General features: G+C 62.2%; 205 protein-coding genes, 23 tRNA genes, 1 other RNA gene, 1 pseudogene and 1 CRISPR repeat array (1 of these 231 only partly in view). Of the genes and pseudogenes, 76 read left to right on the forward strand and 154 right to left on the reverse strand.

What is annotated here, in order from left to right; translation table 11 throughout:
• The 9 genes from THITHI_RS0116800 to THITHI_RS0116830 all read right to left on the reverse strand — a co-directional run.
• Positions 1 to 1,077: the 5' portion of a DUF4942 domain-containing protein gene (locus THITHI_RS0116800; RefSeq protein ID WP_018234248.1), read on the reverse strand. It extends 504 nt beyond the left edge of the window; the window shows 1,077 of its 1,581 coding nt (coding positions 1-1,077); it begins with the start codon at positions 1,075 to 1,077; its stop codon lies off the left edge, out of view.
• 121 nt (positions 1,078 to 1,198) lie between these two features.
• Complete coding sequence (locus THITHI_RS19380; RefSeq protein WP_018234249.1) at positions 1,199 to 2,281, reverse strand: AAA family ATPase; 1,083 nt, start codon at positions 2,279 to 2,281, stop codon at positions 1,199 to 1,201.
• A gap of 11 nt (positions 2,282 to 2,292) precedes the next feature.
• Positions 2,293 to 2,640 (reverse strand): hypothetical protein, encoded by a 348-nt coding sequence (locus THITHI_RS0116810; protein ID WP_018234250.1) that lies wholly within the window; start codon positions 2,638 to 2,640, stop codon positions 2,293 to 2,295.
• A 23-nt stretch (positions 2,641 to 2,663) separates the two neighbouring features.
• Positions 2,664 to 3,033: a transfer-messenger RNA gene (gene ssrA, locus THITHI_RS20375) on the reverse strand.
• 78 nt (positions 3,034 to 3,111) lie between these two features.
• Positions 3,112 to 3,792 (reverse strand): hypothetical protein, encoded by a 681-nt coding sequence (locus tag THITHI_RS19385; RefSeq protein ID WP_018234251.1) that lies wholly within the window; start codon positions 3,790 to 3,792, stop codon positions 3,112 to 3,114.
• 145 nt (positions 3,793 to 3,937) lie between these two features.
• Entirely contained in the window at positions 3,938 to 4,183 is a 246-nt protein-coding gene (locus tag THITHI_RS20685) for a hypothetical protein (protein WP_156820682.1), read from the reverse strand.
• 18 nt (positions 4,184 to 4,201) lie between these two features.
• Positions 4,202 to 4,277: transfer RNA gene (locus THITHI_RS0116820), tRNA-His, on the reverse strand.
• A 26-nt stretch (positions 4,278 to 4,303) separates the two neighbouring features.
• Positions 4,304 to 4,390, reverse strand: a tRNA-Leu gene (locus tag THITHI_RS0116825).
• Positions 4,391 to 4,395: 5 nt separating this feature from the next.
• Positions 4,396 to 4,469: transfer RNA gene (locus tag THITHI_RS0116830), tRNA-Gln, on the reverse strand.
• 162 nt (positions 4,470 to 4,631) lie between these two features.
• Here THITHI_RS0116830 and THITHI_RS19390 point away from each other — a divergent pair.
• On the forward strand, positions 4,632 to 5,975 hold the full coding sequence (locus THITHI_RS19390) for an RNA-guided endonuclease InsQ/TnpB family protein (protein ID WP_018234252.1): 1,344 nt from the start codon (positions 4,632 to 4,634) through the stop codon (positions 5,973 to 5,975).
• Between the two features lie 21 nt (positions 5,976 to 5,996).
• On the opposite strand, the gene THITHI_RS0116840 is transcribed toward THITHI_RS19390, so the two are convergent.
• From THITHI_RS0116840 to THITHI_RS0116975, 25 genes are all read right to left on the reverse strand, one after another.
• Positions 5,997 to 6,086 (reverse strand) — tRNA-Ser (locus THITHI_RS0116840).
• Positions 6,087 to 6,102: 16 nt separating this feature from the next.
• Positions 6,103 to 8,133 (reverse strand): hypothetical protein, encoded by a 2,031-nt coding sequence (locus tag THITHI_RS0116845; RefSeq protein ID WP_018234253.1) that lies wholly within the window; start codon positions 8,131 to 8,133, stop codon positions 6,103 to 6,105.
• A gap of 357 nt (positions 8,134 to 8,490) precedes the next feature.
• Positions 8,491 to 8,718: a hypothetical protein gene (locus THITHI_RS0116855; RefSeq protein WP_018234255.1), complete on the reverse strand. Its 228-nt coding sequence runs from the start codon at positions 8,716 to 8,718 to the stop codon at positions 8,491 to 8,493.
• 92 nt (positions 8,719 to 8,810) lie between these two features.
• A tRNA-Ser gene (locus tag THITHI_RS0116860) sits at positions 8,811 to 8,905 on the reverse strand.
• Between the two features lie 93 nt (positions 8,906 to 8,998).
• Positions 8,999 to 9,092: transfer RNA gene (locus THITHI_RS0116865), tRNA-Ser, on the reverse strand.
• Between the two features lie 124 nt (positions 9,093 to 9,216).
• Positions 9,217 to 9,301, reverse strand: a tRNA-Leu gene (locus THITHI_RS0116870).
• Between the two features lie 5 nt (positions 9,302 to 9,306).
• Positions 9,307 to 9,383: transfer RNA gene (locus THITHI_RS0116875), tRNA-Met, on the reverse strand.
• A 14-nt stretch (positions 9,384 to 9,397) separates the two neighbouring features.
• Positions 9,398 to 9,472, reverse strand: a tRNA-Glu gene (locus tag THITHI_RS0116880).
• A 45-nt stretch (positions 9,473 to 9,517) separates the two neighbouring features.
• Positions 9,518 to 9,593: transfer RNA gene (locus tag THITHI_RS0116885), tRNA-Asp, on the reverse strand.
• On the reverse strand, positions 9,584 to 9,835 hold the full coding sequence (locus tag THITHI_RS20380; protein ID WP_026186450.1) for a hypothetical protein: 252 nt from the start codon (positions 9,833 to 9,835) through the stop codon (positions 9,584 to 9,586). The genes THITHI_RS0116885 and THITHI_RS20380 overlap by 10 nt, the downstream gene beginning before the upstream one ends.
• 25 nt (positions 9,836 to 9,860) lie before the next feature.
• Positions 9,861 to 9,956: transfer RNA gene (locus tag THITHI_RS0116895), tRNA-Ile, on the reverse strand.
• Positions 9,957 to 9,960: 4 nt separating this feature from the next.
• Positions 9,961 to 10,035, reverse strand: a tRNA-Glu gene (locus THITHI_RS0116900).
• A 118-nt stretch (positions 10,036 to 10,153) separates the two neighbouring features.
• Positions 10,154 to 10,226: transfer RNA gene (locus THITHI_RS0116905), tRNA-Lys, on the reverse strand.
• A 168-nt stretch (positions 10,227 to 10,394) separates the two neighbouring features.
• A tRNA-Thr gene (locus THITHI_RS0116910) sits at positions 10,395 to 10,470 on the reverse strand.
• Position 10,471: 1 nt separating this feature from the next.
• Positions 10,472 to 10,545 (reverse strand) — tRNA-Gln (locus tag THITHI_RS0116915).
• Positions 10,546 to 10,651: 106 nt separating this feature from the next.
• Positions 10,652 to 10,728, reverse strand: a tRNA-Pro gene (locus THITHI_RS0116920).
• Between the two features lie 14 nt (positions 10,729 to 10,742).
• Positions 10,743 to 10,818, reverse strand: a tRNA-Lys gene (locus THITHI_RS0116925).
• 23 nt (positions 10,819 to 10,841) lie between these two features.
• A tRNA-Val gene (locus tag THITHI_RS0116930) sits at positions 10,842 to 10,916 on the reverse strand.
• Between the two features lie 7 nt (positions 10,917 to 10,923).
• A tRNA-Arg gene (locus THITHI_RS0116935) sits at positions 10,924 to 11,000 on the reverse strand.
• A gap of 74 nt (positions 11,001 to 11,074) precedes the next feature.
• Positions 11,075 to 11,151 (reverse strand) — tRNA-Arg (locus tag THITHI_RS0116940).
• Between the two features lie 3 nt (positions 11,152 to 11,154).
• A complete protein-coding gene (locus THITHI_RS0116945) occupies positions 11,155 to 11,598 on the reverse strand; it encodes a hypothetical protein (protein ID WP_018234256.1) in 444 nt (147 codons plus the stop codon).
• A 190-nt stretch (positions 11,599 to 11,788) separates the two neighbouring features.
• Positions 11,789 to 11,864 (reverse strand) — tRNA-Asn (locus THITHI_RS0116950).
• Between the two features lie 755 nt (positions 11,865 to 12,619).
• A tRNA-Tyr gene (locus THITHI_RS0116955) sits at positions 12,620 to 12,705 on the reverse strand.
• 355 nt (positions 12,706 to 13,060) lie between these two features.
• Positions 13,061 to 13,136 (reverse strand) — tRNA-Gly (locus tag THITHI_RS0116960).
• Positions 13,137 to 13,763: 627 nt separating this feature from the next.
• The gene (locus tag THITHI_RS0116975; protein ID WP_018234258.1) at positions 13,764 to 14,033 is read right to left on the reverse strand and encodes a hypothetical protein; all 270 of its coding nucleotides are present in this window, start codon (positions 14,031 to 14,033) and stop codon (positions 13,764 to 13,766) included.
• A 285-nt stretch (positions 14,034 to 14,318) separates the two neighbouring features.
• On the opposite strand from THITHI_RS0116975, the gene THITHI_RS0116980 reads away from it, so the two are divergent.
• On the forward strand, positions 14,319 to 15,551 hold the full coding sequence (locus tag THITHI_RS0116980) for a multifunctional CCA addition/repair protein (RefSeq protein ID WP_018234259.1): 1,233 nt from the start codon (positions 14,319 to 14,321) through the stop codon (positions 15,549 to 15,551).
• Positions 15,552 to 15,622: 71 nt separating this feature from the next.
• On the opposite strand, the gene THITHI_RS20690 is transcribed toward THITHI_RS0116980, so the two are convergent.
• From THITHI_RS20690 to THITHI_RS0117005, 4 genes are all read right to left on the reverse strand, one after another.
• The gene (locus THITHI_RS20690; RefSeq protein ID WP_156820683.1) at positions 15,623 to 15,790 is read right to left on the reverse strand and encodes a hypothetical protein; all 168 of its coding nucleotides are present in this window, start codon (positions 15,788 to 15,790) and stop codon (positions 15,623 to 15,625) included.
• 639 nt (positions 15,791 to 16,429) lie between these two features.
• Positions 16,430 to 16,636 carry a hypothetical protein gene (locus THITHI_RS0116995; protein WP_018234262.1) on the reverse strand — a complete coding sequence of 69 codons (207 nt, stop codon included), beginning with the start codon at positions 16,634 to 16,636 and terminating at the stop codon, positions 16,430 to 16,432.
• Between the two features lie 150 nt (positions 16,637 to 16,786).
• Positions 16,787 to 17,296 (reverse strand): hypothetical protein, encoded by a 510-nt coding sequence (locus THITHI_RS0117000; RefSeq protein WP_018234263.1) that lies wholly within the window; start codon positions 17,294 to 17,296, stop codon positions 16,787 to 16,789.
• A gap of 561 nt (positions 17,297 to 17,857) precedes the next feature.
• Positions 17,858 to 18,646, reverse strand: a complete 789-nt coding sequence (locus THITHI_RS0117005) for a hypothetical protein (protein ID WP_018234264.1) — start codon at positions 18,644 to 18,646, stop codon at positions 17,858 to 17,860.
• A gap of 791 nt (positions 18,647 to 19,437) precedes the next feature.
• Between THITHI_RS0117005 and THITHI_RS0117010 the strand changes: the two genes are divergently transcribed.
• The 5 genes from THITHI_RS0117010 to THITHI_RS0117030 are packed head-to-tail and all read left to right on the forward strand — an operon-like array spanning position 19,438 to position 21,994.
• On the forward strand, positions 19,438 to 19,617 hold the full coding sequence (locus THITHI_RS0117010; RefSeq protein ID WP_198005659.1) for a hypothetical protein: 180 nt from the start codon (positions 19,438 to 19,440) through the stop codon (positions 19,615 to 19,617).
• An 8-nt stretch (positions 19,618 to 19,625) separates the two neighbouring features.
• On the forward strand, positions 19,626 to 20,003 hold the full coding sequence (pilV, locus tag THITHI_RS19945) for a type IV pilus modification protein PilV (RefSeq protein WP_156820684.1): 378 nt from the start codon (positions 19,626 to 19,628) through the stop codon (positions 20,001 to 20,003).
• Entirely contained in the window at positions 20,003 to 20,578 is a 576-nt protein-coding gene (locus tag THITHI_RS0117020; RefSeq protein ID WP_018234267.1) for a PilW family protein, read from the forward strand. Before pilV (THITHI_RS19945) ends, THITHI_RS0117020 begins: the two co-directional genes overlap by 1 nt.
• Positions 20,575 to 21,687 carry a pilus assembly PilX family protein gene (locus THITHI_RS0117025; protein WP_018234268.1) on the forward strand — a complete coding sequence of 371 codons (1,113 nt, stop codon included), beginning with the start codon at positions 20,575 to 20,577 and terminating at the stop codon, positions 21,685 to 21,687. The genes THITHI_RS0117020 and THITHI_RS0117025 overlap by 4 nt, the downstream gene beginning before the upstream one ends.
• A gap of 22 nt (positions 21,688 to 21,709) precedes the next feature.
• The gene (locus tag THITHI_RS0117030) at positions 21,710 to 21,994 is read left to right on the forward strand and encodes a hypothetical protein (protein ID WP_018234269.1); all 285 of its coding nucleotides are present in this window, start codon (positions 21,710 to 21,712) and stop codon (positions 21,992 to 21,994) included.
• Positions 21,995 to 22,316: 322 nt separating this feature from the next.
• Here THITHI_RS0117030 and THITHI_RS19950 read toward each other — a convergent pair whose 3' ends face one another.
• Positions 22,317 to 22,874: an AAA family ATPase gene (locus THITHI_RS19950; RefSeq protein WP_018234271.1), complete on the reverse strand. Its 558-nt coding sequence runs from the start codon at positions 22,872 to 22,874 to the stop codon at positions 22,317 to 22,319.
• Positions 22,875 to 22,936: 62 nt separating this feature from the next.
• Positions 22,937 to 23,872 (reverse strand): S49 family peptidase, encoded by a 936-nt coding sequence (locus THITHI_RS19405; RefSeq protein ID WP_018234272.1) that lies wholly within the window; start codon positions 23,870 to 23,872, stop codon positions 22,937 to 22,939.
• A gap of 112 nt (positions 23,873 to 23,984) precedes the next feature.
• Here THITHI_RS19405 and THITHI_RS0117050 point away from each other — a divergent pair, with 112 nt between their 5' ends.
• On the forward strand, positions 23,985 to 24,488 hold the full coding sequence (locus tag THITHI_RS0117050) for a Panacea domain-containing protein (RefSeq protein ID WP_018234273.1): 504 nt from the start codon (positions 23,985 to 23,987) through the stop codon (positions 24,486 to 24,488).
• A gap of 57 nt (positions 24,489 to 24,545) precedes the next feature.
• On the opposite strand, the gene THITHI_RS0117055 is transcribed toward THITHI_RS0117050, so the two are convergent.
• The 8 genes from THITHI_RS0117055 to THITHI_RS0117090 form a co-directional block, all read right to left on the reverse strand.
• Positions 24,546 to 24,758 (reverse strand): hypothetical protein, encoded by a 213-nt coding sequence (locus THITHI_RS0117055; protein WP_018234274.1) that lies wholly within the window; start codon positions 24,756 to 24,758, stop codon positions 24,546 to 24,548.
• Positions 24,759 to 24,809: 51 nt separating this feature from the next.
• Positions 24,810 to 25,454, reverse strand: coding sequence for a uracil-DNA glycosylase (locus tag THITHI_RS0117060; protein WP_018234275.1), 645 nt, complete (start codon positions 25,452 to 25,454; stop codon positions 24,810 to 24,812).
• Positions 25,455 to 25,510: 56 nt separating this feature from the next.
• Complete coding sequence (locus THITHI_RS0117065) at positions 25,511 to 26,029, reverse strand: single-stranded DNA-binding protein (protein WP_018234276.1); 519 nt, start codon at positions 26,027 to 26,029, stop codon at positions 25,511 to 25,513.
• Positions 26,030 to 26,124: 95 nt separating this feature from the next.
• Positions 26,125 to 26,913 (reverse strand): hypothetical protein, encoded by a 789-nt coding sequence (locus tag THITHI_RS19955; RefSeq protein WP_018234277.1) that lies wholly within the window; start codon positions 26,911 to 26,913, stop codon positions 26,125 to 26,127.
• Positions 26,914 to 26,968: 55 nt separating this feature from the next.
• Positions 26,969 to 27,433 (reverse strand): metal-dependent hydrolase, encoded by a 465-nt coding sequence (locus THITHI_RS19415; protein WP_083908803.1) that lies wholly within the window; start codon positions 27,431 to 27,433, stop codon positions 26,969 to 26,971.
• Positions 27,430 to 27,681, reverse strand: a complete 252-nt coding sequence (locus THITHI_RS0117080) for a hypothetical protein (RefSeq protein ID WP_018234279.1) — start codon at positions 27,679 to 27,681, stop codon at positions 27,430 to 27,432. Before THITHI_RS0117080 ends, THITHI_RS19415 begins: the two co-directional genes overlap by 4 nt.
• Positions 27,678 to 29,375 carry a type IV secretory system conjugative DNA transfer family protein gene (locus tag THITHI_RS0117085; protein WP_018234280.1) on the reverse strand — a complete coding sequence of 566 codons (1,698 nt, stop codon included), beginning with the start codon at positions 29,373 to 29,375 and terminating at the stop codon, positions 27,678 to 27,680. The genes THITHI_RS0117080 and THITHI_RS0117085 overlap by 4 nt, the downstream gene beginning before the upstream one ends.
• A gap of 174 nt (positions 29,376 to 29,549) precedes the next feature.
• Positions 29,550 to 30,239: a hypothetical protein gene (locus THITHI_RS0117090; RefSeq protein ID WP_156820685.1), complete on the reverse strand. Its 690-nt coding sequence runs from the start codon at positions 30,237 to 30,239 to the stop codon at positions 29,550 to 29,552.
• Between the two features lie 21 nt (positions 30,240 to 30,260).
• Here THITHI_RS0117090 and THITHI_RS0117095 point away from each other — a divergent pair, with 21 nt between their 5' ends.
• Positions 30,261 to 30,812, forward strand: a complete 552-nt coding sequence (locus THITHI_RS0117095; protein ID WP_026186452.1) for a hypothetical protein — start codon at positions 30,261 to 30,263, stop codon at positions 30,810 to 30,812.
• On the opposite strand, the gene THITHI_RS0117100 is transcribed toward THITHI_RS0117095, so the two are convergent.
• From THITHI_RS0117100 to THITHI_RS0117115, 4 genes are all read right to left on the reverse strand, one after another.
• Positions 30,790 to 31,251 carry a hypothetical protein gene (locus THITHI_RS0117100; protein WP_018234283.1) on the reverse strand — a complete coding sequence of 154 codons (462 nt, stop codon included), beginning with the start codon at positions 31,249 to 31,251 and terminating at the stop codon, positions 30,790 to 30,792. The two genes, THITHI_RS0117095 and THITHI_RS0117100, sit on opposite strands and share 23 nt — an antisense overlap.
• Before the next feature lie 3 nt (positions 31,252 to 31,254).
• A complete protein-coding gene (locus THITHI_RS20885; protein ID WP_018234284.1) occupies positions 31,255 to 31,488 on the reverse strand; it encodes a DUF2274 domain-containing protein in 234 nt (77 codons plus the stop codon).
• Between the two features lie 320 nt (positions 31,489 to 31,808).
• Positions 31,809 to 32,360: a hypothetical protein gene (locus tag THITHI_RS0117110; RefSeq protein ID WP_018234285.1), complete on the reverse strand. Its 552-nt coding sequence runs from the start codon at positions 32,358 to 32,360 to the stop codon at positions 31,809 to 31,811.
• A gap of 1,241 nt (positions 32,361 to 33,601) precedes the next feature.
• A complete protein-coding gene (locus THITHI_RS0117115; RefSeq protein WP_156820686.1) occupies positions 33,602 to 34,732 on the reverse strand; it encodes a hypothetical protein in 1,131 nt (376 codons plus the stop codon).
• Positions 34,733 to 34,928: 196 nt separating this feature from the next.
• Here THITHI_RS0117115 and THITHI_RS0117120 point away from each other — a divergent pair, with 196 nt between their 5' ends.
• The 6 genes from THITHI_RS0117120 (at position 34,929) to THITHI_RS19430 (ending at position 39,569) form a co-directional block, all read left to right on the forward strand.
• Complete coding sequence (locus THITHI_RS0117120; RefSeq protein WP_018234287.1) at positions 34,929 to 36,107, forward strand: AAA family ATPase; 1,179 nt, start codon at positions 34,929 to 34,931, stop codon at positions 36,105 to 36,107.
• 11 nt (positions 36,108 to 36,118) lie between these two features.
• Positions 36,119 to 37,114 (forward strand): ParB/RepB/Spo0J family partition protein, encoded by a 996-nt coding sequence (locus tag THITHI_RS19420; protein WP_018234288.1) that lies wholly within the window; start codon positions 36,119 to 36,121, stop codon positions 37,112 to 37,114.
• Positions 37,115 to 37,279: 165 nt separating this feature from the next.
• The gene (locus THITHI_RS0117130) at positions 37,280 to 38,062 is read left to right on the forward strand and encodes a ParB/RepB/Spo0J family partition protein (protein ID WP_198005660.1); all 783 of its coding nucleotides are present in this window, start codon (positions 37,280 to 37,282) and stop codon (positions 38,060 to 38,062) included.
• A gap of 112 nt (positions 38,063 to 38,174) precedes the next feature.
• Positions 38,175 to 38,435 (forward strand): hypothetical protein, encoded by a 261-nt coding sequence (locus THITHI_RS0117135; protein WP_018234290.1) that lies wholly within the window; start codon positions 38,175 to 38,177, stop codon positions 38,433 to 38,435.
• Between the two features lie 33 nt (positions 38,436 to 38,468).
• Positions 38,469 to 39,023, forward strand: a complete 555-nt coding sequence (locus tag THITHI_RS19425; RefSeq protein ID WP_018234291.1) for a DUF7417 domain-containing protein — start codon at positions 38,469 to 38,471, stop codon at positions 39,021 to 39,023.
• Positions 39,024 to 39,140: 117 nt separating this feature from the next.
• The gene (locus tag THITHI_RS19430) at positions 39,141 to 39,569 is read left to right on the forward strand and encodes an antirestriction protein (RefSeq protein WP_018234292.1); all 429 of its coding nucleotides are present in this window, start codon (positions 39,141 to 39,143) and stop codon (positions 39,567 to 39,569) included.
• Positions 39,570 to 39,786: 217 nt separating this feature from the next.
• Here THITHI_RS19430 and THITHI_RS0117150 read toward each other — a convergent pair whose 3' ends face one another.
• Together THITHI_RS0117150 and THITHI_RS0117155 are read right to left on the reverse strand one after the other, a co-directional pair.
• The gene (locus tag THITHI_RS0117150) at positions 39,787 to 41,163 is read right to left on the reverse strand and encodes a DNA cytosine methyltransferase (RefSeq protein ID WP_018234293.1); all 1,377 of its coding nucleotides are present in this window, start codon (positions 41,161 to 41,163) and stop codon (positions 39,787 to 39,789) included.
• Positions 41,164 to 41,248: 85 nt separating this feature from the next.
• Positions 41,249 to 42,154, reverse strand: a complete 906-nt coding sequence (locus tag THITHI_RS0117155) for a hypothetical protein (RefSeq protein WP_018234294.1) — start codon at positions 42,152 to 42,154, stop codon at positions 41,249 to 41,251.
• 419 nt (positions 42,155 to 42,573) lie between these two features.
• Here THITHI_RS0117155 and THITHI_RS0117160 point away from each other — a divergent pair, with 419 nt between their 5' ends.
• Positions 42,574 to 43,461, forward strand: coding sequence for an HDOD domain-containing protein (locus THITHI_RS0117160; RefSeq protein WP_198005661.1), 888 nt, complete (start codon positions 42,574 to 42,576; stop codon positions 43,459 to 43,461).
• Here THITHI_RS0117160 and THITHI_RS0117165 read toward each other — a convergent pair.
• The 6 genes from THITHI_RS0117165 to THITHI_RS19440 all read right to left on the reverse strand — a co-directional run bounded on the left by THITHI_RS0117165 (position 43,458) and on the right by THITHI_RS19440 (position 49,036).
• On the reverse strand, positions 43,458 to 44,879 hold the full coding sequence (locus tag THITHI_RS0117165; protein ID WP_018234296.1) for a hypothetical protein: 1,422 nt from the start codon (positions 44,877 to 44,879) through the stop codon (positions 43,458 to 43,460). The genes THITHI_RS0117160 and THITHI_RS0117165 overlap by 4 nt on opposite strands.
• Complete coding sequence (locus THITHI_RS19435) at positions 44,876 to 46,654, reverse strand: sensor domain-containing protein (RefSeq protein ID WP_018234297.1); 1,779 nt, start codon at positions 46,652 to 46,654, stop codon at positions 44,876 to 44,878. Before THITHI_RS19435 ends, THITHI_RS0117165 begins: the two co-directional genes overlap by 4 nt.
• A 76-nt stretch (positions 46,655 to 46,730) precedes the next feature.
• On the reverse strand, positions 46,731 to 47,414 hold the full coding sequence (locus THITHI_RS0117175; RefSeq protein ID WP_018234298.1) for a hypothetical protein: 684 nt from the start codon (positions 47,412 to 47,414) through the stop codon (positions 46,731 to 46,733).
• Positions 47,392 to 47,706 carry a YbaB/EbfC family nucleoid-associated protein gene (locus tag THITHI_RS0117180; RefSeq protein ID WP_026186455.1) on the reverse strand — a complete coding sequence of 105 codons (315 nt, stop codon included), beginning with the start codon at positions 47,704 to 47,706 and terminating at the stop codon, positions 47,392 to 47,394. The genes THITHI_RS0117175 and THITHI_RS0117180 overlap by 23 nt, the downstream gene beginning before the upstream one ends.
• Before the next feature lie 49 nt (positions 47,707 to 47,755).
• Positions 47,756 to 48,538 (reverse strand): DNA topoisomerase, encoded by a 783-nt coding sequence (locus THITHI_RS0117185; protein ID WP_018234300.1) that lies wholly within the window; start codon positions 48,536 to 48,538, stop codon positions 47,756 to 47,758.
• Between the two features lie 12 nt (positions 48,539 to 48,550).
• Complete coding sequence (locus THITHI_RS19440) at positions 48,551 to 49,036, reverse strand: deoxycytidylate deaminase (RefSeq protein ID WP_018234301.1); 486 nt, start codon at positions 49,034 to 49,036, stop codon at positions 48,551 to 48,553.
• Between the two features lie 210 nt (positions 49,037 to 49,246).
• On the opposite strand from THITHI_RS19440, the gene THITHI_RS19960 reads away from it, so the two are divergent.
• Positions 49,247 to 49,930, forward strand: a complete 684-nt coding sequence (locus THITHI_RS19960) for a hypothetical protein (RefSeq protein WP_018234302.1) — start codon at positions 49,247 to 49,249, stop codon at positions 49,928 to 49,930.
• Between the two features lie 10 nt (positions 49,931 to 49,940).
• On the opposite strand, the gene THITHI_RS0117200 is transcribed toward THITHI_RS19960, so the two are convergent.
• The 17 genes from THITHI_RS0117200 to ssb all read right to left on the reverse strand — a co-directional run bounded on the left by THITHI_RS0117200 (position 49,941) and on the right by ssb (position 66,487).
• Entirely contained in the window at positions 49,941 to 50,834 is an 894-nt protein-coding gene (locus THITHI_RS0117200) for a M48 family metallopeptidase (RefSeq protein WP_018234303.1), read from the reverse strand.
• A gap of 1 nt (position 50,835) precedes the next feature.
• Entirely contained in the window at positions 50,836 to 51,423 is a 588-nt protein-coding gene (locus THITHI_RS0117205; RefSeq protein ID WP_018234304.1) for a S26 family signal peptidase, read from the reverse strand.
• Complete coding sequence (locus tag THITHI_RS19450) at positions 51,420 to 51,941, reverse strand: OmpH family outer membrane protein (protein ID WP_018234305.1); 522 nt, start codon at positions 51,939 to 51,941, stop codon at positions 51,420 to 51,422. Before THITHI_RS19450 ends, THITHI_RS0117205 begins: the two co-directional genes overlap by 4 nt.
• Before the next feature lie 81 nt (positions 51,942 to 52,022).
• A complete protein-coding gene (locus THITHI_RS0117215) occupies positions 52,023 to 54,674 on the reverse strand; it encodes a TraC family protein (protein ID WP_018234306.1) in 2,652 nt (883 codons plus the stop codon).
• Positions 54,675 to 54,727: 53 nt separating this feature from the next.
• A complete protein-coding gene (locus THITHI_RS0117220) occupies positions 54,728 to 55,300 on the reverse strand; it encodes a TraV family lipoprotein (protein WP_018234307.1) in 573 nt (190 codons plus the stop codon).
• A 96-nt stretch (positions 55,301 to 55,396) separates the two neighbouring features.
• Positions 55,397 to 56,743 carry a TraB/VirB10 family protein gene (locus THITHI_RS0117225; protein ID WP_018234308.1) on the reverse strand — a complete coding sequence of 449 codons (1,347 nt, stop codon included), beginning with the start codon at positions 56,741 to 56,743 and terminating at the stop codon, positions 55,397 to 55,399.
• A gap of 2 nt (positions 56,744 to 56,745) precedes the next feature.
• Positions 56,746 to 57,492 (reverse strand): TraK domain-containing protein, encoded by a 747-nt coding sequence (locus THITHI_RS0117230; protein WP_018234309.1) that lies wholly within the window; start codon positions 57,490 to 57,492, stop codon positions 56,746 to 56,748.
• Positions 57,482 to 58,057, reverse strand: a complete 576-nt coding sequence (locus THITHI_RS0117235; RefSeq protein ID WP_018234310.1) for a TraE/TraK family type IV conjugative transfer system protein — start codon at positions 58,055 to 58,057, stop codon at positions 57,482 to 57,484. Before THITHI_RS0117235 ends, THITHI_RS0117230 begins: the two co-directional genes overlap by 11 nt.
• Positions 58,058 to 58,102: 45 nt before the next feature.
• Positions 58,103 to 58,402 carry a type IV conjugative transfer system protein TraL gene (gene traL, locus THITHI_RS0117240; protein ID WP_018234311.1) on the reverse strand — a complete coding sequence of 100 codons (300 nt, stop codon included), beginning with the start codon at positions 58,400 to 58,402 and terminating at the stop codon, positions 58,103 to 58,105.
• Positions 58,403 to 58,414: 12 nt separating this feature from the next.
• Positions 58,415 to 58,723 (reverse strand): TraA family conjugative transfer protein, encoded by a 309-nt coding sequence (traA, locus tag THITHI_RS0117245; RefSeq protein ID WP_018234312.1) that lies wholly within the window; start codon positions 58,721 to 58,723, stop codon positions 58,415 to 58,417.
• A 116-nt stretch (positions 58,724 to 58,839) separates the two neighbouring features.
• Complete coding sequence (locus THITHI_RS19455) at positions 58,840 to 59,265, reverse strand: lytic transglycosylase domain-containing protein (RefSeq protein WP_051080012.1); 426 nt, start codon at positions 59,263 to 59,265, stop codon at positions 58,840 to 58,842.
• 42 nt (positions 59,266 to 59,307) lie between these two features.
• Positions 59,308 to 59,649, reverse strand: coding sequence for a hypothetical protein (locus tag THITHI_RS0117255; protein WP_018234314.1), 342 nt, complete (start codon positions 59,647 to 59,649; stop codon positions 59,308 to 59,310).
• Positions 59,650 to 59,863: 214 nt separating this feature from the next.
• Positions 59,864 to 62,551, reverse strand: a complete 2,688-nt coding sequence (locus THITHI_RS19965; RefSeq protein WP_018234315.1) for an OmpA family protein — start codon at positions 62,549 to 62,551, stop codon at positions 59,864 to 59,866.
• Positions 62,548 to 63,087, reverse strand: coding sequence for a thioredoxin domain-containing protein (locus tag THITHI_RS0117265; RefSeq protein WP_018234316.1), 540 nt, complete (start codon positions 63,085 to 63,087; stop codon positions 62,548 to 62,550). The genes THITHI_RS19965 and THITHI_RS0117265 overlap by 4 nt, the downstream gene beginning before the upstream one ends.
• A gap of 89 nt (positions 63,088 to 63,176) precedes the next feature.
• Positions 63,177 to 63,494, reverse strand: a complete 318-nt coding sequence (locus THITHI_RS19465; RefSeq protein ID WP_018234317.1) for a hypothetical protein — start codon at positions 63,492 to 63,494, stop codon at positions 63,177 to 63,179.
• Positions 63,495 to 63,785: 291 nt separating this feature from the next.
• Positions 63,786 to 65,891: an ATP-dependent DNA helicase gene (locus tag THITHI_RS0117275; protein ID WP_018234318.1), complete on the reverse strand. Its 2,106-nt coding sequence runs from the start codon at positions 65,889 to 65,891 to the stop codon at positions 63,786 to 63,788.
• A 155-nt stretch (positions 65,892 to 66,046) separates the two neighbouring features.
• Positions 66,047 to 66,487 carry a single-stranded DNA-binding protein gene (gene ssb, locus THITHI_RS0117280; protein ID WP_018234319.1) on the reverse strand — a complete coding sequence of 147 codons (441 nt, stop codon included), beginning with the start codon at positions 66,485 to 66,487 and terminating at the stop codon, positions 66,047 to 66,049.
• A 136-nt stretch (positions 66,488 to 66,623) separates the two neighbouring features.
• Between ssb and THITHI_RS0117285 the strand changes: the two genes are divergently transcribed.
• The 3 genes from THITHI_RS0117285 to THITHI_RS0117305 all read left to right on the forward strand — a co-directional run bounded on the left by THITHI_RS0117285 (position 66,624) and on the right by THITHI_RS0117305 (position 68,631).
• Positions 66,624 to 67,241 (forward strand): hypothetical protein, encoded by a 618-nt coding sequence (locus tag THITHI_RS0117285; protein ID WP_018234320.1) that lies wholly within the window; start codon positions 66,624 to 66,626, stop codon positions 67,239 to 67,241.
• A 102-nt stretch (positions 67,242 to 67,343) separates the two neighbouring features.
• A complete protein-coding gene (locus THITHI_RS19970) occupies positions 67,344 to 68,393 on the forward strand; it encodes an A1S_2505 family phage non-structural protein (RefSeq protein WP_051080013.1) in 1,050 nt (349 codons plus the stop codon).
• Positions 68,394 to 68,418: 25 nt separating this feature from the next.
• The gene (locus THITHI_RS0117305) at positions 68,419 to 68,631 is read left to right on the forward strand and encodes a hypothetical protein (RefSeq protein WP_018234321.1); all 213 of its coding nucleotides are present in this window, start codon (positions 68,419 to 68,421) and stop codon (positions 68,629 to 68,631) included.
• A gap of 132 nt (positions 68,632 to 68,763) precedes the next feature.
• On the opposite strand, the gene THITHI_RS20890 is transcribed toward THITHI_RS0117305, so the two are convergent.
• The 3 genes from THITHI_RS20890 to THITHI_RS20895 all read right to left on the reverse strand — a co-directional run bounded on the left by THITHI_RS20890 (position 68,764) and on the right by THITHI_RS20895 (position 70,702).
• A complete protein-coding gene (locus THITHI_RS20890) occupies positions 68,764 to 69,159 on the reverse strand; it encodes a hypothetical protein (protein ID WP_018234322.1) in 396 nt (131 codons plus the stop codon).
• A 120-nt stretch (positions 69,160 to 69,279) separates the two neighbouring features.
• On the reverse strand, positions 69,280 to 69,699 hold the full coding sequence (locus THITHI_RS0117315) for a rubrerythrin family protein (protein ID WP_018234323.1): 420 nt from the start codon (positions 69,697 to 69,699) through the stop codon (positions 69,280 to 69,282).
• Between the two features lie 289 nt (positions 69,700 to 69,988).
• Positions 69,989 to 70,702 (reverse strand): hypothetical protein, encoded by a 714-nt coding sequence (locus tag THITHI_RS20895; RefSeq protein ID WP_018234324.1) that lies wholly within the window; start codon positions 70,700 to 70,702, stop codon positions 69,989 to 69,991.
• Positions 70,703 to 70,963: 261 nt separating this feature from the next.
• Here THITHI_RS20895 and THITHI_RS0117325 point away from each other — a divergent pair, with 261 nt between their 5' ends.
• The 4 genes from THITHI_RS0117325 to THITHI_RS0117340 all read left to right on the forward strand — a co-directional run bounded on the left by THITHI_RS0117325 (position 70,964) and on the right by THITHI_RS0117340 (position 75,328).
• Positions 70,964 to 71,689, forward strand: a complete 726-nt coding sequence (locus THITHI_RS0117325) for a ribonuclease H family protein (protein WP_083908810.1) — start codon at positions 70,964 to 70,966, stop codon at positions 71,687 to 71,689.
• A gap of 164 nt (positions 71,690 to 71,853) precedes the next feature.
• Complete coding sequence (locus THITHI_RS0117330; RefSeq protein WP_018234326.1) at positions 71,854 to 74,175, forward strand: DNA polymerase; 2,322 nt, start codon at positions 71,854 to 71,856, stop codon at positions 74,173 to 74,175.
• A gap of 70 nt (positions 74,176 to 74,245) precedes the next feature.
• The gene (locus THITHI_RS0117335; RefSeq protein ID WP_156820687.1) at positions 74,246 to 74,713 is read left to right on the forward strand and encodes a hypothetical protein; all 468 of its coding nucleotides are present in this window, start codon (positions 74,246 to 74,248) and stop codon (positions 74,711 to 74,713) included.
• A gap of 78 nt (positions 74,714 to 74,791) precedes the next feature.
• Positions 74,792 to 75,328, forward strand: coding sequence for a hypothetical protein (locus tag THITHI_RS0117340; protein ID WP_156820688.1), 537 nt, complete (start codon positions 74,792 to 74,794; stop codon positions 75,326 to 75,328).
• Positions 75,329 to 75,341: 13 nt separating this feature from the next.
• On the opposite strand, the gene THITHI_RS0117345 is transcribed toward THITHI_RS0117340, so the two are convergent.
• The gene (locus tag THITHI_RS0117345; protein WP_018234329.1) at positions 75,342 to 76,361 is read right to left on the reverse strand and encodes an invasion associated locus B family protein; all 1,020 of its coding nucleotides are present in this window, start codon (positions 76,359 to 76,361) and stop codon (positions 75,342 to 75,344) included.
• Positions 76,362 to 76,569: 208 nt separating this feature from the next.
• On the opposite strand from THITHI_RS0117345, the gene THITHI_RS0117350 reads away from it, so the two are divergent.
• Entirely contained in the window at positions 76,570 to 76,767 is a 198-nt protein-coding gene (locus THITHI_RS0117350) for a hypothetical protein (RefSeq protein ID WP_018234330.1), read from the forward strand.
• Between the two features lie 150 nt (positions 76,768 to 76,917).
• On the opposite strand, the gene THITHI_RS0117355 is transcribed toward THITHI_RS0117350, so the two are convergent.
• Positions 76,918 to 77,382 carry a hypothetical protein gene (locus tag THITHI_RS0117355; protein ID WP_018234331.1) on the reverse strand — a complete coding sequence of 155 codons (465 nt, stop codon included), beginning with the start codon at positions 77,380 to 77,382 and terminating at the stop codon, positions 76,918 to 76,920.
• Positions 77,383 to 77,544: 162 nt separating this feature from the next.
• On the opposite strand from THITHI_RS0117355, the gene THITHI_RS0117360 reads away from it, so the two are divergent.
• The 3 genes from THITHI_RS0117360 (at position 77,545) to THITHI_RS20905 (ending at position 79,759) form a co-directional block, all read left to right on the forward strand.
• On the forward strand, positions 77,545 to 78,105 hold the full coding sequence (locus THITHI_RS0117360; RefSeq protein WP_018234332.1) for a hypothetical protein: 561 nt from the start codon (positions 77,545 to 77,547) through the stop codon (positions 78,103 to 78,105).
• Positions 78,106 to 78,233: 128 nt separating this feature from the next.
• Positions 78,234 to 78,782 (forward strand): hypothetical protein, encoded by a 549-nt coding sequence (locus tag THITHI_RS20900; RefSeq protein WP_018234333.1) that lies wholly within the window; start codon positions 78,234 to 78,236, stop codon positions 78,780 to 78,782.
• Between the two features lie 143 nt (positions 78,783 to 78,925).
• Complete coding sequence (locus THITHI_RS20905) at positions 78,926 to 79,759, forward strand: ArdC family protein (protein ID WP_018234334.1); 834 nt, start codon at positions 78,926 to 78,928, stop codon at positions 79,757 to 79,759.
• 22 nt (positions 79,760 to 79,781) lie between these two features.
• On the opposite strand, the gene THITHI_RS19485 is transcribed toward THITHI_RS20905, so the two are convergent.
• The gene (locus tag THITHI_RS19485) at positions 79,782 to 81,029 is read right to left on the reverse strand and encodes an RNA-guided endonuclease InsQ/TnpB family protein (RefSeq protein WP_198005662.1); all 1,248 of its coding nucleotides are present in this window, start codon (positions 81,027 to 81,029) and stop codon (positions 79,782 to 79,784) included.
• A 21-nt stretch (positions 81,030 to 81,050) separates the two neighbouring features.
• On the opposite strand from THITHI_RS19485, the gene tnpA (THITHI_RS0117380) reads away from it, so the two are divergent.
• The 6 genes from tnpA (THITHI_RS0117380) to THITHI_RS0117405 all read left to right on the forward strand — a co-directional run bounded on the left by tnpA (THITHI_RS0117380) (position 81,051) and on the right by THITHI_RS0117405 (position 83,963).
• Positions 81,051 to 81,464, forward strand: coding sequence for an IS200/IS605 family transposase (tnpA, locus tag THITHI_RS0117380; RefSeq protein ID WP_026186461.1), 414 nt, complete (start codon positions 81,051 to 81,053; stop codon positions 81,462 to 81,464).
• An 87-nt stretch (positions 81,465 to 81,551) separates the two neighbouring features.
• Entirely contained in the window at positions 81,552 to 81,767 is a 216-nt protein-coding gene (locus tag THITHI_RS0117385; protein WP_018234336.1) for a hypothetical protein, read from the forward strand.
• 16 nt (positions 81,768 to 81,783) lie between these two features.
• Positions 81,784 to 81,990: a hypothetical protein gene (locus THITHI_RS0117390; RefSeq protein ID WP_018234337.1), complete on the forward strand. Its 207-nt coding sequence runs from the start codon at positions 81,784 to 81,786 to the stop codon at positions 81,988 to 81,990.
• Positions 81,991 to 82,287: 297 nt separating this feature from the next.
• Positions 82,288 to 82,494 (forward strand): hypothetical protein, encoded by a 207-nt coding sequence (locus tag THITHI_RS0117395; protein ID WP_018234338.1) that lies wholly within the window; start codon positions 82,288 to 82,290, stop codon positions 82,492 to 82,494.
• A 152-nt stretch (positions 82,495 to 82,646) separates the two neighbouring features.
• On the forward strand, positions 82,647 to 83,204 hold the full coding sequence (locus THITHI_RS0117400) for an HAD family hydrolase (protein WP_018234339.1): 558 nt from the start codon (positions 82,647 to 82,649) through the stop codon (positions 83,202 to 83,204).
• A gap of 216 nt (positions 83,205 to 83,420) precedes the next feature.
• Entirely contained in the window at positions 83,421 to 83,963 is a 543-nt protein-coding gene (locus THITHI_RS0117405) for a hypothetical protein (protein WP_156820690.1), read from the forward strand.
• A gap of 28 nt (positions 83,964 to 83,991) precedes the next feature.
• Here the strand turns inward: THITHI_RS0117405 and THITHI_RS0117410 are convergent, their stop codons facing one another.
• Positions 83,992 to 84,297 carry a hypothetical protein gene (locus THITHI_RS0117410; RefSeq protein WP_018234341.1) on the reverse strand — a complete coding sequence of 102 codons (306 nt, stop codon included), beginning with the start codon at positions 84,295 to 84,297 and terminating at the stop codon, positions 83,992 to 83,994.
• 147 nt (positions 84,298 to 84,444) lie between these two features.
• Positions 84,445 to 86,868: a putative bifunctional diguanylate cyclase/phosphodiesterase gene (locus THITHI_RS0117415; RefSeq protein WP_018234342.1), complete on the reverse strand. Its 2,424-nt coding sequence runs from the start codon at positions 86,866 to 86,868 to the stop codon at positions 84,445 to 84,447.
• Positions 86,869 to 87,082: 214 nt separating this feature from the next.
• Between THITHI_RS0117415 and THITHI_RS0117420 the strand changes: the two genes are divergently transcribed.
• Positions 87,083 to 87,511, forward strand: coding sequence for a hypothetical protein (locus THITHI_RS0117420; RefSeq protein ID WP_018234343.1), 429 nt, complete (start codon positions 87,083 to 87,085; stop codon positions 87,509 to 87,511).
• A complete protein-coding gene (locus THITHI_RS0117425; protein ID WP_018234344.1) occupies positions 87,498 to 88,148 on the forward strand; it encodes a hypothetical protein in 651 nt (216 codons plus the stop codon). Before THITHI_RS0117420 ends, THITHI_RS0117425 begins: the two co-directional genes overlap by 14 nt.
• 19 nt (positions 88,149 to 88,167) lie before the next feature.
• Here THITHI_RS0117425 and THITHI_RS0117430 read toward each other — a convergent pair whose 3' ends face one another.
• Positions 88,168 to 88,443: a hypothetical protein gene (locus THITHI_RS0117430; protein WP_018234345.1), complete on the reverse strand. Its 276-nt coding sequence runs from the start codon at positions 88,441 to 88,443 to the stop codon at positions 88,168 to 88,170.
• A 122-nt stretch (positions 88,444 to 88,565) separates the two neighbouring features.
• Between THITHI_RS0117430 and THITHI_RS19975 the strand changes: the two genes are divergently transcribed.
• Complete coding sequence (locus THITHI_RS19975) at positions 88,566 to 89,333, forward strand: NADAR family protein (RefSeq protein WP_156820691.1); 768 nt, start codon at positions 88,566 to 88,568, stop codon at positions 89,331 to 89,333.
• Between the two features lie 62 nt (positions 89,334 to 89,395).
• On the opposite strand, the gene THITHI_RS0117440 is transcribed toward THITHI_RS19975, so the two are convergent.
• From THITHI_RS0117440 to THITHI_RS0117485, 9 genes are all read right to left on the reverse strand, one after another.
• Positions 89,396 to 89,752: a hypothetical protein gene (locus THITHI_RS0117440; protein ID WP_156820692.1), complete on the reverse strand. Its 357-nt coding sequence runs from the start codon at positions 89,750 to 89,752 to the stop codon at positions 89,396 to 89,398.
• Between the two features lie 88 nt (positions 89,753 to 89,840).
• Entirely contained in the window at positions 89,841 to 91,421 is a 1,581-nt protein-coding gene (locus tag THITHI_RS0117445; RefSeq protein ID WP_018234348.1) for an InlB B-repeat-containing protein, read from the reverse strand.
• 324 nt (positions 91,422 to 91,745) lie between these two features.
• On the reverse strand, positions 91,746 to 92,696 hold the full coding sequence (gene thyA / locus THITHI_RS0117455; protein ID WP_018234350.1) for a thymidylate synthase: 951 nt from the start codon (positions 92,694 to 92,696) through the stop codon (positions 91,746 to 91,748).
• A gap of 169 nt (positions 92,697 to 92,865) precedes the next feature.
• A complete protein-coding gene (locus THITHI_RS19495; protein ID WP_018234351.1) occupies positions 92,866 to 93,426 on the reverse strand; it encodes a hypothetical protein in 561 nt (186 codons plus the stop codon).
• Between the two features lie 47 nt (positions 93,427 to 93,473).
• The gene (locus THITHI_RS0117465) at positions 93,474 to 93,935 is read right to left on the reverse strand and encodes a hypothetical protein (RefSeq protein WP_156820693.1); all 462 of its coding nucleotides are present in this window, start codon (positions 93,933 to 93,935) and stop codon (positions 93,474 to 93,476) included.
• A gap of 177 nt (positions 93,936 to 94,112) precedes the next feature.
• Complete coding sequence (locus tag THITHI_RS20705; protein ID WP_156820694.1) at positions 94,113 to 94,310, reverse strand: hypothetical protein; 198 nt, start codon at positions 94,308 to 94,310, stop codon at positions 94,113 to 94,115.
• Positions 94,311 to 94,433: 123 nt separating this feature from the next.
• Positions 94,434 to 94,823, reverse strand: a complete 390-nt coding sequence (locus tag THITHI_RS19500; RefSeq protein WP_018234354.1) for a hypothetical protein — start codon at positions 94,821 to 94,823, stop codon at positions 94,434 to 94,436.
• Positions 94,820 to 95,053 carry a hypothetical protein gene (locus tag THITHI_RS0117480; protein WP_018234355.1) on the reverse strand — a complete coding sequence of 78 codons (234 nt, stop codon included), beginning with the start codon at positions 95,051 to 95,053 and terminating at the stop codon, positions 94,820 to 94,822. Before THITHI_RS0117480 ends, THITHI_RS19500 begins: the two co-directional genes overlap by 4 nt.
• Before the next feature lie 211 nt (positions 95,054 to 95,264).
• Positions 95,265 to 97,607 carry an InlB B-repeat-containing protein gene (locus THITHI_RS0117485; RefSeq protein WP_018234356.1) on the reverse strand — a complete coding sequence of 781 codons (2,343 nt, stop codon included), beginning with the start codon at positions 97,605 to 97,607 and terminating at the stop codon, positions 95,265 to 95,267.
• A gap of 159 nt (positions 97,608 to 97,766) precedes the next feature.
• Here THITHI_RS0117485 and THITHI_RS0117490 point away from each other — a divergent pair, with 159 nt between their 5' ends.
• Positions 97,767 to 98,423, forward strand: coding sequence for a GNAT family protein (locus THITHI_RS0117490; RefSeq protein WP_018234357.1), 657 nt, complete (start codon positions 97,767 to 97,769; stop codon positions 98,421 to 98,423).
• A gap of 9 nt (positions 98,424 to 98,432) precedes the next feature.
• Positions 98,433 to 98,711, forward strand: a complete 279-nt coding sequence (locus tag THITHI_RS0117495) for a DUF4031 domain-containing protein (protein ID WP_018234358.1) — start codon at positions 98,433 to 98,435, stop codon at positions 98,709 to 98,711.
• Positions 98,712 to 98,748: 37 nt separating this feature from the next.
• Here the strand turns inward: THITHI_RS0117495 and THITHI_RS19505 are convergent, their stop codons facing one another.
• The 5 genes from THITHI_RS19505 to THITHI_RS0117520 are packed head-to-tail and all read right to left on the reverse strand — an operon-like array spanning position 98,749 to position 104,429.
• A complete protein-coding gene (locus THITHI_RS19505; protein ID WP_018234359.1) occupies positions 98,749 to 102,030 on the reverse strand; it encodes a pilus assembly protein in 3,282 nt (1,093 codons plus the stop codon).
• A gap of 12 nt (positions 102,031 to 102,042) precedes the next feature.
• Entirely contained in the window at positions 102,043 to 102,534 is a 492-nt protein-coding gene (locus THITHI_RS19980) for a pilus assembly PilX family protein (RefSeq protein WP_018234360.1), read from the reverse strand.
• A gap of 2 nt (positions 102,535 to 102,536) precedes the next feature.
• Positions 102,537 to 103,493: a PilW family protein gene (locus THITHI_RS0117510; RefSeq protein WP_018234361.1), complete on the reverse strand. Its 957-nt coding sequence runs from the start codon at positions 103,491 to 103,493 to the stop codon at positions 102,537 to 102,539.
• Positions 103,490 to 103,945 carry a type IV pilus modification protein PilV gene (gene pilV, locus THITHI_RS19515; protein ID WP_018234362.1) on the reverse strand — a complete coding sequence of 152 codons (456 nt, stop codon included), beginning with the start codon at positions 103,943 to 103,945 and terminating at the stop codon, positions 103,490 to 103,492. The genes THITHI_RS0117510 and pilV (THITHI_RS19515) overlap by 4 nt, the downstream gene beginning before the upstream one ends.
• 1 nt (position 103,946) lies before the next feature.
• Complete coding sequence (locus THITHI_RS0117520; RefSeq protein ID WP_018234363.1) at positions 103,947 to 104,429, reverse strand: GspH/FimT family pseudopilin; 483 nt, start codon at positions 104,427 to 104,429, stop codon at positions 103,947 to 103,949.
• A gap of 185 nt (positions 104,430 to 104,614) precedes the next feature.
• On the opposite strand from THITHI_RS0117520, the gene THITHI_RS0117525 reads away from it, so the two are divergent.
• On the forward strand, positions 104,615 to 104,905 hold the full coding sequence (locus THITHI_RS0117525; RefSeq protein WP_018234364.1) for a hypothetical protein: 291 nt from the start codon (positions 104,615 to 104,617) through the stop codon (positions 104,903 to 104,905).
• A gap of 22 nt (positions 104,906 to 104,927) precedes the next feature.
• Here THITHI_RS0117525 and THITHI_RS0117530 read toward each other — a convergent pair whose 3' ends face one another.
• The 4 genes from THITHI_RS0117530 to THITHI_RS0117545 all read right to left on the reverse strand — a co-directional run bounded on the left by THITHI_RS0117530 (position 104,928) and on the right by THITHI_RS0117545 (position 109,071).
• Positions 104,928 to 105,158: a hypothetical protein gene (locus THITHI_RS0117530; RefSeq protein ID WP_156820695.1), complete on the reverse strand. Its 231-nt coding sequence runs from the start codon at positions 105,156 to 105,158 to the stop codon at positions 104,928 to 104,930.
• A gap of 281 nt (positions 105,159 to 105,439) precedes the next feature.
• Positions 105,440 to 105,655 carry a hypothetical protein gene (locus THITHI_RS0117535; protein WP_018234366.1) on the reverse strand — a complete coding sequence of 72 codons (216 nt, stop codon included), beginning with the start codon at positions 105,653 to 105,655 and terminating at the stop codon, positions 105,440 to 105,442.
• Positions 105,652 to 106,263, reverse strand: coding sequence for a hypothetical protein (locus THITHI_RS0117540; protein ID WP_018234367.1), 612 nt, complete (start codon positions 106,261 to 106,263; stop codon positions 105,652 to 105,654). The genes THITHI_RS0117535 and THITHI_RS0117540 overlap by 4 nt, the downstream gene beginning before the upstream one ends.
• Positions 106,264 to 106,518: 255 nt before the next feature.
• The gene (locus tag THITHI_RS0117545; RefSeq protein WP_083908812.1) at positions 106,519 to 109,071 is read right to left on the reverse strand and encodes an InlB B-repeat-containing protein; all 2,553 of its coding nucleotides are present in this window, start codon (positions 109,069 to 109,071) and stop codon (positions 106,519 to 106,521) included.
• A 204-nt stretch (positions 109,072 to 109,275) separates the two neighbouring features.
• On the opposite strand from THITHI_RS0117545, the gene THITHI_RS0117550 reads away from it, so the two are divergent.
• The 6 genes from THITHI_RS0117550 (at position 109,276) to THITHI_RS0117575 (ending at position 113,093) form a co-directional block, all read left to right on the forward strand.
• On the forward strand, positions 109,276 to 109,602 hold the full coding sequence (locus THITHI_RS0117550; RefSeq protein WP_026186463.1) for a hypothetical protein: 327 nt from the start codon (positions 109,276 to 109,278) through the stop codon (positions 109,600 to 109,602).
• A gap of 258 nt (positions 109,603 to 109,860) precedes the next feature.
• On the forward strand, positions 109,861 to 110,112 hold the full coding sequence (locus tag THITHI_RS0117555) for a hypothetical protein (protein ID WP_018234370.1): 252 nt from the start codon (positions 109,861 to 109,863) through the stop codon (positions 110,110 to 110,112).
• Positions 110,109 to 110,453, forward strand: coding sequence for a hypothetical protein (locus THITHI_RS0117560; RefSeq protein ID WP_018234371.1), 345 nt, complete (start codon positions 110,109 to 110,111; stop codon positions 110,451 to 110,453). Before THITHI_RS0117555 ends, THITHI_RS0117560 begins: the two co-directional genes overlap by 4 nt.
• The gene (locus tag THITHI_RS0117565) at positions 110,446 to 110,709 is read left to right on the forward strand and encodes a hypothetical protein (protein WP_018234372.1); all 264 of its coding nucleotides are present in this window, start codon (positions 110,446 to 110,448) and stop codon (positions 110,707 to 110,709) included. Before THITHI_RS0117560 ends, THITHI_RS0117565 begins: the two co-directional genes overlap by 8 nt.
• Positions 110,706 to 112,667: a hypothetical protein gene (locus THITHI_RS19525; protein ID WP_018234373.1), complete on the forward strand. Its 1,962-nt coding sequence runs from the start codon at positions 110,706 to 110,708 to the stop codon at positions 112,665 to 112,667. Before THITHI_RS0117565 ends, THITHI_RS19525 begins: the two co-directional genes overlap by 4 nt.
• Before the next feature lie 90 nt (positions 112,668 to 112,757).
• Positions 112,758 to 113,093 carry a hypothetical protein gene (locus THITHI_RS0117575; RefSeq protein ID WP_018234374.1) on the forward strand — a complete coding sequence of 112 codons (336 nt, stop codon included), beginning with the start codon at positions 112,758 to 112,760 and terminating at the stop codon, positions 113,091 to 113,093.
• A 75-nt stretch (positions 113,094 to 113,168) separates the two neighbouring features.
• Here the strand turns inward: THITHI_RS0117575 and THITHI_RS0117580 are convergent, their stop codons facing one another.
• The 14 genes from THITHI_RS0117580 to THITHI_RS0117635 form a co-directional block, all read right to left on the reverse strand.
• Entirely contained in the window at positions 113,169 to 113,351 is a 183-nt protein-coding gene (locus tag THITHI_RS0117580) for a hypothetical protein (protein ID WP_018234375.1), read from the reverse strand.
• Complete coding sequence (locus tag THITHI_RS0117585) at positions 113,348 to 113,641, reverse strand: hypothetical protein (protein ID WP_018234376.1); 294 nt, start codon at positions 113,639 to 113,641, stop codon at positions 113,348 to 113,350. Before THITHI_RS0117585 ends, THITHI_RS0117580 begins: the two co-directional genes overlap by 4 nt.
• Before the next feature lie 205 nt (positions 113,642 to 113,846).
• A complete protein-coding gene (locus THITHI_RS0117590) occupies positions 113,847 to 114,209 on the reverse strand; it encodes a hypothetical protein (RefSeq protein WP_156820696.1) in 363 nt (120 codons plus the stop codon).
• A complete protein-coding gene (locus THITHI_RS0117595) occupies positions 114,206 to 114,796 on the reverse strand; it encodes a hypothetical protein (RefSeq protein WP_018234378.1) in 591 nt (196 codons plus the stop codon). Before THITHI_RS0117595 ends, THITHI_RS0117590 begins: the two co-directional genes overlap by 4 nt.
• Positions 114,797 to 114,828: 32 nt before the next feature.
• Complete coding sequence (locus THITHI_RS0117600; protein WP_156820697.1) at positions 114,829 to 115,008, reverse strand: hypothetical protein; 180 nt, start codon at positions 115,006 to 115,008, stop codon at positions 114,829 to 114,831.
• A gap of 299 nt (positions 115,009 to 115,307) precedes the next feature.
• Positions 115,308 to 115,553 (reverse strand): hypothetical protein, encoded by a 246-nt coding sequence (locus tag THITHI_RS20910; protein ID WP_018234380.1) that lies wholly within the window; start codon positions 115,551 to 115,553, stop codon positions 115,308 to 115,310.
• Between the two features lie 142 nt (positions 115,554 to 115,695).
• A CRISPR array of direct repeats spans positions 115,696 to 117,249; the repeat unit is 28 nt; unit sequence GGTCGATCCCCGCTCACGCGGGGGAGAC.
• Positions 117,250 to 117,306: 57 nt separating this feature from the next.
• Positions 117,307 to 117,612, reverse strand: coding sequence for a type I-E CRISPR-associated endoribonuclease Cas2e (cas2e, locus tag THITHI_RS20410; protein ID WP_083908813.1), 306 nt, complete (start codon positions 117,610 to 117,612; stop codon positions 117,307 to 117,309).
• Positions 117,584 to 118,483 (reverse strand): type I-E CRISPR-associated endonuclease Cas1e, encoded by a 900-nt coding sequence (gene cas1e, locus THITHI_RS0117605; protein WP_083908814.1) that lies wholly within the window; start codon positions 118,481 to 118,483, stop codon positions 117,584 to 117,586. Before cas1e ends, cas2e begins: the two co-directional genes overlap by 29 nt.
• On the reverse strand, positions 118,480 to 119,178 hold the full coding sequence (locus tag THITHI_RS0117610) for a type I-E CRISPR-associated protein Cas6/Cse3/CasE (RefSeq protein WP_018234382.1): 699 nt from the start codon (positions 119,176 to 119,178) through the stop codon (positions 118,480 to 118,482). Before THITHI_RS0117610 ends, cas1e begins: the two co-directional genes overlap by 4 nt.
• Positions 119,175 to 119,888, reverse strand: a complete 714-nt coding sequence (cas5e, locus tag THITHI_RS0117615; protein WP_018234383.1) for a type I-E CRISPR-associated protein Cas5/CasD — start codon at positions 119,886 to 119,888, stop codon at positions 119,175 to 119,177. Before cas5e ends, THITHI_RS0117610 begins: the two co-directional genes overlap by 4 nt.
• Positions 119,889 to 119,906: 18 nt before the next feature.
• On the reverse strand, positions 119,907 to 121,091 hold the full coding sequence (gene cas7e / locus THITHI_RS0117620) for a type I-E CRISPR-associated protein Cas7/Cse4/CasC (RefSeq protein ID WP_018234384.1): 1,185 nt from the start codon (positions 121,089 to 121,091) through the stop codon (positions 119,907 to 119,909).
• A 31-nt stretch (positions 121,092 to 121,122) separates the two neighbouring features.
• Positions 121,123 to 121,659: a type I-E CRISPR-associated protein Cse2/CasB gene (gene casB, locus THITHI_RS0117625; protein ID WP_018234385.1), complete on the reverse strand. Its 537-nt coding sequence runs from the start codon at positions 121,657 to 121,659 to the stop codon at positions 121,123 to 121,125.
• Complete coding sequence (gene casA / locus THITHI_RS0117630) at positions 121,656 to 123,257, reverse strand: type I-E CRISPR-associated protein Cse1/CasA (RefSeq protein WP_018234386.1); 1,602 nt, start codon at positions 123,255 to 123,257, stop codon at positions 121,656 to 121,658. Before casA ends, casB begins: the two co-directional genes overlap by 4 nt.
• The gene (locus THITHI_RS0117635) at positions 123,238 to 125,838 is read right to left on the reverse strand and encodes a CRISPR-associated helicase/endonuclease Cas3 (protein ID WP_018234387.1); all 2,601 of its coding nucleotides are present in this window, start codon (positions 125,836 to 125,838) and stop codon (positions 123,238 to 123,240) included. Before THITHI_RS0117635 ends, casA begins: the two co-directional genes overlap by 20 nt.
• A gap of 316 nt (positions 125,839 to 126,154) precedes the next feature.
• Here THITHI_RS0117635 and THITHI_RS0117640 point away from each other — a divergent pair, with 316 nt between their 5' ends.
• Positions 126,155 to 127,060, forward strand: a complete 906-nt coding sequence (locus THITHI_RS0117640) for a nuclease-related domain-containing protein (RefSeq protein WP_018234388.1) — start codon at positions 126,155 to 126,157, stop codon at positions 127,058 to 127,060.
• 74 nt (positions 127,061 to 127,134) lie between these two features.
• Here the strand turns inward: THITHI_RS0117640 and THITHI_RS20710 are convergent, their stop codons facing one another.
• A complete protein-coding gene (locus THITHI_RS20710) occupies positions 127,135 to 127,308 on the reverse strand; it encodes a hypothetical protein (protein WP_018234389.1) in 174 nt (57 codons plus the stop codon).
• An 898-nt stretch (positions 127,309 to 128,206) separates the two neighbouring features.
• Positions 128,207 to 129,169 (reverse strand): hypothetical protein, encoded by a 963-nt coding sequence (locus tag THITHI_RS0117650; RefSeq protein ID WP_033337305.1) that lies wholly within the window; start codon positions 129,167 to 129,169, stop codon positions 128,207 to 128,209.
• A gap of 324 nt (positions 129,170 to 129,493) precedes the next feature.
• Here THITHI_RS0117650 and THITHI_RS0117655 point away from each other — a divergent pair, with 324 nt between their 5' ends.
• The gene (locus tag THITHI_RS0117655) at positions 129,494 to 130,057 is read left to right on the forward strand and encodes a hypothetical protein (protein WP_156820698.1); all 564 of its coding nucleotides are present in this window, start codon (positions 129,494 to 129,496) and stop codon (positions 130,055 to 130,057) included.
• A 101-nt stretch (positions 130,058 to 130,158) separates the two neighbouring features.
• Here the strand turns inward: THITHI_RS0117655 and THITHI_RS19530 are convergent, their stop codons facing one another.
• The 3 genes from THITHI_RS19530 to THITHI_RS0117670 form a co-directional block, all read right to left on the reverse strand.
• On the reverse strand, positions 130,159 to 130,866 hold the full coding sequence (locus THITHI_RS19530) for a nuclease-related domain-containing protein (RefSeq protein WP_018234392.1): 708 nt from the start codon (positions 130,864 to 130,866) through the stop codon (positions 130,159 to 130,161).
• A 239-nt stretch (positions 130,867 to 131,105) separates the two neighbouring features.
• Positions 131,106 to 131,837 carry a LytR/AlgR family response regulator transcription factor gene (locus THITHI_RS0117665; RefSeq protein WP_018234393.1) on the reverse strand — a complete coding sequence of 244 codons (732 nt, stop codon included), beginning with the start codon at positions 131,835 to 131,837 and terminating at the stop codon, positions 131,106 to 131,108.
• Between the two features lie 260 nt (positions 131,838 to 132,097).
• Positions 132,098 to 133,897 (reverse strand): zinc ribbon domain-containing protein, encoded by a 1,800-nt coding sequence (locus THITHI_RS0117670; RefSeq protein ID WP_018234394.1) that lies wholly within the window; start codon positions 133,895 to 133,897, stop codon positions 132,098 to 132,100.
• Positions 133,898 to 134,164: 267 nt separating this feature from the next.
• Here THITHI_RS0117670 and THITHI_RS0117675 point away from each other — a divergent pair, with 267 nt between their 5' ends.
• The 3 genes from THITHI_RS0117675 to THITHI_RS19540 all read left to right on the forward strand — a co-directional run bounded on the left by THITHI_RS0117675 (position 134,165) and on the right by THITHI_RS19540 (position 135,915).
• The gene (locus tag THITHI_RS0117675) at positions 134,165 to 134,719 is read left to right on the forward strand and encodes a hypothetical protein (RefSeq protein WP_026186465.1); all 555 of its coding nucleotides are present in this window, start codon (positions 134,165 to 134,167) and stop codon (positions 134,717 to 134,719) included.
• A gap of 140 nt (positions 134,720 to 134,859) precedes the next feature.
• Positions 134,860 to 135,237 carry a hypothetical protein gene (locus tag THITHI_RS19535; RefSeq protein ID WP_018234396.1) on the forward strand — a complete coding sequence of 126 codons (378 nt, stop codon included), beginning with the start codon at positions 134,860 to 134,862 and terminating at the stop codon, positions 135,235 to 135,237.
• 228 nt (positions 135,238 to 135,465) lie between these two features.
• The gene (locus tag THITHI_RS19540; RefSeq protein WP_083908815.1) at positions 135,466 to 135,915 is read left to right on the forward strand and encodes an Hsp20/alpha crystallin family protein; all 450 of its coding nucleotides are present in this window, start codon (positions 135,466 to 135,468) and stop codon (positions 135,913 to 135,915) included.
• 53 nt (positions 135,916 to 135,968) lie between these two features.
• On the opposite strand, the gene THITHI_RS0117690 is transcribed toward THITHI_RS19540, so the two are convergent.
• From THITHI_RS0117690 to THITHI_RS0117715, 6 genes are all read right to left on the reverse strand, one after another.
• Positions 135,969 to 136,373 (reverse strand): hypothetical protein, encoded by a 405-nt coding sequence (locus THITHI_RS0117690; protein ID WP_018234398.1) that lies wholly within the window; start codon positions 136,371 to 136,373, stop codon positions 135,969 to 135,971.
• Positions 136,374 to 136,386: 13 nt separating this feature from the next.
• Positions 136,387 to 138,111 carry a BspA family leucine-rich repeat surface protein gene (locus THITHI_RS0117695; RefSeq protein WP_018234399.1) on the reverse strand — a complete coding sequence of 575 codons (1,725 nt, stop codon included), beginning with the start codon at positions 138,109 to 138,111 and terminating at the stop codon, positions 136,387 to 136,389.
• A 217-nt stretch (positions 138,112 to 138,328) separates the two neighbouring features.
• Complete coding sequence (locus THITHI_RS0117700) at positions 138,329 to 138,547, reverse strand: hypothetical protein (protein ID WP_018234400.1); 219 nt, start codon at positions 138,545 to 138,547, stop codon at positions 138,329 to 138,331.
• A gap of 107 nt (positions 138,548 to 138,654) precedes the next feature.
• Complete coding sequence (locus tag THITHI_RS0117705) at positions 138,655 to 139,365, reverse strand: hypothetical protein (protein ID WP_018234401.1); 711 nt, start codon at positions 139,363 to 139,365, stop codon at positions 138,655 to 138,657.
• Positions 139,366 to 139,507: 142 nt separating this feature from the next.
• Complete coding sequence (locus tag THITHI_RS0117710) at positions 139,508 to 141,139, reverse strand: ATP-binding protein (RefSeq protein ID WP_018234402.1); 1,632 nt, start codon at positions 141,137 to 141,139, stop codon at positions 139,508 to 139,510.
• A 134-nt stretch (positions 141,140 to 141,273) separates the two neighbouring features.
• The gene (locus THITHI_RS0117715; RefSeq protein WP_156820699.1) at positions 141,274 to 141,891 is read right to left on the reverse strand and encodes an ImmA/IrrE family metallo-endopeptidase; all 618 of its coding nucleotides are present in this window, start codon (positions 141,889 to 141,891) and stop codon (positions 141,274 to 141,276) included.
• Between the two features lie 412 nt (positions 141,892 to 142,303).
• Here THITHI_RS0117715 and THITHI_RS0117720 point away from each other — a divergent pair, with 412 nt between their 5' ends.
• The gene (locus tag THITHI_RS0117720) at positions 142,304 to 143,095 is read left to right on the forward strand and encodes a hypothetical protein (protein ID WP_156820700.1); all 792 of its coding nucleotides are present in this window, start codon (positions 142,304 to 142,306) and stop codon (positions 143,093 to 143,095) included.
• Positions 143,096 to 143,311: 216 nt separating this feature from the next.
• Here the strand turns inward: THITHI_RS0117720 and THITHI_RS0117725 are convergent, their stop codons facing one another.
• Positions 143,312 to 143,800 carry a DUF411 domain-containing protein gene (locus THITHI_RS0117725; RefSeq protein ID WP_018234405.1) on the reverse strand — a complete coding sequence of 163 codons (489 nt, stop codon included), beginning with the start codon at positions 143,798 to 143,800 and terminating at the stop codon, positions 143,312 to 143,314.
• A gap of 289 nt (positions 143,801 to 144,089) precedes the next feature.
• On the opposite strand from THITHI_RS0117725, the gene THITHI_RS0117730 reads away from it, so the two are divergent.
• On the forward strand, positions 144,090 to 145,328 hold the full coding sequence (locus THITHI_RS0117730; RefSeq protein WP_018234406.1) for a hypothetical protein: 1,239 nt from the start codon (positions 144,090 to 144,092) through the stop codon (positions 145,326 to 145,328).
• A 416-nt stretch (positions 145,329 to 145,744) separates the two neighbouring features.
• On the opposite strand, the gene THITHI_RS0117735 is transcribed toward THITHI_RS0117730, so the two are convergent.
• Positions 145,745 to 146,101 (reverse strand): hypothetical protein, encoded by a 357-nt coding sequence (locus THITHI_RS0117735; protein ID WP_018234407.1) that lies wholly within the window; start codon positions 146,099 to 146,101, stop codon positions 145,745 to 145,747.
• Positions 146,102 to 146,837: 736 nt separating this feature from the next.
• A complete protein-coding gene (locus THITHI_RS0117740) occupies positions 146,838 to 147,263 on the reverse strand; it encodes a hypothetical protein (RefSeq protein WP_026186467.1) in 426 nt (141 codons plus the stop codon).
• Positions 147,264 to 147,449: 186 nt separating this feature from the next.
• Between THITHI_RS0117740 and THITHI_RS0117745 the strand changes: the two genes are divergently transcribed.
• Entirely contained in the window at positions 147,450 to 147,767 is a 318-nt protein-coding gene (locus tag THITHI_RS0117745; RefSeq protein WP_018234409.1) for a hypothetical protein, read from the forward strand.
• On the opposite strand, the gene THITHI_RS0117750 is transcribed toward THITHI_RS0117745, so the two are convergent.
• From THITHI_RS0117750 to THITHI_RS0117765, 3 genes are all read right to left on the reverse strand, one after another.
• Entirely contained in the window at positions 147,743 to 149,635 is a 1,893-nt protein-coding gene (locus THITHI_RS0117750) for a DEAD/DEAH box helicase (RefSeq protein WP_018234410.1), read from the reverse strand. The two genes, THITHI_RS0117745 and THITHI_RS0117750, sit on opposite strands and share 25 nt — an antisense overlap.
• A gap of 438 nt (positions 149,636 to 150,073) precedes the next feature.
• Entirely contained in the window at positions 150,074 to 150,697 is a 624-nt protein-coding gene (locus THITHI_RS0117760; protein WP_026186469.1) for a hypothetical protein, read from the reverse strand.
• A complete protein-coding gene (locus THITHI_RS0117765) occupies positions 150,669 to 152,006 on the reverse strand; it encodes an IS200/IS605 family accessory protein TnpB-related protein (RefSeq protein WP_018234413.1) in 1,338 nt (445 codons plus the stop codon). The genes THITHI_RS0117760 and THITHI_RS0117765 overlap by 29 nt, the downstream gene beginning before the upstream one ends.
• 23 nt (positions 152,007 to 152,029) lie before the next feature.
• Here THITHI_RS0117765 and tnpA (THITHI_RS0117770) point away from each other — a divergent pair, with 23 nt between their 5' ends.
• A complete protein-coding gene (gene tnpA / locus THITHI_RS0117770) occupies positions 152,030 to 152,467 on the forward strand; it encodes an IS200/IS605 family transposase (protein WP_026186470.1) in 438 nt (145 codons plus the stop codon).
• A gap of 228 nt (positions 152,468 to 152,695) precedes the next feature.
• On the opposite strand, the gene THITHI_RS0117775 is transcribed toward tnpA (THITHI_RS0117770), so the two are convergent.
• On the reverse strand, positions 152,696 to 156,214 hold the full coding sequence (locus THITHI_RS0117775; protein WP_018234415.1) for a class I SAM-dependent DNA methyltransferase: 3,519 nt from the start codon (positions 156,212 to 156,214) through the stop codon (positions 152,696 to 152,698).
• A 524-nt stretch (positions 156,215 to 156,738) separates the two neighbouring features.
• Between THITHI_RS0117775 and THITHI_RS0117780 the strand changes: the two genes are divergently transcribed.
• Positions 156,739 to 159,507, forward strand: coding sequence for a DNA methyltransferase (locus THITHI_RS0117780; protein WP_018234416.1), 2,769 nt, complete (start codon positions 156,739 to 156,741; stop codon positions 159,505 to 159,507).
• A gap of 48 nt (positions 159,508 to 159,555) precedes the next feature.
• Positions 159,556 to 159,828 carry a ribbon-helix-helix domain-containing protein gene (locus THITHI_RS0117785; protein WP_018234417.1) on the forward strand — a complete coding sequence of 91 codons (273 nt, stop codon included), beginning with the start codon at positions 159,556 to 159,558 and terminating at the stop codon, positions 159,826 to 159,828.
• Between the two features lie 27 nt (positions 159,829 to 159,855).
• Here the strand turns inward: THITHI_RS0117785 and THITHI_RS20415 are convergent.
• A pseudogene (locus THITHI_RS20415) lies at positions 159,856 to 159,960 on the reverse strand (transposase); the annotation flags it as partial.
• A gap of 8 nt (positions 159,961 to 159,968) precedes the next feature.
• Positions 159,969 to 160,706, reverse strand: a complete 738-nt coding sequence (locus THITHI_RS0117790; RefSeq protein ID WP_018234418.1) for a hypothetical protein — start codon at positions 160,704 to 160,706, stop codon at positions 159,969 to 159,971.
• Positions 160,707 to 160,970: 264 nt separating this feature from the next.
• Between THITHI_RS0117790 and THITHI_RS0117795 the strand changes: the two genes are divergently transcribed.
• From THITHI_RS0117795 to THITHI_RS0117845, 11 genes are all read left to right on the forward strand, one after another.
• Positions 160,971 to 161,441, forward strand: a complete 471-nt coding sequence (locus tag THITHI_RS0117795) for a hypothetical protein (protein ID WP_026186472.1) — start codon at positions 160,971 to 160,973, stop codon at positions 161,439 to 161,441.
• Between the two features lie 9 nt (positions 161,442 to 161,450).
• Positions 161,451 to 162,104, forward strand: coding sequence for a hypothetical protein (locus THITHI_RS0117800; protein ID WP_156820701.1), 654 nt, complete (start codon positions 161,451 to 161,453; stop codon positions 162,102 to 162,104).
• 152 nt (positions 162,105 to 162,256) lie between these two features.
• Complete coding sequence (locus tag THITHI_RS0117805) at positions 162,257 to 162,577, forward strand: hypothetical protein (protein ID WP_018234421.1); 321 nt, start codon at positions 162,257 to 162,259, stop codon at positions 162,575 to 162,577.
• An 83-nt stretch (positions 162,578 to 162,660) separates the two neighbouring features.
• On the forward strand, positions 162,661 to 163,125 hold the full coding sequence (locus THITHI_RS0117810) for a hypothetical protein (protein WP_018234422.1): 465 nt from the start codon (positions 162,661 to 162,663) through the stop codon (positions 163,123 to 163,125).
• A 12-nt stretch (positions 163,126 to 163,137) separates the two neighbouring features.
• Positions 163,138 to 163,641 carry a hypothetical protein gene (locus THITHI_RS0117815; protein WP_018234423.1) on the forward strand — a complete coding sequence of 168 codons (504 nt, stop codon included), beginning with the start codon at positions 163,138 to 163,140 and terminating at the stop codon, positions 163,639 to 163,641.
• A 596-nt stretch (positions 163,642 to 164,237) separates the two neighbouring features.
• Positions 164,238 to 164,813 (forward strand): hypothetical protein, encoded by a 576-nt coding sequence (locus THITHI_RS0117820; protein ID WP_018234424.1) that lies wholly within the window; start codon positions 164,238 to 164,240, stop codon positions 164,811 to 164,813.
• A 4-nt stretch (positions 164,814 to 164,817) separates the two neighbouring features.
• The gene (locus tag THITHI_RS19545; RefSeq protein WP_018234425.1) at positions 164,818 to 165,135 is read left to right on the forward strand and encodes a hypothetical protein; all 318 of its coding nucleotides are present in this window, start codon (positions 164,818 to 164,820) and stop codon (positions 165,133 to 165,135) included.
• A gap of 11 nt (positions 165,136 to 165,146) precedes the next feature.
• Positions 165,147 to 165,344, forward strand: a complete 198-nt coding sequence (locus THITHI_RS0117830; protein WP_018234426.1) for a hypothetical protein — start codon at positions 165,147 to 165,149, stop codon at positions 165,342 to 165,344.
• Positions 165,345 to 165,639: 295 nt separating this feature from the next.
• Positions 165,640 to 165,915: a hypothetical protein gene (locus THITHI_RS0117835; protein ID WP_018234427.1), complete on the forward strand. Its 276-nt coding sequence runs from the start codon at positions 165,640 to 165,642 to the stop codon at positions 165,913 to 165,915.
• Positions 165,912 to 166,199: a hypothetical protein gene (locus tag THITHI_RS19550; RefSeq protein WP_018234428.1), complete on the forward strand. Its 288-nt coding sequence runs from the start codon at positions 165,912 to 165,914 to the stop codon at positions 166,197 to 166,199. The genes THITHI_RS0117835 and THITHI_RS19550 overlap by 4 nt, the downstream gene beginning before the upstream one ends.
• Entirely contained in the window at positions 166,196 to 166,396 is a 201-nt protein-coding gene (locus tag THITHI_RS0117845; RefSeq protein ID WP_018234429.1) for a hypothetical protein, read from the forward strand. The genes THITHI_RS19550 and THITHI_RS0117845 overlap by 4 nt, the downstream gene beginning before the upstream one ends.
• Before the next feature lie 131 nt (positions 166,397 to 166,527).
• On the opposite strand, the gene THITHI_RS0117850 is transcribed toward THITHI_RS0117845, so the two are convergent.
• The 11 genes from THITHI_RS0117850 to THITHI_RS19565 form a co-directional block, all read right to left on the reverse strand.
• Positions 166,528 to 166,983, reverse strand: coding sequence for a hypothetical protein (locus THITHI_RS0117850; protein WP_018234430.1), 456 nt, complete (start codon positions 166,981 to 166,983; stop codon positions 166,528 to 166,530).
• A 121-nt stretch (positions 166,984 to 167,104) separates the two neighbouring features.
• Entirely contained in the window at positions 167,105 to 167,428 is a 324-nt protein-coding gene (locus tag THITHI_RS0117855) for a hypothetical protein (protein ID WP_156820702.1), read from the reverse strand.
• 111 nt (positions 167,429 to 167,539) lie between these two features.
• A complete protein-coding gene (locus THITHI_RS0117860; RefSeq protein WP_018234432.1) occupies positions 167,540 to 167,947 on the reverse strand; it encodes a hypothetical protein in 408 nt (135 codons plus the stop codon).
• A gap of 161 nt (positions 167,948 to 168,108) precedes the next feature.
• Positions 168,109 to 169,107, reverse strand: a complete 999-nt coding sequence (locus THITHI_RS19985; protein ID WP_018234433.1) for a hypothetical protein — start codon at positions 169,105 to 169,107, stop codon at positions 168,109 to 168,111.
• 103 nt (positions 169,108 to 169,210) lie between these two features.
• On the reverse strand, positions 169,211 to 171,688 hold the full coding sequence (locus THITHI_RS19990) for an ATP-binding protein (RefSeq protein ID WP_018234434.1): 2,478 nt from the start codon (positions 171,686 to 171,688) through the stop codon (positions 169,211 to 169,213).
• Positions 171,689 to 171,813: 125 nt separating this feature from the next.
• Positions 171,814 to 172,197: a hypothetical protein gene (locus tag THITHI_RS0117875; protein ID WP_018234435.1), complete on the reverse strand. Its 384-nt coding sequence runs from the start codon at positions 172,195 to 172,197 to the stop codon at positions 171,814 to 171,816.
• A 400-nt stretch (positions 172,198 to 172,597) separates the two neighbouring features.
• Complete coding sequence (locus tag THITHI_RS0117880; RefSeq protein ID WP_018234436.1) at positions 172,598 to 173,407, reverse strand: hypothetical protein; 810 nt, start codon at positions 173,405 to 173,407, stop codon at positions 172,598 to 172,600.
• Positions 173,408 to 174,019: 612 nt separating this feature from the next.
• Positions 174,020 to 175,435: a hypothetical protein gene (locus THITHI_RS0117890; RefSeq protein ID WP_026186474.1), complete on the reverse strand. Its 1,416-nt coding sequence runs from the start codon at positions 175,433 to 175,435 to the stop codon at positions 174,020 to 174,022.
• Positions 175,436 to 175,511: 76 nt separating this feature from the next.
• Positions 175,512 to 176,102, reverse strand: coding sequence for a DUF6088 family protein (locus THITHI_RS0117895; protein ID WP_018234439.1), 591 nt, complete (start codon positions 176,100 to 176,102; stop codon positions 175,512 to 175,514).
• A gap of 104 nt (positions 176,103 to 176,206) precedes the next feature.
• Complete coding sequence (locus THITHI_RS0117900; protein ID WP_018234440.1) at positions 176,207 to 177,115, reverse strand: hypothetical protein; 909 nt, start codon at positions 177,113 to 177,115, stop codon at positions 176,207 to 176,209.
• Positions 177,116 to 177,206: 91 nt separating this feature from the next.
• A complete protein-coding gene (locus THITHI_RS19565; protein ID WP_033337306.1) occupies positions 177,207 to 177,416 on the reverse strand; it encodes a hypothetical protein in 210 nt (69 codons plus the stop codon).
• Positions 177,417 to 177,628: 212 nt separating this feature from the next.
• On the opposite strand from THITHI_RS19565, the gene THITHI_RS0117910 reads away from it, so the two are divergent.
• A complete protein-coding gene (locus THITHI_RS0117910; protein WP_018234442.1) occupies positions 177,629 to 177,949 on the forward strand; it encodes a hypothetical protein in 321 nt (106 codons plus the stop codon).
• Between the two features lie 98 nt (positions 177,950 to 178,047).
• On the opposite strand, the gene THITHI_RS0117915 is transcribed toward THITHI_RS0117910, so the two are convergent.
• On the reverse strand, positions 178,048 to 178,635 hold the full coding sequence (locus tag THITHI_RS0117915; protein ID WP_018234443.1) for a class I SAM-dependent methyltransferase: 588 nt from the start codon (positions 178,633 to 178,635) through the stop codon (positions 178,048 to 178,050).
• A gap of 125 nt (positions 178,636 to 178,760) precedes the next feature.
• Here THITHI_RS0117915 and THITHI_RS0117920 point away from each other — a divergent pair, with 125 nt between their 5' ends.
• Positions 178,761 to 179,615, forward strand: a complete 855-nt coding sequence (locus tag THITHI_RS0117920) for a hypothetical protein (protein ID WP_018234444.1) — start codon at positions 178,761 to 178,763, stop codon at positions 179,613 to 179,615.
• 115 nt (positions 179,616 to 179,730) lie between these two features.
• Positions 179,731 to 180,687, forward strand: a complete 957-nt coding sequence (locus tag THITHI_RS0117925; RefSeq protein WP_018234445.1) for a DNA-binding protein — start codon at positions 179,731 to 179,733, stop codon at positions 180,685 to 180,687.
• Positions 180,688 to 180,736: 49 nt separating this feature from the next.
• Here THITHI_RS0117925 and THITHI_RS0117930 read toward each other — a convergent pair whose 3' ends face one another.
• Together THITHI_RS0117930 and THITHI_RS0117940 are read right to left on the reverse strand one after the other, a co-directional pair.
• Entirely contained in the window at positions 180,737 to 181,771 is a 1,035-nt protein-coding gene (locus THITHI_RS0117930; RefSeq protein ID WP_026186476.1) for an InlB B-repeat-containing protein, read from the reverse strand.
• 203 nt (positions 181,772 to 181,974) lie between these two features.
• A complete protein-coding gene (locus tag THITHI_RS0117940; protein ID WP_156820703.1) occupies positions 181,975 to 183,258 on the reverse strand; it encodes a hypothetical protein in 1,284 nt (427 codons plus the stop codon).
• 430 nt (positions 183,259 to 183,688) lie between these two features.
• On the opposite strand from THITHI_RS0117940, the gene THITHI_RS0117945 reads away from it, so the two are divergent.
• Entirely contained in the window at positions 183,689 to 184,093 is a 405-nt protein-coding gene (locus tag THITHI_RS0117945; RefSeq protein WP_018234447.1) for a hypothetical protein, read from the forward strand.
• Between the two features lie 176 nt (positions 184,094 to 184,269).
• Here THITHI_RS0117945 and THITHI_RS0117950 read toward each other — a convergent pair whose 3' ends face one another.
• On the reverse strand, positions 184,270 to 184,506 hold the full coding sequence (locus tag THITHI_RS0117950; protein ID WP_156820704.1) for a hypothetical protein: 237 nt from the start codon (positions 184,504 to 184,506) through the stop codon (positions 184,270 to 184,272).
• A gap of 151 nt (positions 184,507 to 184,657) precedes the next feature.
• Between THITHI_RS0117950 and THITHI_RS0117955 the strand changes: the two genes are divergently transcribed.
• The gene (locus THITHI_RS0117955) at positions 184,658 to 185,374 is read left to right on the forward strand and encodes a hypothetical protein (RefSeq protein WP_018234449.1); all 717 of its coding nucleotides are present in this window, start codon (positions 184,658 to 184,660) and stop codon (positions 185,372 to 185,374) included.
• A 203-nt stretch (positions 185,375 to 185,577) separates the two neighbouring features.
• Here the strand turns inward: THITHI_RS0117955 and THITHI_RS19995 are convergent, their stop codons facing one another.
• Positions 185,578 to 186,000 (reverse strand): hypothetical protein, encoded by a 423-nt coding sequence (locus THITHI_RS19995; protein ID WP_018234450.1) that lies wholly within the window; start codon positions 185,998 to 186,000, stop codon positions 185,578 to 185,580.
• Positions 186,001 to 188,197: 2,197 nt separating this feature from the next.
• On the opposite strand from THITHI_RS19995, the gene THITHI_RS0117965 reads away from it, so the two are divergent.
• The 3 genes from THITHI_RS0117965 to THITHI_RS0117975 all read left to right on the forward strand — a co-directional run.
• On the forward strand, positions 188,198 to 189,598 hold the full coding sequence (locus THITHI_RS0117965; protein ID WP_018234137.1) for a hypothetical protein: 1,401 nt from the start codon (positions 188,198 to 188,200) through the stop codon (positions 189,596 to 189,598).
• 116 nt (positions 189,599 to 189,714) lie between these two features.
• On the forward strand, positions 189,715 to 191,019 hold the full coding sequence (locus tag THITHI_RS19575; RefSeq protein ID WP_156820665.1) for a DNA topoisomerase: 1,305 nt from the start codon (positions 189,715 to 189,717) through the stop codon (positions 191,017 to 191,019).
• A 10-nt stretch (positions 191,020 to 191,029) separates the two neighbouring features.
• Positions 191,030 to 191,361 (forward strand): hypothetical protein (locus THITHI_RS0117975; RefSeq protein ID WP_026186477.1); only part of this gene is annotated, 332 nt, incomplete at its 3' end.

Here is a 191,361-nt window from a genome sequence, read left to right on the forward strand (position 1 = left end):
CTCGCCGATGACATCGTCAACCACATAAGCGAACCTCCAGCAATCGCCTCCCTCACGAGCGCCACCGAGTGCCTCCATAATGGTCGCCACCCTCCTCTTGATGTGCTTGTCAAGAGATTGGTGATCATACGGAGCCCTCCAGTGAAACCCGTCCACGCGACCATCCGCGATCACCTTCAATACGCTGAACGGGATCGGGTCTTCGATGAGCACAAAGGTCTTGTCTTTCGCGATCTTCTCGGGCTTCTTGCGAAACTGCGACGGGATCGCATTAGGGTAGCGGTGCGACAGGATCTGGTTCAGCCGATAGGCCAGGTGCGGGTGCACCTCCAGATGCGCCGTACCTTTCTTGTAGATCCGGATGCGAAATGCGCCGCCGTCCACCCAGTTCCACTGCCCCGGAACCTTGCGGACATGCTCGATCAGCTTCATCGACGAACCCTGGAAGGGGTGATCTCGCCCCATGAACTTTGCGATCACGAACCGGAGATCATGGATCAGGCCGGATTTGCGATGGGTAAACCCGTAGCTGTCAACGACATAGTCGATGATCATGCGCTTGGAGAACCCTTCCGGCTGATTGGTCACATGCTCGCCAGACAGCCCGTAGAAGATACCGTCGACCATCTCGGCCAGGAATTCCGCGCGCTGATTCAGGAGGGTATTGATCGTCGCCCTGACCGTCTCGGAGGTGAACTCCGGGGTCTTTCGCGCCTTGATCTGCTCATACCACTCCGTACGCCTTGCACTGGGCATGAAGTCCATGACATCGGTCAGATTCAAAGCCCGTTGCCAGTACGCGCTGTTCAGCGCACCGATCGCCGGCTCCTTCTGAAAGAGACTCGCGATATTCCGTATCGCATAGCCCTCGATGTCAGCTCCTTCCATGAAGTACGAGACCGCTGAGCGCATCTCGCCAGACGCCATGAATTCCTCGACTCTCTCCAGATTTGCCCTCTCCGCGTCATACTTCGCAACAAGAACATCAAGGGCATCCGTGTCGGCCGGGGCAAAGAACGGCTCATCGTGCTCCGCCAGATCCACTCCCCCGCCACTACCTGCTTCAATAATCCTCATAGCTACTCCTTGGTGTTGGCCTCAGGAGGTATAGCGAAACCGCCGGCGCCGCCTGGCGGCACACAGTCAAGAGAAGACCTGGCGCTATCGAGGAGACCGAACAGAAGGGCCCACGTCAGGCTCAGAGCAGCGCGAGCTCCTCGCGCTCGACCACCATGCTCTTGTGCTCATACTGGCCGTCGAATTCGACCTCGAAAGCAGGGCCTTGCTCTCGATCGCGCACAATCCCGATGATCGTGCCGCTCATCCCTTGCGGATCAGCGTCGTACCAGACCCGGGCACCGACCTTGATATCTGCCGAGCTCTGCCGCCGGGTTTTCTCGATAACCCACTGCCGACACCAGCGCGTGACCTGCTCCTCAAGTGCCGAGATCGAGCGTGGCGGCGATTGCGAAAGGAGTTCGTCCTGGTGCTCAAGCACCGGGATCCCTGGGACGGTCTCAGCAAACCCTCGAAGCCATCTCCTTGCGAGCTCCACGCTTGGCGCCGACAGCTCGACACGGGTATTGAACCGACGAACCACCGCGCGATCCAAGAGCTCCTCGTGATTCGTCGCCCCGATGAGGATCACGTTGTCCGGCAGGCGGTCGATCTCAAGAAGGAGCGTCGAGACCACCCTGCCCACTTCCCCGACATCCCGGCCGCCGCCATCGCGCTCGGTCAGCACTGTTTCGAGCTCATCAATGAAAAGCACCACCGAGTGAGAGGATGCGGCCCGAAAGAGCTTCGCGAGCTTCGCGCCGGTCTCACCCAGCATGCTCGAGATGATCGAGGAGAAATCGGCCACCCAGAACGGCAGGCCCAGTTCCTTGGCAATCGCCGCGGCAAGGGTTGTCTTGCCGTTTCCTGGAGGACCTGACAGCAGGAGCTTGTGGGGGACGGGCAAGCCTGCGGCCTTGATCTGCTCTGCGTATCGGCGCTCATCAAGGAAGCTCTCCACCGCGTCCTTTGCGCCCTCATCGAGCACCACGCCGGACAGATCGATCCGCGCGCTCTGCTCCAAGACGAGAGGCCTCACCTTGGGGTCGAGCTCGACCATCTCAGGGCGCCTGGTTATGCTGTTGAGCTTGTGGGCCAGGGCTCGCTTCAGTGTCGATCCCTGACGCTCGCGCGCGATGATCTGCTGACAGATGCTTGAAACCCTGTCGCGCTCCCCTTTGAGAGCCGCATCCGCAAGCGCCAGTACATGTTCTTTTGTTGCCATTGTATCTCTCCTTAAAGAATCTTTGCGCCCTGCTCCAGCGCCGCCTTGCGAATAACCTCCGCCTTGTCCGCAGGACATTCGATCACCAGGCAGACCTTTTTGATCTGGCGCCGCCACTTGTTGAAGTGCGATTTCAGCGTCTTGATTGGGATCTCCTGCCCTTCCTGATAAACAGCCCCGCCAGAAACCTTCATCGAGGCATCGTTCGGAATATCATCGAGCCGGGCGATCTCGGCCGCATCTGCGCGCTGCCCGTCGATCTCTATGAGGGCATTACGAAAGGTGACCGTGGGCGGCCAAAACTGGTGATCGGAGAGAAACCGCTTCCATTCGGCGCCTGTTGTCAGAATACTCTTCATGAGCGATCTCCGTGAGGGAAAATTGGTGGAGGTGACGGGAGTCGAACCCGTGTCCGAAACACATCTCACTGCGTGGTTCTACGTGCGTAGTCAGCGGTTGAATACATCAGGCACTACGCCCGCCGACGGCGCCTGCCTAACGAACCCCTCTTGTATCAGGCAAAGAACCGAAGGGCTGAAGTGCTTGCCTGTTGCGCGTTTAATCGATACCCGATCACGCCAACGCGCGAGCGTTAATCGGGCAGATCAGGCCGCGAGGGCGCGATCGAAGCTGTCGTCGTTGGCAGCTATAGCTTTTGTGTGTTGACCCTGCCTCTTAACGGCAGGCGGAAGGCACACTCTTCCGGCACGCACCACGGAGTTGATAAGCCTCGTCGAAGCCGAAACACCCCCGGGTATTGTCAAAGTATAGCACCTGTAGGCACCGTTTGTCGAGGACGCGGCGCACCCAAGCCCATCACGCACGCTCGCCTAAGCGGCGCCCGCAATCTGCTTTCTCACCTGGTTGAGCTCAAAGCGTGCATTCGAGAGGTCCGTCTTGAGCGCCCTGATCTTCTCGCCCCTCCTGTCAAGATCCCTGAGGATGCGTTGATTCGCCCCCTCGGCGGCCCGCAGTCTCTGGTTGAGCGCTTCCGGGTCTCCAACGCGAGAGAGCATCTCGGTCATCAGGAACAGCTCACCTTCGACAGACCGCTCGAACTGCATCGCCAGCAGCGCCTTCTCGTACTCACCATAGGCCGCTTTGGCGTTGTGGTAGCGAAGCTGCGCCGCCGGGCCGGCCGCGGCCTTGATCCCGCCTCTGGAGGTCACCAGGAGCAATCCCCAGCCATCCGGGAGGTCGTCAGGGGTAATCACGCCCTGCGGGCACAGGTAGTAGCGCCACCGCCCCAGTCCGACCCTGTCTCCGTTTCGGTGCGGCTTTCGCCGATCCGCCAGGAAATCGCCGCGAGTCACCTTGACTTCGACCACGGTGGATCCGTCCAGCGGGTGACCCCCCTGGTACCTGAAGCCGATGGCATCTGGGATCTCCCCCTCGTGCCCGCTCCTGGCTTCACTGAAGGCAATCCTGCACCCTGGCCCTCCTGCGCTTTGCGGGCGCTTCAACCACCTCGTGGCGAGCTCGCAGAGCTGCGTATGCGTGATGGGCTTCATTCTCGAAATCTCCAGTTCGCGCGCGCCGCGCGCATGTATATCTATCAGCGCCCTACCCCGCAAAGGAGCAAGGCGCCTGCGCCCAGGTGTAGCGAATCGCCCGCCCTGGCTGACATCCGCAGCGCGGCGCCGTGGTCGAGTCTCCTCAAGCGAGAACGCGGTACTCGAACAGCCCGAAGTTGACAGGGTTGGCGCGATGCGCCTCGATGCGCTGATTCAGCGCAAAGCGGCTCTCCTCTTGCGCGAGCACGTGCCAGCCGGCCTGCGCCGCGGATGTCGTCTTCTTACGACAAAGCGCGGCAAAAGGCCGGCGTGGATCCGGGCGAAATGTCTCCGGGGTGAGAGGGCGTCTGGCGCCCGACTGCGATTGATTTCTCGATGGGGATCTCATGACGCCTCCTGTGAAATTTGGGGTGTCCGATCGGAGTTGAACCGACATCTGCCTGGGTCACATCCAGGAGCTCTACCTGTTGAGCTACGAACACCATGGGTTGCACTGCAAGGTTGGGTCTGGTGCGCGCCGAGGGACTCGAACCCTCACGGCCTGCCGGCCACCTGGTTTTGAAGCAGGCGTGTCTACCTGTTCCACCACACGCGCGTGATTGGCTGTCGCCCAGGGACTCGAACCCCGGTTTTCTGGTCCAGAACCAGACGTCCTACCACTAGACGAGGCGACAAGGATAAAGTGGAGCCGAAGGCGAGATTCGAACTCGCGACCGCCCGGTTACCTTGGCGCGCCGTAAAGCCTCACCCTTCAGGGCGGGGATATAAGGCGCGGTGTGCGAGGCGCGCCTGAAGGCGCGTGCAGGCCGGCGGTTTCTGTCGCTATACTGCCCGGTATGAAGCGTCTACAGGCTTTCAAGTTCGAGCTACGCCCCGACGGTGAGCAGCGGCGCCAGATGCGCCGCTTCGCCGGCTCCTGCCGATTCGTATTCAACAAGGCCCTGGCGTTGCAAAAAGAACGCTACGAGCGCGGGGAGAAAAAGCTCGGCTACGCAGAGCTATGTAAGGAGCTGATATCCTGGAAGCGGAATACGGAAACCACCTGGCTTGGCGATACCCCCTCTCAGGCTCTCCAGCAAACGCTCAAGGACCTTGAGCGGGCTTATACCAACTTCTTCGCCAAGCGGGCCGCCTTCCCGCGCCGCAAGAAGAAAGGCCTTGCCGATAGCTTTCGCTATCCGCAAGGCTGCAAGCTCGATCAAGGCAACAGCCGGATCTTCCTGCCCAAGCTTGGCTGGCAGCGCTACCGCAACAGCCGAAAGGTGCCCGGTGTGGTGAAAAACGTCACCGTCAGCCTGGCAGGGGGTAAATGGTTTGTGTCGATCCAAACCGAGCGGGAGGTGGAACAGCCGATCCCGAAAGCTATTAGCGCCATCGGTATCGACATGGGGGTCACCCGCTTCGCCACCCTTTCGGACGGAACATCCTACGCGCCGCTGAGTAGCTTCAAGCGGCACCAGGACAGGTTGCGTAACGCGCAACAGTCCTTGAGCCGAAAAGCAAAGTTCAGCAACAACTGGAAGCGGGCAAGGGCCCGCGTCCAGAAGATTCACGCCCGCATCGGCAATGCCCGCCGGGACTACCTGCACAAGACCTCAACCGCGATCAGCAAAAACCACGCGATGGTGTGTATCGAGGACTTGCAGGTGCGGAATATGTCCCAATCCGCGGCAGGCACCATCGAGCAACCGGGCAGGTATGTTCAGGCCAAGGCCAGCCTGAACAAGGCCATCCTCGACCAGGGCTGGTTCGAATTCCGTCGTCAATTGGACTACAAGCTGGCGTGGCAAGGCGGGTGGTTGGTGGCCGTGCCACCACAAAATACCAGCCGCACATGCCCGGCCTGTGGCCATGTCTCGGCGGACAACCGCCAGACGCAGGCCAGGTTCGTGTGCGTCGGATGCGGTTTCGAGGAGAACGCCGACATGGTCGGCGCGATCAACATCCTCTCTCGCGGGATGCAAAAGCTGCGAGACGAAGGGCAGGACACGGCGGATGCTTCCGCTGGGTGTGAAAGCACAGCCCGGATCGCCTGTGAAGTGAGCGGTGCAGTAATGCCGCCAGCAGCAGGAACCTACCGAAGCGACTCAGGAGTGGCTCGAGGCCAGGATGAGCGCCGTAGGAATCCTCGTCCTTTAGGGCGAGGAGGATGTCAAGAATCGGGAGCTCTGGCCGGCTGAGCTACTTCGGCTTAGAAGAAATGGCGGCGAGGGTGGGATTTGAACCCACGGACCCTAAAGGGCCTCCCGCTTTCGAGGCGGACACGATAAACCAGGCTCCGTCACCTCGCCGCAGAACATTGCTTGCCTACTTCAAAGGCAGGTGTTTTCCAGCATGGCCGATCACGACCATACGATCCTCGGCATCCCAAAGAAAATGCACCCGCAGGGTCCGCTCGATGTTATCGGCCACCCCGATACCGAGGTGCGCGAACATCGCCCTGCTCTTGCCCTTGTAGAAAAAATGGCGCTTTTGAGCCAGCGCCTTGCTCTTGCGGATCGTCTCTGACTCCGTGGCGCGATAAGCCTCGCCAAGCCACTCGCGGGCTTCCGCGTCAGGCCGGCCGCTTCGCAGAGAATCCACGTAATCGGTCACCAGGGTCCTGAGAAGACCGAACATCCGTGCCCCATACTCAAAGCCGGGCACCTGCGCAGCGCTCTCGTAGGCGGAGTCCAGGATCCGGACGCGATCACCCCACAGCCATTCGACAGCCCGCAGCACCTGCTCGGGAGTCGGGCTGCCGGACAGGCATTCGCGCACATCCTGCCATCGCGGGTCGCGCTCCTGGCCCTCCAGGGATTGTTTCAGCCGCGCCTCGCCGGCCTCGACGCGCTGGCGCAGATCGAACGCCTCCGCTTTGGCTTGAGCGGCCTCCTTGAGCGCCTCAGCCTCCCGGTCACGCGCCTTCGCCAGCTCGACCTCCAGCTGACGCTTGCCCAACGAGACCTCTTCGAGCGCTTTCTCCAGTTCCCGCGCCTGATGCTCCTGGGGGTCAGCCTGCACCGACGGCTCCGCTGAGCCTCTGTCAAAAACCTCCCCTTTGCGCCATTCAGAGACCCCTGCGTAGCACGCGCAGACCTCCTCCAGCGCATCACTGATCGACAGCTTCGCCGCCTCCAGCTTCGCTGTTGCCTTGGAGAGATCGGCGGCATGAAGCACCGGATCCTTGCTGTAGCGCGTAACGTCTTGCGCCGCGTCGTGGATCGCCTGCTCTGCCTCCGGGAACTGGTGCAAGAGAACCGGGATCGTGCTGGTGATCCGCTCGAACACGTCTCGATGCAATGTGGCGTAATCCCAGAGCGTTTCGCAGGCGTGATACCAGCCGACATACTCCTTGCAAATCTGATCCGTACGGAATTTTCCGGTGGGGATTCCATACTTCTCGGCCGTCTCGTTGAGCCGATCGAGCGTCTTTTGCAGAGGGCCACCCAGGCTGATCTCCTCAAGCACAGCCTCTGGCAGTGCGGTTCGAAGAGCGGCGTGCGGGCCGATGATGTCGTCCATTCGCGCCGCCGCCTCAAGACTTGCGAATCGCGGCATCTGGCGAAAGACGGCGTTCTTTAGATCGTCCCACCAGCAGACAAGGTCGTTGACCTTCTCCATGGCTTCACTGAGCGCCCCGCCCTTAACCTCCATGCCAGAGGAGCCTTCGACGAGGTTGTCCCTCTCGTCTTTCATGATCTCGGCGAAGCCGAAACGGAACTCCTCGGAACTATCCAGGTAATGGCGGATGACCCCCTGCCAGCCGCATAATGTCGCCAGGGCCACCAGCGCCAGCAGGAATACTTCGAACTTCTCCAGCCGATGCAGCCCGGGGATGCGATCTTCACCAACGAGACGCTCAATCTCCACCGCCAGCATTAGCCAGCGCGCGCCTTCACGGGAAAGGGGCTCCTGTGCCGCTTCTCTTTCAAGCCACTGCGCCGCCCACGGGACTTCGCGAGCGAATACTTCCTCGTCGAACTGCTTTGGCGCCGAAAGACTGTACTGCTTGATGAACCGCTCTAAAGCCCCCCGCTCTACTGAAGGAACCGACCCGGTCTCGCTGAGATTGAATATCAATCTACGGTTGGTTGGTTCTGCCAGAAGCTCTCCGATCAATTCCTCGGATGACGGCTTCCCCTGGCCCTTCTGCGCGAAGCGCTTCTTGGTCTTGCTCAGAAGCTCGGCGATCTCGGGGGTCTTTTCATAGGTCTGCATGACTTTCTTGAGAGAGCCGCCCAGATGGCGCGGCAGCACCCCTTGCGAAGAGATTCTCGAGCGAGATGCTGCGTACAGATAGGCGATGCCTGGAAGGATGTCATCGGCCGCGTGGCTTTCTATGGGAGAAGTATTCATTGCAAGTCCTCTGCGATGGGTCACCGCTTTATAGTTTACGTCGAGAGCGCCGCGCGCTCTATCCAGGCGAGGGGCATCAAAACGGCAGGCATTGCTCGTGCTTCCCATACCGCTTACCGCAGTCCCGGCACTTCTCAGGCATCCACCTGCGCCAGAACCAGTACCCGACCCATTCCTTGAATCGATTGTGCCGCGTGTCTCCCGCCAGGTCTTGGTACGAGAGAAGCTGATCGCAGTGCGCGCAGTGCAGGTGCTCCGGGGGAGCCGGATCCTCCGGGTGGCCTTCGCAGCCGAACCACCAACATTTCAAGCCCATATCAACCTCCGCAGACAAGAATCAGACCAGTCCCTTCAGCATCACTCACCGGCGATCGCCACCTGAATCTGACGACGCAGATCGTTGAGCGCCGCGCGGTCATCGGGGTGCATTTCCGATAAAGGGCGATCGAGGATGTTGCTGATCTCGCACTCGGCACGCTTGAGCGTCCCAAGGCGATATCGCTCCGGGGTCATGCCCCTCTTGTTGCACTCCGCGACGAGCACGGCCTTGGTGGCGCTGGTTTCTCCTGGCGACGTGATGTGCATGCGATTCTCCGTTGTTGATGTAGTATCGGCCGCGGGGGACCGCCGGACTCTCTGCGTCAACCCTTTATACTCAGGCCGGCTCGTTTTATGTATGGCGAAGGGCGTGGGATTCGAACCCACGAAACCACAATATGTGTGGTTTTCCCGCTTAGCAGGCGGGTGCTTTAAGCCGCTCAGCCAGCCCTTCGAACAGGATAGAGGCAGGCTCGCGCCCCGGAACATTTCCGGGTTGTTCATAGTATAGCGCGAGTATTACCCATTACTCAAGATCAATAATATGCGGCGAGAGTGGGATTCGAACCCACGGGCGCTCTTTCTAAGATCGCCTCCCGCGTTCAAGGCGGGCACGATAAACCAGACTCCGTCATCTCGCCATAACTTGCCAGAGCATAGGGCTTTGAGCCCTCGACCTCGTGCTCACAAGGCCGTCGCACACGCTTGCGCCGCCATGCTTGGAGCTCTCTATCGGCCGGCCCTGCTCCTGGGTTCGGCCAATATTGGTGGCAGCGGAGAGACTCGAACTCTCACGGAATAATCCACTGGATCCTAAATCCAGCGCGTCTACCGGTTTCGCCACGCTGCCGTGTTTGGTGGTGACGGCGCGGATCGAACGCGCATGCTCGGCCTTATGAATGCCGCGGTATTGCCTCTTCACCCACGTCACCGAATACAGGGAAGTTGGTGCACCTGACGGGAATCGAACCCGTGTCGAGAGGTTGAGAACCTCCAATCCTGACCGCTAGACGACAGGTGCTGATGGTATATGTCGCTCAAGCCCTTGAGCTGAGCAGACGGAATATGGCGGGCCTGATGGGTTTCGATCCCACTACCTCCTGCGTGACAGGCAGGCGCTCTCCCGATTGAGCTACAGACCCGGGTTGAAGTCTTCCTTGACGATCGCCTCGTGCCGGCGTTCCTGGATGGTCTTTTTTCGCCACCTTCTGCGCGGATTGCCGCACATGAAGCACGAACAGGGGCATGGCGTGTCGACCACCATACTGAGGTGTTTGCGCTCGCCGCTGAGGTCCCTTCCCCAGAAGCGGCGCCTGGCGTTTTTGAGCCGTTCGACATGGTGCCTGCGTATCGATCGGCTTTGATCCTTCACCTGATCATTCATGCACTCCTCCGTAGTTGGTTGATGGTGGTACCCCCGGTGGGACTCGAACCCACACCATGCGCTAATCGGGCGCCATTGCCGGGACATAAATCCGGAGTTCTACCAATTAAACTACGGGGGTAAATTGGTGCACCTGGCGGGATTCGAACCCGCGTAACGAGCTTGAAAGGCTCGTCTCCTGACCGCTAGATGACAGGTGCGTGGGGGCGGAGGGCTCGAACCAGGGCACGCAACCCAAGGTAGTAGTGTATGCAACGAAGAGAAAGCGCGCCCTTCCAGGGGAGAAATATGGTAGCTCATTGTTTTGAAAGCAAAATGTGAGCCGTGTTGGATTCGAACCAACGACCAACGGATTAAAAGTCCGATGCTCTACCAACTGAGCTAACGGCCCATAGCAAACCTAATTTTACCGCGACTTCATGCGCGCACACGTACGACTACAGATAAGAACCTCGCCGCCCGGGTAAAAACCGGGTGCTCTTCCATCTGAGCTACACCCCCTTTGGGACATCTTCTCCCCGGCGCAAACGCGAGGACCGCTTGCGCAAGAGGAATGAATTGGAGCTGGCGACAGGAGTCGAACCTGCGACCCGCTGATTACAAATCAGCCGCTCTACCAACTGAGCTACACCAGCGTGGATCACCCGCCAGGACTCGAACCTGGATCTCAAGGGCCAAAGCCTTGGGTCCTACCATTAGACGACAGGTGAGCTGAAAAGAAGATCGAAGGAAACTTCCAGCCTCCGGACGAGAGACTGTCCCGCTTGTCCAAGGCGACGGATCTGAACAACCCGCTTCCCTTCGAAAACTGGAAATTGGTCCGGGTAGAGAGATTCGAACTCCCGACATCCTGCTCCCAAAGCAGGCGCGCTACCAGACTGCGCTATACCCGGGTACTGACTTTAACTGGTGGACCGTGTAGGGCTCGAACCTACGACCATCGGATTAAGAGTCCGGAGCTCTACCAACTGAGCTAACGACCCATGAAAACCTGCTGCGTGAAGATTGGTAGGGACGGAGAATTTCGAAATCTCGACATCCGCTTTGTGAGAGCGGCGCTCTGCCTCTGAGCTACGTCCCTCTTTGATTGGCACCCCCGGCAGGGCTCGAACCTGCAACCTTCGAGTTAGGAACACGACGCTCTATCCAGTTGCGCTACAGGGGTGTGGTCGATCGCAAGCGCGCCTCGATGCCGCAAGAGAAGCAGCGCTGCCCTGTGCGCCTCGAGGCCAGGCCAATTGGCGCCCCCGGAGGGACTCGAACCCCCAACTATCGATTTAGAAGACCGATGCTCTATCCGGTTGAACTACAGGGGCGGATCAGGGTTTCTCGGAAGGGGTCGATACAGCCGCCATGCGTTCGAGATAACGCTCTTCGAGCTCCGGCCGGTAGAAGCCATGACCGCTGACCTCTTCGTAGATCTGACGCATCAGGCTCAACGCGGCGTCCAGGCGCCTCTGGTGTTCGCCCTCGCCATAGAGCTGATCGTAGTACCCCGGGCAACCAAGGCCGTGGTCATAGCGAAGCGCCATGCTCATGAGAAGGCCCTTAAGGGGCTCTTCTGAGAGCGCCACGCACGGCTGCGTACCGCCACATTCAAACCATTGAGCCCAAGTCAGATCGGCAATGGTTTGCGCATCCTCCACGGGAGGGTGATCGAAGATCTCGTGGTTGCCTGTCATGCAGGCCTGATCAAAGTTCCGTGCCGCCCAGGCGGCCAGGAAAGAAGCGATAAATTGCGCTTTGAAGGTCTGCTCGTCCATCGATTGGCGCCTCGACAAAGGAAAGTGGGGTGGGCAGTTATCAACCGCACCCCCTTCCTCCCGTGGGTGCGACGGCTGCGGGGAGCGCCGGAATTAGGTGGGCGCGACATTACCGGTGGCTTTACCTTCCGTAACCCGCGGCGAGCGTTGTTGATGAGCGCTGACTGTGACACAACGCCCATCAGGAATTTGGCTGGCACGGTAGGGGTCGAACCTACGACCACTCGAGTAACAGTCGAGCGCTCTACCAACTGAGCTACGCGCCAAAAAACAAGGACAGGGACAGTATGTTTCGCCCTGTCTGGCTTGACCCGGTAAAGTTTGATAGCAGAACCGGTACATACACAGCGCGATTAAACGCCTTCAAGCCCTTCGCTTGGCACTCTCTCTTTGGGGTCAGAGGCGACAACCCTCCAAGACGCAGGCTTCTAGGCGGCTCACGGCGGGATTGGCCAATCCCCCATAACCACCTGTCGACGCCGGACATGGACTGTCATGCCAAACATCGACCCCTTTCGGGACGCGCCCAGCTTTCGCCGCAGCACGTTAAGCGCATTACCTGCACCAAGGACGCTTTATTCAGCCATCGGACATTGACTTTTCAGAGTCATGTCATAACCGTGAGTGTTGATTGCGCTTCCAGGAAAAGCATTAAAACCTGGTCGGGATTGACAGAAAAACGGTTGGCGCCGCCCTCTTGCCGATCCCCTGGTACTGCACCGCCTTGAGCCGCCAAGCACACTAGCGATGCGCTGCGTTCTGGGAAGTAACTCGGGAAAACACCCTAAAACCTTCCTCGCAGCCCCTCTATCCCTAACGGGCCGGTATCCGCGCACACAGACACCGGTTTCATTGGCGGAGGTCTCGCCAAATACTGTTCACTTACCCAATCCAAAACCCTCCGGGATAGCAACCACCGAGGGGCGCCATAGTATAGGAACCGCCTCGCCGGAAATTCCTCCCGGGGCCCGCACTCCAAGCCGTGCGACCCTGAGAACCAGTCAGAGCCTGGTTCGAAAAATGGTGGGCAGGGAGGGATTCGAACCCCCAAAGTCGGAGACGCCAGATTTACAGTCTGGTGCAGCTCGCCGTCGCTGCCGCCTACCCAGTGCGGCGCCAGGGAGCACGGCCTGGCACCACCCTCCTATCCTGGCCAGGAGAAGCCACCACTCGCCGTACCGAGGGATAGGGTGCGCGCTGATCCCCTCGACACCATTCGAGGTTGAGATGCGCGCCCTGGTATGCCGGGTCTCCATTTAAGATCAGCCCTTGCCCGAGGCGCTTGCCTCGGGCAGTTGCATTCAGCGGGCCCGATACTCCACCGAACTAAGCGGCCAGTGGCGGCGCTCGGAACCTGCACGCCGCGGAGTCACAATCCCTGAACACCTAGCGGACCGCCCGTCCGCTCATCCCGCGCCCGCGAGACTTAAGCGTAGCTACTTCAGTGCCAGGGTTGTTGTGATGGTGCGGGCAGTGAGGTTCGAACTCACGACCTCCTCGTTGGCAACGAGGCGCTCTACCAGCTGAGCCATGCCCGCGGACATGTGTATAGCTACCGGAAATTGGCGGTTTCCGGCCGATGCCGGACATGCCGGCCGGCATCTGAGACATTTCACCCAGTTGTTAAAGAGTTCCGGGGAATAACAAAGACTCCGCCGGGAAACCCTGCGGAGCCAAAAACAAGACATGGAGATGTTTCTTGTTGTTATCTGGATCCGGAGGGCTTCGTGACACCCTCCGGTTAAAAGGAGAGCGTCAGCTCGTGTTGATCGTTTCTCTGGACAAGGCTGGGATACAAGCCTGATTCCAGGCAGCCACGACCAACCACCAGGCCTTTCGGCTGGCTCGGCATGTTTGTCGATATGGTCGTGATGCTGTTCATTTTTACGATTCCGTGATCAGTTTTCAGGTCGATCTGATTCGATCGTGTGTCATAGTATAGCGCATGTTTATGGCAAATGTCACTGGTGCGGTAAATTTTTTTTCAGGGCCATTGCACGATGGCACTGACCCACACCCAGATACCGAGCGCGGCAGGCCAGCCGGCCAGAGCAATCAGCAGGCAGTTGAGCACGGCTCTAGTCCCTTGCTCTAACTTTCCGCTCAAGGATCTCGGGCTTTGATCGTGCGCTGAAAGGGCGCCGTCAGCGTTCATCCCTGCGCCCCTACAAGCCAAGCATATCGGCAATCATAAAGAGAAGAACCGGAGAGGTCACTAAGCCGAGGATCGTGAGCACCCACGCCAGCACGTTTACTCCAATCCCCGCGATATTCATGTTCTTAATGGCGATAATTGTGCCAAATATAGCGACAATCGCGGCGAGCGGAACAAATATAAAGCCGATAGTGACGATCCCAAGAACAGCTAATACACAGGCGATAATTCCTGCGACTAATCCGCTCCCCGATCTGGGCTCTAGTTGTGATTCAATCATGGTACCCCCTTGTTTATCGTTAGATGCCAGCGCTTATCCAGGGGTGCGTGACGGGCATGAGATGTAGCGTGCTGCGAACACCCCCGTGAGGCCTTGAAGCGCCTTGTCGCAGCAGCCGGATCCTGGTAACAGACCCCTCCCTTATGCGCTTACAACCCTTGAGACTTACGGCTGCTGAGAATGTGTAGGGAAAACACCTCCGAAACCGGCAATGTCTACGGACCCCTGAGGTTGAGTACAACCGCTCCCTACACAAGGAAGGCAATTACGAAAGAGGATTTAGTTATGGATATCTATCTGGTAGGAGGCGCGGTGAGGGACTCCCTGCTTGGAAAGGAGGTCCGGGATCGTGATTACGTGATCGTCGGAGCAACTGCGGAGGATGTCGCCCGCCTGGAGAGTGAGGGTTACGCGCCGGTGGGGAAAGACTTCCCGGTGTTTCTGCACCCGAAGACCAAGGAGGAGTACGCACTGGCACGGCGTGAGCGCAAGGTGGCGCCTGGTCATACGGGCTTTGCCGTGGAGGCTTCCCCGGAGATCACCCTGGAGGAGGATCTGTCCCGGAGGGATCTGACCATCAATGCGATGGCCCAGGCCTCGGATGGTTCGCTGATCGACCCCTTCAACGGGGCTAAGGACCTGAAGGCCGGCATTCTGAGACACGTCTCTGATGCCTTTCGCGAGGATCCGCTGCGAGTACTCCGAGTGGCCCGCTTTGCGGCCCGTTACGACTTTCAGGTGGCCTGGGATACCTTCGAGCTGATGCGCGACATGGTCTCCGAAGGTCTCCTTGAGAGCCTGAGCACGGAACGCGTGTGGGCGGAGACCCAAAAGGCCCTGGGAGAGCCAAGCCCTCAGCGCTACTTCGAGATCCTTAGGATCACGGGTGCGTTGAAGCGGCTGTTCCCGGAGGTGGCTTGCCTGTTCGGAGTACCTCAGCCTGTCGAGCACCATCCTGAGAAGGATAGTGGCGTGCATACGCTGATGGTGCTGAAGCAGGCCGCGGCCCTGTCGGATGACCCTGTGGTGCGCTTCTGCGCCCTGGTTCATGATCTGGGCAAAGGAGTGACGCCGGAGGCTGAGCTCCCCAAGCACCAGGGGCACGAGGAGGCCGGCGTAGCGCTCATCGAGCAGATGTCCGAACGCCTGCGTATCCCCACAGCCTACCGACAGCTGGGGCGCCTGGTGTCTCAGCATCACTTGAGGGCTCACAGGGCCTTCGAGCTTCGAGCGGGATCGGTGTTGAAGGTGCTGGAGGCCTTGGATGCTCTGAAGCGTCCTGAACGCCTCGAGACGTTCCTGCTGGCCTGTGAAGCAGATGCCCGAGGTCGTCTTGGGCGCGAAGATCACCCCTACCCTCAGGCAGAGGTGTTTCGGGTTGCGCTCTCGGCGGCCAAGTCCGTCGACGCAAAGCCACTCGCAGCGCAGGGCTACGGCGGCGCAAAGCTCGGTGAGCTCCTGAGGGCCGGGAGAATCAGGGCAATCAAGAAAGCAGTATCTGCAATTCGCCCCGCCTAGCAGCGGGGCTTTTTCGTGTGCCTGTCGTCAGCCACAAGAAAAGCCTCCCGAAGGGGAGGCTTGTTGAAGATTCAATCGTGATTCTCGGCATACTCGAAGACCGAGTCTTCGACGTATCGCACCTTGCGCCCCAGAACCTGGTTGGCAATGTGCTCGATGAAATCACCATCGGCCTGAGGCAAAACCTCCGCAATCTGGCCGATGACTTCCTCTGCTGTTAGCAGTTGCTTTGCAGACATGCTGTCCTCCTACTGGGTGCCACCATCGGGCATTCTTGCGGTTCACACAGTTCGCCGTCAGCGTCCGGGTGCATGCACTGGTTCACGCCGCTGTTTATGCGGACGCCCTCATAGCACGGACACTTCTCGCGCTCGACCTCGAATGCAATTGCATCACTCGGCATCTCCTGAGCAGCATCCGGGAGGAACGTCGCGACCATCTCGGTACCCGCCCATTGGCACTCGTCACATCCGCCTCCGCCGCAAGCTCTGTGGTCTCTCAACCTCATATCAACCTCCGCGCGACCCTCAATCATTCGTTTTCAGGAATCCCCCTCAAATTCAGGATGCGGTACATCCGGTCCTTGGTAGTACGGGTTCCGATGCCAGACGTCCCGGTCAGTGAGTATCCAGCACTTCTCAGGGTGTTTTGCACCCAGTTCGCTGGCCTCTGCGTTATCCCAGTCGGTGTCCGAGGAGTATTCGAAATGTTCTTCAGGAAAGCCCATAATCTTAGCCTCTTGGTTTACGCACTCTCTCGGCTATGTATAGAAACCGAACCGCCGGGGAGAGCGGCCTGACTTGTCTTGCTTTTTTGTTGCGCACAGAAAACCCCTCCACGAGAGGAGGGGTAGTGAATGAATCAAAGAGAAGACTGGGTCAGCAAACCCGGAGACTGAAGCCCCGGTCCGTGACTTCCTGCTCACCGTTGACGAGAGCCTCAAAGGCCTCGTCGCTGATGTAGTTCATCGCCTCATCAGCGCGCTCATCGATCGGGATGGCGAGCCACGATACGTCATTGGAGGTGACCTCGATCCTGCCGAGGTTTTCGCCACGCATCGCAATCTGTGCCCATACAGTTTTCATCTCATGCTCTCCTAAGTTAATTGACCTCAAGAGGTATAGGGAACGATGCGTATGGATTTGATGCAGCGCCGCGCCAGGGCCAAAAAGAAGGCCCCTGAACCGCCAAATGACGGCCAGGGGCGTTGAATAGCATACTGCGAGCGCGTGCCCTTAGCGGCTCGCCCGCGGCTTGACCTTGATATCTTCGGTGGCGTCGCAGTCCCATCCGCCTTCGTCATCGACGCCGTTTTCACGCAGAAATTGGACCAGATCACGCAAAAGCGTCTTCATGCCCATGCCGGTGTTCGCAACGATCTCCGCGTCGGGAAACCCCATGTATTGATCGCGAATAGCTGTGGTCGCAATGGCGAGCATATCCAGACAGTCGCACATCACTCGATGGTCATCGGCTTCGCCGGCGCGCCCTTCTGACTGCCCGGCCTCATCGAGAGGCTCCGCCTCTCCACTGAACTCCGCGACCGTGGCGACCTTTCCGCAGGCCATGCACTCACATCGAGCGCCGCCCTCCCATTCGATATCGCCATCGACCCCTTGAAAGATCCCGTCGTCATGGACAACCGCAATTCCTGCCTGGGTTGCCGCAATCTTGAAGGGACCGAGATCGCCGCACTTCGGGCATGCCATGCCCGCCAGGCAGTTCTCGTTTACCTTCTCACCCATAACATTCTCCTCTGAGAGTCCTAAGCACCCATGAGGGGTGCGCTCCAGGCACATCGCCCTTAAAGGGTGTAGAGAATCGAGTGCCGATCGACGTGGCGCGCGTGCGAGCGCTCCGCCGAGGTGGCGTCGAGGACGGCTTCTGCCCATTCGGGAGGGGTTTCATGAGACAGGGCTACTCAACGATCAATCGGGGTTCTACGCAATGCGAAAGGGCGCAATACCTCTCGCACGAGGGCAGCCCCACCAGGAACCTCTTTCTACCCCCCCTCCTACCCGCTACTGCCCGTAAACGCCGGCAAGCCCTCGCCACCGGCGCTCAAGGTCCCGCGTTCAGGCTGTGAACCGCCTCCCAGGCTGCCCGGCCGCACCTCTCCCTTCTTTGGCGCGCGCACCGACGGCGCGTCTTCCACTGACAGAAGTCATCGTCTTTTACGGAAGGCCCCCTCGGGCAATAGGGGCCCGGGAACACCTAAACTGGCATCGGCTAAAGGGATCGAAAGCAGGCGGGACGGGCTGGGATTTCGGGACTTTCTTAGCATCCGGCGACAGCCGGGCCCAACACTACCCGCCTTGCCGGGGCACACCCTCAGAGTCAGCAGCCTCGGCCATCGCCCGGCGAAAGTACCCCCTCAGAGAGCTTTTCAGGTGGCGTCTCGCGCGCCGTGCAGGGATTCCCTTGAGAGCGCAGAACAAGGCCAGGGCGTAGGTGGTCTCCTGCTGGCCCAGATGAGTGGCCCTCGCTACCTGAGGGAGCTTGCACTGGCCTCCACACCCAACCCTCGGTGCGATATACGCAGTGTTGGCTATCATCAGCCCAAAACCCATGAAAACCGCCAGCACCTCGGCCGCGTGTGCCGCGCTGCCCGCCCCGCCAGGAGGAGGCTCCCCAAGCGCCGCTATCAAGTGGGCCGCCAGGGTTTGCGCGAAATGGGCAATCAGCACCTCGGGATCCGAGATCATGCCCGGGTGGTAACTGATCTGGATACCAGGATCCGGAACGATCAACCCTCCTGACATATCCCGCGAAACACCGACTTGCCCAGCCAGCGCCGCGCTGTGTGACTCCTCCGACTCGAACACCTCTGGCGCGACAACGCGCACAGGCCAGTGGCTCAAGCCCGCATGCCGCTTGACCCGCTCAAATACCAGCTCCGCCATCTCGTGGGTAGAACGGGCTTTGCCCGGGAAGTCCGCCTCAGTAGGGGTGACCAGCGACGTCCTGCGATGAAAGGCCTGCCCCTCGAAACCACGCAGCGCCCAATCATAGACATCGAGCAGCCAGGCGCGGGTTTGATCGTCGATCGCCGGCGGTCGATGAAAGGAGGATAGCGCAAGCAGTTTCTGCAACATAGCGAGATTCCGGTGGTTGTGATGGACGTCTCCGCGCATCTCCGCGGCCGGCCCGTGCGAAGGCGCTTTGCCGATCTTCGGCGCCTGGCGCGCCTCACGCGCGGCAAGCCGCCGTTTGATTCAACAATTTCACCCTCCTTCAGATCTCCCTCATAGCTTACCTACTGCCTTGAAGCTCTTTGCAGAGGGCTGTGAGGGAGGGCTTCGAGCGGCAAGAATCGCCCTAACCCGCGGACCCGAAATGGGCCGGCAGGCGGCGACCTTGCCGCTCTAACGTCCGATAACCGCCTATGCGTCAGGAGGTCGGTCGGGTTGTCGCGGGCACCCCTTGCACGCTACGTGAGCGCGCCTGCTACCGGGATACAGCCTGGTTCGGGGCAGCAACCCCCTCACACCGGGTCCAGGCCTCAAGGCGCCTTGGAGCGCGTCCTTGAGAGTCTCTCCGTTGGTGGTTTGTGTGAGATCCCCATTCATTCCACCAAAACCCAGAAAAATCGGGCTTTTCATCACCTTACCGAATCGTGGCCGGTTTCCCGTGACGCATAAGCAAGGCTGCGCTGTTGCGCACACGGGCAGATTTCCCGCGCCATTGACGCCTCAGCGCATGGGTATAGTCAAAAATCCTTCGCTCTTTCGCAGACCCTTCCGGGGCCCGTTCTTGTGTTCGGACGTTACCGGTGCTATACTCTACACACGCCGTTAAAAAACGACGAGGTATCGTTATGAATGGACCTATCTTCGACAACTCACCCTCCTACCTTGCGCAGCGCAGCGCCTCTTCTCACGCAGACATGAGCGCGCTTCCGGTCAAGGCTCGCCTGATGATCCTTCAGGCCGAGGAGTCCGCCAAGTCAGCGCAGACGATCCAGGCGATGGGCCGGTTCCGTTCCTGGCTTATGGTTGCGGCAACCGTGATCATTGCCGGCACGTTCCTGCTCAGCAGCGACTTCTTCCTGCGCGTGTTCATGTAGGGTTGTGCGTGACTTGCCGGGCGCCGCAGAAAGGATTCACCCTGATCGAGGTACTGATCGCAATGGTCGTACTCTCGGTCGGGCTGCTTGGCTTCGCCCAGCTGCACCTCAAATCCATGCAGTACACCAGCAGCGCTTTCCAGCGCTCTCTCGCCCAGGCGCAAGCCCAGGATCTCGCAGAGAGGCTCTGGTTCAGCCTGGATGACCCTGAGCAGGCCGTAGGTCTGTGGCGCGAAGACCATGAAGACGCACTCCCGGGCTGGTCGGGCGAGATCGTGTCGGTGGCCGATGGCGAGTACCAGGTGCGCCTCGAGTGGGCAGAAGCCCGGTTCAATGAACCTTCGCCCTCCTTCGAGTACCTGATCAGACTTCCGCAGGGGCTCTAATGCGGTCCCAGTCTGGCTTCACCCTGATCGAGTTGATGGTGGCGATGGCTTTGTCGCTGCTTCTGATCCTTGCTGCGATCAGCCTCCTGCTCACCAACCAGCGAAGCGTTGAGACTCAGCGCGCAGTGATGGGCGTGCATGATGAGCTGCGCTTCTCCGTGGAAATGCTCATGCGCGCCGTTCGTACCAGCGATGCGGTTCTTTCGACCTCTGATGCCGGGCGCCTGGCGCTCTCCGGCGGCACGCTCTCGCCGAGCTGCGCCTCAGAGGGCCAGGATTTCTGGGTCGAGGTGACTGATCAGGGCCTCGCTTGTGGCCCCGTAGGCGAGCCTGAGGCCGCGGTCTTGTTCCCGCTTGCGCAGGAGCTGATCTTCTCCTACGGCCATGATGACAATGCCACAGGATCGGTCAACGGCTTCCACCCACAAGCCGCCGCGGATCCCGCCGATACGCTTGCTGTGCGTTTTGACTACACGGTCTCATCATCGTCAGCACGCTCACCCGTTACGCAAAACCTGCGCTTTCATGCCACGGTGCGCTCGCTGGTGCTTGCGCGAAGGGAGTTCGCGCAATGAACCGGGCCTCCTCGAAGGGCTTTGCCCTGCCCACTGTGCTGCTGCTGCTCTCTGTAGGGCTCCTTCTCGGGCTCCCAGCGCTGAGCGATGCCCTTTTGCAGGAACGCATCGCAGGCAATGCCCGCGCAAGCGTGATCGCGCTCCAGAGCGCCGAGGCAGGCGCGGCCGAGGCCGTGGACTCGCTCCGGGATGAATCCATCGCCTGGCCGGACCCCGGGGTCTATAGTGGCGCACAGCTGACACAACTCACCGGCCTCCCCTCCTCGCCTGATGATGCGGCGCAGCATGGCGCGGGCCTGTGGTGGATCTCCTCGGTGAGCTTTACCGACAGCACCGCGGTCATCACGGCCTCCGGCAGCCTCGCCAACACCGGTGCACGGCGATCCGTACGGGTGGAATACGCACGCCCCTATGATTCCGTGATCCCTCTGGTATTCACCGACGCCATCGTTGACTGCGAGGAGGATGGTGAGTGCGATCCCGTGGACGTGGTCACCCTGACCGAATCCTTGCGCCCCTCCACGCTCGAAGCCTTTCACTACAGCGGCCAGGGGACCGTCAACATCACGCCCGCCAACGCCACCAACGGTGTCGTAGGCGCATCAGAAGTCAGCCTGACCGGCGGCATCGATATGGTCGTTTCCGGGGATGTCGTGATGTATGTGGAGGGGGATTTCTCCCTACAGGGACAGTCCAGGCTGATCATCGAGGAGGACTCCTCGCTGGTGATCTATATCGCGGGCCAGGTCAACGCAGGTGGCGGCTCTTCCATCATCAACCACAACACCTCGCCCACGTTGACCCGGTATAACGCCGATGGCAGCACGCACCAGATTCCGTCGTTTGCCATCGTCAGTGCCTACGATGCCAGCGATGGCATCAATCTCTACGGCACCAGTGAGATCACCTCGATCATCTATGCGCCAAACACAGATGTCTCGGTTGTCGGTGATTCGCGATTGTATGGTTCAGTGTATGCGGGATCCACGAATGTCACCGGCGGATCTTCGGTGGAATACGATGAGACGCTCTATGACTTCCTGGTGCCCGGATACAACCCCGGCGCCGAGCCCGCGCGGCTTCTGTCGTGGCATGAATGGATTGAATAACCCTGAAAAGCAGTGGTATACTATGAACATGAATCCGTCGTTTCTCGATCTCCTGCTTGGCTACCTTTTCCCTTTGAAGCGCCAGGGCGGTCGCCTTCGTTTTTGTGCTGAGTGGCTCGAGACGGGCGCCTTTCGATACGCCCTTCGCCTGGTGGTAGTCGGCGCGACGGTCTATCTGGTCGGGCAGGTCGTCGCCCATCTGGGGCTTGCTGCGTTCGGTAACATGCTGTCGTCGACAGCCTACGGCTTCGCCGCTCTCTCAGGGCTGTTCTTCGGCGCCGCCATCGACGGCTGGCGCAGGCGATAGTGTCGCCCCGCCCTCCTGAACCTCATCAGTTTTGAAAACAAAAGCCCCACACGATGTGCGGGGCTTCGTTGAATGAGGTTTAGAGTGTGCTCTTTTGAAGAGCGTTAGATCAGGCCGGCCCGATCAAGGACCGGACGAACCAGTCCAAAGTACAGCACGCAACCGGCAACCACACAAGCGGCGAACATGACCATAGCCTTCTCCTTCCATTGTTTTATTGACCTGCTTCGTATAGGGAATCGCGCAACGATTTTGGTCGCCCCTCCAGAGACAAGAAAACCAGCCCGCGGGGGGCTGGTCGGAAATGGCAGTACAATGGGCGTTAGCCGCTCTGTTCCCGGATCGAGCGCACGTCCGGCACCCTGACCTGCATTCTCAGCACATGCTCCAGCACCGCCTGGGCGTGATTCACGCCGGCCGGGATGTCTGTGAATTCGATGCAATGGGCCACCAGAAACGCCCTGATGCGCTCCCCGAGCGCCACGGCATCCTCCTCCAGCTCCATCCGCCCCTCAGGCTGATAGGCCCAGGCTGGGTTCAGGTAATAGACCTCGTTGTTGAACGAGTCGAAGAAGTCGATCACCAGGCCCGTAAAGCTCCTGGGGTAATGCTCCGGCTTGTAGATGGCCGAAAGCAGCAAAGAGGAGTCGGTGACCACATAGTCGACCTTGTCTCTGAGCCTGTTGAGCCGGCGGTGTTGCTCGGCGAAGACATAGATCTGGTCTTCGAGCATCTTGAAATGCCCCTCCCAGACCACGTCCTTGGCGAACTCGGTAACCAGCTCGGCGCGAAGCCCCTGGCGCTTCATGTCATAGAAAACGCCGGCCGCGGTGGTGGACTTGCCAGCGCACGGCGGCCCGATCAGATTGATGACCTTCATGGATCCTCCTGTTGGTATCGTGTCTGCCGTGTATAGCGACCGACGCGGGGCGCGCTTGCCGATCACCTGAGCGCAGGCGTCTCGAGCTCGTTGACAGTGCGGATCAGGGTGATCGAGAGCACCTCCGAGAAGGCGGAGGAGAGAGTCCCGAAGATGCTTTGACGCGGCGTGTAGTCCTTGACCTGGCTGACGCCGAATCGCTCCTCAACAACACCCGCAAGATCACCCTGCCCGTCCACGAGCCCGAGCTGCCAGGCAGTCTTGCCTGTCCAGTAATCGCCCGAGAACAGATCCCGGTGGTCGCCGGTGAGGTGTTCGGCGCGCGAATCCATGACGATGTCGATGAAGTGCGCGTGAATGTCGTCGAGCAGTCGAGTGGTCTTTGAGACCTCCTCCTCGGACAGATCCATGAACGGATCGAGCATGTTCTTGGATTCGCCTGCGGTGAATACCCTGCGCTCAACCCCCAAGGTGTCCATCAGACCCGTAAAGCCGAATCCCTGCATGATCACGCCGATCGAGCCCACGACAGTGGATCGGTTCACGTAGATCTCATCTGAAGCCATGGCGATCAGGTATGCCCCTGAGGTCAGCATATCCTCAGCAACCACAACCACCGGCTTCTCGTACTCCTCACGCAGCTGTTTGATGCGGTCATGAATCAGCGCGGCTTGTACGGGGGTGCCTCCGGGGCTGTTGATGACCAGCACCACGCCCTTGGCGCGCTCATCGGAGAAGGCTCGGTTGAGTGCGGGGTTGAGTCGTGCGGCCGAGGTGGTTCTGGAGTCCGGTGAGATCATCCCCTCGATCCGAACGACCGCGGCGTAATCCTCATCAGGCTCCTTGTCCGCGGTGCTTCGGAGGTAGAAATTCAGGATGAAGCTCAGCATGACAATCGTGAACACGCCGGCGAAACGTACGTTTCTCCAGAATCGGTCACGCTTGCGCTCTTTGAGCAGTTCATCGACAAGTTCGGTATGCAGGGTTTCTTGGCTCATGAAGTGATATAGCGAATCCAAGCCGAGGATTTCAGAACGCTTTCGAGTTACCTACACTCCACAGGGCCGCCGGAGAAGGCCGGGCCCCCACACCACAAACACAAGAAGAGACATGCAAGCAGACCTCCCATCGTTTCGCTTCGACCCTGAAAAGGCGATCGAGGCTGTTCTCTACATCGCGACCCGGATACCGGTCGACAAGCGCGCCGTCCTGCGCGTCCTGTACCTGGCTGACAAGCAGCACCTTCGCACCTACGCGCGGTTTATCGCGGGCGATTTTTACCATGCGCTTGATTTTGGGCCTACGCCGATGCGCACATACGGCCTGATCGAGCTGCAAATCAGCTTTGAAGGGGTGAAAGGGGGCGCGAGCACGGTGTTGCGTGAACAGGGCTGCAACGGCTCCAGGCGCCTGGAGGCGCTTCGTGATCCGGATCTCGATGTGTTCAGCGACTCGGACCTGGAGTGCCTGGATGCGGCGATCGACAAGGTGCTCGCGCAGCCGGATTCTGACCCGCTGCGCGCTCTCAGGGAGGAGATTTATGATCGCGCCTGGCTGAACGCCAGAGCAGAACGACATGATGGGCGGATGAGTATCCAGCACATCCTGGATTAGCGGCCCCCAAACAGAAAACCCTCGCAACAAATCAGCTGCGAGGGCTTGAAAGGATGACTACAGGGGCTCCAGATCTCGAAACACCATCCCGGGAGCCACCTCCTGGATCATGATGTCTTCTTCAAATTCCTCCAGATAGCCCGGCGCGGCATCACCCGTCTGTGAGACGTGGCGCTGCCAGCCTTGCTTGAGGGCTTCTCGGGCCTCGGCTTCCGTGTTCCCGTAAGCCTCAAACCCCCAGTTCGGGGTGTCAATACTGGCCTTATACATGACTCTCTCCTTCGTTACTCACTCAGGGAGTGTAGCGATAGAGGCGCGGTTTCACGCGCTCGCCGCGGAGAGGTCACGAAGACCCTCCCTGAACCTCTGCGCGCCTCCCATCGAGGGGTGGCGCAGCGCGGCCTTCGGCGAGACGCCCAGCATGCGCAGCGTCTTCTCAGCGGAGCGCCCCAGTGCAAGCACCTGAACCCCCTGAAAGTGCGCCAGCAGGGCCTCCAGTGCGCCCACACCCATCCTGAGCTCCTTGATCGACGGGGTGCGATTCGTCAGGCTCGCCCCGGGCCCGTGCGGATGCCAGGGGAATGCGTTCCAGAGCAGCGTCTCGTGCGCGACCCCGAGTTCCTCGAGGATCCCCCAGATGATGGTCGCGGAAGGCTCGGAGAAGGGCCGCTCGCGCGAGGTGATCCGCGGTGTCGGCTCGATCCTCGGAATTACCCCCTCCACCAGCAATCGCTCGGAGGTGAACGCAACACCGGAATAGCGACAGCCCTGGTAGCCCGGCGCTTCGCCGAGCAGGATCCTGGTGGGGTGCTTACATTCCAGATGGCGCTTGAGACGATCCAGGCGCTGGCGTGGTGCGGCTTCGCACAGGTCGAAATCAAAGCACCGGTCCCGCCAGGGATTGAACACCCAGTCAGAGTTGTACGGGTTATCGCAGATCAGGCTGAAAAAGGCATCGAGCGCCATGGTCTTCCTCGTGAAAAGAAACCCCCTCCACGAACGGAAGGGGGCTGTGAAGAATGTTACGCAGCTTGCGTGTCGGCGGCAAGCTCACGGGCCTTCTCAAGCGCCAACTCGCGCGCCTGCTTGCTCAGGTTGAGCTTACCGATCGAGACCTCGGCGCCCTTGAGCGTGATCAGGCCGTCGCGCACCTGGATCAACACCGGGCGCACCGCCTCCTTCTCCTCTTCGGTAATCACCGCATCCCCGCCCTGCGAGCTCGACTCGGGGGCCGATTCGGCGCTCTCGCTCTGCTCCAGAACCTCCAGGCTCTGGACGTAGATCGTGAGGTTCACCGACGGCTCGCCGTCGTTCCTCTTGTAGGGCTCCACGCTGAGCCTGCCGGAGATCTTGACGCCCGCGCCCTTGGCGATCTCGCCATCCGCCGCCTTGGGCTCGAACACAACCGCGGTGTACCACACCGTCGAGTCGCCGTCCTTGACAGCCACCCGAAGCCGGCAGTAGGTCTTCTCCCGGCCCTGCTTGATCCCTTCGTTCGCGCCGACATGGCCGGCGATTTCGACTTTCTGGTATGTTTTCACTTCTTCCTCCTGTTTTTGCTCTTGCGCTTACGTATAGCGACCGGCGCAACGAGGTTGAAAAAAGACCCCGGGGCTCCGGGGTCTTGAGTTGTGGCTTACTGGGTTTCCTTTCGACGTTCGACCATGCGCTCCTCGATCCGGGCGATTGCGAAGGCGCGCGCATCGGGAGACAACCCCTTGTTTGCTCGAAGGTGCTGAATGGCCCGCTCAGGGCTTGCGCCTGATCGGAGCTTCGAGAATACGCCCAGCAGAATACCTTCCTCCTCGGGCGTCATCTGAGGGGGCGCATCGGGAAGACGCTCCTGCCGCGAGTCTTCATTCAGCCCCCAATCGATCTCCTTGCTCATGCTGCGTGTGCTCCTTGCCGGCTGCGCGGCTTGCTCCGGGGGATTCGATACCGTCTCCTGCTCACCAATCTCCTCCTGCCCTTCGTCGGTGCAGACGTCAAGAACGGATTCCTGAGGCAGAGAGGTTTCATCGATCAGTGTTTCCCCTTCGGATTCACAGACACACACCTCTACGGGATCCGCGCAGGCATAGCGAAAGATGCCATACTTGAGCGCGGCACGCTTGAAGGCTTCGGCCTCCGCGTGCTTGATGTTGCGGATATCCTCGAGAGGCGCGATCGCCGCTTTCTCTCTCCACTCGCTCTCGACCCGGATGCCCAGAAAGCACTGGATCGCGATCGGATGGCGATCCTGGCCGAGCAGAAGCTCGTAGCGGTCACGCCAACCACAAGGGCCGAGCACATCGTCCAATCGATCCATGATCTGTAGGGCATCCACGCATCGAACGGCATGGCCTTTGCCGTCACAATGATCCAGGAGCTTCCATTTGACCGCCGAGGCCGGGAATGGCGCCGCCAGCGTCTTCAGTTCATGCATAGGTCCTCCTCTGTGTGCTTGTTTAGTCCTTGGGAGGTATAGCGATCGCGCGCGCCTAGATAACCGTCAGCGTCAGCGCGGCGCCGAAAGCCCAGGTGAGTGGGACCAGCACCCACTCCCATTCGCCGCTTTTCCACCAGTTGAGCGAGGTGCGCCTGAAGGGGTGCACGACAGGAACACCCATGGGGTTTGGGATATCCATGGCAAGATGCGTCAATCCGCCCACCGCGAAGCCGAACAGAGCCGAGTAGAGAGCCTCGCCCTTCCCTGCGGCCAGCAGCGCTGTGCTTGCCAGCAGAAGCACCACCCAGGCCGGCAGCCAGTGCGTGATGGTTCGATGGGGGATCAGAGAGAGCCGCCGGCCTCTGAGCCAGTAGGGGATCTCCAGCCAGTCCGGCGCCGTGGCCCCGAGAAAGGCTCCGATGGCGGCCACCAGGGGTATTCCTCCAAGCCTTGCGCCCAGTCCGTAGGCGATCCCGCAAACCCCGATGCCTGTGAGCTGGTGCCCCAGCTTTGTCATGAGCGGTATCGACGAGTGGGGTCCAGCTTGTGCTCGGGGAGCACGAGATGACGAATGAGATCGACGTGTGAACGCCAAATGATCTTGACGATCCAGATCACCCACGCCCACTTGGCGCCAAGCACCGCAAGCACCCCTTTACCGATGCCGTCAACGATGGGTTTGACCATGGTCGAGACCCCGGGCACGAACAGAAGGAGGATCAGCGCGCTGACCAGCACGGCCGCGTAGAACAGGATCGTGTTCATTCGTCCGGGTCTCCCGTGTCCATGAGGAACTCGCGATAGCGGTGCTCGTACTCAAGACCTCGCTCCTCCTTTGGCATCTGCCTCGGGTGGCGAGTGACTTTATAGACCGGCACTTCCTCCGGGAACTCGAGCATGGGTGTCTTGATGTGAAACATGCGCGCCCCGCTCATCACGACGCTCTCGCCGATGCCGAGGGATTTGAGCTGATCGGGGCTGACGCGATAGCCCTCCTCTTCGCGCCAGCTCTCACCCAGCCCGCCTCCATGGCTCTCGGCAAGCTGAGGCACGGTACGAAGCAGGGGGCTGGACTCGGTATCGTTCTCCGACACGGACAGCGAGTACTGGAACGTGGAGCTCTTGCCGATGATATCGGCAGCCATCTCCGGACTGTCCTTGCTGCCGAACTTGAACAGCACCTTTGACCATGTGTTTTGAATGATCATATCTGCGAAATCCGGCGAAACCACCGACAGGTTCGCGAAGCTCTGGAAGGCGGGGATCATGCAGATATTGGCGCTTCGCGCCTGCTCGAAAAGGCGCGCGATACCGGGCATCACGTATGAGCCCATCTCGTCAGCGAAGATCAGGTAAGGCGGAGCCGGGCGGCGGTACTTCGGCGTCCCCTGGATGTTGTAGGTCGCGGTGCGCACGTCAGAGAGAACCATCTTCCCCAGGTTCAGCGCCGCCACATCCTTGCCCATGGTGGGCAGCATGATGTAGACGACCTTGTTGTTCAGGATGCAGTCCGTGAGATCGATCTCGGGCGTGTAGGTGTTGAGCACCTGCCCGAACTTGCCTTGCGCGAACATGGCGATGCGCCCGGCCATGCCGCCGAGCACCTCTTTGAGCTTGTTGATATCGACCTGGCTGCCGTCCTTGGTCTTTCTGCGGAACTGATCGAGAAAGACCTGAAGCGCCCTTTTCTCCTGCGACCCTTCAGGGATCATGCGCTCCAGCGACTCGATGGCGCGCGCCGACTGCATGATGATCGACAGGTCGCCGAAGTGGTACCGGCAGCCGGCCTTTTTCAGCGCCGCGGTGATTACCGTGAGCGCCTGGTTGGCCTGCTGCTTGTAGAAGTCCGCGCCGATGTTGTTCTCAGAGCTTGGCAACAGGTTGAGCAGCCGCGACGAGACCTCGTCGGCATCGCCCGAGAGGATCGGGTTGTAGGTGTTGCTGTTGTGCGGCTCATCGACGTTCAGGATGAACAGGTCTTCCTCGCGCCCGAGAAGCTTCATCATGTAGGCCAGCTTGTCGCGAGTCTCGACGTCGAGTTTGGCGTCGATGAAGATGAAGCCACCCCCGCGAGCGGCCTGTGACCAGAGCATATACTCTCCGAGCGTGGTCTTGCCCACCCCGGACTGACCGATGATCGCCAGGTGGCGGGTCAGGAATCCGTTGGCAATATCCACGGGGCGCGAGTGATCGCGCGTGTAGCCGACCCGAAGCCCGTCAAAGCCCAGGGTTTCAGGAAAGGTCTCATCGCTTGGGAGGATGAAGCCCTCGCGGCTGACGAGATCGGTTCGATCCAGCCACTTCCGGGATCTGCGGTACCCGAGCCATGCGGCGCCAAGCCCTCCACCAGCCATGGCGGCGGCAGTAAGCGGCATGCCGGCAAACTGCGGGAGCGAAGCCAGGGCGGCCGAGGACAGGCCGAGCAGGGCAGAAGCATCTTTGGGTCCAACCAGGGGCATAGGCGGTACGCGACTCGTTGTGGTATGGCTTCGCCTGGGCGAAGTTCGTCCGCCCTTTGGCTGTCAGATGCCTTTCGGGCGAGGCGCGCATGCACGCGCAATCAAGTGGGTATAGGGAATCGGACGATTCATTGCCCTCCGTCCTTGCGCCCCGGGCCCCCTCCCCTGCCCGGATCAACGAAGGGCTTCGATCGCGTCGCGGATGGCCTTGATGTTTCTCTGCAACGTGGTCGGCTGCACGCCAAGCATGTCCTCGACCTCGTCGAGCGACTTGCCGGACTTGAGCAGCACGAGGATGCGCAGCTGCCTGCGGCTGAGCTTCTTGCGCAACTCCACCTCGTCTTTCTCGCACTCGATCGCGATCTGCTTGGAGATGTTCTCGCGAAGCGTCATCGCGCCGTGCAGCTGCTGCTCGAGCTCGAGCATCTCCACGGGGGTGAGCCGCGAGAGATCGGAAGGCTCCTCGGCATCGACACCTCCGTCCTGATTGTCCAGCACATCGGCCAGATCCTCCCAGGAGATGGGCGCGGCGAGGTGGCCCGGCTGCACGTAGGTGGTGCCGTCTTTCTTCTTGCGAAAGGCGCTGCCGGGCAGGCGCACAGGGGAGCCCATGTCGCGCCGGTGACGAAGGGCGGCGTGAAATCCGATCGTGTGCGCGTAGGATGCGGTCTGCCCCTCCGAGAGATCCGGGTCGGGCATGGCGTTCAACCAGGCGATACGAATCTCCTGGGCGGCATCATCCTGCATGCTTGCGGGGATCCGCGCCTTGGCCAGCGTGATGTTGATCAATTTGCGCTCAAGCCCGAGTGCTGTTATCTTGTCATAGAGTGTGCTGGCGCTAAGCTTTTGATTTTTCGCAATCATGCAAAGAGGCTCCCCAGGTAGATGAACGTGATGGACAGAACGAGAAAAGGTCCGAGGATCGGCAAGCGATTCAAGGGCCCGAAACTGGATTTTTCGTTGGTGGCGCCAAAGCCTCCGGAGCGAGCCCCCACCGCGGACACCGTCCTGGCACAGGAAATAGCCAAGGCGCTCGATAAATTCGATCTCTCGCAGGCCGAGCTCGCGGACATTCTCACCGAGAGAACCGGGTATGTGGTCTCGGTGAACGGATTGTCCCGCTGGCGCAAGGCGGGCGTCGCGCCTCCGAGCGGCGAGGCGGAGATCCTTGGCGAGCTCAAGCGCATCAACAGATCGCGCACCCGGCCGATCGAGGAGACTCGCAAAGTCGCGCACGAGGAGCTTGTCGAGCTTCTCGACGCCTGGAATGCCCGCGGGTTCAAGGACAAGCAGATCGCCCTCGCCGCGGATCTCAGCCAATCGACGATTTCCTCGTGGAGGGCTGGACGCTCGTCAATGAGTCCCGAGCAGCTCAACGAGGTGATCTCAGCTGTAGAAAAATGGATCAAGCGCATCAACCCAAAAGCTCGTAGATGAATATGTGGCTGCGCCCCTGATTCCTGCGTGCCTCGAGCTGGCGCATGTAGGGGGGTTCAGGCATGTACTTCGGGCAATCGTCTACAATCAAACCAAGCCCATCAGGGTTCCTGCTGGTCTGGCGAACCAGGCAGTCCTGCACCACCTTCAGACCCCCAAGAGCGTTATCCCAGTCAAGCTCTCCGCTTGAGTAGCGATGCACTTCAAGCAGTGCCTGCGCAATAGGCCTGCTCGGCAAGCGCATGTTGAGCGCAACAAGAATCTCGCTGGCCCACGCCCTTCTGAGCTTTCGATATGCCATGTAGTGCATCCCGCGAAGCGTGTTGTTTGAAGGCGTGAGTATGGCCAGGTCCAGGCGATAGCACACGCGCGCGTTTCGCACGAGCGGCCAGAAAAGGTTCTCTTCGCCGGCCAGCGCTGTCGCAGCCTCGGTGATCAACGGTCAATCGCCGCTGCCGGCGCTACTCGGCTTGCTCTTCTCGAAGCGGGCGAACTCCCGGTCGGAATCCATGAACTGACGAACCATCTCCTCGACCAGCTGGTTGAGGGGGATTTCGTCGTTGTAGGCAGAGCTGTACATCGCCTGGTAGCTCTTGAGGCGATCAACGACGCTCTTGTGGATCCCGAGCGCCTGGCGCACGATTGGGTCGTGGTTTGTGATCCGATCGATCTTCACTGTGATCTCCGTTTTTGTTCCGTGATGTGGTGAAAGTGTAGCACCAGTAACGGGGCAAAGTGTAGCACCAGTAACGGGGGCGGTCAACAAAATGGGAAGGGGTACTGGGTGCCCTGCCCTGCCCAAGCGAATCCGGCAGCGGATCCGGGGAAACGCCGCAAGGCTGGTGGTGGTAGGTATAGGGAACGCGACCGCAGGTTTTGCGGGCAGCCGGGGTCCTGGGGCGCGCGGTTGCGCGCCAGCGGGGAGCCCCCGCGGGGCGGGCTACAGGGGGATCTTAGGAGCGGGTTCGGCCAGCGCGGCGCGCCGGGCGCGGAGGCCTAGTGCTTGGTCTCGGCGCTGTAGAGGCGGCGCAGGGCGTCGCGCGCCTCAGGGGAGAGGTCTTTCGAGGGGTCGACCAGCCATCCGGGAGTGATGAAAGGCGGGTTCTGGGAGACGAAGAATCTGCCCGCGCCGGGCGAGAACGGCGCGGAGGTGCTGACAGTCTCGAGAGGGTGTGTCCAGATCAGATTGCAATCGTCGGTGCCGCAGATGATGAGATACTCGTTGGCGTTCGGGCGGCCGTTTTCGGTACATGCGGCTCGCAGGACGACGCCAGGCGCGTCGGTGGATTCTCCGGGTTCGACCCGCCCGGTGAGGATGAGTCCGTAATGTATTGCCTGGTGATCGGCGAGAAAGAGACGTGCAAAGTCAGCGAAGTGAGAGAAGGCCTGCGCGTTGTCAATCTCTACGACAACATCGCCGAGGATCGTATTGCTTGCGCCGAAGGCGATAAGGCGGACATCGTTCTGTTGCGGGGGTTGTGCCTTGACGATTGGCAAAAGCATGGAGGTCAGGCAGGTGTAAAGACCTTTGAGTCGCGCATCGAGCATTGGGCGCTTCCGGGTCGAATGGGCGTAAAGTATAGCACAGGTGCGTGCGTCGAAGAAAAGGCTTTGCGCGGTGCTCTGTGAGCATGCAAGGGGGCATGCTACTGCAATGCGCGGTTGGCGCCTGGATCTGTCTTTGGGTTGAGGTTGAAAAAAAGAAGGCTTGTTCCCGCTGCCTAACTGCGGCGGAACTAAAGAGTATTCTGAGGGCACTGCAAAAGCACTAGATCACTGGCGTGAGCGAGTTTTTGTCGCGTATTCAACCCGTTACCGCCCTACCCTGTTTCGTTCGTCCACCCATGGTGCGAAGCTCGTGCGCCTGAGGTGCGATGGTTGCTCCGCCTGTAGTGCGAAGCTCCTCCGGCGCCGGTGCGAAGGTTCGTCCACCTGTAGTGCGATGGGTTGTGGATGACCGCGTCTGGCTGTGGAGAAAGCAACACACGCACCGCGCGCACTGTAGCCGAGCTTCTGCGCTTCCTCCCCTGGTCGATCACGCAGGGCCGCGCGCCTGCCCACGCGCCGCTCTGGTGAGTGCCCTGCGCCGCAGCTGGGCCTCGATCTCTGGTCCGGCCGCCGTCCGCCCTCCAGGCCGTTGACCTTCTGCGGGCAGCAAGAACAAGGAACCCTCTCCCGCATCGTGTGCAGCCCCGCCCGGTGCGCGGATCCCGCGTTCGTCCACCTCTGGTGCGATGGTTTCGGGCTTTCAGAGGCCCCTCAAGCCCGTTCGTCCACCTCTGGTGCGATGGTTTTTCAGGAGCAATTGCAGGGTAAGTCATTGAAAAAACGAGATAAGCACGAAAATATGGTCGTTTTCGGGCGCTGCCGTCGGCGCAGCCACCTGGATCCCGCGCCAGGCCTCGGAGGGCCTGAAAAGGCGTTTTTTGGCGGGATTTGGGTGTAGTTAATTCCAACAAAAACAGATGCTTACGGCGTTCGTCCACCTCTGGTGCGATGGATCCGGACTTGGCGGCCCGAGGCGCCCCTCGCGCGCCAGAATATACGGGCAAATCAGGTAGTTACGGCGTTCGTCCACCTCTGGTGCGACGCAGTCGCGCTCTCAGGACCAGGAGCTGTGTCGGCCGCAAAATACCTGGCCTGCGGATGATGGGATTGAGCGCAAAAACAGCGAGTTACGACGTTCGTCCGGCTCCGGTGCGATGCTCGTAACGGTCTCTGGCCTGGCGGCCTCGGCCCTGCTTAAACCCTGATCTCGCTGCGTTCGTCCACCTCTGGTGCGACGAACGCTACGCCGTATCCGCGGGGTTATCGCTGGCGCGGGTGGTGTGAAGCTTGAAGGGCGTCCGGCGTCCCGTGCCCGAAATATGGAAACGCTCAAGCCAGCCTACGTCGACGAGCTCTTGCGCTGCTTCAGAGAAGGTTTCGCGCCAGCGCTTCGACCCTCCGGGCCAACCGATCGTTTTGGCCAGCCACTCCAGTTCGCGACAATAGTGATAGGGTTGTGTTGAGAGGAACTTGAAAAGCGCTTTCGAGGTCGCGCGAACAAGTTTGCGCCGCACGTTCCAGTTCAGGTAGGTGAACTCTCGCTCGAGCCAGTGCGTGACCAGCGGGTTGAACTGGATCTGAAAGAGCCCCGGGGTTCCGTAAGCATCCCATATCACATGCAGCAGGTTGAAGGTTGTGCCTGGGGTGAAGTCCGGGAGGTAGCGCTGGTGGAGGTCTTCGGTGCGGTAGTTGATCTCGATGCTCACGCCCGCGAGATCCTGCACACAGGCCTTGATCGCGTTGAGGTTCTTGGAGCCAGTCGATGCCCAGCCCAGCTCCCGGGCGATCTCTGTGCTGGTGCACAGTGTGACGTAGACGCGCTCCGGTCGCCCTGCCCTCCCCTCGGCGCCGTCCAGCTCCTGGCGGGTAAAGGCAATGGGGATGGGCAGCTTGCGAGGCAGCCCGCGCACATGGTTGTTGCGCAGGCGCAGCAGCGCAATCAGGACATCCTCGTGCCGCGTCGTGACTTTCGGCCCGTGGCGCTTGCCGTACCCGAACGGACCCTGGAAGACGAGCGCGTTTGTGCGCGGCTCGAGCAGCTCCTGCTGCTTTTCCTCCGAGATCGGTGGAAAGATGGGAAAACGGCAGATCGGGATCGGAAATTCATTGCCCACGCCCACGGCGGGGAGCACATCGATATGTCCCTCGCGCTCCATCTTAAAGAGTTCAAGCTGCGCGGCGGCAACCAACTGGCGTGTCGAGCGCCCGCTGCCGCGAGGTCTTGGGGTGGCGCTCGGTTCGACTGGCGCATCGGGCGGCGCCTCAGAGCGCGCAAGCTCTTCCCCCAGGGTGAGCGCCTGAGCCTTGGCCTGCGCCTTTCTGGAGACCGCCTTCTCGATACGACGAAGCGATGAGTGCAGGCTGGCTTCCATCGTTGACTCCCGAGCGTTGTGTATTGAGGGTGGGGCAGACCCCATATCTTGCGATTCCCTCCTCTATGCCTTGCAAAAGCTAGGCGCTGCTGGCGGTTTTGTCAAGCTACCCCTTGATTTTCCGAAAATAACACTGGCATCGCTCGTTGTTGGAAAATACACTGGGTACACCATGAACGGGAGGGAGGAGTATTACATGGCTACAGGCCTTGAGACCATCCGCGACCTGATCGATCGCAGCACCCGCGCGCATCGCCAGATTCATTCTATTAACCTGGAGCCGGGCAGAACAAAGGAGTTGTTCAACCGCTTCTCGATCACCGAAGTCAGCGCCATGGTCGGACGCACGCCCCAGGCGATTCGCCGCGCCGAGAACCAGGGAGATCTCGAGAGCCCGCGGCGAGATGAGAAGGGCCGGCGCGAAGGTTACACGCTGACACAGGTCAACAAGATCCGCGACCATTTCGGCACCCGCAAGCGGCGCTCTCCCGAGGAAAAGCCGGCCATTGTGGCGGTGCAGAATTTTAAGGGCGGGGTAGCCAAATCCACTCTGGCGGTACATCTGGCCCAGTACCTGGCCTTGCAGGGGTATCGCGTGCTGATTGTGGATTGCGATCCGCAGGCCTCCACTACACGCACCTTTGGCTACCTGCCGGATGAGCAGCTTGCCGAGAGCGACACGCTCTTGCCTTATCTTCGCCAAGAAGGGGACCTGGTCACCGCGATCCGGCCTACCTACTGGGAAGGGCTGGACCTGATTCCCGCCAACCTGCGTCTCTACCAGGCAGAGTACGAGCTGGCGTCTGATATCTACCAGCAAGGGGGCTATGTTCTGCATCTGCTCAAGCGCGGTCTCGCTGAGGTCGAGGATAAGTACGACGTTATTGTGCTTGATCCTCCCCCGGCGCTGGGCTTTATCGCCCTCAACGTGATGTTCGCTTCGAATAGCCTGCTGATCCCGGCGCCGCCTACGATGTACGATTTCACCTCGACGATTTCGTTCCTGAACATGCTCAACGACAACCTGGCGTCTATCGAGCGCCACATGGGGGCCTCGGTGGATTATCAGTTCGTGCGCATCGTCATCAGCCGTTACCGGGGCCAGCTCACGGCGCAGAGTGCCATGGCCGAGTTGATGCAAAACGTATTCGGGCATTATCTGTTGCCAACCCGGTTCAAGGAATCCTCGGAAATCCAGAGCGCGAGCAACCAGGACAAGACGGTCTATGAGCTGACCGAGCCAACCACATCGGCAAAGCGCACCTACCTGCGAGCCACGGCGATGCTTGAAGCCGTGATGCGCGATATTGAGCTCCAGATCCGCATGACCTGGCCGAGCCACAGAAAACAACTTCAGGCCGAAGGGCGCCTGTAAGGAGACCTGTCATGGCAAACAAGAACCGTCAGATGGTCGATAAGCTCAAGGACATTATGGGCCCGCCGCCCAAACCAGGGCAGGGCGGTGAGAGCGCGACACCTCCGCCCACCGGGATCCTGGAGGATCGTCTTCGCCAGACAAAGGAGCTCGCGGCCGATAAGCGGTTTCGAAAGCTCTACCATCGGGTGGCGCCTGAGAAGATCAAGGTCCCGGACAATCACAACCGCCGGTATGACCTGCTGAATGATGAGAATTGCGCCGACCTGATCAACTCCTTCCGCGAGCTGGGCAAGCAGGAGATCCCTGCGATCGCGCGCCGGCTTGAAGATGATCCTGATTATACCCACGAGTTGATCCTGGGGGCCCGACGTCATTGGACCGCGACTTATCTTGGGTGGGATCTAGTGATCGAGGAACGCGATCTCAGTAACGAAGAGGCCTTTCGTCTGAGAGATGTGGAGAACCGCGCCCGCGCAGACATCTCGGATTATGAGCGCGCGCTCGATTACAAGAAGGCGCTGGAAAGCTACTACGAGTCACAACGCCAAATGGCAACTCGGATGGAGGTTTCGCATGCGTGGCTGAATTACTACATCTTGCTGGCTACTCTGCCCCAAGAGGTGGTGGATGCTTACCCGAGCATCACAGAAATCAAGGTTCGCCACGCACGCGAACTCACGCCACTGCTGAGCAACCCGGTCTCCCGGGAGAAGATTTTACAGGCCGCCTTAGAGATCAAGGCGCAGCGCGCAGCCGGGCAGGCCGCCCCCAAGGACGGCGCCGGAGTATTGCGTGCGCTCAAGGAGAGCGCGCGTCGAAGCGGAAAGCGCAAGGCGCAACCACGCATCTACACGGGCGGCACGGGAGGCGAGGTGGCGCGCATCATCTCGAAATACAAGAACCACCTCAAGCTCGACTTTGATCTCCAGCAAGACGATGAGGCGCTCGTTTCAGCCTTCAAGGAGGCCTTGACGGATGCCCGCACGACAGACAAGCAAGGCTAGTGTCAACCATGGTTGATTTGCTCGCAAGTGGTTGTATAATAAGAGAAAAGCGGTGTTTTAATTCAACCGTACACGACCTTCTTTGCCTCTGGCGTAAGAGGGATCGGCTCTCGGATTGTTCTACGTGAAACATCCGGAGACGGGGGTGCGCTGATGGAAAAACTCATGTCTATACCCGTGGACCTGATCTCCAGGAGCCCCTACCAGTGCCGCCGTAAATTTGAGCCCGCGCTCCTGCAAGAGCTGGCGGACTCGATCGAGCGCCAGGGCCTGCTCGAGCCGGTGATTGTCAGGCCGTCTGCCGGCGGCAGGTATGAGTTGGTCGCCGGCGAACGGCGTTGGCGCGCTGTGCAGCTCCTCGGCCTGCACGAAATCAATGCGGTGGTGCGCGAGCTCGGCGACGCCGCGTCCGCCGCCAGCGGTTTGATCGAGAATCTCCAGCGCGAAAACCTCAATCCGATCGAGGCGGCCGCTGGGATCGAGCGCATGATGCGCGAGTTCAAGTTCACTCATCAGGAGATCGCCGAGGTGATCGGACTAAGCAGGGAGCGGGTCACCAACACCCTGCGCCTGCTCACGCTCACCTCCGAGGTGCAGGACCTGGTGCTGGCGGACAAGCTCACCGCGGGGCACGGCAAGATGCTTGCCGGAGTGTCCGGCGAGCGCCAGGTGGTGCTTGCGCGCCAGGCGGTGCGCCAAGGCTGGTCGGTACGCGAGATCGAGCGACGCATCGCAGCCCTTAAGCGTCTCGACCGCGGCCCTGAATCTGGCGATCCAAACCTGCGCGCGCTGGAGAGCAGGGTAGGGGAGGCGCTTGGCTCAAAGGTCACGGTGGTGGCCTCGAAAGAGGGTGGGGGCGGGGAGCTGCGCATCGCCTATCACAATCTCGACGCACTCTCCGGGATCCTCGCGCGCATCGGCATCTACGAAGATGACGGCCCCGGATGAACCGCCTCACGCCCCGCGCCTTGCCGTCCGTTTATACCGTTACCGGCCGTTCTCGCCCGGCGGATCGCTACACCTAGCGAGACCCCGAACATTTCAAGAGAGGAGGCCACCAATGCCTACAACGCAGGACACCTATGAACCCAGAAGCGTTACGGGCTGCTTCGGCGCCCAGATGCTGTCCGCCTACCGGATCACGGCGCTGACCCGCCCCGAAGGCCATTCCCGGCGCGTGAGCGTGAGCTTCGTCGTCACCGCCACCAGTGAAGAACAGGCCCGCGAGCTTGCGCGGCGTTTCGATCTGGGGGTGCACTATCATGGCCTGGAGATCACTGTGGTTCAGTTTCTCGGCGGCGTTTCATACTATATGGATTGACGGCGGTGCGAACTGCCGCCAAAGGAGAGCAATATGAGTGAGTTCGACGTGGTGAGCTTCACCATGGGCGTGGAGGATGGCTCGATCGAGCCTGGCAGCCAGCAATACCTGGAAGGCTTCCAGCACCTGATCGACTCGGGCCTCGCCTGGCAGCTGCAAGGGACCTACGGGCGCACCGCCCAGACGTTGATCGACGCCGGCCAGTGTCGCGCGCCCAAGCCGCAGCCGCGCCACACGCTCGATGGCGCACTGCCCGATGTCGGGCCCTACGCGAAGGTCAGCGCAGACAAGCAGCTGAGCTTTGACAACGGGCGCACTTTTCGCATCGTGCTCTATGGCGCCTACAACGCCAGAGGCCTGATCGGATCCGAGAAGAACGGCATCGCCGTGCTCGATGAGGACAATCTCGAGGTGCTCGCCGATGAGATCGGGCGCGAGGACTCGGGTTATTTCGGCGCAACCCGCGCACAGGCACAGCTGTTCGAGCGCCTGAGCGCAGGCTCTTTCGAGACCCTGCGCCAGGTCGTCAACGACTCGCCCCGATGCCGCCATCCCCTGGATGCGGCCGGGAATCTGCAAGGGACCTAGTCCCTCTGGCATCATGCAATTCAAGCCCCTCCTGGTGAGGGGCTTTCTCTTTCGCCCGCCGCGCGCAGAGGCGCTCGTCCCTATACCTCTTGAGGACAACCACCCGGGAGAAAGACAATGCAGCACGCACAAAGCAATACCGAGACCCCCATGCAGTACAGCAAGATCGAACCATGGAGCGACCATCTCGCGCGCATCATCGGCGGTAGTGCCGTGGATGCGGTGCGCATGGAGACCTTCATCTACGCGATGATGCGCCGCATCTGCCCGCAGTACGACGGCGGCGCCTGGGACCTCTACGAGACCAGCAACGGCGCGTTCTTTCTGTGCTTGCGCGGCGAGGGGGATCTCCAGATCATCGTCCCGTCGAACTGGTTCGAGGGCTCGATGAGCCGGGAGGCGGCCAGCATCACGGCCACCTGTTTCGCCGCCGGGCTCTATGCCGAGAGCGCCGAGACCGATCAGGCGATCGAGCTCCTGTACCGGGTGCGCGAGGTGGCCTATGCGCATGCCGAAAGAGAGAAGATCCTGGCCGCGCTGGATTAGCGGCGCGTGACCGTGGCGCGTTTGCCGCGGGCTTGATTCACCCCCTCCACACCCTTGAACGGTGCTGGAGGGGTTTTTCATTGCACGCGCGGGACCCGGCACAGGGCGGGGCAGGGGGCCATAAAAAAACCCCATAGACCAATCGGTCTACGGGGTGGGAATGCGAAGGTGTCCGCGCGCTTGCCGGTCACCTCCCGATCTCAGGTCCTTGAGCGCATCAGGCCGCTGCCCTGTGTGGCTCGACCGGCGCGCAAAGCCTGTTGAGCGCCTCGCCCAGGTGCGCTCCGACTGCTTCGAACACGCAGTGGATCACTGACTGGCCGAGCATCTCGTGGGCCGTGGTCTCGGCAACCCCCTCGATGAGTTTCCCGGGGATCGTCTTGACCGCAGCATGCTCTGCCGGCGTGAACAGGCGTTCGAGCACCGGATCACTGGGATGGGAGAGCATCGGCTCGGTGGAGCGGTACTTCGCGTAGCCGCGCCCGATGGTGCCGCATCCGTCCTCATCGCCCTTGAGTACCTGGCGCTTGAACCCCTTTCCGGCCGCCTCGTCCTTGACCGCCTTGTCACGCAGGTACGACAGGTCGCGCCAACGCGGGGAGTCCTCGGCCACCGGCTCGAGGATCTCGGCCAGGCTGTGCTCACGCGCACGCACCGCCCTGAGCGTCTGGAGGTCGATCTCCAGCCCCTCGGTGGCGGCCACCACACACAGACGGTCGCGCCGTTCGAGCGACCCGAACTCGGGCCCCGAGAGCACGCGCTCCTCGAGCGCATAGCCCCTGGATTCGAGCACCTCTCGGATGACGTGCATCGAGACCGTGTTCTGGTAGGGTGGCACGTTCTCCAGGACCACCACCGCGGGTTGGGTCGCCTCGATGAAGGCGAGAAACGCGACAAACAGCGACCCGGCCGTCTCGTGCTGCTCGGCGAACGCCAGCTTGTTCTTCGCGCGCCCCGAGAGCGAGGCCCCGGTGCAGGGCAGCCCCGCGACCAGGATCTCCACCGGCGCAAGGCGCGAGACTTCCACGTCCTGCATCGGCGCACAGATGGCGGTCGAGTCCTTGTCCCAGACCGGGTTGTTCTCCAGACTGGCCTCCAGGTACTTCGCCTCGATCTCCACGCCAAAGGCCAGGCGCGATGCGATGCCCGCGCGCCGAAGCCCGCTGTGCAACGCATGATCGAGCACGCCGGCGCCATGCGCCAGTGAGCCCACGCGCAGCGCCTCGCCCCGGCGCAGCCGATCGCGCACCCGCTCGAGGCGTTCCTGACAGGCCGCCTGGTGCGGGTGGAGGGTGACCAGCAGCCCCTCGGGGCGCACCACAACGCGTACGCGATCGACCTGCCCAAAGAGCTCCGCGAGCTCCGAGGCGTTGATATCGAGCACCGGCGAGACCTTCTCGCCGCGCTTTCTCTTGCTGATGGTGCGCTCGCCGTCGTCGGCGAGCCTGAGCACCAGGCGCTTGTTATCGGTGTCCCAGTCGAGCCGGAACCTGTCACCGGGCTTGATGCCGTGGCGTGAGAGGATGTTGCCTTCAAGCCACAGGCGTCGATTGCCGCGGTGCTCGCCGAGTTTCGTGTACACGACCGATGCCATATATACCTCCTGGGTTGTTGACCTCAGGAGGTATAGCGAGCCCAGGTGGAGGGTCTGACGGCGTGTCTCGGGGAGAGCGCGGGCCTCAGAGGCCTGCTTCGCGCGTCTTGTAGCGATAGATCCGCAGCGCGGGGATGTAGGGCGTGGACTCGAGCTTCTGGTCAGCCACGCGCTCTCGTCGCTTGCGCGGTGCGGCCAGGGCGGGGGGTCGGGTGCGCGGCAGCGCCGATCCCGCGGCGCAGGGGTAGATCAGGGGCAGCGGCGCGGGCACCAGGCGGCGCAGGGTCTCGGTGTTGGTGCCGCTCTCAAAGCACACGTTCGCTTTGAGCACCGGGGGCAGAGGCTGGACCTGCGCCAGGCGCTCCTTTGGGTCGAGCGCGGCGAGTTTTGACAGCAACCAGGCCTCGGTGCCGTCGCCGCTGATCGAGGCGAGCAGCTCCCCGGCCGTGTAGGTCTTGATCGCGCGCACCTGCGCCCATGTCCAGCCCACATAGCTTGGCGGCTCGCACAGGAGCGGGATCTTGCGATAGCACTGCTTGAGCGCCGGGCGGGGCAGGCCGGCTTGCTGCAAGGCGCTGCGGATGTGTTTGTCGGCGCAGCCGCCGTCGCGCCCGGCACTGGTGTAGCGCCGGCGCAGCCCCGAGGTTGCCTTGATCAGCTCACCCTTGAGATGGTTGATCTTTTGCACCAGCGCGATCGTCTCGCTCGAGGCACCCACGATACCCGGCAGCGTGAGCGTCTCCTGGGGCTCCTGGCCGTCGAGGAACTCGAGCCGGCTGTAGAGCGCGCTGGTGATGGCGCGCGCATCGGGCTCAAGCAGCGAGCCCGAGGGGTAGAAGTACTCCTTGGCAAAATCATCACAATAGGCGCGCCCGCCGATCCAGATCGGGCGATCCCTTTCATGGATCAGCGCCTGGTGGAGCGCGCGCAGCTGTTCCCTGAGCTGTCGCGCCAGCTCATAGATCTCCTGGGTGCCGCTCACGGCAGACATACCCATCCCCCTCGTTTAAGTTCTTGTTTCGGAACTATTCTAATGCAATTCAAGCAATCATTGAACTGCTAATCATATAAATGATCCAGGTAATACACCTCAATAATCGAGCCCTGCGCGCCCTGACGCCTATTCCCTGGCCGCCTGCCGTTGATCCGGATTGTTGCGTCTTTCGTCGCGTGCGCCTTTTCACGTATTGACCCCCCGCGCCCCGTTGCTGCATCTTGACTCTCAGTTATACCGTTACCGGATGTTTCTCGCCTGACGGGGTTTATCTGGGCTCTCTGCACCTCTCTGCACCTCTCTTGAGCTCTCTGGGGCGGCAGCGGGCGCGGCAAGGGTGGGAGAGCGCAGGACCGGTAACGGTATAACTCGGGCGTCTGGTGATGGGCGAGCTGAAACCATTAAGGAGACCGATCATGCGGCTAGAGAATAAGGCGAGCGCGCGAAACGGGGTCGATCCAGTAGAGGAAGGCGTAGCCTACGTCTATGACGCCTTGCTTGGCGTGGATGAGCCGCGCCTGCCGGTGATGCCGCAGAGCGCGCGCCGGATCCAGGCCGCGCTGCTGCGCGGGGGCGCGCTCGATACCCGTAAGGTCTCCGGCCTGCTCAGCGCCGATCCGGGGCTCTCTGCGCGCCTGTTGCGCCTGGCCAACTCTCCGTTGTTCAGCGACATGGGCACCGCCCGCACGCCGCGCCAGGCGATCGCGCTGGTGGGCGAGGTGCTGATCCAGCGCATGCTCTGCTACGCGGCGACGGACAGCCTCTATCACGCCAGCTCACCGACCACCGCGCCCTGGTTCAATTGCGTGCTGGAGCACTCGCAGTGGGTGGCGCGCACCGCCTACGCCCTGGCCACGCTGGCGGGATGGGAGCGCACGCGCTGCGTGGAGGCCTTTGTCGCCGGCAGCCTGCATGACATCGGCGCGCTGGTGGCGCTCCAGATCCTCGAGCAACGCCCGGATCTGGCCTCGGACAAGAAGATCGTCGCCGAGATCGTGATGCAGACCCACTGCAAGGCCGGCGCGCTGCTCGCCGAGGCCTGGCATCTGCCGGAACCCTACCGGGAAGTAATCGAGCACCACGAGCAGCCCATCCGCCTGGCCGCCGATGCCAGCGAGGCGCTGAGCCTGCTCGAGGTGGTGCAATGCGCGGACCTGTTCCACGGGCGCTGCCCGGCGGTGCACTCGCACGCGGCGCTCAAGCGCACGCGCTGCAAGACGCGCCTGGGGCTCCCGCCTGACTGGGAGCTCGAGAAGGACCCTGCATTCCAGGGCGCGTTTGCCCAGGCGCACGCCCTGCTCTAGCGCGCCTCGAGCACTGCGGGCCCGGGGTTCGCCCCGGGGCTGGGCGCAAGGCTTCGGGTGGACTTGTGCGGGCTCAGCCCGGCGTAGTTGGCGCGAGCGCCCTCCAGGCGCTCGTTGCTGAGCTGGCGCACCGCGAAACCGAGCACCGGCAGGCCGGCGGCGCGAAAGCCCTGCGCGCCGCTCACCGACACGCCCTCGCGCCCGGCGCCGCTCAGGCGCAGCCGCGCCCAGCCGTTGGCCTGTGAGCCGGTGATGCGGGTGGTGATCTCATCGGAGACCTCGAGCGCGCCACGCTCGGCAAAGCGCAGCACATTGACCTGGTGACACAGGCGCACCGTGCGCACCCCGGGGCGTCCGCCCCCGCGGCCCCAGTCCTTGAGCGTCATCGCCTCACAGGCCTCGCCGAGCAGCCCGTCCCAGGGTTGCGAGAAGGGCGCGCGCGCAGGCGTCTCGTTGACGTAGTAGTGCTTGGTCGGGAAGGTGACCACCCAGTCGGTGGCCCCGCCGACCTCCTCGCTGCGGGTGAAGTTGTTCATCAGCTGCGCGCGCATCAGCGCGCCCGAGACGGCGTTGACCCCGTGCAGGCGTGCAGGCGTTTCAGGGTCCTCGGTGGAGCCAAAGCGCGCGCGGGCCTCGTGAAACACACTGACCCGCGCCTGCGCATCGGCCAGGGTGACGCTCTCGGGGCGCGCCGGCGGGCTGTGCAGGATCGTCTCCGGCGCCCAGAACCGATCGAGTGCGGTGGCGCTGTAGGCGACCGCGGTACCCTTGTCGGCATCGTGGATCACCGCGCTGCCAAAAAGCCCGCCGCCGGCAGGGCGAAGGCCCTGGCGCGCATCGCGTGCCCAGTGCGTCTCCCAGGCCTGCTCGAGCGCCCAGCATGCGCCGCGCTCGCGCGCCCAGCGCGCCGGCGTGAACGCCCCCTCATCGACGAGCTCGCCCATCTCGATGACCTCGATAAAGCCCTCGTTCGCCCAGCTCGGGGTGAGCGCGCTCTCGGGGGTGTCCTCGCGGGTGCGCAGCGCCTGCCCCGAGAAACTCGGGCGGGGCAGTACGCACGCCGCACTCTCGGTGTCGAGATAGGCCTGCCCGGTGGCGGCGTCGATGGTTGCGCGCCAGGCATCGCGCGGCGCCAGGTACAGGTTGAACGCCAGCGCCTCGCGCCCGTTGGCGCCCTCGCGCAGGCGCACCCGCACGGCCTTGGCCGCGTTGCTGCTGTTGTTGATGTGAAGGGTGGTCTGCTGCGCCCCGTGCGCGGCGTAGAACGGGTAGAGCAGCACCTGTCCGAAGCCGTCCTGCGCCACGCGCACCGCCTGGGCAGGCCCCGCCCAGAGCGCCGCCGCGCCAAGCGCAAGGCAGCCAAGCAGCACGAGCGCGCCGCGCGCGCCGCGCGCGCCCTGAGCGTCGCGCCGACTCATGAGAGCGCCGCCTGCGCGCACGCCTTCTTGCCGCTCGGACAGGGCAGGGCGGGATCCGAGGCGCTCGCTCGCACGCACCCCGGGCGCAGAAAGCGCTCGATCAGCTTCGCCTCGCTCATCGCCTTGCCGAATAGATGACCCTGGGCCTCGTCACAGCCCCAGGCGGAGATCAGCTCGTACTGGCTTTGACGCTCGACGCCCTCGGCGGTGACGCGCAGGCCGAGGTTCTTGACAAAGCAGATCAACGCCCTGGCCATGCGCGGCGGAGGCGCCTCGCTGTCGATGCCCTCGAGAAAGCTTCGATCGAGCTTGATCTTGTCGATGCTGTAGTCGCGCAGATGCGAGATGGCCGAGTAGCCGACCCCGAAATCATCGATCGCCACGCGCACCCCGCGCGATCTCAGGCGCCCGAGCTGCACGACCATGTCGGGGGTGGCGTGCAGCATGGAGCTCTCCGTGATCTCGATACCAAGCGCGCTGAGCGGCACATCCATATCGACAGCGGTCTGAAGGAAGCCCTCCACGAACGAGGGGTCGCGCAGCTGAAGCGGCGAGACGTTGAGAAACAGCGTCGGCACCTCAAGGCCCTGCGCCATCCACGACTTCAGGTGCCGACAGGCCGCGCGGATCACCCAATCGCCCAGCAGGTGGATGAGCCCGTTCTCCTCGGCCAGGGGGATGAACTCATCGGGCGCCAGGATGCCGGCCTGCGGGTGGTTCCAGCGGATCAGGGCCTCGACGCCGCAGACCCGCCCGGTGGCGAGATCGATCTGCGGCTGGAACCGGAAGAACATCTCGTCGTTCTCAACCCCTTGGCGAAGGCGGTGCTCAAGGTCCTTGCGAACCTTGATCTCCTCGAAAAAGGCGGTGTCGAAGTTCGTGTAGGTGTTCTTCCCGGCCGCCTTGGAGCGATACATGGCGATATCGGTAAAGCGCAGCAGATCCTCGGGGCTTGCGTCGTTGAAGGGGTGGTAGGCAATACCGATCGAGCACGAGACATAGAGATCGAGCCCGCGCACGCGCACCGGCGCGGTGATCGCACTGATCAGGCGCCGCGCGGTGGCTTCGGCCTCCTCGATGTTGAGTATGTCCGTGACAATCACGGCAAACTCATCGCCCCCGAGGCGCGCCACGAAATCCGTGGAGCGAATGCTCAGGCTCAGGCGATCGGCGATCTGGCAGAGCAGCTCATCACCCACGTCGTGGCCGAGCGTATCGTTGACGTCCTTGAAATCATCCAGATCGATGAACAACAGCGCGGTCAGGGCCTCGGCCGTCTCGCCCTGGCCCATCGCCTCGGCGAGGCGCTGCTTGAGATAAGCGCGGTTCGGCAGGCCGGTCAAGGCGTCGTGCAGCGCCTCGTGGTGTGCGTTGCGCAGCTCATCGATGCGCTCCGAGATATCGCGCAGCACGACGATAATAAACCGCGCATCACCCTCTCCGACGCTGCTCAGGGTGTACTCCACCGGGCGCGGCCCGGCGGCCGTGATCGCCGCACAAAGCACCGCGCGCCCGAAGCGCCACACACCACAGGCGCTTGGATCACAGGCCTGACAGAGATGGGTTTGCGACTCGAGCGGGATGTTCTCGCTTCGACCCAGAAGCGAGGAGAAGGCCCTGCCGATGAGCATCTGCCGGTGGAGCCCGAACAGGGCGCAGGCCGCTGCGTTGGCGCATACGATGCGCATCTCGCGATCGCAGGTGATCACCGCGTCGTTGAGCGCGGCGCACACGCCAGGCCAGGTGAGAGGGGTTTGTTGCGTATTGGCGTTCATGTAGCGCCTGCTTGAGAGTCTTGAAACAGATCGCTCCCGCACGCCTCGCGCGCGCCCGCGGGCGTCATCTTGTTGCTCAATGGACCCACCGGCGCTCAGCGCCCTCGTGGCCCAGGCCACGCGGCCAACTTGATGCCTTGGGGCTTTCGAGCGCCTCGAGCACCCGAAGGATCTCGAAGTAGGCCATCTCGCGCAGCGCCTGGCCGGTCTTTACGCCCGCGCAGCCATCGAGGTGGCGCAGGTGACGCGCCAGGCCTGTGAGCCCTGTCACCCTGGTCACGGCGCGCGCCTCGCCCCGCTCGCCCATCGAGACAAACAGCACCTCGGGGGCGACGCACCAGCGCCCGGCGTCTCTGAGCTGCCCGCCGAATACGCACATCAGGCAGTCATCGCCAAGTTCGGCGCGCGCCACCGCAGGGATCGCGGCCCCTCGCTGGCGCACGCTCAGCACGAAGCGCTTCGCATAGAAGCGATAGGCCTGCGGATAGCCCGGCTCAACACCCGGCGAGGGCGCATCGAACACCGCCACGGCCACCCCTTCGGGCAACGACAAATCACCCGACTTGAGCGGTGCGCGCGCATCGAGCTCGATGCCGATGAGTGCGGCGTGCGAGATCAGGCCGCGCACCAGGCGGATAAAAGCCTGATCGGTATCCTCGGGCTTACAGAGCGTATCCAGGAAGCGCCCGAAAGGCGCCAGCTCGCCGGCCAGATCCGAGACCGAACCGGTAAAGACCTCAGAGGGCCAGATCGGTTCCATCGAATGCGGTCCCCTTGGTGATCTCGGAGGAGCGGCGCGCGATCTCGGCATCCGCGTTCTCGATCGCCTGGTTGATCAGATCGGCCAGATCGCGCGTATCATCGCCGCTGAGCGCCGGGGCCTTGATCTCGACGAGCTTGTGGTCACCGCGCACCCGCACCTCAATGCCTTTCTCGGGGTCGGCGGCGCTGAACTCCTCAGCCGAGATCTCCTTCTTGAGCTGGCGCAGCGCGGCCTGCGTCTTGAAGGCGCTTTTGAGAACCTTTCCCGCCTTCATGGTGTTGCTGATCATCTTTCTCATCTGTAACTCACTCCTCGGTTGTTCGGTTATCGGTGGCGGATCAGTCTTTGTTCTGGTCGATCCATTGCGAGAGGGTCTTGCTTTCGCGCATCGCCTTGGCCGGGATCGACACGCCCTTGCGCTCGGCGATGCTCTTGGCGAATTCGAGCTGCTTCTCGCTCGGGGGGAATGGCTTGCTGGCGTGCTCGTCCAGGAACTTCCTGCATACGCCGGCGTCGGTCTCGCAGTTCTCAGGCAGGCTCAGGTTGAGCGCCGCGGCCAGCTTCTGCGCAAACGCGATCTGTTTCTCGGTGGGTGCTCCAGACATTGTGTCTCCTCGGTGCGTTGTTGATGAGGGCCTCGCGAGGCCCTTGAGTGTTTCGATATCGCAGGAAAGCTTTTTCACCAAAGCCGCCTCAAAGCGCTCGCGGGTCAGCTTGCCTTCCTGAATCCCCTGGAGCGCCGCTTCCCATCGGGCGGTCTCGGCCACGTCGTATAGCGACTCGGGCAGGAACTCGATCAGCTCGCGGCCCTTGTCGGTGGAGATGATGTGCTTGCCTTTGTTGATGAGCAGGCCGTGGCGCTTGAGCGTCTCAATGATCGAGGCGCGCGTGGCGCCCGTGCCCAGCCCGGTGACCTGTTTGAGGGTCTTGGCGAATTCGCGCTCCGCGACGAACTTCGATGCGGCCTCCATGTCATCGACCAGCGTGCCCTCGCTATAGCGCGCCGGCGGCTTGGTCTTCTTCGCCTTGATCGAGACCGACAGCACGCTGGCCATCTCGCCATCGCTCACTGGCGGCAGGATCTGCTCCTCGCCCGAGCTCTTTTCGGTGGAATCGGCCATCGCTTTGCGCCCCTACAGGTACGACCAGGAGCCGCGCGCGGCCGGTGATGCGTAGCGCTCCACGCGCGCCTGGCCGGCGCCCTTGATCTTGAGCTCATAGACACGCACGCCCCGCCGGCAGAGATAATCGAGGCCTTTCGTGTCGCGGTAGTGGTTTGCGAAGTAGAGCTCGGCGACGCCCGCGCCCGCGATGCGCTTGGCGCACCCAAGGCATGGGCTGTGGGTCGTGAACACCTTCGCGCCCGCGCCGGATTCCGTCGATCCGGCCAGCTTGTCGAAGGCGTTCTCTTCGGCGTGCAGGACATCGGGGAGGGTGTTGTTGTCGGCATCCTCGCAGCCGTTATCCCAACCGGGCGGGGTGCCGTTGTAGCCGATCGAGATGATGCGGTGCTGGGTGTTGACCACCACGCACCCCACCTTCAGGCGCGTACAGCTGGAGAGCTCGGCGAACACGTGCGCGGTCTGCATATAGGCACACAAGTGCTTGATTTTCATCATCTCCGTTTATCCTCAACGCGCCGTGAAAGTGAGCGCGCCCGTGATAGGCGCCCCTTGTATAGCGAACGCACAAAACTCTTTGCACGCAGACCCCGACAGGGTCGTGCGGATCACGGTCCGAGGCGACAGTTCTGTTTGAGTTGAAGTTGAAAGCCTATATACTTGATGTATACTATGAAGCCTCGTTTATCACCCCCGGGAGATCGCTTCATGGATCAACAGGCATTCAGGAAGCTCTGTGACTCCATCGCCGCCAGCAAGGAAGAGACGCGCCTGCTGCGCGAGGTGTTTTTCGCCAAGCGCCGCCCGACCGACATCGCGTCAAGCACCAGCGTCTCCTACCAGACGCTTCGAAACGCCATCGAGCGCATCGCGCGCGAGCGGGTTCGAACCCAGGGCCTGCCGCGTACCTGGCGTGCAGCACTGGTGGTGGTGCCCGCGGAGATGGCCAGCGAGATCTACCAGATGGAGCAGGAGGCACGCGCCCGCCAGACGAGTGATTCGGCCGCGCGCCTGACCACCCGGGCGATCTCCGCCCTGCCCAAGCGCGTGCGCGTGGTGCGCCGGCGTACCAGCGCGCGCAAGCGCCCCGCCGCACCCGTGGGCAAGGTGTTCGAGGTGGACGTGGATATGAGCGTGCTGGCCACCCCGAAGAAGAAAAAGAAGAAGAGCGCAAAGAAAGCCAGGACGGCGCCCAAGAAGAAGGCAGCCCGAAAGACGGTCAAGAAGACAGCCAAGAAGACAGCCAAGAAGACGGCCCGAAAGACACCAGTCCCCGCCGCCAAGACCGCGCGCAAAGCAACAACCAAGGCGGCGCGGGGCGCGACTTCCGGTAAGGCCTCCGCTGCGCCGCGCAAGAAAACCACCAAGAAAAAGGCGCGCACCGCGCGCTGAGCGAGGCGACTCAGGCGCCGCCCGCGCGCTCGATATTACGGATCCGTGCCCGGGTCGTCGGGTGCGTGGAGATCACCCCGCCAAAGGAGGGCTCGATGCCGCCCGAGAGGCGCATCAGCGTCTGCACCGCCGCCTCCTCGCCGGCGATCTGTGCCCCCTCGCGATCGGCCCTGTATTCCATCCTGCGGTTGATGAGCAAATCGAGCAGGCGCAGCACCCGCCAGATCGCGCGATCGAGCAGGACACAGATATAGAAGACGCCCCGTATGGGTAGCAGGATCAGGCCGATGAGGCTCTGCATCAACGGCAGTGCGGCCGTGATGCGCACGGGCAGCAGCACCGCCTCGAACTGAAGGCGCGCCAGACCGACGCGGCTTCTCGCGCTGGCCAGCCAGAACCCCAGACTGAGCGCATCCCGGCGCCTGATGTGGGAGAGCTCGTGGGCGATGACGAACTCGAGCTCGCGCGCGGGCAGGGCATTGACCAGCCCCTCGGTGAGCACGATCGCCGAGCGCAACGGGCCGGCCAGCGCAAAGGCGTTGCCGTTGGGGGAGTCGAGGAGGTAGAGCGCGGGCGGGCGCATCCCCCAGCGCCTGGCGATGCGCTCTGCGCAGCGCGAGAGCACATCTCCGTCCGGGAGACGGCGAAGCTTTAGATCCCCGGCAAGCCGGGAGAGGTCGACGCTCAGGGGTGTGACCAGAAAGACGGCCACCTGGAGGGTGAAGATCAACACCCCCAGGGCCAGGGTCAGCTCGAGCATGCTCGTGCCAAGGCGCACCAGCGCCGGGGGCTCCAGGAAGAAGTACGCCGGCAACACGACAAGGGCGGCGAACACCACCCCAAGGATCAGCAGGCTCGAGGCGAGCAGGGCCATCAGCGTCAGGCTGACCCGAATGAGCGCCATGCTACCAGAGCGGCCCGTAGATCAGGCCCACGACGCGCTCGCGCGGGATCAGACCCTGGTAGCGCGAATCAAAGCTCCTGGGGTGCTCGGCGGTCACGTAGAGAAACCCGGGCTTGATCTCGAGCGCCTCGAACGCCGGCAGATCAGGGATCTCCTGGCCCTGGATGTCGTGGCTCAGCATGCGACCCAGCGCCCGGCAGTGCCTGAGCGGATCGCGCGCATGGGCCCGGCTCTCGCAGGCAAAGTGCGTGTGCTCGTGCGTCTGGAGCCAGGCGCCCGGCAGCGCGCCGACACGCTTGGCAAACACCACGCTCTCGTTGACGATCCCGCGCCCGCGGGCCCACTCGGGGATCACCGGCCGGTAGGCGATGGAGTCGGAGGCGCTGAGCTCGTGATCGGGCGCGATCTGCTTCATGACGTACCATCCCGTCGGGATCGAGGGAGTGGTGACGTAGAGGATGCGATAGGGCTGCGCCAGAAAGAGCGCGATCAGCAGGGCGCATGCGCCCACCGGCAGGGCCACCCCGAGCACCAGGCGGCGCACGTCCAACCCGCGCCCGCCCGCGCCCTCGCGTGCGAGCGCGCTCATGGCAGAAGTTCGGTCGAGCGTTGCAGGCGATCGTCAGCGACGCCTTCGTTGTGCTCGCGAAGGCGCTGTTCTTCGTTCCTGGCGGTCGCTTCTCGCATGATGGTCAGACCGATATCCACGGGCGCGACGTCCTCGACGTAGCGCATGGGGTCCACCGTTGGGACATCGGTCGGCAGCCCGAGCGCCTCGAGCACCTCGTCGGTGATATCGTAGACATCGCCCGCCACGATGGCCTGCTTGACCAGTACGATGGTCTGGGGCCCGGCGATCTCCTGGATCACCGATTGGCTCTGGCGCCCGATGCGGTTCAGGGCAACCAGCACATCGGTGTCCTCGCTCGTGATCAGCCCCGCAGCAATGGCGCGCTGGGCGTTGGCGAGACGGGTCGGGTCGAGAGAGACGACCTGGCCGTGCGATGCGCCGGGGGGTTTGAACTGGGTGTAGACCAGGTACGCGCTCATGCCCGCCAGAAGGAGCAGTACGCCATACATGGCAAGATCGCTTATCGTCAGCTTCATGACTATTCCTCTAAAAAGAGGCCCCCGAAGGGGCCAATAGGGCAACACTCTTTATTTGACACTTCCGTGTTCCTTGTGTAGCTAATTCTGCGGCCACATTTTCCTGTAATCTTCGGCGGCGCACTGATCGATCGCCTGTTCGAGCGTCATCCCGCTGTTGACCAGCTGCTCGAGCTTGGCGAGATCGTCCGGATTGGTGGTGTAGGTCCAGTAGGAGTGCTTGTCGACGATGAAGCGGTAGAGCCCGACCCCGTTGTCGTGTTCGACGAACACCTCGGAGAACCCGTTGCCGGGCATGACGGTGGCGATGATATCCTGCAACCACTCGCTGTCCGGCAGCATCTCCTTGTCTTTGGCGAACTTCATGCTGCTGCCTTTCTGCTTGAGCGTGAACTTCCACGGCGCGTTGTCGTAGGCCGCCTGGGCGGCCGGCGAGAGGAAGTAGTCGGCGAAGCTCTGCGTGATCACCCCGGCCGAGCCGTTGTACTTACGCACCCGGCGAAAGGCCGTTTCGATGAATTTCCCGGTTTTCGCCTCACCGAGCAGCGACCACGCCTCATCGATAATGATCGTCTTTTTCAGCGCACGGGAAGACTGATACATCTCGCGCGTGATAAAGCTCACCAGAATGCTCAGGATCACCGAGCGAAGCTCTGAGTCGTTCTCGAGCTCCTCGAGCTCCAGGATGGTGAACTTGTTGGTGAACTTGATCTCCGGCTTGCCGTTGAACCATTGCGCGTAGCGCCCGACCGCGTAGGGCTCGAGCTGGAGGGCGATGTTGCGCGCGCGCTCATCATCAAACGCGGAGAGATAGTCGTAGACGTGGCGCGTATCCATGCGATCCTGCTTCTCCACCCAGGTCTCCCAGATCGCCTTCTCGATGATCTGCAAGTCATAGTCGGTCTGCTGACCCTGGGGGAACGCCATGGTCGCCACCATGGCCTTCAGGGAAGGCAGCATTTCAGTGATCTCGCCGCCATCCTCCTGGATCTTGCCTTCCTCCTCCAGGCCATCGGGGTGGTACTTCTTGTTGGTCAGGCCCCAGAAGGGGTTGAGCGAGCGCGGGTTCGAGGGGTGGAACTCCAGCACTTCGCCCCCGAGCCGGTTGGCCAGCTTCTGGTAGGAGCGGCCCACGTCGATCACGCGCGCGATGCCGCCGCGCGCCAGGATGTCGCAGATGAACTCGTTGATGAAAAACGACTTGCCGGCGCCCGAGGTCGCGGTCGTGATCCAGTTGTAGGAGGTATCCGAGGAGAACACGTCGATGCAGGCCAGCTGGCCGCGGCGCGAGGTCAGCAGCATGCCGCTGTTCTTCGGATGAGATCCGCTCCAGTCGCCCTGCACGAAGGACAGGCAGGCGGCATTGAGCGAATGCATGGTGGTGGCGCGCTGGAGTCCGCGCCCCGGCTGGTCCATGCTGGGGCTGAACGAGAGCGGCAGGCTCGCCATGAACACGGGCAGCGTGATGAATCGCTCGGGCGAGAGCTTGAAGTCAGCGTTCTCCCAGAGCGCGGCCACCTGCTGCGCGTCGCGCTGCGCGAACATGTCGGCCGAATAGACGTTGATGCCCGAGTAGGCGCGCACCAGGTTGTGCCCGGCGCGGGTCTGGGTGAGCAGGTTGTCCACGGCGTTTCTCTGCTCGTAGAGATGGCCCATCATCGACTTGTACCACTCGGAGTCGGACATGGCCTGCTTGTTGAGATTGCCGAACTTGAAGGTCAGGCGCTCGCGCCCCTTGTCCGGGTCCTGGATCAGGATATTCGTGTAGGCGTAGAAGACCCGGGGGATGCGCTCCTCTCGCGAGAGCGGATCGCCCAGCAGGCGCGCCATGTTGGGCAGCGTGTGCGGACTGCTCGGGAAGGAGTCGACCGTCATCGCCACCATGCGCACATCGAGATTGTGGTTGGTCTGTCCGAGCTGCTCGCCGGCCTGCTTGCTTCCGGTGGGCGTGCGGCTGAAAGAAAGCGTGCCGTCTTCGCACACCCGGATGCGGGTCTCCTTCTCGATCAGCTCCTCCTGCAACGGGCGATCAGAGGCGTTACTGACCAGCTCCGCCGGCGGAATGTGCGGGTTGCAGATCTCGCGCAGGAATTGCTTGACCGCCTGCTCATCGAGCTCCCAGGAGGGGATGCTGGTGCCCCAGAACGCCTCTTTGACGGTATCGCGAATGTCGTTGACGATGCCAAGCCACTGCTCGACTTCGCGTCGATTCGAGACATCGCCGTTAAACGGCACGCGCGCGCTGAACACGTAGCGGATCATGCGCGGATGAAGCTTCTGACCGGGCAGAGCCGAGAGCTGCGCCGAAGTGAGCATCATGAAATCATGACGCCGATGCGCCATCTCGCGAATCATCGGGTGCTGGCACCGCTTGAGCCGCGCCTCGAGCCAGGTCTCGACATAGGGCTTCACGTAGGAAGAGGACAGCACCCCGAACTGAAGGGAGGATCCCGCCGGAAACGCCTTGATGATCTGCTCGATCTGGCGCTCTGAGTTGGTGCCCGCGACCACCAGGGGCGCGTACTCGAGAAAGAATCCACAGGATGGTCCTTCGCCGTCATCGAGAAACAGCAGATTGCGTTCCTTGTCGAAATCGCGATAAGGCAGGAGCTCCGAGAAGCGCTCACGCTCAAGCAGGTTGTTGGCCTGCGCCACTGTCACAGGTGTCTGCGAGGTGCCCGCGGGGCGAACCCACTGCGCAAACTTTCGAGAGAGGCTGTCTACGATCTTCATTTAGCAATCCCTGTATCTAATGAACGGGCCGCCCAGGCAGCGCCGCTTGCGGGTTATCGAGGCACGTTCGGGACGAGGCGCTCGTGAGGCTGTACGATCCCGGCGCGCTCGCGCACCTCGGCATCGGCATCATCGGAACTCGTTTGCGCCTCCGGGCTCTTCGGGTTGAAGCCGAGATTCTCCGGGCGAAGCGGCGTGATCACGCCCGCCCCCTCACCAGGGGCCGTCAAGGTGCCGAAGTTCCAGTAACCCTCGGTGGTGAAGTAGAGGTATTCCCCGCCGTGCAGAACGCCCTCGGCGCTCTGATACGGGGCGATCCATAGCTGATGGACCGAGGGGGGCGTATAGACCGGCTTGCCGCGCTCATCGGGCATCGGGAACCCCGGGAACACCCTTTCGCCGACCACTCCCTGGCGCTCTGCCGACTGGCCACCATTGGCGCCGGAGCGCTCATGCACGTTCTCGCGCGACCCGAAGTCGCCCAGGGCGGCGGAGTGGGTGTCTTCCAGGCTCTTGCAGTAGCCCTCGGCGCTGTTGAGTGGGCACGAATAGCTCGGGCTCGATGCGCACCCGGCGGCGAACAGGGAAACTGCGCCAATCAGGATCAGTGTCTGGTAGGGCTTCACTTGTATGACTCCTTCAGTCGTTTAGCGGTGCGCCAGCGGCCGTTACATAGGGGGCGAGCATTCACTCAAACCCTCATGTGTAGCGACTATTGGCGATCAGTTGACCGGACTCGTGGTCTTTCTGTAGAGGCTTCCGTAATCGTTCCACTCCAGGGAGACCCCGTCAGTGATAACGACGGTGGCCTTTCTGCCATTGGGCACGGAGATCACCGGGAAGATGTTCTTCAGGTTGTCCACGTAGTGCTGTGCCAGGTTGTTCATGGCGGTCTCGGCGCCACCAAAGCCCGCGCGCTGCGCGATATCGCCGCCGGATACACTCTGGCCGGTGCCAATCAGCGAGCCGGTCAGGCTGTTGGAAGTGCTGCCGAACGCAGAACCAAGGCCGCTGAAGAATCCGGCAACGAGACTCCGCCCAAGCAGCGCCCCGTCCTTGTGATCGACCACGCCCCGGATACCCAGCGAGCCGTCGGAATCCACCACGTAGCCCTTGACCTCGGAGCTGAGCACCAGGTGGTTGTCCTTATCCACGCAACTGAGGCGCGACAGGCGCACATAGACGCGCTCCGAGGAGAGATCCCCGTAGGCCGAGCCCAGCACCATGCAGGACTTCACCGAATAGCGCGCCTCGCCGGGCAGCGTGGCGTTGGTCTGCACACGCATCAGCACGGGCTCAGGGTTGGTGCGGGTGTAATCAGAAGATCCCGCATCCAGTCCGTTGAGCAGCACGACCTGCGCATGCGATCCCGGCGGCAGGTAACCTGCGTAGGGGTTGCGGGTATAGGTGGTCTCGACCTCCACGGAATCATCTTCCGGCGCCTTCACGCGAATATGGATCGGGCGCGGCTTTGCGCCCGATCCCGGCTCCCCGGGACGCTCTGCGCCGCGCGGCGGCGGCGGGGGCGGGACCACGGCGCGCGCCTGGTCTTCCGGCTCGTCGCGAACCGGCGGCGGAGGCGGCAGTGGCGTCGGACGCGTGCCCTCGCGCTCGCGAAGCTCCTCGAGCTGGCGCGCAAGCTCCTCCTGAGAGATACCCTGGCCCTCGCGAAGCGATCCGAGCTCCTCACTCTGCTCCTCGAGCTTCTGATTCTGCGTCTCGATGCGCCGCTGTAGCTCCTGGTTCTCGCGCGAGATCGATTCGAGCATGCGCTTGATATCGGCCATCTCCGCCTGGCTGGTCGCCTGCCAGGAGCGCTGGTCGAGATTGCGGGGCGTGGTGTCCACCACCGTATCCCTTCGATCCTGGCGCGCGGTGCGCTCGTATTCCTTGGGGGCGAACAGCATGCTCGACATGATCGAGAGCATCAGCACACCCGCGCCCACGAGCATCCAGCGCTTTTTTACGCTCATCGCGATCTGGGAGGGCCCCTTGATATCGACGTCGAAATCAGAGCCCTTGTCCGGGGCTGCTTGCGTCTTCTGGTTGCCTTTCTTCTCATCAGCCATCGTTACCGACTCCCGAAGAACACGGATTCATCGACCAGGATGAACAGCTTCGGGCTGGCGCGTCGGCTCACGACATCCCCGCCCTCGAGCTGCACGGCCCGAACGCCGCTGCGATAGAATTGAGGCGAGGCCACCACGACGCGCGGGCCCTTGGAGACCAACTTGTAGATGAGCATGCGGTCCGTGCCGTTGCTCCAGGCCTCAAGGGGCTCGGCGTAGAAACTGTCGAACTCCACGGTGGGCAGCGTCTCGACGCGCGTGAAGTTATCCCGATTGCCGCGCACGAACCGCTTGAACGTCTCGAGCAGGTAGCGCTGCTCCTCGGACTGGCTGCGCATGGCGCTCTGGCTGGTATCCACGGCCGAGGTCTTGGGCCTGTCGGACGCGCCGGCCACGCGATGCTCGACCCCCGGGATGGCCGCAGGACGCATGCGCAGTGTGTGCACAGTGCCGTCCTCGAGCTGGACTACCATCTGTACAGTCTGGCGCACCCCCTGGTGCACCTCGAACAGGATCGAGCGATTGCCCCCAAGCGGCACCGGATCGCTCTTGAGCGGCGCGTTCGCAGGGAAGATGATGTCGGTGAACGGAACGGGGAATACCACCCGGTTGTACTCCCGATCAGAGATATCGATCACCCCCTCATCGAGCGCCTCGGCCTGCCCCTCGGCATACACCGGGGAGAGGGTGGCGGCGATCGTGAACAGCAGCAGCAGGATGCCCCGGAGAAAAGCAGTATTAACGCTCATCGGTATTTCCTTCCAGAGTGAGATTGTTGACATACGGCATGCCGTGGAGTGAGCGATACTCGATGCGATAGGAGACGCGCTCGCTGAAGATGAGTTTCTCGGCCTCCCAGCGCATCAACGTCCCAACGACCCGGACAACATTTTTGTTGATCACGCTCGTGCGCGTGGGGCGGAAGGACTGGCTGACATCGTTGCGTCGAAGCTCGCGGCTTTCCCTGAGCAGCTCGACATTGCGTGCCGCATACAGGTCAGGTGAGGCGCGGTTGAGGAATCGCCCGTATTGCTGCTCGACATTCTCCGGCGAGTAGTTCAGCAGCAGCCCGACGTCCGCCAGCGCAATGTAGGTCAGGTAAGACTCATCGGGCGTGCTTGCCCGGGAGATCTCCACGGGTCCTTGCGAGACGGCGAAATCATAAGGCACCAGGGTTGTCGTGGTGTTGAATGAGCTCCACATGAGAAAGAAGCTCTGAACAACCAGCACAGCGCCCAGCACAACAGCCGCGAAGACCCATGCGTTCTTTTCCCTGGACGTGTTTACCAGACTATCGATGAATCTTTTTTTCATAGGACATCCCGCCAATGGACCGACAGCCCGCAGAGAAAGAGCTCATCATTGGATGAATTCATTCTTCCAGGGAGCTGGGAATTTTTTCTTCAGGCAGCTATCGAGCTGCAACCCAAGGCGCCAGAGAAAATGCTGCACAGTGCCCGGCTTTGCGCCGCGCTTGAGCTTCTGGGCGCCCACCAAAACAGCGACGGCCCCGACCGCGCCAAACAGCAAGATCCCCATGACAATTCCGAACCCGAGCATGCAGATGGAAATGACAAACTCTACTGGTTCCCAGAAAAGGATCGGCGTGGGCCGATCAATACCTTTTCCGATGAGGTGTGCTTGTGGGTCGAAGGCCATCGCTTTATGCGCTTAGATCAGCGCACCGGAACCCATGATCGCCTTGATCACGCCGGGGCCCCAGTAGAGAATTGCAGCACCAGCGATACCGGACAGGGCGGGCAGCGGGCTGTTCTTGGCAACACCCATCGCGGCTCCCACTAACAGCATAGTTATGGCCAAGCCAATTCCGAGCGCACCCGAGGCCCATGCGTCCACGGTCTCCATGAACTCCAGGAAGGGGTCGTCGCCGGTGGCCGCCATCGCCACGCCGGACATGAGCATCAGAAACAGGGCAAGCAGAACCCTCTTGTAATGCACGTTATGAACATTGTTGAGCATCTTCTTTCTCCGTGTAGAGTTGATTAACCTCACGACAAGAGCAGGAGGCGCGGGTCGCGGGTTAAGGTGTATAGCGACCCAATTGACGGATTTGCATGAACCGCGGATTTTTCTGCTCAGCGCGCCCCGTAATGCAGGTTGTTCCACCTCTCAAGTACCGTTCGGGCGTACTCCCGGCCGTTCTCGATCGCGAAACCCGCGTTGTATGACATGATCGCCTTGGTCCAGTCCTGATCGTGGTGCTCGTAGTACTTGCGCAGGATCCAGACACCCACCCCGATGTTCACGCACGGCGACCACAGAAGGTCTTGTTCGAAGATCCCGTACTCCTTGAGTGGCTCGATCCAGATCGTGTTGATCTGCATCGGTCCGAGATCATAAGTGCCGTTTCTATTGGGGCCCACTCGTTGCCCGAGCTGCCCGCCTTCCTGCGTCAGAATCGACTGAATCAGCAAAGGAGGGACGTGGTAACGAGCGGAGGCCTGCGCAATGCAGACCTCCGCCGTCTCTTGCGGGAGCGGTTGTGGTGGAGGCATGTCCATCACTGTTCTCCGAAGCGAGCTGGTTGAAAATGAGAGGCGCTACTACGCTTCCCCCTCGCTCTCGGCCTGCGCGTCCGGATCCATGACCAGGTTGACCCGCTCGGCGACCAGCTCGGTCTGAACGAAACCGTCGCTGACGATCCCCTTCATCACGCCCTGGACCCGCCCGCTGATCTCCACGAACGCATCCTCCTCGACCGCGGCACGGCACTTCTCCAGGCGAAACGCAGGAATGCGGATGGGCACGGCGTTGATGAATTCGATGGCGCGGTTCTGCTGACGCTCCCGCTGAGGACCGTACTGCACGAGAATCAGCGCGGACGGATTCTCTTTCTCCGGGATGTGAACGGACCTGATGCGTCCGATGATGTGAAACAGGTTCATTTTGAATCTCCTTTGGATGCAAATATTGTTGACTACTTTGTTAGCGGCTCTTGGATCCGCGAGGATGTATAGCGAGCAGCGCGCGCCTCTTGCGCACGCGAAGCGATTTTTTTCAGAGCGCGGCGGGCACCAGGCAGCAAAAACCCCGCCTGTTGAGACGGGGTCTTTGAGTGTGCGAGCGCCGGAGCAGGCGAGCGGGGCGCAGGGAAGACGATCAGGGCACGAACTGCGGGCTTCCGATCAGCGCCTGGGGGCGGGGCCTGAGAATAAAGACATCGGCGCCTCCCTCGGACGCCGTTGCGCTTCTCTCCGACGATTGCTCATCCGCCTCCTCTTCGCGCGCGTATCGGTGGATCTCGACCCGTCGCTCAAACTCGAAGGTCTCCGGTGTGCTCCTTGCGTAACGATCACCCTGCCCGTGAGTCGCTACGACCTCCCTGCCCAGACGCTCGAGGTACTGCCCAACGGATTGCGCTCTCATCAGGGACAGGTGAAGATTCTCCTGACTGCCTCCCCTCGGATCAGAGAAGCCGTGTAGCGTGTAACGCTCCCCGCCGGGGATTGCCTCAAGAGCGAGCAGCGCGGTTGGCGTGAGTTGCGCGCTGTCCGCCGGGAAGTAGACGATACCGACAAGTGTTTCGCCGGCCACGTGGTACCTGCCGGCCTCCAGTTGCGCCGCGCCCGCAGGGGATGGCTGGTACTCCTGGCCCTGGTCTGCGCTTGATGCGTCCTCCTCCGTGTCTTCGTGCGCGGCCTCGACCCACGCCGCCACCGTTTCAGGCTCAACCTCGCGCTCCTCGGGCGCTTTCACTGCCTGCGCGCTACGCTCGCTTTTCGCCCTTACGATTCGAGCCTCGCCCGTCGCGTCAAACGAGTCCTGGCCCGTCGGGGGCGGATCGAACGGATCCACGATTTCAAGCATCTCCTGGTATCGTGGATGCGCGAAGATCGCGTCACGGTCACGACCCTCAAGGCTTACGGGCCGGCCCGCAGGCTTGTCCGTCTCGGCCTCGGCGAGCGCCTTCGCGGCCGGCGCCTCTTCCGGAGCGGGGTCGATTTCTGCCGTGATTTCAACCGGTTGCGCCACCGGCTTCGGATCAAACGGATCCACGGTGTCGAGCATCTCCTGGTACTGCGGGTGCTTGAAGATCGCATCACGGTCACGGCCGTCGAGGCTCACCGCACGGCGCGCGGGCTTGTCCGTCTCGGGCTCAACGCGCTCCTCCACCGCCGAGGCCTGCCCGACAATCTCGGGCTCGCTTGAAGCGAGAGGGTCTCGCGCAAGGGGCTTCGGATCGAACGGATCCACGATCTCGAGCATCTCCCGGTACCGCGGGTGGGCGAAGATCGCATCACGGTCACGGCCGTCGAGGCTCACAGGTCTGCCCGCAGGCTTGTCTGGCGCATCGCCTTGGCGCGACTCGACATCACTCTCAGTGACTTTTTTCTTCAAAGCGGCCCTGGCCGCAGGCTCCTCCCGGTCAAGGCCCGCGTGCTGACCGTCAACGGGTTTCTGCGCATGTGCGAGTTCGGCAGCCTCCTTCGCGTGCGCCAGTGCCTCACGGCGCGCGGCCCCCGGCACAGACGCTTTCACCTCGCCGGGCGCTTCCACGTGCACATCCACGCGTCGATCACGCCAAAGCTCGTCTGCGGGCACATCGTCTTGCACCACACCCAGCCCCTCGACTTCGCTGACCTGCGCACCCAGGCCGAGCAGGTACTGAGAGACCGCATAGGCGCGGCGTTGCGCCAGCCTTCGATTCATTTCTCGGTCGCCTCTATGGTCCGCGTAGCCACGCAGCGCGTAGCGTGCATCCGGGGACAGAGTCCTGAGGGTCTCGATCGCCGTTTCAGTCAATCGAGCGCTGGCCGTATCGAAATGGATGGAGGCAACCACGTCGCCTTCCAGGGCCTCGTCTTCATGAGAGGGCACTGTCTTGCGTTCATGAGGCTTCGGATCGAACGGATCCACGATCTCGAGCATCTCCCGGTACCGTGGGTGCGCGAAGATCGCATCACGGTCACGGCCGTCGAGGCTCACCGCCGGGCGGGCGGGCTTGTCCGTCTCGGGCCCGGCGGGTGCCTTCGCGTCCGGCGCCTCTTCCGTGGCGGGTTCGATTTCTGCCGTGATTTCAACCGGTTGCGCCTCCGGCTTCGGATCAAACGGATCCACGGTATCGAGCATCTCCTGGTACTGCGGGTGCTCGAAGATCGCATCACGGTCACGGCCGTCAAGGCTCACGGGTCTGCCCGTAGGCTTGTCCGTCTCGGGCTCGCCGCTCGCTGGCGTCATCGCGTCCTGATCGACAATCTCAGGCTCACTCGAAGCGACAGGGTCCCTCGCCTCAGATTTCGGATCGAATGGATCCACGATCTCCAACATCTCCCGGTACCGCGGATGCTCGAAGATCGCATCGCGATCACGACCCTCAAGGTTCACGGGCCGGGGCGCAGGCCGTGGCGTCTCGACTTGCGGTGCGCGCTCAAGCTCGGCGCCGCCCTCGGGCGTCTCGGCGCCGATGCCTGGCGCCTCTTCGGGCGCCACGGCCGCGTGCACATCCTCGCTGCCCTCGGGTTCCTTCACGGTGCCCGGCTCAAAAGACGCTTCTCTCGCATCGGGCGCGGCCACCGGCTCGATTGCCGCATCGAGATGGCTGTCGGGAAGCAGGTCATACTCACCCAGTTGGCGAAAGTCGTTCGCGCGCGCCCCGGGCATCCAGTTGGTCGAGGGCATGACGATCACGTTGTTGTGCTCTCGTCGCTCTGTAACGACCCCGTAGCCGGCTTCCATGGGCTGGTAGACAGGCTCGGGAAGGGCCCCGGAGGCATCCTCCGGCTGGGTGGCGAGCAGGCCGCAGCCGGTGACCGCCAGGGCGATTGCCAGTACCAGGAGTTGCTTCATTGGTTCTCTCCTAATTCCTTGAGCTTTGCTTCGATACGCCCGCGAAAGGCAGAGCCGACCGGTTGATCGTCGTGACGTTCAAGCGTGTAGACGGGCCGCCCGTCCTGGATGAATACATAGGAAGGCAGGAGGTTCACACGCGCCATGTGCGCCAGGCGCAGCGCCCGCTGATGTGCCTCGCGCGCCTCCTCGGAGCGGGCAGCGACCTGGAGCTGGGCGAGGTTGAAGGTACGGGTGGAGGGGGCTCGCCCAAGAAACTCCAGCACCTGAGCCTCGGTTTCCATCGGCAGCTGGTCATCCTGCGCGCCACGATAGAGCGCCTCTTTCACGCGCTCTGCGGCCTCGGCGCCCAACTGACGTGCGCCGTAGTAGATGAGCTCTCGCGTGTCGTTGTGCTCGGACAGGGAGATCGGCGCGAAGCGAAACGCCCCGCCGTACTGACGCACCGCTGTTTCGAGGTGGTCGTGCCACCGACTCATGGCCCGGCAGTAGGGGCACGAGAAGTTCGCGACCTCGACCAGGAAAATGCTATTCATCGCACCCCGGGGCTCGCGAGAAGCGCCCACAGCCCAGTTCGCCCAGGGCGCGAGCAGGAGTGCAGAGACAAATCGCCGGCGGTCCACGATCAGTCCTCGCTCTCCGCGGGAGGCACCTCGGACACGACGCCGTCCTCCTTCATGGCGTCGATGTAGTCGCGCTCATAGAAGGCGCGCCAGAGCGTGTACTGACAGCCGTAATCGAGCTTCTCGAACGATTCTCTGACCGTCACCTGTCCATCCGGCACGGTCAGCGCGGTCACCGACACCGCCAGGTTGCCGGTCCACTCGATGGGCGCACAGGCCCGCTCGATCCGGGTGCTGGAATCAGGCGCGAGGAACATCCACCCGATGTAAACGATCACGAGCAGGGAGAAGATCTGTCCGAAAATGGTCTTTCCTGGCATTTCGAAGAAGCCTCTTTATAGTGAAAAATCAACCCCTTAGGGGAAACACGTTTCAGGTCTGGCCCGGCGCCCTCAGGCCACAAGAAAGCCGGTGCTGCAAGCGCGCCGCCCGGCCAGCGCCCCGGGGCTTTGCGCCTCGACAGGTGTGGCGGACCCTCGCGCTGCCCGTGTATAGCGAATATTTCCCGCACCTGTACCGCCTCTGAAGCGGGCGGCGTAGCGGCCGGGGCGGGGCGCCGGCGGGGCTTGTTCTCGAGAGGGGGTTAGCGAGCGCCCGGGGGCGATGCTCGCTTATGCGCTGAGCGCTGCGGCGTCGGCAATCCGGTGGAAAGGGGGCAGGGAGTCGAGCATGCGACCCACCCGCTCGATCTCAAGCAGGCGGTCATCGAGCAGGGTCAGGCGGCCCACGTCGGTTTCCCGGCGAATGAGTCGCCCTGCGGCCTGGATGAGCTTTCGCGTGGCCTCGGGCATGATGTTCGCCTCGAAGTGCTCACTGCCGTAATGCTCGCGCACTGCCTCGCGGATGGGGTCGTTGGGATGCTCGAACGGAATACGGGTAATGATCACATGCCGACAGTACGCACCCGGAAGATCCACCCCTTCCGAGAGCGTGGCCACACCGAACAGTACGCTACCGTCTCCGGAATCGATCCGTGCGCGGTGCTCACGGACCTGGCTCTGATGGCCGCGGGGTTTTTGCGCGATCACCTGGGCGCGCAGCGGGTGCGCCATTCGCGCGCGCGTCATCTCCATGATCTGGCGGCTGGTGAACAGCACAAGCGTGGCCTCCCTGGGGTCGATGTTCGCCGAGAGCCATGCCGCCAGCAGCGCCGTGTATCGCGCATATCCCTGAGGATCCCTGGGCGGGCGCATGCCAAGCCTCGGGATGTGCAGCACGCTCTTCTCGTAGGGGAAGATGTGCGGAAGGGCCAGGTAACGGGTGGAGGAGGGCAGTCCTGCCCTGCGTGCAAAAAACGAGAAGTCCCCCTCCACGCGCAGGGTTGCCGAAACGAGCACGGTTCGGGAGATCACGGCGAACAGGTCGGGTTCAAGGACTTGCGCCCCCTCAAGGGGCCCTGTGCAGATCGTGTACTGCGTCTTTCTGTCGTGCGTCTCGACCCCGACCCATCGAACAGAGGTGTCTTGATCGGCAAACTGCTTGAGCCCGGAGAGGTAGTGCTCGAGCTTTGCGCTCAGGCTCAACGACTCGACCTCGAGTTTGCGCGCAAGCTCGGGCTCCGTGGCGGCAACATGCCCAAGCGCGTGAGCGACCTTCTTCAGGGTCAGCGAGATGAACCATCCGGGGCGGGTGACCTCGGAGATCAAAACAGCAAGATCCTCCGGGCATTCGGCGAATCTGTGATAAGGCCCGGCCCCGGCGTCCGGGAAGACGTTGCTCAGCCACCCGCCGAGATCCCTGATCACGCGCGTGAACTTGCGACTGGTAAGCACCTGATACCACCCGGTGACATCGACCAGCACCGAGAGGGGGGTGAGGGGCGCGCACTTCTCCGCAAGCTCTGCGATCTGGCGGGCAAGGTAGAGCCCGTCGCGCACCGCGATGCGCGTCTTTGCGTGCTCTACCGCCTTGCTGGGGAGGTGGTGGGCCTCATCGATCACCAGCATGTAGTCGGAGACAGGAAACACCGGCTCCGCCCCGTTTCGCCGCGCCTTGAGATCGACAAGAACCATGTCGTGATTGGCGATGATGATGCGCGCGCCGGCGAGCGAGCGACGCGCGCTGTAGAACGGGCACGCCTTCTCATAGGCCCAGCATTTCTCGCCGATGCATGTCTCGGGCGATGAGCGAACCGCCTCCCATATCGCGGGGGGCTCACCGTCCCAGGCGTCCACGTCCCCCTGCCATGCCCCGGCCCTCCATACCCCAAGCAGACGTTCCGCGCCGCGCTTCTCCGCGGGCATGCGCGGGTCGAGCTCTTCGCTGCCAAAACCGAAGAGATCCTCCTGGCGCTGGATGGGGCGAAGCGGGTGTCCGGCGATCCTCTGCGCTTCGTGCAAGCACATGTAGCGCCCCCGGCCCTTGGCGAGCACCATGTCATCGCTACCCAGAAATCCCATCCGGGTCAGCACGGGGATGTCCTTGTCAAAGAGCTGGGCCTGGAGCGCAACCGTATTGGTCGCCACCACGATCGGCATGACATCCTTGCCTTCGCGCTCACGAATCCCCTGAACGGCGATCGCCGCGATCAGATAGGCCAGGGACTTGCCGGTGCCGGTGGGCGCTTCGGCGCACAGCACGCGCCCCTTCAGGAGCGCCTCCATGATCTCCTGGGAGAGTCTTACCTGCTCATCGCGCCAGCCAAATCCCGCGCTCTCGCCGAGGCGTCGATACGCCTCCACGATATCCGGGTGAAACTGGCTGTGCTCAGGAGTCATGAAAGGGTGTCGTCCGCGCTGATGAGTTGAGAGACGCATAGTATAGCACCGGTAACCGGCGACTTACGAGGCTCGCTCCGGCCTCGCAAGGCGGGCGAAGAAAAGCCCCTCCCGAGGAGGGGCTTGTGAATAGCGTTGATGCGTAACCCCTTGATCTAAAAGGGGATTTCATCTCCAAATGGGTCGAATTCCTGGGAAGCAGGCGGGGCGCTCTGCTGAGCCTGCGGCTGAGCCTGCGGCTGAGCATGTGCACCGGAGCCCTGGCCGCCGCGCGCACCGAGCATCTGCATCTCGTTGGCGACGATCTCCGTGGAGTAGCGGTCCTGGCCACTCTGGTCCTGCCACTTGCGGGTCTGAAGACGGCCCTCGACGTAGACCATCGAGCCCTTCTTGAGATACTCGCCCGCGATCTCCGCCAGGCGCCCGAAGAACACCACGCGATGCCATTCGGTCTTCTCCTGGCGCTCGCCGCTGTTCTTGTCTCGCCACTTCTCCGTGGTGGCGAGGCTCACGTTGGTCACGGCGCCGCCGTTGGGCGTGTGCCGCACCTCGGGGTCGTTGCCGAGGTTCCCCACCAATATCACCTTGTTAACCATACGTCCTCCTGTTATTGCGGACCCTAATGCCCGTGTTGTGTATAGGTACCGCGAAAGCCGCTTAGGCCAACGCCCCGGGGTTTGCTCCCTGGCGGGTCGCTATACCTCCTGAGTTCAGCTGACAAAGGACATAGCGATGAAATTGAGGTACTTGATCGCGGGTTACCTGATCGGTAACGTGCCGCAACGCCTGGGGCGAAAGGCCTGGATCCTGACGCAATCAGGGCGAAGGTTCTATCCGATCGCGCCGCGCGCAGAAGACGTGGTGATCGAGGATATCGCCCATGCGCTTGCAAACATGTGCCGCTTCAACGGCCATTGTTCGGACTACTACTCGGTGGCCCAGCACTCGGTGCTGGTCAGCGAAGCGGTAGAGCGCGCTTTGCCTGGGGACCCGATGGCGGCGCTACAGGGCTTGCTCCACGACGCGACCGAGGCCTATCTTCCCGATGTGCCCTCGCCCGTGAAGCCCTTTCTCTTTGGCTTCAAGCGCATCGAGAACAGAGTCATGGCAGCCCTCTGCCAGGCCCTTCACATTCCGCAGGCGTTCCCTCCTGAAATAAAGGCCGCGGATCTGGCCATTCTCTGGGATGAGGCGCGCGCGCTGCTCAAGGAGCCTCCCAGTGACTGGCATGTCCCGGTAATCCCGCTGGGCGTGCAGATAAGTCCCTGGGAGCCGAAGAAAGCGAAGCGATTGTTCATGGATCGCTTCAGATCACTGCTTGCGCAGCTCAAATACGCGCAGGCCGCTTAACCATTCCCCCTCGCCGGCGCCTTTTGGTGCCGGCTTTCTTTGCGCCCCGCCGCGCTCGCTATATTTGGCGTAGAGGCAACAAAATCAGAGCGAGGCTGGATTATGAGAGACACACAACAGAAGGATTTTCTTGATCCTCACTCGAGCACTCGAGTGGTCAATGTCCGAGACGAGAAGGCAGACGTCTACATCGGGCGCGGCAGCGCTTACGGCAATCCCTTTCTTGTGCAGCGCTACGGCCGTGATGGATGTATCGCGCAGTTTCGCGCCTGGATCCGCGAGCAGCCTGAGCTGCTACGTCATGTGCGCGAGACCCTGCCCGGGAAGAGCCTGGGGTGTCATTGCGCACCGCAGGCCTGTCACGGCGACGTGCTCAAGGAGATCGCCGACGGGCTGTGGGATGCCCGTATCCCACCAGAGCCGGTGTTCGTATTCGGCTCCAATGAGGCGGGACGCCATGGCGCCGGCGCTGCCCGTTTTGCGCAAACCACCAGAGGTGCCGAGCCCGGCGTCGGAGTAGGCCCTACGGGGTCTGCTTATGCGCTGCCGACGAAGGATAAGCAGATCGAGACCCTTGAGCTTGATGCGGTGCGCCGCTATGTGCAGAGCTTCCTGGCGCACGCACGTGCCCACCCTGATCAGCTCTTTCAGGTGACGCGCATCGGCTGCGGCCTGGCCGGGTTTGATGATGCGCAGATCGCTCCGCTGTTCAAGGAGCGCTCTGCCAACGTCCTACTCCCCGGGATCTGGCTCGCGCTGGAGAACCCGCGGCTCGCGCGGGTTGTGGTTGCTGGCTCGAGGGGATTCGAGGATTATCGGTTGCTTGAAGAACGGCTCACGCGGATCCTCGACGGATTGGCGCAATCCGGCGCCTCGATCGAGATCGTCTCAGGAGGGGCCAAAGGGGCTGACACCCTGGGTGAGCGTTTCGCGCTGGAGCATGGTTACCCGATCCGGCGCATGCCGGCCCCGTGGCACCGCTACGGCAAGCGCGCCGGCATGATCAGAAACCAGCTAATGAGCTGGTACGCCACGCACCTGGTGGCCTTCTGGGACGGGGTCTCCCCGGGAACGAAAATGATGGTCGATACCGCTGGACAGGATAAGATCAAGACAAGGGTGGTTCGCGCAAACCCTCTCGAGCGGGGGTGAGAACGCCTGGCAATAGGAGGAAAGCATGCAGTATGTCGTGATGAACGAGAACACGTTGGGGATCATCAGGGAATCCAGCCCTCAGGCGCTGGAGGTGCTCGCGGGATCCGTACTCAAGGGAGGCCACGACCCAAAGAACGGCATGGTCGCGGTGTCAATGAGGCCCGGCGCCCTGCGCCCGGCGACCAAGGCTGATTTCGAAGCGTTTCGAGTCTCCGCGAAAGGGCATTTGGAGTAATTCACAAAGAGCCTCGCAACCTGCAAAGCGTTGCGGGGCTCTTTCTATGATATGGCTTTCGCCACCTCTGAATAAGGGCGCCTCTCGAACCAAGCGGTTGGAGGGGCGCTGAGTCGCGCATTAGCGCGTGAGTTACGCGTGGTAATCCACGCCGTTTCTGGCCCTGCTCAGAATAGTCTGAAACGCGAGATTACGCTCCGGCGCGTCGAGTACTTCGCGGAGCTTTTCATGCGCCGCATCCCGGCCTTTCTCGCACAGCACTCGCTCGAGTAAAGGCCAGTGCTGAAGCAGCGCACGCCAGCAACCGCTTTGCTCCTGAGCCATCTCATCCAGGCGCTTGCGCCACCCCGGAAACCCGTTCAGTAGGAGTACGCAGGTTGCGAAATCCCGCCCCGTGGCTGGGTGGTGGCGCCGCGTCATGGGCTTTGCGGACATACGGGAGAGCAGTGTTCTGGCCCCTGTATGCTCGAGCACTGCGGGATGTCGCATAACGAATCCCAAGATCTCGCTGTCGCTTGGATTTTTCATTTGTCCCCTTTCCTGTGATTTTTCTCACATAGCAAGGTGTAGCGAATTCCCGGGGCGTCTCTGACCATACAGAGGGGCGCCATTTCGGCGCCCCGGACAGACCTATCGTGTGTCTGCTGCTCAAGACTCCAACGCATCGAGCGCCTTCTTGAATCGGTTGGCATGCGATCGTTCAGCCTTCGCGAGCGTTTCGAACCAGTCGGCGATCTCGTCAAATCCCTCGTCACGGGCGACCTTCGCCATGCCCGGGTACATATCTGTGTACTCATGGGTCTCCCCGTGAATGGCGGATTCGAGATTCGCGCGGGTGGCGCCAAAAGGCATACCTGTGGCTGGGTCCCCGGCCGCCTCCAGGTATTCCATGTGCCCGTGGGCATGCCCTGTCTCACCTTCCGCGGTAGCGCGAAATAGAGTCGCCACCTCGCTCAGGCCTTCGACATCAGCCTTGTTTGCAAAATAGAGATAACGCCGGTTGGCTTGTGCTTCCCCGGCAAACGCCTCCTTCAGGGAAGTTTCGGTACGACTGCCTTTGAGTTCCATGCATCCTCCTTTTGATGTGCTTGTAGAACGGGTGTCTTCCGTATAGCGATAGAGCAAATAATCCAAGACCTAGAAACCTATGAATATTAACTATGATGAAGATAGGGAAAACCTAAACAGCGCGGCGCCAGTTGCGCTCGGCGCTGTCTTCTTTGCCCGGCGCTCAGCCGGGCTGGTCAACTTAGTCGTTTCATACCCCTCGCCAGGCTTGCGCCTTGCACACGAAGAAAAGCCCCGCAATCGCGTGGATTGGCGGGGCTTCGTTTCATGCAAGGAGCTGCTGCCGGGGTTACCAGTTCGTCGGCGGGCAGTTCGCGGTGCAGACCTGGACTTCGATCTGATGGAACATAAGGGTATCCAAGAGCCAGTCCTCTGAGCCGTCGGTCATCACCTCGAGACCGAAGATATCGTCGGTATAGCCACCCCAGTCAGGGTACGGCATCTCGGCGGTGAACGTCACATTGGTATACGGCGGGTTCGTGTATGGCTCCAGCCACTCCTTGCCCCAGGACATGATGACGCCCATATCCGCCCACGCCGACGGATCGCTCTCATCAAGGCTTGCGGTCAAGCGAACAGCATAAAGGGGCATATTGGCGATATTCGGGCTGTAGTCCCAGCTGAGCGGTTCTCCAGCCGAGTACATGACAATATAAGTCGACCAGTAGGGCGCGGTCATCGTCCACGTGCTGCCATCCCACTGGAACATGTTCTCGCTCCCGGGGTCTGCACTGTAGGGCTGCCAGTGCTGCGGATCCGTGATATCAACCCAGGACAACACAGGATCGCCACCTTCGCCGCCGCCTTCGCCGCCGCCTTCACCGCCACCTTCACCACCTTCGCCTCCGGATCCTCCGGAACCCAAGGCCTGGGAAATGCAGTCGCTGCCGCTGCCGGTCATTCCAGGCATGGCGACGGAAAAGCAGTACGAGGTCTCATCACTGTGAGACACCCCGGGTAGCATCAGGGCCGCAAGGGCAGCCAAAAGAAAAAGTCTTTTCATCGAAATCTCCGTTGTAGTTGAGTACGAGCCTCTGCCTGGCTCACCCTGGAGCGCATGCAGCCGCGGTTTGGTTTGTAAGAGGTATAGGTACCGATGCGCCCGAATCATCCGGGCACACCAACCTCCGGCGCCCTTGTGTAGCGAATCCTTCCCGCGCATTTGCACCAAAACTGAGACGCCCGTGCGGCCTTCGGCTTTCGCAGTCAATCCTCCCCGGCTGGTTGCTATACAGGGGCATGAAAGACTGCAACCGGGTTTGCCATGCCAAGGCTCAGTGACGCTCTCTCTCACCGTCTCGGCGCGGCCATCAACACTGCTTTTACACATCCCGCACCGAGCAATATCGCGGCCGTCGTCAATCTGTCAGCAGGGCTTGCTCCAGACGAAGCCTTGGCGCGCGTCGGCTACCGCTATACCCGCCAGCTGCGCAACGCCAACTCCCCCGAGCAACGCCTGCTACTCTCCAGCGTCTTTGATCAGATCAAGGAGGCGCTTACTCGAAACGCGCTCCATCGCCAGGACTGGTTCTACGGATACAGCGACGGGTCCAGCAAGCGATGCGGGACCCCTGTGCCAGACTCCGGAGTGGGCGGGGTCATCTACGACCCCGACAAGCACCCAATTCACGCGTTCAGTGAGTACCGAAAGGGACTTACGTCTTATGAGTCCGAACTCACCGCGCTCCTGCTGCTCCTTGAGGAAGCGCTGTCGTTGGGTGTGATGCGCTTGTACGCCCATGTCGACTGTCGCTCGCTTGCCGACATGATCGAGCACAAGCCCTATGACGAGCGCATCCTTCCGCTGACCGAGCGCCTGAGCGATTTCTGCGCAGTGCGCCTGATCGTGATCCCGCGCAAAAACAACCGGGTGGCGGATCGCCTGGCGCACAAGGCTTGCAGCTCCGGGGGCGTCGGGCTGAATCAGAAGCCCACCGGAGCCTGGCTCGCAAAGGCCGGCGCGGCGCAGGTCGCCGATGCCGCCGTGTAGTCCGGGCGGGCCCCGCCTCGGGGCGCGCCCCTTGATTCTCCTTTAGAAGCGGCGGTTACCTGTGCTATACTTGTGCATTCCTACGCGAACTTCCTCTTTAGAAAGACTTGAGACCCATGCAAACCCTTCTCCCTCTTGACGGCCCGGAAATAGATCTATGGGACATGCCGAACGAGGAGATGGTCGAGAGTCTGTCGCGCTCGCCTGTCAAGGTCCTTGATCTTGAGACCACCGGTCTCACCCTCTCCTCGGAGCCGGTCAGACTCAATGGCACCGAGCTTCGCGCCGGCGATGACCCCACCCTCAGGGTTCGAGTCATCACCGTGGCCTGGGCCGATGGAGACCGACTCAGGCGCGCAGCGTTCGATCTGGATCTCGTAAGCCAGCGCGCCGGCGAGTTCTGGGTGGGGCGCATCGCCGCGGCCTGCATGACGCACACCGTGTGCGGTCACAACGTCGGGTTCGATCTTGGCTGGCTGAGTCTCCTGACCGAAAATGTTCCCGAGCGCACGCTCGACACGATGCTGCTGGCGAGATGCCTGCGACCGGATGTGCCGCTGCGCCTGGCGCAGATCGTGGGCGAGCGCGAACCCGAGCGCCGCCACTTCTACTACGAAAACGCCCGCGCCGTCTTTCTCAAAGGCGGCGGCATGTGGACTCTCGAGACTCTGGTCGCGGTAATCCTTGACCGCCCCATGGAGAAGGGCTACCAACGCCCGAAGAACTGGACGCGCGCCGTACTTACCGAGGAGCACTACAAGTACGCCACCGCAGACGTCGATCTCACCGTGGAGCTTTTGATGGAGCTCCTGGGGGCGCGCTCTGTCGATGAGATCGTAAGCTGCTACGAAAGCTTCAAGCAGAGCACGCCGGCCATCGCGGTCGTGGAGCCCCAGGTTCTTGATGTGCTCTCGATCCGCGCCCGAGGGATCCCGGTCAACACTCAGAGCGCGCGCGACTACGCGAAGCGCCGGTTCGAAGACGCCCGGGTGCATGCCGGAGAGATGGCGCTGATCGAGCCCTCGCTCGCGCCTTTTCGCGAAGACCTGGCCAATCACGAGAAAGGGGTGTCTCGTGAGCTTCGCTCCGCGCTTGCCCAGGCATTCATCTCGCGCGGCCTGGAACTGGGGCAAACGGACAAGACAGCAGAGTACAAGGTAGGCGAGAAGGATCTTCGGCTCGTGGGGGCGGAGAGAAACCCGGAGGCCAAGGCCCTTTTCGATGCGTGGGTGAAGGTGGCCAAGGCGCAGAAGGCGGGAAACATGGCGCTTGAGCTCGCCGCCTTTGCCGCCAGAAGCCCCGACGGCAGGGTACATCCGCTACTCTCCCATGGCCCGGCGACGGGGCGCCTGTCCTCGGCCGAGCCCAACTCCCAGCAGTTTCCGGGCGACCCGGATTTTCGGGCGATTGTCGAGGCCGGCGAGGGCCTGAAGATCGCGGCCTCCGACTACTCAGCGCTCGATGTACGCGTGGGGTCCGCGCTCTGCATTCGCGCACAGCGCGAGATTCTCTCGGCCTACCACGAGGCCAGCCTGCCTCCCCAGGTACAGATCGCCATCCACGAGGCCATGTCCCGTCCTTACGAGGAGGTGGTGCTTCGCATGGAGCGGGTGATCGAGGACGCCAACCGAAAGCTCAAGGAGGCGATCGAGACCCGCAACTGGACGGAGAAAGACGAGCAGCACCAAAGGCTTCTGGTCGCGCGCCTGGCAACGCGCTTTGCTTTCGTGATGACCCAGGCAAGGCTCAAGGGCGAGCCCGAGTGGAGCGCCTTGAGAGAGGCCTTCCGGCTGGATCTGGATATCCACACCTTCACAGCGCTCAAGATGACCGGCCAGGACCCGGTGGCGATCTTCGCCGGGCTGTCTCGAGAGCAGATCGCCAAGGTGCAAAAGGAGCTCAAGGAGGAGCTTGGCGAGAAGCGCAAGTCGGGAAAAGTCGCAAACCTTGGGCTGCTCTATGCGATGCAGACCGCGGGGTTTCGGGATTTTGCCAACAAGACCTTCAATATGGGGTGGGGGTTCGAGTACTCCGACGAAATCAGGGTCTCGTGGCTCGATGCATACCCGGAGGTCGATATCTGGCACATCTGGACGGAACTCAACCCCGGCGGCCGGGTCTGGGTGCCGGAGGCCAATTCGCACGGCAACCGCCCCAAGAACTGGTACACGGTCACGACCCTGGGCGGGCGCGACATGGTGGCGATCGGCACCAATGCCGCGCTCGCCTATCCCGACCAGGGCACGGGCGCCGACATTATCGGCCTGGCGCTGGCGCTGCTGCGAGAAGAGCATCCGGACGCCTTCCGGGCCTGCATCAACCAGGTCCACGATGAGCTGGTCTTTGAGTTCCCGGCCGCGCACCAGGATCGTTACACGCGGGTTATCTCGGAGACGATGAGCCGCGCAGGCAACCACTACACCATGCCGTTCGGCGTGCCGATCGAGGCTGGCTGCATCGCAGGAGACGTTTGGCTCAAGGACTGAGGGGCCGGCGCGCGCTCTACGGCCAAACCCGAGGCCCTGTTCGCTATACGGGAGACGCCCACTCAGAGCCTTGCCAAACACCCCTATGCCCGCGCTTTCACCGAAACCGATTCTTCACGTCTACGCCTGGATAGGTGGCCTTGTTCTGGGACGCGCATCGCCCGCCGATCTTCCCGGCTACTCCCTCAAAGAGGCGTTCCTGCTGTTTGCCAGCGCGCTCGTGCTTACCTTCCTGTGGGCTTCTCATGTATCAGGACTCGGCGCCGGGCACGCGCTTCTCTGGGTCTTTGTGGATCCCTTGGCCGCCGGCCTTGCGCTGTGCGTGATCCTGCTCTACAAGGGGCTCTCCAACCGAATCGCCCAGATGATTGCAGGCCTGGCCTTTCTCAGCCTGGGGATCGTGCTGATCAAGGCCCTGCTGAGCTTCGCAGCCGGCTCGGTGATGGACGCGCAGATCCTTCTGCTCTCGTATCTGATCCTGGACATCGCCTACCTGGTGGGCCTCGTGCGCCTTGCTCAACGAAGCGGCTGCTTCTAAGCGAGGCGTGCACGGATGATCTCCAGGCTACAGAAGCGAGTGATCGTCAACCCCTCTGAGTGGACGCCGAAGAGATGGGTGCGAAACAAGAAGAACTCGCCGCAGTACCTCGATGCGCTTGCCGCCACCGCGCTCGATGAGCTTCGCTCGGATCTCGAGAAGGCGCTCGATACGCTCCAGCGCATCAATGCCAGGCTCGCAGAGATCGATGAGGCAATCCGATCGCTTCAGCCCAAGCGCCATGGTGCGATCGTCATGGAGCGCTACGGCTGCGAGGGGCACGGCGTGCTTGGCTGCGTCGGCTGCCCGCACGTTCGCTGGGTGCAATGGCTCGATCTGTCACGGCAGGAGGAGAACCACAAGCCCAAGGCGCGCCAGTATCGTGACGAGGCCCCTGAGCAGCGCCCGGGGCTGGCGAGAAAGACCTGGAATGCCTACCTGCGCGAGCACCCGCTGCGCTACCTGAGAAGGACAGGGCCCTTTGAAGCGATCCATCGCGACATCGAGACCCTGATCAAGGAGGCTCAGACGCTGTTACAGGAGAAGTCCAAGCTTCTCAACAGCATCGGGAACTTCCGCCGAAGTTTCCGTCAGATGAAGTTCTCTCAGCCCTGAGATGCAGCGCCGCTCAAGGGTTCTTCCCGGAGATTCCGTTGGGCTTAAGTTCCACGGGAGCGGCTTCGCCGGCCGCCACCGCGAGGCTGAACCACTCCTTGAGCATTGCCGCCTCGACGCTGAGATTCTCCCGGTCCTGCGCGCTGAGCACGTAGATCTGGTATGAGCTCACGCGCAGATCCGAGCGCACCAGCATCACAAACTGCCTCTCGCCTTGCGCACAGTCGATGTGCGCAACCCATACAGCGCCGCGCTGATGCGCGATACGCTCCTGCTCGATCTCAGGGTCCGGGCAGGTCAGGCTGCGCTCCATCACCGCCCTTGAGAACAGCTCGCGCGTGATCGCCCTGGGGTGCTCGCGCTCAATCACAAAACCCCGAACCCCATCATCCGAGCGCCACGCCAGGGTGGTCAGAGGATCGATAGGGTCGTTGACGCGAAAATCCGGGCGCCCGAGCTCCGCGGACTCGTACATCTGCGCAATGGAATCACGCATCCGGGTAGAGAGCGCAAGGCGCTCAGGGCGCAAGGTGATCGCCTCTGGGTCGATGAACTCTCCCGAGATCACCCGATCCGCGCCTCTCTCTTGGCCCGCCACGCAGCGATCCATGCGCTCGAGCGCAGCCATGGATCCACGCAGGCTCACGGTCCTTGAGACGCCCTCAGCCTCCAGCACGAGATCAAGGCCCTTGCGAAGCTTGTCTACGTCCAGGCCTTCCAGGGGGATCTCGATCCGGTGCGCGGTGGCTGCGCGCGCCATGGCGGTGCCCGGCGACAGGCGATCGCCGTCCACTTCAAGCGAGATGTTGATGTAAACGCCTGGCGTGAACGCCCATCGCTCATCGAAGAACCCAAGCTGGTGTTCAGAGCCCTCGGCTGAGGCACGCACGGACATGTAGCCGCCCGGGTAGGTGTTCGCATAGGCAGTGCATTCGCCTTGCGTGCCCGGCGCGGCGGAGCGCGCCACGCTCCAGTCCTGGGCGGCAGCGGTGACAGAGAACAAGGCAAGGCAAAGCAAGGTGGCAAGACGCATAGTGGGTATCCGTTGGAGAAATGGCGCGGCAGAGCTCGCCGCCGCCTCTGTATAGCTACTTTCGAGACCGCGCGGGAAAATCAAAACGCATCGCCCCGCACGCCCTGATTTTCTTTTCGAGAGCGGGCAAATGAGTTTGCATTATCGCTATACGCAGGGAAGGCGGTCGCGCGGTGTGGCCGTCATCCAACGAAAGAAGAGGTTTGCTATGACCCCAACGACGCCGAGGGCCTGGGAGGAAGAAATCGCCTACGCTCAGCGCACACTGCACACCAAGGATTACAGCCAGCATGGCTATGATCCTCGCAGTTTCCAGCAGTACATCTCAAACCTGGCCGCCGCCGCGGAACAAGCCGGCCACAAGGAGTACAAGCGCAAGCTGCGCCGCATCGCCAGTATCGCCTAGCGCGATCTGCCTGGCCGGTGTCGGTGGCCATGGATGCGCGCTTCACCGACATCGGCCTCTTTATTTTCAGTCAAGCCTTCCAGCCCTCCCCCGAAAGAAAAGAACCACCTCAACGAAAGTCGTTGAGGTGGTTTGAATGGTGCGGTTGATTTAGTACCTGAACATGAACTGCCAGGCAAGCGTCGGGACATCGAGGTCTCCACCCATATCAGGGATGAAGGTAACCCTCGTTCTCACCTTGTTGGTGCCGAAAGTCATCATCGGCAACACACCTGGCATGGTCTTGATGTAGTCGAAGTTATCGCGATACATCAAGAACGCCATGGCGCCCATACCCACCGCGCCGACCCGGTACTCCCAGGCCTTTCCGATGTAGCCGGAAGGCTCTCCGAGGCTGTCAATGAAGACATCGGCGGTGTTGTAGGTCACGGTGTTCCCGGAATGCTTGAAGTTCCAGGACGCCCCCACGCCGCGGTTATCCTCGTTGTAACCGTGCCCGGCCTCGGCAAAGTGGTAAGAGCTGCCGTTGACGTGCACCCAAGCGCTGCTGGCAATGGCCGGGGCCATGGTGATCGAGCCGACGATCAGGCACACGAGCATCATGAAAGTTCTCATCGCTAATCTCCTGGTTATGGTTTCCTCAAGGAGATCTAGCGAAAAGCGCCGCTCTTTCTGATCCCTGAAGACGAGCGCGTGTCGCAACACGAAAGGAGAGAGAGGCCGATACGGCGCTGGCGGTCGCTATACCGGGTGAGACCCAAAGACAGGAGAAACAAGATGGCGCGCACCCGATACAAGATCTCTATCGACCTCTACGCCGATGGAGATGAATGGGAGCTCAAGCAGTTCAAAGACGTGAGCGATGCCCTTCACACCCGCTCGCAGGAGCGAGACCGGCTGGTGAAGGTGGTTGCCTCGCACCTCGATTCGCTGGCCTGCGAGTACAGCATCAGCAGCTCATCTCACGATGTGAGCCTCAGCGACGAGGAGCAAACCCTCTTTCATCGCCTGAGCCAGGAAGAAAACAAGAAAGAGGAGGCCGAGCGCGAGGAGTACAAAAAGATCTCCGATCAACTGGGGATCAAGCGAGCCATCTGGTCGATGGAGCACAAACTTCTTCACCAGAAAGAGCCTGCCTTCAAGGGGCTCCTCGAAGTGATCTATGACGGGCATTGGGGCGAGGCCGGTGCCGTCTTCGAGGCGGTCGCCGACCCCACCTGGCGGGATCTCTTCCAGGTCGCGGACCGGCTGATCAGCAAAAGCGGTGACGATCACCACGTGTTCATTGAGGCCTTCCTTCGCAGAGGCGACAAGCTCAAGCTCTGCACCGGATCCTAACCCCCGGCGCTCGGCAATAACATCATTCACCCATCCTGGTCACAGGATGGGTTTTCTTTGTGCCATCAGCTCTCCGTGAGAAGGGCTTGTCTCTATACCTTCCGAGGACATTGATAAAGGAGAGTGTTATGGCACAGACAAGATACCAGGTCAGCATCGAGATCTTCGTCGACGGGGATACCTGGCCCCTTGATACCTGCGATGATTACGGCTCGGGACTGCACGGCCGAGACGCCGAGCGCGAGGCCGTAGCAAGGCGGGTCACCGAGCAGCTCGAATCGCTCGGTTACCGCCCGAGCGTGCAATGCGAGGGCCGCGATGTTCTGCTCACCGAGCAAGAGGAGGTTCTCCTCAGTCGCGCAAGCGAGGAGGAAGCCGCAGCGCGGGCGCACTACGAGCAGACGCGCCGGGAGCTGGGTATCGAGCGCGCCATCTGGTCGATGGATTACAGGCTCTTGCAAGACCTTGCCCCTGCCTTCGAAGGTCCTTTGACCGTGGTCTACCGGGATTTCGCCGACGAGCAGGCCGTTGTTTGCGAGGCGGTCACCGACCCCACCTGGCGGGATCTCTTCCAGGTCGCGGACCGGCTGATCGGAAGGAACGGAAGTCGTCGCCGCCTGTGCGTGGAAGACTTCAGGCTCAGCGGTGCCGAGCTTCACCTGCACACCGGCTTTTGAAGCCGGCTGTCACGCTTTTTTGCTTCGCCATTCACCCCACCCTGTCGCCAGGGTGGGTTTTTCTCTTCGCCCCGGGCCGGGGCGCAAGGAAATCGCCCGCTTTTCCTATACCTCTTGAGGTCAACAACCGATGGAGGGACGAAATGTCCAGGAAGAAAGCAGCGCGTGATCTGTACCGGGAAGTCACCGACAGCGTCATCCAGGCGCTTGAGGAGGGCGTCGCGCCCTGGGTCAAGCCCTGGGATAGCGCCACGTCGATCGGCAAACCGGTCAACGCCATCACCAACAAGCCCTATCACGGGATCAATGTACTGATCCTCTGGAGCCATGCGCGAGCGCAGGGTTATGCACATGACCGCTGGCTGACCTACAAGCAGGCCCAGAGCATCGGGGCAAACCCCCGAAAAGGCGAGCACGGCGTGCTTTGCATCTACTACAAGATGATCGAGAAGCGCCCCGCGGGCAATGACGAGGAGGCCCCGGAGACCTTCCCGATGGCGCGGGGGTTCACGCTGTTCAATATCGAGCAGTGCGAGAACCTGCCTGATGGGATGCTCGAGCCGCCCGCCTTGCCTGACTGGGGGCCTGTAGAGGAGGCCGAGCGCATTGCCGCAGCCTCTGGTGCCAGGATCACCGAGCAGGGTGTTCGGGCCTTCTACCGGCCTTCGGATGACGGCATTCGCATGCCGCCGAGGGGGGCGTTCAAGGATGCGGGCGCGTACTACAGCGTCTTGCTTCATGAGCTCGTGCACTGGACGGGGCACAAGTCACGTCTGGATCGGCTCCAAACCGGCAAGTTCGGCTCTCCGGACTACGCCTTCGAGGAGCTGATCGCCGAGATGGGTGCCGCGTTCCTGTCGGCCCATTGCGGGCTTGAAGGCACGCTCCAACACCCGGAATATATAAGGTCGTGGATCGAACGCCTCAAGAATGACAAGCGCGAGCTGTTTCGCGCCTTGACATCCTCCTCGCCCTAAAGGACGAGGATTCCTACGGCGCTCATCCTGGCCTCGAGCCGGAATGAGTCGCTTCGGCGGGTTCCTGCTTCGCCGGGGCTGCCGTATCGACACCGAGGTATTGGTACGGGCTTGCATCCCCTCCACAGGCCATGACGGCATGCCCTGCCGCCAGAATGTTGCTTGCGGCGTTCACGTCGGCATGCGCCACGTGGCCGCAGGCAACACACTCGAATCGGGATTGGCTTCGGCGATTACCTGCCGACACATGACCACAGGCCGGACAGGTCCGGCTGGTGTTGCGTGGATCGACCGCCACCACCATCCCGCCGCGCCACGCCTGCTTGTACTCAAGCTGGCGGCGGAACTCGAACCAGCCCTGGTCGAGGATGGCTCGGTTCAGCCCCGCCTTGGCGCGGACATTTCGCCCCGGTTGATCGACCGTCCCCGACGCGGATTGGGACATATTCCGCACCTGCAAATCCTCAATCACCACCGCCGCGTGGTTTTTGCTGAGGGTGGTGGTGAGTTTGTGCAGGGCATCGCGTCGGCTGTTGCTGATCCGGGCGTGAATCTTCTGAACCCGAGCCTTGGCCTGGGTCCAGTTGCGAGAAAACTTCTGTTTGCGGCTCATCGCCCGTTGGGCGCGCGCCAGTTGTCGCTGTTGTTTCTTGAAGGCATTGGCCGGGGCGATGATCTCGCCGGTCGATAGGGTGGCGAAATTCGCCACCCCCATATCCACCCCGACGAGGCTGGTTGCTGGATGCACAGGCTCCGCGACTTCGCGCTCAGACTGGATCGAGACAAACCATTTACCGTTGCTGGCCGATACAGTGATGTTCTTCGCTATACCCAGCACGTCCCGGCTGTTGCGGTAGCGCATCCATCCAAGCTTGGGCAGGAAGACCCGGCTGTTGGCCTGATCAAGCTTGATCTGTTTCGGATCGGGGTAGCGAAAGCTGTCCGACCGTCCCTTCTTCTTGAAGCGCGGAAAGGCGGCGCGTTTTGCGAAGAAGTTGCTGTAAGCCCGCTCCAAGTCTTTGAGCGTCTGTTGCAGCGGATGCACCGGCGCGTCAGCCAGCCATGCCGTTTCCGGGCTGTTGCGCCACTCGGTGAGTAGCTTGCATAGGCCCGCATATCCGAGTTTCTTTTCGCCACGCTCGTAGCGCTCCTTCTGCAACGCCAGCGCCTTATTGAACACGAACCGGCACGCACCCGCGAAGCGGCGCATCTGGCGCTCCTGCTCGCCGGCGGTGCGCAGCTTAAATTTGAAGGCTTGCCGTCGTTTCATGGTTTCATTATACTTTGGTCTATGACAGAAAACAATGACATTAGACACGGTAGACACTGCGTTTTCAAGATGCACGTCCACTTGGTCTTTGTGTCGAAATACCGCCGCAAAGTGTTCGACAGCGACGCTATCGATCGACTGCGCATCATCTTCGCCAAGACCTGCGCCGACTTCGAGGCGCAACTGATCGAGATGGATGGCGAGGATGATCATGTGCATCTACTGGTCGAGTACCCGCCCAAGGTCGCCGTCTCCAATCTCGTAAACAGCCTCAAGGGCGTGTCCAGTCGTCTGCTGCGCAAGGAGCGTCCGGACATCGAGAAACGCTACTGGAAGGGTATGCTGTGGTCGCCGTCCTACTTCGCATCGTCCTGCGGCGGTGCGCCAATCTCCATCGTGCGCCAGTACATCGAGCAGCAGCAGACACCGCACTGAAAACCAAGGGCGGCAACGCGGTCCGCGCTATCCTTCCCCGCCCTGAACGGCGGGGCTTGTCGCGCACCGGTCAGCAGCCGGTTCGATATGTCCGATTGCGGCGATGGCGAGGCGGGCAAGATCTTCTGGCTCGCCGATGACGGCACCTTCCACGAGGTGTCTGTTGCCAGCCAGGCCTCGCCGATCAGGGCCGGTGAGCTCGATGAGCTCTATGCCGAGAATCCGACAATCGTGTACTCCTGGGAGGTGGCTCTGATGGCCAATGGCCAGGTTGTAGGCTCAGCGAGATTCACCGATCACTGACAATCAGGAGGCTGTAATGCCCAAGACATCGAGAACCTCGAAGGAGGTCGTCAGCGGCAATATCGTGGCCCGCCCGGACAGGCTGGCTCACGATGGAGTCGAATATTTCATCGTCAACAGGATCGGCCAGGAGTGGGGAGTCCCCACGCAGAACATCTCCCCGAAGGATCTTCGGGCAATGGCAGATCACCTCGAGGCGATCAGAGCAGCAAACCAGAGCTGAGTCTCTGGGCTCAATCTCAACAAAGCGGCCACTCGGTGGCCGCTTTTTTCTTGCCCGCCCGGGAAGATCCTTCCCGGCACCTGTGCTTTTCGAGAAATACGCCCCCGAGCGGGAAAATCAGTCCTCCTCATTCCCTATATTTACGCGAGGGCGCAAATCCCTCCTCAAACCCCTGGCGACAGGGGCGGAACCTGACTGCCAGCCCAGAGCTGGAGCTCTCGGATCGCTACCGAGAGCGAGCGACAGTCGGACTTTTCATTCCGCCCCCATTCGCTCGGGGGCAAGAGGAGTAAGGTTATGAGCAATATGATCGATGCCGTTGAGTCCCGCCGTCGCACCGCCATTTTGAAGAAGATGGCGGCCGAGGATCCTCACACCTTCCTCGGTTTTCTGCGCAAGGTGGATGGAGACACCCGGGAAGCGCTCGGGTACCTCAAGAGGATCGCCGAGGTGGCGATCAAGGACTCCGCCCGTCGTCAGGCGGCCGGACTGTTCGAGGGCTGATCCCCTCAGAGCCGTGCTTTCCCAGGGCATGGTTCGATTCACACACCCTCTCCGATCTCGGAGAGGGTTTTTCTTTGCCGCGAGCGCTCGCCACCCCTGACCTCGTCATTCCCTATACGAACCACATGCATAGAGGAAATCAAGGAGGTTTTATGGGCACTTATGTGGTTTTTGATATGGACGATGTGGTGGCCAACATTGGTCCGCTGATTCTCGAGGCGCTCAATGAGCGCACCGGAAAATCCTTCTCCTTGGAGGACTGGCACACCTACGACCTGGCTCAGATCTACGATCTTTCCTACAGCCAGATGCTTCAGGCGCTTTATGACCACAAGGTCCTCGAGCGCGCCACTCCTGCAAAGGGGGCATTAGAGGTCATGGGTCTTGCGCGCGATGCCGGCTTCCATGTGGGGATCCTCACGGCCCGCGGCTGGCACCCCGAAGGCAGGTCGATCAGCGAGCGCTGGTTGGCCGATAACGGCCTGATGGTTGATCGGCTCCATGTCCTGAGTCCTGATGAGTGCAAGGCGGAGGTGATCTGTGAATTCGGCGATGTGGAGCTCTTCATCGACGACTATCACAAGCACGTACTCGCGGTGCACGAGTCCGGCAAGACCAGAAAGACGATTCTGCGGAATCAGCCCTGGAATAGGTCGATTGATTTCGATCACAGGGTGGGTTGCCTGAGCGAGCTCGCCAGCCACTTCTGATCCCGGTTCCACATGTTCAACGCCCCTTGCCAACAGGCTCAAGGGGCTTTTTCTTTGCATGCCTCCCCGTGGCGCGGCCAACTCCCTTGAAATCATCAAGTTACGGGTGCTATACTATCACGGACAAGCCTAAGTGTTATCGGGCGCGGAAGAACGCAAAAAAATACCCGCAATGCGACAATGACAGAGGGGATCACCCCTCATCGAGGATGGATCATGTTGATGTTCCCGAAAGACAAGGACCGGCAAGAGGCGAAGCCTTCCCGCCACGTCAGCCCTGGCGCTGAGGCTGCTCGAGAGATCCTCTCGCAGCACTGGTCCGGGGTAGTTCCCGTGCCACTGGTGGAGCTTTGCTCGGCTTGCGGCGTCACGCTCGTCGAGGCGGTCAACGCAGACTGGACCGATGATCTGAAGATGCTCGCGCTGACCAGCCACGGCAGCTGCTACATCATGATCGAGCCGAACGCCCGCGTGGGGGATGTGTTCCCGCCCGAAACCCGCGAGTTGATCGCCGCCGGCCTCGCCGCGCATGTTCTCGACCTGCTGGACGATGACGGGGTGTTCATGGTCACGGCCAAGGACACGCACCTGCCTGTCGAGATGGAGAGTTTCGTTGCCGCGCTGCTGATCCCGGAGGATGCGGCGGCCCATATCGCCAACACCCGCGGACAGGGCCTGTGCGCCCTTGCGCGCGTATTCGGCGTGCGGGAGTCCACCGTCAGCCAGAACTTTCAGGCGACCCCGGCAAATAGCGACTGATCAGGGCCATGCCGCGCCAGGCTGCGGCTCAGTCCTTCACGACCCGAAGCTCCGGTGCGCGGTTCGCGCTTTCTGCCGGGCGGTCGAGCTCTTGATCCACGGCTTCCTCAAGCGCGCTCAGCTCCTCTTCAGCCATGTCTTTTGTGGCCGCCTCGTAGAGGGCGTCCAGGAGCTCTGGCGCATGCTCTGCGGCGCCATCGATCAGCGCATCGAGCTCGCGCGTGATGTCCGCAGCGCTGCGGGCGTGCTCCAGATCCACGCCGAGCGCCTTGTACTCCTCGATCTCTGAACGAGAGATCCGGAAACGGTCCGGGTTGTCCGGGTCTTTGATCATCTGGTATCCCCCTTCGCATGGCTGTCATCCGGCGCCTTCGAGCGCTCATCGGCGTCTCCTGGCGAGCAGGCGTGCATTGCCTGACAGGTCAAGGCCTGCCGGCCCCGCCCGGCTGAGGGAAGTATAGCATTCACGCCCCTTCGAGCCCTATCCGCCCAGAGCGCCGCTGACCAGCGATTGGCGCGCAGCCGCGCCTTGGCCTTGCTCCGCGGCGCCGGCGCTCTCAGGGCCTTGCTGGTCATCATTCAGGATCCCGGGGCGCCCGATATAGTAGCCCTGGACGAAGTCGACCCCGAGCGCTTTGAGGATCTCGAAGGCGTTGCTGTCCTCAACGAACTCGGCCACCGTCTTGAGCCCTAGCGCATGGCCGACCTCGTTGATCGCTTTTACCATCACAAGGGAGGCCTGGTCGCTGAGGATCTCACGGATGAAGACCCCGTCGATCTTGAGAAAGTCCAGGGGGAGGTTCTTCAGGTACCCGAACGAGGAGAAGCCGCTACCGAAGTCATCGAGCGCAACCTTGACGCCGTTGCTGCGCAGGGCGGCCATGAACTCGCGCGCCACATCGATATTGCGAATGGCGGTCGTCTCCGTGAGCTCTACGCAAAGACGCCCTGGGGCGATCCCGCCACTCGAGGCCATGTTCAGGATGTAGCTCCTCAGATCGTCGTTTGACAGACTGTCCCCCGACAGATTCATGGCAATCACTCGATCCCTTCCGTTTCGAAGATCCTGGTCGATGAGGGCGACCACGGTATCAAAGACCCAGCGGTCTATATGGTGCATGAGCCCGTAGCGCTCCGCGGCCGGGATGAACGCCATCGGGGGCAGGGCCTTGCCGTCAAGATCGCGCATCCGTATCAGGGCTTCAAAGTGCTGACACCCTTCTGTCAGTTCCTGGGCCCCTCTGATTTCCTGGAACTCCAGGAAGAAGCTACCCTCCTCGAGCGCCTTCTTGATCCTGTGCACCCACCCCATCTCGAAGCGCCGGCGCTCGATCTCCTCGTCCCCGAGACTGACCAGGTGGACCTGGTTCCTTCCGCCCTCCTTGGCGGCGTAACAAGCCGTGTCCGCGGTGCTTATGATCTCTGTGATGTTGCGCACATGCTCTTCGATAATCGTTCCGCCGATGCTGATCGTGAGCGTGGTGTACTGCTCCTCCCAGGTGAACACGAATGCACGCACGTCCTCGAGAATATCCCGCGAGATGCGCCGCGCGCCATCCTCTCCGCAGTCCTTCAGGAGTACGGCGAACTCATCGCCACCAAGCCGCGCCACGAGATCCGTGCTGCGCGCTCGCTTCTTGATGATCTTGGCAACCTTTCTGAGCAGATCATCCCCGGCCATGTGGCCCCAGGTGTCGTTGATCACCTTGAACTGATCGATATCCATCACCAGCAGGGCATGCCGGGGGGCGCGTTTGCTGTCATCGAGCATCGCCCCGAGGGTCTGCTCGAAGGCGCGGCGATTGTACAGGCCCGTGAGCATGTCGTGAGTGGCCTGGTGCTCCAGGCGCGAGGTCATGGCCCGGTTCTCGGTGACATCCTCTACAGTGACAACCACGCCTGCGTTCAGGGTGCGCTTGCTGGGGATTGGCGAGGATTCGATGCAAATACGCCGAATCTCTCCGCTTTTCGTCAAGAACGCGAGATCCAGGCTTGATGCGTCGTCGCCCTGCGCCTGGTCTCCGCCGAGGATCTCATCGATCACGGGCCACCCGGAATCGGTCTGGCAGAGCGGCAGGACCTTCTCCAGGGGCTCCTCCCTGGCATCGTCGAACTTCCAGCCGGTCAGGCGCTCCGCGGCGCCGTTCATGTACTCGATGCGCCCCGATTCACCCACAAGAAACACGGCACTGGCCACGCAGGCGAGCGTCAGTTCGGCCTTGAGCTTTTCGTCTTCGAGCTGCGCCTCGGTGGCCACGATGCGCCGGTTGACCGACAGCATGATGATGCCAACGATCGAGAGCCCGGCCAGGCTGAGTATGAGCTGAAGAAGCGGCTGCATGCGCCCCTGATCTGTTACCGGCCGCGCCCTTGACTCATAACTCTCAAGCAAGAGCGACGTGTAGCCATTGAGGGCGGTGATGAGCCTGTGCTGCTCCGGGAAGATCTCGCCATAGAGAATACCGCGGGCAAGCTCGCGATCCTCGAAATGGGGCGATCTCGCCAGCTCGGCGACCGTTTGCGATCTTGCCCCGAGCTCCATGGCGATCATATCAACCGCTCCAAGGGTAGCCTGCTCCTGCGCGCTACTCATGAGCTCAAGCAGAAGCGACCGGCGCACCAGGTAATCAGAGCCAATCTCGGCAAGCTCGAGACTAAGGTCCTCCAGCTCGAAAGGGTCCGTGCTCGAGAGCATGTCCACAAGCACCGCAGGGCGCCGTCGCGCCAGATCGATCAACTCCGAGGTCAGCTTGACCTTGCCGGCCTTCGTGACAACTATTTGCGCGAAATCCGCATGGCGGGTCACCACCGTGTAGTGATAGAAAAGCAGGCTCATCACCAGGGCGAGCAGCACAATGGCTCCGGCATCCATGATCGAGCGAGTGGAGATCTTTACAACATGCATATCAATGGGCCTCTGGCAACGCCGGTTCTGGCTGCCTCTGGTGTAGCGAATAAATCAACCGCGCCTGCCCGGCACCGGCCTGGCGGGGCCTCTCTCTGGCACGCAGCCATCTGGCGCCGCGGGCCGGTGGATCAGGTGTTAACATTGGTGCTTACCCATGCTATACTATGGGCGGATGAAGATGAAAACGCCGCAAGGCAAAGGGATTTAATCCATGAACAAGAACACGGACAACAAGCTCACCGCCATCAGCGAAGAGCACCGAACTCTTCTCAAAGAGGGCGCCCCACTGAGCACCTTCTTCCCGGTCAAGTTCACGAACGGAGCGGTCGCCGACAACCTGCATTGCAGCTGCGGGAATTGCGGCAAACGCATCGACGATGAGCGTACCCGGTTCGAGGGCCACACCCCGAACCCGGACCTACTGGATCTTCGCGGCGTCGGCGTCTGCCGCCAGTGCAGCGTACTGACGCCCTTTCGTTACCGGGTGCGCGCCCGCGCCAAGCTCTTTCAGATCGAAGGCCCTTCCCCGAAAGGAGATGGCTCCTGGATGGTTTGGCGGCTGCGCCCGGCACGCCCAGCCTTCTGGAATATTATCGGCTGGGCCCGCTACTTGAGGCGCTATCTGCATGCCAAAGCGTAATCACACCCCCTTCTTCGATCAGCCTCGCTCGAGGAAGAAGCTCGACTACATCAGGATCAAGAACAGGGTCCAGGCGCACGCACCCGTTCTGGGCGGCGAGTTCTATTCCAATCACCTCATCCACGGCCACAATGGCTGGCTGGACTTCTACTTTCTGAGCACCTATGGGCGGTACTTCTACAACGCCACCGCGCGCACGGCTGGCTATGTCATCAAAGAGAGCGCTTATGAGCAGGCGTTTGATCGCTCAGAGCAGATCAAGCCCTACAAGGTGAGGTTTCGCCGCCACGACGGCCCCGGCTTTGTTATGGATTCAAGCGAAAGCGAGGCCCCTGAGCTGTTCGACGGCCTCACGCGCCACGAATGGGTCACCCGCGAGCGCCGCCGGATCCTGGAAGCGGAGCCCTTTGAGGTTCACGAAACCATTGATAAAGACTACGGATATCGCTTTGGGGTAGGGCTTGATGCGGTGCTCGACGTGCCTGGTCTGTCGATCGAGGAGATCAACCGCTTCATAGAGCGGTTCCGCGATCTGGGCGAGCCCGAGCACTATCGAAGACCGCACCCGGTCGCCTACGACCCGGCAAGTCTTTCAGAGGATGCGCACCTGGAATCGAACGAGCTGTTGATTGACTGACCTCTTCCCCTGAGGGATGTCAGCTCCCGGCCGGGAAGAGGTCTTGCAGGCACTTTCGAACCGAGGAGTAGGCCTCGATGGGGACCCGCGTCATGCGGGAAGTGTGCGTATCGGTGATGCTCACATAGTGCGCGGATTCGGTCTCGTCAACGAGAAAGCGTGACGGCACGTTTCGCATGCGTGCAACATCCAGCATGGCCTGCCGGAGCTCCTGCGCCCACGCGGAGGTCTCCGGCGCTACAGGGAACCCCCGGGGTTGAGGATCTGGTTGCTTGCTCTGGTTGATCTCGGACATATCGGCTCATCAGAAGGATTACAAAAGCGAGGGGCTGGCCCTCGCGCGTGATCTGTATAGCGAATCCCGTGGAGAGCCTGCGCACGATGAACTCGGCCTTGATGCCGGGGAGGATGTCAAAAATGCACCAGGAGCCCCGCGCCCTTCTGTCAAGCGCGCAACCAGATCCCGCCATGGACGGGATCTCCCATATCAACGTCTACAGCAAGGGTCGCACCCGGCTGGGGCAGCTGCTGTCGAACTTCGCCAGGACCCCTTTTGTCGTTGATGGCTTCGGCCGCTTTGCCAGCGTGGAGGCCTACTGGTACTGGCTTTCCTGTGAGCAGGATGAGCTGAGAGATCTTGCCGGGTTCGAGGCCAAGGCGCAGGGCCGGCGGCTGATCAAGGAGAGAGGGCGCAAGCCCCGGGCGGATTTCGAGAACCTGATCCGCGCAGCCGTTCAGGCAAAGATCGAACAACACCCTGAAATCCAGGATCTGCTGAGAAAGGCACCTGGCGGCATCCCGCTGCTGCATTATTACGTCTACGGCGACCAGCTGCGCGACGTTTCGCGATCGCACCCCTGGCTTATGGAGTGCCTCGAGCAGGTCAGGGTGCATGCCCGGCGCTCTCTGGCGCCGACCCGGGTGCAAGACCCCGGCGGTGTCGGTGTCAACGTGGGCCCGGGGAGCCGATTCTGCCCGGACCAGGTACGGGGCCTGACGGATCGCCAGTACCTCCAGTGGCTCTGTGAGCAGCTCAGTCGCGACAATGGCCTGCTCAGGGCGCTTGTAGCGCTCCAGGGCGAGACTTTGCTCTGTCCGCAGGCCCTGGCCCCGGCCAGGGTGTTGCCGGCTTGGCTGGACGGCGTAGGGGCGAGTGAGAGCGTTCAGGCGGAGCTTGAGATCTAGGCCGAGCGGGGTGCAAGAAAAACCCCTCGCGGCCAGGTGGCTGGCTACAAGGGGTTTGAAGATCAACGCCAGTTGGTCCTGATGAGCTCCCCGGGCTTGGTGTGGAAAAAGATCCAACCCCAATATCCGCCCTCGGAGAAGCACCTGGGCTTGAGCTGTGAGGGTACGGTGTTGAGCTTGGGGTCCAGGACCCCGCGCAACCGCCACCAGGCCTGACCGCGGTAATACGACAGGCGCGCCTCACACCACTGGACACGCTTGATGAACCTCTCACGACGCTCATCGCGATTACGCGCGCTGACGCCGATGTCGTTCATGTCATCACGAGCCCGCTCGAGCTCCACCGCTTCGCGGCGCACCCTGGGGCGGCGACGCAACCCCCAGACATAGGTCGGGGTTGAGCGATAAGTCCTCGCCATAACAGCCTCCTTCTGCATGTACCTCCTTGGTATAGCGACCTGCCGGACGAGAACACCGCGCGCCTCTATCGCACACTCCGATCTCGCGCTAGTGCACGACAAAGGTGCCGATGCTTATCGCATTCTCGTTCCACTCAGGGATGCGAATGACAAGCGGGTAGTTACCCGGCTGAAGCTCTTCCCAGAAAGAGACTCTCGCGCTCGTGACGCCGCCACCGCCAATTGTTGTATGCAGGGGCGTCCCGTCAAACACCACCCGAGCGCTATGCGGCGCGCAGCCGATGACCATCCAAAGCGCAGAATCTCCGGAAGGCTGAAGATTGAACGGTTCGCCGGCCTGGGTCGATTTCGGCCCCCAGTTCTCAACTTCGCACTGACCCCACTGCGCATAGACCGTAGTCCCCTGGGGTTCCGAATAGGTCGTAGAGGGGGTTGTGTTGCTGGTTTGGGACGCGCCGGTACTCCAACCAAAGAACGTGTACCCTTGGCGCACAGGAACAGGCAATGCGCCGATCTCCTCGCCGTAGGTCACGCTCTTGGTCGTCGGGCTGACCGATCCACCCTGGGGATCGAAGGACAGGGTGTAGGTGCTGGCCTCAAACGAAGCCGAGACCGAACATGCGCCGGTGATCGCACCGGTGGTGTAGGTGGATCCGGAGAGCGATCCGCCGCAACCGGTCACCGAAGCGATGCTGTATCCGGAGTCAGGTGTCACGGTAAAGGTGGTGCTCGAGCCATGCTCCACGTTCCGGGAGGCTGGCGTGATGGAGCCATTGGCGCCAGGTGATGTCGAGACCGTGTAGCTCTCGATATCCCACTGGGCATACAGCGTGGCGTCCGCCGCCGCGTAGACCGTGGTCTCGCTCCAGGTGGCGCCACCGCCGCCCGCCTGGGTATTCCAGCCGCCAAAGACGTGCCCGTCCCGGGTCGGGGTGGGCAGGGCGCCAACCTGGGCGTCGAACGTGACCGTCTTCCAGGAAGGCTGCACGGTGCCGCCCTGGGCATCGAAGGAGAGGGTGTACTCGTTGGCCTCAAACGAGGCCGAGACCGCGCAGTCCTCGCTGATCGCACCGGTGGTGTAGGTGGATCCGGCAAGCGATCCGGCGCAGCCGGTCACAGCGTCCACGCTGTAACCCACATCAGCACTGACGGTGAAGGCCGCGGTATCGCCGTACTCCACCAGCCGGCTTGCCGGGCTGATCGAGCCGCCGGCGCCCGCGGTCGCCGCGATCATAAAGCTCTCGATATCCCACTGGGCGTAGACGGTGGAATCCCCCGCGATCAGGTAGGGCTCGGAGGCCTGCCAGGGGCTGCCGCCGGTGGGCTGCCAGTCCCAGCCAAGGAAGTTGTGCCCGTCGCGCGAAGGCTCAGGCAGGGTGCCTGTCGGCTCGCCGTAGACCACCGCCTGGCTGGAGGGGGTCACCGATCCGCCCTGGGCATTGAGATTCAGGGTGTAGGTGTTGGCCTCGAAGGCGGCAAACACGTTGCAGTGCGCCGTGACCGGGGCGGTGACAAATACCGAGCCCGAGAGCGCGCCGTCGCAGCCCGAGACCGAGAAGATCGAGTGCCCGGTATCGGGGCTCACGCCCACATTGGCGCTCTCGCCCTCGAGCACCTCCTGCATGGCGGGGTTGACCGAGCCCCCGTCGCCGGCCGAGGCCGAGACCACGTAGCTCTCAGGATCGGGCTCCGGGGCGCTGGCGGGCCCGCCCGTTACCCCTTGAAGGGGTAAATGAACCGGTAGGTGCTGGCCGAGGCCACGGAGGTGCTGGCAATAAGAATCAGGGCCAGCAGATAAACTGTGAATTCGCGATACTTCATGACAGTATTTCTCTCTGCGGTTGCTTGTATTCAACGTATAGCGATAAACAGGGGAACCTCCGCGCAGAGAAACCCCCGGGCGCTGGCGCGCACCGGGGGGTGAATTACAATAAGCCTGTATGTCAATCCGCCTGCGGCTGAAGCTCGCGGGGAGGTCTTCCTTCGCGGCGTATCAGACTGCCACCGGCGCCTTGATCTTCGGGTGGTGCTGATAGCCGATCAGCTCGAAGTCCTCGAGGGTGAACTGATCGATATCGGCAACCTCGTGGTTGATCTTAAGCCTGGGCAGCGGCTTTGGCTCGCGCCTGAGCACCTCTTGCGCCATCTCGAAATGATTGCTATAGAGATGCACATCTCCTCCGGTCCAGACGAAATCACCGACCGCGTGACCTGTGACCTGCGCGATCATGTGGGTCAATAATGCGTAGCTTCCTACATTGAATGGTGCACCCACTCCGACATCTGCCGACCGTTGGTAGAGCTGGCAAGAGAGCTTGCGCTTGGGGATTCCGGCGCCTGCGGCAGCCGCCAGAGATGCCTCGGCACCAACGGCTTTCGACCAGGTCACTCGCTCCTCTCGACTCATTGGCGCAGAGTAGAACTGGAAGAAGGAGTGGCAAGGTGGCAGGGCCATATCGCCGCTCTCCACGTCCGCCACGTTCCAGGCGCTCACGATCAGGCGCCGGTTGTCCGGATCGGTCTTCAGGCGCTCGATGACGTTGGCGATCTGGTCGATCTCGGCACGCTCAAACCGCCCCAGCCGCATCGTCTCGTGGTTGTGTCCAGAACGCTGAGGCTCGTCGGTCCACTTGTAAGAGGGCCAGGAGCGCCACTGCTGGCCGTAGATCGGCCCGAAGGTACCGTCCTCCTTCACCCAATGATCCCAGATGTGGCAGTTGTGCTTGTGCAGGTAGGAGATGTCCGGGTTGCCCTTGAGAAACCACAACAGCTCCACAGCGATCAGACGAAACGGGGTGAACTTGGTTGTGACCAAAGGGAACCCCTCTGTCAGATCGAAGCGCATCTGGTGACCAAAGACAGAGCGGGTCCCTGTGCCGGTCCGATCCCCCTTGTCTACTCCGTGCTCGAGAATCCTTCTGATCAAACTTTGATACTGCTCCATAATTACCTCCAATGATTGATTGAGCCTCTTCAGACAGGTATAGAGACTGGCGCGCTCGGCGTTTGGTGGCGCTGCGTAAATCAAAGGGGGGGGGGGGGGGTGCTACAGCGAGGCGGCGCGGCCCTTGGGCCCCGGTGCTGGCGTCTTGCTCTGACGGCCCCGGGAGAGCTTACTTGCCCGGCGCCGCGCCCTGCTTGGAGATCGCGCCCAGCGCCTGGAGGTACTTGTCCGGAGAGCCGTACTCCAGAGCATAGAGCGCATCAAGAAAGGCGATGATATCGTCGTGCTCGATCAGCACGCGCTTGGGGATGTTGTAGGTCGTCTTTCCTTCAGGATTCCAGGTGATGCGCTCTCCTTTCACGTAGAAAGACAGCGCCTTGTACAGTACGGTTTCCGCCTTGTCGGCACAGAACATGTGCCCTTCGGCGCGGGTGAATATCTCTTTCAGGTGGCAAATGACGAAGCGGTAGCGTTTGAGCGCAAATGCGGCCGTGCCGCGGATCCCGGCGCTGGCGATCAATCCATCGAGCAGCTTCTCGAAAGGGAAGACCACCTCGGCCCAGAGTCTTGTGGCATCCAGGTTCTTCGCCGCGGCGTGCGCGCGCTGGAGTGCCGGCAAGCCGGAGACCGCCTGATAAGACGCCTCGCTCTGAGCCTGCGCTGCCGCCATCAGGCCCTCGAGCACCTGCGCAACAGGTTCGTTCTCGTCGCTGTGTTTCGTGCTTGTCATCGTAGACACCCCGGCCCTTGAGCCTTTGCGTTTTTCTGGAATGGGTTTTATTCGTAGAACGCCACGGTCGCCCATGCCGCACGCGCCTGCTCGCTGTCCGGCTCACCCTTGAGCCACCCGAGGTATGCGCTTTCCTTGAACATCTGGAGGTGAATTCTGATGCCGGCGCGGGCGCAGGCACGGCGAATACGATCCATGTAGAGGCCGTGCGTCGTGTTCGGCAGGCCCGAGAAATCCTCCCGGTAGCGGGACAAAGAGGCGTTGTCGGGGAAGCGCAACAGCACCGCTTCTCGATATCCGCCCTCAAGCAGCGAACTCACCGCGCTCTCAACGCCGGAGTCGAGAAGCGCATTGAGACGATCAAGGGAAGAAGAGAGATCCTCCGGGACAGGCTCGGCATCGCTCTCGAAGCGGATGATGCGCTCCTCGGATGTCGCGCAGAATCGCGCCAGATCGGCGACAGTCATACCCAGCCCTTCGCGAACAGTCTGAAGCGTAATTCCGTTCATTCAAGCCTCTCTTCAATGCGCCACCCGAAGAGGGGCGCCATGGTTGTGATTTTGTCGTTCTGTTGTTAAGAGTGTAGCATGGGATACGGCCGATTCTCAAGATCAGAAGGCGGCGCGATAAAAACCCGGGCACCGCAAGGCGCCGGGTTGGTAATGATTTCGCTGGTTGAGGCTCATCTAGGCGCCCAGCCCGATAAGCTCAACAAACCTGCGCCCTGGGTGTTCACGCACGCGATCCCCGATGCATCGGGTCGGCTTCCACTCACCGTAAACCTGCTCCAGCGTGTGTGGCTGGATGACCTCGTTCGGGCCCTGCTGGCGAACGGTGACCAGGCGGTTCCCGTTTTTCATCTTGATCTTGAATGGTCGATTCACTGCTCTGCCTCCTCGGTTGCCTATGACCTCTTGCAGTTTGTATAGCGATCACCGACCGACATTCTCATTGACAGGAAGGCCAGGGCGTTACAGCGTCATGCGCCGCCCGGCGCCGTGAGCCGCTTAGAACAGATCGGGCTGCTCCACCAGGCGATGAACCCATAGCCGAATCTGTTCAGGATCGGGCGTATGGGTGGAGCATAGCCCTCGCAGTTCCCCGAGAAGCGCCTCCGGGTGCAGGGCGATGCGGTGACCATTGAGGCGCAAGATGATATCGAGTACAGCGAAAGCCGTGCGCGCATTGGCGCCCGCGAAGGGCCGCTCGATGAGAATCTGCGCAAATATCCAGGCCGCCTCATCAAGAATACCGCCTCCGCAGCGATCCAGGGGCCGGCAGAGCGTGGATCTCAGAACCTCCGGTGCGCTCACGCCGCGCTCACCCCCGTAGCGCTCGGCCAGCTGGGCGTTCAGTGATAGCACCTGATCGAGATCTGGAAGGAGGGGCGTACTCAAGCGTCCAGCCCTCGGTAGATCTCATGGAATTCCCGCAAACTGGCATCGAAATGGCGCTGGATCGTGAGCCATCGACTTCCGTTCTGGTGGGTGCTCAGGTATTCGGAGCACGCCTTCTGGATAAGAGCCTCGAGAGTCTTTCCCTCGGATCGAGCAATGGAGCGAAGCGCTTCGATGTGCTCGTGGCTCACCAAGATGCGGGTTTCCTCGGCCGGGGTTGGTGGGGGCATACGTTGAAGCCTCAGTTGGAGGGTTGCACGTTTTCACCCGTGTATAGCAACACCCCGCGTGATCCCTGGCGGTAACAAAGAGAAAGGCCCTCGCCGCCGTTTATGGCTGCGAGGGCCTTCTCGTCAAGCAGGCCCAGGGAATCAGGCGACGTGGGTGCTCAAGCTTCCGACACCCCGCCCGCGCTGGCATGTAGCGCGGGCGTCTGCGGCCTTAGAACCATCCACCCCCGCCGCTTTCTTCGCATACGTCGTCCTGCTGCGCATAGCCGGTCGGCCAGTCCCAGCTATTGCCATAGAAGCCGCAAGCGTCCGCGCTGCTTGGGATTGCGACAAAGCCCGAACGGTTCTGGATGCCGAGGGGAATCTTGATCTGACCGTTCATAATCGAGAGAGTCTCAAGCCCGGTAAGGTCAACAAGATTCGGATTATTGCTCAGATCCAGATCCCCGCCGACATAGTTCAGCTTGCTGAGGCCGTCGAGGCTCGTGAAGGAGTTCGAATCGAGGCGCAAATCTCCGCTTACCTGCGCCAACTTACGCAGACCGTCGATCGTCGTCAGCCCGTTGTTCTGAAGAAGGAGCGCACCGGTCACGTTTTCAAGATTACGCAATCCTTCTACGTTGGGCAGAGAGTTCCCTGCAAGATCGATGGCGCCGCTGCTTACAACACTCGAAAGACCTTCTACGTTGCTGAGCGAACTGAACTTCACGGTGATCCCGCCACTGCTGATCGTTACAGTCGGGTAGGGCTTGTTGTACTGCCCGCAGCTTGCGCCGCCCATCGGGAGGCAATCAAGCGTCACGTGGGTCCAGTTGATCCCGCTCTCCCAGTTGCTCGGTACAGTAAGACCGTGGTCGAGCGCAAAGGACTCCCATGCGTTTGCAGCATCGGGTTCAAAGCTCGCAATCACCGTGCAGTCTTCGGTGATCGCGCCGGTGAAGTACTCGGTATTGTTCTGAAGCCATCCGCCACAACCGGTGGCGCCGACAACCACATAGCCGGCATCCGGGGTAATGGTGAATGACGTGCTGTCTCCGTACTCCACGGACCTTGAAGTCGGGCTGATCGAGCCGCCCTCTCCAGGCGATGTCGAGACCGTGTAGCTCTCGATATCCCACTGAGCATACAGCGTAGCGTCATTGGCCACTGCGTAGACCGTGGTGTCGCTCCAGGTGGCGCCACCGCCGCCCGCCTGGGTATTCCAGCCGGCAAAGCTGTGTCCGTCCCGGGTCGGGGTGGGCAGGGTGCCGACCTGCGAGTCAAACGTGACCGTCTTCCAGGAAGGCTGCACGGTGCCGCCCTGGGCATCGAAGGAGAGGGTGTACTCGTTGGCATCGAAAGAGGCCGAGACCGAGCAGTCCTCACTGATCGCACCGGTGGTGTAGGTGGATCCGTCGAGCGATCCGGCGCAGCCGGTCACCGCATCGAGGCTGTAACCCGCATTGATGCTGACCGTGAAGTCCGCGGTATCGCCGTACTCCACCAGCTGGCTGGCCGGGCTGATCGAACCCCCTGTGCCGGCCGAGGCCGAGACCGTGTAGGCCTCGATATCCCACTGGGCATACAGCGTGGCGTTGCTGGGCTGAGTGTAGACGGTGGCGCTCGCCCAGGTGACGCCGTCACCACCCGCCTGGGTGTTCCACTCACCGAAGCTGTGCCCGTCCCGGGTCGGGGTGGGCAGGGTGCCGATGGCCTCGTCAAAGACCACTGCCTTGGAGGTTGGGCTGACCGATCCGCCCTGGGGATCGAAGGACAGCATGTAGGTGTTGGCATCAAACGAGGCCGACACCGAGCACACGCCGGTGATCACACCGGTGGTGTAGACGGATCCGGCCAACGCGCCTTCACACCCGGTCACCGCCGCGATGTAGTACCCGGTGTCCGGCGTAACCGTGAAGTCGGCGGTATCACCATACTCCACCAGCTGGCTGGCGGGGCTGATCAAGCCGCCCGCCCCGGCGGTCGCCACGATCATAAAGCTCTCGATATCCCACTGGGCGTAGACGGCGGAGTCTCCCGCGATCAGGTAGGGCTCGGAGGCCTGCCAGGGGCTGCCGCCGGTGGGCTGCCAGTCCCAGCCAAGGAAGTTGTGCCCGTCGCGCGAAGGCTCAGGCAGGGTGCCTGTCGGCTCGCCGTAGACCACCGCCTGGCTGGAGGGGGTCACCGATCCGCCCTGGGCATTGAGATTCAGGGTGTAGGTGTTGGCCTCGAAGGCGGCAAACACGTTGCAGTGCGCCGTGACCGGGGCGGTGACAAACGTCGAGCCCGAGAGCGTGCCCCCACAGCCCGAGACCGAGAGAATCGAGTGCCCGGTATCGGGGCTCACGCCCACATTGGCGGTCTCGCCCTCGAGCACCTCCTGCATGGCGGGGTTGACCGAGCCCCCGTCGCCGGCCGAGGCCGAGACCACGTAGCTCTCAGGATCGGGCTCCGGCGCGCCGGAGGGCTCCTCCGAGGCGTTCTGGATGGAGATGCGCAGAACATATTCCGCGCCGCTGGCCGCAGGGCTTACCGCAAGCCCGCCGATCAGAAGTGCATAAAGTAGTGGTTTCATCGACAAAGTCCCCTCACAGGATAGGTTGGTATTTTTCCGTATAGGTAAAATCCCACCCGTTTCGAAGGGCGCCCGCACCCGCCGCAGATCATTGATGCCTGGTGTTTACTGGTGCTATACTTTGTCACACCTTAAACAGAACGATCGGATACCCTGACCATGCTGCACTTTGAACCTGCCTCTGACGGCGAATCCCCTCTGGGCTGGTGTACCTCCCAGAACACTTCCTCTGATTTCATTGAACGCCGGCGCGAGTCTCTGTCCTGGTACAGCGAGTCCGGCGCCCGCCTGGAGATCGGCGCCCTTTCATACACCGAGATCAGCGTCGAAGACGCCCAGGCGCTTCGCCACCCCCTTCATGATCTGTTTCGCGAGGCCGAGGACCTTCACGACATCTACCTCGCCTTGTTTGAAGACGATGACTACATCAAGCGCGGCGCGGAGCGCCTGGGGTACTACGGCACAGAGGATATCCTGGTCATCGACCAGATCTACCTCAACCCCAAGTACCGCGGGCACAAGATCGGGCTGGCCGCGATCGAGACGCTTATCGCGCGTCATTCGCATTGCGGCGCGGTCACGCTCAATGCCTACCCTTATGCGCTCAGCCCGTCAGGCACGCCGGATGAGCAGCTCAAGACGCTTCGAAAAGGAATCGAGAAGCTCCATCTCTACTACCGCCAGCTTGGTTTTGAGGCGGTTGATCACACTTGCGCCGGAAGCCCGGTGATGCTGCGTCTGCCCGTAGGGCGCTACCCCAGCGCGCAGGACGCGGGATTCGACCCCTGGGCGCTGGATTCCATGGCGGTTGCCTGATCGCGCGCCATGGCGGTGTATGTCGACAAGCCGAGAAACCCTTATGGGCGGATGTTGATGTGCCACATGGTGGCGGACACCCTCGAGGAGCTCCATGAGATGGCCGATCGTATCGGGGTGGCGCGGCGCTGGTTCCAGGCCAACGCCAGCCACCCCCACTACGACATCTGCAAGGCCAAGCGGGCGATCGCGCTCTCTCTTGGCGCCGTCGAGGTCGGCCGTCGCGAACTGGCCGCCATCCTTCGAAGAACCCGCCACCTGAGAGCCCAGGCGTCCCCTCTGCGTTGAGGCTCGCGCCCCCTTTGCCCCGTTCTGGCCGGATTGCCTAGTTGTCGAGCGCGCTAAGCGGGGAGAGGTCTATCCACGAGCGCCTCCCGGGCCGGAAGTTAGGGCCCAGCGCGGGCAGCAGGTCGGTCTCGAGATCCTCGATCGTCACCGGAGTGCCATCCTCTCCCACCAGGCCGCTCTCAGTGAGGCGCCGGTCGATCTCCAGGAGCATGTGATCCGGCACCACCCCGGGCGCATAGATCCGGTACCGGTGGTAATCGCCGAGCTCCTGGTTGCGATCAAACAGATCCGCGAGCTCCTGGAGAATCTGCTCCACCTCCGCATCATCTTCGTTGAGCGTCGCGCGGTTGAGCTGCTCGAGCAGATCGGCGTAGGCGGCGATCACCCCCTCGCCAGACGGATCGAAGGCGATCAGCGCCGAGTACTGGCCGTAGTTGATACCGCGCAGCTCGTGCGTCATCTGCGCCTTGTAGTTATTCGCCCCGTAGCAGGACATCGGCTGACCTTGCTGCTGGAGCTCGTGCATATCCCCCACGTTCCAGAAGAGGCTCAGCTCATAGAGCAGCCCGTTCCACTGCTCAGGCGCCGCGGGCACGATGCGCCCCTGGGAGACGGAGAATCCGTGCGCGTAGACCCCGCCAAAGCCAATCTCGTCGCGGTTGTTTCGCGCAACGGGCAGGTACTGCTCTGGCTGAAGGCTGTAGTGCGCCGAACCGTCCCCGGCCACGGCGAGCAGCTGCACGGTGAGCGCTCCGTTTCTCCAGCGATACCCTCGACCCTCGTCGTTGACGGTGACGTGAGGATCCACGCTGTAGAGGTCCTGGGTGGTCTTTGGTGTATTGCGGTAATCATGGGTGTTGTTCACGCACCCGGCCTTGGTGCCATGCAGCACGCCTTCCTGGCCGATCCGCCCGGTGATGCTGATGCGAATGGTGGGGTTCGCGCACGGGCCCTCAGCGAGGATCTCATCGAGAGACACCACCAGCGACTGGCCCTGCTCATCGACCAGGTCCTGCGGATCACGGCCCAGCCGCACCAGCTGCTCGGTGAGCATCTGCTGGTACTCGAAACTGTCCCAGACCCGGCAGCCGATCTGGATTTCGGTGCCCCGGGAGAGATCGGCGTTGGTGAGCGTGACGATAAATCGCTGCGACGCGCTCATCCCGACCACCTCATCGACCCGGTTGAGCTCGGGCTGCACCGTGTAGGGGGTTACCCCGACCTGTAGGCTCGGGCGAGCCCGCCGGGGCTCGATCTCCAGCAGATCGACGTAGTTGACGCCCTGCACCTTGTCGTAGGCGTGGTGGTGTGCATCCACGCGCCCGCCGGTCCCGTCCGCCTCGAGATAGGGGTTGATCTGCTCGGGATCCGGGTAGCCTTGCGCGGGGGTGCGCGCGGCGCCGGCGGGGCTGTCGGTCGTGACATCGAGATTGCCTCCGAACATGATCCCGCTCATGGGGGCATGCAGGTCCGGCAGCAGGGCGCCGTTGAGAAACACGGCATCCTTCCCGAAGCTCACCCGGGCGAAGGCCGGCTGGGAGATGTTGCCGGCGCCGAGGTTGAGCCCGAGCGGGTAGTGCTTCTCCTCATCGATGATCAGGGCATCCTGGTCATTGAGGGTGCCGTCGCGGTTGAAATCGAACAAGGCCCTGCTAAAGCGCCCTCCGGCATGGAGCTCGAGCTGCATGACCCAGTTCTCGCCGCTGTTGCTCACGGCGGGATTGTTGGTGGTGAACTGCACCCGGCCGCCCCTGACCTGCGGGCGGCCAAGCAGGCGCTCGCCGGCGCGCGGGAACTCCACCTCCCAGCCAAGATCCGGCGTCTCGCCGGACCAATCGGGGGTATTTGCGCTGGCCGCGATGCGCACCTCACGGGTATTGTCGCCGCCATCAGCCGCGTCCCAGGTGTAGATGTGCTCCTCGAGATCCTGGCTTATCAGGCGGCTCTGCGTCACGCACGGGCTGACGCGCGATTCGCAATCATGACGGTCCCAGATGCCATAGAATGCCTGGGTATCGACATTGACCTCGTCGATGTTGCTGAGCAGGCTGCCGGTACCGAAGTAGACGAAAAGTCCGCCGGCGGGGTGGCGGGCGACATCGGGCTCGGCGGTGATCGGGCGATCGGCGCCAGCCGAGAACAGCAGGGCAGGGGAGCGATCGGCAAGCGTGATCCGCCAGAGATTGCCGCCGATATCGCCCGCGTAGGCATAATCCACCCGCCCGTCGATATCCGAATCAACCAGCGTCGGCCCGCCCAGCCCTTCCGAGGGCAGCGGCATCGAGACCGTGCTCACGGACCCGCCATCGAGCGGGATCAGGATCAGCGCCGAACTCTGAGACTGGCTGCCATAGCCATTGCCGCTGACGACATACCACCGCCCGTTGGGCAGGCGCGAGATCGCCGGGCGCTTGTGGATATGCCCGATCGTGGCGCCGATCGAGGGGTGTCCCTCGCCGGCCTCGAACAGCACCTTCGGGGACTCGCGGTCGGAAACATCGAGAACGAACAGCCCCTTACCCCCGGCGCCGAACCCTCCAGCCACGATCTGGCGCCCGTCTGGAAGGCGCCGCGCGCCCAGCTCGCCGTCCGCCATGTAGGTATGCGTATACGGGGTGCGCATCAGCCTGCTCATCCTTTGAAACAGGGGGGATGGCGCGTATGCAAACACCTCTTCACCGTCCGCGGTGGAGAATCCGTGAACCAGCCCGTCATTGGCACCCACCACCACCAGATCATTGATGATCACGGGGCGCGAGTTGACGATATCGCCCAGCAGGCTGAAGCGGGTTCGATAGATACCGCCTTCCTCGGATCGCTCCAGGCTTCGATCCCCGCGCACGTAATTGAGGATGTCGCTTTCGTAGGGCCCGCTGGCCAGGGTTTCGTGGGCATAAGGATCGAGCGCCTCGCGCTGCTGTTCGCTGAGCCGGTCCCAGCGAAAGGCCACGGTGCCTGCCTCGTTGTAGGTGACGATGTTTCGTTCCTGCCAGAACAGCGCCGAGGCTTGCTCTGATTCCCACAAACGCGCCCTGGCGCTCCAGTTGCTGACGCCGTTCTCGGGCGGATTCGAGCCGATGGGCACGTCGGTGGATCGCTCGCCCTCGGCGCTGATACGGTACTGGATCAGGTCGCCCTGCCAGCCGCCGTTTTCAAACCAGACCCGGTAGGCATGGGTATCGCCAAGCTCCAGGTTGTCGCTCTCCAGCACGTAGGGGGCGATGGTGCGCACCGGCTGGCTCTCGGGGTCGTGTACCGCCGCCCCGAGAGCAGGGGCGCAGAAAAGGAGGAGGAGGGGTGCAAGGATGCTGTTTTTCATGAGAATCTCCTCTCAAGGGGCCTCAAACGTGCCGTAGATTGACTGCACGGTGCGAAGCGCCCCGCGCGGCCCTGCTGCCCGCGCGCTGACGCGGTGCAGGTGGATCTCACTGCCGGCGATGCTGTAGCCGTCAGCCATCGATTCCCCAGGAACCTTGCGCGGACCGATGTACTCGAGCAGGTAGCCGGCCTCCCGGTCGTGCGCGTAATCAAAGTCCCACTCGATGCGCAGAACATCGGGCGGGGTCAGCTCAGCGTTGCCGTGGAGGAAGTAGTAGTGATCGGGCTTGATCTCGCCGTTGAGCAGCGTGAGAAGCTCCTGTTCGGCATGCACCAGCGTGTTCTCCGCGCGCCCGAGCGCCTGGCTCTGGGATTGGTACCCCTCGCTCATCCGGGTCTGAAGCAGGGCGCTGTTCAGCGCGCTCGCCCCGAGAAGCGTCATGACCACCAGCAGGATCAAGCTGACAACCAGCGCGACCCCTTGTTGTTTGCGGGCTGTATTCATGCTCAGAGACCTCCATTTCGCAGCCGCACCGTCGCGGTAAAGAGTTGGCGGCGAAAATTATCGCTCGGGGTGTAGCTGACATCGCCCATCAGGTAGGTTTGCGTGTTCTCGATCCCCGGGTGCGGGCATTGCGCGCGCATCAGCACCCAGATCCGTGCCGCGATGACCTCTCCCCAATCAAGCACCCCGTCGGCATCCACGTAGCCTCCGGCGGTCAGATCCAGGAACTGGATCTGGAGGTGCTCGACCCCCGGCGCCAGGCTTCGGACCACCGGTCTTGCATCGGCGTCAAGCGAGATCACGTTCAACCCCGGTACGTTGTCGCCCTGCGCGCAGGCGGCACCGCTCGCCGGCATTTGCGCGACATAGTAGGCGCGCGCGTTCATCTCCCTGACCACAGGCTCATCGGCGCCAATCTGCTCGATCTGGTTGAGATTGATGTGGGCGTTGTTGCCGCGCATCAGGCGCCCGGCGAACATGGAGGCGCGCAGGTACAGGCGCTCAGTGGAGAGGTTCTCGGTGGGCTCCGGGGAGGCATAGCGCACTGTCACGATGTCGCCTCGAAGGTAATCAGAGGCGCAGTCATGGCCGCCGAGCCCGTTGTTGGTGGCGTCGATGGGTTGCTCGAGCATGCGCCCCCAGGCGTCAGAGCCCGGGGTACATCCCGGCTCGTAGGGCGCAACCCCCGGAACACCCAGGATCTGGGTGACATCCGCGTTTCCGCCCCAGAAGCCCGCCCGGCGAAGGTCCCGAGAAAGCGTCTCGACGACAAACCGGCCGTTCTCCTGGATCCGCGCGAGCGTATCCTGCGCCCGATGGGTCTCTTTGACGCCGAGATACATCTGGAGCGCCCCTGCGACCAGGATCAGGCTCAAGAGCAGGGAGACCATCAACTCGACCAGCGAGAATCCCGCCTGGCGAGCCATGGCGCCGCCCCCGACCCCGCGCGCGGCGATCACAGCACCACCTCCAGGCTGAGCTGCTCGCTGTGGGGCTCATCGGCTGCGCCTTGCGCCATGGAGGCGCGCCACAAGACGGTGATGCGATACCCCTCGCCGGTCTGTTGCACATGGCCGACCCCGGCCGGCAGGGCGCAGGCGACCGTGTTCAGCCAGTAGTCGCGATCCTCGCTGCCGAGGGCCACTGCGCCGTTCGGGGGCGCCTCGCAGTCACCCCCCGGCCCGTCGCCGTTGTAGAGATACTGCGTGAGCAGGCTCTCATCGGTGCGGTGCGCCACACGCAGCTGATCGCCCATGCCTTGGGCAAGCACCACCGCCTGCGAGGCCAGGTAGGCGTCATAACAACTCTTGAGCCCGACGATCTGAAGGGATGCGACCCCCAGAAGGCCGACAGCAAAGATCGCCAGGGCGATAAGCACCTCGATCAGGCTGAATCCGCTCTCGTGTCGCATCTCAGCACCCCTTTCGCTCAACACGAATCTGCCCGGTCACCGCGACCGTGATCTCGCGCGCTCTCTGGGTGTCGGCGGCACAGGCGGCGGGGTGCAGCATGATCGTCGCGGCCAGGGCCTCGGAGGGCAGCACCCGGGCGCCGCGCTCATCAAAACCGAGCACCGCGAAACCCGCGTGAGCCTCCAGACGGTCAAACCCGTAGCTCACCCGTATGGCGTTGTCCTCGTTACATTCTCCGGGCAGGTGAACGCACCAGCCTCTGGAGAACCCGCCCTCAGCGGCCGTCACAAGGACCGGCACGCCCCGCTTGACCGCCTCGGAGCGGGCCAGGTTGAGCGATGAGATGAGGGAATTGGTCTGCGCCGTGACCTGGTTGTTCTGGACCAGATTGAAGAAACCGGGTACGGCAACGGTCATGAGCACCGCGGCGACACTCATCGTCACGATCAGCTCAATCAGGGTGAATCCACGAATCTTTTTCATGATCTCGACATCCTATCGTCACGAGAACGGCCTTTACCACCGCTCTACTCTTACAATAGTTTAGCAAACGACGGGGTATATCGGCAAGCGCCGGGCGACGCCTTATCAGCTCTTGAGGCCCGGCTATACCCGTGCTACACTTTGAGTGTGCCAAATAGGCGGAAAAGTTCGACGGAGAGATCACCATGATCGCAAGCACAGCCACACCCGGGCATCTGCTCACAGCCAGGCCCCTGACGGAGCCCGCCACGCGCGGCGCTGTTCAGGTCATCCCCTACCTTCCAGGGGCGCCATTGCGCCTGGTGCGCTCGGAGGGGAAGCTCCAGGGGATCGTGAGAAAGCACCTCAGCGACCCGCTCACGCCGAGCGATCCGCAGGAGATCCGCGATTACCTGACGCGCAAGGGTGTTCTGGTATCGCGCAACGAAGCGCAGGTGCTGGCCTGCTACGCAAGGCTCTATCGCGCCCGGCAATAGGGCGGCCAGGGGCGCGCTTGCGCTACTTCTGGGCCACGGGGCGGGGCAGGTGGTGGTATTCGATGCCGCATACCGGGCAGTGATAGCCGGTCACGCGCCGATCCTTTTCGGTGGCGATGCTGCGAGATCCAGGCCCATAGAGTCCCGCCCCCTCGTAGGGGATGTACGGGATCACGCTGCGCTCGAGGATCTCGTGGCCACACACCACGCAGGCCTCGCCGCTTGATTTCTCGCGCGGCTCAATCGGTCGCATGCTCACCAACCGCTGGATCCAGCGCGGCGGCGCTGTGTGCCCGGCGCGTGAGAGCGCCTGGCGCAGCGCCCGGCATTCTTCGCGTTCTCACGGGTGCCGGCGCAAACAAGAGCTGACGCATGCCGTCATCGGCAAGCGCGTGCTTGAGGTTCGGATTCGGTTTTCTTTGACGCATATCGCATATTCTCTGTGTTTGGCTGTAGCCCTGGTAACCGCGCACGGCGCGACTGCCCGGGTGGATAATTAAGTCCCCGGTAACAAGTACCGGGGACGATGAATGACTAGATCACGAGAGTGACCCAATCCCCGCAGGAAACGGTCCTGCCGCTGACCGATGCCCTCGCCTTGGAGAAGTCATAGCTCCAGGTGTTCCAGTTGCGCCGAGAGTACTGCTCGTGGGCGCATACCACCGCTTTCTCGGGCGGCAGTGAGTAACTGAGCTCCTGCTCGGTGCTCATGTTGATCACCCGTGTGATCGGCTGCTCTGCCATATTCATGCCCCACCTCCCTGATTAACCCGGCTGTCGCTGCCGTGAAACTGCGCCGCGGCGCGCATCCACGCCGGCCAACCGGCTATTGCGTTCTTCGCCTGCCATATCTGGTCCGAATACCCGGAGGCGGTGAACTCGCGCGTACGCCAGACGCACACCCAGCTCCCGGCCGGGTTTCGCGTATAGAGGGCGACCTCGACTCCGCTGCCCACGACCGCGTACACGCTGGGCGTCATCAGGGAGCGCAGATCGATCCTCGATTGCACGCGCGCCAGATCACCGGCGGCGATGTCACGTTCAATGGCGCACAGCTCCGGCCAGTAGCCGACCAGCGCCAAGGCCTCGTCATTGGCGCCAAACCGCACGTAGGGCGGGCAGTGCCGGTTGACCAGGTCCTCGAGATCAGCCAGCAGGCTGATGCCTTGATCGGGGTATCGCACGCGCCGGGGATCGACATCACCCAGGCGCTCGATCAGCAGGTTCTTGCACTGGGCCGGGGCAAGGCGCATTGCCTCGCCGGCAACCCGGGGCAGCAGCTGCGCCAGATCCAGGCTCTTGCCAATGGCCGTACCAACCACCAGCGGCTTTCGTTGATTACTGTCATCAAGCTCCATAACCCCTCCTTTTGATGAATGTTGTCCTGTCGGTAGATATAGGGACTTCGCGCACCGCAATTACCGGCGCGCAGAGTCAACCGCCGCCCTGGTGGTTTCCGATGAAAACAGGAGAAGGAGAGATCTGCTCGCCCGACGCACTCGCTGAGAGATGTGCCGGGCGGGCAGGTGTGTAGGCGCTTCAGCCAGCCGCATGCAGGTGCTCACCCCAAGGCCTCAGCGCCAGCGGCGAGACCTTGGGGCGAGGGTGCTTGCTTACCACCCGCACCCGGTCCACACGTTCAACGTGCAGTCGCTGGTAACAGGGCCGACGGTGTACCCGCTGCCATTCCAGCTGCGCGTACAGGTGCCTGTGGCGCTTACATTGACCGCGCCTGTTACGCTGACAGTGGCTGTCGCATTCATATCGACCAAGAGAGTGCCGGTCGGGCTGACGGTCGAGCACCACGTGTCTCCGCTATGGGTGATGGTCACCGCGCGCCTGTTATCGGAGAAATTCGCGTGAAGCGTGCAGTCCCCGGTAACCGGTCCCGTGGTAACGGTCGTGCCGGAGTGGCTGTTGACGTAGCACCCGCCTGAAGCGCCCAGTGCGTCGAGCTTGAACCCATCTGGGGTTGTCAGGGTAAAGCTGGTGGCGCTGCCGTGCGTCACCAGGCGGCTACTCGGCGACCAACTTTGGGCCAGGTTGTTCGAGGTCGTGGAGACGGTGTAGTTCTTCAGCGCGTACGTCACCGAAATCGAGCAATTTGCCGTGATCGGCCCGGTGACGTATATCGGGTAGTACGTCCCCTGGACATCGACCACCTGCCCGCCGCAGCCTGTAGCCGAAACCAGTCGGTAGCCCTCATCCCAGGCAAGCCCGAAGGAGGTGGTATCGCCATGGTTCACTGTGCGGCTGCTTGGCGTGACAATGCCTCCGGGCCCCGCGCTTGCAGAGACGGTGTAGGAGTTGACGCTCCACTGGGCGTAGACCGTGGTATTGCCTGCCACGTTGTAGGTGGTGGAGGCGTAATACCAGGCACCCCCGGAGGTGCGCCAGCCGGTAAAGGTGTAGCCGGTGCGCGAGGGCGTCGGCAGTGACCCGACATTCTGCCCGTAGGTGACCGACTTGGATCCCGGGCTCACCGACCCGCCGTTGGCGTTAAAGAACAGCGTGTAGGTGTCTGCCGCCCACTGGGCATAGACGGTCGTATCGCCGGTTTCGGTGTAGACGGTGGCGTTGGTCCAGGTTGCACCACCCCCGCCGGCCTGGGTGTTCCAGCCGGTAAAGGTGTAGCCGGTGCGCGAGGGCGTCGGCAGTGACCCGACATTCTGCCCGTAGGTGACCGACTTGGATCCCGGGCTCACCGACCCGCCGTTGGCGTTAAAGAACAGCGTGTAGGTGTCTGCCGCCCACTGGGCATAGACGGTCGTATCGCCGGTTTCGGTGTAGACGGTGGCGTTGGTCCAGGTTGCACCACCCCCGCCGGCCTGGGTGTTCCAGCCGGTAAAGGTGTAGCCGGTGCGCGAAGGCGTTGGCATCGAGCCGATCGGCTCCCCGTGGGTCACCGTCATCGAGCCGGGGTTGACCGACCCGCCGTTGGCGTTGAAGGACAGCGTGTGCTCATTAGCCTCGAACGAGGCGCTCACCGAGCAATTTGCCGTGATCGGCCCGGTGGTGTAGGTCGAGCCCGAGAGCGAACCGGCGCAGCCGGTCACCGACTCGATGGCATATCCTGAATCGGCGCTCACGGTAAAGGTGGTGCTCGATCCATGATCCACGGCCCGAGACGCCGGGCTGATCGAGCCGCCAGCGCCGGCCGCGGCCGAGACCGTGTAGGTGTCGAGATCCCACTGGGCGTGCAGCGTGGCATCAGCCGCCTGGGCGTAGACCGTGGTCTCGCTCCAGGTGGCGCCACTGCCGCCCGCCTGGGTGTTCCAGCCGAGGAAGGTGTGCCCGGCCCGGGTCGGGGTGGGCAGGGCGCCTACCGGCTGATCGAAGATCACGTTCTTCCAGGAAGGCTGCACGGTGCCGCCCTGGGCGTTGAAGGACAGGGTGTAGGTGTTGGCATCGAAGGAGGCCGATACCGTGCAGTTCTCGATAATGGGCCCGGTGGTGTAGGTGGATCCGGCGAGCGAGCCGGCGCAGCCGGTGACCGCGTCTACGCTGTACCCGGTGGCCGCGGCCACGGTGAAGGTGGCACTCGAACCATGCTCCACGGTCCGGGACGCCGGGCTGATCGAGCCATTTGAGCCGCTGACGGCGCTCACCACGTAGGTGTTGAGATCCCACTGGGCGTAGATGGTGGAATCCGCGCTGGTGTTGTAGATCGTCGCGGAGGTGTACTGGGTGCCTCCGCCCTCTGCGAACTGATTCCAGCCACCGAACCCGTAACCGGTTCTCTCGGGCACAGGCAGCGCCCCCACCGAGGAGGCGTAGGTAACGACCTTCGAGCCGGGGCTGACCGATCCGCCCTGGGCATCAAAGAAGAGGGTGTAGTCATTGGGCGCAAAGGAGGCGTTTACAGTGCACGACTCCATCACCGCGCCTGTGGCGTAGGTATCGCCGCTAAGCGCGCCGTCGCAGCCCGAGGCGCCGAAGATGCTGTAGCCGGGGTAGGGCGAGAGGCTCAGATAGGCGGTCTCCCCAAAGGCAACCTCCTGGCTTGCCGGGGAGATCGCGCCCCCTGTCGTCGAGGCGCCGTACACGGTGATCTCTGGCGAGGGTGCAGTGTATCCCTCGCCCGTCAACGGCACGATCGTGATCAGATTGTTGGCAAAAGCGGCAGTGCAAAGCACCATCGCCAGCAAAGCTGAGACAAGTCTCATGATAGAGCCTCCCTTCCCTAGAAAACCAAAACCGGCTTCTATTCGTTAGCCTTGTATAGGGAATCTTTCGTGCGTCATCGGTCCGGGGCCTGATTTGCACCCCAGCCCGGCAAACGCGTCACGCCCCGGGGACTGGCGCCCGATCTTTGAATATGGGCGTTACCTATGCTATACTTGGCACGTCCTTGAAACACGACGAGAGCCATGAGCAAGACCCCGCCCGACCTGAAGCCGCTTCTTGCGAGATGTCGCCGGATGCTTGGATGCGACACGGTTCGCCTGTCCACCCCGGGCGGGACAATGTTTCTGGTCATGGGTTTTCGTCGAAACACGCGCGACGACGCGGGTCAGTGGCGCGATGAGCATGGGAGGCCGGCCGACTTCGACTATGTGGCAGAGCAGACCGTGGCCAGCGGGGAAACCCCTGAGCAGCTGCTCGCCTCGGTCGAGGAGTACCTCGAGCACCTTTCCATGAGCCCGCGAGAGCATCTGGAGAAGATCCTGCTCCTGGCACAAGGAGCCGGGCAGTGAGAGAGCATCGGTGAGGGCGTAGCTCAATAGGCAGAGCGCCCCCTTGACTCATGAGGAGAGGGGGAGGTTGGCAAAAGCGCGAGAACGGAAGCTGGGTAGCGCCCAATGACCAAGGCAGTCCGGACTGCTGGTCGCGCCGGTTCGAGTCCGCCCGCCCTCGCCAATGCTTTCTTGCGAAAACATGAATCCGATTCACCCTGCGCGCGCTAACCCCGGGGAAGCCCGACCAGGGGCGCGCAAGACGCTAAGGAGAACGGCGTGGAAATACTGATCCTGATGGCCCAGCGCAAATGCAGCTACCCCGGCGAGTACGCCCCTGAGACGCTTGGCTGCATGGCGGAAGCGGAACTGATCGATAATCCGGAGTACCTGGAGAACGAGCGCCGGAAGCACATCGATTCGGGTGAATTCGAGGCGGTCGAAATCCTTACGCTGAAGGTCGATGACGACGCCGTATCCAGCAGGCTTTTCCCGGCCCACGACCCCATCGATGCCGAGGTGCTCGAGTGAGCGCCGGCCCTGCCCTGGACGAGGCCCTCGCCAAGTGGCGCGCCGACGGCCGGCACCTGCCGGCTGAGTTTCGCGACTTTCACGATCAGAAGGCGCTGTTCAAGGCCATCCACGAGCTCGTGGCGGTGACAAATCACGAGTACGTCAAAGACATCTCCTGGGTGGAGGGTCATTGCTACGTGATCGACATCTTTCTCTGGTTCATGGCGCGCCACGGGTATGTCCTTCAAAAGAGCCGCGCCCGACTCCCCTTCGAGGATCTCGAGCAGCGCATCCAGGCGTGCGAGAAGCGCCGCCAGGCCTCTGTCCTGTCGCTTATGGGGGATGCCGCAGATGGCTGAGCCGTACCCCGGCGATACGGTCGAATGGGAGGGCAGCACGAAGGCCCCCTTGCGCGGCGTCCTGGTGGGGTACTCCAAGCACGGCAAGCCGCGGGTGCGCCGGTGGCTGAAATCGAAAGACGGCTTCGGCCCCTTGCAGACCGTGGACTGCGTCAGGGTCGTACCTGGCGATCCATGGGGAAACGCCCAGGCCGACAAAACAACCAGGAATGAGGAGTCTCAGGCGTCATGCGAGACCGAGCAGGAACAAGAGTGAGCGCGCAGCATCCGGCCCCGCTCACGCCCCGCGAAGGGCCTGAGCCGCGTGCGCATGTGCTGCCAAACACGGCCGTACTGAAGGTCGGCGCATGGTACTGGGTGGAGCGCGAGGACGCCCGCTGGCTTGGGTGCGTCATGCGCATCGGCTCGAATTTCGCCGATCTGGAGGGCCCCGGGAATGCTCGACGCACCCTGTCTACCAGAATTCACCTGGAGCAGGCCGGTGAGCTGCTCATGCCCGAGCCCGACGCGGCGCGGATCATCAAGGAGCGCATAGGCGATTACCAGCGCCAGATCAATGCACAGCTCGAGGAGGTGCGCCGTATCACCGCAGCCCTCGGCCTTGGTCCGCAGGATGCGCTCGAGCGCGCGCCAGATGACGCCCCGGGACAGGCCCTGGCCGTACTCAGCTCCCAGACCGACATCAGGCGCCATGCCCAGGCGCTGGAGAAAGCCAAGGAGGTGACGTTGCCCGCGCTTTTCGCCGAGATCGGCGCGCTCAACGAAACCATGGCGCTCTGGATGCAGGCCGAGGCGCTGCCGCTCAAGGCCCAGACACAGGGATTTCAAGCCCATATCGATCAGATCGAAGATCGCATCTTCAACGTCTCTCTCTACGCGGGCCTGACCGAGTCCGTCGTTCAGTGCTGCGCCGGCACGCCGGCAGGCATGCACGAGAAGCTCCATGTCATGCAAAGGCGCCTGTACATGGATGAGGAGTGCCTGCTCGGGTATCGCCTCGGCGGGATGTCGTTCGAGCATATCGCCGACTTCGACGCCTGGTTGTGCGAGCCCGAGAACCGGGACCGCATCCTGCCGTTCGCGCGCTGTATCACCGCCATGCGAGTGCGGCGCCACGAAAAGTACCGCGAGGGTGACGGCACGCTCAGGACGAGCCTGATTCAAATTGAGCTGGCCGAGCTCGACAAGTCCACCTTCCTCTATATCAGAAACGGCGAGCAGGTCTACCGCCTGACCTGCGATCTTGACTTCGATGAGCTCATCTTTCCGGATCACACGGTGTTCAGCGACGCTGAGCCGCTGATGTTCGAGGTGTTCGCCGGGCGGGTCAGCAAGTTCATGACCAGGCGCGAGTACGAGGATCGAGTGGCGACAAGGGACCGGCTCCTGGCCGAGCGAAAGGCCTGGGAGTCCGCCAACCCGAGAAGGCAATGGGAGGCGCGCAATCCCGGCAGGTCCTATCATTTTGCCGGCCCCCAGGTGGATCGATTCGATCGCCTCGATGCGTGGGAGCCCTTCGACCCCTCCAGCCTCTACTACGACGAGGCTGCCCGGGTGGTCGCCGCCCAGATCAAGCTCCACAACCGCATCGCGCTGATCATTCAGGGGCTGTTCGATCGCTCCGACGTCCTGCACCCCCACCCGCCGGTCAAGATCTGGACGCCCGAGGGTTTCGCTGCGGCCGTCGAGCTTGTCTATGACGGCACGCGCACGCTGGGCCATGGCGAGAAGCCGGATTTCGAGGCCTACCGCGCCCGCCTGAATGCCTCGATCGGCAAGAACTGCGTGCTCGCGGGGCAGGAGGATTACTGGGAGCGCAAGGAGGCGGAGAAAGAATCCCGGCGCATGGACGCGGACATGCGCATCAAGGGTGAATGGCGCCCCACGCGACATCGCCCCTACGGCAACCCGGGCCCCGGCACGCTCGCGCGAGCGCGCAGCTGGCAGCCAAAGAAACGCAGCGCGGTATTCTCCTGGTATCGGGAGCGCCAGACCTATGACTGGAACAATGAACCTGTTCGCGCAACGATCACGGTGCCGGCCGATGAGCTCCTGAACGTGTCGGCCTACACGCCTGGGGATTACAGGCAGTTCTTCGAGGATCCGCGCACTCGCCAGGAGTACCTGAAGTGGGCGCCCTTGCTGCTGCTCGCCGAGGAATACCATGCGGGCAATCTCGAGGCCCAGGATCCGGTCCCCTCCAAGGGGGGCTGACGCCTGCCCTGGCGAAGGGCGCCCGGGGTCTTTCTCTCCTGAAAAGTCCCTATACAAAGCGCACAAGAGCAAGGCCAAGAGGAGCCAGATATGTTTGAAGTTCTACACGATTCCGGGGAGATTCCGGCCCGCACATGGAATGCCTTTGTCGCCGACACCGGGTGCTGGCACAACAGGCTCTGCGAGGAAGTGGTGGTCGAGGAGGTTCGCGACGGGCTGCCTTCCGTGCTGCTGCGCGACAAGATGGTGCCGTCAGACGCCGATGCCGTGCGAATCCGCTGCGGCTGGGTACGGGCTCTCGATACGCAGAGCGACCTGCGGGTCCGCCTGAACACCTATTTCGCCAACTGGATCGAGCGCCACGCAGGTCTTCTGCATGTACGCCTGGATCCGATGATGAACCACGGCGCCCGCGCCGTCGCCTGAACTCCCTGCCTCATTCAGCCACCTCTCCCGAGGTGGCTTTTTCATGTCGCCACCCCGCCTGAGAAAGCAGGCGGCTCAGTCTACCAGCAGGCTTCGTGCCTGCGCCCAGGCTCGCCTTGTTTCCGCCCGGATGCGGCCTATCGATGGCCCCGCATGGGCGGCAAACGCCGCGTGAAAGGCGCGTGTCTGCTCCCTGGAGAGCGTGACGCACTCGCCGGAGGCCAGCGCCTGCTCAGCGAGCCGCCTCAGGCTTTTCACGCCCTGGCTCTCCGGCGCTCCCGGCGGTCAATCTCCGCCGCGATCAATGCGCCCGCCTTCTCAAGGTTTCGAATCGGGTCATGCGAGGGCTTCCACCAATGCGCATCCCAGGGCCACCGCGCCGGTACCCCGCGAGCATCGAGGGTATTGTCTTGTGTCGCCTGGAGCGCGTAGCAGGCTGCGGCCAGAGACAGATCCCCCTGACCACGTTCATCGTCGTGATCCGGCGTCCAGCCTTCCTGCTCGATCTGGCGCTGACGCTCGCTTGTGATTCGCTCGATTCCACTCACTGCACACCTCCGGTTGAATTGGTTCGTATAACAAGGCCAGCGCCCTGAGGTGTTAGTCCCCGGGCGCTGGGCTGTATAGCGAATATTGAAGGAAGGGCAGGGGGCGAGGCCGGATGCGCTCCGGCAACCTATGACTCCCGAGCGCTGCCGCTAAACGGGAGGTATGACTACCGATACTGCGGCCGAAACAAGCGGCCTCAGGCGGCTATGCGCCGCGCTTGATGTCGTCGGTGATGAGCTTCACCAGGTCGTCGATCGTGGCTATGGTGCGAAGCTCCTCGCCAGGCAATCCGGCTTGCATGGGCTGCTCTCCGAGCCTGCACTCCAGCCACCACCATTCAAGCCATCCGCCAATCCCATAAGCCGCATCGAGCGCGCCCTTATAGGCGCCGGCCATGGCCCATACGTTGGAGCAGAGGTCGCTTTCCGGCGAGACCCCGAGCAGATCGCTGAGCCGATCCAGGGCCCCGTCCGCACCGCTCACGGCGGTGTGAAAATCGCGCGCCGCTTTCTCGATCAGCGCCAGGCTCGCGCCTGGGGTGCCGTCTCCTGTCGCGCAAGTGCTCACGTCGTGGGAACCCATACGGCCCGCCCTATCGTTTCGATCACGCGCTGCTCTTGCTTGCCGCAGTAGCTGCAAGATCGGGTGTCTCCGCGCTCCTCCCAATGATGAGCGCGATCCCCGTGGATGGCGCAGACGCCAATGCGCATGTACTGCTCCCACCACTCCCGGGTGATTTCTTCCCAGTGCGCGGTGTCGAATGCCGGGCCGTACGCGTAGCCGTCCAGGTTCCCTGCAAGCAGGCACAGATTTCGCAGCATCCGGCCGTGAAACCATCGCTCTGCGCTATCGGTGATGTCCATGTGGCCGATGTAGAGCACCGGCCTCTCACGGTCGATCCCCGTCGCTGCGTTCCATGTCCCGCGCCAGATCTGCACACCGTAGGGCCTCTCCTTCACCCAGCGGTAGAGCTGCCATGAATGGAAATCGGCTTTGCCGCGAACAGCGGGCCTGATGGCGGCAGCCTCGATGCACGGCATGGCGCCGCCCGTCGAACCGAGAGGCTCGCTTTGCCGGCCGCCATGCTCAGGCGTGCGCACGGGCGGACCGACCCGGCGCTGGCGCCCTGCTGTGTTTCGTTCAATCTCGCTCATGCTCTTTCTCCGAATCCGGGGTTGTGGCGTCATCAAAGGTCTGCGTACACGATGCCGTAGCACGCCTTGCAGACCTCTCCGCCCTCCAGAGGCCCTGGCTTGTGGCACCGGGCGCACCGCTCTTCGGTGGCGGGCAGCGCGTTGAGATAGCCACACACCTCCTCGTCACTGGTCATCAGGGTTTCGCGCAGCGCTTCGTTTTTCTCAATCATTGAGCAATCCTCCATCATCAAGGCAGGTAGACTTGCCGCCCTTCATTATCCGGACCCACCCAGGCACGCATTTCCCTGAGCGCACGCCCGAAGGCCATCGCGCATCCCGGAGGGCCTCCGTTATTGCTGTAACGCCAGGCATTAGGGTACTCATCCTCGGGGAAAACGGCGCGCATTAGCTCGTGGTACCCGATTCCCGGGATGTACGATTCACGGATCCTGGTTTTAATCGGTATCGATTTCATCAGTCGAAAAGGTTGTTGATCCGGGGTTTGTTGGGTATCGGCTACTTCTCGCGCTCAGCCGTTCGCCTTGCGAGCCTGGCGCCGCCGTTTGGCTTGAGCGCGCATGATGGCCGCCCCCCGGTCCGGCGCCTCGATGATAAACAGCTCGCACTGCGCATAGTCGGGATCGTCGGGCCGCCCGCCGGTGGTCCAGCTGCCATCAGGAAAGCGTGCGACGGTCCATTCTTGGGCGCTGGGCTTGCCTTTCGGGGGCCAGATATCGCCAGGGCGCGGCGCCTTTCTGTAGGCGCTCGCAATCAACAGTAGAGTAGACCCAGTATAGCACAGGTAACGACTGTCGGTCCATGAATATGAACCATGGTTCAAGATAAGTGAACCCGGGAAGTTGTCTGAGCGCGCAGCATCCAATGCTGTCGCGGCCCTGAGGCCAGAGAAGGGGTAGAGCCAATCCCCGCTCGCGCGGGGGAGACTGACAAATGCGGTCCTCCGGGCTGCGGATCTGCGGTCGATCCCCGCTCACGCGGGGGAGGCCGGGAGCAACTCGATGTCTGGATCCGCGGCCAGGGTCGATCCCCGCTCACGCGGGGGAGACATCCTCAAGAAACACCTCAACGACCCGGCCTACGGTCGATCCCCGCTCGCGCGGGGGAGACGTGGCGTCGAGGCGGTATAGCTACAAATACAAAGGTCGATCCCCGCTCACGCGGGGGAGACCATGACCTGCGCCATGAAGCCACATCTCGTATGGGTCGATCCCCGCTCACGCGGGGGAGACGTTCGACTTGCGTTTTAGGGCATGCACCATGTGGGTCGATCCCCGCTCACGCGGGGGAGACGCTCCGATCGCCGTACCTTTCCCGCCAATTTCAGGTCGATCCCCGCTCACGCGGGGGAGACCCAGGACGCAGGCGCCGGGCGCGGTGAGGGTTGGGTCGATCCCCGCTCACGCGGGGGAGACACGCAAGGTGACCCTGGCCGAGGTCCTGAAGGAGGTCGATCCCCGCTCACGCGGGGGAGACTCCTCATCGTCATCCGTGCATGCCGCACGGTAGGGTCGATCCCCGCTCACGCGGGGGAGACGCTTCGCGAGGGTTTCGTTGGTGATAATCATCGGGTCGATCCCCGCTCACGCGGGGGAGACTATGTGCATAATTAAATCCTCTTAGCTAAGTGGGGTCGATCCCCGCTCACGCGGGGGAGACATCTCGCGATCTCGATACGGGAATGCCCCTGGCGGTCGATCCCCGCTCACGCGGGGGAGACATCACCTCGACCGTCGCCCCGGCCAGGGAAGAGGGTCGATCCCCGCTCACGCGGGGGAGACACCGCAGTAACCCCGCCAAACATTGACATTGGGGGTCGATCCCCGCTCACGCGGGGGAGACTCGGGATTCCGAGCCCAGTACGCTGATGTACTGGGGTCGATCCCCGCTCACGCGGGGGAGACCGAGAGGCCAAGAACCTCTGCCGCAGCTCTTGGGGTCGATCCCCGCTCACGCGGGGGAGACGAAGACCGGACACGCAAGCTGACTCCAGGCAAAGGTCGATCCCCGCTCACGCGGGGGAGACGTGTGAAGAACTCTCGCTCGAAGAGTGCGCGGCGGTCGATCCCCGCTCACGCGGGGGAGACTGAGTATCGGCCGGCAGTCATTGCGGGCGTATCGGTCGATCCCCGCTCACGCGGGGGAGACGTAGTTGGTCGCCTGGAGGGGCGGCTATCAGAGGGTCGATCCCCGCTCACGCGGGGGAGACCGCGATCCGATCTCTCGATAGCTTAGCCCCTGCGGTCGATCCCCGCTCACGCGGGGGAGACGCATAAGCAAAGATGCCGCCGCCAACAATCATGGGTCGATCCCCGCTCACGCGGGGGAGACGTAGTTGGTCGCCTGGAGGGGCGGCTATCAGAGGGTCGATCCCCGCTCACGCGGGGGAGACGTCGAAGTCACCAAGCTTTGCCGGCTTCGGTGGGGTCGATCCCCGCTCACGCGGGGGAGACTCTATCGCATAAGCGACTGTTACTACGAAGATTTTACCTAGTTGTTAAAGAGCGTGATCAATCAGGGGATGCTGCTCTTCGCGCCAGTAGCAGACCATCAACATCGATCAGGGTGACCGGCGGACTGCCGAGCACTCGCATCGCCTGACCTCCAGGCATTTCCTTGTCCTGCCACAGCATGACTATCGACGCCTCTCTTTCGTTGACAAACCATTCCTCAAGTACGCCCCACACGCGATCCCTTACTGCGGGGGAGATACGCGGGGCGCTGTACACTCCGGGTGCCACCTCGAGCATAGCTGAGGCCAAAAAACCACGCACACGAGGCGATACATTACGAGTCACTACTGCGGTCATCGACATCGAGTAACTCCTTAATCCGGTCGATCATTCGAGGAATGATCTTTTCCTGGCGGAATAGTCGCACTGCTCTGCGTCGCACCTCTCGCTCCATGCCGTCTGCCTTGCCGTCTTTCATCGCCTGAACAGCCCCAAAGGCCAACGGCAAGGTGACGTCTATTCTCCAGAGGTCCGCGATGTCGAGCGTAAATGCATTGCTCGAGTGCTCATGAATAAATCCCAGAGGAGGTAGCGCGCCAACAGCTGCTACGGAAATATCGGCAGCCGCCTCAACGAACGTCGCCGCGTGATTGATCGCTTGATTTGGCAGATCCGCAGAGTTCGGGTTCGCCCTGTCGTATCGCCGCCCGCGCCATTCAATTCCGAACTGTCGCGCCACAAGCTTATAACTTTCCTTGACGCGCGCACCTTCTATACCGCGCAGGGTCTCAATGTCGCGATGTGGCAGTACCCGACCAAACCGCCAGGCGTATAGCCGTCGAGCCAGTCTCAGACGCTGCTCAGGATCAGCCCAGCTCTGCGCATGCCGGCGCGCAACATCCGAACGGCTCTTTCCCATCGGAGGCGCGGTGTAGCTCTTAACGCCCCCTTCACCAACAGCTGCAATCAACACGCCGTGGCGAGCACAAAGCCGCAGCACGTCGTGTGTAAGACTGGTGCCAGGGCCTAGAAGCAGCATGGTGACTGCCTGATACGGAATAGCGTACTGGCCGGCATCCAGAGCCTGGCTTTGCGCTGCCAAAAAGATCAAAGTGCCGTCCTCCACAGAAAGCCTGCCGTAGTCCAGCCACAACAGTCCATGCCGGTCGGCATGAGGGATGCGTGATGCCGCCAACCCTAACCGCCCATGCAGCAGCCCCGGCGAAGAGCTCATGCAGGAGGGGACACTAAAGCCATGCCGAACCCGAAAGTCCTGTGCCGTCCAATGCCTCGCATCAAAAGCTCAGAGAATCGCTGAGGGTCTGAGATCGACGCTTGCGCCACAAACAGTACGCTTGGGCGCTCGATGGTCGCCAGGCGCTTCGTGCCATCATGGATCCGTCTCTGCATGCTTTGACGCGCCCGCATACCTCGCAGCTCGATAAGCTCGAAGTCCAAGGCGCCTTCCCAGCGCCGCAGAAACCAGTCCTGATAGACCTCGCCGCGCTTCGGCGCCACGTCATCAGCACGATCCAAGGCGCGCAGGAATGCATCCTTCTCCTCCGCGCCACGCCTCTCAACCGGACACGCAAGAACTTCCACTTGCAGCCGCTGACCGACAGTCCAGCGTCCGGGCATGGGCTTGCTGACTACTCCGTCCGCCTGAAGGGCCGCCCACGCCTCCGGCGGAGCAAATGCCTGCGCATGCTCGAGCAACTGTTCGTGACTTACGACAGAGTACCCAAGCACTTCTCCTTTTCGCTCAAAAAAGCGAAACGGCTTCGGCGCATGCTCGCCAAAAAGCGTGGTCAGCAATAGGTGCAGGCTGTATCCAAACCCTTCATCACCCTGAGTAACGCCATGTGATACTGCAAAACGCAGCAGCGCCTGCGGGTTCAAGGGCAACCGAACGAGATGTGACATACTCATGCCATCACCTCCAGGAAACCCTGCGCGTAACGCCGGCTGCCCCGGTGTATGTTGCCCACCCAGTCCCGAAGGTCATACCGCTCCTCGACCTGGGTAGCCTCACCCTCATCGATCGGCCATTGGGCTTGTATGCGCTCTGGCCGCCGACGCGATCCGATATCTGCAAGCGGCTCCCTTGCCAGCGCTTCTTTCACGCTCTCGGCCTGTCTGCGCCCGGCGAACAGCGGTCCCGCCGGCAGGCAATTCTTACGGCCGAAGAACGGGGGTCTCGCGGGCTCTTTCAGAGCCGCCTCCAAGTCACTGATGGAGAGATCACCTTCACCGTCAAGCGTCAGCGCCACAGTAAGGACCCCGTTCGCCCAGTAATCGCGCTCCCGGATATGCGTACCTTTCTTCGCATCACCGCCTTTGCGCTTCTCGGCCTGCCCACGCGTAGTCCACCCCGTGTCGAGCAGGAAATCCTGCCCCAGATCCACAGTTTGGTATTCACGCATAGGCTCAGGCTCAGCGTCCCAGCGAGCCGCAAAGCGTAGACGATCTTGAAGCTCCTGCTGACGATCAGTGTCGTGATAGCTCCATCCCAGGGTATTACCGAGCAGCCCGGTGAGCATCGATGCGGCCGGAAACCGCCAAGTGGGGTTTCTCTGATCGACCACGACCGCACCAAAGCTCATCATCGGCGCGTCAAGACGTAAGATCAGGCAATCCATAAAAGCATCTCCGTGTTTTTAAGCGCCAAAGATCGCGTCGAGCGTTGCGTTCACGGCTTGCGGGACAGGCTGCTTGTCCGGCAGCCCCGCGGACCCCTCGAACACCGTAGACATGTGGCGGACCCCTTCGCTCGGGCTTCCGTACATGCCATCGAGCTGCGCCACGTACTCGCCCAGCCGCCCGATGGCTTCCCGGCGCAAATCACCGCGAAACGGCAACGCCTCGATGAACGCGTTGCTCAACGCGCGCGGCTGCTGCGCGCCAGTCTCAAACAGCGAGAAGTCGGCGTGCGCGTAAGGCGCCGTACTGCCGAGCTTGGCTCCGGGGCTTTTTTGGAGGATCGCGGCGATCAGCGCTCTGAGTATCTCGCGAGCCCGCGACGAATCCTGGTCTCGCCAGTCCTTGCGCTCGCAACCGGTGAGGTTGGACATCAGCAAGGGAATGTCGACCACTACATATCCGTAGAATACGCCGGCTCCGAGCTCGCTTTGGTTGGCATGAGCGGCGCCTGTCTCATCATCCCGATTGAGGTCGTCGACCACGGTAAAATAGTCGATCTCGGTATTAGCGGCATGCACTGTAAGCGCATGCGCCACATGGACCGGGGCGTCGACACGCGCAAGGAGGTCAGAGGTGACCATACGGCCAAACAGGCTCGCGGTCAGTCCCTCCGTGCCCAGCGCCGACTTGCGCAGAGCCTGGAGATTGTCTTTCCCGATCGCCTCGACGAGCGCCTCGCCAGCTACCTTCGCAAGCTCCTTGTCGACCTTCTCGCTCTGCTCCTTGCTCGCCACCTCCTGAATATGAGGCTCTTGGCTCACCGCTTTTAGCAGGGAAACGAAGTAATCCGCCTCAGCCAGCCCGAACAGGATCGGCTGATTAAGGTCTCCTCCCTTCTTGACCCCGCCTTTTACGACAACCGCGGCCAGAGGCTCGATGAGTCGCTTAGCGAGGTCTTCCGGCACGCCCCCGGCGACCGCCTTGGGCAGGACGGTGCGCGTGAAGAACGAGCGGGTGCGTTGGCCGTCCTGAATCTCGGGCAATTGCGCAGCAAGACTCTCCCGCCAATGGCGCTTCTGGCACTGCGAGGATACGCGCAAGCGCATGCTGTTCCCGAAAGGAATGCGCTTCTGTAGGCCGGCATCGTCACGGTTGAGAAGGCTGGCCGGATAGCTGGTCAGTGTGTGGATCTGCAAGAACATGGTTCATTACTCCATAAGGATGGTTGATGATTCAGCCGACCGTGTGGCTATGTCGGTAGTAGCTGCTGGCGATTCGCCGGTTCACCGCCTCACGCTTCTCTGCGTCTCGAGTGAGCAGGTAGTGAGCGAGCTCCGAGAAATTCCAGCGCTCGCCCTTGGCCGCCAGAAACCGCACAGCCGCCTGGCAAAGTCTCGCGCGCACCTCTTCTGGAGCAGAGAGCATCTGCTCGAGACGCGCCTCAGAGAACCGCGCCTCTGCCAGCGCCTGGCCCAGAGGGCGTGAGGGTTGGTGTGAGGCGCCGCCGGCCGAAGCCAGCGCCCACGCGACACACGACCACGCCATAGTCTGAGAGTCGGACGGCGGATCCTGACGCAGGTGACACATCCACAACCGGTAGTACGCCAGCGGAGTGGGCTGCCCAGGGGCCCAGCGCTTAAGGGCTGCTCGGTCGCTGCTCGGGTAGTGGGCGCTCGAAAACAGCGCGGCGATTCGCCCGACCAGCGCGGGCAGGCCTGGTTTGTGCTCGCCACCCTGCTCATCAGGCGCGGCATCGGTAACAGATGTCATGCGGTCTTCTCCAGATCAGGCGCAGCTTCTGGCAAAAGGTGGTGCTTACGAAGTGCGCGGGTTAGTTCTGCGTGAGAGCGTGTCAGCGCCCTCCAGCGCCTGCTTCCAGGTGTCGGCAGTCGCTGCACGGCCGTATCCAGAAGCTCCCGGGTTATAGCGACCAGCTCCCTGCGCCAGTTGCTGAATACGGTTTCGGTGGGTTCATCAAAAGCACGCCAGAGCGCTGGGTAATAGTGCTGCGGCCAGCTTTGCTCGAAGGCGCTTGCGCTTGCGTCAACCCAAGACTTAATCGCCTTTTTTTGAAAGTCGGCCTGGCCGGGCCCGCCTTCCGCGAGGATAAAGAGCGCTGTTCGTAGCGCCCCGGCCGCGTTTTTCGCATCAGCGAGAAGATCCTGGGCGCATTTGGCACCGCGCTCGCGCGCTGAGGCACCCTCCCGGCTAAACAAGGCCGCCTTCACCTTGGCCGGCACGGGTAATTCGAGCCTGTGAAACCCCTCTGTCTTGCCTTGGCCTCGCGCCAGCGCGCTGGCTATAAGCCACCCCGCGGTGCCGCCCGCCCTGGCTTTTTGCAGAGCCGTGAGTTCGAACCCCTGCTCGAAAAGCAGGTTTGTTACAAGCTTTGGGGTAAAGCCGCTTTTTGAGACGTTGAGAGCGACGGGCTTTTCCTTTTGCAGGTTAAGCGGAATCCAGGGATCGCCCACATCGCCTTCCTCCATGCTCTTGGGCCCGATCTGCCGTCCCTTGCGAGGGGCATTCAGTGCCACCACCCCGCCGGCCGTATTCGGTCGTAGCCGCACCGTCCGACATGCCTCGATGAAACAGGGATCCAATCCCTGAAGCGCGTCTTCGTATTGGTGCTCACTTCGGCCCCATGGTTTTACCCACGTGAGCACATGCCCATCGTCACGGTAGCCGTAACGCATCAAGAGGTCTTTGCGCATATCGCGCACCAGCATCGCCTCTTCCTGAAAACGTCGGGCAGGGTGGCGGTCGGAGGTCCAGGACACAATCGGGCGATTGCCAGTCCCGGTATACATGCGCACGACACCGTACCCCTTGCCGAGGTAGCCATTTGTGGTCTGGTGCATCAGGAGCGCAAACAGCCAGGCTTCGACATCCGCGTCAGATACTCGACAGGCTTTAACGTCGTGATTCCTGGAGGTGAGCACCACATCCAGCTGATCGGGGGTATGCGCTTTGATTTTGATGCTCTTCACACGACCCTGGTCGTCAAATTTGACACCATAGGCTTCAGCCTCATCCTTCCAGCTGCTCCATGGGTGTTGCAGGAATGCGGGCTTGGTCACGTCCTCCTCAAGTAGATGCCAGGCCGAAGCCTGCCCCTCGGCCAGCTCAAGAAGCCCGTCGCGCCAATACGAGACGTCAACGGGGAGCGTGTCAGTGGGATGGCGCGCCAGAATGGCAGCGGCGAGCTGAACCAGAAACACATGCCACGAGTCGCTTTGATGGGCTCGCAGGCCTGTATATCCGTCGATCCGCCCCTCAGAGAGCAACGCAAGAACCTCCGGAAGGCTCGCGCTTCGCGGCTCGTCGTCAATCAACACCCCGATCAAGGGGTCAGTCAGTAAGTCGTGCATCTTCCTTTTCCAGGCCGAATCTGGTGTATGTAAATGCGTGCCCCTCGACAGTGATTCGAAACCCGCCCTCAAAGGGCTGAGCCTCGACCTGCTCTGGTGTCGCGAGGCTGTATAGGTAATATGCGGGGATGTTTACCCTCTCGATCATCGAGCCGATCGGCGACCTCGTCGGCGTCACCAACGCAAGCTCGCAGGAGGGGTCTCCCAGCCGACTGGTGACCCGCTCCTCGTCGGCGGAATAGTGGAGCTCTCCGAAAGGCTGAGGCTCGAGGGAGTTACGCATGGCCTGGCGGATCTCCGCCAGGTACGCCCCTTGGATGTACTGAGCGTGTGTCTCCCACACCTGCGGCAGGGCTGCCCACGCCTCAGGGTGCGTGGTTTGCTCGATGCGCTGACGGTTTTGCTCGGGAATGACGAGACGAGGGTTGTTTCTCAGGCTGGCCAAGGTGCATTCAAGCACCCGACCGTCTGCATAGACCGAGCCAAGCCCAGCAGGGCCCCTTAGCTGCCCCCCGGGGTGCAGGTACTCATGCAGCGCTTTACTGGGTACACGAATCAGGACCTTCGGCGTGCGGAAAGACGCCGGACGGTTCTCGCGCAGATGCCTGTGCAGCCGGCCCAGGCGCTGTAGGAGCACATCCATCGAGGTGATGTCAGTGATCAGCCAATCCGCGTCGATATCAAGGCTCTGCTCCAGGGTTTGTGTGCCGATGAGCAGCACAGGCCCATCAGGCGATCCCTTGCCGAGCCTGCGGGTAACCTCGGCATCCATCCTCTCCCTGTCCGCGCGGGTGTAGCGCCCATGATGTGGGCAGCGAACACCGTCGATTGCAAACACCGCGTCGAGAAGCTCAGGAGCGTGCCTGGATAGGTGTGCCTCAACAGCCCTTAGCATGGCCGTCGCGCGCTTCACGGTGTTGCAAATAACCAGTATTCTGGCGCCCTCGCGCAAAGCGCTCGTGATGTCATCGAGCAACGCATCGTCGTTTTCGAGGGTAGGGCTCAGCTCGACATCGATCACTCGCCCAGAACGATTCACAAGGACAGCCTGCTCCTGAGCGCGGGTCGTCAGGGACGGGTATGGCCGCTGCGTGGATTGCGCCAACGGGCGCAACGTGCGCTCAAAAAAGGCGCTGGCGGCCGACTCACCCAGGGTGGCTGACAACAGCAACACCCATCCGCCACGGGCAACGTGCCCTCGGATGAGCGTCGTAAGCACCTCGCGCATGTAGGCATCAGAGGCATGAACCTCATCCACCACGAGCAAGTGACGATCCAGACACACGGATCGCAGCAAGCTGTGCTTAACCTTGAGCACCGATAGCAATGCCTGATCAATGGTGCCTACCGCAACAGGCGCGGCCAGGAACCTCTTGGGGCGTTCAGATGCCCACAAGCGTTCGCGTTGCCGCGAAAGATTCTCGTCATCCCACAACACCCCTTCCGGATCAGCAAGTACCGGCGCGCCGTCCACGCGCACATAGCCGGGGGCGGCCAACAGTACAGGCCCGGGGCGGGATTCAGGCTTAAAGGCGGCCTCGATGGCCCGCAGCGTTCTGGAATACAGCTCGCGCGCCGCCACGCGCGTAGGCAGCGCGAAATAAAGCCCGTCAACCTTGCCTTCGGCGTAAAGGCGCAGAAACCATGCGAGCGCCGCCTCGGTTTTCCCTGAGCCTGTATCAGACTCCGCAAGTACAAGCTGCGTGCTCTCGTTTACCGGTAGCTCGTGGAAGAGCTGGCGCTGCAAGGGAGTAGGCTCGAAACCGAAAATCTCCAGAAACGATGCGATGTTGCGGCACTCGCCCGGGGCCAGCCCTATCTGCGATAGGGCATGCTCGGCAGCCCTCTGAGCGAAGGCGAACCGGCTCTCATCGGATTCGGGTTTGCACGGGAAGAATTGCCTATCGGAACCCACCCAATCGGCCAGCATCAGGAGGCCGGCGAATCGGTGCTGTAGCTCCGGGGTCGCGTCGATACAGGGCGTATCGGCAACGAAGGCGTCTGGAAACAGCTTGCGAGCCACGCGTGCCATATCCGCCAGCGCAGACATGGGGTCGTAGCCGTCTCTTACCTCCCAATACCTCTCAAGATCACGCAGGCCGGGTTCGCTCCAGCGAGCCGGCTTTCCGTGATGCGAGAGTGCGGCCAGGAGCATTGCAACAGCCGCCTCCTCGCCCTGGGTGAACCAGCCACAAACCTCCTGCAACAGATCCCGCCATTCCGCCGGGTAGCGCTGCTGGAGCGCTTCACTTCGCAGTAGTGCAACCGTCTCCGTCACATGCCCGGCCGTGCCGCGCCTATAGGGATTGTTCTTTACCTGAAATCCCCAGTTGCATTTCCCAATATCGTGCAAAAACACGAGCACCGCCAGCCGAACCAGCTGCCTGTCATCGAGCGTCTTTCCTTGAGTCAGTAAGCGTGCGCGCCGCCACGGCTGCCTGACCAACGCCATAAAGACCTGAGCAACATCAATGCTATGGTTGCTCAGTGGTAGCCACTCGTTCTCATCGACCCACTTGCCCCAAGGCAGTGTGTATCGTGGAGTGACTTGGGCTTCGCGGCTGCTGGGGTCCTGGTTCATGGGGGCGTATAGCGAATACCCCCACGGTCTTATCCTGACGTGGTACTGCCTGAGATATATGTGGTCTTACAGCTACTTTGGGTGGTGCCGCTTCGCCTCTTGGCCAGGAGTCTCTCTCATTGACATCCTTCCCCGGCCTGAAGGCCAGAGACCTCTATGGCGCTCAGGCGGGGCTTGTCGCGCACCGGTAACGCGCAAGGCACACGCAAGCACCGCCAGACCCTTGTTTGACTCCAACCTGTTGATTAGTAGCTATACACAAGAACGCCTTACCAGAGCCGCCTTGGCTTGAATCCCAAATCAACAGGAGTGTGTGATGATCATTAAAGAGTTGGATGATGTCGAGCCGTCAATAAAGGCCCTTGAAAGCTTGCGTGCTCGCCCTGGCGTTTCCGCGAGAACAAAAAAGAAGATTGAGCGCGAGATCCGAAACATTCGAGCCGGCGCGAAGGCAGAGAAAGGCGCCGCCTATGAAATCAATTTTCACTATGGCGCCAGCAAGAACTGGATGATTATTCATGACCTGCGTCTCGAGCACGAGAACCTTGTCGCCCAGATCGACCACCTCATCATCAACCGCTTTCTCGATATTGTCGTCTGTGAGAGCAAGAGCTTCTCGGAGGGGATAGAGATCAATGAACGTGGCGAGTACGCGGCCCTCTACCGAAACACGCCCCGCGGTATCCCTTCTCCGTTCGAGCAGAACGGAAAACACATCGAGGTGCTGCGCGCTGCATTCAAGTCGGGCTTGGTGAGGCTTCCGAGACGGCTTGGCCTCTCCATCCAACCCTCCTACAGGAACCTCATCCTGATATCCAAATATGCCCAGATCAATCGCCCCTCTACAGATATTCCGGATCTCGACAGCCTCATCAAGGTAGACCAGATGAAGCCCTGGCTAGAGAAAATGCTGGATTCGGACAACAATCCGCTAACGCTCGGGAAAGTGGTAAGCACAGATACCGTCGAGATGTTCGCGCGCTCGCTTGCCTCGGTCCACCGGCCTCTTGATTTCAATTGGGCTGCCAAATTCGGGATCTCTGACGATAAATCGAGCCCTCAAAATAAAGATACGCAAAGCGCTGAGGGGAAGAAGAAGAGCAAGCTGGCCTGCGCAAGCTGCACTGTTTCTGTGCCGTATGTGGTCGCGCAGTTCTGCTGGAAAAACAAGGCGAGGTTTGGAGGGGATGTGTATTGTCGCGACTGTCAGGGGAAGTTCTGACCAGGTGTCCGCGGCGGTTTAAGGCAAGAGAGAAGACACCCTCAACCGGTTTGATTGAGGATGTCCTGGTTGAATCAGAAGAGGGGGAGGTGGGTTACCTGCTCGCCGTCTTTCTCGCAGATCACAACAGTCACCTCGTACTCCTTCTTGGCCTTGAAGAAAGCAGCTGCTTTTTGCTGCGCCTCGCGGCTGCTGCCGGCCTCGACCTCTGTCTCTCGGCCGCGGTAAAACGCCTTGTATCCGTTCATCTCTTATCCTCTCGTCGGGGCTCCAGATCCGCATGACCTGGCTGAGCCGAAAGCACCTTTAGGGCCCTCGGCGCACTGATCTCGCATGGTATAGGGAAAACATCATGGGCGGGGTGGTTCGCCGAGCAGGCATTATCATGCCGCGCGCCAGTTCAGAGGCTCGAACGTCAGGTAGGTCTCTACTACAAGGCCGCAGAGCGGGCATTATCCCTCACCGGAATCTTCAACGTGTTACACATCTCCTGAAAGTCTCTACTACGAGGCCGCAGAGCGGGCATTATCAAGAGCCACAGAGCTCGACCGCCCATCCAGACAGAAAGTCTCTACCACAAAGCCGCAGAGCGGGCATTATCACTACGCTCACGTTCGTTTCCTTGAACAGCGTAACCGCGTCTCTACTACAAGGCCGCAGAGCGGGCATTATCACGACAGCTCTTAAAGCTCATTCTCCGGGGTGGTTCATGGGCCCATTTTCGAGCGCTCATTAAAGCTCGGCTGGCTGGAATTATAACGCTTTGATTCTGCTTGCGCCAGCGTCGCCACCACCGGAGCGCTCGCGCTCATCGCAGCCTCGAGGATATCGAGTCTGATCCAAACAATCCCGCAGTACCGCCCTGCTTAGCTCGGCGCTAGGCGATCAACGAACAAGAACCCCGCAACGCACTTTGGCGCCACAGGGTGCCACCACCTTCAAGCCCTTCAAGCATTCAATGGAGGGCAGCATCTTGTCGTCGGAAGTTATACCTTCCGACCAGGGTAGGTGGTAGGTTCTTGGGTATTTGATTTTCATGGCCAATGCCTCTCGATCCAAGTTTCCCGCTCGATCGCTCGAATCATCAAAAAAGGCCTCCCCAGTCGGATAGACTGAGAAGGCCTTGGTTGAATCAATCCTTGGGAATTACCCCTCGTCGTCCCCCGTCGAGATCCTGGCGATCTCGCGCGAATACCAGCTGTAATGCCCGTCAGGGGAGCTCACTTGCACCTCAACCACCGAATAGCGCCGCTCCGGGATTTCCTCGCCGTATTCATTCAGATCGGCCTCTTCGACAACCCAGTCGATAGTGGGGTCGCTCAACACGCCCCCGGAGGCCTCCACCTCGTCGCGCAGCTGGCGCAACACCTCCAGCTCCTTGAGGGTCGGCTTGCGCCGGCGCTCTCCGCCCTTGGTGCCCCGGGAGAACCCGTCAGGGGCGTGCGCGTCCTGATACTCCTCACGCGCCACCGCCTGCCAATCGCCGACCTGCATGTCGAGCATCATCCGCAGTCTGTCGGAGCCATTGGCCTGCGCCCATTCGTGCAACTTCTGCTGCCCGGCCGCCCTTTCTTCGCGTTGACGTTGCGCCTCCCTGGCCATCTCATCGAATTCGGCCTGAGCGCGAGACAAAGCCTCTCGCTCAACCCGATCACGCACGGCCTTGATACGAGGGTCTGCTCTTGCCTCTTTGTCCAGGGGCACGAACCGCGGCGACGGCGCTACCACGGCGCGCCTGTGTTCGCCTGAGCCGTTACTCTCAATCCAGTGCTTCTCGGGAGCCTCGAGCGCCTTGAGGATCTGCTCCTCACGCTTCTCAGCGTCGCGCTTGCGACGATGTTCCCGTACATGGCTCCGATACTTCAGCATCTCGATGACAGCCTGTGGGGAGGCCTCGGAAAGCACGGGTGGCTTGGGATCGTCCTGCCGCCGGCAGTTGTCGATAAGATCCGTCAAATCAACAACGCCTTCCTTTTCGGGGGCATCTTGAATCTCTGCCCGAAGGTCTGCGGGGATCTCGGAAAGCGCCACCTCCACGATCTGAAGGCCGTACGCCTCATTACAGGCCGCAATCGCCGCGGTGCGATCTACCTCGATATTGAACTTCATACTGATCTCCTCGCCCATTGCCGGGGGCTACCGGTTGCCAAGTGACCGCTTGGCGCGGCAGTGGAATATCCACCAGAGAGCACACATGAGAGTGGCCCCGTACTCCGGCAATTGCCCCTGCCGTCGGGGTGTCCTGGTTGCCTCCAGGCAGGTGGTAAAGCATGTTCAAACCGTAGCGCAAGTATACCCTGAAACCGCGTCCAAAATAAACGAGAAATCAACCCTAACTTCGATCAATTTGATCGATATCCGTGTATAGCCACGAGAATTTCGCTATACGGAGTTCGCTATGAAACTCCTGATAATTCAAGAAGGTCTTTAAGCATGGGAATGTTCGAGTTCGACCGCCTCCGCTGCGAGGCGACTCTGCCTGACGAGGCTGCCAACTCGCTCGAGTTCCAAACCAAGGATCTCGAGCGCAGACTCGACACCTACACCATCAGCAAAGAAGGGCGCCTCACAGGGCCTGCCGGCGATATCGCGTACCACGGCTACTTGAACTTCTATGCGGCAGATGTCTCCGGGCGGTGGTACGAGTACCGGGCAAAGTTCACAGACGGGCGCCTGGTGCATATAGAGAAAAGCTCGAGAGATTCCCGCGGATATCCGGCCGCCATCGCAGAGGAGGCCCCGGATACCGAGAAGGTCTGCGCTCGCGCCGAGATCGTCAAGCACTATCACGGACACGAGGTCCGAGCGTTCATTCCGGCCGGCCTGTGGGAGGAACATCCGTTCCCCTGGCGGTTCACGGTGCGCACCCCCACGGGCGAGCTTCATCGCTTTACTGGGATCCCGAATCAGTGTCAGAGCGCCCGCTCCGCCCTCGGAAGGGGCTGGTGGCGGGCCAAGTGGCTGGCTGACGGGAGCTTCGGCGATCGGTACCGATAGCGGCTCGATCTGAGCCGCCCCCTCCCTGATAAGAGGGGTAGGGCAGCGAGAATCAGTACGCACACCGATACCTCCGCGCATTCGGGTGCGCGAGAGAAGAGCTATGTCTTCTTGAATTGTCTCGATGGTCGGCGGGAGGTACGCACGGCGGGCCTGAGTGGTCCGGTGGGCGCCTTCTCAGGCCTGTTTCCGCCTTTATACGATTCAACCTGGGTCTGATGCTTCTCCCGCGCCTCTTGATCGGCTCGATGGGCTTGCTTCAAAGCAGCAGCGAAAGCATCGACCTCTGATTGGCTCAGCCGCGAGCTCCTCTGGCGAAGGATGTACTGCGGAACCCTACCGAGCGACAGCACGCCAGGTATCGGTGTTATGAGCTTACCGAACCCGGAGAGTGCGACCACGTTGAAGAGTTTTGCAGGCGCAACCCCCAGCACCTCCTGAACGGCTTTCAGGTGGGTCGCATTTTGCTTGAGGGGGCTGTAGAAATAGCGCTTTGAGTGCCGGTAAGCAAGCGCTTGCATCCATCTCTTATCCTCTTTCGACCCGAAAATTTGACCGTTGAGGTTCTTCACCTCGATGACGAAGATCCCCCTTCGGCAGGCAACGATCAGGTCGATCTGGGAGAGCCTCCCGTTAGGACGCTCAAGTAGCACATCGCGAAAGATGCGCGCGTCCTGCCCTTTGAGCTCCTTCTCCAGAAGCTTGTGCAGAACGTACTCGGCAAGCCAGCCCTTGCCGTGCGAGTTGTTTGTCTTGAGATAGAAAAGGCCCAGGACACTTGCCAGTGTCGCCTTGATCCAGAACCACATGCGAGATCCTCCTTTTAGGCCATGTATAGGCAAAAGGAGGAGCGGGTTGTGCGTTTTGACTGGGATCGAGCTTCTAAGACTGTCTATACTTGCCGTGCCCGCTGAAGGCTACGACATCCGCACGGTGCAGGTCTCCACTACAAAGCCGCGGAGCAGGCATCGTTGTTGGGAAGCGTTTCGGTGCCAAGTTTATCTATCTTGTCTCTACTACCAAGCCGCAGAGCAGGCATTGTCGTTCCCTAAAGGGATTTCAGAAACCGCCGCACCTCGGCCACGTGGCGCCGGCTGACCTCCAGGCGCTCCCTGGTGTCCTTGAGCACCACCTCGAAACATCCCTGCAAGTTCCTCTCCATTCCGGCGAAGCTGTTGCGCGCCACCAGGGCGTTGCGGTGAATGCGCAGGAAGGCCTCACCGAACTCGTCTTCCAGGGACTTGAGCGCCCCCTCGATCAGCACCTCTCCACCGGCATGGCGCACCGTGACGTACTTCTTGTGCGCCTGGAAATAGTAGATCTGGCTGACGGGAATCAACTCCAGGTTGCCGCGCACGCGGGCACAGATATGGCTCCGGCTGGAGTCCCCGCCGAGGCCCTCCATGGCGCCCAGCTGCGCCCGGTTGGGCCGTCTGGCGGCCCCCAGGGCACTCTTGAGACGCTCGCTGCGCACCGGCTTGAGCAGGTAATCCACCGCATGCGACTCGAAGGCCTCGAGGGCGTGCTCCTCGTAGGCCGTCACGAAGATGATCGCCGGGGGCGTGTCCATTCCGGATATGTGCCTGGCCGCCTCCAGCCCGTCCATGCCGGGCATGCGAATGTCCATCAGCACGATGTCGGGTTGCGTCTCCTCCGCCATGCGCACGGCCTGGATGCCGTTCGAGGCACTGCCGCAGGCCTCGTACCCGGAAAAGGATTGCATCAGGGCCGCCAGCCGCTCCCTGGCCGGCGCCTCGTCGTCTACCACCAGCACTTTCATCGGGCTTATACCTAAGGATATCTCCACTACGAGGCCGCAGAGCGGGCATTGTCACGTTTCGGATGGACTACGAGCGGGCGCTGGTCATCACGTCTCTACCACAAAGCCGCAGAGCTGGCGTTGCCATGAAAGAAAAAAGCGTAATGATTTCTTTCGAATCTCGCTCCTCCTGTAAGCCGGCTGAAGGCTACGACATCCGCACGGTCCGGGTCTCTACTACCAAGCCGCAGAGCAGGCATTATCAAAGAAAACCTCAATACTCACGCGCGGGCGGAGGCTCTCGAGCCTGTTTTCGAGCGCTCTCGAAAGTTCGGCTGAGTGAGATCATAACGCCTTGATTTTGCTTTTGCCAACGTAGTCGCCGCCGGAGCACTCGCACCCATCGCGCTATCGAGGATATTGCCGGCCGCATTGAGATCCTGATCCCAAACGGCCCCGCAGTGCTCGCACGTCCAGATCAGCGAAGCTCTGTCTTTTTGCCCTGTGGCGGCGCCGCATGCCCGACAGGTCGTCGTGGTTTTCCCTGAAACATGCACAAGCTGCGCCCCGTGCTTGTTCGCCTGGTGCTCGATCTCATGACGTAGCGCGTGCACCGCAGCGCGTTGACGTTGGGCCCGTGCGGTGGCATGGAGCTCCGGATCACTTGCGTCCTTGCGCTTTTTCGTCTTCGCGATCTTGCTCAGATCCATATCCTCGATACCGATCACGGCGTAGCGCCCCGCCAGATCCGCGGCCAGCAGCCGATACACCTCTCGGCGGCTGCGCAGCAGCTTCGCACGAAGATTATCTCGCCACGTCTTTAGGTGCCGGTATCGCTCGTACCAGTGCCGGATCTCTGCTGGCACCTCCCAGTTCAGGGCGCGAACCGCATCGTGCAGCTCCTTGTCTCGAAGCCACTTGGATCCTTTCCCCGGCGACCAATTGGCCGCAGGCTGGGTCAACTTCTCAGGAAGTTCGTCGCGGTGTGCGTGGACCCATGCCGCCACCTCCATGGCATTCTCATCCAGGTGCGAGCTCAGGCGCTCCACCTGGTCCATACCACGCATCCAGTCTGCGGGCAGGGTGTAGGTGTAAAGACGGCTTTTTGAGTCCGCCACGGTGGCCACGCGCAGGGCCCCGTCCTTCTGGAGGCGCCACCCCAGGTCGATGCCGCACGCTTCTACACCAGGGTGCTCTCGCTCCTGTTTCGGGCTTGAGACAGTCAGGCACAGCTGGCCGCGCCAGCGCTCGCCTTCGCGCTTCCAGACAAGCTGTGCGGCCTTGATCCTCGCGCCCGGGGGCACCGGGCGGTGCAGCACCACCGGGAACTCGATCATGTGGCCGGCTGCGTCCACGCGCATGCGCGCTGTAACGCGCGCCTCACGCCGGCGCCTGTTGGCTGGGAGGAATTCAACGCCGGGCGGCGGGCGGTCTATCTGCAACTGAGATACATTGCCGGAAAACAGCTCCTCGGGGGATGCGCCAAGCCCTGATTTGGTGCGCTGAATCTGGACGGCGAGTATGCCGTCGTCTCTGGCCGGATCCGAGGGTCGCACGCGGCGCCCCTTCTTGAGGGTTTGCTGGCGGGCTCGCTGGAACGAGTCCAGCACCCGGTTGTAATTCCCCCAGTACAGGCCACACCCCTGGCGCAGACGCTTGGCCTCCTCTTTCATCCTTGCCTGATGCTCCGAGACAGCCTCCTTGTTTGCCTTGCGCCATTCGCCCGCAAGCCGCCAGACCTCCTTTCGAGCAGCGTTTTTCTCTGTGATGCGCTCTTTGACCTCGCCGTCCACTGAGGTTGTCCTGCTGCGGGTCTTGGCGCGTTCGGCGTTGCGCCGTTCGATAGCCTCGCGCACCGCCTGAGAGGCGTCTATCAGCGCCTGCACGGCCGCCGCGTACTGCGGCGAGTCCGCCTTCATACGATCATCGAGCTCGCGCTCCGCCGCCAGGGTGGCTTCCACCAGGGCGTCCCAGAAGGCCCGCTGCTTTCGAAGCTCCTCCTGGAGATGAGGATCATCGAGCGGGATTCTGGCTCCGTAGGCGTATACCAGTGCTTCTGTGTCTTCCTGCTGACGCTTCATGGAGTGGTCGCTTTGTAGGGTTTGTGGGGCCTGCGCCGCACCAACGGAATATTATCCTCGTCGTTGACGCCGAATTCCAGCAGCCTTTGCCTGAAGCTCTGCTGGCAATGCTAAAACAGTTGCACCTTTCTATTCTTCGAAACCTCGTCTGGAGATAAGGGCTCTTGAGCGGGATTCTGGCTCCGTAGGCGTATACGGATGCCTCTGCGGGCTCATGCCGATACCTATACCAAGGGAGGCCTGAGCAATCAAACAAGGGAGTATGCGATGAAGATCGAGTATTTGAAGTTTTCCAACGGCAAAGTCTGGCGCGAGACGCACGACCATCAGATCCAGGGCACGGTGTATGTCGACTACGTCTCAGGCGTGTCTCCGGTCACGGTCTCCATGGCGGCGACAGGATTGAATCGGGCGCTCTACGGTCTTGATTACCGGATCCTCGGCCATGGGCTGGTGAAGTTCTCCTTCAACGCGGACGCGCTGAAGGAGGGCGAGCTCAAGGCGCTCGAGACGCTCAGCCTGGGTGATCCGGCGCTCGCAGATGCGCTTGGCGACCAGTATCACCTCAATGACGCCGAGCTCCAGCACGCGATTGACGCAGAACGCGCCTACGGCGAGGCAAAACCCGATCCGGCCGGCGAATTTGATGTGCTGATCGCCCGCAATGGCCGCGAGATCCGCTGCCCCGGTTATCCTCAGGAGTGCGACTACGTGCGCGTCGTGATCGATGACTGGGAGCTCGCCTACTGGCATCACCAGGAGTGGGGGGAGGCCCCCAAGGAAGTCATGGGTGCCTTGCTGGGTGCCCTGGGAGGAAATTAAGAACAGGGTTCCTTTTTTCTCCGCCCGCATCAGTCCACCTGATGCGGGTTTTCCTTTTCTCATGGCCGGTACGGAGGGCTTCCCGCGCCGACCAGGTGAAGGTACGATCAGAGCAGGTCCTGGGAGAAAGGAGAGCTGAAATGGGAACGCTATTCGATCCGCAGTATCCGCCGAAGAACCGGGTCGCCACGGTACGCTCGCCTTTGGATCTGGAGATCGAGGACGCGCAGCGAAAACACAGCTTCGACCCCAACGGGCTCGTGCTTGCCGTATTTCAGAACCAGCTCGAGCTGGGTCCTGCCGTGCAAGCTTCCGACCTCTCCGGCGCACCCGGGTATCTCTACCGCGCAGAAGATGTCGAGATCGCCCTGACGATCGAAGAGATTCGACGACTCGTCCTGCGCGCCCTGACGCCGGAGGAGTACTTCAAATTGCGGACCCGCTACGGCGTCTTCTTCGAGATCCATGACGATTTCTACGACTCGCTGAGCGGCGCGGCGTGCCAGCCAAAGGCCTGAACCCTCGGGCCTTGCCCCCGCAGCGGCTCTGACACCAGGCCCAGGCCCTCATACCGAGCTCAACCCCTTGGCGCGCAACAGCCCCGCAGGCGTGCCGCGCCCTCCTGTTCGCTATACACCAGCACTTCATGGCCCCCTGCGCAGGTCTTCTTAAGGCCTTCGCAAGGGCGTGCCAGCGACGCATCGTGCATCGAAACCAACTCACTCAACTCAGAGGAGGCCCTGGAAATGCCTATTTCTCATGAAAACCCGCTATTTCTGCTTGGACGCTTGCAGGAAGATTTCACCAGCGTTGCCGACAGGGGGCGCGCGCTGATCCGTGCAGGCGCCGAGGAGTGCGTGGCCGCAAGCTGGAAGCCGGCCGCGGATATCTACGAGCAGTCGCATCAGTTCGTGGTCCGGCTCGACCTCCCCGGAGTGAGCGCAAAGAAGACTGAGATCACGCTGGAAGGCGGCATCCTTCGAATCAGTGCCGAGCGAGAGATCGCGCCGGCGCCGGGCGAGGCCGGCGAGTACACCCGAAATGAGCGCCCGCACGGTCGATTCCACCGTCAATTCCGCATGCCTCAGAGCGCAGACCCGGAGTCGGTCACGGCCCGTCTTGAGGACGGCGTCCTGGAGGTGATCATCGCAAAGCGCGAAAAAGAAAAATCCAGGCGTATCGAGATCTCGAACTGAGCGCCTCCCCCCGCAAGGCCTCAGCGCTCGCCAAGGGCCTTGCGGGGGTCCCGTCAATCCTCTCCTGATTCGCAGCACCCAAGCACAGCAACGCCGGGGGTGCACTGCGGAATCCCCTCGATACCCAGCGACTCGTTGACCTTCAGGCACATCGACTCCGTCAGGTAGGGTGCCTCGAAGATCATGTGCCCGGAGAACTCATCCTCGCCGGCAACCCACCCATCGGGCAGCGCCCGCAGGTAGGCCGGCACGAAATCGTCGATCGTCTCCGGCATGCGCAGATGGTCGACCCGGTAGATCGAAACCGCGGAGCGGATCTGGTTGATCTCGCTGACCGCCTGGGCGGCGCGGGCCTGCTCGCCGCGGTTGAGAAATGAGCTTCCCCCGTAGAGCAGCGCAACGAAAGAGAGGATCACCACCAGGGCAATCGAGATCATGGTAAGAATCAATGACATCATGGTGGTGCTCCTTTTACGGGCAAGTGCCCCATTGAGGCTGGCGGGCTGAGTCACCCCAGAAACCAGCTTGGAAGTCGAATGCGAACGGGATTTCGCTGAGTCCGCTCACGCACCACCCGGAGAGGTCCTGATCGAACTGCCAGGCATCCTGGAACATGCGCACCATGTCCGTTACGGAAGCGGTATTCCACCCGCCGATCGGCTGGTTGAATGCGCGGGCATCCCGAAACATCTGAGCCATGCTGGAAACCCCGGACACATCCCAAGTTCCCAGCGGCTGGTTGAACGCCTGCGCATCACGGAACATTGAGCCCATCTGGGTCACGTTGGAGACATTCCACCCCCCAATCGGCCGATCAAAGGCCAGGGCGCCTTCGAACATCAGCGCCATGGTCTGTACACCAGAGGTGTTCCAGTTGCCGATGGGCTGATCAAACGCCGAGGCATGGGCAAAGGTTTGGTGCATCTGGGTCACGTTGGACGTATCCCAGTACCCAATAGGCGCGTTGAACTGGGTGTCGCCGAAGAAGAGCCCGCCCAGCGTGGTGACGTGCGCTGTATAGATGTCGTCCCCATTCTGCCCGAAGGTGAAGGTTCGGCCGCTGGAGTGGGCGTAGCATCGATCGTCACCGCACGCGGAGAACTGATCCATCAGGCTGCGGTCCACGATCAGCTGATCCTGGCAAGCGCCTGTCGTTCCGATGAGTCCGATCGACTGCGGGTCTGAGCAGTCAACATGGATCGTACCTCCGCAGGACCCCCAGTTCGGGCGGGTGAAGGGCTTGCCTTCCCACGAAGTCGCATTGGAATCAAAGTTGGTGGGCTCGGTTGGTATCTGGGTAACACACCAGGAAGACAGGTCCTGATTGAACGCGCTCGCCTGGGAGAACATCTGCACCATGTTTGTCACGTTGCTGACATTCCACGCGCCAAGCGGCTGGTTGAAGGCCTCTGCCCGATTAAACATCCCTCTCATGCTGGTGACCGAACCGACATTCCAGCCACCGAGCGGTTGGTTGAAGACCTCCGCTCGGGTGAACATGAATTCCATATTGGTCACCGAGCTGACATCCCAGCCACCGAGCGGCTGATTGAACAGGGATGCCTCGAAGAAGAGCCCCTCCATGTTGGTCACATTGGAGACATTCCAGGAGGAGATGCTCGGATCGTTCAGGGCCAGCGCCCCTACGAATGCGTAGCTCAGGTCGGTGACCGTGGAGGGGATCCAGTTCGGAACGCTCACCAGGCGATCGGTCCATTGAGGGAAGGAGAGGGAAAGGCTCTGAATGCCCAGGTCCCCCCAATCAAGGACCCGCGTGACGCTCTCCGCACCTTCCCACCACCACCAGTCCCCGGTGTCGCCGAAATGCACGATGGAGTCGCCCGAGATCGTGATGATATAGAGCCCGTACTCATCATAGGTGTGCGCATACGGGGAGCCGGAGGTTTGCGCGCCATCTCCCCAGTCCACGTTGATGTTGACCCCGCCGTGGATGGGCAAAACCACATCCCGATCTGCCCAGCTGGACTCATCGATCAGTATCTCCAGAATCATCGCTCCGGAGGTTTCCGGCTCTGTGGCCTCTTCTCCGCCCTCTCCCGGGGCTGCCGCCGTTTCAGACGAGTCACTCACCGGTACGAGGATCTTGTACGAAGCATGCGCCGGCGCCGCGATCAAGAACAGGGCGAGAAACAGCCACGCGATCAGGACATGCATAAAGGTTTTCGGGGTGGGCATGAGGCTCCATCTCCTTGTTGTTGTTTGAATATCCGCCGCGCCTTTCCTGTGCGACGCGGGGAATGACAGAAAAACATCACCAGGTATAGGGAAAATGCTGGCGGGTGGCGATGCGTTTCAATCCAGGCCGTGCGGGCGCTTCGGAGTCTCATACGCTCCGGCGGGCTCTCTTCAATGAAAAAGACCTCCGCAGCTGGCTGGCTGCGAAGGTCGAGAATCACCCAGAGGGTGCGCGCAAGGGCACGTTTTCGGCGGATGCTCTCGGGTTCGTGCGGCGCACGGTTTTGGCCCATGCCGCGAACTCCCTCGCATCGCAGTTGCAAATAAAATGCTTCTCCAGGTAATACACCCTGCCTTTGGAAATCTGGCGGATCTCTCGCTGATCCCCTTTCTTGTTTACGTACACCCTCCCGGCTTCGAGCTGAGCCACTTTCATGAGGTTCTCCTGTCTTCTGGGTCTGAGCAGGTATAGCGAACCCGCGCAGGCGCAGATGGCAGGCAAGAAAAAGCCCGCGGACATCGTCCACGGGCTTGATGAGAAAATTACTCGTCGCTGTCCTGATCGTGGCTCAGCCGGGGGGCCTGCTGGCGCAGGGTGTCGAGCCCGGTTCTCATTGCAACATTGGCCACATGCGCTTCGATCTCCGCCTTGCCAGCCTCCACGGTCTTCTCCATGCTCTCGACAAACCGGGACTGAAGAAAGGCCATATCCTGCGGCATGTTCTCCACCAGGGTGCGAAGGCGCCTAACGCAGCTTCTGGCTTCCTTCTTGGGGATCGCTTTGCCGCTCTCGAGCATCTGCTCAAAGCGCTCGAGGAGCCCCTTGGCGTCCTGGATCTGCTTCTCGCATGCCTGGCGGATCTCGTCATCGAAGACCTTTTTGGTCGGCTCCGCCGCAAGCCCCGGCATCGGGTCTGACGGCGTTCCCGGCGTCGGCGCCCTCGTAAGCGTCACGGGCGTTCCCGTGCCGCATCCCATGCTGGAGACCAGTTGCGCCCACTGGGCTTCCGACATCACCATCTCGACGATGGTATCGGTGCCTCGCACCCAGTCCGTTGAGAGGTGGCGATCGAGCGTGGCCCGCTCAATGGTCAAGCAGACCTGGTTGCTGTGCTTGAGCGCGGACCCGAACAGGTTGCCCGAGCCCTGGCGCTTGGTGAGCGTCACCCGGCCAAAGGCGTTGTGCTCGTATCGAACCGCCTCGTGAACGGTGCCCTGCTGCAAGACCGTCTTGCTTGCGGGAATATCTCTCATTATCAGCCTCCTGATGTTCATTCCACGCTACGTGTAGCGAACGCCCAGGAAGCGCCGTCCGGGATATCGCCGGTACGCGCAGGGTAGGGTGGGTGGAGAGAAAAAACCCGGGTCAGGCGACCCGGGTGAATTGTGTGGTTCTTCAGGCTGCGGACAGCGACATCGCGTCCAGGCCCTTGATCATGGCTCTCGTGAGCTTCTTGCCGCGCTTCTCCTCGTAGACTGTCCACCTCTTGAACATGTCCATGGCCGCTTCTCCGACCAGGAGCTGGCCGCGATACCCGCTGCCAGAGAGCATGGCGTCGTGGAAGCTCTCGTAGAACTCCATGCCGTGCGTATGGCTCTCCAGATCGCTACTGTCGTGGCTGTACTCGTGCATCAGCAAGCTGACGAGCCAGAAGCAGCCGGCGAGGCCCTGCCGGATGACCGACAGGTTGTCGCGGTTCACATAGATGAACTGCGTCCCGTCGGTCCATGCGCTGGCACTATCGGACTCGCCGAGCACCACAGTACGCACGCCGCACTTCATGCCCTCGCCCAGCATCCGCGAGGCTACCTGCAAAGCCGAAAGGAAGCTCTTCTCCTCAGGCTTGAGATCGCCCTTACTGATGGCTTCGTGGCGCTCGGTGTATCCGGCCGCGATCGTCTCGAACTCGATGAACTGCATGCGGCTGGTGCGGTGCCTGCTGAACAGCTCCGCGAGCTGCTCGCCGGTCTCGCACATGAACCTTCCGAGCACGTCGGGAGCGAGCATCAGGGTCTTGGTTGCGCTCTGCACCTTCTCCGCGATGCGGTGTCCACGCTCCGGGGCCACAGAGAAGCTCGAGCGGCCCCAGAGAAACTGACTCATCGTGTAATGCCGACCGCGAACATCCGTGATCAGCTTCACGTCGCTCACCTCGAACCACGAGAGCTCGCCTCGAGCAAACCGCCCGGAGAGGAACTCACGCTCGGCGTCAGAGAGCTGCTGCTTTTTGACGTTCTCGCGGGTGTTTACCGCGCTCAGGTGCTCGCGAATGCGTCGCCAGACCTTGCACTTGGACACCAGTACGTCATTGCGCGCCATGTTCACCGTCAACGGCACCTTGGAGACAACCACGCCGCCCCCGCCCATGATGTAGGAGGAGTAGCCGCGCACGAACACGCCCTGGTTGTACACATCGAGATCGCCCGTGGACTTTCTCAGGATGTACGCATCGTCGGTCTCAACGCTCCACTTCTGCGTGGACGGATCGACATTGATCTGCTTGCCGTTGAGCGTTACCGTCACCGGAACGTAGCGGGCAAGCTTCTCGATCTCGCGCGAGACCTCGATTAGCTCAGAGGGCATGAGCGGGTCGTACAGGAAGCCTTCGATCCGGCATCCTCCCAGGGGATCCATACCCTTGGTGAGCTCGTAATCGAGCCCGCGGTTGCGAATATCCACATCCATGTTAAACTCACCCGTACGCCAAACAGTGCGGGCAAACGACCAGGCCTGTGCCCTGCCAATGCCATATTTTCCGAACTGTCTGTGCTCCTCTTCCGCGCTCGGATGTTCGAATCCGAGCTCCTCGAAAAGCTCGTGAATCGCCTGTTCGGCATCAAAGCCGAAACCATCGTCCGTGACCTTGAATCCCGACTGATCGAGCGTGATATCGATGCGGCTCGCCTTGGCGTCGATCGAGTTCATGACGTACTCGACAATCGCTTTGCCGAGCGTTCCCGCCTGCGCTTCGATGACGTGATAGATCATGTTCGGGGCGACCCGGATCGTTCTCGTCTCTTTCTGCATTCATGTACTCCTTCTTGGTGTGTGCCTCACACAGGTCTAGCGAAAAGCACGGCACGCATTTGCCTACCCGTGGGCCTCCTCCCGGGGAGAGTAATCCGGATGATCAGGCAAGGCGCAGGCTTCTGAGTATATCCTCAGCCCCAGATCCGAGCCCCGGCCCGCAGCCAGAGCGCGATCTTCGTGCATGCGGGGCATACCTGCTCGAGGTCAACTTCGGGCGGGTGCAGGCTCCAGGCCAGATCCCCGGAACACAGGGTCTCATGGGTTGAGCGATAAACCCGTTCGGCCACACGGCGGCGCCCGGAGAGGTTCGATACGAGATGGATCTCGGGCCTGCCTTGGCGTTTCGCCACGCCCAGGGCCTTGCCCTCGGGCTTTAGGAGCGCTTCGAGCACCTGCTCGCGCGTAGGGATCAGCCCATCCCTGGAGCCTGGGATGAGGGGGTTGACGAACTCGGTTCGCAACAGCCCGTAGATGTATCGCCATCCGAAGCCATGCGGCACCATCAGGTCCCGCGAACTCAGGAAGTTGTGGCGGATGCGAGGCGCATGCTGCACCCAATGGGCGATCTCGTGAGCAAGCACGGTCAGCACACAGATGTGGGGTGCCGCCAGGGGTATCGACCCGATCCTGGGGCTTCGCGAGATCGCCTTGTACTCCGAATACGCGTAGGCGCAGGCCTGGCGCCCGAGATTGAGCCGCACTCCCTCGAAGGTGCGCCACACGCCACCGCGCGACATTCCGCGTGACATGGTGATCCTTGCTTCAGGCCACTGCCTTGCGAGAGAGAATTCCGTCCGCCCCGCAAGAAACTTCCGCATCCGCGGCAGATACTGCTCTACCAGTTCGCGCGCCTGCTCTTCAGAGAGATGAAGCTGCATTGTTGTTATTCCAGAGCTGCGACAGGGAGATAGCAGAGGAAATCGCAAGGCCACACTCACAATCCTCTCCCGAGGTGTCATAGTATAGCACCGGAATGCCGATGACTCAATCGGCCGCCCCGGGCTTTATCGCTGCGCCGACGCCCTGCGCTACAAGTTTCGCACCCCTCCTACCTATACCTATAACGACTCGGTCACTGTTTGAGCCGCAATTCCCCTTCTTTCGATGCGGGTCGCGGTCGAAGGACCGGCCTTAAACCTACAAACAGAAAAGGGGTATTTCATGAAGAAAACACTGATCGCACTTTCCCTTGCGGCTTTGATGCTGCCCGGCATGGCTCACAGCCAAGATGAGCGCTATTGCCTCGTGCTGCCGGCGCCTGGGGTCGTTCCCTCTGGCGTCGACTGCGTATTCATGAGTCTCGCAGGCTCCGGCGGGTCCGGCGGCGAGGAGGGCTCCGGCGGTGAGAATGGCGGCGAGGAGGGCTCCGGCGGTGAAGGCGGCGAGGAGGGCTCCGGCGGTGAAGGCGGCGAGGGCGAAGGCGAGGGCGATGAAGGAAGCCCGGGATATGACCCCATCGAGCCCGTTCTGGCCTGGATCGATATCACGGATCCGCAGCACTGGCAGCCTTCCGGGTCTCAGTACAGCATGAATGAGTACACCTATGACGGCAGCAACTGGGTGAACACCTACAGTGCCTGGGATGTCTACGGGGCCTCAATATTCTCCGTCAACCAGGATTATGGTTCGAACACCTTCGGGCCCAACCTCCCCGCCCAGCCCCTGAATGCGATTCGGGTCACTGCGACCTACCACGCGGATGTACCGTGGCGCCTCATCAATATGAACGCCACTTTCTCCGATTACGCCACGCATGCCTTTGATCCGGCTCCCGAACAAATGGAAGGTTTTGTCGAGCAAGCGTTCACGATGCATGTTCCCTATTCGGAGAACGGATACTACACCGACGATTTTATCAGTTTCAACGCAAGCGTGGTCTACACGGACTGGTATTTGACAGAGCTCACCCTGCACTCGATCGAGATGCTGGTGTGCACCGCCAACTGCGAATAACACAGTCCTGACACAACCCCTGCCGTGATGGTTCCGGGGCCTGCACCCGGCGACTGTTGCGCCGGGGGTTTGTGTTTGCTCTCTCCACACGGCTAAAGCAGGGGCTGCCCGCGCCAGTTCGGCGATATTGCACATAGAAGAAAAGGCCCCGCTTGCGCAGGGCCGGAATGGCGGGGCGCGTGGCTCAACCGATCGAGAGATGCAAGGAGTGCCTGCTCACCGGCGCTCGAAGACGTAGGTGGAGCCGTCGTGGTTGATCGCGAGCACCTCATAGCGCTCGCTGTAAGGGCCTTCCATGCCGGGGGAGCCCATAGGCATGCCGGGCAGCGCAAGGCCGCGGATATCGGGGCTCTCGGCCACCAGCCTGGAGATAATGTCCGCCGGCACATGGCCTTCGACCACATAATCCCCGATCACAGCGGTATGGCAGGACTGGTAGCGCGCCGCGACGCCATGCTCGGCCTTGATCGGCTGGAGATCGAAGGTGTTGTTCTCCTTGACCGAGAACCCGGCCTCGCGCACATGATCGATCCATCCTCCGCAACACCCGCAGGTGGGGCTCTTGTAGACGATCATGTCGGCGGCCTGGGTGGTCTTGATTGCGCCCACGCCCAGGGCCCCTGCGATCAGCATGGCGCCGATCAGGCCCTTGGCTTGGGGCGAGAAATGGCGTGCGTGCGTACGTGCGGACCTTGCCTTGCTCATGAGATTGCCTCCTGCGCTTGATTTGCGCAATTTTGATGAAAATCAGAACGAAAACCGGCCGAAAGACCCACCAGATCCCTAGCGCGCCTCTTGCCCAGCTCTACCTGTGTAGCGAGCGCGAAGACGGGTCTTGCACTGCCAGCGCACCCGGGCGCACCCGCAGGGCCCTGTGGGGGCATCTTTCGGCCTCGCGGATCAACGCATCTCGGCCCGCGCCGCCAGGGACTGCGCCTGTCTCTCTGGTTCAGGTACACTCGACCCGAGCGACAAGGGGAGGGGTATAAAGGCCATGGCAAAGGCTCGGATCAGCAAAGAGAGAAGGAGGCAGGCTGAGCTTCGAGGCGCGGCAATTCTGTACACAATGGCGTTTCACATAATGGGAGAACGCGAGGAAGACGAGCCCTTACTGTCTCTCGAGGGCGGGCTTCTCAACCTCATCACCGAATGCTTTGATAAGTTAGGCGACGCACCGATCCACATAGCCATAGATATGGCCTACAGCGAGGCCGAGCCTCTCGTCGCCAAGGAGCTCAGTAACGCCGCTGACCTGGTAACCGACATGCTCGCTTTTTCGCCATCCGATAATGAGGCCTGCGGGTATGACGAGATGTATCTGCATCTTTTCGTCGCGCCGGTCACGATGATCCTCTCCCGGAGCGATGCCACCGAGAACATCAACCAGGAGACCATCCTCACGCCTCTTTTCGAAAAGCTTGAAGCGTCCCTTCAATCGAGCGCCTTGCTGGGCCCTGAAGACTCGGTGCAGCTCGTACCGTACCTGTACCACAACACGGAGATCGAGAAGATCGGCTGGACGGACACCTTGAAGTTGGCCAGCGCAGTACGCTCCAAAAAGAGGGCGTCCCGCTCTAAGCGCGCGCTCCATCAGACAGGCTGGCCGCGCGACAGCCTCCTGCACGACGGAGAAGACTACACCCTCTTATGCTTCATTGTCGGCGCCCATATCAATCCGTTCCTGGACATCTCACTCGCCTCCGAGACGCAATGGGATGCGGAGCATCAGACACATCGTCCTGGAGAGCCGGCGCTGGCATGGTCGAGAGAGGCGGCGTGTATCGTTGAGCAGGCGCTCTGCGAGTGTTTGCCTATAGATCAGTGCTTTGTGGCGCCTCCTTTGTGTTTTCATGCGGGCATTAGAAGCAGCATCGCATCCTTCCGAAACCTGCCGCTCCTACTGCTATTGAGCGCTCTCTCGGAGGAGGGTTGCGACATGAGACATCTGCGCGCCGTCGTTGCGCACGCCCGGGTAGGTGACGCGTCCGAAATCAGGACCATCCTGCTGCATGGAGACGGCCGCATGGCGGGCGGCAACACTCGCAAGGTGATGCCCCTGGAGAATCCGATGGATGTCGCCTGGCAGATACAATCCCTGCTCAATCGGCTCGATGTGATTGAGATCGACTTCATAGAGAATACGTATGAGGCGCAGCCCTTGGACGAAACCGAATGGAGAACCTTCGTCGCGTGGGCGCGTAGCAGAGGCGAACCGCCTGACACGCTGAACTGAGCCGCCTCTCTCTTGGCGGTTGTCGGGGTTCTCTACAGAGCAACGCGATCATGTAGGGAGAGGGTGCCTAGAGGTCGACTTCAAGCGCCACATGACGGGCATCGCGGTGGCCCTGAAGGCACAACCACGCCGCACAGCCGCAAAGCTACGCGGTTCGCAATAGTGTCTGGATACTCAAGACGGATAGTCCCGGTCTGGTAGTCCAGACGGTGCGATGGCGTAGGCAGTCGCCACTCCTCGCTCTCGGGGCACTCCAAGACAAACATGTCCGACCGCCACCGATGTATTAGATATTCGTGCATACCGCCTCCAATCAGAATGACTGCCCCGTCTGCCAAAGCCCCCTGGCACGCCGGCGACTAGCGCCCGACCTGACTGGTTGCCGTGGTTTTGGTCGACCGTGCGAGCACCTGCTCTCATTTGGCGTCATATATCGCCTTGGCATCACCCGGCTGGATGGCTATGCCGTGCTCCCTGCAAAGATCGATCACGGCCACCAGTTCAGTGATCACCCTGGCCATGTCTTGTGAGTTCGTTGCGTCCGGCCCGGGACGAGCGTCTTTAAGCCCGAATTGCTGAGCCCTTGTGCTTGCCTGCGCCAGCTCGGTGCAGAGCTCTGTCAAGCACACCAGCAGGCGTTGCTTTACGCTCATTGCGTTGCGCTCGTCTGCACTGCCCGCCGGGATGTATCCGGTACGCTCGAGCTCTCCGATACCTTGAAACCTGCGCTCCATCCTCGCTTGCCTCTCGTTGAAATTTTCTTCTTTGTGCATATAGTGTAGCACGAGTGTTCTGGCTCAAGCGGCCAGATATTTTCACCAGGTAAGAACGGTGCCGCATCGATACTCGTCCGGGTAGGCAAGGTGCTGGCTGGCCATGCAAGGGATAGTCCCTCGCGATCGCTCCCTTATCGACGCCGTAGAACAGAATACTGCGCCCCGCCTCGTGCGCCGCTGCGGCGCGAGCGAGATCCGCCGGGGACGGTTTCGGGCGTACCGCTTCGCCCCCGCGCAGGCATTCCACCGGTGCGGCGGGCCCTGGTGTTGCAGTCGCCGGGGTTTTCTACATGGCAGGGCAGGGGCGCAATACCTCTCATGCGAGAGCAGGCCATCACACCCCGGCCCCCAACCTCCTTCAAAACACCCCGGGTTCAAGCCTGAGGCCCTGATGCGGCCTTTCGCAGTCTCGAGCGCGTGATGCCGGCCGGCTGAGCCGACTCGGTGCGCGGGAGGGCTCTTCCGGTGGGTGGTCCCGGGTCGGGGCGCGCGGACCCGCTCCACGGGGCTTTCCGGAAGGCCCCTCGGGCAATAGGAGCCCGGGAACACCTAAACTGGCATCGGCTAAAGGGACAGAAAGCAGGCGGGACGGGCTGGGATTTCGGGACTTTCTTAGTATCCGGCGACAGCCGGGCCCAGAGGCCTCCTTGCGGCCCTCCAGGGCCGGGGCGCCCATCAGGGGCTCTCGGGGCAAAGAAAAACCGCGGACTTGAACGCCCGCGGGTGAAAAACATCAGATAAGACGGGCTACCGCCTCGCTCAGCTGGTTGTGGTCGTAGCGGCCTTGATCGAGCAGATACCCGATCTGGCCACGTGGCCCGCTGTTGTTGAGGGCCGCGGCCTGGCGGCCGGCAACATCGAGATCGGCCTCAGCAGGCGCTTCTCCAGCATTGGCGCGCACCGAGATCGCTTCGGCGTCTCGCGCCTCGCAGACCAGCTCATCGAGCGCCTCCTGAAGCTCCTCGGGGTCGAGCTCCTTATGATCGAGCACCCCGACGACGCTCACGCAATCAAGCCGCGAGTCCCAGTACAGGCCCATCAGCCGGCGAAATATCGCGTCAGGGGTTTCCTGGTAGGCCAGGGTGGCGCCAAGCTCCACTCGTTCCTCGCCGTCCCCACGCGCCGTCAACTTGACGATCCCAGTCAACAAGTCACTCATCGTTTTCTCCTCTGTCCTCATCCAGACATCTTGCCTGAAGGGTATAGGTACCCAGACCTGCGCCCGTGGCGCACCGCTACCCCCTGGAGTGATCGAGAAGTGCGCTGGATTTGCTACACGGTTGAAGCGCACACGTCCCGCCGGCGGCGGTGAGCGCCCAACCCCTTAAATTAACCCTGGATGCTCATGACACCGGAACAGAAAGACAGAAAGGCGCGTATCGAGGACTTCATCACCGCGGTGTGCCGGCGCCAGAGACAGGCGCTGCTGTTGTTTGCTCTGCTGGCGCTCGCGTACCTGGCCCTGCGTGCAGCCCTGCCCACCCCGGCCGAGATCGCCGCGCCGCCCGCATCCGTGCTTGGCGTGGTTGTATCGCACGCCCCACTTGTCGTGATGGCCACCATGGCGTCTCTGGTGCTGCTGATGCAGCAGCTCATTATTCGCACCGCCCGAGGGTGGTTGGCGGAGTTGCCCGCCGATCAAGCCAAGGATCGCTCCATCTGAGCAGCTGCCGCATCCAACACCTCCATGCGCACCGGCCGCCCGTAGAGCAGGTCATCCTCGCCTGACTGGCGATCGGCATCCGAGCGAAGGCTCCCGTAGCCGCGCAGCTCAAGGTCCCGGCGTGCGATCTCAAACCCATCGGTTGTCTCAAGCATCACCCGCAGGCGCTGCATGGACTTCTCCTTAGGTCTTTCGCGCAAGAACATCGAAAAGTACCCGGCGCCGCCGTGGCGCGCGGCCCGCCCGCGGATCTGGTGCAGCTGCGTCAGCCCCAGGCGCTGGGGCTCAATCACGACCACATGGCGGATCCGCGGCAGATCTAGCCCCACCTCGGCCACGGTGGTGGCCACCAGGATGTCAGCCTTCCCGCCCTTGAGGGCATCGATCGCGTCCTGCTTGTCCGCATCGGACATGCCGGCATGGGCAAGGCGCACGCGATCCGGGAAGAGCTGCGCCCATTGCTCGTAGGCGCCTTCCGCGCTGCGGCGCTCCTCGCCGTCTTTGAGCGGGTAGATCACCAGGACCTGGCCGCCCCTGGAGATGGTGGCCCGAATCGACTCCATGAGCTTCGCGCGCTCCTCGGGCTCCCAGATACGGCTTCGGATGTGCTTCTCGGTATGGGCCTGGGTGAGCTTTGAGACGTCCCAGACGCCATAGCGGATGAGCGCCATCGAGCGCGGGATGCAGGTGCCGGAGACCTCCAGCAGATGCACGCCACCCTCGGTGAGCTTTTCGCGCTGCTCGCGGCTGAACTTTTGCTGCTCATCGACCACCACCAGGTCCAGCTTGCCGAGATCGCGAAAGAGAAGCGCGGTGGTGCCGATCAGGATGCGCGCCTGCTCGGCGCCCTGGCTATCATCGCCGGTCACGAGCATCGTGGCCAGGTCCGGCCAACAGGCGCGGATCTGCTCGGCGACCTGCGCGGCCAGCGGCTGGGTGGGGGCGAGGATCGCCGCCCGACCGCCGTGGTCTGCGACCGCAGCCGCCGCCGCGGCATAAACGAAGGTCTTGCCGGTACCGACATCGCCCGAGAGGATCCGCCGCATGGGGGCCGCCTGGCGCATATCCTCGACGATCTCCTCGACCGCTTGCTGCTGCTCATCGGTCAAGGGGTAGAGGAGCCGGCTGATACGCTCGCGCACCCGCTCGGGATCGGCGGGGATCGCGCGCGCCTGTGCGCGCACCGGGTGGCTTGCGTGCGCCTCGGATACGGCCACCATGGCTACGAGACGCTCGATCGCCTCCTGAGCCTGTCTGCCGTGGCTCAGGCGCCTCGGGAGATGCGCGGTCAGCAGCGCCCGCCTCAGGTCCCGGATGCCTGCGTGCGCCAGCACGGCCTCGGGGTCTGCGTGCGCGCTCATGCGCTCCTGCAACCGGGCCTGTGCCTCAGGAAGGATCTCAGGCAGCAGGGCCAGCACACGCTCGCGCACGCTCTCGGGCTTGATGACACGCTTCTTGCCCGGGTAGCGCGGGCACAGCCTTCCAATCCACTCAGGGGGCACGATCTCGGCCTGATTGAGATACCAGCGCTCGGAGAACTTCGCCGGTGCGCCGGCCACGGTGATGGGGGTCCCGGCGCTCAGCAGTTCTGCGGTTTCGCGGTGATCGCCAAAAAGGGTGAATCCGACATGCGTGCCGCCGGCGTCTTCGACCGTTGCCCGCAGGCGCGGTACGCCTTTATGGAAGTCCGTGGTCGCGTCAAACGCCATGCGCCCACGCAGCACGATGCGCTCAGCGGGGTGAAAACGCTCGGTGACCGCACGGTAGTCGATCCAGTCGAGCGGGAGAAGCAGAGCGACCTGCCACGGCTCCTGCGGCCCGAGGGAGGTGATCCTGCCCAGTTTGTTGTGGTTGTTCTTCTTCGGCATAGTTTGACTTCTTCTGCTTCTGCTTCTACTTGACGCGAAAGGCTCTTCGCGCCTTCAAAGGTATAGCTAATCGGCGCGCGCGGCGCGCGATCGATTCAGTGTTCGCTTTCAGGCGCTGAGCTCAGTCTGGCAACGATTCGCTCCAGCGCGCTATCGCCCAGGCCGGTCACGCCTTCCTCGGCGAGAACGCAAGGCGCGACAACCCTGCGCATGTGGCGCGCCACATCCTCGGGCACACGCCGGATCCCGTCACGTCACTCGTATATCCTGGATTGGTAAATCCGCCGGCCGAGCGCCCGCGACAGATCCCGCACCGCATCGGCGAGCGTCCTGTCCCCGCCCCGGGTCTCGACCCAGATCCACAGTGTCACGAGGTCGAGAACGTCTGAGGGGATTCGTGGAGGGTTGCGGGTCATGGATCGAGTCTCTTTGAATAATTCACAGATCCAGCAACAGCCGGCACGCCAGCTCGGGCAGGCTCGCCTGTGCGCTCGAGCGCTGATGCTCTTCGATCCAATCCTCGACCCGGGATCTCACCCCAAGTAGAGCACGCTCCTGCACAACGAAAATCGGCGCACCCGCGCTTGTCGGAACCATCATGATCCTGGTTCTCCCCTTCGCCCCAGACTCTAAAATCAAGAGCGTCCCGATGCAGCCGAGAACGCCAGGTGCCTGCTCATCGTATTCGCGCACGACAAGCAGGCCTCCCCGCTTGTCTTTCTGTTGGCGTTCGCGCCCGCCCCGGCGAATCGTTGCTGTTCTAACCTTCTCCGCCGTCTCGGCCGTCAGCCTCCAATTGACAACCTCACCCCCGGCATCGTCCCCGCTCGACCTTGACCGCACCAGCGCGCCGATTTCGCCGGTCCGCTGGATCCATGTCGATTTCGTGTCTTTGAGCGCCAGGTCGTCCAGGCTGCGCAGCCGGGACGGCGCGGGGGTGTACTCGAATACCAGGTATACGAGCAAATCCTCCAGGCGTCCGGTGCCGGTCGGAACATCAAACCATCGCCGCGCGCGGTGAATACTCCCCTTATCATGCTGCGCATTGATAAGGGGCTTCATGCTCTCGCTGCCAAAGCGTTGAGAGCGTGACCGGTATTCTCGGTTTACCGGAGGAGCTTCTGTCCTCCGACAACTGCCCGTCCTTGCGGCGGGTCAGTTTAAGTTTCCAGGCCCAGTAGCGAGCCGCAATGTTGTAACTGGCGTTGAGATCACAGTTGTAACGCTTTCCGGTGGTGAAGGTGGCCAGTTCATACTGCTTCGGATCGCGCTTGAGCTTCCCGGACCCGTCGAAGGCCCAGGAGGAGGTGCCCTTGGCATAGACATACTCCACGCGCCCACCGGCCTCAGTGAACTTCGCCTCGATCAGATCGGCGAGTCTGCGATGCAGCCAGCCGTGAAATCTCTGGCGAAGCGATGAGCGCCTGGTGCCGGCCTTTGGTCGCCACCCCTTGAGGTGCTCCAGCACGATAACCTCGGCGCCATGCTCCAGGGCAAAGCCGACGAGCCGCCTGGACGTGATCTGAGCGATCTGCTCGTTGATGTGCCTGGTCTTTCGGTACATGCCCCGACAAAACCCCTTTGACAGCTTGGCGGTCTTTCTAGCCTTGCCGCGAATCAGGGTGCAACGCTTGTTGCGGCGGTCTATGTCCGCGGCCGGATGGAGAAACCTCCTGGCCACGACAGTGCCGCCTGATGAAACGATACTGGCCGTGGCCAGCGTATTGATGCCGATATCGACAGCGCACGCCCGCTCAGTCGAAGGCAGCTGTTCGGGTTTAAGCTCTACCGGTACCGACAAGTAGCAACGACGATTTACTACCAAAGCGGGCGATTTAACAGCGCCCAGCAGGTGGCGCTGGCGCACGCGCTTGATCTGAACATCGTGCCACAGCCACTCCCGCCCATCCCATAACTTGAGGCTTGCCACGGTGAAATCTTCATTGAACTTGATCTGCTGACCTCGATACATGGCCGGATAGCAACCGGAAACAGGATTGAACGCGGGAGGGCGTGCATCCGAGCACTTGCGATCACCGTCGAGCCACGCCCCGTAGCGGGTCAGATAGCTCGACACCTGGCCTTTGACGAACTCGATGGCCGCCCGGCGCAGGTAGGAGGGAAACTTGTAAAAGCGCCGGGTGAAGTAGTGGTGGCGCGGCTTTGGGTTTTTCATCGTGGGGTGGATCAGTCGCTCGACGGCCGCGGCAAAGCTCGGCGCCCGGCACAGCGCCGGCCAGTTGCTCAGCACCACAATCGATAGCGCGCGACAGAACGCGCGATACTCAGCCAGCGTGAGGCGCATCAGGTGTCGCTGCTGCGCGGTGGCTTGCAAAGGCCACTTGTCGGAGCGTATTATCTTTCTTGTCATCAATAGTATTGTAGGTGAATCCCGTGGACTTTTCAAGGCTGAGAACCAAGAACCACAGCGCTTTCCGGCTGTTTTATCACCTCGTGCTGTCAATGAAGTACCGGCATAAATGCCTGACTCCGGAAATGCTCGACCGGCTAGAGGGCCTGGTACGCGGCCTGCTTGTCCGGTGGGATTGCGAGTTGGTGGAGTTTGGGGGAGAGGCTGATCACGTCCATGTCCTTTTCGAGGCAAGCCCCACGGTGAGGCTTTCCGATCTGATCAAGAATCTGAAATCGGTATCAGCTCGACACATGCGCAAGGAATACGCAAACCACTTGGCTTCGTTCTACTGGAAGCCCTATTTTTGGAATAACGCCTATGCATTGATCAGTGTAGGAGGCAGAGCCAACATCCAAACCCTGCTGCGCTACATCGAGAATCAGGATGAACCCCAAAGGCTGAGTCAGCCGCTTGACTAGCGCATCATACTGCGCATCGATGCGTAGGATGCGCGGCTGGGTTGCTCAAAGCCATGAAAAGCTCTCCAGCCGATGCTTACCGCTCGGCGCCAGTGGTCGGCTCTCTACTGGCGCTGCTGAAAATGGCGTATCAGGCCGCAGCCTTTGCGTGCCTCTATTATAGTCCAGATCCGGGACTATGTACAGTCGAGAACGACAGCGCACGACAGAAAGTGTAGCACCCGAACATCACATAACCTGCCACACGCCGTCTTTTTGAGAGGCCTGCCCGAGCACCTCCAATGCGGCCAGGATCTGGGAGACCGCCTTGGCCGGCTTGCGCTTGAAGTGGCCGGCCAGGCTGATTTCGGTCTGAGGACCCTTTGAGAGCAGATCCCGCACTGTCTGCACCTGCTCGGGGATGGTCTGAGGCCATTTCTGGTTGACGCCTCCCGGAGTTGACACCCCAGGCTCTTCCGTATCTTGAGGCGCTGCACCGGTGCCTTGCTTCTCCGCGGGCGCCTGATGCTCTGCGGCCTGGTACTCGGGGCGAAGCCAGCGGATATGGCCCTGGGCCTCTTCGGCTGCCCGCTGGGTGTTGAGATCCACAAGGCGGCTGAGAATGTCTTCCTCGGCTTCAGCCTGTTCGTCGGGTTTGTCGAGCAGCGGTGTGGTGGCGCCGGGCTTGCCGACCAGCTTGTCGGCGAGATCGCCCCAGCCGTAGGCATCGAACACGGCACGATCGAGATCGTCGTGAAGCTCGCGCAGCAGGGAGACGATGCCTTTCTGATGGATAGCCTTCTCCTTGTCGTTCAAGGGCTCTTCGGCACGGATCTTCTCCAGGACGTTGTAGAGCCCGGTGAGGGTGAGGTCTGAGTGATCCGCCAGCACCTGCTTGCGGTGAGCGTCGAGCTTCTCGGCCAGGTCGCCGATGGTGGCGGCTTGGTCTTGGGTTAGATCCGGGAAGGGGAAGGTTTCGAAGCAGCGGGTTTTGTTGTAGCGCGGACGGTCTTCGAGCGTGCCCCCGGCCGCCAGTGACCAGGCGATATGTATTCTACTGGACAGAACGCCAAGCACAGCGGGATCATCGACGGCAATGTTGACCAGCATGTGGTCTGGCATGATGTGAGTAGCGAGAAACTGGAATACTCGATGTTTCGTCGTTTCTACAGTGGCGATGTAGCGAGGAAGGCCTTGCGACATTCGGCGCCATTCTGGACGTGCCGAACCAAAGATCCACCAGTTTTCGCGTATACTCTTGGCTCTGTTCTGGTCTCGCTCAGGCTTTACTCGCTCAAGCACCCACTGATAAATAGCAGGAAAGTGGACCCTCACCTCGCTATTGGAGTAACCGAACAGATCGATCACCATCACTCCGCGGGATCTTTGAGTAAGATCGCGGCCGTTGCGGTAGTCGCGAATTATGTTAGTCAAGGCATTATCAGCCCCATAGCCTAGCGCTGTTGCTTCTTCGTCAGTGACAATAAACCCGGATCCCGCAAGCATAACCCCATTGGAAGACAGGCCTCCACTAGCCATGAGCTTTACAACTCCAGCGATATTCGCCCCAACACTTAGATCCCCATGGATCCGGCCCTTCCTGCTATTTAACACTACATCAATGGCATCGTCGTCAATATCGGACTCTTGAACCACATGCCTAAGAGTGCCTTTTTGTTCTCCATATCCTCCTACAGTCATGGTGATGCGCACGGCCGCGCCATCGTTAGCCGATACCCATGGGTGGTCAGGGATAGCAAAGAGAAGTGAAAGAGGCTTCTTGCTGTCACTTAAATGCGGCTCAAGCACACGGCGATTGAATGTCTGGCGCAGGCTATTGGTGGTGATGAGGCCGAATTGGCGAGCCTCGCCATAACGCACCTTGCTGGCGGCGATGTGCCACCAATACATTACGAAATCTGCGGAGTCTGGTACCTTGTCAGAGTAGACGCTTCGAACGGCATCTACATAACCATCCCCCAAAGCTTCTCGAATTCGACCCTTCCCAATAAACGGCGGATTACCGATGATGTACTCCGCCTCCGGCCATTCCGCCTTGCGGGGGTTGTGATAACGGTAGACAGGCATACGCGCGGTCTCGTCCGGGATCAGCTCCCCAGTGGTAGGGCTTTTCTTGTAACTCACTCCATCCCAGAGGGTGATAGGGTTACCTTGTTCATCACGCGCTTCCTCGCGCCCGTCGTATTCGATCAGCGCATCACGGTTCTCGATGTTCTTGAAGTCTCGCAGGATGGGCTCAGGCAGCTCCAGCCGGCCCTGGATCCGGTAATGCCATTGCAGATAGCCGATCCACAGCACGATCTCGGCGATCGCCGCGGCCCGGGGGTTGATCTCGATACCCAGGAACTGATGAGGGTCCACCGTGAAACCCTCCGCATCCATACCCATCTGGCCGCCACTCAAGTCCCTGATAAGGTTGAGCACCTCACCCTCAAGGCGCTTCATGTGCTCGAGCGCGACGTAGAGGAAGTTCCCGCTCCCGCAGGCAGGATCCAGCACCCGGGTGTTGCAGAGCTGGAGATGGAAGTCTCTGAGCTCCTTGAGCGCCTTCTCGGGTTTGCCTTGCTGGAGCCAGGTCTCGGCCGCCACCTGGATGGCGCGCCACTGTTCCCGCAAGGGGTCGATGAGCGCCGGCATGATCAGGCGTTCCACGTAGGCCCGCGGCGTGTAGTGGGCACCGAGCTTGTGGCGCTCCCGTGGGTCCAGCGCGCGCTCGAGCAGGGTGCCAAAGATCGCCGGCTCCACCTGGCTCCAGTCATGCTTTGCGGCGCTGATCAGCAGCCCGATCTGCTCGCTGCTCAGGGGGATGGGGTTGAGGTTCTGGAACAGGCCGCCGTTGAAGCGCTTGAGCTGGCTGTTCAGGATCCCGCTGTAGCCGCCGCTGTTCATGGTCTCCCACAGGGAGCGGATGGCATCGACAAAGTGCTCAGGGGTGGCCTGTAGGCGCTCGAGCATGGCGGTGAAGTGACCCTTGGGGATCAGGTCCACGTCCTCGCTGAACATGGTGAACAGGCACCGCTTGAGGAAGTGAGCGACGCGCTCGACGTCATACCCGTCCTTTTCAAGCAGGCGGGCGAGCTCGGCCAGGGTGCGGCTCAGTTCGCGCGTCACGCGGGCGGCATGCTTGCTGGGATCGAGCTTCTGGGGGTCAGTCCAGAGCAGGCGCAGGCGCTCCCGGATCTCGGGGCGGTGCAGGTCTTGCAGGCGGATGCGGTGATTGCCCGGGTCCGGGTAGGGCACGTAGCTGCCCCCGGAGCGGGTGAACTCGGCATAGAGCTCGAGTGAGCGGCCCACGTCGGTGACGACGATAAAGGGCGGGCGGCCCTCATCGAAGGGCAGGGCCCGCACGTACTGATCGGCCTGGTTCTGGGCGGCGAGCATGGCCTTGTCCCAGCCCTCGGTATCAAGGCCCTTGCCGGTCTGCTTGGCCTCCAGCACGAAGCAGTCGCGCTTGTAGAGGTCGATGTAGCCGCGGGTGGTGCTGCCGTCAGGGCGGCTGATGTCCACCCGGCGCTCAAAGACGTAGGCGTTGCTCTCGCGCCCCTCGCCGGCGGGATCCGGCCGTGGCATCTCCAGCAGCGCGCACAGCTCGGTGAGAAAGAGCTGATAGTTCGCTCTCTCGCTGCCCGAGGCATGCTGCCAGCGTGCGATGAAGTCGTTGATCTGGTCTTCGATACAGGCTTCTGCTGTTGGCTTGTTTTTGTTATGTCCGGGTGCCTGCCCATCACCCGGTACCGCGTTGTCCATATCCGGCTCCTTGTTGGGGCCCCTTTCGGGGCTGAGCCGTATAGGGAACGGGAGGCAAGGAGACGTGCCGAGACGGGAATCCAGTGCCCGGCGCTACGTGAAACGCCAGGCAAGAAGAGCAACGCGCCGGTCGCCGCCGATGGGCATCAATCGACGGGGTTTTGGTGGCTAAGCTGACGCGGGCGTGCGTCTACAAGAGAGGGAGGGGATGGACGGATGTCCCGAGCGGGACTCGTCAAAGGCGGCGAGTTATGGCCATTATCAGCGTAATTCGCCACCCGTGGCGACTTGCGCGCCCGTGCCCTCGCGCTCACCCGGGGTCGCTCGAAACGCACAACCAGGCTGAGCATCTCGCCGGCGGGCTGCTTCGCATCAACACGCAGGGAAATACACGATTCAGCCTGTGCTACACTGCAATCAGCTTTTCAGGGGCCGTCCTTCGTTGGCCTGGCCTGGTGCGCGATCGTTGACCTGGTGGTGCGCGATGATCAGAATCGGACCCACGCCCACAATGGAAGTGCCACATGCCGCTGTCGTGGAATGAAATCCGCGCCCGTTCGCTGGAGTTCTCCAGGGAATGGGCGGACGCATCGAGCGAGAGCGCCGATGCAAAGAGCTTCTGGGATGCCTTCTTTCGTGTGTTCGGGCTCCACCGGCGCCGGGTCGCTGTGTTCGAGAAGCACGTGCACGCCGCCGGGGGCGATAAGGGCTACGTGGATCTGTTTTGGCCCGGGGTGCTGATCGCCGAACACAAGTCCAGGGGCAAGAATCTCGATCGCGCCTTCGGGCAGGCGATCGACTACTTCCCCGGGCTCAAGGATGAGGAGCTGCCGCGCTACGTGATCGTCTCTGATTTCGCCCGCTTTCGGGTGCACGATCTCGATACCGGCAAGGACTTCTCCTTCAGCCTCGATCAGCTGCATGCCAACATCCAGCGCCTGGGGTTTATCGCGGGCTACGAGCAGCGCGTCTTTCGAGAGCAGGATCCGGTCAACGCCAGGGCCGCCGAGCGCCTGGCGCGCATTCATGACGCGCTGCATGAGTCCGGCTACACCGGCCACCGCCTCGAGGTCTACCTGGTGCGCATCCTGTTCTGCCTCTTTGCGGAGGACACCGGGATCTTCATGCCCAGAGGCGCCTTTCTGGAGTTCATCGAGTCCTGCACCCGGGAGGATGGTTCCGATCTCGGCGCGCGCCTGAGCGAGCTCTTCGATGTGCTCGCCACGCCCGAGCAGGAGCGGCTCACGGCGCGCGATGAGCGCCTGCTGGCCTTCCCCTATGTCAATGGCAAGCTCTTCGAGGAGGTGCTGCGCATCCCCGCCTTCGATGGCCGGATGCGCGGGCTTCTGATCGAGTCCTGCAATCTCGACTGGGGCCAGATCAGCCCCGCCATCTTCGGCTCTCTCTTCCAGGGCATCCTGGATGCCGCGGTGCGCCGGGCGCTTGGCGCGCATTACACCAGCGAGAAGAATATCCTCAAGGTCATCGGGCCGCTCTTTCTCGATGACCTGCGCGCGGAGTTCGAGCACCTCAAGAAAAGGCGCTCCAATGACCGGGAATCAAAGCTTCGCGCCTTCCACGAGCGCCTCAGCCAGCTCCAGTTCTTCGACCCTGCCTGCGGCTGCGGCAACTTCCTGGTGATCGCCTATCGCGAGCTCCGCCAGCTCGAGCTTGAGCTCCTTCAGACCCTCTATCGGCGCGACCAGCAGCAGCTCGCCCTCAATGTGGTGGAGCAGTACGTCAAGGTCGATGTCGATCAGTTCCACGGGCTCGAGATCGAGGAGTGGCCGTCGCAGATCGCGCGCGTGGCGATGTGGCTGATGGATCACCAGATGAACGTCAAGGTCAGCCAGGCCTTCGGTGACGCGCTGGTGCGCATCCCGCTGCTCAAATCCGCGAACATCGTCCATGCCAACGCCCTTCAGCTCGACTGGGGCGAGGTCCTGCCGGCGAGCCGGTGCAGCTATCTTCTCGGAAATCCGCCCTTTGTGGGCGCGAAGTACATGAGCCCTGCCCAGCGCGAGGACGTGAAAGGGGTGCTCGAGGGGGTGAAAAACGCAGGCCTTCTTGATTATGTCGCCAGCTGGTACGTCAAGGCCGCGCGCTATCAGGAGCACAACCCGGCCTGCCTGGCGGCCTTCGTCTCGACCAACAGCATCACCCAGGGCGAGCAGGTGGCGGTGCTGTGGTCGTGGATGCTCGAGCAGGGCGTAAGCATCGATTTTGCCCACCGCACCTTTGCCTGGAGCAGCGAGGGGCGCGGGCGCGCCGCGGTGCACTGCGTGATCGTGGGCTTCAGCATGCAGGAGCGCCCGACGCGGCGACTGTTCGAGTACGCCGACCCCAAGGGGGAGCCCCACGAGGTCCAGGTGCGGGAAATCAACCCCTACCTGGCCGCGGGCCCGAGCATCGTGCTCGATAATCGCCGCCAGCCGCTGTGCGAGGTGCCGCCGATCGGGATCGGCAACAAGCCCATCGATGGCGGGAATTACCTGTTCTCCAAGGAGGAGATGGAGGCGTTCATCGAGCGAGAGCCCGGCGCGCGGCGCTGGTTTCGGCGCTGGGTCGGATCCGATGAATTCATCAAGGGCAAGCAGAGGTGGTGCCTGTGGTTGCGCGACTGTCCGGCCCATGAGCTTCGAAAGATGCCCCAGGTGATGAAAAGGATCGAAGCGGTGCGCGAGTTCCGGCTGCAAAGCAAGAGCGCGCCGACGCAAAAGCTCGCCCAGACGCCGACGCGCTTTCACGTGGAGAACGTCCCCGAGGGGAACTTCCTCATTATCCCGAAGGTGTCCTCAGAGCGCCGCCCGTACATCCCCATTGGCTTCATGGATTCCGATACGCTTTGCAGCGATCTGGTCTTTATCGTGCCGGACGCCACCCCCTATCACCTGGGCGTGCTGTCCTCGACCATGCACATGGCCTGGGTTCGCGCCGTGTGCGGGCGCCTGGAAAGCCGCTACCGCTACTCCGCCGGAATCGTCTACAACAACTTCCCCTGGCCGGTCGATGTCAGCCAGAGGCTGCGCCAGCGCATCAGCGCCGCGGCCGAGGCCGTACTGGAGGCTCGACGCGCCTTCCCTGACGCCTCCCTTGCTGACCTGTATGACCCCTTGACGATGCCGGTTGAGCTGCAAAGGGCCCATCAGGCGCTCGATGCGGCCGTGGATTCCGCCTACCGGGAGAGGGGAGGGGGCCGAAAGTGGGAGACCGAGGCCCTGCGGGTGGGGTTTTTATTCGACCTTCATCTTTCGCTGAGCCAAGCCGCGCCCCGGGGTGTCGAAATGGGTTAGGGGGCTCAGGTTTGCCAAATTTTGCCATATTCGCTAGATTCCAGAGACATGCGCACCTTGAACATCTCACTGCCCGACAGACTCAAGTCGTTTGTGGACGATCAGGTCCGCGAGCGCGGCTATGGCACCAGCAGCGAATACGTGCGCGAGCTGATTCGCCGCGACCAGGATCGCCAGACGCTGCGAGGGCTGCTTCTGGCCGGCGGCGCCTCGGCGCCCACACAACCTGCGGACAAGGCGTATTTTCAAGGATTGCGCGAGCAGGTGCACAGCGCTGATCGGTGCGCGACAAGCCCCGCCGTTCAGGGCGGGGAAGGATAGCGCGGACTGCGCTGCCGCCTTTGGTTTTCAGTGCGGTGTCTGCTGCTGCTCGATGTACTGGCGCACGATGGAGATTGGCGCACCGCCGCAGGACGATGCGAAGTAGGACGGGGACCACAGCATACCCTTCCAGGGCGGCCTTAGCCCCGCACGAAGGTTTCGAGCACGGCCTCGGCGGATCGCAGCTCCTCGGCCTTTTGTCTTCGCTCACCCTCGGTGCTCGCCCAAGCGCAGGCGGCGTGGTATTCACCAAGGGTGGGGGCTCGCCTGCGCGCACGAAGCCCCTCAGCATAAGCCGCGATCTGATCATTGACGCCGGCAAGCTCCGCGTAGCGGAGTATCTCCTGCGCGTGTGCCTTCGCATCAAGCGGTGTACACGCCTTATGCCTCTCGATCAGCGCATCTCCACGATGGATATTGTGCCGGATGGCTACAATCGCACCGACCAGGGCGAGAAGGATCGCTATTAGCGCCAACCACGCAGCGCCGTAATCACTGCCAGCGAGATCGAGCCTGTCGACTGTCTCGAGCAGGATGAGCGTGCTCACGATTGCGGTGAAAATGACCGCGAACAACAAGAAGCCTTCGCGCGCCTCGCCGTCCTTCGAGCGTATATTGGAGTAGAAGGGAATAGAACCAATCAGAGAAAGCAGAATTACTAACGCGAGCCCCCAAAGCGCCACCGCACCCATAATGAGCCCGCCAAGAGCAACCCCCAGGGCGAGCATTACGGCAAGCCCCAAGGCGAAATCAAAAAGCCAATTGAGGCGATCGATAGCCGTCTCGATGAGCTCTCGCTCAAAGGCGAGGGTATCGCTCGAAGGCGGCTCGACATGAAGCGGAAACTTTCTTTGATCGCGATGAGCTGTCGAATCCATAGATCTGTCTCTCTGATTTATTTCTAACGCTTCCATAGTATAGCATTCGTATATACCGAACTGCTATGGATTTTCCCGTTAGCGGTCAAGCAGGGGCACCGAAGCGCTGCGCCGCACACAGTCGGCCGGCAGATCCTGAAGCCGGATCTCCTCGATATCGACGTCGTAGCACAGAATACGCTTGCCTTGCGCTTTAGCTTGCGCCCGTCATTCCCTATATAGAAGTGCAATCAGGCCACAATCAATGGGAGATATTTTATGGGAATGAGCATGGTGGGCTTTCTGGTGATCATGCCGAAAACGCTCGAGGTGTCGGCCGAAGCTGTAGAAGCCAAGCGCCTGGAGCAGCTCAAGTACGCCGAGCCGGTGCTCACGCACTATCTCGCCAACGGCGCCGATGATGAGCTGACTGACGAGGCGGTGGCTCTTTTTGAGGAGCACGTCCTCTCTGATGACCTCTTCACCAAGATCGACAACAGCGGCGATATCGAGACCCTGCTGGAGCGACTTCGTTCGACCGAGCAGTACGCGAAATGGGTCGACAGCCTCAAGACCGAGCTCGAGAGCGGTCTCGACAATTGCCTGACCGCCTGGCGCGATCACCCGGACAATTCTGATGAGCTGCTCGTCTTTACCGGCGACGCCACCTGGGGAGACTCGCCGGAGCACCAGATGTATGAGGCGCTCAGCACGGTGTTTGGGTACCATGTCGGCGATCTGTTTGGCATCCGCTAGGGGGCTGTCATGACTTCGCTAATACTGATAGCTCAGTTCGAGAGCCGGCGTCACGAAGTCGCCACTCTCGCTTTCGAGAACTACCGCTTCGACCAGGTCGTCGAGAGCTGTGGCGGTTGGGAGTCCCAGACCCCCGGCGATGAGCGGGTCCGGCCCGTGTACCTCGAAAACGCGGACAACCCTGACGGCCCGACGCTGCGCGCTCACTTCGTCGTGCGCTTCTACCCGGGCACCGTGGTCATCCAGGATGTCTACGCACACCTGGAGGGCGATGAGATCGGGGCGCCGGGAGAGAGTCCCAACACCCGCGAGGAGCTCGCCCATGCGCTGCTCAAGATACCATCAAGGGAAGATGAGCAGGGCGTTCTGCATATCGAGGCGCCGTTTCTGCATTTTCGGGCGGGCACGGACTGCCGCGAGATCCAGCGATGGATTGAGGCGCAGCATGCGCCGGACAAGACGGCACAGCCTCCAGCGCCGGCGGGAGAGAACCCCGTGGTGTTCGCCGTGACGCTCAAGGTTCGGCTCAAGCTCGAGATCCCCCCTGGAGCGGATTTCACGCACATCATCAACGAGCTGGATTATGAGTTCAGCGACACCACCGGTGAGGCCAGAATCACAGGCACCGAGATCCTCGACTACAGTGGCGGGCGCGTCGGATAGCCGACCCGAACCGTCAACCCCTTCACCACGCCCCTCTCGAGGGGCGTTTTTTATCGCGCCGCTCAGGCCCGGGGCGGGTGAGAATTGCATTGCCCGCCCTTGACTGATAGCCTCGATGGGGCTACCACCAACAACAAGAAGGGGAGCCCACCATGAAAACCCTGATTGCAGGCCTTTTGGCGTTCCTGCTGCTTGCCGGCCCCGCCGCGGCACAGAACTACGGATCGAACTACGACTGGCGTAGCGGCAACAGCTACAGCTGGCAGCGCGACAGCACGGGCACGACCCGAATCCAGGGTCATAATATCAACAACGGCTCGATGTGGAGCCAGTCCATTGACCGGCGAGGAAACCAGCAGGGGTGGGATTCGCAGGGCAATGCCTGGAGCTACGACAACAACACCGGCACCTACATCAACTACGGCACAGGGCGCATCTGCTCGGGCAGCGGCGCCTTGCGTACGTGCTACTGAGCCACCCGCCGAGACCCAGGCGGCAATCAGGCCCTACGGCGCCTTTTGCGAGGCGTCGCGGCGTATGACAGGAGCTTCGAATTATGAATCTCGTTGTTTCCTCCCCAAGGCACGGGCCGATCGCCGGCCCCGCCCGTCGAGGGTTTCAGGTCATCGCGATCCTGGCGATCTGCGCGCTCGCGCTCGCCACCGGTTGCGCCACCACGGGGACCCCTTCGTCGGAGCCGACCAGCGCGTCCGGCATGACCCACGGGAATGTCCAGCTCAACCTGAGAAAAGGCGAAACGACCCAGGCAGAGGTCCTGGAGGTCTTTGGCGCGCCCAATATCGCGACCTATGACGCCGAGGGTCAGGAGGTCTGGACCTACCAAAGGCATGCCACCGTGACGAGCTCCCAGTCGACAAGCTCTTACGGGACCATCATCCTGTTTGGGGGCTCTTCACGCACATCGGGGTTTGAGCAATCGAGCAGAACGATGACGTTGATCATCAAGTTCGATGAAGACAAGAAGGTGTCGGATTTCAGGAGCAGGACTTCTTCATTTTAGGGGGATTTTGTCATGAAGAGCATGTTTTCAACCCTGCGGGGGTACCGGGGTATCTCGATTTCGGCGCTGGCCCTGGCCGGTGTTCTGGTTCTCGGAGGCTGCGCCGCGCCAGCGCCGCAGATGACGAGCCTGGAGATCCAGGCCTTCCAGCTGAAGGAATTCGAGACCGACAAGACAACCGCATTCAATTCCACCGTATCTGTGTTTCAGGACCTGGGTTACATCATTGATACGGCCAGCCTGGAGACAGGCATCATCACCTCGCAGAGCCCAACGGAATCAGGGTTCATCCCCTTCGTTGGCATGACGCAGACAAACACGCGCGCCACCGCGTTTGTCGAGGAGCGCCGCCCCGGGGCCACCAGCATCCGCCTGAATTTCGTCGAAGTTCAGAAGCGATCCGGAGGCTACGGACAGCAAAGCGGCCGGGATAACGTGATCCTCGATCCCGCCGTATATGAGAACGCCTTCGAGAAGATCGAAGAGGCCGTGTTCATTAGAAGCGCGGGGACCTAACCCCCGGCGCCGCCAGGCGCACGCCTTAGAAGGTTCCACGATCGCGCGCAGCCCCTCACCGGGCTGCGCCTCCCTCGCTTGATCCCGCCCTCCACGCCGGAGCGCGACAGTCCCGCCCGCGGCCCCGGCGCGTGCCCTCACGGCCGTGGCCGCGCCACCGCTTCCTTTTTCAGCCCCGTTCGCTACACATCCGCAGCGCCCCTGCACGGGCCCTGCTTCTTTGACATGCGTAAGCCGCTTACGCTATAATAGCGCCTGACAACGATGGAGTAACGCACGCCATGGCTACGACTGAGAAACCCGCCGACGCTTCCGACCTCACGGTTGGCCGGCTTGTTGGGCGCCGCGGGGTGCTGTGCATCGACACGTCCGCAGGGCGGCACGAATTCCCGTGCCGTGTGATCGGTGAGACGCGGATGAAATACCGAATCGTCGTGGACACCGAGACGCGCCTACCGAGGCGGACTCTCTCAGTTGGCGAGCGCGTGTTGGTTCCTCGGTGGTCGGTGCGATTTCCGCCACCCAAAGATTGAGCTTTGCCGCACCGCCACAGGCGCCGGCGCGACAAAAAGACGAAAACACGGGAGACAGTCATCATGGACAAGAAAATCCGGCTCACGCCCAAGCAGAAGCAATTCATGGACTCCATCTACGAGCCCGGATACACCACCGGCTATTTCGAATGCCATCGAGAAGAGGGGCGCACCGCCCGTTCACTGAACAAAAAGGGTTTGGTGGAATTCCAGGGCAATGACGGCCCAGACAATGGCTTCGAGTACTTCACGGCCCGTCTGACCGAGAAGGCGAGGCAGATGTATTGCGCGAGCCACGTGCCGGGCCGGCGTGACGAAGACTCCCCGCCGCGCGAGGACTTCATGAAGCTCCACGAGATCGCGCAGAGACTCGATGCCGCCAACCCGACGCTGCCCCACGCATTCACCGGCACCGTCAGCGAGCGCATTGAGCGCCAGCTCCGGGCCAGGGGCATTCCCGGGTTTTCGGAAGGTAGCGGCCTTGGAAACGAAGCCGCCGCAATCCAGCTTCTGCGAGACCATTCGTCCTGGCTCGCAGAGAACTGGAATCTCTCTCCCGAAGGGCGAGAATACAGGGCCCGGTTTGATGCGGCTGTTTCCGTGCTTGACCGATCCGTACCAGAACGCAAAGGAGATTGATCTGATGAGAGACATTTTTAGACCGCTACAGGATCCGGCAAGAACCATCTACGACGCCTTCCAGGCCGAGGCCGCCAACCGCGATGGTCGCTCTGTCGAGCAGTGGATTGCCGCGGAGGCCAAGGCGGTGCTGGATGCCGCCACGCAGGCCGCGCAGCGCCTCGGTCTCAGGGCGCCCACGCCGGAGGAGGTCGAACACGCATCGATACTCGCTAGGGGTCACGTGGACTACGGAGCCAAATGGGCTTACGGCGTGGCGCGCACCATGGAAGAAGGCAAGGAACGCAGGCCTGGCCAATCCACGGCCGCCGAGACGCGCTGAGGCTCTGCCTGATGCGCCGCTTTCGCGATGACCTCAAGCAGGCCGCCTACGAGGAGGCCCTTGGCATGCACGAGCGGCTGATGCGCGAGCAGAGCGCTCACGCGACGGCATACCGGCGCGGCTACCTGGGGCAGTCGTACAACAAGACCTGGGCAAGTTATCCGGTCTACGTGGCGGACAAAGACAATCGCCGCAAACACGGGGTATGAGCGCCCCTTCAAGATCAGGAGGATTCATGAAACCAAGCGAGATCCGAGCAGGGGAGGCCTACCGCAACAGAGGTAAAGGGAATACCGTGCGCCGCGTACTTGCCATCGGTGACGAGCACCGCCCCGCCAAATAGCTGAGCTCGAACCCGCCGCCCGATGAGCCCGGTATCCTGTACGAGGATACGAAGGGGCGCCGTGAGCGGCTGTACCTTTCTTCCTTCGCATCCTGGGCCGGGGCGCAGTGCCTACAGCCCGAGCGCCGGACCGGAAGTCCACTGAACAATGAGAACAAGCCATGACCACAGACATCTCCTTTCTCGAAACCGATCTCGTCGATCATTGCGAGAAGTATCGCGACAGCGAGGGGCTCAAGGTCTCGACTCACGCGGCTGAGCCGATCCTGAGCCAGGAGCGGCGCCGTCTCGTCAACCTCTTCTGGGAGTTCGTGCCCGTACGAACGCTGGAGATGGGGTACTTCGATGCGCTCGAGCGCGATCTGCTGCGCGTGGACAACGCGCTGAACATCATCAAATCCATTCGGGGCGAAATCGCTGGAGAGCATTCGACATGAACAAGAACCAGGCCGCGTACTGCCAGGCAGACTCCGATATCGGCCACCTGCTCGTGCAGATTGATACCTTCTACCAGGACCTGCCGACTGCGATCAAGAATGCCTTCGATCGCCTGGGTTCGAACCTGGAGCGGGGTGGCCATTGCGATCTCGAGGAGGGCCAGGCGCCGGATGGTTGCGTGCTCGACCAGGATCGGGCGCAGGACTGCGTCTATGCCCGCAACCTCGAATCGAAGCACCAGTGCGAGTACTGGCGCCCGATCGTGCCGGTGCTTCCCAAATGACCGAGAAGAAGCCGCCCAGAAAACCGGATCCGACAGCCAGGCGCAGGGTCGCCGCGCTCGATCAGCGCCGGCGCGCAGCCGGGCTGGTGCCTATCAGCATCAAGGTGTGGGTGCCGGAAAGATACGAGAAAAGAGCGCGAGAAATCCTGGATCAGGCGAAATCGAGCATCAAGAAGGCCGCGGGATCCTGCGACTGAGGCGCGCCCCGGGGCTGGCCTTGTACACCATCGGGCGCTGTCCACGGATCGTGAACGCCGAGAAATGCTGTACAGCGCGTGGGCCCGTGCGCGCCCGGCGGCCCGGGTCTGCGCCTGGTGGCCCCGGCCGCTCAGGGAGAGACTTCGCTCGCCCGCTCCCCCAGCGCCTTTCGTGAGGCCTCTGTCAGGGACCGGCAGGCGAAACGCCAGTTGGGGGCGGAGCTTGAGGTCTGACCGAGATGTCGAGCGCTCAGCTGCTCGAACTCCTTCTCATCCCCGCGCAGCAGCGCCTCCACGCGCCCCCGGCTGTCTCTGTCCACGAGCGAGTACTGCACCGGCTGGGTCATCGAGCGCGCCGCAAGATCCATCGTAAACAGGTGAACCCCGAGCCCCTCGACGTAGGGCATGCCGGGGAATGCGCGGTGCATCACGTTTGCCGGGCGACCCAGTACAAGCTTATCCCCCATGGTGCGCATCACCACGTAGCGCCGGTGAAAATCATCATTCGGATCCGAATTGTCCATCCACAGCTTGAGGATGTGCTCGGACAGGTCCAGGGTCTCGGTGTCTTTGGCGGGGTTGTTCATGGCTGCCGGGCCTCCGGGGTAACCTTCTCTTTGCTTGCGCCCCGTTGTCGCGGGCGCGGCTTCGCGGAAGTCTGAAATCCCGCTCTCTCAGGCCCAGAGTATAGCATAGGTATGGGTGTCTCTACCAGCGCAGACGAACAGGCCCCGCGTCTTCGAGCTTCAACCCATCGTCCCTTTTGATCCTGAGGATCACGCGCACATACTCATTGTCCCAGTCCCGGAACTCCCCGGCAAACCCCTCGAAGGCGGCGATCGCAAAGTGCTCGGCCCCCTGGGGCGCGCCGCTCACGCCGGCGCGCTCGGCGCTTGCACATGCGCGCACAGCATCCCTGAGCCCGCAGATCAGGGATCCAGACTCATCGAGGCGGATCTGCCCCTGAGTGTCGGCGCTCGCCAGGATCGCCTGGGCGGCGCGCATCAGTCGGTTGGCATGTTCTGTTTTCATGGTTCACCTCGGGCGGCAAAGCGCCTTCCGTCCAGAAGAAAAGATCACCCCTGAAACCAGCCGGTTAAAGGGGTGGGGTGGAACAAAAATGCGAATTTCGCGCTCTGGGCGTCAGCCTGCGAGCTCCTCGAGCTCCTCCCTGACCATCTCCTCGTCCACACCGAAGAACACATGGTCGCGCCCTTCGCTTCGGGCCGCCTCCATGGCGATCTCGAGTGGCGTGAACTCGACATGGGAGCTCTCGATCGGGATATCTTCGTGCTTGCGATAGCACTGGAAATAGAAACCGCAGTCAGTGACAATCAGGGTCTCGCCCTCGATGCTGTACCCGTCCTCGTTAACACCCTGCCATCCGTCCGCGTAGCAGTATGCGGCACAGCGCGCCAGGTCATGGTCTTTGCACAAGCCCTGAAGCTTCCTGACCAAGGTCAAGAACTCGGGCGTGAGCTCCACCCAGCAATAGGACGGGGCATCGTCATCGAATTCAACGACGCTGCTGGTCTTGATATACGCTCTCATAGGCACTCCTCTTTGTGCTTGTGGCCTCTCTCAGTCAAAGTATAGGGACCGGAGGGCCTGGCCTTGCGCGCCCCGCAAAGAGACGGCGCCTGCCGGTGGCATCGCAAGCAAAAAGAAAACCCGGGGCAGAGCGCCCCGGGCGTGAAGATTGAGAATTGCTGTTACTCGGCGCTCACGCTGAGAATGACCTGGCCGGTGGCCTGGTTGACCAGGCGGATCTCATCGTAGATGTCTCCGCCGATCTCGAAGCCGTCTCCGGTCGGGTTGTCTTCGGCCTCCTCGGCGAGCTCCTCGTAGCGCTCGGCCGCCTCGTTGAGACGCGCGAAGGGCTCCGTGGAATCGACCACGCCGTCGTAGAGCAGCTCCACCGCGAAGACCTTTTCGCTGAAGAAGCTGCCCTGCGCCTCCGAGCGCACCACCGTGTCGGTGAGGAAGTTCTCGCGCTCCTGATAGTAGCCTTCGTGCTCGGCCACCACCTCGTAGCGACAGATGCGCATCTTGGTGTTGCGGTAGTCCCGGGGGACCGCCACGACATCGGCCGGGTTGACCTTGGCCACCATCACGCGCCCATTGTTGTGGGAGTAGCGCGGCAGATAGTCGAACGAGCACACGTGATACCCTTTCGAGCAGGTCTGATCCGGATCCTCGTCGACCTCGTTGCGTGGCATGCTGGGCTCGGCGCCGATGGAGTTGTCCACGGTCCCCGTGCGGATGTCCGTGTAATCCGGGTTGACCGCCTTGTAGGCGAGAAAGCAGCCATCCGGCGTGATCGGCATCCGCCCGTACTCGATGAAATCATAGAGCCCGTACTTGGCGCGATACGAGGGGTTCTTGAGCAGGTTCTCGAGAAAGTTCGCCATCGGAACCAGGTCAAAGCCCTCGTCGAGCATCCTGATCATGTACTCGGTGAGGCGCAGATCCACGGGCTGGTCACGGTGAAACACCTGCCCGGCCTTCACGGAGATCGCATCAGTGATCTGCGTCGCCTTGTTGAGCCGGGCTTCTTCGCGCTCGATCATATCGAGGATCGCGGATTCCCCGGCGCCCATGCGAATCGCATCCACGACCTCCTCGTAGATCTTCGATTCCCTGGAGATCGCGTGGGATCTGCCTCCCGCAAAGAAGGACACCCCCTGCTCCGTCTTGATATACGGTATCATCTATACCTCCTGTTATTGGCCAATAGCCACCCTGCTCAGGGCGTGGCTGAGAGGTATAGGGAAAAAGAAAGCCCGCACCGGTCAGGGTGCGGGCGGAAAAGGGCTATGCAGCCTCTACTGATTCCATGGGGAACGTCCCGGCAGGCTCGAACATCGCCTGAAGAACGGTCCTGAACTGCCACGGAAGCGCCTTGCGATCACTCTCGGGCAACGCGTCGAGCGCATCATCGAGCTTCCCTGCCAGTCGAAAGCAAGGATACCTCTCGTTCATGCCGACCATCATGTTCCCGCCGGTGGCGAACTTGAGATCCTTGTTCTCCAGCAGGCGCACATAGACTGCCCGGTAAAGGGTGTCCCTGGCGACCTTGTACTCCTTTTTTCGCGTCCTGAGCACGTCATCCTCATCCCGGATCAGCTCGCTCGCTTCCAGAAAAGCGCGGCCCACACCGGTCTTGAGAAGCCCCGGCCTGATCAGGGTGCGGATCTGCTCGTTGCGACCAACGAGCCTGAGCACCCTCGAGAACTCATCGTACTGAGACTCCACGAAATAGGTCTCGCAGCGCCCCTTGAGGGTGTCTCTCAAGGGTCCTTTCTCGTAGATCTCGCTCCACCATTGCCTGAGCGAGATAAACCCCTCCGGAAGCGCCATCTTGGCGAACTTCTTGTCGGTGATGAGAAAGACCCCTTCGATACCGCTGAGGGCATCCTCGTAATGATACTGAGCGCCCGCGATCAGTGCCGCGATCTTCTCGAGGGTAAACCCCTGCGGCGTCTCGCCGTTATCATGACGCAACCGCCGCGTGCGGCCCTCGCTCACCAGGTAGATATACCTCCCCGGCTTGCGCTGATCGACAGGCTCCGAGCTGAAGCTTCTGAGCGTCAGCCCGCCGCGCCTTGCCCTCAGGACCTCATCCATCGAGACATAAGGCAGAATGCCTACGGGGCTTGCCTTGCGGGACCTTTTTCCCGCAGAGCGCTTGCTGATACTCTGGCTCCCGTAGATCACCGGCAGTCCTTCGCCGAAATGCTGCTCGAGCCGCCTGGCGATCTCGCAGAGGCCTTCGTTGTCTCCACCGGAACACTTCTTGATGTAGACGTAGGCCAGCTGACTGTAGGTCTCCTCTTGCAGCAGCTGCTCCGCAAGCCTCGCGGTCCCCGGCCTGTCGGCGACGACAATTGCCGCCTTCTCGCTTGTCGACAACTGCGCCGGGCGATACTTGGGGTAGAAGCTTCCATCCTTTTTGCGGATATGCCCGCCGGCCACGTCATACTGATTGACGCTCTCGGAATCGCCACCGATCAGACGCACTCCATACGTCTCGTCTCCTGCCCAGCCGGGAAAGGCAACCACCCGCTCCAGCAGATGCTGGTTGCGAAGCCCAAACGCCTTGGCCAGCTGCGACATGCAATCGCAGGGGATGTACCCCATGACGTATCCATTCGAGCCCGACGTATAGAGCTTGTTGCGCCGCGGCCAGGGAGGCGTTGACTCATCCTCCAGCAGAGCGCGGACCCAGTCGGCCGCCTTCAGGAGCCTCTGGTAGAAAAAGAGCGCGAGCGTGCGCTGCGTGATCTCATCGTATTCCAGCGTTTCCCTGGAAGGCGGGACCTTGACGCCGCCGATCGGCATCTTGATGACGATGCTTGAGCTGCCAAAGGCCTTGAAGAGCGCAGTCTCCAGCAACTTCAGCCGCTCGCGCATGACCTCGTCATACTTGACGACAAGCTCCCCTTCTTCGCCGATATTGAGAGGGGAACGCACGGACTGCGCGGCCACCTCTTCATCCGGCAAGGCAAAGATGCCAAGCTCGCTGGCCCGCTGCGTAAAGCCGATCTCCGAGAGATCGAACGGGTAGGCGACATTGCCCATCAGCACCTGGGGCTTACCAAAGCCAGACCCGGAGTGAAAGCGCATGACCCTGTCATCCTCGTGCACGATCTCGCCGATATCCAGATCGACCGGCACCCCGAGGATCCGCGGCTTGACCGAGAACCAGCGAAACACCTGACGGGCCTTGTCGGAGAACGTCTTGAAGTCCCCCTGGCGAACCGGGAAAGAGACCATGGTGCCGCTCTTCCAGTCCTCCGTGGCTCGCATCGGCGTGCGCGTCAGTCTACGCAGGCAGGGCTTGCCCTCTTCGTCGAGATAGGCGACGAACACCCGCTTCACCCCCTTTCGAACAGAGGTGATTGTGAAGCTGTCGGTGTAGGAGAACGGGGACTTGCATCCAAGCCCGTATTCCCCTGTCTGCTCCATGGCCGAGCCCTTGGTGGACGCGAAATAGACCACGAAGACGTTCCTGATCTGCGCGGGCCCCATGCCCTCGCCCCAGTCCTTGATGTAGAAGCTCGGATCAAGCGAGTTCGGCAGCTTCACCTCGAAGGGCATATCCGGCTTTCCGGCCTCGATATGCGCATCCATGGCGTTGCAACCAAGCTCCCTGAGCACCGCCCGGGTCTTGTCCGAGTACAGGCTCGAGGAAAGAACCTTGTAGGCATGCGCCGTGGCCAGGATCGGGAATTCCGACACGTCGGTATCCAGATTGGCCTCGATCTCTCTTGTCAAATCAATACCTTTCATAAGGTGCCTCCATGTGGCTGTTGACCTTGAGAGGTATAGGTATCCGCCGCTCGTGATCGAGCAGGCGGTGTGCAGACAAGAGGGGGAGGGGTGGGCGGGCCCGCCCGGGGGCCTGAGGGGAGGGCTCAGGCGTAGAGCGCCTCGGGCGAGGTTGCCCGGTAGCCGGCCTGATCGAGCGCGGCGCTGATCTGCCCGGGGCTCGGGTGGGCCTGGCCTTGAAGGCGCGCAAGCAGGCCCAGCGCGGGCTCAAAGCTCGACAGATCACCGACCGCATCACCAAAGGGGTTGCAGCGCATCTCAAACGAGGCGTGCTCGCCGGGCTGTCTGTAGAAGCGAACGAGCAGCTGCTCGAGTACATCCTCGCGGAGCCTCTGGTGGGAGAGGATGACCAGGATCTCTCGGGAGGCGGCATCGGCGCCCCGGGCGCTCACCAACTCATAGCGACGACGAACGCCCGCACGAGGCTCCTCGCTCGCGGGCGCAACCACGGCAGCCGGGTACTTGAACACGATCTCTCCTCGCAATCGATGTCATGGAGTTGCGTGCCCAGCGCGCACGGCGCCGGGCGTGAGCCGTGTATAGCGACCACCGGCGCAGAGTCTGCCCGTCCCGCGCCCTGGTGTGTACCGTTTTGGATGTACCGCATGCCGTTTGGTATCTTGCACACGAACCCCCGCGGGCCCGGCGTCACACCGGGGGGGGCGGGGGCGCTTTAGGATCGGGCTGAACGGGGAGGGCGACGAAGCGGCCGCGAGGCGCGGGCTCGCAGGCCACCCGATGCGATGGCCACGTCCGGATCATGTCCGCTCGGTGCCGCGTGCTGCGCCCTGTGCGCGCCGTCGAGCTGGCGCAGGAAGTCATCTGCATGCTCGCGGTACCACTCACCAGGCGCGTAGCGTCTCGACATGGCTACGGCAGCAGATCCTGATCGAGCCTGAAGCGGGCGCCCCCGTCCTCCATGAGGACCCTTTGCGTTTGATTATGGCGTGCGCACGTTTCGTGGCAGATCTCATCGCTTTCCTGCTCGAGCACGGAGGGGAAGTTCCGCGGATTGGGCCGGGCCTCGCCGTCCGGGAAGCGGACCTTTTCACGCAAGAAGGCGATGCGTCTCTGCACCCACGCCTTCTTCGCGTCCGCGGTCATCTCCTCGGTCATGACCTTTTTCAGGTGATGGGACAATGACTCGATCGGCCCCGTATGGTTGGGGATGAGGTCATTGTCCCGGCTTTCGGTGAGGCGTTGCACCGACCCATTGCGCCTGTCGATCGCGTCGGCGGATTTGCGGATGATCAGCTGCATGCGCAGGTGCCATTCGGCCAGCGCGATCAGGCGTATGTTGATCGCGCGCCGCTCGCTGAGGGGGATCTCGGACAGGTCGCGGCCCTTGACGAGGCTGTCTCTGAGGGCGCCGAGCTGGCGCTGCGCCCCCCACTCGAGCATCATGCCGTGACCGCCCTCGACCAGGTCCAGGCTGCCCTGATGGATCCCGTCCAGGCGGGCGCGCAACTCTTCGCTCAGTGAGCGCAGGCGCTTGTTCTCGCGCAGGAGCGCGAGATTCTTCTGCCCGAGCGTGTCCAGGTCATCCTCGAGACTCCTTGCGTACTCCTCGGCGACGTACTGGAGAAATCTGCTCTGGGAGCCGGTTTGCTGGGGGCCGTTGAGCGCCCGGTTGGCGATCATCGCATCGCGGATCCCGCCGGTAAGCGGATCTTTTGCCATGGTGTTTGCTCCCTGTCCCTGCGCGCTATTTATGCGATCGTGTTGCGTGCTTTTCGCAAAAGCTCCGCCATGTCGTTGTCGGAGACCTTTACCTTCTTCCAGCCCCGCTGCCGTGATGGCGATATTATAGTCCAGCCCCGCATGCTTACAATCTTGATAGAACGCAAGGCTATCGAGTTATTCTGTCGCCTTCTCAGCGGTTTGCCGGTCTTCTGAGTCCAGGAGGCCAATCTTCTCCATGGTCTCATCAACCTTCTTGCTCTCATAGCGACGACGAACGCCCGCACGAGACTCCTCGCTCGCGGTCGCAACCCTGGCAGCCGGGTGCTTGAGCACGATCTCTCCGCGCAATCGATGTCATGGATTCGCGTACCAGGCGCGCATGGCGCCGGGCGTGAGCCGTGTATAGCGAACACCGGCGCAGGCTCTGCCCGCCCTGCATCCTGATGCGTACCGTTTGGGATGTACCGCGTACCGTTGGGTATCTTGCGCACGAAACCCCGCCGGCCCCTGCGTCACACCAGGGGGCGGAGGGGGAGTGCTTTGAGATCGGGCCGAACGGGGAGGGCGGCGCACCCGGCGCGGGGCGAAGGCCGCCCGATGCGCAGCGCCTCAGTGCCCGCGCGAGTGCCAGAGCCCGTGCATGGGCTGCGCCTCGATCACCAGGGCCGCGAGCGCCTCGCGAGCACGCGCATCGAGCGTCCCGGCGCCGTCGGCCTGCGCACGCCCGATCGCCAGCAGGGCATAGGCGGCGGTGCGTCTGTGCTCTGCGTGCCTCAGACTCTCCAGGGCCTCGCTCACAAGCGCCCTCGCCTCCGCGGGTGCCTCGGCGAGCGCCAACTCACGCGCCGCGCCCGCCAGATGGATGCCGCGGCTACCGGCCTCGAGGACGCGCACCCAGGGCAGCGCCTCGTCGATCAGCTCGCGCGCCTGGGCGCTTTGCCCTGCCTGCGTGTACTGCCCGGCCAGGCGCACCAGAAGGAAGCCCTTCCAGAAGGGGTCATCAAGCCCGCGGCTCGCCTCAAGCGCGTGCCTTCGCATCTCGCCGGCCTGGGTGTGATGCTCGCGCGCCTCCAGGCGCTCGGCCGCATCGAGCAGCGCCATCGCCCTTTCGTAGCCCTCTGGCATGGAGTCGATGATCTCGAGCGCCCGCTCACCCTGGCCGTGCACCGCGTAGCCTAAGGCGAGCTCACGAAGCGAGCGCCTGGCGCCGGGCGCATCGCTTGCCTGAGCAAGCAGCTCCAGCGCGCGCTCGCGCTCGCCGGACGCCAGCAGGAATTCAGACTGAACGACCAGGAGACCGACATCCGCATCCGCGCCGGCGCTCGAGTCGTGTTGCGCCAGCGACAGCGCGTAGAGGCGCTCGGCCACCTCCTTGTGCCCGAGCTCGAGCGCTGTCTGAGCCGCCCTGACCGAGCTCAACCCCCGCCAACGATCAGGTGTCTGACCGAGAAGGCTCGCATGGGCCTGCTCGAGGAGCTCACCCGCCACACGCGCCTGACCGGCGTCTTGATAGGCCTTGGCAAGCGCCTGATAGATCCCCGCGCGCGTGGTCGCATCTCGGGAGCGCTCGATCAGCGCCCCTGCCTGCTCCAGGCGCCCGCTCTGGGCATACGCTCGCGCGACCCCCGTGATGACGCTATCGCGCACATACTCCTCATCAAGCGTGTCGCCCAGCACCAGCGCGGCCTCGATCGGATCCTGCTCGGCGCCGGCCAGCGCCTCGAGCGCGGCCTCAAGGGCGCGAAACTCGATCAGCGTCATACCCGCCACGCGGGCCTCGCCCGAGACCAGGCGCACCGCCAGCTCCGAGGTGTCGTACTTGGAGATGATCCGCTCGATGTCCTTGCGCACGGCGCGATAGGCCTCGAGCGCCTCGGTGTAGCCCTTCGCGCCCTCGCGCATGGCCTGCGCCTGGCGATCCGCGGCCACATACAGGGCATTGGCCCGCTCGTTGGGATCCTCGCCACAGCCCGCGAGCAGCAACACTGCGCTCAAACCAATCACCGCCAACCAGCTTGTCTTCATTGTTGTTTTCTCCAAAGCACCGAGCGCTTGCCCGGTGCGGGTTCTTGTCGGCATTGCGTTTAACGCGCGCGCCAGGTCACTGCTGCGCCTCGGCTATGGCGCGCGCCATCCAGCCGGGCAGGGTAGCTCTGCTCTCTTGCAGGGCCTGCCATTCACGCCGATCGAGCCGGGTGCGCAGCGCCTTGAGGGCCGTGCCCGCGTGCGCCTCGCCAAGCCACGCCAGCGCCCGGATCGCCTTGCCGGCGGGCCGATCGCCCAGCGCGAGCAGCCAGTGGCTTGCGTGGCGAAGCTCCAGGCGCAGACGCCCGAGCCGGTACACGCGGCTGGGTCCCGAGCTCAGGTAGATCTCCCGGCCCGGCACCTGGGTGCTCAGGCCGAGCAGATTGGCCTCGGCCGCGCCGCTGGGCACGATCACCTCGCCGTGCGTGGTCCTGAGTGCCTCGAGCACCGCGCTCACGCCCGGCGCGCGCAGACCGAACCGCCCGCGCACCGCCAGCGCGTACGCCCCGCGCCCGAGGCGCAACAACGCCCCCTTGCGCGCCAGGCGCGAGAACGCCTGATCCACCGCGGCCCGGGATCCCAGGTGCAGGAATTCGCGCGGCGAGACAAGCGTGCCCTCGGGGCGCTCGCGCGCGGCCGAGAGGATGGCGTCGCTGAGTGTGCTCATAAAGGGGGATTCCTGTCAGAATTATACTCCGACTTCTGACATCTTGCCAACAAATACGTGCTCATGCAGGGACTCGGGGAGGTGCGCCGGCGTGCGTGGGGAGGCTATGCGCCGCGCATCGCCATGGGCGTGCGCAGGATCATCGGCTCAAGCGCCTCGCAAAGCGAGAGATACTGGCGTGCCAGCGCGCTGGTGGGATCGCCAAGCGCCTGGCGGGTCTCGCTAAGGACGCGGTATACGCCGCTCATCGAGACCTGGCGCCGCGCCTGCGCCGCGTCCCCGGGCGCCGCCTGCTTGCCCGGGCGCCGGATCGCATGGGCCTCGATCGCCCGCCTGGCGAGGCTTCGCGCCTGCTCCCGGGGCGAGGGCATTGCGGCCTCAAAGCGTGCGCGGGCCTTCGCATCGCCCAGATCGAGCGCCGTCATCCAGCAGCGCTCGTTGTAGCGGTAACTGAACCCGACCTCGACCGGCGCTGCCCAGCCATCCCCGCCAAGCACCTCCCGCCAGGTCTCCCAACGCGCCACCCACTGCGCCTCATCGACCCCCTCGGGCCGGTCTGTGCAGTTCTGGTAGTGATAGTCGACAAACCCCTCGAGAGACCCCAGGTGCTCGAGCAGGTCGCATTGCTCGGCGTAGCACTTGATCAGGAACTCGTCTTCGCGCCGCGGATGCGGGATCACGCAGGCCTCGGCCTTGACATCGAGAAGCGGGTCGCGGTGGTGGGGATCGTCAAGCGCCTTGAAGCGATCGAGCAGCTCATCAAAGACCTGGCTCTGGAGGGTTTTGAGCTCGGGCATCTGCTCAAGGCCTCGCTGTGCCGCGCGCACATCCAGATCGACCGACAGCTCGAGGATGCAGGGCGCATAGGCCTTGTCCTGGAGTAGCGCGCAGCGCGCCCGCAACAGGTGCTGCTCGCCGCGGCGCCCGAGCTCGCCCCGCGCGCCGTGGAGTCTTTCATGCAGCTGGCGGAAATCGCCGCAAAACCGGTAGGCATCAAAGATCTTCGTACTCACGCCGGCACGCTCCCTCTCGCGTCAGACAATAAAGACGCACCCCCGGCAAGGGGTGCGGTAATGAAATGCGCTGGCCACGAACTTGCCATGCTCAGTCGCTCACCAGGGTGAACTTCTCCATGAACTGCTCGGCATCTCTCACGTAGAGCGATCCGGAGGCGTCGAACGCCTTGTAGATCAGCACGCGCGTGCCGTCTCTCTCGTTGGTGCAGTCGATCGCCTCGCGCAGCACGAGATAGTGCCCCCCGGTCTTGTTGTTTCGATAAACCCCAGGTACCGGGGGATGTGTTGGGTTGCTCACGTCACAGGCCTCCTCGTCCGATCGGGATGAATCCCGCTTCCCCCTGTATAGGTAGAAAGCGCGCCCGCACGGGTCTGCGCCGGATCGCTTTAGGGGCTTGCATTGCCTCGCGCATGTTGGTATAGTGTAGCCATGGTAACACGAGGTTGCCAGGCAACCAGAAGAACACAGAAACCCGAAACCACGCGAAAGGCGACAACGAGGCGCAATACATGCTCAAGGCGATCGACAACCCCGGCCGGTTCCGGCTCTCAAAGGCCGAGACAAGCCAATACAAGGAGCTCGGGCTCGATCTGGAGCACGCCCGCACCGACGCGGACATCTCTCGAGAGCTCACCGGGATGATCGATCAGGCCGCCCAGCACGCCCCGCAGCTACTCGATAGCGTATTCGATCAGGCGCTGGCGCACTTCCAGACGCATGCCCCGCAGCTGCTCGAGAAGATGGAGCGCGAAGCCGGGCAAGAGATCGAGCGAGAGCAGCGCGAACTCAGCGCCCTCGACCGGCGCGCCGCCTTTCGGGCGATTCACTGAAACCCCAGATGCCATGCCCTCCTTAAGCAGTTGCAGTTGACCTCCCTCCTGCCCTCTCATGGCCGGCCCCGTGCCGGCCCTTTTTTTTGCCCAAACGATCAGGCCCAGCGCCTGAGCAGCACGTTCAGCCAGGAGGTCTGTGCGCGGTTTGCCCGGCAATCGCTGGTGATCCATGCGCGCTCGAGCGAGAGCAGCGTCTGGGCCTTCAGGAGCTGATCGAGGCGCGCGCGGCTCATGTCGGTGAAATGACGCGCCCCCTCGGTGCGCTCCCCGCCGCCAAGCTTGAAGGAGGTGTAGAGGGTGGCGCCCTCGCGCATCGCCTCGCCCAGGCGCGTGAGGGTCTCGCCGAGGTCGTGGAAGGGGACATGCAGCAGGCTTGCGCAGGCCCACACCCCGTCAAAACGCGCCTGCCAGGCCACCTGGTCAAACCCCATCACCCGGACATGCTGGCGGACATAGCGCTGCGCCAGCTCGGCCATGCGAGGGGAGGCGTCAAAGGAGGTGACCCGGTAGCCGCGGTGCACAAACGCCCGGCTGTCGCGCCCCGAGCCGCACCCGGCATCCAGGATCCGCCCTCCGGGGGCAATCCCTTCCAGGAAGGGTTCGTAGAGATGAGAGAGGTCAAGGCGCACCGTGTCGATGAAATAGCGCGCCGCGTGCTGATCGTAGTAATCGAGCGTGTTCATCCGGGCTCCCCGGGTTGGCCGCGGCCCGAGGATCGGCCCGCTTGCCCCGGGTATAGCGAAAAGCGCGCCCGCTTCCCGCGCACCGCCCGGCGCCCTGCACGAGGGCGCGTGAATATTCGCTATCCATGACAAGCGCCAGATCCCTGCGCGCCCTGTCTCACGACGCCCGGGAGGAGACCATCATGCCCTTCACCTGCCTGGATCACGCCAACGTACCCGCGCGCGCGGGCCGGGGCGCGGATGTGGTTCATTTTGACGAGCGACTGGCATTCGTGCTCGACGCAACGCCAGGCCCCCAGGACCTGCTCGATCACCCCGGGGGCGATGCGCAGTGGTTTGCGCTCTACCTCTCCGCGCGCCTGATCGAGCGTTTCTCCGACAGCCAGCAGGCCATTTGCAGCATTCACGGCGCGCTGCTCGACGCCCAGGCCGAGTACCGGCGCCTGCTCGGTGGCCGCGTGGACGACGCGCACAGCGCCCCGAGCGCGAGCCTGGCGCTGGCGGTGGCCACGCCCACGCACCTGGAGTTGCTGCGCATCGGCGATGCGGCGATCTATCGCGCCGGCGCCTTCGGCGAGATCACCGCCTGCGATCATTCCCGCCTGATCGAGCTCGAGCAGCGCCTGGGCGCGAGTCTGCGCGGCTGCATGGACCAGGAAAGCGCGCTTTTGCGCCAAATGTGCGCTTATCGCAACATCCCCCAGGGCTACGGCGTGCTCTCCATCGGAGAGGCGGCGATGGATTATCTTGAGGCCGAACAGCTGCATGCGCGCCACGTGCGTGAGCTGCTGCTGTGCTCGCGCGGCTTCTGGGCCTGCTTTGATCCCTACGACCTGGCACGGCCGGGCACCGCGCTCGGCGCCCAGGCGCCCCGCGCCCGCGAGCTGCTCGAGCGCGCAGGGCTGATGACGGGCGAGACGCCTCCTGCGCGCACGCCTCTTCACCGCGATGCAAGCCTGGTGCGCCTGCGGGTGCACTAGCGCACCCCCCCGAGCCACGCCCTCTCTCGCGAAGGTAGCGCCACAGCTGCGGCGCTCGTGTACCATGGACCCTGGTTTGAGGGCCGCCCACTGTCTGTTTGCCTGCGAGGGCCGTATGCGCAATCCCCGCCAGGATCCCCATGCGCCGAGCGTGCACGAGCTCGTCATGCGAGAAGCCGATGAGATGGCGCGCGAGGGCGTGCGCCCCTCTGCGGACAAGCTCGTCGCGCGCATCGGGCGCGGCTCCAAGACCACGATCCTCAAGGCGCTCGATGCGTGGTGGGACAAGGCGCTGCGCCGGGCCGTCGACCCCACGCCGGCGAAGGGGATCCCGCGCGAGGCCTACCGCCTGGTGCTGGATCTGCACGAGCGCCTGGAGGCGTCGATCCGCGAGCGCGAGGCGGCCCGCGCGCAGGAGGTGTTTGCCGGGCAGCGCCACAGGCTTCAGCAGGAGGCCGACAGGGCGCACCGTCGTGCTGAGCAGGAAGCGCAGCGCTATCTCGAGCTCAAGACAGAGCACGTCCGGCTCCTTGAGGCCCTCGAGCAACAGCGCGAGGCGCACGCGCACGCAACGGTGCGCATCGAGGGCCTGGAGGCGACTCTCGGGGCGCGTGGTGAGCTGATCGCGGACCTGCGCGCGGATTGCAAACAGCTCAGACAAGCGCTTGATGAGTCAAAAGAGGCGGCGAACGCACAGCGCGAAGCGCTTCACGCGGCCGAGGCCGAGCGCCTGCTCGAACGCAAGGCGCACTCGCGCGAGCAAAAAAGCCTGGAGCAGCGCCACCGCGCGGCGGTCAAAGCCCTCGAGGCGCGCCTTCGCAAGACGGCCTCGGAGAAAACCCGGGAGGCGCGTGCGCACGCACAGGAACGAAAGGCCTACCAACGCCTCATCGAACAGAGCAACCGACAGATCTCGAAGCTGCAAGAAGAGCTCAAAACGACAACCCTTGAGCTCCATCGCCAGGAAAAACGCGCCTCCTCGCTTGATCGTGACCTGACAAAGCGCACCGCTCCGGCGGGCACAAAGACCCGCCAGAGCGCGCGCACCCGAAAGCCAAGGGTCCGCAAATAGCGCCGGGCTTGCCGCGCGCGAGGCCCCGGCAGGGCCGGGGCGTCAGGCCTTACTGGCGCGTCGCGGTCACCTTGTGAATCCTGAGATTGCGCTGCCCGTTCGACCACACCCGGAACTCCACGGAAGTCGCGCCCGGCGGCACGGTGGCGCTCAGCGTGTGCTCTCCCGCGGATCCGTACAGCGATCCGCTAAAGATCGCGAGCCGGTCGCTGCCGTGATTATTCGTGACCTCAAAGTTCCCGAAGCGCGCATTTATGTCGTTGCCGTAGTACTCGCTCCACTGGAAGGTGATGTCGTAGCTGCCGGCCGGGAGCGTGGCGTAAGGGCCGTAGAGCAGAAACCCGCTCGTCCCCGCGAGCACGTAGACGCTCTGACTGGCCTGATCGTACGTTCCGATCTGGGTGTGCATGTTCCAGTCGGTGGGATAGAACACCCACTCCACCTGCTCAAAGCTCGCGCTCACCGTGCATCCCGCGGTGATCACGCCGGTGGTGTAGGTTGAGCCCGAGAGCGCGCCCGCGCATCCGGTGACTGAAGCGACCTCGTAGCCCTCGTTGGGCGTGACGGTGAATGTGGTGGTGGCGCCATGCTCCACGCTCCTCGAGCTCGGGCTGATCGAGCCGCCCGCGCCGGCCGAGGCCGAGACCGTGTATGCCTCGATATCCCACTGGGCGTAGACGGTGGAATCCCCCGCGATCAGGTAGGGCTCGGAGGCCTGCCAGGGGCTGCCGCCGGCGGGCTGCCAGTCCCAGCCAAGGAAGTTGTGCCCGTCGCGCGAAGGCTCAGGCAGGGTGCCTGTCGGCTCGCCGTAGACCACCGCCTGGCTGGAGGGGGTCACCGATCCGCCCTGGGCATTGAGATTCAGGGTGTAGGTGTTGGCCTCGAAGGCGGCAAACACGTTGCAGTGCGCCGTGACCGGGGCGGTGACAAATACTGAGCCCGAGAGCGCGCCGTCGCAGCCCGAGACCGAGAGAATCGAGTGCCCGGCACTGGGGCTCACACCCACATTGGCGGTCTCGCCCTCGAGCACCTCCTGCATGGCGGGGCTGACCGAGCCCCCGTCGCCGGCCGAGGCCGAGACCACGTAGCGCTCGGGATCAGGCTCCGGGGCGCTGACGGGCCCGCCCGTTACCCCTTGAACGGGGTAAATGAACCGTTAGGTGCCGGTCGAGGCCGCGGCGGCGCCGGCGGCAAGAAGCAGGGCCAGCATAAGCCCAGAGCGTTTCATGTTCATGTTCATGGTCGCAGATTCCTTCAAGGTTGGTCTCGGCCTGTCGCCGTGGCGCGCTATTCGGGCGCCGAGGTGATGGTTTCGATCCGCGTGTCGTAGCCGTGCTCGTTCTCGGCCGCGTAGTTCGAGAGCGCCCCGCCCACGTTGCCGTTCACCGAGCGCACCACCGCAAAGCCGATCGCCGGCAGGCCCAGCGTTTCGTAGTAGTCATCGCCCTCCAGCCCCAGGCTGTTGGCCTGGCGATCGAAGCTCACCCGTGCCCAGCCGTTTCGATAGGGCGCGTTGACCTGGTGCCCGATGCGCGCAGACGGCTTGAGGACCTCGCCCTCGCCGAAGCTGAGCACGTTGACCTGGTTGCACAGCTCGATGTCGTTGATCGAGGGCGCGGGCAGCAGCGGCTCGCCCGAGGCGACAGGGCCTGCATCGGGCAGCCACCCCTCGGGCGGGCGCGGCGAGAAGTCCGGGGCGCCGGGTGCGCCGGCGCCGCTCTCGGGCGCCACGCTGGGTGTTTCCGCGCCGCGGCTCCAGAGCTCCAGCGAGGCCGGCTCGCAGGCGCTGCTCGTCGCCGCGCTCCAGGGCTCGGAGAAGGGCGCGCTGGGCTGCGCGTCGTTGATGTAGTAGTGGCGGGTCGGGAAGGTGATCACCCAGTCGGTGGAGGCCGCCACCTCGGGCGCCTGGGTGTAGGTGTTGAATACGCGCTCGCGCATGAGCGCCGCGGAGACCGCGTTGACGCCGTGCAGCTTCGCATCCACGCCGGCGAGATCGGTATCGCCGAAATAGGCCTGCACGCCGTCAAACAGCGCCGCCGTGGGGGCCGCATCCTCGAGCGTGACCGTGGTCTGGCTGACCGCCAGCGCGTGCTTGGTGTTGCCGGTGGCCCAGAAGCCCTCGAGCGCGGTGGCGCGATAGGCGATGGAGGTGCCCTCGGCGACGTTGATCACGGTGGCGCGCCCGAACAGCCCGCCGGAGGCCTCTTGCACCGCGCGAAGCGCATCGCCCGCCCACTCGTTGCTCCAGGCGGTGCGCAGCGCCTCGCAGTCGACCGGGTCGCTCACCCAGCTCGCCGGGGTGAAGCCGGTCTCGGCCTCGTCGAGGAGCTCGCCCATCTCGATGACCTCCACAAAGCCCTCGCTGGTGCGCCCGATGCCGGCCTCGGAGTCGCCCTGGTAGGCCACCTCGCGAAGCGCCACCCCCTGCTCGGGGATGCGCGGCACCGTGCAGGACTCATCCCGGGTGATCAGCATCGCGCCCCCGGTCTGCTCATCGCGCGTGAGCGCGGCGGTCCACACGTCGTGCGCGCCGAGATAGACGTTGAACGAGAGCACTTCAGCGCCGTTCATCGCTTCTCGCAGGCGCACGCGCATCGCCTTGGGCGTATCGCTGGTGTTGAAGATATTGAGATAGGTGTCGTTGCCCTGCTGGGTTGAGTACAGCGGGAAGATCAGCACCTGGCCGTGGCCGTTTGGCGAGACGCTCACCGCCTGGGCCGACATTGCCCCGATCGCACATACCAGCGCGCCGAACACCGCGCTCGTGAGGGTGGCCTTCTTGAGTTCATTCATAACTGCATCGACTCCGCGCTTGATGGGTTGATTTGCATGCGAGCGCCCTCGCGCGCGCCGCGGGGGCGCGCCTCGCGTGGCGCTTTTCGCTGAGATGTATAGGGAGCGCGGCCGCGGGTTTTTGCCGCCGCCTCGCGCGCCCCGGGGCTTCGGTTCGCTACATCAAGAGGAGAGATCAACCAGAACAGGACAGCAAAAGGAGAGATCGATGGACATGCAGAGTCAGGCGCAACCCGCCACCCCGGCCGATCAGGTGGCGCTTGCACGGGAGTTTGCCCGGCGCCTCAACGAGGAGAACGGCCTGATCCGTCACGCCTCGATTGATGACTGGGGCCGCTACGGCAACTTCTCGATGCTGGTGTGGGTGAGCCATCACAACCGCCACACCACCAACCGCCTCAAGGGTCTCATCCGGCGCATGCTGCGCGAGCACCTGCCCCAGGCAAAGCTCCGGGATTGCTACCCGCCGGAGGTGACCAGCGTCGAGCGAAGCGAATCCGGGGTGATCACGCGCACCTATCACGCCGATTACTGGAAGTTCGACATCGACTTTCAGGACTACAATCAGCAGGACAACCGTTTTACGGATCCGGGTCCGGCCGCGCGCGACTGAGCCACGCCGTACCCCGGGCCTCATTCAAGCCCCTCCTGGTGAGGGGCTTTTTCGTGCCTGCCTGGGTGTGCGCGCGGGTGGTGTGAAGGGTGGGCGGGGTGCCCGAGGGGGATCTCAGGGGTGGGCGGGGCAAGGCCTCGGCCGGGAGGGCGCGCGGTCTGAGGTGCGTGGCGTGCTCAGCGCTCGCACAGATCGGTGATGGCGAGCGCCGCCTCGCTGTGCGCCGGGATGCCGTCCTCGCTGCTCAGGCGAAAGAGCTCCTTGAGTGCCGCCTGGGCGTCCGGGAACCAGCCCGAGATCTGACTGAAATAGCGCCCGTTGATCAGCACATCGACCGAGAAATAGCGCTCTGCGTGGCGCACCGCCACATAGGCGATGTGCTGCTCGGTAACGACTCTGCCCTGTCTGGTCACCGCTTTGCCGTGCCCCCTGGCGTGCATCCGTGACGCCCCGGCGCCTGCCTTTTGCCCGACTCTAAGGCGCTTGGCGAGGAGATTCAAGCCCGCCCCGGCGCGCGGGTTCGCTATACCCCGGACCATTGGAAACCGCGCGGAGATCTTTCGCATGAAAACTCGTTTTTTCACCTTTTTGACTGCTTTTTCGCCCCTCTCCCGGGCGCTGCTTGCGCTTGTCGTGGTGCTCGGCGCGCTCGGTTCAGAGGCGGCTGCGCAGGTGCGCATCGAGCATGGCGGGCAGAGCCCCTTCTACCTCAGCCCCACCAACGGCTACCCGGGTTCGAGCACGGAGCTGCGCATCGGGTCGCGCTACGAGGCGTTTGAGGACGGCGTGCGCCGCTTCGGTCTGATCAGCTCGGTGAGCGTGGACTGGGGGGATGGTTCGCCCGCCCAGGTTCTCTCGCGCGACTCCGTGACCACCCACCAGTACGGCACTCGCGAGCCTGACGGGACGATCTCGCCGAACATCGCCACGCGCTACCGCCTGCGCCTGACCTTCTACACCACCATCGGCGTGTACACCGAGTACGCGTTCTACCGCCTGTGGGTCTCGCGCGAGAGCGCGATGGGGCGCGGGCGCGGGCGCACGCTCATCGACAGGCCCGAGGGCGGGGAGTGCTCCGAGCACCGCGTGCCTGGGCTTGGCTGCGTCTACGAGACGAGCATGATCGAGCACGAATCCGGCCCCATGTGCCCCTCCAACGCGGTGCCTGGCGCGGATCTCGGCCTGGCGGGGGAGTGCTACATGATCCTCAACTACACCGGCCCCGGGCAGCGCCCGCCGGGTGGCAGTTACACGCCGGATTACCGCTACGCGGACCAGTAAGGCCGCGCCCGGCGCCTTGCCTGCGGGAGGGGGTGTTGAGGGCCATCCCTGGCCTTCGGATCAGGCGGGCCTGCGCCCGGTTGGCGAGAGAAGAGGGCTCTTCTCGGCGCGCCCTGCCGCTTTGGGGGAGAGGCTGGCGGGTCGCGTGCGCGCAAGGCCGCGCCTGCTGGGGGGCTTCCTTCCCCGCTCAAACCGATCGGTGTTCAGTCTTCGCTGGCGGTGCAGCAGCCCCGAAAGCCGGGGTAGTTCTCCACCACCTGCGCGCATTCAGGGATCTGCGGGAAATCATAGCCCATGCGCGCGTTGATATCCTCGCAGGCCCTGTCGGAGAGCACCACCTCGTTGCTTGCCACGTAGCCGTCGAGCACGCCCTGTCCGGAGTTCCAGCCCTGGGGCAGGGCGGTGAGATAGCGCGGGATGAGCTCCTCGACGCCCTGCGCGGTACGCCCCTCCTGGATCTTGAAGAGCAGCGCCGCGCCGGAGATCTGATTGGCATCGTTGACGATCTTCGCCGCCGCGGCCTGATCGGTGCGATCCGTGTAGGCCGACCCGCCATAGTAGATACTCACCATCGCGAGGGCGGCGAGCAGGGCGATCGAAATCATGGTGATGATCAGGGAAAACATGCCAAATTCACTCCTTTTCGGCTTTCTGCAAGAACGTATAGGGAAAACCTCCCGCACTCCCCCAGCGCCAACCCCGCACCCCCGCGCATCCCCTGACTGCGCTCCACCCCTCGCCGCGCCCCTCAAGGGCCGTGGTAAGGGGCGAAAGACTCGAAGCCGCGCGCAATACTCGACACCCAAGGCCACCCAAGGCAAGCCCGCCTCCACCGGATCAAACCGAAAAGAACCGCCCCCGGCCGCACGCGCCGGATACGCGCACCCAAGCCCGCCCCGGGCCCGCACAGGCAGCTCCCAACACGCCTCAAGAAAAGAACAAAGACCCCTATACCCCCATACGGGAGCATCCCCCTCGAAAGAGAGCCCCACGCCCCCATACCACCCCCACGGGAGTACTGCGCCCCATACGGGAGAGAGCAGGGAATAACCACGATCACCCGCAACCCTTCACCCCCATACGGGAGCCGTACCGCCTCTCAGGCCATGCACAACAGACAGCCCGCCGGGTCAAGGACAAGACAGAGGGAGGGGGAGAGGGGACAAGGTAAAGACACATACAGCCTCGCCCTCCGGGGGAGAGAAAGACGCCCAGGCTCTACGCGCTCCCACCCCCACCCGCGACACCCCGCATACCCACAGGCCACGCCACCGCGCCGGACAATAGGAGCCCGGGAACCTCTAAACTGGTATCGGCTAAAGGGACCGAAAGCAGACGGGAGATACTCTCATTGCGGGCCTCCCTAACCCGTTGCGGCGAAGCCGCGCCACTCCCGCCCCGGCCAATACCCGGCCCATACCCAAACCCCAATACCCCCGACCCCTGACAAGGCCCCGACAGGAAAACCACCCCCCGGAACCCACCCCACGCCCCAACACCCCAACGCCCCGCCAGGGATATACCTCCCGCACGGGGGGGGAGCAGACAAACACCCCCGCCGTTCTCCCCGAAGGGTATTCCCCTCATGCGAAGCCCCCTCACGCCTTCCACCTCCCGGCCCATACCCCACACCCAAGAACGCACCCGATAAAGCCCAATACCTCCGCGCAAAGACCCCATACCTCCCACCCCAGCGCCCCGGCCAATACCTCACGCAGCAAACGCCCCGGCTCCACCCAATACCTCCCCGGCGCCACGCAAGGGCAGGTTAGATGCGCGCAAGAAATACCCCAGACGCAGCGAGACCTCGGAAGGCCCCCTCGGGCAATAGCAGCCCGGGAACCCCTCACCTGGCATCGGCTAAAGAGACAGAAAGCAGGCGGGAGCAGCTGGGATTTCGGGACTTTCTTAGCATCCGGCGACAGCCGGACAGGAAACCCTCCGGCCCAATGCCCAGCCCAAAACCACCCCGCCAGGGCAACCCGCCACCCGAACCCGCATGCCCCCCCGGCAAGGCCACGCCCCACCCGAAGACCTCACCCGTACGCTCCAGCCCCGCCAATACGCCCCGACCTCACCCGTACGCCCCGGCCACACGAGAACGCCCAGGCCTCACCCGTACGCCCCGGCCACAACCACCCTCGAGCACAGCGCCCCTTCAACCCGCCCGGGTCCCCCCCTTCGACCCACACGGGCGCGGTTTTGGCCCGCAAGGGCCCGCAGAGCCATACCGCCCACACGGGGGAAGCCCATCCCTCCCGCCTACACGCCCCACCCCATACCTCCACGGCAAACGCCCCAGCCCCCACCCAACACCTCCCGGCGCGCTACCGCAGAAGAGCCGGAGAAAGGCGCGAGAGAGCCCCAGGGCCCATGCCCAGACCGGCACCGATCGCCACACCGAGAATTCGCCACCAAACGCCCAGGGCTCCGGCGCAACGACACCTCGGAAGGCCCCCTCGGGCAATAGGAGCCGCGGACGAGAAAAACTGGCATCGGCTAAAGGGACCGGCAGCAGGCGGGACTCGCTGGGATTTCGGGACTCTCTAAAACTACCGGCGCCAGCCGGGCAGGAAACGATCCGGCCAAGTGCCCCACGGTAAACGCCCCGGGATTGTCGCTATACACGAGCGAAGAGGGCAGAACTAGAGGCAATCAGCATCAGAAATCTGGGAGGTCAGGGGGGCGTGGCTGAGGTCCCTAATAATAATCAGTGGTAATCGAGGAGTAGGGGGGTGATTTCCCTGGGATTTTAGACACCACATCCTGATGTCTGTTTCTGATGCGTGAGACATACACCACAACCAAGCACTTGGAGAGAATATGAATCTGATCGACGTGCTGACCAAACTCGAGGATTGGATCGAGCTGGCCAATGAGTTCATCGTGAGCGAGGACTCGGATGTTCGTACCTGGGATGATGGCATCCTCGGGGTGATCCGCACAGACCCGACCAGTGGGAAGCGCACGCTTCACATCGATCGCGGGATCCTGTCGGAGGTCTTGGGGCCGGAACACGAGGAGGCCCTGATTGCGGCCGGCCTGGTGCCCCGCAAGACGGACTACCGCACGAAGTTGGGCGGCAAACGCCGACACACCTTCGACGTGTATCTGGACGACCTGATCGAGACCGCCGAGGAGGTGGTCATCGGTGACAGCAAGGAGCATCACCTGCGTGAGCAGATCAAGGTGCTTCGCAAGGAGATCCAGTTGCTGCGCAGCAGCGCCTCGAACTCCGAGAAGCTCAAAGAGATGATCATGGACACGCTCCAGCAGGCCAAGGCTCGCCCGAAGGCGCGCCCGCTGAAGGTCGCGAGGAAGCGTGGTCAGAATCTCGCCGGCTGGGCCACGCTGTTTCTCAGCGACTGGCACTGGGACGAGTTCGTGGATCCGAAGCAGATCGAGGGGATGAACGAGTACGACCACCAGATCGCGGTGGCACGCGCTCGACGCACCTTCACGACTGCGGCGGATCTGCTGCTCAACCACAGCTCAGGTGCATACCATGAGGGAATCGTGGTGGCGCTCGGCGGGGACATGGTCTCGGGGATGATTCACGAGGAACTGCGCCGCACCAACGACGCGCCGATCACTGAGACCGTGCTGACCATGTCCGATGAGCTCATCTCGGGCATCAAGATGCTCGCTCAGGAGTTCCCCGAGGTGTATGTGCCCGCGGTCGTCGGCAATCATGGTCGCCTTGACCGCAAGCCGACCTCCAAGGGGCGCGTGCAGGACAACTTCGACTGGCTGGTCTACAACCTGGTCGCCCGCGGCCTGGTTGATGTGCCCAACGTGATCATGGGTATCAGCGACGCCACCGATGTTCAGTTCGACCTGTACGACACCACGTTCCGGCTGACGCATGGCGATCAGTTCCGGGGCGGTGGCGGTATCGGTGGCAAGTGGCCGACGCTGATGCGCGGGGATTACCGCAAGCGCAAGCGCGCCGGCAACGTGGGGGATGCCTATGACTATCTCATCATGGGCCACTGGCACGCATACGGGGCCGTTGATGGCCTGATCGTCAACGGGAGTCTCAAGGGGTATGACGAGTATGCCTACACGTCAAACTTCGATTACGAGCCTCCGACCCAGGCCATGTGGGTGACACACCCGGAGTACGGGATCGTCTCCCACCTGCCGATCTACGCAGAGGGCCGTCGCGAAGGCGCTTCGAGCACCTCCATTCGCCTCGGCGACAAGGTCAAGAAAGCCGCGTAGCGGTCATGTGTTCTTTCACCCGGGCCTTGTGCCCGGGTTTTTTTCTCCCCGCATGTCCACACCCTTGATCTATTCGCTACATCCTTGAGCGGTCCGAGACCTTTAAGGAGATTTGAATGCCAGCACCTCGAGTGTTCCTCGCAGAGAAGCCCAGCCAGGGTGGGGATATCGCCCGCATTCTGGGCATCGCCAAGCGCCACGAAGGCTACATCGAAACCCGCTCCGGAGACATCGTGACCTGGGTAATCGGTCACCTCCTCGAGCAGGCCCAGCCAAACGCCTACCGCGAGGAGTGGAGCAAGTGGCGCTGGGAGTTCCTCCCGATGGTCCCTGATAGCTGGCAACACGAGGTGGTCAAGAGCAAGAGCAAGCAGCTCACTGTCATCAAGAAGGCCTTGAAGTCCGCATCCGAGGTCGTCATCGCCACGGACGCCGCACGCGAAGGGGAGTTGATTGCCCGTGAGGTGCTCGAGCATCTCAGGTACAAGGGCAAGACTCGCCGCCTGTGGGCGTCCGCCCTCACCGACAAGGCGCTTCGCGATGCGCTCTCCAACCTTCTCCCGGGCTCCGCGAAGGATGCTCTCTATCAGGCCGCGCTCTCGCGCAGTCACGCCGACTGGCTCTATGGCATGAACCTGTCCCGCGCGGCCACCCTCTCGGTCGGCCACAAGGCCCCTGTCGGGCGCGTACAGACCCCTGTGCTGTCCCTGGTGGTCAAGCGAGACCTGGAGATCGAGAACTTCGTCTCCAGCGATTACTACGAGCTGGAGGCCGAGGTCGAGACCGCCTCCGGACACCGCCTGAAGCTCATGCACGCGCCCAGTGGTGAAAATCGCATCACCGACAAGGCCCTCGCCACGAAGCTGAAAAAGCAGGCATCTGGCGCGCAGGGGCCTCTTCGCGTCAAGAAGACAAAAGGGGCTGATGGCGCGCCTTTGCCCTTCAAGCTCCCGGCGCTCCAGAAGGTCGCTGCCTCCAAGCTCGGCCTGACGGCCCAGCAGACCCTGGACGGCGCCCAGGCGCTCTACGAGGCGAAGGTGATCACGTACCCGCGCACGGATTGCGCTCACCTGGACCCTTCCCTGAAGGATGAGGTCCCCAGGATCCTGGCCGCACTACAGAAAATGTTCCCGAAGCAGTGCGCCACGCTCGAATCCAAAGGGGTCACCCTGCGTGACAGCACCTTCGATGCCAGCAAGCTCACGGATCATCACGGGATCATCCCCACCGGCGAACAACGCCATCTGACCGGTGCGCAGGCAAAACTCTACGAATTGATCGCTATACGGTTCATGCAAGCAATGGCGCCTGATCGGCGCTATAACGCCACGCGCATCGAGATGGATGCCAATGGCGTTCTTTTTCTTGCTACGGGAAAGGAAATCACAGAACCAGGTTGGTCGGCTATCCAAATTCAGTGAAGGAGTGATAATGCAAGTTCAGAGCAATGTCATCGAGGAAGGGCGGAGTATCTACCGATCGCTCACCGGCAGGATCGCGGCGCTGGAGAATTCCAACGCGATCTCGCTTTCAGATCTGCGCTCCGTTTGCGAGGTACTCGACCTTGAGCCGTGGGCCCAGGAGATCGGCATTCCTTCGGAACAGCTTCGACAGCTCAAGGGAATCGCCCGGCGCGGCCTGTTCATGGCCCTGCGCCGAGGCGAGGCAGATGACGCCAATGCTCTGGCATCCGGTTGCTGGGGCATTCAGGATCTATTGGCGGAGGCGTGTCGCCTCCAGGAATCGATCCACGTGATCGACGG

This window comes from Thioalkalivibrio thiocyanodenitrificans ARhD 1 (assembly GCF_000378965.1).
Classification (GTDB): Bacteria; Pseudomonadota; Gammaproteobacteria; order Ectothiorhodospirales; family Ectothiorhodospiraceae; genus Thioalkalivibrio_A; species Thioalkalivibrio_A thiocyanodenitrificans.

Coding starts and splice junctions, on each gene's coding strand:
- THITHI_RS0117750 (WP_018234410.1), bottom strand. CDS start 149,635: ATGCCGAAGAAGAACAACCACAACAAACTGGGCAGGATCACCTCCCTC.
- THITHI_RS0117205 (WP_018234304.1), bottom strand. CDS start 51,423: ATGAGCGCGCTCGCACGCGAGGGCGCGGGCGGGCGCGGGTTGGACGTG.
- THITHI_RS0117155 (WP_018234294.1), bottom strand. CDS start 42,154: ATGTCTGCCGTGAGCGGCACCCAGGAGATCTATGAGCTGGCGCGACAG.
- THITHI_RS19535 (WP_018234396.1), top strand. CDS start 134,860: ATGGGAACGCTATTCGATCCGCAGTATCCGCCGAAGAACCGGGTCGCC.
- THITHI_RS0117010 (WP_198005659.1), top strand. CDS start 19,438: ATGAGCGCGCTTCCGGTCAAGGCTCGCCTGATGATCCTTCAGGCCGAG.
- THITHI_RS0117285 (WP_018234320.1), top strand. CDS start 66,624: ATGAAATTGAGGTACTTGATCGCGGGTTACCTGATCGGTAACGTGCCG.
- THITHI_RS19965 (WP_018234315.1), bottom strand. CDS start 62,551: ATGAAGCAACTCCTGGTACTGGCAATCGCCCTGGCGGTCACCGGCTGC.
- THITHI_RS0116845 (WP_018234253.1), bottom strand. CDS start 8,133: ATGAATACTTCTCCCATAGAAAGCCACGCGGCCGATGACATCCTTCCA.
- THITHI_RS0117395 (WP_018234338.1), top strand. CDS start 82,288: ATGAGCAATATGATCGATGCCGTTGAGTCCCGCCGTCGCACCGCCATT.
- THITHI_RS0116810 (WP_018234250.1), bottom strand. CDS start 2,640: ATGAAGAGTATTCTGACAACAGGCGCCGAATGGAAGCGGTTTCTCTCC.
- THITHI_RS19950 (WP_018234271.1), bottom strand. CDS start 22,874: ATGAAGGTCATCAATCTGATCGGGCCGCCGTGCGCTGGCAAGTCCACC.
- THITHI_RS0117780 (WP_018234416.1), top strand. CDS start 156,739: ATGCCGCTGTCGTGGAATGAAATCCGCGCCCGTTCGCTGGAGTTCTCC.
- THITHI_RS0117410 (WP_018234341.1), bottom strand. CDS start 84,297: ATGATCAAAGACCCGGACAACCCGGACCGTTTCCGGATCTCTCGTTCA.
- THITHI_RS0117785 (WP_018234417.1), top strand. CDS start 159,556: ATGCGCACCTTGAACATCTCACTGCCCGACAGACTCAAGTCGTTTGTG.
- THITHI_RS0117945 (WP_018234447.1), top strand. CDS start 183,689: ATGGACATGCAGAGTCAGGCGCAACCCGCCACCCCGGCCGATCAGGTG.
- THITHI_RS19530 (WP_018234392.1), bottom strand. CDS start 130,866: ATGTGGTTCTGGATCAAGGCGACACTGGCAAGTGTCCTGGGCCTTTTC.
- cas7e (WP_018234384.1), bottom strand. CDS start 121,091: ATGTTCTTGCAGATCCACACACTGACCAGCTATCCGGCCAGCCTTCTC.
- THITHI_RS0117695 (WP_018234399.1), bottom strand. CDS start 138,111: ATGCCCACCCCGAAAACCTTTATGCATGTCCTGATCGCGTGGCTGTTT.
- THITHI_RS0117255 (WP_018234314.1), bottom strand. CDS start 59,649: ATGAACCTGTTTCACATCATCGGACGCATCAGGTCCGTTCACATCCCG.
- THITHI_RS19980 (WP_018234360.1), bottom strand. CDS start 102,534: ATGAATACAGCCCGCAAACAACAAGGGGTCGCGCTGGTTGTCAGCTTG.
- THITHI_RS0117265 (WP_018234316.1), bottom strand. CDS start 63,087: ATGAATAGCATTTTCCTGGTCGAGGTCGCGAACTTCTCGTGCCCCTAC.
- THITHI_RS0117895 (WP_018234439.1), bottom strand. CDS start 176,102: ATGAGCACACTCAGCGACGCCATCCTCTCGGCCGCGCGCGAGCGCCCC.
- THITHI_RS0117535 (WP_018234366.1), bottom strand. CDS start 105,655: ATGAATATGGCAGAGCAGCCGATCACACGGGTGATCAACATGAGCACC.
- THITHI_RS19975 (WP_156820691.1), top strand. CDS start 88,566: ATGCACCAGGAGCCCCGCGCCCTTCTGTCAAGCGCGCAACCAGATCCC.
- THITHI_RS0117775 (WP_018234415.1), bottom strand. CDS start 156,214: ATGGACAACGCGGTACCGGGTGATGGGCAGGCACCCGGACATAACAAA.
- THITHI_RS19485 (WP_198005662.1), bottom strand. CDS start 81,029: ATGAAACGACGGCAAGCCTTCAAATTTAAGCTGCGCACCGCCGGCGAG.
- THITHI_RS20690 (WP_156820683.1), bottom strand. CDS start 15,790: ATGTCTGCAAAGCAACTGCTAACAGCAGAGGAAGTCATCGGCCAGATT.
- THITHI_RS0117575 (WP_018234374.1), top strand. CDS start 112,758: ATGTTTGAAGTTCTACACGATTCCGGGGAGATTCCGGCCCGCACATGG.
- THITHI_RS0117830 (WP_018234426.1), top strand. CDS start 165,147: ATGCGCCGCTTTCGCGATGACCTCAAGCAGGCCGCCTACGAGGAGGCC.
- THITHI_RS19450 (WP_018234305.1), bottom strand. CDS start 51,941: ATGAAGCTGACGATAAGCGATCTTGCCATGTATGGCGTACTGCTCCTT.
- THITHI_RS0117740 (WP_026186467.1), bottom strand. CDS start 147,263: ATGAGTGACTTGTTGACTGGGATCGTCAAGTTGACGGCGCGTGGGGAC.
- THITHI_RS19440 (WP_018234301.1), bottom strand. CDS start 49,036: ATGATGAAAATCAAGCACTTGTGTGCCTATATGCAGACCGCGCACGTG.
- THITHI_RS0117795 (WP_026186472.1), top strand. CDS start 160,971: ATGAGCATGGTGGGCTTTCTGGTGATCATGCCGAAAACGCTCGAGGTG.
- THITHI_RS20905 (WP_018234334.1), top strand. CDS start 78,926: ATGTCCAGGAAGAAAGCAGCGCGTGATCTGTACCGGGAAGTCACCGAC.
- thyA (WP_018234350.1), bottom strand. CDS start 92,696: ATGGAGCAGTATCAAAGTTTGATCAGAAGGATTCTCGAGCACGGAGTA.
- THITHI_RS0117860 (WP_018234432.1), bottom strand. CDS start 167,947: ATGAGAGCGTATATCAAGACCAGCAGCGTCGTTGAATTCGATGACGAT.
- THITHI_RS0117440 (WP_156820692.1), bottom strand. CDS start 89,752: ATGGCGAGGACTTATCGCTCAACCCCGACCTATGTCTGGGGGTTGCGT.
- THITHI_RS0117845 (WP_018234429.1), top strand. CDS start 166,196: ATGACCGAGAAGAAGCCGCCCAGAAAACCGGATCCGACAGCCAGGCGC.
- THITHI_RS0117915 (WP_018234443.1), bottom strand. CDS start 178,635: ATGAACACGCTCGATTACTACGATCAGCACGCGGCGCGCTATTTCATC.
- THITHI_RS0117675 (WP_026186465.1), top strand. CDS start 134,165: ATGAAGATCGAGTATTTGAAGTTTTCCAACGGCAAAGTCTGGCGCGAG.
- THITHI_RS19455 (WP_051080012.1), bottom strand. CDS start 59,265: ATGGACATGCCTCCACCACAACCGCTCCCGCAAGAGACGGCGGAGGTC.
- THITHI_RS0117385 (WP_018234336.1), top strand. CDS start 81,552: ATGTCCGATTGCGGCGATGGCGAGGCGGGCAAGATCTTCTGGCTCGCC.
- THITHI_RS0117715 (WP_156820699.1), bottom strand. CDS start 141,891: ATGTCACGCGGAATGTCGCGCGGTGGCGTGTGGCGCACCTTCGAGGGA.
- THITHI_RS19420 (WP_018234288.1), top strand. CDS start 36,119: ATGGCAAACAAGAACCGTCAGATGGTCGATAAGCTCAAGGACATTATG.
- THITHI_RS0116945 (WP_018234256.1), bottom strand. CDS start 11,598: ATGGACGAGCAGACCTTCAAAGCGCAATTTATCGCTTCTTTCCTGGCC.
- THITHI_RS0117110 (WP_018234285.1), bottom strand. CDS start 32,360: ATGCTCGATGCGCGACTCAAAGGTCTTTACACCTGCCTGACCTCCATG.
- cas5e (WP_018234383.1), bottom strand. CDS start 119,888: ATGGATTGCCTGATCTTACGTCTTGACGCGCCGATGATGAGCTTTGGT.
- THITHI_RS0116980 (WP_018234259.1), top strand. CDS start 14,319: ATGGATATCTATCTGGTAGGAGGCGCGGTGAGGGACTCCCTGCTTGGA.
- THITHI_RS0117600 (WP_156820697.1), bottom strand. CDS start 115,008: ATGATTGAGAAAAACGAAGCGCTGCGCGAAACCCTGATGACCAGTGAC.
- THITHI_RS0117890 (WP_026186474.1), bottom strand. CDS start 175,435: ATGAAGACAAGCTGGTTGGCGGTGATTGGTTTGAGCGCAGTGTTGCTG.
- THITHI_RS0117215 (WP_018234306.1), bottom strand. CDS start 54,674: ATGAAGATCGTAGACAGCCTCTCTCGAAAGTTTGCGCAGTGGGTTCGC.
- casB (WP_018234385.1), bottom strand. CDS start 121,659: ATGACATCTGTTACCGATGCCGCGCCTGATGAGCAGGGTGGCGAGCAC.
- THITHI_RS0117130 (WP_198005660.1), top strand. CDS start 37,280: ATGTCTATACCCGTGGACCTGATCTCCAGGAGCCCCTACCAGTGCCGC.
- ssb (WP_018234319.1), bottom strand. CDS start 66,487: ATGGTTAACAAGGTGATATTGGTGGGGAACCTCGGCAACGACCCCGAG.
- THITHI_RS0117185 (WP_018234300.1), bottom strand. CDS start 48,538: ATGGCCGATTCCACCGAAAAGAGCTCGGGCGAGGAGCAGATCCTGCCG.
- cas1e (WP_083908814.1), bottom strand. CDS start 118,483: ATGAGCTCTTCGCCGGGGCTGCTGCATGGGCGGTTAGGGTTGGCGGCA.
- THITHI_RS0117360 (WP_018234332.1), top strand. CDS start 77,545: ATGGCGCGCACCCGATACAAGATCTCTATCGACCTCTACGCCGATGGA.
- THITHI_RS0117050 (WP_018234273.1), top strand. CDS start 23,985: ATGCAAGCAGACCTCCCATCGTTTCGCTTCGACCCTGAAAAGGCGATC.
- THITHI_RS0117725 (WP_018234405.1), bottom strand. CDS start 143,800: ATGAGCAAGGCAAGGTCCGCACGTACGCACGCACGCCATTTCTCGCCC.
- THITHI_RS0117765 (WP_018234413.1), bottom strand. CDS start 152,006: ATGACAAGAAAGATAATACGCTCCGACAAGTGGCCTTTGCAAGCCACC.
- THITHI_RS0117150 (WP_018234293.1), bottom strand. CDS start 41,163: ATGGCATCGGTCGTGTACACGAAACTCGGCGAGCACCGCGGCAATCGA.
- THITHI_RS0117055 (WP_018234274.1), bottom strand. CDS start 24,758: ATGTATAAGGCCAGTATTGACACCCCGAACTGGGGGTTTGAGGCTTAC.
- THITHI_RS0117655 (WP_156820698.1), top strand. CDS start 129,494: ATGGGAATGTTCGAGTTCGACCGCCTCCGCTGCGAGGCGACTCTGCCT.
- THITHI_RS0117005 (WP_018234264.1), bottom strand. CDS start 18,646: ATGTTGCAGAAACTGCTTGCGCTATCCTCCTTTCATCGACCGCCGGCG.
- tnpA (WP_026186461.1), top strand. CDS start 81,051: ATGACAGAAAACAATGACATTAGACACGGTAGACACTGCGTTTTCAAG.
- THITHI_RS20890 (WP_018234322.1), bottom strand. CDS start 69,159: ATGAAAAATCCAAGCGACAGCGAGATCTTGGGATTCGTTATGCGACAT.
- THITHI_RS0117670 (WP_018234394.1), bottom strand. CDS start 133,897: ATGAAGCGTCAGCAGGAAGACACAGAAGCACTGGTATACGCCTACGGA.
- THITHI_RS0117665 (WP_018234393.1), bottom strand. CDS start 131,837: ATGAAAGTGCTGGTGGTAGACGACGAGGCGCCGGCCAGGGAGCGGCTG.
- THITHI_RS0117735 (WP_018234407.1), bottom strand. CDS start 146,101: ATGCACAAAGAAGAAAATTTCAACGAGAGGCAAGCGAGGATGGAGCGC.
- THITHI_RS0117705 (WP_018234401.1), bottom strand. CDS start 139,365: ATGAGAGATATTCCCGCAAGCAAGACGGTCTTGCAGCAGGGCACCGTT.
- THITHI_RS0117690 (WP_018234398.1), bottom strand. CDS start 136,373: ATGATGTCATTGATTCTTACCATGATCTCGATTGCCCTGGTGGTGATC.
- THITHI_RS0117135 (WP_018234290.1), top strand. CDS start 38,175: ATGCCTACAACGCAGGACACCTATGAACCCAGAAGCGTTACGGGCTGC.
- THITHI_RS19390 (WP_018234252.1), top strand. CDS start 4,632: ATGAAGCGTCTACAGGCTTTCAAGTTCGAGCTACGCCCCGACGGTGAG.
- THITHI_RS0117550 (WP_026186463.1), top strand. CDS start 109,276: ATGAGCAAGACCCCGCCCGACCTGAAGCCGCTTCTTGCGAGATGTCGC.
- THITHI_RS0117965 (WP_018234137.1), top strand. CDS start 188,198: ATGAATCTGATCGACGTGCTGACCAAACTCGAGGATTGGATCGAGCTG.
- THITHI_RS19955 (WP_018234277.1), bottom strand. CDS start 26,913: ATGCATGAACTGAAGACGCTGGCGGCGCCATTCCCGGCCTCGGCGGTC.
- THITHI_RS0117880 (WP_018234436.1), bottom strand. CDS start 173,407: ATGGCAAAAGATCCGCTTACCGGCGGGATCCGCGATGCGATGATCGCC.
- THITHI_RS0117350 (WP_018234330.1), top strand. CDS start 76,570: ATGACCCCAACGACGCCGAGGGCCTGGGAGGAAGAAATCGCCTACGCT.
- pilV (WP_018234362.1), bottom strand. CDS start 103,945: ATGCGACACGAGAGCGGATTCAGCCTGATCGAGGTGCTTATCGCCCTG.
- THITHI_RS0117025 (WP_018234268.1), top strand. CDS start 20,575: ATGAACCGGGCCTCCTCGAAGGGCTTTGCCCTGCCCACTGTGCTGCTG.
- THITHI_RS0117525 (WP_018234364.1), top strand. CDS start 104,615: ATGATCGCAAGCACAGCCACACCCGGGCATCTGCTCACAGCCAGGCCC.
- traA (WP_018234312.1), bottom strand. CDS start 58,723: ATGCTCAACAATGTTCATAACGTGCATTACAAGAGGGTTCTGCTTGCC.
- THITHI_RS0117495 (WP_018234358.1), top strand. CDS start 98,433: ATGGCGGTGTATGTCGACAAGCCGAGAAACCCTTATGGGCGGATGTTG.
- THITHI_RS19505 (WP_018234359.1), bottom strand. CDS start 102,030: ATGAAAAACAGCATCCTTGCACCCCTCCTCCTCCTTTTCTGCGCCCCT.
- THITHI_RS0117225 (WP_018234308.1), bottom strand. CDS start 56,743: ATGGCTGATGAGAAGAAAGGCAACCAGAAGACGCAAGCAGCCCCGGAC.
- THITHI_RS0117815 (WP_018234423.1), top strand. CDS start 163,138: ATGAAGAGCATGTTTTCAACCCTGCGGGGGTACCGGGGTATCTCGATT.
- THITHI_RS19435 (WP_018234297.1), bottom strand. CDS start 46,654: ATGAACGCCAATACGCAACAAACCCCTCTCACCTGGCCTGGCGTGTGC.
- THITHI_RS19575 (WP_156820665.1), top strand. CDS start 189,715: ATGCCAGCACCTCGAGTGTTCCTCGCAGAGAAGCCCAGCCAGGGTGGG.
- THITHI_RS0117700 (WP_018234400.1), bottom strand. CDS start 138,547: ATGAAAGTGGCTCAGCTCGAAGCCGGGAGGGTGTACGTAAACAAGAAA.
- THITHI_RS0117090 (WP_156820685.1), bottom strand. CDS start 30,239: ATGATTGCGAAAAATCAAAAGCTTAGCGCCAGCACACTCTATGACAAG.
- traL (WP_018234311.1), bottom strand. CDS start 58,402: ATGGCCTTCGACCCACAAGCACACCTCATCGGAAAAGGTATTGATCGG.
- THITHI_RS20710 (WP_018234389.1), bottom strand. CDS start 127,308: ATGAACGGATACAAGGCGTTTTACCGCGGCCGAGAGACAGAGGTCGAG.
- THITHI_RS19415 (WP_083908803.1), bottom strand. CDS start 27,433: ATGACAAAGCTGGGGCACCAGCTCACAGGCATCGGGGTTTGCGGGATC.
- THITHI_RS20380 (WP_026186450.1), bottom strand. CDS start 9,835: ATGAATGATCAGGTGAAGGATCAAAGCCGATCGATACGCAGGCACCAT.
- THITHI_RS0117345 (WP_018234329.1), bottom strand. CDS start 76,361: ATGCGTCTTGCCACCTTGCTTTGCCTTGCCTTGTTCTCTGTCACCGCT.
- THITHI_RS0117530 (WP_156820695.1), bottom strand. CDS start 105,158: ATGCGACCGATTGAGCCGCGCGAGAAATCAAGCGGCGAGGCCTGCGTG.
- THITHI_RS0117120 (WP_018234287.1), top strand. CDS start 34,929: ATGGCTACAGGCCTTGAGACCATCCGCGACCTGATCGATCGCAGCACC.
- THITHI_RS0117850 (WP_018234430.1), bottom strand. CDS start 166,983: ATGAACAACCCCGCCAAAGACACCGAGACCCTGGACCTGTCCGAGCAC.
- THITHI_RS0117000 (WP_018234263.1), bottom strand. CDS start 17,296: ATGGGTGAGAAGGTAAACGAGAACTGCCTGGCGGGCATGGCATGCCCG.
- THITHI_RS0117820 (WP_018234424.1), top strand. CDS start 164,238: ATGGACAAGAAAATCCGGCTCACGCCCAAGCAGAAGCAATTCATGGAC.
- THITHI_RS19425 (WP_018234291.1), top strand. CDS start 38,469: ATGAGTGAGTTCGACGTGGTGAGCTTCACCATGGGCGTGGAGGATGGC.
- THITHI_RS0117160 (WP_198005661.1), top strand. CDS start 42,574: ATGCGGCTAGAGAATAAGGCGAGCGCGCGAAACGGGGTCGATCCAGTA.
- THITHI_RS0117405 (WP_156820690.1), top strand. CDS start 83,421: ATGTTGATGTTCCCGAAAGACAAGGACCGGCAAGAGGCGAAGCCTTCC.
- THITHI_RS0117545 (WP_083908812.1), bottom strand. CDS start 109,071: ATGAGACTTGTCTCAGCTTTGCTGGCGATGGTGCTTTGCACTGCCGCT.
- THITHI_RS0117925 (WP_018234445.1), top strand. CDS start 179,731: ATGCGCAATCCCCGCCAGGATCCCCATGCGCCGAGCGTGCACGAGCTC.
- THITHI_RS19985 (WP_018234433.1), bottom strand. CDS start 169,107: ATGATACCGTATATCAAGACGGAGCAGGGGGTGTCCTTCTTTGCGGGA.
- THITHI_RS0117810 (WP_018234422.1), top strand. CDS start 162,661: ATGAATCTCGTTGTTTCCTCCCCAAGGCACGGGCCGATCGCCGGCCCC.
- THITHI_RS19545 (WP_018234425.1), top strand. CDS start 164,818: ATGAGAGACATTTTTAGACCGCTACAGGATCCGGCAAGAACCATCTAC.
- THITHI_RS0117235 (WP_018234310.1), bottom strand. CDS start 58,057: ATGAAAAAAAGATTCATCGATAGTCTGGTAAACACGTCCAGGGAAAAG.
- THITHI_RS0117230 (WP_018234309.1), bottom strand. CDS start 57,492: ATGAGCGTTAATACTGCTTTTCTCCGGGGCATCCTGCTGCTGCTGTTC.
- THITHI_RS0117415 (WP_018234342.1), bottom strand. CDS start 86,868: ATGCATGTTGTAAAGATCTCCACTCGCTCGATCATGGATGCCGGAGCC.
- THITHI_RS0117465 (WP_156820693.1), bottom strand. CDS start 93,935: ATGAACGGAATTACGCTTCAGACTGTTCGCGAAGGGCTGGGTATGACT.
- THITHI_RS0117635 (WP_018234387.1), bottom strand. CDS start 125,838: ATGAACCAGGACCCCAGCAGCCGCGAAGCCCAAGTCACTCCACGATAC.
- THITHI_RS0117275 (WP_018234318.1), bottom strand. CDS start 65,891: ATGACTCCTGAGCACAGCCAGTTTCACCCGGATATCGTGGAGGCGTAT.
- casA (WP_018234386.1), bottom strand. CDS start 123,257: ATGCACGACTTACTGACTGACCCCTTGATCGGGGTGTTGATTGACGAC.
- THITHI_RS0117855 (WP_156820702.1), bottom strand. CDS start 167,428: ATGAAAACAGAACATGCCAACCGACTGATGCGCGCCGCCCAGGCGATC.
- THITHI_RS0117330 (WP_018234326.1), top strand. CDS start 71,854: ATGCCGAACGAGGAGATGGTCGAGAGTCTGTCGCGCTCGCCTGTCAAG.
- THITHI_RS19540 (WP_083908815.1), top strand. CDS start 135,466: ATGCCTATTTCTCATGAAAACCCGCTATTTCTGCTTGGACGCTTGCAG.
- THITHI_RS0117940 (WP_156820703.1), bottom strand. CDS start 183,258: ATGAACGGCGCTGAAGTGCTCTCGTTCAACGTCTATCTCGGCGCGCAC.
- THITHI_RS0117425 (WP_018234344.1), top strand. CDS start 87,498: ATGCCAAAGCGTAATCACACCCCCTTCTTCGATCAGCCTCGCTCGAGG.
- THITHI_RS0117800 (WP_156820701.1), top strand. CDS start 161,451: ATGACTTCGCTAATACTGATAGCTCAGTTCGAGAGCCGGCGTCACGAA.
- THITHI_RS0117180 (WP_026186455.1), bottom strand. CDS start 47,706: ATGATCAGCAACACCATGAAGGCGGGAAAGGTTCTCAAAAGCGCCTTC.
- THITHI_RS0117480 (WP_018234355.1), bottom strand. CDS start 95,053: ATGCCCCCACCAACCCCGGCCGAGGAAACCCGCATCTTGGTGAGCCAC.
- THITHI_RS0117080 (WP_018234279.1), bottom strand. CDS start 27,681: ATGAACACGATCCTGTTCTACGCGGCCGTGCTGGTCAGCGCGCTGATC.
- THITHI_RS19495 (WP_018234351.1), bottom strand. CDS start 93,426: ATGACAAGCACGAAACACAGCGACGAGAACGAACCTGTTGCGCAGGTG.
- THITHI_RS0117610 (WP_018234382.1), bottom strand. CDS start 119,178: ATGAGTATGTCACATCTCGTTCGGTTGCCCTTGAACCCGCAGGCGCTG.
- THITHI_RS19990 (WP_018234434.1), bottom strand. CDS start 171,688: ATGAAAGGTATTGATTTGACAAGAGAGATCGAGGCCAATCTGGATACC.
- THITHI_RS0117175 (WP_018234298.1), bottom strand. CDS start 47,414: ATGGAACCGATCTGGCCCTCTGAGGTCTTTACCGGTTCGGTCTCGGAT.
- THITHI_RS19380 (WP_018234249.1), bottom strand. CDS start 2,281: ATGGCAACAAAAGAACATGTACTGGCGCTTGCGGATGCGGCTCTCAAA.
- THITHI_RS0117520 (WP_018234363.1), bottom strand. CDS start 104,429: ATGAAAAAGATTCGTGGATTCACCCTGATTGAGCTGATCGTGACGATG.
- THITHI_RS0117430 (WP_018234345.1), bottom strand. CDS start 88,443: ATGTCCGAGATCAACCAGAGCAAGCAACCAGATCCTCAACCCCGGGGG.
- THITHI_RS0117085 (WP_018234280.1), bottom strand. CDS start 29,375: ATGCCCCTGGTTGGACCCAAAGATGCTTCTGCCCTGCTCGGCCTGTCC.
- THITHI_RS19430 (WP_018234292.1), top strand. CDS start 39,141: ATGCAGCACGCACAAAGCAATACCGAGACCCCCATGCAGTACAGCAAG.
- THITHI_RS0117595 (WP_018234378.1), bottom strand. CDS start 114,796: ATGAGCGAGATTGAACGAAACACAGCAGGGCGCCAGCGCCGGGTCGGT.
- THITHI_RS0117745 (WP_018234409.1), top strand. CDS start 147,450: ATGACACCGGAACAGAAAGACAGAAAGGCGCGTATCGAGGACTTCATC.
- THITHI_RS0117420 (WP_018234343.1), top strand. CDS start 87,083: ATGAACAAGAACACGGACAACAAGCTCACCGCCATCAGCGAAGAGCAC.
- THITHI_RS20685 (WP_156820682.1), bottom strand. CDS start 4,183: ATGAGATCCCCATCGAGAAATCAATCGCAGTCGGGCGCCAGACGCCCT.
- THITHI_RS0117955 (WP_018234449.1), top strand. CDS start 184,658: ATGAAAACTCGTTTTTTCACCTTTTTGACTGCTTTTTCGCCCCTCTCC.
- THITHI_RS0116995 (WP_018234262.1), bottom strand. CDS start 16,636: ATGAAAACTGTATGGGCACAGATTGCGATGCGTGGCGAAAACCTCGGC.
- THITHI_RS0117790 (WP_018234418.1), bottom strand. CDS start 160,706: ATGGATTCGACAGCTCATCGCGATCAAAGAAAGTTTCCGCTTCATGTC.
- THITHI_RS0117490 (WP_018234357.1), top strand. CDS start 97,767: ATGCTGCACTTTGAACCTGCCTCTGACGGCGAATCCCCTCTGGGCTGG.
- THITHI_RS0117060 (WP_018234275.1), bottom strand. CDS start 25,454: ATGGCGCTCGATGCCTTTTTCAGCCTGATCTGCGATAACCCGTACAAC.
- THITHI_RS20895 (WP_018234324.1), bottom strand. CDS start 70,702: ATGAAAAGACTTTTTCTTTTGGCTGCCCTTGCGGCCCTGATGCTACCC.
- THITHI_RS0116975 (WP_018234258.1), bottom strand. CDS start 14,033: ATGATTGAATCACAACTAGAGCCCAGATCGGGGAGCGGATTAGTCGCA.
- THITHI_RS0117540 (WP_018234367.1), bottom strand. CDS start 106,263: ATGGAGCTTGATGACAGTAATCAACGAAAGCCGCTGGTGGTTGGTACG.
- THITHI_RS0117200 (WP_018234303.1), bottom strand. CDS start 50,834: ATGGCGCTCATTCGGGTCAGCCTGACGCTGATGGCCCTGCTCGCCTCG.
- THITHI_RS19550 (WP_018234428.1), top strand. CDS start 165,912: ATGAACAAGAACCAGGCCGCGTACTGCCAGGCAGACTCCGATATCGGC.
- THITHI_RS0117805 (WP_018234421.1), top strand. CDS start 162,257: ATGAAAACCCTGATTGCAGGCCTTTTGGCGTTCCTGCTGCTTGCCGGC.
- THITHI_RS0117355 (WP_018234331.1), bottom strand. CDS start 77,382: ATGAGAACTTTCATGATGCTCGTGTGCCTGATCGTCGGCTCGATCACC.
- THITHI_RS0117640 (WP_018234388.1), top strand. CDS start 126,155: ATGATCATTAAAGAGTTGGATGATGTCGAGCCGTCAATAAAGGCCCTT.
- THITHI_RS19405 (WP_018234272.1), bottom strand. CDS start 23,872: ATGAGCCAAGAAACCCTGCATACCGAACTTGTCGATGAACTGCTCAAA.
- THITHI_RS0117020 (WP_018234267.1), top strand. CDS start 20,003: ATGCGGTCCCAGTCTGGCTTCACCCTGATCGAGTTGATGGTGGCGATG.
- THITHI_RS0117720 (WP_156820700.1), top strand. CDS start 142,304: ATGAAGAAAACACTGATCGCACTTTCCCTTGCGGCTTTGATGCTGCCC.
- THITHI_RS0117305 (WP_018234321.1), top strand. CDS start 68,419: ATGCAGTATGTCGTGATGAACGAGAACACGTTGGGGATCATCAGGGAA.
- THITHI_RS0117910 (WP_018234442.1), top strand. CDS start 177,629: ATGCTCAAGGCGATCGACAACCCCGGCCGGTTCCGGCTCTCAAAGGCC.
- THITHI_RS19385 (WP_018234251.1), bottom strand. CDS start 3,792: ATGAAGCCCATCACGCATACGCAGCTCTGCGAGCTCGCCACGAGGTGG.
- THITHI_RS0117030 (WP_018234269.1), top strand. CDS start 21,710: ATGAACATGAATCCGTCGTTTCTCGATCTCCTGCTTGGCTACCTTTTC.
- THITHI_RS0117730 (WP_018234406.1), top strand. CDS start 144,090: ATGGCAAAGGCTCGGATCAGCAAAGAGAGAAGGAGGCAGGCTGAGCTT.
- THITHI_RS0117165 (WP_018234296.1), bottom strand. CDS start 44,879: ATGAGTCGGCGCGACGCTCAGGGCGCGCGCGGCGCGCGCGGCGCGCTC.
- THITHI_RS0117650 (WP_033337305.1), bottom strand. CDS start 129,169: ATGAAGTTCAATATCGAGGTAGATCGCACCGCGGCGATTGCGGCCTGT.
- THITHI_RS0117115 (WP_156820686.1), bottom strand. CDS start 34,732: ATGGAAGCCAGCCTGCACTCATCGCTTCGTCGTATCGAGAAGGCGGTC.
- THITHI_RS19960 (WP_018234302.1), top strand. CDS start 49,247: ATGGATCAACAGGCATTCAGGAAGCTCTGTGACTCCATCGCCGCCAGC.
- THITHI_RS0117710 (WP_018234402.1), bottom strand. CDS start 141,139: ATGCAGAAAGAGACGAGAACGATCCGGGTCGCCCCGAACATGATCTAT.
- THITHI_RS0117920 (WP_018234444.1), top strand. CDS start 178,761: ATGACAAGCGCCAGATCCCTGCGCGCCCTGTCTCACGACGCCCGGGAG.
- THITHI_RS20900 (WP_018234333.1), top strand. CDS start 78,234: ATGGCACAGACAAGATACCAGGTCAGCATCGAGATCTTCGTCGACGGG.
- THITHI_RS0117315 (WP_018234323.1), bottom strand. CDS start 69,699: ATGGAACTCAAAGGCAGTCGTACCGAAACTTCCCTGAAGGAGGCGTTT.
- THITHI_RS0117390 (WP_018234337.1), top strand. CDS start 81,784: ATGCCCAAGACATCGAGAACCTCGAAGGAGGTCGTCAGCGGCAATATC.
- THITHI_RS0116855 (WP_018234255.1), bottom strand. CDS start 8,718: ATGCACATCACGTCGCCAGGAGAAACCAGCGCCACCAAGGCCGTGCTC.
- THITHI_RS0117485 (WP_018234356.1), bottom strand. CDS start 97,607: ATGAAACCACTACTTTATGCACTTCTGATCGGCGGGCTTGCGGTAAGC.
- THITHI_RS0117565 (WP_018234372.1), top strand. CDS start 110,446: ATGGCTGAGCCGTACCCCGGCGATACGGTCGAATGGGAGGGCAGCACG.
- THITHI_RS19465 (WP_018234317.1), bottom strand. CDS start 63,494: ATGCCAGGAAAGACCATTTTCGGACAGATCTTCTCCCTGCTCGTGATC.
- THITHI_RS0117760 (WP_026186469.1), bottom strand. CDS start 150,697: ATGAAGCCCCTTATCAATGCGCAGCATGATAAGGGGAGTATTCACCGC.
- THITHI_RS0117400 (WP_018234339.1), top strand. CDS start 82,647: ATGGGCACTTATGTGGTTTTTGATATGGACGATGTGGTGGCCAACATT.
- THITHI_RS0117325 (WP_083908810.1), top strand. CDS start 70,964: ATGCCAAGGCTCAGTGACGCTCTCTCTCACCGTCTCGGCGCGGCCATC.
- THITHI_RS19995 (WP_018234450.1), bottom strand. CDS start 186,000: ATGTTTTCCCTGATCATCACCATGATTTCGATCGCCCTGCTCGCCGCC.
- cas2e (WP_083908813.1), bottom strand. CDS start 117,612: ATGTCGATGACCGCAGTAGTGACTCGTAATGTATCGCCTCGTGTGCGT.
- THITHI_RS0117095 (WP_026186452.1), top strand. CDS start 30,261: ATGAACGTGATGGACAGAACGAGAAAAGGTCCGAGGATCGGCAAGCGA.
- THITHI_RS19970 (WP_051080013.1), top strand. CDS start 67,344: ATGAGAGACACACAACAGAAGGATTTTCTTGATCCTCACTCGAGCACT.
- THITHI_RS0117835 (WP_018234427.1), top strand. CDS start 165,640: ATGACCACAGACATCTCCTTTCTCGAAACCGATCTCGTCGATCATTGC.